194 protein-coding genes, 1 pseudogene and 1 riboswitch (1 of these 196 running past the window's edge) are annotated in these 216,930 nt (G+C 58.6%); of the genes and pseudogenes, 124 read left to right on the top strand and 71 right to left on the bottom strand.

What is annotated here, in order from left to right; genetic code table 11:
- Positions 1-642: 642 nt before the first annotated feature.
- From rpmH to OZ656_RS20185, 7 genes are all read left to right on the top strand, one after another.
- Positions 643-777, top strand: coding sequence for a 50S ribosomal protein L34 (rpmH, locus tag OZ656_RS20215; RefSeq protein ID WP_008940054.1), 135 nt, complete (start codon positions 643-645; stop codon positions 775-777).
- A gap of 15 nt (positions 778-792) precedes the next feature.
- Positions 793-1,191, top strand: a complete 399-nt coding sequence (gene rnpA, locus OZ656_RS20210; protein ID WP_286714207.1) for a ribonuclease P protein component — start codon at positions 793-795, stop codon at positions 1,189-1,191.
- A complete protein-coding gene (gene yidD, locus OZ656_RS20205; protein ID WP_379944867.1) occupies positions 1,191-1,484 on the top strand; it encodes a membrane protein insertion efficiency factor YidD in 294 nt (97 codons plus the stop codon). The genes rnpA and yidD overlap by 1 nt, the downstream gene beginning before the upstream one ends.
- Positions 1,485-1,488: 4 nt before the next feature.
- The gene (gene yidC, locus OZ656_RS20200) at positions 1,489-3,189 is read left to right on the top strand and encodes a membrane protein insertase YidC (protein WP_379944866.1); all 1,701 of its coding nucleotides are present in this window, start codon (positions 1,489-1,491) and stop codon (positions 3,187-3,189) included.
- A gap of 72 nt (positions 3,190-3,261) precedes the next feature.
- Positions 3,262-4,632: a tRNA uridine-5-carboxymethylaminomethyl(34) synthesis GTPase MnmE gene (gene mnmE, locus OZ656_RS20195; RefSeq protein ID WP_379944865.1), complete on the top strand. Its 1,371-nt coding sequence runs from the start codon at positions 3,262-3,264 to the stop codon at positions 4,630-4,632.
- A gap of 12 nt (positions 4,633-4,644) precedes the next feature.
- A complete protein-coding gene (locus tag OZ656_RS20190) occupies positions 4,645-5,304 on the top strand; it encodes a DUF2959 domain-containing protein (RefSeq protein ID WP_379944864.1) in 660 nt (219 codons plus the stop codon).
- Between the two features lie 128 nt (positions 5,305-5,432).
- The gene (locus OZ656_RS20185; RefSeq protein ID WP_228285482.1) at positions 5,433-5,660 is read left to right on the top strand and encodes a hypothetical protein; all 228 of its coding nucleotides are present in this window, start codon (positions 5,433-5,435) and stop codon (positions 5,658-5,660) included.
- A gap of 68 nt (positions 5,661-5,728) precedes the next feature.
- Here the strand turns inward: OZ656_RS20185 and thpD are convergent, their stop codons facing one another.
- Positions 5,729-6,664 (bottom strand): ectoine hydroxylase, encoded by a 936-nt coding sequence (thpD, locus tag OZ656_RS20180; RefSeq protein ID WP_379944863.1) that lies wholly within the window; start codon positions 6,662-6,664, stop codon positions 5,729-5,731.
- Between the two features lie 194 nt (positions 6,665-6,858).
- The gene (locus OZ656_RS20175) at positions 6,859-8,679 is read right to left on the bottom strand and encodes an acyl-CoA dehydrogenase C-terminal domain-containing protein (RefSeq protein WP_379944862.1); all 1,821 of its coding nucleotides are present in this window, start codon (positions 8,677-8,679) and stop codon (positions 6,859-6,861) included.
- 301 nt (positions 8,680-8,980) lie between these two features.
- Between OZ656_RS20175 and OZ656_RS20170 the strand changes: the two genes are divergently transcribed.
- The 3 genes from OZ656_RS20170 to OZ656_RS20160 are packed head-to-tail and all read left to right on the top strand — an operon-like array spanning position 8,981 to position 13,770.
- Positions 8,981-9,502 carry a DUF3833 domain-containing protein gene (locus tag OZ656_RS20170; protein ID WP_379945225.1) on the top strand — a complete coding sequence of 174 codons (522 nt, stop codon included), beginning with the start codon at positions 8,981-8,983 and terminating at the stop codon, positions 9,500-9,502.
- Between the two features lie 23 nt (positions 9,503-9,525).
- Positions 9,526-10,620: an efflux RND transporter periplasmic adaptor subunit gene (locus OZ656_RS20165; protein ID WP_114434614.1), complete on the top strand. Its 1,095-nt coding sequence runs from the start codon at positions 9,526-9,528 to the stop codon at positions 10,618-10,620.
- A 3-nt stretch (positions 10,621-10,623) separates the two neighbouring features.
- Positions 10,624-13,770, top strand: a complete 3,147-nt coding sequence (locus tag OZ656_RS20160) for an efflux RND transporter permease subunit (protein ID WP_379944861.1) — start codon at positions 10,624-10,626, stop codon at positions 13,768-13,770.
- Between the two features lie 24 nt (positions 13,771-13,794).
- Here OZ656_RS20160 and OZ656_RS20155 read toward each other — a convergent pair whose 3' ends face one another.
- Positions 13,795-13,959: a hypothetical protein gene (locus tag OZ656_RS20155; RefSeq protein ID WP_379944860.1), complete on the bottom strand. Its 165-nt coding sequence runs from the start codon at positions 13,957-13,959 to the stop codon at positions 13,795-13,797.
- Between the two features lie 386 nt (positions 13,960-14,345).
- On the opposite strand from OZ656_RS20155, the gene mnmG reads away from it, so the two are divergent.
- From mnmG to OZ656_RS20070, 17 genes are all read left to right on the top strand, one after another.
- Positions 14,346-16,232, top strand: coding sequence for a tRNA uridine-5-carboxymethylaminomethyl(34) synthesis enzyme MnmG (gene mnmG, locus OZ656_RS20150; RefSeq protein ID WP_379944859.1), 1,887 nt, complete (start codon positions 14,346-14,348; stop codon positions 16,230-16,232).
- Between the two features lies 1 nt (position 16,233).
- Positions 16,234-16,878 carry a 16S rRNA (guanine(527)-N(7))-methyltransferase RsmG gene (rsmG, locus tag OZ656_RS20145; protein ID WP_153739689.1) on the top strand — a complete coding sequence of 215 codons (645 nt, stop codon included), beginning with the start codon at positions 16,234-16,236 and terminating at the stop codon, positions 16,876-16,878.
- Positions 16,879-16,901: 23 nt separating this feature from the next.
- Entirely contained in the window at positions 16,902-17,696 is a 795-nt protein-coding gene (locus OZ656_RS20140; protein WP_014423140.1) for a ParA family protein, read from the top strand.
- Positions 17,697-17,756: 60 nt separating this feature from the next.
- Positions 17,757-18,632, top strand: coding sequence for a ParB/RepB/Spo0J family partition protein (locus OZ656_RS20135; RefSeq protein WP_014423139.1), 876 nt, complete (start codon positions 17,757-17,759; stop codon positions 18,630-18,632).
- 277 nt (positions 18,633-18,909) lie between these two features.
- A complete protein-coding gene (locus OZ656_RS20130; protein WP_022992613.1) occupies positions 18,910-19,242 on the top strand; it encodes an ATP synthase subunit I in 333 nt (110 codons plus the stop codon).
- Positions 19,243-19,257: 15 nt separating this feature from the next.
- Entirely contained in the window at positions 19,258-20,112 is an 855-nt protein-coding gene (gene atpB / locus OZ656_RS20125; protein ID WP_011787282.1) for a F0F1 ATP synthase subunit A, read from the top strand.
- A gap of 54 nt (positions 20,113-20,166) precedes the next feature.
- The gene (gene atpE / locus OZ656_RS20120; protein ID WP_014423137.1) at positions 20,167-20,394 is read left to right on the top strand and encodes a F0F1 ATP synthase subunit C; all 228 of its coding nucleotides are present in this window, start codon (positions 20,167-20,169) and stop codon (positions 20,392-20,394) included.
- Positions 20,395-20,480: 86 nt separating this feature from the next.
- Positions 20,481-20,951: a F0F1 ATP synthase subunit B gene (locus OZ656_RS20115; RefSeq protein WP_011787280.1), complete on the top strand. Its 471-nt coding sequence runs from the start codon at positions 20,481-20,483 to the stop codon at positions 20,949-20,951.
- Between the two features lie 12 nt (positions 20,952-20,963).
- Positions 20,964-21,500 carry a F0F1 ATP synthase subunit delta gene (locus OZ656_RS20110; RefSeq protein WP_183579563.1) on the top strand — a complete coding sequence of 179 codons (537 nt, stop codon included), beginning with the start codon at positions 20,964-20,966 and terminating at the stop codon, positions 21,498-21,500.
- Positions 21,501-21,528: 28 nt separating this feature from the next.
- Entirely contained in the window at positions 21,529-23,073 is a 1,545-nt protein-coding gene (gene atpA, locus OZ656_RS20105) for a F0F1 ATP synthase subunit alpha (RefSeq protein ID WP_011787278.1), read from the top strand.
- Between the two features lie 70 nt (positions 23,074-23,143).
- Positions 23,144-24,007: a F0F1 ATP synthase subunit gamma gene (atpG, locus tag OZ656_RS20100; RefSeq protein ID WP_011787277.1), complete on the top strand. Its 864-nt coding sequence runs from the start codon at positions 23,144-23,146 to the stop codon at positions 24,005-24,007.
- A gap of 52 nt (positions 24,008-24,059) precedes the next feature.
- Entirely contained in the window at positions 24,060-25,454 is a 1,395-nt protein-coding gene (gene atpD / locus OZ656_RS20095) for a F0F1 ATP synthase subunit beta (RefSeq protein WP_011787276.1), read from the top strand.
- Positions 25,455-25,492: 38 nt separating this feature from the next.
- On the top strand, positions 25,493-25,915 hold the full coding sequence (locus OZ656_RS20090) for a F0F1 ATP synthase subunit epsilon (RefSeq protein WP_011787275.1): 423 nt from the start codon (positions 25,493-25,495) through the stop codon (positions 25,913-25,915).
- A 150-nt stretch (positions 25,916-26,065) separates the two neighbouring features.
- Positions 26,066-27,430 carry a bifunctional UDP-N-acetylglucosamine diphosphorylase/glucosamine-1-phosphate N-acetyltransferase GlmU gene (glmU, locus tag OZ656_RS20085; protein WP_288589919.1) on the top strand — a complete coding sequence of 455 codons (1,365 nt, stop codon included), beginning with the start codon at positions 26,066-26,068 and terminating at the stop codon, positions 27,428-27,430.
- A 29-nt stretch (positions 27,431-27,459) separates the two neighbouring features.
- Positions 27,460-29,292 (top strand): glutamine--fructose-6-phosphate transaminase (isomerizing), encoded by a 1,833-nt coding sequence (gene glmS, locus OZ656_RS20080; RefSeq protein ID WP_014423134.1) that lies wholly within the window; start codon positions 27,460-27,462, stop codon positions 29,290-29,292.
- A gap of 327 nt (positions 29,293-29,619) precedes the next feature.
- Positions 29,620-31,125, top strand: coding sequence for a sodium/proton antiporter NhaB (nhaB, locus tag OZ656_RS20075; RefSeq protein WP_041656555.1), 1,506 nt, complete (start codon positions 29,620-29,622; stop codon positions 31,123-31,125).
- A gap of 131 nt (positions 31,126-31,256) precedes the next feature.
- A complete protein-coding gene (locus tag OZ656_RS20070; RefSeq protein WP_379944858.1) occupies positions 31,257-32,045 on the top strand; it encodes a substrate-binding periplasmic protein in 789 nt (262 codons plus the stop codon).
- A gap of 12 nt (positions 32,046-32,057) precedes the next feature.
- On the opposite strand, the gene OZ656_RS20065 is transcribed toward OZ656_RS20070, so the two are convergent.
- Both OZ656_RS20065 and OZ656_RS20060 read right to left on the bottom strand, forming a co-directional pair.
- Entirely contained in the window at positions 32,058-32,963 is a 906-nt protein-coding gene (locus OZ656_RS20065; protein WP_228224560.1) for a response regulator, read from the bottom strand.
- On the bottom strand, positions 32,950-36,333 hold the full coding sequence (locus tag OZ656_RS20060) for an ATP-binding protein (protein WP_278350841.1): 3,384 nt from the start codon (positions 36,331-36,333) through the stop codon (positions 32,950-32,952). Before OZ656_RS20060 ends, OZ656_RS20065 begins: the two co-directional genes overlap by 14 nt.
- 301 nt (positions 36,334-36,634) lie before the next feature.
- Between OZ656_RS20060 and urtA the strand changes: the two genes are divergently transcribed.
- The 9 genes from urtA to OZ656_RS20015 all read left to right on the top strand — a co-directional run bounded on the left by urtA (position 36,635) and on the right by OZ656_RS20015 (position 45,418).
- Positions 36,635-37,900, top strand: coding sequence for an urea ABC transporter substrate-binding protein (gene urtA / locus OZ656_RS20055; RefSeq protein ID WP_011787268.1), 1,266 nt, complete (start codon positions 36,635-36,637; stop codon positions 37,898-37,900).
- Between the two features lie 80 nt (positions 37,901-37,980).
- Complete coding sequence (urtB, locus tag OZ656_RS20050; protein ID WP_011787267.1) at positions 37,981-38,907, top strand: urea ABC transporter permease subunit UrtB; 927 nt, start codon at positions 37,981-37,983, stop codon at positions 38,905-38,907.
- 9 nt (positions 38,908-38,916) lie between these two features.
- Positions 38,917-40,116 (top strand): urea ABC transporter permease subunit UrtC, encoded by a 1,200-nt coding sequence (urtC, locus tag OZ656_RS20045; RefSeq protein ID WP_121208004.1) that lies wholly within the window; start codon positions 38,917-38,919, stop codon positions 40,114-40,116.
- Positions 40,116-40,874 carry an urea ABC transporter ATP-binding protein UrtD gene (gene urtD, locus OZ656_RS20040; RefSeq protein ID WP_011787265.1) on the top strand — a complete coding sequence of 253 codons (759 nt, stop codon included), beginning with the start codon at positions 40,116-40,118 and terminating at the stop codon, positions 40,872-40,874. The genes urtC and urtD overlap by 1 nt, the downstream gene beginning before the upstream one ends.
- Before the next feature lie 2 nt (positions 40,875-40,876).
- A complete protein-coding gene (gene urtE, locus OZ656_RS20035) occupies positions 40,877-41,566 on the top strand; it encodes an urea ABC transporter ATP-binding subunit UrtE (RefSeq protein ID WP_011787264.1) in 690 nt (229 codons plus the stop codon).
- 21 nt (positions 41,567-41,587) lie between these two features.
- Positions 41,588-42,634 carry an aliphatic amidase gene (locus OZ656_RS20030; RefSeq protein WP_379944857.1) on the top strand — a complete coding sequence of 349 codons (1,047 nt, stop codon included), beginning with the start codon at positions 41,588-41,590 and terminating at the stop codon, positions 42,632-42,634.
- Positions 42,635-42,649: 15 nt separating this feature from the next.
- Positions 42,650-43,693 (top strand): AAA family ATPase, encoded by a 1,044-nt coding sequence (locus tag OZ656_RS20025; protein WP_379944856.1) that lies wholly within the window; start codon positions 42,650-42,652, stop codon positions 43,691-43,693.
- Between the two features lie 135 nt (positions 43,694-43,828).
- Positions 43,829-45,061 (top strand): formamidase, encoded by a 1,233-nt coding sequence (gene fmdA / locus OZ656_RS20020; RefSeq protein ID WP_023008410.1) that lies wholly within the window; start codon positions 43,829-43,831, stop codon positions 45,059-45,061.
- 3 nt (positions 45,062-45,064) lie between these two features.
- Positions 45,065-45,418, top strand: a complete 354-nt coding sequence (locus OZ656_RS20015) for a zinc ribbon domain-containing protein (RefSeq protein ID WP_011787260.1) — start codon at positions 45,065-45,067, stop codon at positions 45,416-45,418.
- 50 nt (positions 45,419-45,468) lie between these two features.
- Here OZ656_RS20015 and OZ656_RS20010 read toward each other — a convergent pair whose 3' ends face one another.
- The gene (locus OZ656_RS20010; RefSeq protein WP_278350842.1) at positions 45,469-46,197 is read right to left on the bottom strand and encodes a DUF3047 domain-containing protein; all 729 of its coding nucleotides are present in this window, start codon (positions 46,195-46,197) and stop codon (positions 45,469-45,471) included.
- A 105-nt stretch (positions 46,198-46,302) separates the two neighbouring features.
- Positions 46,303-46,500: riboswitch (cobalamin riboswitch) on the top strand.
- Positions 46,501-46,629: 129 nt separating this feature from the next.
- Between OZ656_RS20010 and OZ656_RS20005 the strand changes: the two genes are divergently transcribed.
- From OZ656_RS20005 to OZ656_RS19980, 6 genes are all read left to right on the top strand, one after another.
- Positions 46,630-49,392: a ribonucleoside-diphosphate reductase subunit alpha gene (locus OZ656_RS20005; protein WP_228224563.1), complete on the top strand. Its 2,763-nt coding sequence runs from the start codon at positions 46,630-46,632 to the stop codon at positions 49,390-49,392.
- Positions 49,393-49,419: 27 nt separating this feature from the next.
- On the top strand, positions 49,420-50,478 hold the full coding sequence (locus tag OZ656_RS20000; RefSeq protein WP_022990159.1) for a ribonucleotide-diphosphate reductase subunit beta: 1,059 nt from the start codon (positions 49,420-49,422) through the stop codon (positions 50,476-50,478).
- A 209-nt stretch (positions 50,479-50,687) separates the two neighbouring features.
- Positions 50,688-52,175 (top strand): CHASE2 domain-containing protein, encoded by a 1,488-nt coding sequence (locus tag OZ656_RS19995; RefSeq protein ID WP_153739677.1) that lies wholly within the window; start codon positions 50,688-50,690, stop codon positions 52,173-52,175.
- Positions 52,153-52,452 (top strand): hypothetical protein, encoded by a 300-nt coding sequence (locus OZ656_RS19990; protein ID WP_014423113.1) that lies wholly within the window; start codon positions 52,153-52,155, stop codon positions 52,450-52,452. The genes OZ656_RS19995 and OZ656_RS19990 overlap by 23 nt, the downstream gene beginning before the upstream one ends.
- Positions 52,449-53,936, top strand: coding sequence for a M48 family metalloprotease (locus tag OZ656_RS19985; RefSeq protein ID WP_153739676.1), 1,488 nt, complete (start codon positions 52,449-52,451; stop codon positions 53,934-53,936). Before OZ656_RS19990 ends, OZ656_RS19985 begins: the two co-directional genes overlap by 4 nt.
- A gap of 89 nt (positions 53,937-54,025) precedes the next feature.
- The gene (locus tag OZ656_RS19980) at positions 54,026-54,883 is read left to right on the top strand and encodes an AraC family transcriptional regulator (RefSeq protein ID WP_153739675.1); all 858 of its coding nucleotides are present in this window, start codon (positions 54,026-54,028) and stop codon (positions 54,881-54,883) included.
- Here the strand turns inward: OZ656_RS19980 and OZ656_RS19975 are convergent.
- Positions 54,845-55,438, bottom strand: a complete 594-nt coding sequence (locus OZ656_RS19975; protein WP_011787255.1) for a LysE family translocator — start codon at positions 55,436-55,438, stop codon at positions 54,845-54,847. The two genes, OZ656_RS19980 and OZ656_RS19975, sit on opposite strands and share 39 nt — an antisense overlap.
- Positions 55,439-55,587: 149 nt before the next feature.
- Between OZ656_RS19975 and OZ656_RS19970 the strand changes: the two genes are divergently transcribed.
- The 7 genes from OZ656_RS19970 (at position 55,588) to OZ656_RS19940 (ending at position 59,488) form a co-directional block, all read left to right on the top strand.
- Entirely contained in the window at positions 55,588-56,598 is a 1,011-nt protein-coding gene (locus OZ656_RS19970) for a 2-hydroxyacid dehydrogenase (RefSeq protein WP_153739674.1), read from the top strand.
- A 38-nt stretch (positions 56,599-56,636) separates the two neighbouring features.
- The gene (locus OZ656_RS19965; protein ID WP_153739673.1) at positions 56,637-57,410 is read left to right on the top strand and encodes a CLCA_X family protein; all 774 of its coding nucleotides are present in this window, start codon (positions 56,637-56,639) and stop codon (positions 57,408-57,410) included.
- A gap of 127 nt (positions 57,411-57,537) precedes the next feature.
- Complete coding sequence (locus OZ656_RS19960; RefSeq protein WP_199451938.1) at positions 57,538-57,714, top strand: hypothetical protein; 177 nt, start codon at positions 57,538-57,540, stop codon at positions 57,712-57,714.
- Positions 57,707-58,006 carry a DNA-binding transcriptional regulator gene (locus tag OZ656_RS19955; RefSeq protein ID WP_153739672.1) on the top strand — a complete coding sequence of 100 codons (300 nt, stop codon included), beginning with the start codon at positions 57,707-57,709 and terminating at the stop codon, positions 58,004-58,006. Before OZ656_RS19960 ends, OZ656_RS19955 begins: the two co-directional genes overlap by 8 nt.
- A gap of 104 nt (positions 58,007-58,110) precedes the next feature.
- Positions 58,111-58,521: a VOC family protein gene (locus OZ656_RS19950; RefSeq protein WP_153739671.1), complete on the top strand. Its 411-nt coding sequence runs from the start codon at positions 58,111-58,113 to the stop codon at positions 58,519-58,521.
- A gap of 91 nt (positions 58,522-58,612) precedes the next feature.
- Positions 58,613-58,930 carry an antibiotic biosynthesis monooxygenase gene (locus tag OZ656_RS19945; RefSeq protein WP_153739670.1) on the top strand — a complete coding sequence of 106 codons (318 nt, stop codon included), beginning with the start codon at positions 58,613-58,615 and terminating at the stop codon, positions 58,928-58,930.
- A gap of 186 nt (positions 58,931-59,116) precedes the next feature.
- Complete coding sequence (locus tag OZ656_RS19940; RefSeq protein WP_199451937.1) at positions 59,117-59,488, top strand: hypothetical protein; 372 nt, start codon at positions 59,117-59,119, stop codon at positions 59,486-59,488.
- A 144-nt stretch (positions 59,489-59,632) separates the two neighbouring features.
- Here the strand turns inward: OZ656_RS19940 and OZ656_RS19935 are convergent, their stop codons facing one another.
- A complete protein-coding gene (locus OZ656_RS19935) occupies positions 59,633-60,772 on the bottom strand; it encodes a GGDEF domain-containing protein (RefSeq protein ID WP_227548770.1) in 1,140 nt (379 codons plus the stop codon).
- 48 nt (positions 60,773-60,820) lie between these two features.
- On the opposite strand from OZ656_RS19935, the gene OZ656_RS19930 reads away from it, so the two are divergent.
- Positions 60,821-61,228 carry a GFA family protein gene (locus OZ656_RS19930; protein WP_153739668.1) on the top strand — a complete coding sequence of 136 codons (408 nt, stop codon included), beginning with the start codon at positions 60,821-60,823 and terminating at the stop codon, positions 61,226-61,228.
- Here OZ656_RS19930 and OZ656_RS19925 read toward each other — a convergent pair.
- The 3 genes from OZ656_RS19925 to OZ656_RS19915 form a co-directional block, all read right to left on the bottom strand.
- Positions 61,152-61,406, bottom strand: coding sequence for a hypothetical protein (locus tag OZ656_RS19925; protein ID WP_264766288.1), 255 nt, complete (start codon positions 61,404-61,406; stop codon positions 61,152-61,154). The genes OZ656_RS19930 and OZ656_RS19925 overlap by 77 nt on opposite strands.
- Before the next feature lie 99 nt (positions 61,407-61,505).
- Positions 61,506-61,694, bottom strand: coding sequence for a hypothetical protein (locus tag OZ656_RS19920; RefSeq protein ID WP_226538070.1), 189 nt, complete (start codon positions 61,692-61,694; stop codon positions 61,506-61,508).
- A 156-nt stretch (positions 61,695-61,850) separates the two neighbouring features.
- Positions 61,851-62,657 (bottom strand): enoyl-CoA hydratase-related protein, encoded by an 807-nt coding sequence (locus OZ656_RS19915; protein WP_153739667.1) that lies wholly within the window; start codon positions 62,655-62,657, stop codon positions 61,851-61,853.
- A gap of 196 nt (positions 62,658-62,853) precedes the next feature.
- Between OZ656_RS19915 and betI the strand changes: the two genes are divergently transcribed.
- The 6 genes from betI to ahpF all read left to right on the top strand — a co-directional run bounded on the left by betI (position 62,854) and on the right by ahpF (position 70,668).
- Positions 62,854-63,447, top strand: a complete 594-nt coding sequence (gene betI, locus OZ656_RS19910; RefSeq protein WP_023008748.1) for a transcriptional regulator BetI — start codon at positions 62,854-62,856, stop codon at positions 63,445-63,447.
- Between the two features lie 62 nt (positions 63,448-63,509).
- Positions 63,510-64,979 carry a betaine-aldehyde dehydrogenase gene (gene betB, locus OZ656_RS19905; RefSeq protein WP_286714211.1) on the top strand — a complete coding sequence of 490 codons (1,470 nt, stop codon included), beginning with the start codon at positions 63,510-63,512 and terminating at the stop codon, positions 64,977-64,979.
- A 27-nt stretch (positions 64,980-65,006) separates the two neighbouring features.
- Positions 65,007-66,692 (top strand): choline dehydrogenase, encoded by a 1,686-nt coding sequence (gene betA, locus OZ656_RS19900; protein WP_153739665.1) that lies wholly within the window; start codon positions 65,007-65,009, stop codon positions 66,690-66,692.
- Positions 66,693-66,863: 171 nt separating this feature from the next.
- On the top strand, positions 66,864-68,120 hold the full coding sequence (locus OZ656_RS19895; protein ID WP_227548768.1) for a BCCT family transporter: 1,257 nt from the start codon (positions 66,864-66,866) through the stop codon (positions 68,118-68,120).
- Between the two features lie 196 nt (positions 68,121-68,316).
- A complete protein-coding gene (gene ahpC / locus OZ656_RS19890) occupies positions 68,317-68,880 on the top strand; it encodes an alkyl hydroperoxide reductase subunit C (protein WP_011787240.1) in 564 nt (187 codons plus the stop codon).
- Positions 68,881-69,102: 222 nt separating this feature from the next.
- Complete coding sequence (ahpF, locus tag OZ656_RS19885; protein WP_199451933.1) at positions 69,103-70,668, top strand: alkyl hydroperoxide reductase subunit F; 1,566 nt, start codon at positions 69,103-69,105, stop codon at positions 70,666-70,668.
- An 80-nt stretch (positions 70,669-70,748) separates the two neighbouring features.
- On the opposite strand, the gene OZ656_RS19880 is transcribed toward ahpF, so the two are convergent.
- A complete protein-coding gene (locus OZ656_RS19880; RefSeq protein ID WP_228285468.1) occupies positions 70,749-71,420 on the bottom strand; it encodes a transglutaminase family protein in 672 nt (223 codons plus the stop codon).
- 187 nt (positions 71,421-71,607) lie between these two features.
- On the opposite strand from OZ656_RS19880, the gene OZ656_RS19875 reads away from it, so the two are divergent.
- Entirely contained in the window at positions 71,608-72,774 is a 1,167-nt protein-coding gene (locus OZ656_RS19875) for an ABC transporter substrate-binding protein (protein WP_199451931.1), read from the top strand.
- Between the two features lie 40 nt (positions 72,775-72,814).
- Here the strand turns inward: OZ656_RS19875 and OZ656_RS19870 are convergent, their stop codons facing one another.
- Positions 72,815-73,846, bottom strand: coding sequence for a histone deacetylase family protein (locus tag OZ656_RS19870; protein WP_023008741.1), 1,032 nt, complete (start codon positions 73,844-73,846; stop codon positions 72,815-72,817).
- Between the two features lie 114 nt (positions 73,847-73,960).
- Between OZ656_RS19870 and OZ656_RS19865 the strand changes: the two genes are divergently transcribed.
- The 3 genes from OZ656_RS19865 to OZ656_RS19855 all read left to right on the top strand — a co-directional run bounded on the left by OZ656_RS19865 (position 73,961) and on the right by OZ656_RS19855 (position 76,545).
- Positions 73,961-74,533: a YgjV family protein gene (locus tag OZ656_RS19865; protein ID WP_113879346.1), complete on the top strand. Its 573-nt coding sequence runs from the start codon at positions 73,961-73,963 to the stop codon at positions 74,531-74,533.
- A gap of 78 nt (positions 74,534-74,611) precedes the next feature.
- A complete protein-coding gene (locus tag OZ656_RS19860; protein WP_011787234.1) occupies positions 74,612-74,902 on the top strand; it encodes an encapsulin-associated ferritin-like protein in 291 nt (96 codons plus the stop codon).
- A gap of 116 nt (positions 74,903-75,018) precedes the next feature.
- Positions 75,019-76,545, top strand: coding sequence for an NAD(P)/FAD-dependent oxidoreductase (locus tag OZ656_RS19855; protein ID WP_199451930.1), 1,527 nt, complete (start codon positions 75,019-75,021; stop codon positions 76,543-76,545).
- Position 76,546: 1 nt separating this feature from the next.
- On the opposite strand, the gene OZ656_RS19850 is transcribed toward OZ656_RS19855, so the two are convergent.
- Complete coding sequence (locus tag OZ656_RS19850; RefSeq protein ID WP_286714212.1) at positions 76,547-77,617, bottom strand: SDR family oxidoreductase; 1,071 nt, start codon at positions 77,615-77,617, stop codon at positions 76,547-76,549.
- Between the two features lie 79 nt (positions 77,618-77,696).
- Here OZ656_RS19850 and OZ656_RS19845 point away from each other — a divergent pair, with 79 nt between their 5' ends.
- Both OZ656_RS19845 and OZ656_RS19840 read left to right on the top strand, forming a co-directional pair.
- The gene (locus OZ656_RS19845) at positions 77,697-78,065 is read left to right on the top strand and encodes a MerR family transcriptional regulator (protein WP_199451928.1); all 369 of its coding nucleotides are present in this window, start codon (positions 77,697-77,699) and stop codon (positions 78,063-78,065) included.
- Positions 78,066-78,159: 94 nt separating this feature from the next.
- On the top strand, positions 78,160-79,464 hold the full coding sequence (locus tag OZ656_RS19840) for a hypothetical protein (RefSeq protein ID WP_199451927.1): 1,305 nt from the start codon (positions 78,160-78,162) through the stop codon (positions 79,462-79,464).
- On the opposite strand, the gene OZ656_RS19835 is transcribed toward OZ656_RS19840, so the two are convergent.
- The gene (locus OZ656_RS19835; RefSeq protein WP_289008393.1) at positions 79,439-80,278 is read right to left on the bottom strand and encodes a TlpA disulfide reductase family protein; all 840 of its coding nucleotides are present in this window, start codon (positions 80,276-80,278) and stop codon (positions 79,439-79,441) included. The genes OZ656_RS19840 and OZ656_RS19835 overlap by 26 nt on opposite strands.
- A gap of 346 nt (positions 80,279-80,624) precedes the next feature.
- On the opposite strand from OZ656_RS19835, the gene OZ656_RS19830 reads away from it, so the two are divergent.
- Positions 80,625-81,956 (top strand): DEAD/DEAH box helicase, encoded by a 1,332-nt coding sequence (locus OZ656_RS19830; protein WP_222179713.1) that lies wholly within the window; start codon positions 80,625-80,627, stop codon positions 81,954-81,956.
- A gap of 101 nt (positions 81,957-82,057) precedes the next feature.
- Here the strand turns inward: OZ656_RS19830 and OZ656_RS19825 are convergent, their stop codons facing one another.
- Positions 82,058-82,771, bottom strand: a complete 714-nt coding sequence (locus OZ656_RS19825; RefSeq protein ID WP_286893860.1) for an OmpW family protein — start codon at positions 82,769-82,771, stop codon at positions 82,058-82,060.
- Positions 82,772-82,928: 157 nt separating this feature from the next.
- Positions 82,929-83,399, bottom strand: a complete 471-nt coding sequence (locus tag OZ656_RS19820) for a helix-turn-helix domain-containing protein (protein ID WP_113879339.1) — start codon at positions 83,397-83,399, stop codon at positions 82,929-82,931.
- Between the two features lie 89 nt (positions 83,400-83,488).
- Between OZ656_RS19820 and OZ656_RS19815 the strand changes: the two genes are divergently transcribed.
- Together OZ656_RS19815 and bamE are read left to right on the top strand one after the other, a co-directional pair.
- On the top strand, positions 83,489-84,601 hold the full coding sequence (locus OZ656_RS19815) for an NADH:flavin oxidoreductase (RefSeq protein ID WP_286714215.1): 1,113 nt from the start codon (positions 83,489-83,491) through the stop codon (positions 84,599-84,601).
- A gap of 150 nt (positions 84,602-84,751) precedes the next feature.
- Entirely contained in the window at positions 84,752-85,063 is a 312-nt protein-coding gene (gene bamE, locus OZ656_RS19810; protein ID WP_041655220.1) for an outer membrane protein assembly factor BamE, read from the top strand.
- Between the two features lie 24 nt (positions 85,064-85,087).
- Here bamE and OZ656_RS19805 read toward each other — a convergent pair whose 3' ends face one another.
- The gene (locus OZ656_RS19805) at positions 85,088-85,726 is read right to left on the bottom strand and encodes a TetR family transcriptional regulator (RefSeq protein WP_113879338.1); all 639 of its coding nucleotides are present in this window, start codon (positions 85,724-85,726) and stop codon (positions 85,088-85,090) included.
- Between the two features lie 169 nt (positions 85,727-85,895).
- Between OZ656_RS19805 and OZ656_RS19800 the strand changes: the two genes are divergently transcribed.
- The 5 genes from OZ656_RS19800 (at position 85,896) to OZ656_RS19780 (ending at position 91,249) form a co-directional block, all read left to right on the top strand.
- Positions 85,896-87,479 (top strand): flavin-containing monooxygenase, encoded by a 1,584-nt coding sequence (locus tag OZ656_RS19800; protein ID WP_379944853.1) that lies wholly within the window; start codon positions 85,896-85,898, stop codon positions 87,477-87,479.
- Between the two features lie 204 nt (positions 87,480-87,683).
- A complete protein-coding gene (locus OZ656_RS19795; protein ID WP_379944852.1) occupies positions 87,684-88,826 on the top strand; it encodes a sterol desaturase family protein in 1,143 nt (380 codons plus the stop codon).
- 95 nt (positions 88,827-88,921) lie between these two features.
- The gene (gene rluF, locus OZ656_RS19790) at positions 88,922-89,920 is read left to right on the top strand and encodes a 23S rRNA pseudouridine(2604) synthase RluF (protein WP_379944851.1); all 999 of its coding nucleotides are present in this window, start codon (positions 88,922-88,924) and stop codon (positions 89,918-89,920) included.
- A gap of 85 nt (positions 89,921-90,005) precedes the next feature.
- Complete coding sequence (locus OZ656_RS19785) at positions 90,006-90,638, top strand: MarC family protein (RefSeq protein ID WP_022991362.1); 633 nt, start codon at positions 90,006-90,008, stop codon at positions 90,636-90,638.
- Positions 90,639-90,673: 35 nt separating this feature from the next.
- Positions 90,674-91,249: a gamma-glutamylcyclotransferase gene (locus OZ656_RS19780; protein ID WP_379944850.1), complete on the top strand. Its 576-nt coding sequence runs from the start codon at positions 90,674-90,676 to the stop codon at positions 91,247-91,249.
- On the opposite strand, the gene OZ656_RS19775 is transcribed toward OZ656_RS19780, so the two are convergent.
- Positions 91,174-92,133, bottom strand: coding sequence for a DMT family transporter (locus OZ656_RS19775; protein WP_379944849.1), 960 nt, complete (start codon positions 92,131-92,133; stop codon positions 91,174-91,176). The two genes, OZ656_RS19780 and OZ656_RS19775, sit on opposite strands and share 76 nt — an antisense overlap.
- Before the next feature lie 734 nt (positions 92,134-92,867).
- Positions 92,868-93,479: a hypothetical protein gene (locus OZ656_RS19770; RefSeq protein ID WP_379944848.1), complete on the bottom strand. Its 612-nt coding sequence runs from the start codon at positions 93,477-93,479 to the stop codon at positions 92,868-92,870.
- A gap of 512 nt (positions 93,480-93,991) precedes the next feature.
- Here OZ656_RS19770 and OZ656_RS19765 point away from each other — a divergent pair.
- Both OZ656_RS19765 and OZ656_RS19760 read left to right on the top strand, forming a co-directional pair.
- Positions 93,992-95,581 carry a hypothetical protein gene (locus OZ656_RS19765; protein ID WP_379944847.1) on the top strand — a complete coding sequence of 530 codons (1,590 nt, stop codon included), beginning with the start codon at positions 93,992-93,994 and terminating at the stop codon, positions 95,579-95,581.
- Between the two features lie 345 nt (positions 95,582-95,926).
- Positions 95,927-96,943: pseudogene (locus tag OZ656_RS19760) on the top strand (patatin-like phospholipase family protein); the annotation flags it as partial.
- 592 nt (positions 96,944-97,535) lie between these two features.
- On the opposite strand, the gene OZ656_RS19755 reads toward OZ656_RS19760, so the two are convergent.
- Positions 97,536-99,088 (bottom strand): IS3 family transposase gene (locus OZ656_RS19755; protein ID WP_379944846.1). Its coding sequence is split into 2 segments (ribosomal slippage): positions 97,536-98,623 and positions 98,623-99,088, totalling 1,554 coding nucleotides; the frame shifts between segments, so codons are not numbered across the junction.
- Positions 99,089-99,264: 176 nt separating this feature from the next.
- On the opposite strand from OZ656_RS19755, the gene OZ656_RS19750 reads away from it, so the two are divergent.
- The gene (locus OZ656_RS19750) at positions 99,265-100,338 is read left to right on the top strand and encodes a hypothetical protein (protein ID WP_379944845.1); all 1,074 of its coding nucleotides are present in this window, start codon (positions 99,265-99,267) and stop codon (positions 100,336-100,338) included.
- 200 nt (positions 100,339-100,538) lie between these two features.
- Here OZ656_RS19750 and OZ656_RS19745 read toward each other — a convergent pair whose 3' ends face one another.
- Positions 100,539-101,543, bottom strand: a complete 1,005-nt coding sequence (locus tag OZ656_RS19745) for a DUF6635 family protein (RefSeq protein WP_379944844.1) — start codon at positions 101,541-101,543, stop codon at positions 100,539-100,541.
- 303 nt (positions 101,544-101,846) lie between these two features.
- Here OZ656_RS19745 and OZ656_RS19740 point away from each other — a divergent pair, with 303 nt between their 5' ends.
- From OZ656_RS19740 to OZ656_RS19725, 4 genes are all read left to right on the top strand, one after another.
- Positions 101,847-104,492 carry a UvrD-helicase domain-containing protein gene (locus OZ656_RS19740; protein ID WP_379944843.1) on the top strand — a complete coding sequence of 882 codons (2,646 nt, stop codon included), beginning with the start codon at positions 101,847-101,849 and terminating at the stop codon, positions 104,490-104,492.
- Between the two features lie 218 nt (positions 104,493-104,710).
- Positions 104,711-105,667: a hypothetical protein gene (locus OZ656_RS19735; RefSeq protein ID WP_379944842.1), complete on the top strand. Its 957-nt coding sequence runs from the start codon at positions 104,711-104,713 to the stop codon at positions 105,665-105,667.
- Between the two features lie 319 nt (positions 105,668-105,986).
- Positions 105,987-106,382: a DUF4357 domain-containing protein gene (locus OZ656_RS19730; protein WP_379944840.1), complete on the top strand. Its 396-nt coding sequence runs from the start codon at positions 105,987-105,989 to the stop codon at positions 106,380-106,382.
- Between the two features lie 87 nt (positions 106,383-106,469).
- Positions 106,470-106,865: a hypothetical protein gene (locus tag OZ656_RS19725; protein ID WP_379944839.1), complete on the top strand. Its 396-nt coding sequence runs from the start codon at positions 106,470-106,472 to the stop codon at positions 106,863-106,865.
- Between the two features lie 165 nt (positions 106,866-107,030).
- Here OZ656_RS19725 and OZ656_RS19720 read toward each other — a convergent pair whose 3' ends face one another.
- A complete protein-coding gene (locus tag OZ656_RS19720) occupies positions 107,031-108,356 on the bottom strand; it encodes an IS1182 family transposase (protein WP_075196030.1) in 1,326 nt (441 codons plus the stop codon).
- 349 nt (positions 108,357-108,705) lie between these two features.
- On the opposite strand from OZ656_RS19720, the gene OZ656_RS19715 reads away from it, so the two are divergent.
- The 3 genes from OZ656_RS19715 (at position 108,706) to istB (ending at position 112,023) form a co-directional block, all read left to right on the top strand.
- Positions 108,706-109,515, top strand: coding sequence for an NYN domain-containing protein (locus OZ656_RS19715; RefSeq protein WP_379944838.1), 810 nt, complete (start codon positions 108,706-108,708; stop codon positions 109,513-109,515).
- A gap of 193 nt (positions 109,516-109,708) precedes the next feature.
- Entirely contained in the window at positions 109,709-111,253 is a 1,545-nt protein-coding gene (gene istA / locus OZ656_RS19710) for an IS21 family transposase (protein WP_011784509.1), read from the top strand.
- A 14-nt stretch (positions 111,254-111,267) separates the two neighbouring features.
- On the top strand, positions 111,268-112,023 hold the full coding sequence (gene istB / locus OZ656_RS19705) for an IS21-like element helper ATPase IstB (protein WP_011784510.1): 756 nt from the start codon (positions 111,268-111,270) through the stop codon (positions 112,021-112,023).
- Positions 112,024-112,628: 605 nt separating this feature from the next.
- Here the strand turns inward: istB and OZ656_RS19700 are convergent.
- Entirely contained in the window at positions 112,629-113,579 is a 951-nt protein-coding gene (locus OZ656_RS19700) for a DMT family transporter (RefSeq protein WP_379944837.1), read from the bottom strand.
- 244 nt (positions 113,580-113,823) lie between these two features.
- Between OZ656_RS19700 and OZ656_RS19695 the strand changes: the two genes are divergently transcribed.
- Positions 113,824-114,771 (top strand): LysR family transcriptional regulator, encoded by a 948-nt coding sequence (locus OZ656_RS19695; protein ID WP_183580979.1) that lies wholly within the window; start codon positions 113,824-113,826, stop codon positions 114,769-114,771.
- Positions 114,772-114,799: 28 nt separating this feature from the next.
- On the opposite strand, the gene OZ656_RS19690 is transcribed toward OZ656_RS19695, so the two are convergent.
- Complete coding sequence (locus OZ656_RS19690) at positions 114,800-117,301, bottom strand: acyl-CoA dehydrogenase (RefSeq protein ID WP_379944836.1); 2,502 nt, start codon at positions 117,299-117,301, stop codon at positions 114,800-114,802.
- Positions 117,302-117,543: 242 nt separating this feature from the next.
- Here OZ656_RS19690 and OZ656_RS19685 point away from each other — a divergent pair, with 242 nt between their 5' ends.
- Positions 117,544-119,187 carry a methyl-accepting chemotaxis protein gene (locus OZ656_RS19685; RefSeq protein ID WP_379944835.1) on the top strand — a complete coding sequence of 548 codons (1,644 nt, stop codon included), beginning with the start codon at positions 117,544-117,546 and terminating at the stop codon, positions 119,185-119,187.
- On the opposite strand, the gene OZ656_RS19680 is transcribed toward OZ656_RS19685, so the two are convergent.
- Positions 119,177-120,067, bottom strand: a complete 891-nt coding sequence (locus OZ656_RS19680) for a prenyltransferase (protein ID WP_379944834.1) — start codon at positions 120,065-120,067, stop codon at positions 119,177-119,179. The two genes, OZ656_RS19685 and OZ656_RS19680, sit on opposite strands and share 11 nt — an antisense overlap.
- Positions 120,068-120,095: 28 nt before the next feature.
- Positions 120,096-120,983 carry an AEC family transporter gene (locus OZ656_RS19675; protein WP_278351451.1) on the bottom strand — a complete coding sequence of 296 codons (888 nt, stop codon included), beginning with the start codon at positions 120,981-120,983 and terminating at the stop codon, positions 120,096-120,098.
- A gap of 186 nt (positions 120,984-121,169) precedes the next feature.
- Between OZ656_RS19675 and OZ656_RS19670 the strand changes: the two genes are divergently transcribed.
- Positions 121,170-122,351: a MalY/PatB family protein gene (locus OZ656_RS19670; RefSeq protein ID WP_379944833.1), complete on the top strand. Its 1,182-nt coding sequence runs from the start codon at positions 121,170-121,172 to the stop codon at positions 122,349-122,351.
- Here OZ656_RS19670 and OZ656_RS19665 read toward each other — a convergent pair.
- From OZ656_RS19665 to OZ656_RS19655, 3 genes are read right to left on the bottom strand one after another with little or no spacing between them, the layout of a single operon-like run.
- Complete coding sequence (locus OZ656_RS19665) at positions 122,339-122,896, bottom strand: carbohydrate-binding protein (protein WP_379944832.1); 558 nt, start codon at positions 122,894-122,896, stop codon at positions 122,339-122,341. The two genes, OZ656_RS19670 and OZ656_RS19665, sit on opposite strands and share 13 nt — an antisense overlap.
- Complete coding sequence (locus OZ656_RS19660) at positions 122,889-123,884, bottom strand: DMT family transporter (protein WP_379944830.1); 996 nt, start codon at positions 123,882-123,884, stop codon at positions 122,889-122,891. The genes OZ656_RS19665 and OZ656_RS19660 overlap by 8 nt, the downstream gene beginning before the upstream one ends.
- 17 nt (positions 123,885-123,901) lie before the next feature.
- The gene (locus tag OZ656_RS19655) at positions 123,902-125,347 is read right to left on the bottom strand and encodes a succinylglutamate desuccinylase/aspartoacylase family protein (RefSeq protein ID WP_379944829.1); all 1,446 of its coding nucleotides are present in this window, start codon (positions 125,345-125,347) and stop codon (positions 123,902-123,904) included.
- 192 nt (positions 125,348-125,539) lie between these two features.
- Here OZ656_RS19655 and OZ656_RS19650 point away from each other — a divergent pair, with 192 nt between their 5' ends.
- Positions 125,540-125,698, top strand: a complete 159-nt coding sequence (locus OZ656_RS19650; protein WP_014423048.1) for a YqaE/Pmp3 family membrane protein — start codon at positions 125,540-125,542, stop codon at positions 125,696-125,698.
- 2 nt (positions 125,699-125,700) lie between these two features.
- On the opposite strand, the gene OZ656_RS19645 is transcribed toward OZ656_RS19650, so the two are convergent.
- Positions 125,701-127,338 carry an MBL fold metallo-hydrolase gene (locus tag OZ656_RS19645; protein WP_379944828.1) on the bottom strand — a complete coding sequence of 546 codons (1,638 nt, stop codon included), beginning with the start codon at positions 127,336-127,338 and terminating at the stop codon, positions 125,701-125,703.
- A 296-nt stretch (positions 127,339-127,634) separates the two neighbouring features.
- Between OZ656_RS19645 and OZ656_RS19640 the strand changes: the two genes are divergently transcribed.
- Complete coding sequence (locus tag OZ656_RS19640) at positions 127,635-128,060, top strand: thioesterase family protein (protein WP_014423046.1); 426 nt, start codon at positions 127,635-127,637, stop codon at positions 128,058-128,060.
- Between the two features lie 3 nt (positions 128,061-128,063).
- On the opposite strand, the gene OZ656_RS19635 is transcribed toward OZ656_RS19640, so the two are convergent.
- The 5 genes from OZ656_RS19635 to OZ656_RS19615 form a co-directional block, all read right to left on the bottom strand.
- Entirely contained in the window at positions 128,064-129,386 is a 1,323-nt protein-coding gene (locus tag OZ656_RS19635) for an MATE family efflux transporter (protein WP_227548765.1), read from the bottom strand.
- 261 nt (positions 129,387-129,647) lie between these two features.
- Complete coding sequence (gene tpx / locus OZ656_RS19630; RefSeq protein ID WP_011787201.1) at positions 129,648-130,145, bottom strand: thiol peroxidase; 498 nt, start codon at positions 130,143-130,145, stop codon at positions 129,648-129,650.
- Positions 130,146-130,265: 120 nt separating this feature from the next.
- Positions 130,266-131,483, bottom strand: coding sequence for a Bcr/CflA family multidrug efflux MFS transporter (locus OZ656_RS19625; protein ID WP_379944827.1), 1,218 nt, complete (start codon positions 131,481-131,483; stop codon positions 130,266-130,268).
- Between the two features lie 116 nt (positions 131,484-131,599).
- Positions 131,600-132,511, bottom strand: coding sequence for a LysR family transcriptional regulator (locus tag OZ656_RS19620; RefSeq protein WP_031210070.1), 912 nt, complete (start codon positions 132,509-132,511; stop codon positions 131,600-131,602).
- Positions 132,512-132,591: 80 nt separating this feature from the next.
- Positions 132,592-133,743 (bottom strand): alpha/beta fold hydrolase, encoded by a 1,152-nt coding sequence (locus OZ656_RS19615; RefSeq protein WP_379944826.1) that lies wholly within the window; start codon positions 133,741-133,743, stop codon positions 132,592-132,594.
- Positions 133,744-133,922: 179 nt separating this feature from the next.
- On the opposite strand from OZ656_RS19615, the gene OZ656_RS19610 reads away from it, so the two are divergent.
- Entirely contained in the window at positions 133,923-134,834 is a 912-nt protein-coding gene (locus OZ656_RS19610; protein WP_036148786.1) for an acyltransferase, read from the top strand.
- 12 nt (positions 134,835-134,846) lie between these two features.
- Here OZ656_RS19610 and OZ656_RS19605 read toward each other — a convergent pair whose 3' ends face one another.
- From OZ656_RS19605 to folE, 11 genes are all read right to left on the bottom strand, one after another.
- The gene (locus tag OZ656_RS19605) at positions 134,847-135,044 is read right to left on the bottom strand and encodes a hypothetical protein (RefSeq protein WP_011787196.1); all 198 of its coding nucleotides are present in this window, start codon (positions 135,042-135,044) and stop codon (positions 134,847-134,849) included.
- A gap of 61 nt (positions 135,045-135,105) precedes the next feature.
- A complete protein-coding gene (locus tag OZ656_RS19600) occupies positions 135,106-137,088 on the bottom strand; it encodes a ribonuclease R family protein (RefSeq protein WP_379944825.1) in 1,983 nt (660 codons plus the stop codon).
- A gap of 109 nt (positions 137,089-137,197) precedes the next feature.
- Positions 137,198-137,647 (bottom strand): DUF411 domain-containing protein, encoded by a 450-nt coding sequence (locus OZ656_RS19595; protein WP_379944824.1) that lies wholly within the window; start codon positions 137,645-137,647, stop codon positions 137,198-137,200.
- Between the two features lie 117 nt (positions 137,648-137,764).
- Positions 137,765-140,347 carry a heavy metal translocating P-type ATPase gene (locus OZ656_RS19590; RefSeq protein WP_303293423.1) on the bottom strand — a complete coding sequence of 861 codons (2,583 nt, stop codon included), beginning with the start codon at positions 140,345-140,347 and terminating at the stop codon, positions 137,765-137,767.
- 3 nt (positions 140,348-140,350) lie between these two features.
- Positions 140,351-140,785, bottom strand: a complete 435-nt coding sequence (locus tag OZ656_RS19585; protein WP_153739630.1) for a MerR family transcriptional regulator — start codon at positions 140,783-140,785, stop codon at positions 140,351-140,353.
- A gap of 243 nt (positions 140,786-141,028) precedes the next feature.
- Entirely contained in the window at positions 141,029-141,349 is a 321-nt protein-coding gene (locus OZ656_RS19580) for a hypothetical protein (protein WP_011787190.1), read from the bottom strand.
- Positions 141,350-141,402: 53 nt separating this feature from the next.
- A complete protein-coding gene (locus OZ656_RS19575) occupies positions 141,403-143,670 on the bottom strand; it encodes a bifunctional diguanylate cyclase/phosphodiesterase (protein ID WP_153739629.1) in 2,268 nt (755 codons plus the stop codon).
- Positions 143,671-143,728: 58 nt separating this feature from the next.
- Positions 143,729-145,039: an HD-GYP domain-containing protein gene (locus OZ656_RS19570; protein ID WP_379944822.1), complete on the bottom strand. Its 1,311-nt coding sequence runs from the start codon at positions 145,037-145,039 to the stop codon at positions 143,729-143,731.
- Positions 145,040-145,206: 167 nt separating this feature from the next.
- Positions 145,207-145,641 (bottom strand): CoA-binding protein, encoded by a 435-nt coding sequence (locus tag OZ656_RS19565; RefSeq protein WP_014423007.1) that lies wholly within the window; start codon positions 145,639-145,641, stop codon positions 145,207-145,209.
- Between the two features lie 13 nt (positions 145,642-145,654).
- A complete protein-coding gene (gene folX / locus OZ656_RS19560; RefSeq protein ID WP_379944821.1) occupies positions 145,655-146,029 on the bottom strand; it encodes a dihydroneopterin triphosphate 2'-epimerase in 375 nt (124 codons plus the stop codon).
- A gap of 26 nt (positions 146,030-146,055) precedes the next feature.
- Entirely contained in the window at positions 146,056-146,625 is a 570-nt protein-coding gene (gene folE, locus OZ656_RS19555) for a GTP cyclohydrolase I FolE (RefSeq protein ID WP_011787185.1), read from the bottom strand.
- 182 nt (positions 146,626-146,807) lie between these two features.
- Here folE and OZ656_RS19550 point away from each other — a divergent pair, with 182 nt between their 5' ends.
- Complete coding sequence (locus OZ656_RS19550; RefSeq protein WP_183580935.1) at positions 146,808-147,722, top strand: alpha/beta fold hydrolase; 915 nt, start codon at positions 146,808-146,810, stop codon at positions 147,720-147,722.
- A gap of 5 nt (positions 147,723-147,727) precedes the next feature.
- Here OZ656_RS19550 and OZ656_RS19545 read toward each other — a convergent pair whose 3' ends face one another.
- On the bottom strand, positions 147,728-148,813 hold the full coding sequence (locus tag OZ656_RS19545; protein WP_153739626.1) for a GGDEF domain-containing protein: 1,086 nt from the start codon (positions 148,811-148,813) through the stop codon (positions 147,728-147,730).
- Between the two features lie 227 nt (positions 148,814-149,040).
- Here OZ656_RS19545 and OZ656_RS19540 point away from each other — a divergent pair, with 227 nt between their 5' ends.
- Positions 149,041-150,123: a patatin-like phospholipase family protein gene (locus OZ656_RS19540; RefSeq protein ID WP_153739625.1), complete on the top strand. Its 1,083-nt coding sequence runs from the start codon at positions 149,041-149,043 to the stop codon at positions 150,121-150,123.
- Positions 150,124-150,159: 36 nt separating this feature from the next.
- Here OZ656_RS19540 and OZ656_RS19535 read toward each other — a convergent pair whose 3' ends face one another.
- The 12 genes from OZ656_RS19535 to pilG form a co-directional block, all read right to left on the bottom strand.
- A complete protein-coding gene (locus OZ656_RS19535; protein WP_379944820.1) occupies positions 150,160-151,146 on the bottom strand; it encodes a PAS domain-containing protein in 987 nt (328 codons plus the stop codon).
- Positions 151,147-151,257: 111 nt separating this feature from the next.
- Positions 151,258-152,070 carry a zinc ABC transporter permease subunit ZnuB gene (gene znuB / locus OZ656_RS19530; RefSeq protein ID WP_153739623.1) on the bottom strand — a complete coding sequence of 271 codons (813 nt, stop codon included), beginning with the start codon at positions 152,068-152,070 and terminating at the stop codon, positions 151,258-151,260.
- Positions 152,057-152,830 carry a zinc ABC transporter ATP-binding protein ZnuC gene (gene znuC / locus OZ656_RS19525; RefSeq protein WP_022991335.1) on the bottom strand — a complete coding sequence of 258 codons (774 nt, stop codon included), beginning with the start codon at positions 152,828-152,830 and terminating at the stop codon, positions 152,057-152,059. The genes znuB and znuC overlap by 14 nt, the downstream gene beginning before the upstream one ends.
- Positions 152,823-153,314 (bottom strand): Fur family transcriptional regulator, encoded by a 492-nt coding sequence (locus OZ656_RS19520; RefSeq protein WP_153739622.1) that lies wholly within the window; start codon positions 153,312-153,314, stop codon positions 152,823-152,825. The genes znuC and OZ656_RS19520 overlap by 8 nt, the downstream gene beginning before the upstream one ends.
- A 68-nt stretch (positions 153,315-153,382) precedes the next feature.
- A complete protein-coding gene (locus OZ656_RS19515; RefSeq protein ID WP_011787177.1) occupies positions 153,383-153,844 on the bottom strand; it encodes a chemotaxis protein CheW in 462 nt (153 codons plus the stop codon).
- A gap of 11 nt (positions 153,845-153,855) precedes the next feature.
- Positions 153,856-154,908 carry a chemotaxis protein CheB gene (locus OZ656_RS19510; protein WP_153739620.1) on the bottom strand — a complete coding sequence of 351 codons (1,053 nt, stop codon included), beginning with the start codon at positions 154,906-154,908 and terminating at the stop codon, positions 153,856-153,858.
- Positions 154,908-162,527 carry an Hpt domain-containing protein gene (locus OZ656_RS19505; protein ID WP_379944819.1) on the bottom strand — a complete coding sequence of 2,540 codons (7,620 nt, stop codon included), beginning with the start codon at positions 162,525-162,527 and terminating at the stop codon, positions 154,908-154,910. The genes OZ656_RS19510 and OZ656_RS19505 overlap by 1 nt, the downstream gene beginning before the upstream one ends.
- An 11-nt stretch (positions 162,528-162,538) precedes the next feature.
- Complete coding sequence (locus OZ656_RS19500; protein WP_011787174.1) at positions 162,539-163,438, bottom strand: protein-glutamate O-methyltransferase CheR; 900 nt, start codon at positions 163,436-163,438, stop codon at positions 162,539-162,541.
- A 27-nt stretch (positions 163,439-163,465) separates the two neighbouring features.
- The gene (locus tag OZ656_RS19495; protein ID WP_011787173.1) at positions 163,466-165,541 is read right to left on the bottom strand and encodes a methyl-accepting chemotaxis protein; all 2,076 of its coding nucleotides are present in this window, start codon (positions 165,539-165,541) and stop codon (positions 163,466-163,468) included.
- Positions 165,542-165,634: 93 nt separating this feature from the next.
- Positions 165,635-166,180 carry a chemotaxis protein CheW gene (locus OZ656_RS19490; RefSeq protein WP_224850813.1) on the bottom strand — a complete coding sequence of 182 codons (546 nt, stop codon included), beginning with the start codon at positions 166,178-166,180 and terminating at the stop codon, positions 165,635-165,637.
- Positions 166,181-166,200: 20 nt separating this feature from the next.
- Entirely contained in the window at positions 166,201-166,563 is a 363-nt protein-coding gene (gene pilH / locus OZ656_RS19485; protein ID WP_011787171.1) for a twitching motility response regulator PilH, read from the bottom strand.
- Positions 166,564-166,596: 33 nt separating this feature from the next.
- On the bottom strand, positions 166,597-166,989 hold the full coding sequence (gene pilG / locus OZ656_RS19480) for a twitching motility response regulator PilG (RefSeq protein ID WP_011787170.1): 393 nt from the start codon (positions 166,987-166,989) through the stop codon (positions 166,597-166,599).
- A 297-nt stretch (positions 166,990-167,286) separates the two neighbouring features.
- Here pilG and gshB point away from each other — a divergent pair, with 297 nt between their 5' ends.
- From gshB to OZ656_RS19440, 8 genes are all read left to right on the top strand, one after another.
- Positions 167,287-168,240, top strand: coding sequence for a glutathione synthase (gene gshB / locus OZ656_RS19475; RefSeq protein WP_379944818.1), 954 nt, complete (start codon positions 167,287-167,289; stop codon positions 168,238-168,240).
- A 46-nt stretch (positions 168,241-168,286) separates the two neighbouring features.
- Entirely contained in the window at positions 168,287-169,153 is an 867-nt protein-coding gene (locus OZ656_RS19470) for a TonB family protein (protein WP_379944817.1), read from the top strand.
- Positions 169,150-169,716 carry a YqgE/AlgH family protein gene (locus OZ656_RS19465; protein WP_379944816.1) on the top strand — a complete coding sequence of 189 codons (567 nt, stop codon included), beginning with the start codon at positions 169,150-169,152 and terminating at the stop codon, positions 169,714-169,716. The genes OZ656_RS19470 and OZ656_RS19465 overlap by 4 nt, the downstream gene beginning before the upstream one ends.
- Positions 169,709-170,140 carry a Holliday junction resolvase RuvX gene (gene ruvX, locus OZ656_RS19460; protein ID WP_011787166.1) on the top strand — a complete coding sequence of 144 codons (432 nt, stop codon included), beginning with the start codon at positions 169,709-169,711 and terminating at the stop codon, positions 170,138-170,140. The genes OZ656_RS19465 and ruvX overlap by 8 nt, the downstream gene beginning before the upstream one ends.
- 19 nt (positions 170,141-170,159) lie before the next feature.
- On the top strand, positions 170,160-170,669 hold the full coding sequence (pyrR, locus tag OZ656_RS19455; protein WP_011787165.1) for a bifunctional pyr operon transcriptional regulator/uracil phosphoribosyltransferase PyrR: 510 nt from the start codon (positions 170,160-170,162) through the stop codon (positions 170,667-170,669).
- A 27-nt stretch (positions 170,670-170,696) separates the two neighbouring features.
- Positions 170,697-171,716: an aspartate carbamoyltransferase catalytic subunit gene (locus tag OZ656_RS19450; protein ID WP_022991331.1), complete on the top strand. Its 1,020-nt coding sequence runs from the start codon at positions 170,697-170,699 to the stop codon at positions 171,714-171,716.
- Positions 171,713-173,026 carry a dihydroorotase family protein gene (locus tag OZ656_RS19445; RefSeq protein WP_379944815.1) on the top strand — a complete coding sequence of 438 codons (1,314 nt, stop codon included), beginning with the start codon at positions 171,713-171,715 and terminating at the stop codon, positions 173,024-173,026. Before OZ656_RS19450 ends, OZ656_RS19445 begins: the two co-directional genes overlap by 4 nt.
- A gap of 192 nt (positions 173,027-173,218) precedes the next feature.
- The gene (locus OZ656_RS19440) at positions 173,219-174,238 is read left to right on the top strand and encodes a putative solute-binding protein (RefSeq protein WP_011787162.1); all 1,020 of its coding nucleotides are present in this window, start codon (positions 173,219-173,221) and stop codon (positions 174,236-174,238) included.
- Between the two features lie 39 nt (positions 174,239-174,277).
- On the opposite strand, the gene OZ656_RS19435 is transcribed toward OZ656_RS19440, so the two are convergent.
- Entirely contained in the window at positions 174,278-174,550 is a 273-nt protein-coding gene (locus tag OZ656_RS19435) for an HU family DNA-binding protein (protein ID WP_011787161.1), read from the bottom strand.
- Positions 174,551-174,916: 366 nt separating this feature from the next.
- Between OZ656_RS19435 and OZ656_RS19430 the strand changes: the two genes are divergently transcribed.
- Together OZ656_RS19430 and OZ656_RS19425 are read left to right on the top strand one after the other, a co-directional pair.
- On the top strand, positions 174,917-175,864 hold the full coding sequence (locus OZ656_RS19430) for a hypothetical protein (RefSeq protein WP_379944814.1): 948 nt from the start codon (positions 174,917-174,919) through the stop codon (positions 175,862-175,864).
- Positions 175,865-175,889: 25 nt separating this feature from the next.
- Positions 175,890-177,956, top strand: coding sequence for a TRAP transporter large permease subunit (locus OZ656_RS19425; RefSeq protein WP_379944813.1), 2,067 nt, complete (start codon positions 175,890-175,892; stop codon positions 177,954-177,956).
- A gap of 114 nt (positions 177,957-178,070) precedes the next feature.
- Here OZ656_RS19425 and OZ656_RS19420 read toward each other — a convergent pair whose 3' ends face one another.
- The 6 genes from OZ656_RS19420 to mutM form a co-directional block, all read right to left on the bottom strand.
- Entirely contained in the window at positions 178,071-179,606 is a 1,536-nt protein-coding gene (locus OZ656_RS19420) for a phosphoenolpyruvate carboxykinase (protein WP_153741724.1), read from the bottom strand.
- 174 nt (positions 179,607-179,780) lie between these two features.
- Entirely contained in the window at positions 179,781-180,635 is an 855-nt protein-coding gene (hslO, locus tag OZ656_RS19415; RefSeq protein WP_023008695.1) for an Hsp33 family molecular chaperone HslO, read from the bottom strand.
- 86 nt (positions 180,636-180,721) lie between these two features.
- Positions 180,722-181,129: a ribosome-associated heat shock protein Hsp15 gene (hslR, locus tag OZ656_RS19410; protein ID WP_011787156.1), complete on the bottom strand. Its 408-nt coding sequence runs from the start codon at positions 181,127-181,129 to the stop codon at positions 180,722-180,724.
- A 48-nt stretch (positions 181,130-181,177) separates the two neighbouring features.
- A complete protein-coding gene (gene yrfG, locus OZ656_RS19405; RefSeq protein ID WP_023008694.1) occupies positions 181,178-181,867 on the bottom strand; it encodes a GMP/IMP nucleotidase in 690 nt (229 codons plus the stop codon).
- Positions 181,868-181,953: 86 nt separating this feature from the next.
- Complete coding sequence (locus tag OZ656_RS19400) at positions 181,954-182,286, bottom strand: hypothetical protein (RefSeq protein WP_011787154.1); 333 nt, start codon at positions 182,284-182,286, stop codon at positions 181,954-181,956.
- A 176-nt stretch (positions 182,287-182,462) separates the two neighbouring features.
- Positions 182,463-183,275 (bottom strand): bifunctional DNA-formamidopyrimidine glycosylase/DNA-(apurinic or apyrimidinic site) lyase, encoded by an 813-nt coding sequence (gene mutM / locus OZ656_RS19395; protein ID WP_011787153.1) that lies wholly within the window; start codon positions 183,273-183,275, stop codon positions 182,463-182,465.
- Positions 183,276-183,462: 187 nt separating this feature from the next.
- Between mutM and OZ656_RS19390 the strand changes: the two genes are divergently transcribed.
- Positions 183,463-184,641: an acyl-CoA desaturase gene (locus OZ656_RS19390; RefSeq protein WP_379944812.1), complete on the top strand. Its 1,179-nt coding sequence runs from the start codon at positions 183,463-183,465 to the stop codon at positions 184,639-184,641.
- A gap of 37 nt (positions 184,642-184,678) precedes the next feature.
- On the opposite strand, the gene rsmD is transcribed toward OZ656_RS19390, so the two are convergent.
- Positions 184,679-185,314, bottom strand: coding sequence for a 16S rRNA (guanine(966)-N(2))-methyltransferase RsmD (gene rsmD / locus OZ656_RS19385; protein WP_379944811.1), 636 nt, complete (start codon positions 185,312-185,314; stop codon positions 184,679-184,681).
- A gap of 204 nt (positions 185,315-185,518) precedes the next feature.
- Between rsmD and ftsY the strand changes: the two genes are divergently transcribed.
- From ftsY to OZ656_RS19345, 8 genes are all read left to right on the top strand, one after another.
- Positions 185,519-186,736 carry a signal recognition particle-docking protein FtsY gene (gene ftsY, locus OZ656_RS19380; protein WP_379944810.1) on the top strand — a complete coding sequence of 406 codons (1,218 nt, stop codon included), beginning with the start codon at positions 185,519-185,521 and terminating at the stop codon, positions 186,734-186,736.
- 27 nt (positions 186,737-186,763) lie between these two features.
- Positions 186,764-187,438 (top strand): cell division ATP-binding protein FtsE, encoded by a 675-nt coding sequence (gene ftsE / locus OZ656_RS19375; protein WP_014422980.1) that lies wholly within the window; start codon positions 186,764-186,766, stop codon positions 187,436-187,438.
- A complete protein-coding gene (ftsX, locus tag OZ656_RS19370; protein ID WP_286893178.1) occupies positions 187,428-188,432 on the top strand; it encodes a permease-like cell division protein FtsX in 1,005 nt (334 codons plus the stop codon). Before ftsE ends, ftsX begins: the two co-directional genes overlap by 11 nt.
- 192 nt (positions 188,433-188,624) lie before the next feature.
- On the top strand, positions 188,625-189,485 hold the full coding sequence (rpoH, locus tag OZ656_RS19365; protein ID WP_379944809.1) for an RNA polymerase sigma factor RpoH: 861 nt from the start codon (positions 188,625-188,627) through the stop codon (positions 189,483-189,485).
- A 250-nt stretch (positions 189,486-189,735) separates the two neighbouring features.
- Positions 189,736-190,647 (top strand): NAD(P)-dependent oxidoreductase, encoded by a 912-nt coding sequence (locus OZ656_RS19360; RefSeq protein WP_273031604.1) that lies wholly within the window; start codon positions 189,736-189,738, stop codon positions 190,645-190,647.
- A 20-nt stretch (positions 190,648-190,667) separates the two neighbouring features.
- Positions 190,668-191,447 carry a hydroxypyruvate isomerase gene (gene hyi / locus OZ656_RS19355; protein WP_199451582.1) on the top strand — a complete coding sequence of 260 codons (780 nt, stop codon included), beginning with the start codon at positions 190,668-190,670 and terminating at the stop codon, positions 191,445-191,447.
- A 103-nt stretch (positions 191,448-191,550) separates the two neighbouring features.
- Positions 191,551-192,231, top strand: coding sequence for a response regulator transcription factor (locus OZ656_RS19350; RefSeq protein ID WP_153741731.1), 681 nt, complete (start codon positions 191,551-191,553; stop codon positions 192,229-192,231).
- Positions 192,218-193,696: a HAMP domain-containing sensor histidine kinase gene (locus tag OZ656_RS19345; RefSeq protein ID WP_199451581.1), complete on the top strand. Its 1,479-nt coding sequence runs from the start codon at positions 192,218-192,220 to the stop codon at positions 193,694-193,696. Before OZ656_RS19350 ends, OZ656_RS19345 begins: the two co-directional genes overlap by 14 nt.
- Before the next feature lie 2 nt (positions 193,697-193,698).
- Here OZ656_RS19345 and OZ656_RS19340 read toward each other — a convergent pair whose 3' ends face one another.
- Positions 193,699-193,980: a hypothetical protein gene (locus tag OZ656_RS19340; protein WP_011787142.1), complete on the bottom strand. Its 282-nt coding sequence runs from the start codon at positions 193,978-193,980 to the stop codon at positions 193,699-193,701.
- 281 nt (positions 193,981-194,261) lie between these two features.
- Here OZ656_RS19340 and greB point away from each other — a divergent pair, with 281 nt between their 5' ends.
- Complete coding sequence (gene greB / locus OZ656_RS19335; RefSeq protein ID WP_014422972.1) at positions 194,262-194,777, top strand: transcription elongation factor GreB; 516 nt, start codon at positions 194,262-194,264, stop codon at positions 194,775-194,777.
- Between the two features lie 116 nt (positions 194,778-194,893).
- Complete coding sequence (locus OZ656_RS19330; protein ID WP_114434973.1) at positions 194,894-195,340, top strand: hypothetical protein; 447 nt, start codon at positions 194,894-194,896, stop codon at positions 195,338-195,340.
- Positions 195,341-195,362: 22 nt separating this feature from the next.
- Here the strand turns inward: OZ656_RS19330 and OZ656_RS19325 are convergent, their stop codons facing one another.
- Together OZ656_RS19325 and OZ656_RS19320 are read right to left on the bottom strand one after the other, a co-directional pair.
- Positions 195,363-195,677 (bottom strand): site-specific integrase, encoded by a 315-nt coding sequence (locus OZ656_RS19325; RefSeq protein WP_011787139.1) that lies wholly within the window; start codon positions 195,675-195,677, stop codon positions 195,363-195,365.
- 124 nt (positions 195,678-195,801) lie between these two features.
- Positions 195,802-196,062: an acyl-CoA-binding protein gene (locus OZ656_RS19320; protein WP_011787138.1), complete on the bottom strand. Its 261-nt coding sequence runs from the start codon at positions 196,060-196,062 to the stop codon at positions 195,802-195,804.
- 272 nt (positions 196,063-196,334) lie between these two features.
- On the opposite strand from OZ656_RS19320, the gene tssB reads away from it, so the two are divergent.
- From tssB to OZ656_RS19245, 15 genes are all read left to right on the top strand, one after another.
- The gene (tssB, locus tag OZ656_RS19315) at positions 196,335-196,832 is read left to right on the top strand and encodes a type VI secretion system contractile sheath small subunit (protein WP_011787137.1); all 498 of its coding nucleotides are present in this window, start codon (positions 196,335-196,337) and stop codon (positions 196,830-196,832) included.
- 61 nt (positions 196,833-196,893) lie between these two features.
- Positions 196,894-198,375, top strand: a complete 1,482-nt coding sequence (tssC, locus tag OZ656_RS19310; RefSeq protein ID WP_011787136.1) for a type VI secretion system contractile sheath large subunit — start codon at positions 196,894-196,896, stop codon at positions 198,373-198,375.
- A 3-nt stretch (positions 198,376-198,378) separates the two neighbouring features.
- A complete protein-coding gene (gene tssE, locus OZ656_RS19305; protein WP_199451578.1) occupies positions 198,379-198,816 on the top strand; it encodes a type VI secretion system baseplate subunit TssE in 438 nt (145 codons plus the stop codon).
- Between the two features lie 173 nt (positions 198,817-198,989).
- Positions 198,990-200,762 (top strand): type VI secretion system baseplate subunit TssF, encoded by a 1,773-nt coding sequence (gene tssF, locus OZ656_RS19300; RefSeq protein ID WP_199451588.1) that lies wholly within the window; start codon positions 198,990-198,992, stop codon positions 200,760-200,762.
- The gene (gene tssG / locus OZ656_RS19295) at positions 200,726-201,742 is read left to right on the top strand and encodes a type VI secretion system baseplate subunit TssG (RefSeq protein ID WP_014422966.1); all 1,017 of its coding nucleotides are present in this window, start codon (positions 200,726-200,728) and stop codon (positions 201,740-201,742) included. The genes tssF and tssG overlap by 37 nt, the downstream gene beginning before the upstream one ends.
- Positions 201,743-201,759: 17 nt before the next feature.
- Entirely contained in the window at positions 201,760-203,070 is a 1,311-nt protein-coding gene (gene tagH, locus OZ656_RS19290; RefSeq protein WP_278350560.1) for a type VI secretion system-associated FHA domain protein TagH, read from the top strand.
- The gene (tssJ, locus tag OZ656_RS19285) at positions 203,067-203,600 is read left to right on the top strand and encodes a type VI secretion system lipoprotein TssJ (protein ID WP_011787131.1); all 534 of its coding nucleotides are present in this window, start codon (positions 203,067-203,069) and stop codon (positions 203,598-203,600) included. The genes tagH and tssJ overlap by 4 nt, the downstream gene beginning before the upstream one ends.
- Positions 203,600-204,934 carry a type VI secretion system baseplate subunit TssK gene (tssK, locus tag OZ656_RS19280; protein ID WP_014422964.1) on the top strand — a complete coding sequence of 445 codons (1,335 nt, stop codon included), beginning with the start codon at positions 203,600-203,602 and terminating at the stop codon, positions 204,932-204,934. The genes tssJ and tssK overlap by 1 nt, the downstream gene beginning before the upstream one ends.
- A 3-nt stretch (positions 204,935-204,937) precedes the next feature.
- On the top strand, positions 204,938-205,759 hold the full coding sequence (gene icmH / locus OZ656_RS19275; RefSeq protein WP_014422963.1) for a type IVB secretion system protein IcmH/DotU: 822 nt from the start codon (positions 204,938-204,940) through the stop codon (positions 205,757-205,759).
- Complete coding sequence (tssH, locus tag OZ656_RS19270) at positions 205,725-208,412, top strand: type VI secretion system ATPase TssH (protein ID WP_379944807.1); 2,688 nt, start codon at positions 205,725-205,727, stop codon at positions 208,410-208,412. Before icmH ends, tssH begins: the two co-directional genes overlap by 35 nt.
- A gap of 265 nt (positions 208,413-208,677) precedes the next feature.
- Positions 208,678-210,243 (top strand): sigma-54-dependent Fis family transcriptional regulator, encoded by a 1,566-nt coding sequence (locus OZ656_RS19265; protein WP_011787127.1) that lies wholly within the window; start codon positions 208,678-208,680, stop codon positions 210,241-210,243.
- Positions 210,240-210,875, top strand: a complete 636-nt coding sequence (vasI, locus tag OZ656_RS19260; RefSeq protein WP_153741735.1) for a type VI secretion system-associated protein VasI — start codon at positions 210,240-210,242, stop codon at positions 210,873-210,875. The genes OZ656_RS19265 and vasI overlap by 4 nt, the downstream gene beginning before the upstream one ends.
- Before the next feature lie 11 nt (positions 210,876-210,886).
- Positions 210,887-212,335 (top strand): type VI secretion system protein TssA, encoded by a 1,449-nt coding sequence (gene tssA / locus OZ656_RS19255; RefSeq protein ID WP_153741736.1) that lies wholly within the window; start codon positions 210,887-210,889, stop codon positions 212,333-212,335.
- A 27-nt stretch (positions 212,336-212,362) separates the two neighbouring features.
- Positions 212,363-215,956: a type VI secretion system membrane subunit TssM gene (tssM, locus tag OZ656_RS19250; protein WP_153741737.1), complete on the top strand. Its 3,594-nt coding sequence runs from the start codon at positions 212,363-212,365 to the stop codon at positions 215,954-215,956.
- Between the two features lie 101 nt (positions 215,957-216,057).
- A protein-coding gene (locus tag OZ656_RS19245; protein WP_379944806.1) for a type VI secretion system Vgr family protein crosses the window boundary here: on the top strand, positions 216,058-216,930 show its 5' end (the start). Its footprint extends 1,251 nt past the window's final position; the window shows 873 of its 2,124 coding nt (coding positions 1-873); the start codon lies at positions 216,058-216,060; the stop codon falls past the right edge of the window.

Genomic DNA, 216,930 nt, shown 5'->3' with positions numbered 1-216,930 from the left:
GACCGCCTGCTCCCGAAAACCTGACTGATGAGACACCGTTAAACCAACGCCACCGGTGCCTGAAGTGACCGGAGATTCTAACCCGCACGGGCCTTCAGTAAAAGGCCGGAAACCTTTGTCATAAACACCCTGTGGAAACTTTTCCCTATATTTTTCAAATTGTTTCAGACATATCTACAAGCTTGTGTACAGAAAATGCCTGAAAAAAAGTTATTCACAGGACCCTGTGTAAACCCCGGGTTCAACTCTGTGAGAAAGATCTTGACCGATACTTGCATAACTCGGTTCAACATCCTCAATCGCACTTGTGCACAATCCGTGCTGACGAAATCCACAGAGCTCACCGGCATCTGTCACAAGCTTTGTCATTGCTTCAGATTATTGATTTATTTTATGAATTTTTCCTTATCCACAGAAATCAACGTGCTTAACAGCAGTAATAAATATCTTTGAAAGAATTTTAAAAAGACCTAACAGATTCTATTACTCGCCATGTCGGTTAGTACCCATGCCAGAATCTTGCCTGACCAAACCATAACCATTGAACTTGCACCGGTATTTGACTAGAATGCCGCTCCTGTTTTGGCTGTCTATTTTCCAGCCAGTGATCAATGTCCATCGACGATTTGTGAGAACATCACCATGAAAAGAACATTCCAACCGAGCGTCCTGAAGCGCAAGCGCGTTCACGGTTTCCGTGCCCGTATGGCGACAGCCAATGGTCGCAAGGTACTGTCTCGTCGCCGTGCCAAGGGCCGTGCACGCCTGTCTGCGTAATCTGAAGCCTGCCTCATGAAGGCCTTGACGTTTCCGAAGTCTCACAGGCTGTTGAAACCTTCGGATTACAGCAGGGTCTTCAATGACGTAACGCTGAAAGTTCCGCACAGAAATTTTCTGATCCTGGCCTCTGCCAACACATTGGGACACGCCAGGGTCGGATTGATCTTCTCCAAGAAGAATCTTCGGCTCGCTGTTCAGAGAAACCGGATCAAGCGTCAGGTCAGGGAAACCTTCCGGCTCCAACCCGATCTGCCAGGCCTTGATATCATTGTGCTCGGCCGTCAGGGTCTGGATCGGCTGGATAACGATACAGTCCGATCTTCGCTGAACGATCTGTGGCACCGGGTAAAGAAAAAATACCGTCAGTCCACGCCTGATCAATCCGTCGGCAATCCCAGAGGTACGGAGTAATGCGTAAACTCCTGCTCTTGCCCATCCGGTTCTACCAGTATGCCATCAGCCCGATGATGGCCAGCCATTGCCGTCATTACCCTACCTGTTCACAATACGCCCTCGAGGCCATCCAACATCACGGACCTCTTAAAGGCGGTTACCTGGCAACAGCCCGGTTACTCAGGTGTCATCCCTGGGCAGAAGGCGGTTATGATCCGGTACCGGGAACGGAACTGAACACGGCGCCTCGCTCCGGCCAGGCCTGCAATCCGACAGAAAGCATTCATTCCACTACTCAGACCAGACACTAAGTTTATGGATATTCAACGCATTGTTTTGTTTGCCGGCCTCGCCATTGTCAGTTACCTGATGGTACTTGCCTGGAACGAGGATTATCACCAGCCTCAAACAGAACAGGTTGCCGAGGCGCAATCTCCGTCGGACAGCAGCGCTACCAGCACCGATGACATGATCCTGCCTGAGGACACCAACGCTGGCGGTGAAGAATTTGCGACCCCGGAAACCAGCTCCCTGGCGGCAACCTCCGCCAACGGCGATCAGGATCTGGCAGATCGCTTCATTACCGTGACCACGGACGTTTACGAACTGAAAATCGACCGCGTCGGCGGCAATCTGGTTGACAGTTCCCTGTTGCAATACGACGAATCTCTGGACAGCGAACAACCTCTGAAATTGCTGACCAACACCCGTACCCGCACCTATCTCCTGGAAAGTGGCCTGATCGGTCGCGATGGCCCGGATGGCAGCCAGGCCGGTGAAGCTCCGGTATTTCAGGCCGAAGCAGGCAGCTACCAGTTAGCGGAAGGGGAAGATGAACTGACCATCGACCTGGTGTACACCACTGACAGCGGTGTAGCCATCACCAAACGCTATCATTTGGCCCGGAACAGCTACCAGATTGATGTCAGCTACCTGATCGACAACCGCTCGGATAGCCCATGGCAAGGTAATTTCACCGGTAAGATCGTGCGCGATCAGGCGCCGGATCCAACGTCCCAGGCCAGCATGGGCATCCGGGCCTATCTGGGCATGGTTGTCAGTACCCCGGAAGATCCGTATGAGAAGTACGATTTCGAAGATCTGTCAGAGAAGCGTGTCAACCAGTCGGTCACCAATGGCTGGCTGGCCTTCCTGCAACATTATTTCCTGACGGCCTGGGTTCCCGAGCGGGACCAGAAAGCCCAGTTCCAGACCACCCGACGGGGCGATCTCCATGTTATGGGCTTTGTTTATCCTGCCACGACGGTAGCACCGGGTGAGACCGCAGAAGTGGGCGCCACTGCTTATGTCGGTCCCAAGATCATTGATCGGCTGGAAGCTCTGGCTCCGAACCTGGATCGCACCGTTGATTTCGGCTGGCTGTTCTTTATCTCCCTGCCGCTGTTCTACATTCTTGAGTGGTTCTATGGCTTGGTCGGTAACTGGGGTGTCGCCATCATCCTGCTGACGGTATTGGTAAAAGCGGTGTTCTTCCACCTTTCCGCCACCAGCTATCGCTCCATGGCGAAAATGCGCGCCGTCGCTCCGCAGCTGACCCGGCTGAAAGAGCTTTATGGCGATGATCGCCAGCGCATGTCCCAGGAAATGATGGCGCTGTACAAGCGCGAAAAGATCAATCCACTGGGTGGCTGTCTGCCAATCCTGGTGCAGATGCCGGTGTTTATTGCCCTTTACTGGGTACTGTTTGAAAGCGTCCAGCTTCGTCATGCGCCGTTCATGCTGTGGATTCAGGATCTGTCCCAGATGGACCCGTACTTCATCCTGCCGATCCTGATGGGTGCCAGCATGTTCATCCAGATGAGCCTGAACCCTACGCCGCCGGATCCCATGCAGGCCAAGATCATGAAGCTGATGCCGCTGATCTTCACCGTGTTCTTCCTGTGGTTCCCGGCCGGTCTGGTTCTGTACTGGCTGGTCAACAACATTCTTTCGATCTCCCAGCAATGGTACATTACCCGCAAGATCGAAGCGGAAACGGCGGGCAAGAAGTACTGATTCAACAGTGCTTCTGACCTGACAAAGGCTCCCTTGTGGAGCCTTTGTTATTTCTATTTCAGGAAAACCAAGATGCAGCCAGTTACTGACACCATTGCCGCCATCGCCACTGCCCCGGGCCAGGCCGGGGTGGGAATTGTCCGGGTATCCGGCCCCAGGGCCATGGCCATTGCCCGCACCATGCTGGGCTTTGAACCAAAACCCCGGTACGCCCATTACGGTCCTTTCCGGGACCGGCAGGGAGAGCTCATTGATGAGGGCATCGGTCTGTACTTTCCCAACCCGCATTCCTTTACCGGCGAGGATGTGTTCGAGCTTCAGGGCCATGGTGGCACGGTGATCCTGGATATCCTGTTGCGGGAAGTCTGCAGCCTCGGTGCCCGGCTGGCCCGGCCCGGTGAGTTTTCCGAAAGAGCGTTTCTCAATGACAAGCTGGACCTGGCTCAGGCTGAGGCCATTGCTGATCTGATTGAAAGCAGCTCGGAACAGGCGGCCCGCTGTGCCGTGCGTTCCATGCAGGGGGTGTTCTCCAAACGTGTGGATAACCTGGTGGAGGCCATCACCCATCTGCGCATTTACGTGGAAGCGGCCATCGATTTTCCGGAAGAAGAGATCGATTTTTTGGCCGATGGCAAGGTTGCTTCGGATTTGCAGGGCCTGCTGGAGCAGGTGCAGCAGATTCTCGGAGAGGCGCAGCAAGGCACCATTTTGCGGGACGGCATGAAAGTGGTCATCGCCGGCCGGCCCAATGCCGGCAAATCCAGCCTGCTGAATGCCCTGGCGGGCCGGGAAGCGGCGATTGTGACCGCCATTGAAGGCACCACCCGGGATGTGTTGCGGGAACATATTCACATCGATGGCATGCCGCTGCACATCATTGATACGGCCGGCCTGCGGGACAGCCCGGACGAAGTGGAACAGATTGGTATTGCCCGGGCCTGGGAAGAAATCCGCCAGGCCGACCGTATTTTGCTGATGGTGGATGCCACCACCACCGACAAAACCGAGCCCCATGAAATCTGGCCCGATTTTATTGATCAACTGCCCAGGAGCGCGCCGGTGACGGTGATCCGGAACAAGGTGGATCTGTCTGGCGAACCCCTTGGCATCAGCGCAGAGCCGCATCAGACCGCCCCGGTGATTCGCCTGGCAGCAAAAGCCGCGGAGGGCCTGGAGGTTCTGCGTGAGCATCTGAAAGAATGCATCGGCTTTGCCAGTACCACCGAAGGTGGCTTCCTGGCCCGGCGCCGGCACCTGGATGCACTGGAACGTGCCCGGGATTCCCTGCTACAGGGCCAGACCCAGCTGGAAGGTTACGGGGCAGGCGAATTGCTGGCCGAAGATCTGCGGGCCGCTCAGGATGCCCTGGGGGAAATCACCGGGCATCTGACGCCGGATGAGCTTCTGGGTAAGATATTCGGCAGTTTCTGCATCGGAAAATAACAAGGACTCACCATGACCAACGCTCTTACCCGCTCCACTTCCTGGCTTATGGCTCTGATGGCCGCTGCCCTGATGTCTGGCTGCAGTACCGTTTATTACAATGCCATGGAAAAACTGGGGTTTGAAAAACGCGATATTCTGGTCGACCGGGTGGGCGAAGCGCGGGATGCCCAGAGTGATGCACAGGAAACCTTCCGCTCATCCCTGGCACGGTTCCAGAGTGTGGTGGATACCCCGGATACCGAGCTCAAGACCAAATACGAAGAAGTCCGGGATGCCTATGAAGACAGTGAGGACGCTGCCGAGGAGGTGCGTGATCGCATCGATGCGGTTGAAGATGTTTCCCAGGCTCTGTTTGCGGAATGGGAAGCCGAGCTGGACCGGTACGAAAGCGCCTCCCTGCGCCGGAGCAGCGAGCAACAACTGCGGGAAACCCGCAGCCAGTATGACCAGCTGATTCGCCGGATGCATCAGGCCGAAGCGCGCATGGAGCCGGTGCTGCAGGCCTTTGAGGATCAGATGCTGTATCTGAAACACAACCTGAATGCCCAGGCTATCGGTGCGCTGGAAAATGAACTGGGCCGTATTCGCAGTGACGTGGATACCCTGATCCGCAACATGGAAGCCTCAATTGCCGAATCGGAAGCCTTTATCCAGCGTTTCCGGCAATAGCGGTTCCTTACGAAAACAAACAGTTTATCTGTAAAACAACGTCAAAAGCTCGGGTAAACTCCACCACTGTCTCATTGTGCCGCTGCCTGTGCAGCGGACTAAGTCATTCGTGGTAAAGGAGATAACCCGTGCGCAAGTTGGCCCTCTGGATTGCAGACCAGTTGGCCGGGCCTTATTTCGCGTCCCAGCAGGATGTGGAAGGCTTGGTTCCGGTGTATTCGTTCAACAAGACCGAACTGTACCTGGCCATGAACATGGAAACGCCGGACGAGGTGATCCAGAAACTGAATCAGGGCCTGGAAACCATCAAGAACAACGGCATCTATGAGGCTATTGAGACCAAGTACGGTCTCTGATCAAAGCGTCGTTCCGTTGCAAAAGGGGGAAGCCGATGGCTTCCCCCTTTTCGTTATTGGGCCATCGCTTAACCGGTGCGGCGCAGATCCGGGGAACGAACCGGGCGCAGGGCCTCGGTATTGCTGCGATTACCCAGAAAGTCGGGCCGAGGTTTGTTGCCGCAGAATGGCTGTTCCAGACGATTTTCCACACTGTTGTAGACAAAGAACAGGTTGCTGCGGGGCCAGGGTGACATATTGGCATTAGAGGCATGCAACGTGTTGCACTCGAATATGATCAGAGAGCCCGCTGGCCCGGTAGGCGCCTGGATGCCATACTCATCCGCCATCTTCTGCAGGTCCTGCTCGTTGGGCACCCCGAGTTCCTGTTTTTTCAGGGAGGACTGATAGTTGTCCTCGGGCGTGCGGCCGACACAGGGCACAAACGTTTTGTGGGAGCCGGGAATCAGCATCAACGGGCCGTTGAATGGTGTGTTGTCGGTAAGGGCGATGGAAAAGCTGACCGCCCGCATTCGGGGCATACCGTCCTCGGCGTGCCAGGTCTCGAAATCCGAATGCCAGTCAAAGCCCTTGCCGTGGAAACCGGGTTTGAAATTGATGCGGGACTGGTGGATGTAGGCATCACTGCCCAACAGCTGGTGCACCATATCCAGCAGGCGGGCATCCCGGGTCAGCCGGTCGAAGCGCTCAGACAGCTCATGGATCCCGAAGATGGAGCGGATCTCCTGCTTGCCAGGTTCGGTAATGGTGCCTTCGGAACGCAGGATGCTGTCGTCATTCTCGTAGGCTCGCAGGTCGTCCCGAAAACGTTTGACGGTTTCCTGATCCAGGAAGTCGTTGAACACCAGAAAGCCGTCCCGTTCATACCGGGCCAGTTCGGTTTCACTCAGTGGACCATGGTGGCGGTCGGTTCCCTGGCTGTGGATAACCGGGTCCTTACGCTCGAAACTCTGTGCCGGGCGCTCGAGGCGGGTGGGATAAAAGTCGTCAGTACGATTGTCCATTTTCGAACCTCCTTCTTTTATACGCGACGGTGGTAATTTTCTAAAAGTCTGTAAGCCTCAGTGTGTTATGGGAAAAGTGGTAAGGCAGGGGAGAGTTAAGGCCACAACAACCGGATTTCAACCCCCGGTTTCCGGATGGTCATGAACAGGCAAAAATGTCCCGGGCAGTGCCCGGGACGGGAAAATACCGGTGATTAACCGGTAAAGGCCATATCTTCCGGCGCCACCTGCATAAGGTTTCGGGTCGGGCTCAGCATACTGGTGGCGTGGGCCTGAGCCCGGGGCAGCAAGCGCTCGTAATAGAACTCGGCGGTCGCCAGTTTGGTGCGGTAAAAGGCGTCAGATTCATCGCCACCGTTTTCCAGCTTATCGCTGGCCACCGCCGCCTGGCGTAGCCACATGTAGGCCATGGTCACGTAGCCGCTGTACATCAGGAAGTCGTTGGCGGCGGCGCTGACCACGTCGCGATCCTTGCGTGCTGCCAGCATCACGCGCACGGTCAGCAGGTTCCACTGGGCAGTCAGTTTCAGCAGCTCCACCGCCATTGGCCGCAGCTGCTTGTTGGTCAGGTGCTTGCGGGCAAAATTGGCCACCTTGAGGGTGAATTCCCGCACCGCCCCGCCCTGGGTCATCAGCAGGACCTTGCGCCCGAGCAGGTCCAGGGCCTGGATGCCGGTGGTGCCTTCATACAGGGTGGCAATCCGGGTATCCCGGACAATCTGCTCCATACCGTGTTCGCGGATATAGCCGTGACCGCCGAACACCTGCATGCCCAGATTGGTGGCCTCACAGCCCAGCTCGGTCAGGAAGCCCTTCAGGATTGGGGTCAGGAAGCCGAGTTTGTCGTCGTATTTCTCAACCTTGGCGGTATCGCCCGCGGTATGGGCTTCCACCATATGGTCCGCGATCTTGGCGGCGTAATAGAGCATGGAGCGGCCGCCTTCCGCGATGGCTTTCTGGGTCAGCAGCATACGCCGGACATCGGCATGGTGAATCAGGCTGTCTGCGACCTCATCCGGCTCTTTCTTGCCGGACAGCGCGCGCATGGAGCGGCGCTCCCTGGCGTAATCCAGAGCCCACTGATAGGACAGCTCGGCCGGGCCAACCCCCTGAATTGCCGTACCGATGCGGGCTGTGTTCATAAAGGTGAACATGCACTCCAGGCCCTGATTCTCGGGGCCGATCAGATAGCCGGTGGCGCCATCGAAATTCATCACACAGGTGGCTGAGGCCTTGATCCCCATTTTCTTCTCCAGCGCTCCGCAACTCACGGCGTTGCGCTCACCGATGCCGCCCTCGGCGTCGGGCAGGAATTTGGGCACGATAAACAGGCTGATGCCTTTGGTGCCCTTCGGGGCATCCGGCAGCCGAGCCAGCACGATGTGAACGATGTTTTCGGTCAGGTCGTGCTCGCCGGAGGAAATGAAGATCTTGGTGCCTGTGAGTTTGTAGCTGCCGTCGGCCTGAGGCTCGGCCCGGGTTTTGACCTGGCCCAGATCGGTGCCGCACTGGGGCTCGGTCAGACACATGGTGCCGCCCCAGCGGCCTTCGGTCAGAGGCACCAGATAGGTCTGCTGCTGTTGTTCATCGCCGTGCAGGTAAATGGTATTCATGGCCCCCAGGGACAGGCCCGGGTACATGGAAAAGGACCAGTTGGCGGTGCCCATCATTTCCTGCTTCAGCAGGCCCATGGACGCCGGCAGGCCCTGGCCACCGAATTCCTCCGGCGCCGACAGTCCCTGCCAGCCGCCCATCACATATTGCTTATAGGCGTCTTTATAGCCTTTGGGTGTGGTCACTTCTCCGTTTTCCAGGTGGCAACCTTCTTCGTCGCCGGACTGGTAGAGCGGGCTCAGAACCTCTTCGCAGAAGCGGCCGCATTCGCTCAGGATGGCGTCGACAATGTCGGGCGTGGCGTTCTCACCGGAGGCCAGTGTCTGGTAGTGCCGCGGGTAATCGAACACGTCGTTAAGCAGGAATTTCATGTCCCTCAGGGGCGCTTTATACACAGGCATAGCCAGTCCTCACATGCATTGATCATCCGGAATTGGTTGGGCCAGGAAGGCCACTGTGTATGCAGTTGTACGGTATTCCCGGCGGGCTGCCATTGACGGAAAGCGCTGGTGCCGGTGTCAGAATGGACAATTGGCTGAAATGACGATTGTGCCCGGGGACTGATCGGGCAGGGCCATGTGACCGTAATCCAGTTAACGTTCTGTTGCCATCCGGTAGCCGCCAAGGAGTGTAAAAGTCATGCAAACGCAGCGTTTCCCCGGTCTTTTCCATGGTCTTCTAAGCGGTGGTCTTATACTGTTAATGACCCTGATGCTGGCAGGGTGTGCCGGGCCGAATCTGGAGGATTATCAGGGCCAGGCACCGGAGCTGGTGCCCTCGGAGTTTTTCCGGGGCGAACTTTCGGCCCGGGGGGTGGTCAAGGACTACGCCGGCCAGGTTATCCGTACCTTCGACGCAGACATTGTGGCCAGTTGGGATGAAAACGGTGTCGGTACGCTGGATGAGGTGTTCCGTTTCAACGACGGCGAGGTCCAGACCCGGATCTGGACGCTGACACCGGACAACGGCAGCTATCACGCCAGCGCCGGCGACGTGGTGGAAGCCGGCACCATGCGCTGGCAGGGCAACGCCATACACATGAATTATGTCCTGCGGGTGGCATACGGCGATGGCACGATCGATGTCCGGATGGACGACTGGATGTACCTGGTTACTCCCGACACCCTGATCAACCAGACCACCATGAGCAAGTGGGGTGTCGATGTGGGTGAAGTGGTGTTGGTGATTCAGAAACATGAAAGCGGGGCTGTCCCGCAGAACTGAACTCGGAAAGGTTTGCGATACCCATGTGGAAGCAATGGCTGATTGCGGTGGTACTGGTTGCAGCGGGTGCCGGAAGTGCGGTGTTCTTTCTGGCGATGGATTCCTCGTCCACAGAACAGGCCGGTGAGGAGCCGAGGGCCAGCAAAGTCAGTGCAGTGGCGCCCAGATTGCAGCAGGTCAGGGATGAGATTCGTTCGGTGGCCAACCTCAAGGCACTGAATGCCGTGGAACTGACCACCGAAGTCACCGGTCGGGTGGTGCAGATCAACCTCGAACCCGGACAGAAAGTATCTCAGGGCGATGTCCTGTTACGTCTCGACGATCGTCAGGCCCGTGCCGATCTCCAGGTGATTGAAGCCCAGCTGGCCGATGCCAGGCGGCAACTGGAGCGGGCCCAGCGTTTGCGCTCCAACAATAGCGTGTCCCAGTCCCAGGTGGATGAACTGGTCACCGCCGTGAGTGTGGCTGAAGCCCAGCGACAGGCTGCCCGGGTGCGGCTGGAAAACCATCGCATTGAAGCGCCGTTCTCCGGTGTGGTGGGCCTGAGCGACATCAGCGTAGGGGCATATCTGCAAGCGGGCACCACCATTACCACGCTGGACACCACCGATCGAATGGAAATGGGTTTTGCGGTTCCGGAACGTTTTGTCGGCCAGGTTCGGGTAGGCCAATCGGTGATTGCCTCCTCGCCGGCATTCCCAGACGAGGTCTTCCGGGGAGAGCTGGTGGAACTCGCCACCCGCATCAGCGAATTGAGCCGAACCCTGTCGGTGCGAGCCATTATCGATAATCCGGACGGTCGTCTGCGGCCGGGCCAGTTCATGTCGGCGTCACTGACCCTGCAGGAACGGGAAGGGCTGGTGATTCCGGAGCAGGCAGTGATGATTCGTGGCGACGACAAGTATGTGTTTGTTGCCGAAGACGGCGTGGCACGCCGGGTATCGGTGGCGACCGGTTCGCGCATGCCCGGTCTGGTGGAAATTACCTCCGGCCTGACCCTGGACGATGCCGTGGTGGTAACCGGGCAGGATCGCCTGAGTACCGGCGACCGCATTGAAGTACAGAGTAACGACCAGGCTATTCCGGAAAACCGGTTTGCCCGGACCGTGGAGTCCTGATCCATGGTGCTGTCCGATGTCTCCATCAAACGCCCGGTGTTTGCCACCGTTCTGAGCCTGCTGATTGTCGTGTTCGGCGTAGCGGCCTTGCTGGGCTTGCCGGTTCGGGAATACCCGGATATTGATCCGCCCGTGGTGTCGGTATCCACAGATTACACCGGCGCTGCGGCAGAAGTGGTCGACACCCAGATTACCCAGGTGATTGAAGGGGCCATCAGTGGCATTGAAGGCATTCGCTCCATCGAATCCTCAACCGAACAGGGTGAATCCCGAACCTCCATAGAATTTGATACCTCCCGGGATGTAGACATTGCCGCCAACGACGTACGCGATGCGGTGTCCCGGGTTCTGAACCAGTTGCCGGATGAGGCCGATCCCCCGGTGGTTCAAAAAGCCGATTCCGATGCCCGGCCGATGATGTGGATAACTCTGATCAGTGACGTCTGGGACAGTGCCGAACTCAGTGACTTCGCCGATCGGGTTCTGGCCGACCGGTTATCGGTTCTGGACGGTGTTGCCGATGTCCGGATTGGCGGTGAACGCCGTTACGCCATCCGGGTCTGGCTCGACCGCACCCGCCTGGCGGCCCGCAACATAACCGTTGCTGAGGTGGAGCAGGCACTGCGGCAGAACAACGTGGAGTTACCGGCCGGTTCAGTGGACTCCTCCACCCGCAACTTTACCGTGCGCGCGGAAGGGCGGTTGTCCAATGTGGAAGATTTCCGCAATCTGGTGATCCGCCGGGATGGCAACGACCTGTTGCGCCTGGGCGAGGTTGCCAATGTTCAGGTCGGGGTGGAATCGGATGTTGGTCGTTTGCGGGCCAATGGCGAAACCGCTATCGGGATGGGGGTGATCCGCCAGTCCAAGGCCAACACGGTAGCGGTGTCGGATGCGGTGAAGGCGGAGCTGGTGAAGATACGCGAGACCTTGCCGCCGGAAGTGCGCATTGCCGAGAGCTACGACGAATCGGTGTTTATCCGGGCTTCGATCAAAGAGGTTCTGACCACCCTGGCGATTGCGGTATCGCTGGTGATACTGGTTATCTTCCTGTTCCTGCGCTCCTGGCGCGCGACCCTGATTCCGGCGGTCACCATTCCGGTGGCGGTGATCGGTGCGTTTATCGGCCTGGGTTTCCTGGGCTTTTCCATCAACGTGCTGACCCTGCTGGCCATCATTCTGGCCATCGGCCTGGTGGTGGACGATGCCATTGTCATGCTGGAAAACATCCAGCGCCGCATCGATGAAGGTGAACCACCCTTGCTGGCGGCCTACCGGGGCGCCAAGCAGGTAGCCTTTGCGGTCATTGCCACCACTCTGACACTGGTGGCGGTGTTTGTGCCCATCTCCTTCATGGGCGGCAACGTGGGCCGATTGTTTGCCGAATTCGGCTTCACCCTGGCGGCCGCCGTGGTGGTTTCAAGTCTGGTGGCCCTGACCCTGGCGCCGATGCTCTGTTCCAAGTGGCTCAGGCACAGTCCCGAAAGTGCCGAGGGGCATCGGCTCTGGGCCTTCAGTGAACGCATCCTGAATGGCCTGACGAATGGCTATCAGAGAATGCTTCGCTTCTCTCTGAACCAGCCGGGCCTGTTGCTCGGGCTTGGTATTGTCGGGCTGATCATCGCTGTGGTGATTTTCCCCCGGTTGCCCCAGGAACTGGCCCCGACCGAAGACCGCGGCGTGATCATCATGCCCGTCAGCGCGCCCCGGGGTTCGACGGTTGAATTCACCGATCACTTTGTCAAACAGGCCGAAGAGCGGCTGTTGCCTTATCTGGATGACGGTATCGCCGAGCGTTTCCTGTCGATCGTCGGATTCCGGGATGAAGAAGACAATGCCTTCATGATCATGGGGCTGGTGCCCTGGGAACAGCGGGACATCAAGCAGCAGCAGGTCACCACCGAGATCCGCGACAAGCTGTCTGACATTTCCGGGGTGCGGATCAATGTCATCAACCCGCCCGGGCTGGGCCAGCGCGGCTTCAATCAGCCGGTGGAGTTTGTCATTGCCGGCCCCGATTACGAGTCGGTACAGGCCTGGAGTGAGGAAATCGTTGAACGGGCAAAGGAAAACCCGAATCTGCTGAATGTCGACACCGATTTCGAGCTGACCCGGCCGGAACTGAAGGTCAACATTGACCGCGACCGGGCGGCGGATCTGGACATCACCATTGAAGATGTGGGCCTCACTCTGCAGACCATGCTGGCCTCCCGGCAGGTGACCACCTATCTGGATCGGGGCCGGGAATACGATGTGATTATCCAGGCGGACGATGCCGACCGGGCCACGCCCGGAGATATGGAACAGATCTTCCTACGGCCTCGGGCAGGTGGGGAACTGATTCCACTCAAGGCGCTGGTATCGGTGGAAGAAATCGGGGCCAATCCGGATTTGCGCCGGATTGACCGGCTGCCGGCGGTGGTGGTGAGTGCGTCCCTGGCCGAGGGCTATGACCTGGGCTCGGCGCTTACCTACCTGAATAATCTGGCTGTGGATAACCTGCCGCCGGAGGCCCGGCTCAGTTACAAGGGGCTGTCCCAGGAGTTCCAGGATTCCTCGGCGGCCATTTACCTGACCTTCGGCCTGGCGTTTATCATCGTGTTCCTGGTGCTGGCAGCCCAGTTTGAGAGCTGGATCCACCCGCTGATCATCATGCTGTCGGTGCCCCTGGCGGTGACCGGTGCGCTGATCGCGCTGGCCTGGTCCGGCATCAGTCTGAACATCTACAGCCAGATCGGCATCATCATGCTGCTGGGGCTGATGGCCAAGAACGGGATTCTGATTGTGGAATTCGCCAACCAGCTTCGGGACAAGGGCTACGAGGTGAAAGAGGCCATTCTGGAAGGTGCCAGCCTGCGCTTCCGGCCGGTACTGATGACCACCATTTCCACGGTGTTCGGGGCAGTTCCCCTGGTGATTGCCACTGGTGCCGGCGCAGAAAGCCGGGCGGCCATCGGCATGGTGATCCTGGGCGGCCTGATTTTCGCCACCACCCTGACCCTGTTCATAATTCCGGTGCTGTATAACCTGCTGGCCCGCTTCGCGAAATCCTCGAACGCGGTGGAGCAGGAGCTGGAACGGCTGGCAGCTGGCCCTTCCGGCGGTAGCAGCTCGGCGGCGGTGCCTCAGCGCAAGGCGGACGATTTCTGAGCTCCGTCGGCTGAAATCCCGGTATCAAAGGGTGTCGGGGAACAGAACCTGACCGTCCAGGACCTCATCCGGGTGGATATCCACGCAGAAGATCCGGTGGCCCTGGGCCAGACGACCGCGCTGGCGAGCCTGCGTGGAAACTGGCCCTTTGTTGGTGCACTTGCGTTCAGGGGTACCGGTTTTTTGCACCGTATATAGGCATTCGGTAAAAACGCTGTGGATAATTACTGGGATAATTTGCGAATAATGCCAGAGTAATTTAATTAAATTTATATTTAACAAACAGTTACCGACGTTTTCGGCTGTAATTGAAGGCATCAATTGTGTGGATAACTTTTTGAAAACTTTTTTGAACAATGTATGACAAGGCTATGAAATCCTGAAACTTTCGGAATTTCCTTATCCTGAACGAACCCTGTCAGAGAGCGGCGTCGCACTGATCATCGGCCAAGGCCAGCCGCCAGGGTTTTTATTCACCTCGTTGCTGGTTAAAATTTGCACATTCTGACTGCAATTTACCGGGCGAGGCGTTATACTCGCCGCCCTGATTTTTTCCCCGATTTCCGAGGTGTAGTGTGGAGTTTCCGACCCGTTTCGATGTCATTGTCATTGGTGGTGGCCATGCCGGTACTGAAGCCGCCCTGGCGGCTGCGCGCATGGGTTCGCAAACCCTGCTGCTGACCCATAACATTGAGACTCTGGGGCAGATGTCCTGCAACCCGGCCATCGGTGGCATTGGCAAGAGCCATCTGGTAAAGGAAATCGACGCCCTGGGCGGCGCCATGGCCCGGGCCACCGACCAGGCTGGCATCCAGTTCCGGGTGCTGAACAGCCGTAAAGGCCCGGCGGTGCGCGCTACCCGCGCTCAGGCGGACCGGATTCTGTACAAAGCCGCCATTCGCCATATGCTGGAAAACCAGCCCAATCTGACCCTGTTCCAGCAGGCGGCCGATGACCTGATTGTGGAAAACGACCAGGTGGTGGGCGTGGTGACCCAGACCGGCATCCGCTTTAACGCCAAGACCGTGGTCCTGACCACCGGTACCTTCCTGGGTGGGGTTATCCACATCGGTATGCAGAATCACGCCGGTGGTCGCGCCGGTGATGCGCCGGCCAATGCCCTGGCCAAGCGCCTGCGGGAACTGCCGTTCAACGTCGGCCGCCTGAAAACCGGAACACCGCCGCGCATTGATGCCCGCACCGTGGATTTCTCCGCGATGCAGCAGCAGTGGGGAGACGATCCGACACCGGTGATGTCGTTTATCGGCAGCCGTGATGAGCATCCGGAGCAGATCTGCTGTTACGTGACCCGCACCACCGAAGAAACCCACGACATTATCCGCAGTGGGTTTGACCGCTCGCCCATGTTCGCTGGCAACATCGAAGGCGTGGGCCCGCGCTATTGCCCGTCCATCGAGGACAAGGTCAACCGCTTTGCCGACAAGGATTCGCATCAGATTTTCGTAGAGCCCGAAGGCCTGACCACCAACGAGCTGTACCCGAATGGTATTTCCACCAGCCTGCCGTTTGATATCCAGCTCAAGGCCGTGCGCTCGATTCCGGGTTTCGAGAACGCCCACATCCTGCGCCCGGGCTACGCCATCGAGTATGACTACCTGAACCCGCAGGACCTGCGCCACACCCTGGAAACCAAGTTTATCCAGGGCCTGTACTTTGCCGGCCAGATCAATGGCACCACCGGTTACGAAGAAGCCGGTGCCCAGGGCTTGCTGGCGGGCATCAACGCTTCGCTGCGTGCCCAGGATAAAGACGAGTGGTACCCGCGCCGGGATGAAGCCTACCTGGGCGTACTGGTGGACGACCTGATCACCATGGGCACCCAGGAGCCGTACCGCATGTTCACCAGCCGCGCCGAATACCGGCTTATCCTGCGGGAAGACAACGCCGACCTGCGCCTGACCGAAGCCGGTCGCAAGCTGGGGCTGGTGGATGACGAGCGCTGGCAGAAGTTCAGCGACAAGTGCGAAGGCATTGCCAGGGAGCGCAGCCGCCTGGAAAGCACCCGCATCCACCCGAACACCGAGGCGGGCGAGCGAGCCAATGGCTACCTGAAACAGCCGATGACCCGTGACCAGTCTCTGGCGGAGCTGCTGCGCCGTCCGGAGATTGTCTACGATCACATCGCCGAGATCGGGGCCGAACGGGCGGAGGACCCGAACGTAGCCGATCAGGTGGAAATCGAGATCAAATACGAAGGCTACATCTCCCGGCAGGCGGATGAGATCGAGCGCCTACGCAAGAACGAGAACACCGCGTTGCCGCTGGATCTGGATTACGACGTCATCGGTGGCCTGTCCAACGAAATCAAGCAGAAGCTCAAGGATGTGCGCCCGGAAACGGTGGCTCAGGCGTCCCGTATCCAGGGGGTGACCCCGGCGGCGGTCAGCCAGATTCTGGTGCATCTGAAAAAGCGCGACCTGTTGAAAAAGCAGAGCGCCTGAGATGAGTTATCCACAGTGGCCCGGCCAGCTTCGGGACGGCCTCGCGGCCATGAACCTGTCTTTGTCCGACAGCCAGCAGCAACAGTTGCTGGCTTTTCTGGCTCTGCTGAACAAGTGGAACAAGGCCTACAACCTGACCGCCGTGCGGGATGAGCGGGTCATGGTCTCCCGCCAGTTGCTGGACAGTCTGAGCATCCTGCCCTGGGTGACCACAGACCATTTGCTGGATGTGGGCGCCGGCGGCGGCCTGCCGGGTATTCCGCTGGCCATTGTGTTCCCGGAAAAACGCTTTACCCTGCTGGACAGCAACGGCAAGAAAACCCGATTCCTGAATCAGTGTGTGCTTGAGCTCGGGCTGGACAACGTTGAAGTTATCCACGGCCGGGCGGAAGACTGCCAGCCCGATCAGCCCTTCTCCCAGATCAGCAGCCGGGCCTTTACCGCGCTGGAAAACCTGGTGACCTGGTGCGGCGGTCTGCTCGCGAATGACGGCGAGTTCCTTGCCATGAAAGGCCAGTATCCGGATGATGAAGTAGCTGCCCTTCCGGCGGACTGGCAGGTAGAATCCAGCCATTCCCTGACCGTCCCCGGAGCCGACGGTGAACGGCATTTACTGATCGTCGCCCGGGCTGAACGACACCGGTAACCCTCAACAGCAGGAGGCAAAGCATGGCGCGCGTGATTGCAGTGACCAATCAGAAAGGCGGTGTGGGCAAAACCACCACCTGCGTCAATCTTGCCGCGTCTCTGGCGGCCACCAAGCGCCGGGTGCTGCTGGTGGATATGGATCCCCAGGGCAATGCCACCATGGGCAGCGGTGTGGATAAAAATTCCCTGGAGCTGTCCGGATATGATGTGCTGACCAAACGGGCTACGCCGGCGGACGTGATCGTCCACGCTGAAGCCTCCGGTTTCGACCTGCTGCCCGCCAACGGTGACCTGACCGCCGCCGAAGTGGAGCTGATGAACGAGATTGGCCGGGAACACCGGTTACGGCTGACCCTCAACACCGTTCGGGAAAACTACGACTACATCCTGATTGATTGCCCGCCTTCACTCAGTCTGCTGACCGTGAATGCCCTGTCTGCCGCGGATTCGGTACTGATCCCGATGCAGTGTGAATATTATGCCCTGGAAGGGCTGGCGGCACTGATGAACACCGTCCAGCAGATTCAGGAAACGGTCAATCCCAATCTGGAGATTGAGGGTATCCTGCGCACCATGTACGACCCCCGCAACAGTCTGACTCTGGATGTCTCCGGTCAGCTCAGTGAATATTTCGGTGACAAGGTTTACCGGGCGGTGATTCCCCGTAACGTCCGGCTGGCAGAAGCGCCCAGCTACGGTATGCCGGCACTCAAGTATGATCGGGTGTCCAAAGGTGCGGTGGCTTATCTGGCGCTGGCTGGCGAGATGGTACGCCGGCACGGATCGAAAAAGACATCGCCCGCGGTTGCGGTGTAACATAGATCGCCGTCAGGCAACCATGCACCCACTATTTCAACAGGAAGAATGACAACTACCATGGCGGCGAAGAAGCGAGGCTTGGGCGAACGGGGACTGGGGGCACTGCTCCAGGGCTCGAAGGTGAATCTCAATCAGGAGACCAGTGATCACGATGGTGAACTGCGTGAGATCCCGGTCGACCTGATCCAGCGTGGTCGTTATCAGCCGCGCCGGGATATGGACCCCGCCGCTCTGCAGGAACTGGCAGACTCCATTCGTCAGCAGGGCGTGATGCAGCCGGTCGTGGTGCGTCCGGTTTCGGAAGGCCGTTATGAACTGATTGCCGGTGAGCGCCGCTGGCGTGCCACCCAGCTGGCAGAACTGGACCGTATTCCTGCCATTATCCGCGATGTCCCGGATGAAGCCGCCATTGCGATGGCGCTGATCGAGAACATCCAGCGCGAAAACCTGAACCCTATTGAAGAAGCCTTCGCCCTGCAGCGCCTGCAGGACGAGTTCGGCCTGACCCAGGCCCAGGTGGCCGAGGCGGTGGGCAAGTCCCGAACCACCATCACCAACCTGCTGCGGCTGATTGGCCTGACCGAAGACGTAAGGGTAATGCTGGAGCATGGTGATCTGGAAATGGGTCACGGTCGTGCCATGCTCACCCTGCCACCGGAGCAGCAGATGCAGGTGGCCCGTCAGGTGGTCGCCAAATCGCTGTCGGTACGCCAGACTGAAGCCCTGGTGCGCCGGGTTCAGCAGGAAAAACCGGAAGACAAAGACAACACCAAGCCGGCTCTTGATCCGAACATCCGGGCCTTGCAGGACGATCTGTCTGACCGGCTCGGTGCCCGGGTGGCGATCAATCATGGTAAACGGGGCAAAGGCAAGCTGGTGATTGAGTACAGTTCACTGGACGAGCTTGACGGCATTCTGGGCCACATCCGCTAGTCGGCCCGATAAAACCTGAAAATCATCCTAAAGTCCCGTCTGGTGCCGGAAACACCACATGTGGTTGTGGCGATCGATGAGCAACACAACCTGTGTAAAACTTCAGATTTCGGCGGCAAAATCTGCTCACTTTTTCGCCAATTTTTCCGTGCGGTTATGTTGAACACCTATCGGTTAACACATATAATTCCGCGCGCTTGGAATGACAGCTGGTGATATGAACCGTTCTTCGAGAGCCATCACGTACGTACCACTTGGCAAGTGGTTGATTATAGAGATGGCGGTTCTGCTGATTCTGAGCCTGTTGTGGTTGTTGGAAAGTCGTTTGGCCGGGTATTCCGCTCTCATTGGCGGTCTTATTTTTGTCATACCAAACGCGTACTTTGCTCACCGCGCTTATCGTTATCAGGGTGCCCGACAGATGCACCTGGCAGTGAGCAACATATTCAGGGCAGAGAGCATCAAGCTGGCCCTTACCGCAGTGTTTTTTGCGGCCGTTTTCACTTTAATGGAGCCAGTCCACGTACCGGCTCTGTTATTCACTTTTGCTGTGATGGTTGTGTTGGGTACGGCATTGCGCTGGCTCATCCGGCCGCGACCACAGCGATGACTGGACGAGAGCAGTATGGCAGCTGATACCCCAGTAGAGTATATAAAACACCACCTCACCAACCTTACCTATGGCAAGCTCCCGGAAGGCTATGAGCGCGCGGATGGCAGTGTCGTGCAGGAGGCCACCTGGACCTTCGCACGAACTGGTCAGGAAGCCACAGACATGGGCTTCATGGCAATCCACGTCGATACCCTCGGCTGGTCAATTGCCATGGGTATTCTGTTCCTGGGCCTGTTCCGCTTTGTCGCCAACCGGGTCACCGAAGGCACGCCGAGCGGCTTGCAGAACCTGATCGAGATGACCTTTGAATTTGTTCAGGGCATCGTGCGCGACGTCTTCCACGGCAAGAATCCGTTGATTGCGCCTCTGGCGTTGACGATTTTCGTCTGGATTCTGCTGATGAACATCCTGAAGCTGATCCCCATCGACTATATTCCGTCGATCGCTCACGCGCTGGGGCTTGAGTACTTCAAGATTGTTCCGACCACCGATCCGAATGCTACCTTCGGCATGTCGATTGGTGTGTTCCTGCTGATTCTGTTCTACAGCTTCAAGGTGAAAGGCGTCAGTGGCTTCAGCAAAGAGCTGGCCTTTAACCCGTTCAATCATTGGATCATGATCCCGTTCAACCTGCTGCTGGAAATCCTGGCACTGATCATCAAGCCAATCAGTCTGGCGCTGCGTCTGTTCGGTAACATGTACGCTGGTGAAGTTGTGTTTATCCTGATTGCGCTGTTGCCACTGTGGATTCAGTGGACGTTGAACGTTCCCTGGGCGATCTTCCACATTCTGGTTATTCCGCTTCAGGCCTTTATTTTTACGGTGCTTACTGTGGTTTACCTCAGCGCGGCACACGAAGATCACTGATTAACCCTTAAATAAACAAACCCTTAACTATCTGAAAAAACTGAGGAGTCTTCAATGGAAATGGTATTTATCGCAGCTGCGTTGATCATCGGTCTGGGCGCTCTGGGCGCTGGTATCGGTTTCGGTCTGCTGGGTGGCAAACTGCTTGAGTCCACTGCCCGTCAGCCGGAAATGGCCAACCAACTGCAAACCAAAGCCTTCATCATGGCTGGTCTGCTTGACGCGGTTCCCATGATCGGTGTTGGTATCGCGATGTACCTGATCTTCGTTGTTGCTGGTTAATTAAACCGAGAGCTGTGGGCGCCGGCTAAGGCCGCGCCCCTCCTTCCGGAAACCAGGACGCAACGAATAGCAAGAGGTATATCGCCGTGAATATAAACCTTACGTTGATAGGGCAATCGATTGCCTTCGCTATTTTCGTCTGGTTCTGCGTCAAATATGTATGGCCGCCGATTACGGCTGCCATGGAAGCGCGCCAGAAGAAAATTGCAGATGGCCTATCCGCGGCCGATCGGGCATCACTCGATCTCGAACTGGCCCAGGAAAAAGCCACCAAAGAACTGCAAAAGGCGAAAGAAGAAGCTGCAGCCCTGATTGACCAGGCCAACAAGCGTGCCGCCCAGATTGTGGAAGCCTCCAAAGAGGATGCCCGCAAAGAAGGCGAAAAGCTTATTGAGCAGGCCAGGGCGGAAATTCAACAGGAGCGTGTTCAGGCTCGCGACGCACTCAGAGCAGAAGTGGCCACCCTGGCCGTTGCCGGTGCCGAGAAGATTCTGGAAACCTCTGTAGACGCCAAAGCTCACAGCGAGATGCTGGAAAAGCTGGCCGCAGAACTCTAAACGAGGGTCATCATGGCAGAACTTACAACGTTAGCCCGACCCTACGCGAAGGCCGTTTTTGATGCCGCGCAGGACCAGAACGCCGTTGATCAGTGGGATCAGGCTCTGGCTTTTGCCGCTCAGGTTGCGGCTGACCAAGAGGTAAAGAACATCCTGGCCAACCCCGGCCTGTCTGAGCAACGCAAGGCGGAACTCTTCGCAGAGTGTTTTGAAGAGCCGCTGCCTGAAGCACTCAGAAACTTCCTGTTGATTCTTGCTGAAAACAAGCGTCTGGCCCTGCTGCCGGAGATTTCTGCTTTGTTCCGTTTGTACCGTGCAGACCTTGAGAAGTCTGTGCACCTGACAATCGATACCGCATTCGACTTGTCTCCAGACGAACAGCAGAAACTGATCGACGCACTGTCCAAAAAGCTGGAGCGCAAGGTCGAACTCGAGACCACCGTGGATCAGTCCCTGATCGGTGGCGTGATCGTACGAACAGGCGACCTGGTTATCGACGCTTCAGTCCGTGGCAAACTGGCCAGAATGGCCAGGGCTCTGGGCTCCTGATTTCAGCACAAGGTTTGAGGACAAAGGCATGCAGCAACTGAATCCATCCGAGATCAGTGACATCATCAAGAAGAGAATCGAGAAACTCGACATCTCTTCCGAAGCAAAAAACGAAGGTACGATCCTGTCTGTATCTGACGGTATCGTGCTGATCCACGGTCTGGCCGACGTTATGTACGGCGAGATGATTGAATTTGCCAACGGCACATACGGCATGGCGCTGAACCTGGAGCGTGATTCTGTTGGTGCGGTTGTTCTGGGTGACTACGAAGGTCTGGCCGAAGGCCAGAAGGTACGTTGTACTGGTCGTATCCTGGAAGTACCCGTTGGTAACGAACTGCTGGGCCGTGTGGTTGACTCCCTGGGTAACCCCATCGACGGTAAGGGCGAGCTGGGCAACAGCCTGACCTCCCCGGTCGAGAAGGTTGCACCTGGCGTTATCGCCCGTCAGTCCGTTGACGAGCCGGTACAGACTGGTCTGAAAGCCATCGATACCATGGTTCCCATCGGCCGCGGCCAGCGTGAGCTGATCATCGGTGACCGTCAGATCGGTAAGACCGCGGTTGCCATCGACGCGATCATCAACCAGAAGCACACCGGCATCAAGTGTATCTACGTTGCCGTTGGCCAGAAGCAGTCTTCCATTGCCGCCGTTGTGCGCAAGCTGGAAGAGCACGGTGCCATGGACCACACCATCGTGGTTGCCGCTGGTGCCGCCGATCCGGCCGCCATGCAGTTCCTGGCTCCGTACGCCGGTACTTCCATGGGTGAGTTCTTCCGCGACCGCGGTGAAGACGCCCTGATCGTATACGATGACCTGTCCAAACAGGCCGTTGCCTACCGTCAGATCTCCCTGCTGCTGCGTCGTCCGCCGGGACGTGAAGCATTCCCGGGTGACGTTTTCTACCTGCACTCCCGTCTGCTGGAGCGTGCGTCCCGTGTAAATGCTGACTACGTTGAGCAGTTCACCAACGGCGAAGTGAAAGGCAAGACCGGTTCCCTGACCGCGCTGCCGATCATCGAGACTCAGGCTGGTGACGTGTCTGCATTCGTACCGACCAACGTAATCTCCATTACCGATGGTCAGATCTTCCTGGAAACCAACCTGTTCAACTCCGGTATCCGTCCGGCCATGAACGCCGGTATCTCCGTATCCCGGGTAGGTGGTGCAGCCCAGACCAAGATCATGAAGAAGCTCGGCGGTAACATCCGTCTGGCCCTGGCCCAGTACCGGGAACTGGCGGCGTTTGCCCAGTTCGCTTCTGACCTCGACGAAGCAACCCGTAAGCAGCTGGAGCATGGTCAGCGCGTCACCGAGCTGATGAAGCAGAACCAGTACAGCCCGATGACCGTTGCGGAAATGGGTACCGTACTGTTCGCAGCGAACGAAGGCTTCCTGGACGATGTGGATGTCAACAAGGTTGTGAAGTTCGAAGCCCAACTGCTGGACTGGATGCGGTCCGAGCAGAAGGAACTTCTGGACAAGATCGGCCCTGAAGGTAACTTCAACGACGACATCACTGCCGGCCTCAAAGCTGCTCTGGAGAAATTCAAGACCACTCAGAGCTGGTAAATCCAAAAGGCCCGCCGTTGTGCGGGCCTGCTGGTCCATTTGAGTGTCTAACTTGAAAAGGCAGTGACATATGGCCGTCGGAAAAGAAATACGTAACCAGATCGGAAGCATCAAGAGCACGCAGAAGATCACGTCTGCCATGGAAATGGTAGCCGCGAGCAAGATGCGTAAGGCTCAGGAGCGTATGCAGGCAACCCGCCCGTACGCTGAAAAGATGCGCCAGGTAATCGGACACATTGCGAAGTCCAACAAGGATTACCGCCATCCGTTCATGCAGGAGCGCGAGGTCAAGCGGGTAGGCTACATTGTGGTCTCCTCTGATCGCGGTCTTTGCGGTGGTCTGAACACCAACGCGTTCAAGCTGCTCGTCAGAGAAATGCGTGAATGGAAACAACAAGGTATTGAGACCGATATCTGCGCTATTGGCCAGAAGGGCGCCTCCTTCTTCCGCAACTACGGCGGAAACGTGGTGGCAGCCGTGACGCACCTGGGCGATAGCCCGAGTGCAGATCAGCTGATCGGTAGCGTCAAGGTGATGCTGGATTCGTTCGTGGAAGGCAAGATCGACCGCCTGTTCCTGATCAGCAACGAATTCGTCAACACCATGACCCAGAGCCCGAAGGCGCTGCAGTTGCTGCCGCTGCCGGAAGGCGATGATGAAGAAATCGGTCACCAGTGGGATTACATCTACGAGCCGGATTCCCGTCCGATCCTTGACGGGCTGATGCCACGTTATATCGAATCCCAGGTGTATCAGGGTGTGGTAGAAAATCTGGCCTGTGAGCAGGCTGCCCGGATGATTGCCATGAAGAGCGCGACAGATAACGCTGGCAGCATCATTGACGAGCTTCAACTGGCCTACAACAAGGCCCGTCAGGCAGCGATCACACAAGAGATTTCGGAGATTGTGAGCGGCGCGGCATCTGTTGGTTAACGCTCACAGACCTACTGGTTTTATTGACTATCAAGATAACGAGGAACCGAGCATGAGTAGCGGACACATCGTTCAGATCATTGGCGCGGTTATCGACGTGGAATTTCCACGTGACTCCGTTCCAAGCGTTTACGACGCACTGCTGCTTGAAGGTGGCGAAACAACTCTGGAAGTCCAGCAGCAGCTGGGTGACGGCATTGTTCGTACCATCGCCATGGGCAGCACTGAGGGCCTGAAGCGTGGCCTGAAAGCAGAAAACACCGGCAAGCCGATCTCTGTACCTGTTGGTACACAGACTCTGGGCCGGATCATGGACGTTCTGGGTCGTCCCATCGACGAACAGGGCGACATCGGCGAAGAAGAGCGCTGGGCTATCCACCGCAAAGCACCGGGCTATGCCGATCAGGCAGCATCTGCCGACCTGCTGGAAACCGGCATCAAGGTTATCGACCTGATCTGCCCGTTCGCCAAGGGTGGTAAGGTTGGTCTGTTCGGTGGTGCCGGCGTAGGCAAGACCGTAAACATGATGGAACTGATCAACAACATCGCGAAAGAGCACTCCGGTCTCTCCGTATTCGCAGGTGTTGGTGAGCGGACCCGGGAAGGTAACGACTTCTACTACGAAATGAAGGAGTCCAACGTTCTCGATAAGGTTGCCATGGTTTACGGCCAGATGAATGAGCCCCCTGGAAACCGTCTGCGTGTGGCCCTGACCGGCCTCACCATGGCTGAGAAGTTCCGTGACGAAGGCCGTGACGTACTGCTGTTCGTTGACAACATCTACCGTTACACCCTGGCCGGTACCGAGGTATCTGCACTGCTGGGTCGTATGCCTTCTGCGGTAGGTTACCAGCCGACCCTGGCGGAAGAGATGGGTCAGCTGCAGGAGCGTATCACCTCTACCAAGACCGGTTCCATCACTTCTATCCAGGCGGTCTACGTACCGGCGGATGACTTGACTGACCCGTCTCCGGCCACCACCTTCTCGCACCTTGACGCGACCGTGGTACTGAGCCGTGACATCGCTTCCAAGGGTATCTACCCGGCGATCGATCCGCTCGACTCCACCTCCCGTCAGCTGGATCCGCTGGTGATTGGTGAGCAGCACTACAACGTTGCCCGTGGTGTTCAGAACGTTCTGCAGCGCTACAAGGAACTGAAAGACATCATCGCGATCCTGGGTATGGACGAGCTGTCTGAAGACGACAAGCTGATCGTATCCCGCGCCCGTAAGATCGAGCGTTTCCTGTCGCAGCCGTTCCACGTTGCTGAAGTATTTACCGGTTCTCCGGGTAAGTACGTGTCTCTGAAAGAGACCATCGCCAGCTTCGAAGGCATTCTCAACGGTGACTACGACGACATGCCGGAGCAGGCGTTCTACATGTGCGGCGGCATCGAAGAAGCGATTGAGAAAGCTAAGGCAATGAAAGAGAAGGAAGGTAAGTAAGACACCTTTTTTCCTTTCTGACCCAAGAGGCGTATGAAATGGCTATGACCGTACATTGTGACGTCGTAAGTGCCGAGGAAAAAATCTATTCGGGCCTGGTGGAGATGCTGATCGCCACCGGTACCGAAGGTGAGCTTGGCATCCAGTATGGCCATGCTCCGCTACTGTCCGAGCTGAAGCCCGGCGCAGTGCGGATCATCAAGCAGGGTGGCAGTGAGGAGATTCTGTACGTATCCGGTGGTTACCTGGAAGTACAGCCCAATCTGGTTACCCTGATGGCCGACACCGCCGTTCGTGCAAAGGATGTGGACGAAGCAGCGGCCCTGGAAGCCCAGAAGCAAGCCGAGAAGGCACTGGCGAACAAGACAGGCGAGTTCGAGTACTCGCGTGCTGCCGCCGAGCTGGCCGAAGCTGCCGCTCAGCTGCGCACCATCCAGAAGCTGCGCAAGCACCTGCGTTAAGCAGAGCCTGTGTCAGCGCCCGGACTGGCCTGACAGTGAACCGCATCCTCAGGTGGAGGGCCCGGTATTCCGGAAACGGAGTGTCGGCGATTCCACCGGGACGCGGTTTTTTCATTTATGGACGTTTTGAATACCGGAGCTGATTGCCCCATGAGCCCGTTACACGTTGTGATCCTGGCCGCAGGCCAGGGCTCCCGCATGAAATCCTCCCTGCCCAAGGTGCTGCATCCGGTGGCGGGTAAAGCCATGCTGCACCATGTGGTTGATACCGCAAAACAACTGGGCGCGGAGAAAATTCACACGGTGATTGGTCACGGAGCCGATCAGGTTCGGGCGTCTCTGGAAGACGACTCGGTGAACTGGGTGTTGCAGACCGAACAGCTGGGCACCGGCCATGCCGTGGCCCAGGCACTGCCGGCACTGCCGGATGATGCCCGGGTGCTGGTGTTGTACGGTGACGTCCCTCTGACTCGCAAAGATACCCTGGAAACCATGGTCGCGGACCTGGACGAACGGAATCTGGCTTTGCTGACGGTGGATATGGATAACCCCCACGGTTATGGCCGGATCGTTCGCAACGAACAAGGCCTGGTTCAGGCCATCGTTGAGCAGAAAGACGCGACCGCCGAACAGCAGCAGATTCAGGAAGTGAATACGGGCATTCTCGCGGTATCAGCCAGTCATCTGAAGCAATGGCTGCCCGCTCTGTCCAACAGCAACGCCCAGGGCGAGTATTATCTGACTGACATTATCGCGATGGCGGTGGACCACGGCTTGTCAGTGACGGTTTCCCAGCCGCTGAATCCGTTTGAGGTTCAGGGCGTGAACAACCGCCTGCAACTGGCGGAACTGGAGCGTTGGTACCAGCGTCAGCAAGCCGAGCGTTTGATGACCGAGGGTGCATCCCTGGCGGACCCGGCCCGCATTGAGGTCCGCGGTGAGCTCATCATTGGCAACGACCTGTGGATAGACGTAAACGCGGTCTTTGAAGGCCGGGTGAGCCTCGGCAACAACGTTGTGATCGGACCCAACTGTGTGATCAAAGACGCCACCATTGCCGATGGTGCGGAGATCAAGGCCAACAGCGTGATTGAAGGTGCAGTAGTGGGTGCCAACGCCCAGATCGGGCCATTCGCACGTCTGCGCCCGGGCACTGAACTGGCCGCCAACACCAAGGTTGGCAATTTTGTCGAAACCAAGAAGGCCGTGGTGGGTGAGGGCAGCAAGATCAATCACCTCAGTTACGTTGGTGATGCCTCACTGGGCCGTAATGTGAATGTGGGTGCAGGTACCATCACCTGCAATTATGATGGTGTGAACAAACACCAGACGGTATTGGGTGACGGGGTATTTGTCGGCTCCAATACCTCACTGGTCGCCCCGGTGAACGTAGCGGAACAGGCCACCATTGGTGCCGGCTCCACCATTACCCGCGATATCAGCGAAGGGGAACTGGCGGTGGCCCGTGGCAAGCAGCGTAACATCGCCGGCTGGGAACGGCCGAAAAAAGCGTAACCAACGATTAACGAACAGGTGAAAACAGCATGTGTGGGATTGTAGGAGCGGTATCTGAACGGGATGTCCAGGGTATTCTGCTGGAGGGCTTGCGCCGCCTGGAATACCGGGGGTACGACTCCGCCGGCATGGCCGTCATCAATGGCCAGCACCTGGTGCAGAGAGCCCGGGAAGTTGGCAAGGTTGCGGCCCTGGCTGATGCCATTGAAGCAAACCCCCTGGCTGGTCACCTGGGTATCGCCCACACTCGCTGGGCCACCCACGGCGAGCCCTCGCAGGTGAATGCCCATCCCCATATGTCCGGCGAGCGGCTGGCCATCGTCCATAACGGCATCATCGAGAACTACCAGGAACTCCGGGATGAACTCAGGGCCGAGGGTTTTGAGTTCACCTCCCAGACCGATACCGAGGTGGTCGCGCACCTGATCGAGAAATACTTCCGTGAACAGGGCAAACTCTATGAAGCGGTAAAGGCGGCCATTCAGCGTCTGCGCGGTGCCTACGCCCTGGCCGTTGTTCACGCCGATGAGCCGGATCACCTGGTGGTCTGTCGCGAGGGCAGCCCTCTGGTAGTTGGCGTCGGTATTGGCGAGAACTTTATCGCGTCTGACCAGCTGGCCCTGTTGCCGGTGACCGACCGATTCATGTTCCTGGAAGAGGGCGATATCGCCGATATCCGCAAGGACAGCATCCGCATTCACGATCGCAGTGGTCAGCCGGTGGAGCGGACCATTACCCGTTTTGAACACGGTGCTGACTCTGCAGACAAAGGTGAATACCGCCACTTCATGCTCAAGGAAATCTACGAGCAGCCGAAAGTGATCAAGGCCACCATGGAAGGCCGGATTACCGACAGCCGGGTCCTGGAGCAGGCGCTCGGAACCGACGCGGCCAACCTGCTGGATAACGTCCGTCACGTCCAGATCATCGCCTGTGGTACTTCGTACCATGCCGGCATGGTAGCCCGCTACTGGATTGAGGAACTGGCCGGCGTGCCTTGTTCGGTGGAAGTCGCTTCGGAGTTCCGCTACCGCAAACACGTGATTCAGCCCGACACCCTGTTCCTGTGCATTTCCCAGTCCGGTGAAACCGCCGACACCCTGGCGGCATTGCGCCAGGCCAAACAGGCGGGCTTCCGCGCGGCTCTGGCTATCTGCAACGTGCCGGGCAGTTCCCTGGTGCGGGAATCCGATCTGGTCATCATGACCCAGGCCGGTCCGGAAATTGGTGTGGCGTCGACCAAGGCGTTCACCACCCAGCTGACCGCGTTGCTGATCTTCACCCTGGCGCTGGCACGCCACAATGGCCTGAGCGAAGAGAAAGAGGCAGACATCGTTGCTGCCATTCATCAGTTGCCCAAGCAGGTGAGTGATGTCCTCGCCCTGGATGCCGACATTGAAGAGATGTCCAAGGCGTTTATGGACAAGAACCACAGCCTGTTCCTGGGCCGCGGCTCTCAGTTCCCGGTGGCGATGGAAGGGGCCCTCAAGCTCAAGGAAATCTCTTACATCCACGCCGAGGCCTATCCCGCCGGCGAGCTCAAACACGGTCCGCTGGCCTTGGTGGACAGTGAAATGCCGGTAGTCACGGTGGCACCGAACAACGACCTGGTGGAAAAGCTGAAATCCAATCTGGAGGAAGTTCGCGCCCGTGGCGGTGAGCTGTTCGTGTTTGCCGACAAGGCGGCGGATGTGAAGCCGGAAGAAGGCATCCACGTGATGCAACTGCCATCCGTGCATGAGATCACCGCGCCCATCGTGTACACCGTGCCGCTGCAGTTGCTGTCTTATCACGTGGCGGTGTTGAAGGGTACGGATGTGGACCAGCCCCGGAACCTGGCCAAGAGTGTGACGGTGGAATAGGCCACCATTTAGAATGGGCCGGAGCCTGCCTGGATCCGGTCCTGAAAATATCAGATCCAATATTAGGCATGACCGTCATTTGTTCAGAAAGTTACCTTGTTAATCGAGAAATCGGTTAAAATACCGTCGCCGTTTCGGCAGTAATTAAGTAGTATTACTTAAATTTCCTGTGGTGCCCGGCTCTATCTCGCCTTCTTTTTGTTATTAAGACCAAAAGCGGACTGAAATTCGTACCTTTGGACCATACTCCGGTACGTAAATATCAAGGAAGATGCGGGTCTTCTGGCGCACAATACCAACAAACCGATTTCTCAGAAGATGTCTGTAATGCCCACGACTGTTATCTCCGGCTTTACCCATAATTTCCTTGGCAAGGCACCTGTCTGGTACAAGCAGGTCATTCTGCTGTTTCTGGTCATCAATCCGATTGTCATGTATCTGCTTGGGCCCGGCGTGGCGGGTTGGCTGTTGATCGGTGAGTTTATTTTTACGCTGGCGATGGCACTGAAGTGCTATCCACTGTTGCCGGGGGGCCTGCTGGCGGTGGAGGCCCTGCTGATCGGGCTGACGTCGGCGGATGCGGTGTACCATGAGGTTCTGACCAATTTCCCGGTCATCCTGCTGCTGATGTTCATGGTGGCGGGTATTTACTTCATGAAAGAGCTGCTGCTGGTGACCTTCACCCAGATTCTGGTGGGGGTGCGGTCCAAGTCGGCGTTGTCGCTGCTGTTCTGCAGCGCTGCAGCGGTGCTGTCTGCGTTTCTCGATGCCCTGACCGTCACCGCCGTCATCATCAGCGTTGCGGTAGGTTTCTTCTCGGTCTATCACAAGGTGGCATCCGGCAAGGGTTACCAGCAGAAAGACCACAACACCAACAGCGACGACGAAGTGATTGAGCTGCACCGGGAAGATCTGGAAAACTTCCGTGCCTTTCTCCGCAGCCTGCTGATGCACGGGGCGATCGGTACCGCTCTGGGCGGCGTCGCCACCATGGTGGGTGAACCCCAGAACCTGCTGATCGCCAAGGTGGTTGGCTGGGATTTCGCCGGCTTTTTCCTGCACATGGCACCGGTGAGTATTCCGGTTTTGTTCGCCGGTCTGGCCACGTGCTGGGCGCTGGAGAAACTACGCTGGTTTGGCTATGGCGGTCGACTGCCCAAGCCGGTGCGACGGGTGTTGGAAGAGTTCGCTGATAATGAAAAGGCTCGGCGCACCAAGTCTGATCAGGCGGCGCTCTGGATTCAGGCGGTGGCCGCGGTCATTCTGGTGTTTGGTCTGGCATTCCACATCGCCGAAGTAGGATTGATTGGCCTGCTGGTGATTATCCTGATTACCTCCTTTACCGGCGTGACGGACGAACACCAGATTGGCAAGGCGTTCCAGGAATCCCTGCCCTTTACCTCATTGCTGGTGGTGTTTTTCGCCGTGGTGGCGGTGATTCACGAGCAGCACCTGTTCAAACCGATCATTGATTACGTACTGGCGCTGCCTGAAGGCCAGCAGCCGGGCATGTTCTTCATTGCCAACGGGCTGTTGTCGATGATCAGCGACAACGTGTTTGTGGCGACCGTCTACATCAGCGAAGTGAAACAGGCGCTGGACGCCGGCAGCATCAGCTACGAGCACTTCCAGACCCTGGCCGTAGCCATCAATACCGGTACCAACCTGCCGAGCGTAGCTACACCCAATGGCCAGGCGGCGTTCCTGTTCCTGCTGACCTCAGCCATTGCACCTCTGGTGCGTTTGTCCTACGGGCGCATGGTGATCATGGCGTTGCCTTACACCATCGTGATGGGTGGCGTCGGTCTGTACATGGTCACCCACGCGTTCTGAGTCAAGGTTTTGCATATTTCACCGCACAGTTTTCATAGGATCTGTTAACCTTCAGGTAAACAGATAAAAGAAAAGCGGTATACATGCGCAGTTGTCAACAACCCCAATCGACCCTTTCGCGCGCCTGTCTGATGGCGCTTTTTCTTGTTCTGGTTTTCTCATATTTGTTCTATCCCACCGCTGTCCGTGCCTCAGATTCGGAGGCTTTTGTCGATAAAACCATACGGGTTGCTTATGTTGAGTTTCCGCCGGTCACTTATCGGGATGACAAGGGCGAGCCTGCCGGAGAGTTTGTGGACATTACCCGCAAGGTAGCGACAGAGGCGGGTTACCAACTGGAATTCATCTACCTGCCGGTGGCCCGCACCTACCTCTATCTGAAAAACGGCACGATCGATTTGTGGATGGGGCTAACCGACATTCCCGCTTTAAAAGACGACATTCTCGAAAGCTGGATCAGCCCGATTCCGGTGGAACTGAGTGCCTGGTATCTGGAGGGCGTGCCGCCAGTGGATCATATGGATCGCCTGCGCAACAAAACCGTGATTCTGATCGGCGGCTATACCTACGCCGGCCTCAGAGACTGGCTGACCTCCCAGCCCGATATCCAGATTACCGAAGCACCGAACCATCGCTCCGGCCTCAATATGCTCAAGCGTCATCGCGGTGATTACCTGCTGGACTACCGGCAACCGGTGCAGGAAACCCTGAGCCGGACGACAGATGCCGAGATTCGCGAATCGGAAATGCGCAGCCGCAATGGCGCCTGGCTGTTTTCCCTGGCCAATCCGCGTGCGGCCATTCTACGTGAGGCCTTTGACGACGCTTACCTGCGCCTGGCCGAAAAGGGCGAAGTACCGCCGGTGCGACGGTTTCAGCAAACCTATGTGGTGCCAGGATTCCCGGAGCAGTACCGGTAACACCGGCAGGTTTTAAAGCGTTGCCAGCACCCGAATGGCATTGGCCGCTGCCGCCGTCCGGTTTTCCACATTCATCTTCCGGAACACCTGCTCCAGGTGTTTGTTCACGGTGCGGGGGCTCATCTCCAGAATCTGTCCGATTTCCCGGTTGGTCTTGCCATTGGCGATCCACAGCAGGACATCCGACTCCCGCAGGGTAAGATCAAAACGTTCCCGCAGCGCCGCTGAGGCGCTGTTCTGGTTCTGGGGTGTTTTCAGACGCAACAGGTATTCCTGGTCATCCACCAGGGCCAGATATTCGATGGAGCGGGGCGTGTCCAGCAACCGGATGGGCAGACTGTGGCCGGGATCCGGTCGGTGGCCCAGCCAGTCCTCAAGTTGTTCCCGTACTCCCTGGAAGTCCTCGTGATCCGGCGGCGGCAGGCAACGGCATACTTGCGGGGTACCCCACAGCAGGTTGCCCTCGCGGTCGACCGCAAACAGGTTCTGACCGGCGGTATCGAGCGCGCAACGGGCGCTGCGGGTCATTCTGGCGTTGGCCAGGTGCACCGCCATGCGGGCCAGTAACTCGGTGGTGTCGATGGGCTTGGTAACATAGTCCACGCCGCCGGCATTCAGGCCCATAACCACGTGTTCGGTATCGCTCAGGCCGGTCATGAAAATGATCGGAATGTCCGCGAAGGCGGGGTTTTCCTTGAGTCGCCGACACGTCTCGAAGCCATCCATATTCGGCATCAGCGCATCCATCAGCACCACATCGGGGGTGATGTTCTGGCTGATGGTCAGGGCCTGATTACCTTCCAGCGCCACCAGCACGGTCATGCCAGCTTCTTCCAGTGCATCATTGATCATGCGGATGGAATCGATGGCGTCGTCGACGACCAGTACCACGGTTTTGCGGTCATCAGGATGCTTCATGTTCGGTTACCTCAAGAAGTTCGAGAATCTTCTCGAACTGGAAATCGTTGGTGAATTTGGTGATCTCCTGAACGAAGGCGTCACTGGCGTCTCCGGCATACTGCAAGCTGTGCAGTGCCTCCAGCAGGCCCTTGCGATGGCCGATTCTGGCCAGGTCTGCCAACGCCTCGCAGTGCTCCCGGGCGGGCAGTTCAAGCGCGCCGCTGGCTGGCAGCGGTAGCGCGGCCAGGGGCTCCGGGCTTTTCTCGAAGCGCCAGTCCAGGCCCATGACCCGGCCAATGGTGTCCAGCAGCAGGTTCAGTCGCACCGGTTTGATGATGTAACCGTCGTGCAGGCGCGGTGCCTCGGCGCTATGGTGGCCCTCGTTGGCGTCGGCCGAGACCATCACCACGGGCAGGTTGTATTTCATTTCCCTGAGCTCGGCCAGCACCTCCCAGCCGCTTTTCCCGGGCATCGACACATCGAGCAGAATCAGGTTGGGGCGCTCCTGTTCCACTCGTTCCGGAACGGTCATGGCATTGCCGGTGTCGCTGATTTCAAAGCCAAGTGGCGACAGCATGGCCCGGATCACCTGACGATGGGAGTCGTCGTCATCCACCAGCAGGATTTTCCGGCGGGCGCCATGGTAGCCGTAGATCCTGCGGGCTGGCGTCGAGATCGAGCGTGGGCTGGCGGAATGCAGGCTCGACAGCATCAGGCTGACCTTGAACACGCTGCCCTCGCCAGGTTCGCTCTCCACCGAGATGTCGCCGCCCATGATTTCCGTCAGCAGTCGGGTGATGGTCAGGCCCAGGCCGGTTCCGGTGCGGCTCTGGCCGGGATTGCGGATACGCTCAAACGGCCGGAAGATGCGTTCGATGTTTTCTGCGGCAATGCCCTCGCCGGTATCACGCACGGTGAATTCCGCCACCTGGCTGCGGTAGCGGAGGGTCAGTGACACGCTGCCCTGGTCGGTGTATTTGATGGCGTTCGACAACAGATTGATCAGTATCTGGCGCAGGCGTTTTTCATCGGTGGTCACCAGTTCTGGCAGAGGGTGAGGGCAGTGGTAGTCAAACGCCAGGCCCTTTTCTTCGGCCTGAAGCCGGAACATGGTGACCAACTGCTCCATCAGCAACCCGATGCGCACCTGGTCCCGGTGTAGGTCCAGCCGGCCCGCCTCAATTTTTGAGATATCCAGTAACCCTTCAATCAGATCCGCCAGGTATTCGCCGCTGCGGCGAATGACCCCCAGGGCTTCCTTGCGATGAGGCGGTACCGAGTCGTCGTTCTCCATGAGCTGGGCGTAACCGAGGATGGCGTTAAGGGGCGAGCGTAACTCGTGGCTGATTCCGGTCAGGTACCGGCTCTTGGCGCCGTTGGCGGCCTCGGCCTGCTCTTTGGCCTGCTGCAGGGCCTGGTCGGTGCGTTCGTGGGCGACAATCTCCTCGGTCAACAGGCGGGTCTGGCGCCGGGATTCCTCCTCCGCCACTACCCGGCTTTCATGGGCCAGTACAAACAGCCAGCAGATCACCCCGGTGACAATGACCAGAATGAAGAACACTTTCCACAGGGTGACAGACAGCAGCGTAGCCTCGGCAAGCGAAGCCACCGGGGTTTTGAAGTAGATCAGCGACAGCAGCAGTGCGGAAAATCCGTTGATGACCACCAGCAGCGACAGGAAATGCCCGAGCCGGGAGCGCAGTGCCGACAGCAGTGGCGCCGGAAGGAACCGCCCGAGAAACTGCTGCATCTGCTCCTGGTAGCCGGCGCCCGGTTTGCAGGCGTCCTCACAGCGGGCATCCAGCGAACAGCACAGCGAGCAGATAGCGCCATCGTAGGCGGGGCAGTGGGTGACATCTTCCGGCTCGAAGCGGTGTTCGCAGATGCTGCACCCCACCAGTTGGTGATCGGTGGCCAGGGGCACAAACGGACGGGCGGTGTAGAAACGCCCGCCGGTCTTCCAGGCAATCAGGGGCGCGGTGACCAGTGCCACCGCCAGGGCGATGAAATGGGACAGGGCCTGGGCGTAGTCACCCAGTACCCCGGTGTGGCAGGTGATTCCCACCACCGAGGCGGTGATCATGGCGCCCACACCCACCGGATTGATGTCGTACAGGTGCGCCCGTTTGAATTCGATATGGGCCGGGCTCAGGCCCAGGGGTTTGTTGATCACCAGGTCTGCCACCAGGGCACCCACCCAGGCAATGGCGACAATGCCGTAGAATCCCAGGGTCTCTTCCAGTGCCCGATACACGCCAAGTTCCATCACCAGCAGGGCAATGGCGACATTGAACACCAGCCAGACCACCCGGCCAGGGTGGCTGTGGGTCAATCGGGAGAAGAAATTGGACCAGGCAATGGAGCCGGCGTAGGCATTGGTCACGTTGATCTTGATCTGACACAGAATCACGAAGATGCCGGCCATCGCCAGCGAGAGCTCGGGGGAATGGGTGATGTAGTTGAACGCCACCAGATACATCTGGGTTGGGTCGGCCGCTTCTGTTGCGGAAATGCCCTGATTCAGTGCAAGCACGGCCAGAAAGGAGCCGGCCAGAATTTTTACCATGCCGATGACAACCCAGCCGGGGCCGCCGGCCATTACCGCCACCCACCAACGGCGTCGTTCCGGAGCATTGGTGGGCTCGGGAATGAAGCGCAGGAAATCCACCTGTTCGCCAATCTGGGCAATCAGGGAGAACACCACCGCGGCGGCGGCCCCGAACAGCAGCAGGTCAAAGCCATTGTCGGCGGGCAGGCCCACACCCTGGAACTGCGTCCAGTCGGTGATGGAGGAGGCATCTGCGTAGATGATGAAAACGAAAGGCGCCAGCTGCAGCAGGATAAACAGGGGCTGGGTCCACACCTGAAAGCGGCTGATGGTGGTGATGCCGTGGGTGACCAGAGGAATGATCACCACGGCGCAGATCAGGTAACCCAGTACCAGGGGAATGGCAAACAGCATTTCCAGCGCCATCGCCATGATAGCGGCCTCAATGGCGAAGAAGATGAAGGTAAAGGAGGCGTAGATCAGCGAGGTAATGGTCGAGCCGATGTAGCCGAAGCCGGCGCCCCGGGTCAGCAGGTCGATGTCCACCCCGTAGCGGGCGGCGTAGTAGCTGATCGGGATCGCGGTCAGGAAAATCACCAGGCTGACCGCGAGGATCGCCGCGACGGCGTTGTCGAAACCATAGTGCAGGGTAATGGAGCCGCCGATGGCCTCCATGGCCAGGAACGAGATGGCCCCCAGCGCAGTATGGCTGACCCGCGCAGCCGACCACCGGCGTGCACTTTTGGCGGTAAAGCGCAGGGCGTAGTCTTCCAGGGTCTGGTTGGCTACCCATTGGTTATAGCTACGCCGGACCCGAAAAATATTCTGTTTTACTGCCATTCCCGCCCTGCTCCTGGCCCGCCGGGCCGCCCTGAATTGGTGCGCGTTTGCTGCCGTCACGCACCGGATCAGAAAGCTGGAACAAGAACCGTGCCATAAACCGGTGCAACGGATGTGCGCCTTGGGGTTGCCTGCGGTTGTAACCTGTCTGACCTGGCACGGGTATGCGTCAAATGACGTACCACGCTGGGGTGAATGCCGAATGGGCACCCATGACAGGCCTGAGCAGAATGATTGACGTGGGCACTGTGCTTCCGGAGCGGAGCACGGTACCGGCTTTCAACCACTGCGAGGAATGACCATGGGAACCACAACCATTGCCGCCGGAGGGCGGAGTCACAAGAGCAAAGGGCTGCGAAAGAGCCTGGCCACCCTGGCCGCATCCATCATGCTGGCCACGTCGGCCCAGGCGGCCACGCCGGCAACCGACGAGGTAAACACCACCGGACTGGCGGTCACTGACGACACCGTCAAGGTCGGTATCCTGCACTCCATCACCGGCACCATGGCCATCAGTGAGATTGGTTCGGTGCAGGCCGAGAAGCTCGCCATTGAGCAGATCAACGAGTCCGGTGGTGTCCTTGGCCGGCAGATCGAGTTTGTCCAGGAAGACGGCGCCAGTGACTGGCCCACCTTCGCGGAGAAATCCCGCAAGCTGCTTCGCCAGGACAACGTCGCGGCCATCTTCGGTGCCTGGACCTCGGCTTCCCGTAAAGCCATTCTGCCGGTCATCGAGCAGTACAACGGTATGCTGTACTACCCGACCTTCTACGAGGGTCTGGAGCAGTCACCCAACGTGATCTACACCGGCCAGGAAGCCACCCAGCAGATTCTGGCGGGTATCGACTGGGCGGTGAAAGAGAAAGGCGCCAAAACCTTCTACCTGCTGGGCTCGGATTACATCTGGCCCCGTACCTCCAACAAAATTGCCCGCAAGCACATCGACAAACTGGGCCTGAAAGTGGTGGGCGAGGAGTACTACCCGCTGGGCCACACCCAGTTCAACTCCGTGATCAACAAGATCAAGCTCAAGAAGCCGGACGTGATCTTTGCGTCGGTGGTCGGTGGTTCCAACGTGGCCTTCTACAAGCAGATGAAAGCCGCCGGTGTCGATTTCACCGACGAGAAGCCGCTGCTGCTGACCATCTCCGTCACCGAGGATGAAATCCGCGGTATCGGCGGCGAGAACGTGGAAGGTATCTACGCCTCCATGAAGTATTTCCAGAGCCTAGATAACCCCAACAACGAAGAATTCGTGGCCGCCTTCAAGGAAGCCTGGGGTGACGACATGGTGATTGGCGATGTGACCCAGGCGGCCTATCTCGGCCCGTGGCTGTGGAAGATGGCGGTGGAAAAAGCCGGCTCCTTCGACATCGACAAGATTCGTGAGGCCTCACCCGGCATCGAATTTACCAAGGCACCGGAAGGCTATGTCCGCATCCACGAAAACCATCACCTCTGGTCCAAGACCCGCATCGGCCGCGCCAAAACCGATGGCCAGTATGAAGTGGTTTATGAAACCGACGAGCTGATGGAACCCGATCCGTTCCCGGAAGGTTACCAGTAAGCAGCCGTGGCCGGTGCCTTCGGGCACCGGCGTCCGGCTCGGACGCAAGCACGTGTTCTTAAGCGACGGGAGTAAGGGTCATGTTTGACGGATACACCACCAGCGAATTGATGTCGATTTTTGCCATGCAGGGCTTTGCCGGGCTGTCCCTGTTCTCGGTATTCGTACTGATGGCACTGGGCCTGGCGATCATTTTTGGTCAGATGGGGGTGATCAATATGGCCCACGGGGAATTCATGATCCTCGGCGCCTACACCACCTACCTTGTCTCCGGGTTTTTCCAGTCGGTCCTGCCCGGTCTGTTTGGCGGATACTTCTTCGTCGCCATCATTATTGCGTTTCTCATCTGTGCGGCCCTCGGGGCCTTTATCGAATGGGCCATGATCCGGCACCTCTACCGGCGCCCGCTCGACACCCTGCTGGCCACCTGGGGCCTGAGCCTGATCATGCAGCAAACCTACCGCTCCATCTTCGGCGCCCGGGAAGTGGGTGTGGAACTGCCGGAGTGGATGATGGGCGCCATCCAGGTTACCGATCTGGTGGAACTGCCCATCAACGGCCTGTTCGTGATGATCATTGCCCTGTCCATCGCCCTGGGGGTTTACCTGCTGATGTACCGCTCCGGCTGGGGCAAGAAGGTCCGTGCCGTGGTACAGAACCGCCCGATGGCCGAAGCCGTGGGCATCAACAGTGCCGGGGTTGACCGTATGACCTTCGCCCTGGGCTGTGGCATTGCCGGTATCGCCGGTGCGGCCTTTACCATGATCGGCTCTACGGGCCCGTCCTCCGGCCAGGCCTACATTGTCGATACCTTCCTGGTGGTGGTGTTCGGCGGTGCCCAGAGTCTGATTGGCACCATTGTCTCTGCTTTCGGTATTTCCCAGGCCCAGTCCACGATGGAGTTCTTCCTCAGTGGTTCCATGGCCAAAGTCCTCACCCTGCTGGTGGTCGTTGGCATCCTGATGCTGCGCCCGGAAGGCCTGATGGCGCTCAAGGTCCGTCGCTAGGAGACTGTCATGAAAAACACTTCCCCTTTGAAATGGTTTGCCTCCCGAGAGGGGCTCTACTATCTGGCACTGGCGTTGCTGCTGGTCGTCATCCTGCCGCTGGCGCTGGACCCGTTCCGCCTGAACATGGTGGGTAAATACCTCACCTACGCCTTCGTGGCCATCGGCCTGGTGATGTGCTGGGGCAAAGCCGGCATCCTCAGCCTGGGCCAGGGCGTGTTCTTCGGCCTGGGCGGCTACTGCATGGCCATGTTCCTGAAGCTGGAGGCTTCCACGCCGGAGGCCACGGCCATCCAGTCCACCCCGGGTATCCCGGACTTCATGGACTGGAACCAGCTGACCGAACTGCCGTGGTTCTGGGAACCGTTCCACAGCTTCTCGTTCACCCTGCTGGCGATCGTCGGTGTGCCGGTGCTGCTGGCATTCATCATCGGTTTTGCGATGTTCACCCGCCGGGTGGGGGGCGTCTACTTCGCCATCATCACCCAGGCCATCGCAGCCATCCTGACCATTCTGATCATTGGTCAGCAGGGCTACACCGGGGGTGTAAACGGCATTACCGATCTGCAGACCCTGATGGGCTGGGACATCCGCACCGATGAGGCCAAAACCATCCTGTACTTCGTGTGCGTGGGCCTGCTGTTCGTGTGCCTGTTCGTGGCCCGGTTTGTCCAGAACCGCAAGCTCGGTCGCATCCTGGTGGCCATGAACGCCCAGGAAAACCGGGTGCGTTTCTCCGGCTATGATGTGGCCGCCTTCAAGATCTTCGTGTTCTGCCTGGCCGCCGCCTTTGCGGGCATTGGCGGCGCGCTGTTCACCCTGATTGTCGGCTTCATGTCGCCCTCGTTCATCGGCATCGTGGCCTCCATTGAAATGGTCATCTTCTGTGCCCTCGGGGGTCGCCTGTCGATTCTGGGCGCAGTCTACGGCGCGTTGCTGGTGAACGCCGCCAAGAGCGGCTTCTCCGAATCCTTCCCGGAATTGTGGCCGTTCGCCATGGGCGCGTTGTTCATCGGTGTGGTGCTGGCGTTCCCGAATGGCCTGGCCGGCCTGTACCAGACCTACGTGATGCCCCTGGAGGACCGCCTGTTCAAGCGCAAGCCGAAAGCAGCGGTGAGCGCCCCGGCGAAGCCAGCGCCTGCTGCCCGCCAAGATGAGGGCCGTGATTACGACCCGATGCTGGACCAATACAGCCCGGAGAAATCCTGATGAACGCAGCCAAAGCACAGAGCAAGGACTTCCTGCTCGCAGTCGAGGGCCTGACCGTCTCATTCGATGGCTTCAAGGCGGTGGATGATCTCTCGTTCTACCTGGACCCGAAAGAGATCCGGGTCATCATCGGCCCCAACGGGGCCGGCAAAACCACGGTACTGGACCTGATTTGCGGCAAGACCAAGGCGACCTCGGGTTCCATCAAGTTTGATGGCAAGGAGCTGACCAGACTCAAGGAGCACCAGATTGTGCATTCCGGCGTTGGTCGCAAGTTCCAGACCCCGTCGGTGTTCGAGGACCTGACGGTGTTCGAGAACCTGGAGGTGTCTTATCCACAGGGCCACAGCGTGATGGGGGCGCTGGCCTTCAAACGCTCGGCTGAGGTGGTGGCTGCGGTGGAAGACGTGGCCGAGACCATCTTCCTGAAAGATGCCCTGGACCAGCCGGCGTCGCTGCTCAGTCACGGCCAGAAGCAGTGGCTGGAGATTGGCATGCTGCTGATCCAGAAGCCGGACCTCTTGATGCTGGATGAACCGGTGGCCGGCATGTCGGTGGCCGAGCGCAAGAAAACCGCTGAACTGCTGCGGCGCATTACCAAAGACCACACGGTGCTGGTGATCGAGCACGACATGCAGTTTGTCGGGGATATCGCAGACCGGGTCACGGTGATGCACCAGGGCAAGGTTCTGTCTGAGGGGTCCATCGAGCACGTGAAGTCGGACCCGAAAGTCATCGAAGTCTACCTGGGGCATTGATCATGCTGAGCGTCAAACAACATTCGGTGGCCTATGGCCAGAGCAGCATCATCCAGGACCTGAACCTGGAGGTGGGCAAGCAGGAAATCGTGGCGGTGGTTGGCCGCAACGGTATGGGTAAAACCACCCTGATGAAATCCCTGGTGGGCATGACTCCAAGCCGCGGTGGCCAGGTCACGCTGGATGGCACGGACCTGTCGAACCTGAAGAGCTTCCAGCGGGTGAGGGCCGGCATCGGGTTTGTGCCCCAGGGGCGGATGATTTTCCCGACCCTGACGGTGAAGGAAAACATCGAGACCGGTCTGGCCGCGGTAGGCGAGAAGAAAATTCCGGAAGACCTTTATGAGCTGTTTCCGGTGCTGAAGGAAATGCAGCACCGCCGGGGCGGCAACCTTTCCGGCGGGCAGCAGCAACAACTGGCCATTGCCCGGGCCCTCGCGACCCGGCCCAAGGTGCTTCTGCTCGATGAGCCGACCGAGGGCATCCAGCCCAACATCATCAAGGACATTGCCAAAACCCTTCGGCGGATTCGCGACGAGCGGGGGTTGTCGATTGTGGTGTCGGAGCAGGTGTTGAGCTTTGTGATGGATGCGGCGGATCGGATTCTGGTGATCGAGAAGGGGGAGATTGTGCACGAGGAGCTTCGGGAAGAGGCGGATCAGGACAAGATTGCCAGTTATCTGGCCGTTTAGCTTTGTTGAGGGGGAATAAATATGAGACACGGTGATATTTCCAGCAGTAACGATACCGTCGGCGTGGCGGTGGTGAACTACAAGATGCCCCGGCTGCATACCAAAGCCGAGGTGCTGGACAACGCCCGCAAGATTGCGGACATGATCAAGGGTATGAAAGTGGGGCTGCCGGGGATGGATCTGGTGGTGTTTCCGGAATACAGCACCATGGGGATCATGTACGACAACGACGAGATGATGGAGACCGCCGCCACCATTCCCGGAGACGAGACAGCGATTTTCTCGGCGGCCTGCCGGGAGGCGAACACCTGGGGGGTGTTTTCGCTCACCGGCGAGCGCCATGAAGATCATCCCAACAAGGCGCCTTACAACACCCTGGTGCTGATCAACAATGAGGGTGAGATTGTCCAGAAATACCGCAAGTGCATTCCCTGGTGCCCGATTGAGGGCTGGTACCCCGGCGACACCACCTATGTGACCGAGGGGCCGAAGGGGATGAAGATCAGTCTGATCATCTGTGACGACGGCAACTACCCGGAGATCTGGCGCGACTGCGCCATGAAGGGGGCGGAGCTGATTGTGCGGTGCCAGGGTTACATGTATCCGGCCAAGGAACAGCAGGTCATGATGGCCAAGAGCATGGCCTGGGCCAACAACTGTTACGTGGCGGTGGCTAATGCCTCCGGCTTTGACGGGGTGTATTCGTACTTCGGGCACTCCGCCATCATCGGCTTTGATGGTCGTACCCTGGGTGAATGTGGCGAGGAGGACATGGGGGTTCAGTACGCCCAGCTGTCTGTCAGCCAGATCCGTGACGCCCGCGCCAACGACCAGTCCCAGAACCACCTGTTCAAGCTGCTGCACCGGGGCTACACCGGCGTCCACAACTCCGGTGACGGCGACAAGGGCGTGGCCGATTGCCCGTTCGAGTTCTATCGCACCTGGGTGATGGACGCCCAGAAAGCCCAGGAAAACGTCGAGGCCATGACCCGCAAAACCGTGGGCACGGCGGAGTGCCCGGTGGGTGAACTGCCGTTCGATGGCAAGGAAAAAACTGCAGGGGCCTGAGCCCGGGAGACCGCGATGCCGTTTATCAATGAGCGGCTGGAAACCAACCGGGAAACGCTGGCAAGGAACCGGGCCGATTCAGGCCCGGTTCGTGTTTCCCGGTTCCGCTTTGAGCCGGATGCCGTAATGGCGAGCCTGCGGGCCAATATCGTGGGCCAGCAGCACGCCCTGGAGGCGATGGAATCCATGCTGGTTCGGGTCAAGGCCGACATCGGTGAAGAGAACCGCCCGCTGGCGGTTCACTTGTTTCTGGGGCCGACCGGGGTGGGCAAGACTGAAACCGTACGGCTGATTGCCGAGGCCATTCATGGCAGCCGCGATGCCCTGTGCCGCATCGACATGAACACCCTGGCCCAGGAGCACTACGCGGCGGCGCTGACCGGCGCGCCGCCCGGTTATGTGGGCAGCAAGGAAGGCCACAGCCTGTTTGATCTTGAGAAGGTTCAGGGGTCGTTCAGCAAACCGGGCATCGTCCTGTTCGACGAGCTTGAAAAGGCCAGCAAGGAGGTCACCCGGACCCTGCTCAATGTGCTCGATACCGGCCGGCTGGTGTTCCCCTCCGGCAACCGGGAAATCGACTTCCGCAACACGCTGATCTTTATGACCAGCAACGCCGGAGCCCTGGAAGCGGAAGCGCACCATCATCGCTATCAGCGAGGCTGGCGCCGCTGGCTGGGGCTGGAGCCGGGCCCGCAGGAGAACCTTCGGGACAGGGCCCTGCGCCGGCATTTCGACCCGGAGTTCCTGAACCGGATTGACCAGATTCTTACGTTCAACCCCCTGACAGACCAGTGGCTGTATGCCCTTCTGGAGATCGAACTGGCCGGCTTGAACAAGCGCCTGGCCCGCAAACAGGCCTCGCTGGATTTGTCGGTGGAGCTGCGCAGTGTGTTGTGCCGCGATTACGACAGCCGCTATGGCGCCCGCGAGATGCTACGGGCGTTCCGCCAGAAACTGGAGCCGGCGCTGGCCCGTGCGTTGCTGGAGCATCCCGAGCATTCCTCATTTCTGGCTGAGCTCAAGGGGCAGGAGATAGTGGTGCGCCAATACGTCGAATGACGTAGGTGCCGGGGGCAATTCGCGAATACCGCGCCGGTGGCGTATCGCGGATAGTGAAACGGTCAGCGCAGGCGCCGTCGGGCACTGCGTTCCCAAGCTTAGACGCCGAACGCCAAGAACCAAGGAGCGACCGCTATGGCCGAAACACTCATCAAGATCGATTTGAGCAAATCCGCGTACGAGAACGAGAATATCCACAACCGCTGGCATCCGGACATTCCCATGGCGGCGACGGTCAAGCCCGGGGACGATTTCATCCTCGAGTGTTACGACTGGACCGGTGGCCAGATCAAGAACGACGACAGCGCAGACGACGTGCGCGACGTGGATCTGACCCAGGTTCACTTCCTGTCTGGCCCGGTGGGCGTGGAGGGCGCAGAACCCGGCGACCTGCTGGAAGTGGACATCCTCGACATCGGTGCCTTCAAGGACAGCCAGTGGGGCTTCAACGGTTTCTTCTCCAAGAAGAACGGCGGCGGCTTTCTGACCGAGCACTTTCCGGAGGCCCAGAAATCCATCTGGGACTTCAACGGCATGTTCACCAAATCCCGCCACATCCCCAACGTTGAATTCGCCGGCATGATCCACCCGGGCCTGATCGGCTGCCTGCCGTCCAAGGAAATGCTGGCGGAGTGGAACAAGCGCGAGAAAGAACTGTACGACACCGAGCCGGATCGGGTGCCGGGCCTGGCGAACCTGCCTTACGCCGACACCGCCCACCTGGGCAAGCTGGCGGGTGATGCCGCCAAAGAGGCGGCGCTGGAAGCCGCCCGCACCGTACCGCCCCGGGAGCACGGTGGTAACTGCGACATCAAGGACTTGTCCCGTGGTTCCAAGGTGTATTTCCCGGTCTATGTGAAGGGGGCAGGCCTGTCGGTGGGCGACCTGCACTTCAGCCAGGGCGACGGCGAGATTACCTTCTGCGGCGCCATCGAAATGGCCGGCTGGATTCACCTGCGGGTGAACCTGATCAAGGACGGTATGGCCAAATACGGCATCAAGAACCCGGTCTTCAAACCCAGCAGCATCAAGCCGCGCTACGAGGACTATGTGATCTTCGAGGGCATCTCGGTGGATGAAGAGGGCCAGCAGCACTACCTGGACGTGCACGTGGCCTACCGCCAGGCCTGCCTCAACGCCATCAACTACCTGACCAAGTTCGGTTACACCCCGGCTCAGGGCTACGCGTTGCTTGGCTGTGCGCCGGTGGAAGGCCACATCAGTGGCGTGGTGGATGTGCCCAACGCCTGCGCCACCTTGTGGTTGCCGACCGAGATTTTTGACTTCGACATCAACCCCACGGCGGAAGGACCGACCAGGAAGGTCACGCCGGGCACCGACGTACCCCTTTCACCGGACAAGGAGTAAGCCATGCCACTGTACGACTACAAATGCCGGGAACACGGGCTGTTCCAGGAACTGGGCGCCATGGCCGAAGCCGGTAACCCGGCCCATTGCCCCACCTGCAAGGCGCTGTCACCCCGGGTGATTGTGCTGCCGCCGGAGCTCCTGGCCATGGACCCGGCCCGCCGCAACGCGGAGGCGCGGAATGAGAAGGCGAGCCACGAGCCCATCATCTCCACCGCCGACCAGCGGGCCCGGGACGCCGAGCACCGCAAGAGTTGTGGCTGCAAGAAAAAGTCGGACGGTAAACACATGCTGTTCTACACCGCCGACGGCAAGAAGATGTTCCCGTCCATGCGGCCCTGGATGATCAGCCACTGACCATTGCTTTCACGTGTTTGGCCCCCTTGAGGGGCCTTTTTTATGGCTGCTCACTGGTTGTGCTCGAGGGTGAGGTCGCCATACCAGGCCGTGGCCTGCTCGCCGGTGTTGTCGGCGTCGGTCATGATGGCCACGCCCACAATGGCGGGCGGTTCTTCGCCGAAGGCCTGCCGGTAATCTGCCACCAGATCCCGGGTAACGGTCACCCATTCGCCCACCTGCGACGGCCCGGAGTTGACGGCAATCATCATGGTTTTGTCGGTGTAGGCGTTGGCGACCATGCTCTGTTCTGGTAGCTGATTGGCCCAGATGTAGTTCAGGGCGTTGCCGGGCAGGGTCTCGCCGAACAGCACTTCCACGGTCTTGCGCCTGGCCCGTTCAAAAAAACCGGCTTTGTCCGGTTGAAACTCAAAGGCGACGTAGATGCGGGCAGGGTAGTCATCACCGGATTTTTCGCGGGCGTTGCCGGCTTCGTAGATGTTCGACACCTTCCAGCGCCATGACAACGTGAGCGAGTCGCCGGGCACCAGCTCAACACGGGCAATCAGCCCGGAGGCGCTGTCGTCTGCGTCGGCACGGACCACCTGCTGGCCGTCGTCCGTGTCCAGGGTGTAGCGGGTATGTGTCTCGATGTTCGGAAAGGTCAGGGGCTCCCAGCCGTCCTCCAGTGAGGTCATGGTGGAGAACCGGGTTAGCCGGTCTGTTTCTGCCCACACCGGGCTGGCGGCGAGACCGAGCGTCAGGGTACTGGCCAAAAGCAGCGAAATTCTCACATTCATTCCTCAAATCCGGTGGTCTGGAGATGGACAGGCGCTGTTGCAAAAAGTGCCTTGTCTTGGCGTATTCGGCCCTATATAGTGACCGGGTCCTTGGTTAACTACCATATATTGTGATCAAGCTCTGATCATCTTGATCACAGGGTAGTCGGGAATCCGGTGAGAATCCGGAACTGACGCGCAGCGGTATTGGGGAACGAGCGTGGCAAGATGACACTGGCGCAAGCCGGGAAGTCGCCACGTTAGGCAGAGCTGAAAGGTTCACGCCCCTGAGTCCGAAGACCTACCAGGGATCAGAAGCCCCCATGGGTTTCTGGACTGCACCTTCGCGATTCAAGGGTGAGCAGATTGGTCAGGCCTGCCCGTATTCGGGGCAAGGTGTGCCACTGCGTTCGCGAGGGTGAAACGGAACCAACGCGAATTCAGGAGAGCACCATGACAGCCACTGCCATTGCCGAACCCCCGGCCCCCGCGACCGATACCCAATCCCTGCAAGTTATCAAACGAAACGGCACCCTGGTGAGTTTCAACCCGGCCAAGATCAGTGTGGCGGTGACCAAAGCCTTCCTGGCGGTGGAAGGGGACCAGGCAGCCGGTTCCGCCCGCATCAACGACGCCGTGCACCGGGTTACCGAACAGGTAGTGCAGGCCATCAGCCGCCGCCTCAAAGCTGGTGGCAAGGTGCACATCGAAGACATCCAGGACCAGGTGGAACTGGCCCTGATGCGGGCCGAAGAGCAGAAAGTGGCCCGGGCCTACGTTCTGTACCGTGAAGAACACGCCCGCCAGCGCGCCGTGGACGAGCCGGTGGAAGCGCATCCGCACCTGACCGTGAAAAAAGCCGATGGCAGCATCGCCCCGCTGGACCTGGGCCTGATGAAGCAGCAGGTGGAACAGGCGGCTACCGGCCTGGACGGCATCAACGGCGATTCGCTGGTGGAAGATGCCCTGCGCAACCTCTACGACGGCATCGAAGAGACCGAAGTCCTGTCTGCCCTGATCATGACCGCCCGGGGCCGCATTGAACGGGAACCCGACTACAGCGCCGTAACCGCCCGCCTGCTGCTGGAACAGCTCCGGCTGGAAACAGCGGAAGCCCTGGACCTGCCCCGCAGTCTTCCGCTGGCGGAGATTTATCCACAGGCCCTGAGCGCCTTTGTTCACGCCGGTATCCGCTACGAACTGCTGGACGAAGCCCTGGCGGCCTTTGATCTGGAACGCCTTGGCAACGCCCTGAAACCGGAACGCGATCTCCAGTTCGGCTTCCTGGGCCTGCAAACCCTGTACGACCGTTACTTCCTGCACTGGAACAAAGCCCGCCTGGAACTGCCCCAGGTGTTCTTCATGCGGGTGGCCATGGGCCTGGCACTGCGTGAGGACGACCCCAACGCCCGCGCCATCGAATTCTATGAGCTGCTGTCCAGTTTCGATTACATGGCCAGCACGCCCACCCTGTTCAACAGCGGCACCCGGCATTCCCAGCTGTCGTCCTGCTACCTGACCACGGTGGGCGACGACCTGGAGGGCATTTACGGGGCCATTCGCGATAACGCCCTGCTGTCCAAATGGGCCGGTGGTCTGGGCAACGACTGGACCCCGGTGCGGGCCCTGGGCTCCCACATCAAGGGCACCAACGGCCAGAGCCAGGGCGTGGTGCCGTTCCTGAAAGTGGTCAACGACACCGCCGTGGCGGTGAACCAGGGCGGCAAGCGCAAGGGCGCGGTCTGTGCTTATCTGGAAAGCTGGCACCTGGACATCGAAGAGTTCCTGGAACTGCGCAAGAACACCGGCGATGAGCGCCGCCGTACCCACGACATGAACACCGCCAACTGGGTGCCGGATCTGCTGATCGAACGCATGCGCGAAGACCGCGACTGGACCCTGTTCTCCCCCAGCGATGTGCCAGATCTGCACGACCTGTACGGCAACGCCTTCCGTGAGCGCTACCAGCACTACGAAGCCCTGGCCGAGCAAGGCAAGATCAAGCTGTTCAAGAAAATTCCGGCCAAACAGCTGTGGCGCAAGATGCTCACCGTGCTGTTCGAGACCGGTCACCCCTGGATCACCTTCAAGGACCCGTGCAACCTGCGCTCCCCGCAGCAGCATCAGGGCGTGGTGCACAGCTCCAACCTGTGTACCGAAATCACCCTGAACACCAGCGCCGATGAGATTGCGGTGTGCAACCTGGGCTCGGTGAACCTGGCTGCCCACATCAAGGACGGCGAGCTGGACGTCACGCGCCTGGAACGCACCGTGAACACCGCCGTGCGCATGCTCGATAACGTCATCGACATTAACTTCTACGCCGTGCCCCAGGCGCGCAATTCCAACCTGAAGCATCGCCCGGTGGGCCTGGGCCTGATGGGCTTCCAGGACGCCCTGTACCAGCTGGGCCTGCCGTACTCCAGCCCGGAAGCGGTGGAGTTTGCCGACGTTGCCATGGAGCAACTCAGCTACTTCGCGTTGCGTGCCTCCGCCACGCTGGCGGGTGAGCGGGGCGCCTACGACACCTACGACGGCTCGCTGTGGAGCCAGGGCATCCTGCCGATGGATTCGGTGGGCCTGCTGAAGGACAACCGCCGGGACGGCGACCTGTCGCTCAATACCCACAGCCGCCTCGACTGGACCCCGGTGCGGGAGCTGATTGCCAAAAACGGCATGCGCAACAGCAACGTGATGGCCATTGCCCCGACCGCGACCATTTCCAATATCGTGGGCGTGTCCCAGTCCATCGAACCGGCGTACCAGAACCTGTTCGTGAAATCGAACCTGTCCGGCGAGTTCACCGTGGTGAATCCCTCGCTGGTGCGTGATCTCAAGGCCGAAGGCCTGTGGGACAACGTGATGGTGAACGACCTGAAATACTTCGATGGCAGTGTGCAGCAGATCGACCGCATCCCCGCGGAGCTCAAGGCCCGCTACGCCACAGCATTCGAGATTGACCCGCGCTGGCTGGTGGAAGCGGCGGCCCGGCGCCAGAAATGGCTGGACCAGGCCCAGAGTCTGAACCTGTACATGGCCGAGCCCAGCGGCAAGAAGCTGGATGCCCTGTATCAGCTGGCCTGGGAGCGTGGCCTCAAAACCACCTACTACCTGCGCTCCCTGGGGGCCACTGGCGCCGAGAAGACCGCGCCGGTGTCGGCGCCACAGCCGCAGGTGTGCAGCATCGACAATCCCGACTGCGAAGCTTGTCAGTAACCATTTACTTATTTGGGAGGCACCCACATGCTGGACTGGGACGACGAACCAAAAGCGCAAACCGCTGCCGCCGCCACCGGCGGCCCGGCGCCCGTGAATGTCGACGACAAGCGGGTGATTAACGGCGAGACCGACATCAACCAGTTGGCACCGTTCAAGTACCCCTGGGCCTGGGAGTACTTCATGAACGCCAACAAGAACCACTGGACGCCGCTGGACGTGAACATGGCGCAGGACGTTCACGACTACCACCACCGGCTGACACCGGCGGAAAAACACGTGTACGAGAACGTGCTGGCGTACCTGACCACCTCCGACATCCTCGCCATGCGCAACATCGGCCTGGCGGTGATGGAGAAGATGAGCGCGCCGGAGCTGCAGATCTACCAGGCCCGCCAGGTGTACGAGGAAGCGCTGCACACCTGGACCTACCAGCACTGCATTGAAACACTGAACCTGGACCAGAGCGAGATCTACAACCGCTACCGCGTGGTGCCGGAGATCAACGGCAAAATCCAGTTGGCCAACCGCCGGCTGGACGCCGCCATGCGCTCCGACATGAACCTGCGCAACCCGGACGAGCTGCAGGACTTCGTGATGTCCTACCTGTTCTTCGCCGCCGTGTTCGAGGGCTGCTGGTTCTACAACGGCTTCAGCCCCATCTTCGCCCTGCAGCGCCGGGGCCTGATGCGGGGCACCGGTGAACAGTTGCAGTACATCCTGCGGGACGAAGCCATGCACTTCTCCTTCGGCCTGAAAGTGGTGAACCAGATTCTCGAGGAAGAGAAAATCACCCTGGACCCGAAAGCGGTGCGTGAGATGTGGGACGAATCCGAAGCCGCGGAAATGGCTTACGCCAACTACGTGCTGCGGGACCCGATCCTGGGTTACTCGGCGGAATACCACAGCGAACAGTTCCGCTTTGTGGCCAACCGCCGGGCCCGCACCGTGGGCCTGGAAGAACCGTTCCCGGGGGCGAAGAACGTATCGCCCTGGCTGGACGAGCAGGCCACCCTGCGCAAGGAGAAGAACTTCTTTGAAACCCGGGTGATTGAGTATCAGACCGGCGCGCAGCTGGAGTGGTAATTGAGCATTCAGATACCTGCTCTGAGAAGTGGGTATCTGTCAGAGTTCTTTACAAAACAGAATAGAAATAGCATTGGTCTGTATATTAACTGACCAGATAAAGCGTGTTTTTTTACGATAGGCCTGATTGTTGCTTGAGTAAGCACTCATAACTTGCTCGCTTCCGCAGTGCGGGCAGCGTGGGATTGCATCCCCGTGCGGAGGCCAGAGTGCAGACGTTACATGCAGGCACATCGCTAGCCGGAATGATTCGCCGCCACTGGGCGCTCCTGGTGGTGGGCTACTTTCTTTTTTTTGCCGATCCTTTTGGCATCAGCTCAAGAAGCACCCAAGCGATCAGTGACGGATTTGATCGGCTGTTTTCACCGTTATATGACCAGGCGGTGACGACCAGCGGTGCCGACCTGGTCGATGTCATTCTGATTGATGACGCCTCCATCCGCCGGCTCTCCCACGAAGAAAATGGTTACCTGAGCGCCAATGACTGGCCTCTGGCCTACAGCGACCACCTGGTTCTGATCGACGCCCTTCGCCGCCTGGGGTATGGCACGATTATTCTCGACATCACCTTCTATCGTGCGCGCCAGCTGGATGACAGCTTTCCGCTACTTGTGGCCCGATTGCAGTACTTTCGGGAGCACACGGGTTTGGCCCTGGTCATGAGTGCTGGTGAACATCCGGGCCACCTTGAACCCTCAATTCAGCCACTCATTGCAGCAGCTTCTGATATCGGGTTGGTTGGCTGGTCCGGCTATGGCTCACACTATCCGATTAGGCGAGCACTGCCTGAATACGGTGAGGTTCCAACGCTGGCTGTTGCGGGATATGAGATCTATTGCCAGCAACCGAGGTCCAGGCCTTGCGGTGATCTATCGAAGGCAGCGGAGGCCTGGATGGTACCCCAGCCTCCCGGTATGCATCTCAGTTGGGGAATGCCGGCGCAGCGTATCACCTCAACGCTGGATTGCCGTGCAACGCCCGAAAACAATGGCGGATTTAGCTCACTCTGGCACTGGGCCAGGAATATCCTTCGCGCAGAATCCGTCAGTAACAACGGTGCCAAGCCATGCCCGCCGGTGCCGACTGCCACCCTTCGGGATGCCTTTTGCCTGGCGCCAAACTGCGATGATTTCTTCACCGAGATGCCCCTGCATAATCGGATTGCGATTGTGGGTGTGTCTTTACCCTCGGCCAGAGATCTGTTTAACCCACCAATTGCGGGGCAGTTGCCTGGCGTTTATCTGCATGCCGAAGCACTTCGCAACCTACTGCATTACGGCGCGGACTATCTGAAACCGATCGGGGTGGAATGGAATCTCGCCGGGATTGGCCTGCCAGGGTGGACCATTCCGGTCGATCTGTTGCTGTCCTGGCCGCTGATCCTTTTTCTCATCCTCATGCTCGCGCGCTGGGTTCTGGCATGGCGCTGGCGCGACGAGCGTCGAGCGGAATGGCCAGAGTTGGCGGTGGAGCTGGCTGAGTTGATCATCATCGTCCTCAGCCTTTGTGTGCTCTACAGCGTTTTACTGTTGTTTCACCGCACCCCTGGCTTCCTGGCAGAGCTGATCGGTTTGACACCGTTACTGTTGATCGCAGTCAGAAAAGAAAGAAAGGAGATGGAAAATGAACGGAAAGCGATGGCTTTGGCTGCTTGCACTGCTGTGCAGTTCGGCCTTGGCAGAGGCTCAGTCCATTGAGGGTTTTCATGACCCGGAGAATGCCTTCGTCAGCAAACCGGATGGCTCGCTTGTACCGGCACGTGAGCTCGGTTTGCAATTGCCCGTCACGATCAGTGGTAAGGAGCGGGGCCAGTACCTGTTTGAAGGGCCGGGGGGCACCTATCGGGTGTTTGTTCCGGAGGTGATTACCAGCGATTCGAAACAGCCGGTTATTTACTGCGATAAATCACAGGTGGTGTTTGCGGATGACCATCAGGTGGCCAGTGCCCGTGGCGTAGGGGAGGACTGCCCATGAACTGCCAGCACAAAATAGCGCTTGTTTTACTCGCCGTGTGTTTCGGCTTGATCGGCTGCAGCTCATCGCCTTACCAGTCGAAAGACTGGAGCACCAACAAAGAGATGCGGCAGCAGGAAATCAATGAGCTTGTTGTCCAGGCCGATCAGTATCAGGCGGCTGGGCAGGATCCTTCCGAGGATGCGGTTCGTTTGCGCAGTGACAGCGTGGCGCCATTGAATGCCCGTGATGTCACCCCGGCATTGCAGGCCATTGCCGAGGAACTGGCAGAAAGCTGGTACGGCGGACCCTGTCATTGTCAGGTTCGGGTGGGCCCGAGCTACAGTTTCGGCGGGTTTACCTACCCTGAGGGTACCGTCGTGATTCAGGCAGGAACCCTGGAATATCTGGATACCCGAGATGAGGTGGCCGCACTGCTGGCCCATGAACTCTCTCATCTATGGCTGAATCATCACCAGAAGAACGAACTGCAAAGCACAACAAAAGGCATAACTGATCTGGCCCAGGCCATTTCCCTGTTCGGTAATGACGACAAAGCCCGTGAGACCACCCTGCGCATGGGCGGATCGACCGATGCCCTGGTGGCGGCGGCAGGATTCACCCAATGGAACCGGCAGCAGGAAACCGAAGCGGATTTGTTGGCCGTGAAGATTCTGGAAAAATCCCGATACAGCCCAATGGCCATGATTGCGCTGTTAACCAAGCTCAAGAATGACAAAGAGGGAATACCCGTAGCCGGCAGTGCCTACGAAGAGATGATGACCGTAGCTGCCTTGAAAGCCAGAAAGCAGGAGGCGGAAGTCAGCGACAACCAGCTCCAGAAATGGCTGTCTTCTGTTGCCAGCGATATGGGCGGTCGCGAGTATCTGTCATCGGAAGAGCGTCGGACTATTGTCCGGATGGTGATCTACGATCTGGATGGCGCAATACTGGCACGCTCGTTTACGGACCTTCAGATCGATGTCGATGCCCTGGCGCCTGTGACGTCCCTGAAAACCATCCACACCTACCCGCCCGCCAGTAAAGACTACGCGCAACTGGTTGACCGTGCCCTGGCAAGCGAGCCCGACAATCTCCATCTGCAACTGTTGAAGTTTCGTGCTCTGCTGGCCCGGGGTGAGCAACAAAAAGCCCGGGAAATGGCGGAAGCCTTCATCGCAAGACCCGATGCCAGTTTCAGTGTTCTCAGTGAGGCCACCCGGTTTCTGGACCAGCAATCTGGCCTCTCGGATACCGACAAAAAACGGCTCATGCACGACGCAGTGTCCAGGCTCGCGGATCTCGACCTGCCAGATGCCTACGTGGCCGATGAATACTACTTGTCCAAACGGTATCAGGTTCCTGGCGTGAGTGCGCTGAAGGAAAAGCTTTGTGAAGCCGGAGCCGGTAAGGTGGCGGTAAGAGAGAGATGCGACCTTGCCAGGCAGGCACTGGAACGCAACGTGAGTTTTTATGAGTTGCTTGCCAGGGCAGAAAGCCAATAAAGGGTTACCGGTTGCGGTTGATTGGATGAGCTTCTGCTAGGCTAGTGCCATACGCACTGGCCTGGCCGATTTGCTTTGAGGCAACCACCATGACCGACCCTCGCACACCCATCTTCTGGCGCGACGCCCGCATGCCCCATGTGGAACTGCGCAAAGTCGCGGATGGGCGCGAGGTCTGTTATGCCCTGCACACCCACCGGCACTGGTCGATCGGCGCCATCACCGGCGGTGAAAGCACGTTCCTGTACCGCACCGACCAGTACCACGTGAGCGCCGGCACGCTGGTGTTGATGAACCCGGAATGGCCCCACGCCTGTAATCCCATTGATAACCAGCCCTGGGCGTATCTGATGCTGTATGTGGATACCGCCTGGCTGACCCGGCTCAGATTTGAGGCGGGCCTGCTGCCCAGCGAAGACTGGCAGGATCTGGACACGGCAGTGATCACCGACCCCCGCCAGTACCAGGACTACTGCACCATGGCCGATTGCCTGCTGGACCCGGGCCGGGACCTGCTGGAAAAGCAGAGCCGGGTTGCCGAGTATCTGCTGGACCTGATGCAGAGCCTGGCGGAAGCGCCGGCCCGGGGTATTCCGCGCCCCTCGGGCACCCTGGCCGCGGTGGCTCAGTACCTGGACAGCCACTGTACCGATGAGGTATCGCTGGACGACCTGTGCGGGCTCAGTGGCTACAGCCCGGGGCATCTGGTGCGGGCGTTTCGCCAAAGCTACGGATTAACGCCCCACGCCTACCTGATCAACCGCCGCATACAGCACGGCCAGAGCGAACTGAAACGCGGCGTGAGTATTGCCGACGCGGCCCTCAACGCCGGCTTTGCCGACCAGGCGCATTTCCAGAGAACCTTCAAACGCGTGGTGGCGGCCACCCCGAACCAGTATCGCCAGCCCTCAATCCAGCAGCAGGAACACGCAACTTCCGGCAAGTAACAGCGCCAGAACCCGGTTGAACCCGCGCAGGATTCGCGGCTGCTGCACCAGCCGGCGAAGCCCGACCCCGACATACACCCAACTGGCCAGCGACAGCCAGCAAATGGGCAGATACAGCCCCGCGAACAGCCAGAGCAGGGTGCTGTCGCCGCCCTCGGTAAACGCGCTGATACCCGCCACTGACGCAAGCCAGGCCTTGGGGTTCAACCATTGCATCAGGGCGCCGGTGACAAAGCCGGGGGCCGGGCGTGCCTCATCCTCACTGAGATGGCCATCGGCGGTGGCCAGCTGGTAGCTCAAGTACAGCAGGAAGGCGACGCCAGCCCAGCTCAACCAGCGCTCGAACCCGGGCGCGTGTTCCAGCAGCGAATTCAGGCCCAGGCCCACCGCCATAAACAGCGCGATAAACCCCAGAGTGGCCCCGGTGACAAACACCAGCCCCTGAGACACCGGATAGCGCGTGCCACTGCTCAGGCACACCAGATTGACCGGCCCCGGCGATACCGAAGCCACCAGGGCGAAGGCCGACATCGGCAGGATAATAGACAGACTCATAGCATCAGCACTCTGTGAACCAACGGAGGCGCCCAGTGTGCCCGGAGCCTTGTAACCGGTATTGAATAAAATTGCGGTGGCTCGCCGCCGGGCATTTGATTTATGTTTGAAGAACCCCGTACCCACCCAGACCGGATGAGGCCAATCCCATGAAAGTGGCGGTTTTCAGCACCAAGCCCTATGACGAACAGTTCCTGGCACAGGCGAACCAGGCCAGCCACCAGCATGAACTGGTGTTCCTGGAACCACGCCTGAATGCGGCCACTGCGGCGCTGGCCAAAGGCTTCGACGCGGTATGCGTGTTCGTGAACGACCAGGTGGACGCCAACGTACTGGAACAGCTGGCCGCCGGCGGCACCCGGGCCGTGGCCCTGCGTTGCGCCGGCTTCAACAACGTCGACCTGAAAGCCGCCGAACGCCTGGGCATCGCCGTGGTGCGGGTACCGGCGTATTCCCCCTATGCGGTGGCCGAACACACCGTGGCCTTGATCCTGACCCTGAACCGGCAGATTCACCGGGCCTACCACCGCATTCGTGATGGCAACTTTGCCCTCGACGGCTTGCTGGGGTTCGATCTGCGGGGCCGCACCGTGGGTGTGGTGGGCACCGGCCAGATTGGCGTGGAAGTGGTGCGCATCATGCGCGGGTTCGGCTGCCGCGTGCTGTGTTACGACCTGCACGCCAACCCGGAGGCGCAAACGCTGGGCGCGGAATATGTGAGCCTGGACGAACTGTTCCGGGAAGCAGACATTGTGACCCTGCATTGCCCGCTCACCCCGGACACCCATCACCTGATTGATGCCGCGGCCGTGGCCAAAATGAAAAAAGGCGTGATGCTGATCAACACCAGCCGGGGCGCCATGGTGGACACCGCCGCCATCATCGAAGGCCTGAAATCCGGCCAGGTGGGCTACCTGGGGCTGGATGTATATGAGGAAGAAAGCGACCTGTTCTTCGAAGATCTCTCCAATATCGTGCTGAAAGACGACGTGTTCGCCCGTTTGCTCACATTCCCGAATGTGGTCATCACCGGCCACCAGGCGTTTTTCACCCGCAACGCCCTGGAAAGCATTGCCCACACAACACTCAGCAACCTGACGGACCTGGAAACCGGCGGCGAGTGCGCCAACCGGGTGCTGGCCGCCAACGGCAGCACCTGAACTGAGACAAGCCGCCCGCGCCTTCGTACAATGCCGCCATGCCCAGACCCTTCTACAGAACCGGCCCCGACCACCGCGCCGGGGCACCGGTCAGCTTTCTAGACGTGCGCCGGCGGTTCCAGTTTCGATCCGTCGAGATTGGCCGCTGGGTAACCGAGCCTGAAAAACAGCACAGTGCCGCCCTGTTCTACGACGCCCTGTGCGACCTGATGACCATCCTCGGCGGCACCGAAAGCCTGATCTCCCTGCGTGGCACTTTGGCCCTGCAATACGGCATTGGTGGCCGCCCCGGGGTGTCTGCCCATTACACCCCCGCCACCCGCAGCTTCGCCCTGGCCAAAAACGCCGGCCCCGGCAGCATCGCCCACGAATGGTTTCATGCCTTCGACCACTACATCGGCGACAAACTGTTCCCCAACATACCCCGGGGCCAGTTCGCCTCCCGCCAATGGCTCACCCGCCAGGACGCCATCCATCACCCGCTGAACCAGCGCCTGCAAGCCTGCTACCAGGCCATCCTGCTGGACGACACCGGCCAAGACCCCAGCCCCCTGTTCCAGAACTCCGCAAAAGCCGACAAAGCCGCCGGCGGGCACTACTACAGCCAGCCAGAAGAACTCTGTGCCCGAGCCTTCGAAGCCTTCATCCAGGATGCTGCAGTAAAGAACGCCTTTCTGGTGAAGGGCACCAAAGAGAGCGAAGAAGCCCGCCTGGGGCTATACCCACAGGGCGAACAGCGCGACCGGATAAACGCCGCCTTCCGAACCTACTTCCATTCCCTGGGCCGGGCCCTGCAGCAAAAACCTGCCTAAAAACCGGAGTCATACGAACGCGTTCGCAAAACCCCGGGCAGGCTCCGGAAATTGTTGCTAACCTTCTGATAAGTTTGAAAAGGAAAACAGGGCGGGCGGAGTTATACGCCCCCAACATGGAGCAGGGGTGGCTCGAACACGGGCGTATAACTCCGGCGGTAGCCGTGGTGGAGTGCGAGTCATCTACTTCACCAGATTGGCAAATGGTGAGATCTGGTTATTGGTGATCTACAAGAAGGCCGTCAAGGAGAACATACCCGCGCATATCCTGAAGTCGATTCGTGAGGTATTGGAAAATGAGTAATGAGACTCTGAGTGCTGAGGAGCTTGGCAATAAGCTCCTCCAATCTGTTAAAGAAATGAAAGCGGGCAAGGCTGCGCGCGTCAGTCGTGTGGAGCCAAATCAGGTCGCAGAGGCGCGTGGCAAGACTGGCCTTACACAGCGGGAGTTTGCCGAGGTACTCCATATTTCTCCGCGAACGTTACAGGAATGGGAGCAGGGGCGACGTAAACCTTCAGGGCCGGCAAAGGCGCTCATCGAGATTGCGTTTCGTCATCCCGAGGTTATTCGGGAAGACCTCGAACTCAGGGGTTAACAAGGTGGTCAACGGGACGCTGGACTTCCCCCACTTCAGTAAACACCTTCTATAGCTAGGGAAGCCCTTGGCTCAAAGTGCTCCATAAACCACGGAGGGATTGTATGGAAATCAAGTGCATTTCAGGTTTTGCGTCCATAACCAAAGACCCTGCGGCCAGTGCGTCTCTGTATGAGGATGCGCTGGGCCTGCCGCTGGAGAAGATGGACGACTATCGTTTCATGGATAAATTCCCCGGAGCGAACCATTTCGGAGTATGGCCCCTTTCGATGGCAGCTACCTCTTGTTTTGGCCAGGAGGAATGGCCCGATTATATTCCGGAGCCGACGGCGACCATCGAATTTGAGTTGCCGGATGCAGCGGCTGTAGAGGCGGCCGTGCAAGAGATGAAGGAAAGAGGGCAGGAATTCGTTCATGAAACCCGCACTGAACCCTGGGGGCAGACGGTGGCACGGTTTATGAGCCCCGAGGGTGTGTTGATTGGCCTGAGTTATGCGCCATGGCTTCATGAATAAGTGCCTAACTGTGGCGTCAATGCGAATGTGATTGTCCGCTGATGCTCCAACGCCAGCCGGTTACGCCGGGCGTTAAATGCCAGAGGGATCTATGTCGGAGATAGCAAAAACCCCTGAGCCGCCGTATTACGCGGTTATTTTCAGTAGCCATCGCACTGAGGGCGACAATGGCTACGAGGCAATGGCAGACAGGATGGTTGAGTTGGCTGCAAGCCAGCCAGGGTTCCTGGGAATGGAATCGGTGCGTGAGGAATTAGGCATCACCGTTTCCTACTGGGAGAGCCTGGAGTCCATCACCAACTGGAAAAAGAACGCAGAGCACCGAGAAGCTCAGAGGCTTGGCCACCAAACCTGGTACTCCACCTTTCGGGTTCGTATTGCGAGGGTTGAGCGCGACTACGGCATTTAACCCGTTCCCGGTGTCAACAACAGCGAAGTTTGACCGCTTTTTATCAGTTTAGATTGTCCGGTTTTTGAGCGTCAGTGTCTTCAGAGTCCTCCTGTTGGACAGTAGTACCGGGAACGAGGCCGGTCCAAAGACATAGCCATCTTGTAAGATCTGGTGAGTTGAGGCCAACCATGAGGATGGTGAGCTTTGAAAGAGCAATATCTCTGTGTTTCCTGTGAACGTTTCTTCCCTACAGGAGAGGCTGTTGATGGCGGTGATCAGGGTTTTCGGAAAGGCTTTCTCTGTCCTTTTTGCAGCGCCAATTTGAGTGAGGCAGGTGAGTCGGACGACATCCTTCATCTACGGTTCGGCCCGGTCTATTATCTGGCCATGATTTTGGTGTTTTTGGTGGTCATTGGAGAGGTGGTTCAGATTCCGGTCAGTTCAAACTCCTACATCAACGATTTTTGCACTTTCATACTCCTGTCTGCGATCCCCACTGTCCCGTTTCTAATAGTGAACCGGAAATCCGTTTTTGGAACCAGGACGATCTACACTCGTAGAATTGATAGCCAGTAGCGTAAGCGGAGCCGTTTCCCAACGCGGTTGACCTGACCACAGCTTTTTATTCGATGCTACGGGATGCCGTACTGGTCACCATGATGGCAAGCCTGTCGGGCTTGGGCAGCAGAGACGCCTTTTTCTTATTGCCCGGAAGTCCCGTTAAATACGAATGACGGTGGGTGTTCGCGAAAGGCATTCCTCGCCTGGGTTTTTCGTTGCCAGATCGACAACGCAGTTACGCCCCTGTTTTTTGGCGGCGTACAGCGCGTTGTCCGCACGGTGCAGCACGGCACTCCACTCGCGGTCTCTGGAATCGTAGTGAGCCACTCCGAAACTGGCCGAGAGCGTTAAACAGACATCATCACCAATCGTGATCTGGGTGTCTGCCGTTTTGGCTCTGAGTTTCTCCGCCACCTCTAATCCCTGCTCGGTGTCTTTACCAGGCAACAGCAGAACAAATTCTTCGCCCCCGAAACGCGCCACCACGTCATGCTTTCGTATGTGCTCTTTGAGCGTATTGGCAAAGCGCCTCAATACCTCATCGCCTACATGATGGCCATACTCGTCATTCACGTTTTTGAAGTGGTCCAGGTCGCACATGATAATGGCGAAGGGCGCACCTGAACGCTGCGCACGGCTGAACTCAATGTCACAACATTCGTCGAATGCCCGCCTGTTGTAGAGCCCCGTTAAAGGATCAATCCTGGCGATTTCGGAGAGTTCATCCTGCAACTCATCGGACGCCATCCATATCGTGCAGAAGGATGACAGAATAACCAGTAGTTCTCCGGCAATGATCGTCAAGGCGCTGAGCAACCCAGCCCTCATGAAATCTTGAGGCGGTATGGCGTAGAACGACCAGAAAAAGCGGAAAATAAACAAGCTACTCATCAGCAAAAACATGGCGATGAGCATTTTGGCGACCATGCGGTTGCGGATGTCCCGGTGTTTCAGCAGTCCGCTGGCACCGATCAGGCAGATCGCTGCACAGACCATAGAGAAGGCCTGTATACGGATATTTATATCTGGAATATGAAAGGTATAGAAATACAGTAAAGCAGCAAGCAGGACCACCAGTGTGGTGCTTAGCCAACGCTCATGGCGCAGCGTGATACCCAGGAAACGAAACAGTCCCCGGTAAATCAGCACAACGCCCATAATGATTGCGATATTGGCAATCACGATGGACAGGAAATCGTAGATTACATGGCGCAGGCCGAGCAGCACACAGCCACCGCCGATCAGAAAATAGCCTGCGCCATGCAGCCAGTTGGTGGTGCCTTTGCCGAAGCTTTGCATGCACGCGAACACCGGTTGATACCTTGAATACTGATGGGAGGAAATGCGATGACGGATTATGTTGGCTCTTGCCTGTGTGGCGCCGTGAAGTTCGAGGTGCACGGAGACTTCGACAGCTTTTACCTGTGTCATTGCCGGTATTGCCAGAAGGACACCGGGTCTGCCCACGCGGCAAACCTGTTCTCCCAGTCGGCCCGGCTGGTCTGGCTGTCGGGTGAGGAGGCCGTGGCCTCCTTTACGCTCCCGGGCACCCGGCACCAAAAGTGTTTTTGCCGGACCTGTGGTTCGGCAGTGCCCAACACCCATATTCCGGGTTTGCTGGTAGTGCCTGCCGGGTGTCTGGACTCGGAGCTCTCCCGGGTGCCTACCGCGCATCTTTTCACGTCGAGCCGGGCAGCCTGGGATCGCGCGCTGGGCGATGTGCCGGAGTTCTCCGGTTTACCAAAGGCGACTTGATGCAGGCTATCGGGTGGAAGGACGGCGGATAATGATGACGGTTTTGCTGAAGGGCCTGTTGGTCTGGAGCGGTATTCTGGTGCTGGTCATCGCCGGTTTCCAGTGTTCGCAGAACCGTCGAGCCGTCCAGCAGGTAGAAGCGGACATCATCCAACTGGGAGTAGCCGAGTTCGGCCACCAGGTTGAGCCCGGCCGATGTGGCGTTCTCTGTGGGCACGCGCAGCCATTAGGCCGATGACGTAATGCCAAGGGTAGCTTTGCCGTCGGGCTGGTGTTGCTAGTCGCCGGCCGGCAGTGAGAGCACGTCCTGCAGAGATGCGAGGCCATCGCTGTCTTCCCAGTACTGGAACTGGCTGGCGATAGGTTGGTCTGCTCCGATGACGACGGTGGCTGAACGGGCAAAGGCGGCCTGGCTGCACAAAAGCAGCAACAACAGGAGAATGCGACACGTGTGTAGCAGGTTCACCGAAAGCCGACCTCGCTCGTCAACCCGAGACTGTTTGTTGTTTTCTTAACTCTGTCAGTCTAGCAATGCTGGCGGGCGAGAAAAGCCGTTGTTGTGGGTTTTAATGCAGCAAAATGTGTCAGGTTTCTAAGTAATTAACGTGGCTGGGCGTTTGCCTCATTGCTTTCGGGCCAGGGTATCCAGCATGCGGTTCACCACTTCCAGATGTTCCGGCTCATTGTGGCTCATGCCCTGGAAGCAGGCGCAGATATCCAGGAAATCCCGCAGTTCCGTGCGCTGGGCCATTTTCATCAGGCGCTTGGTCAGCCGGGTGGCCTTGGCGGGCTGCTGGGCGATACTGCGGGCAAGTGTCATGGCCGCGTCCATTAGCTGATCGGCAGGCACCACGTCCATCACGATACCAAGCTGTCTGGCTTCGTTGGCGTCGATCACGCGGCCGGTCAGGGTCAGCTCAAACGCTTTCTGGTAGCCGATCAGGCGTTGAAGGAACCAGGCCCCACCGTCACCGGGAATAATGCCCAGATTCAGGAAGGTTTCGCCAAACTTCGCGTTGTCTGCGGCCAGGCGAAGATCCGCCATGTTGGCCAGATCAAATCCTGCGCCGATGGCGGGGCCGTTCACCGCCGCAATCACTGGCACTTCCACGGCGTCCAGTGCCAGGGGAATACGCTGGATGCCCTTTCGGTAGCGCTCGGCGCATTCCGCCGGATCGCCTGCGAAGTCACCGCCCCGTTCGGCCATATCGCGAATATTACCCCCGGCACTGAAGGCCGAGCCTGCACCGGTGATCACCAGCACGGATACCTCCTCGCAGCTGTTCACCCACTCGGCCGTGGCAACTATATCGTCGATCAGATGGGAGCCGGTGAGCGCGTTGCGCAGGTCGTGGCGGTTCATGGTGAGCGTGGCCACTCGGTTTTCCAGAGTCAGCAGGGCATCGGTGAGTTGGGGCAGGGTACTCATAGTGGCTCCTTGTTGTTCGCGGTTGCCCCGATTGTGTCCTGACTGGCCGGCGGTTGCCAGCAACCTTTGGTGGAAGAGAGATCCGGTTTGATGAGGTGGTGTGGTGGTTTTCTGATCAAATTTGAAATCCCTGTCACGTTTCTGTAGCCTTTAATTTAATTGAACGTTCAATTAATAAAGATTGGATGGAAAGCCCATGCCGAAAGTCGGAATGAAAGACACCCGCCGCCAGCAACTGATCGACGCCACCATGGAGTCCATCGCTGAACTGGGGATGCAGAACACCACGATCGTGAGCATCAGCAAGCGGGCGGGAATGTCGTCCGGCATCATCAGCCACTATTTCGGGGGCAAGCAGGGGCTGATTGAGGCCGCCTTGCGCTACCTGCTGGACCAGTTAGGCAAGGAGCTGCGGGAGCGCATGGCGAAAACCGATCGCTCCCCGGCCCAGCGGTTGGACTGCATCATCGAGTCCAACTTTTCCGAGTTCCAGCGGTCGGCGCTGGCGGCGAAAACCTGGCTCAGCTTCTGGGCCCGCTCGATGCACGAGCCGGGGCTGAAGCGTTTGCAGCAGATCAACAACGCCCGGCTGTACAGCAACCTGCGTTATTCCTTCGCGCAGGTGCTGCCGCAGGCCGAGGCGACAGCGGCGGCCCGGCAAACGGCGGCGATGATCGACGGGTTCTGGTTGCGCAGTGCCCTGAGCCTGGACCCGGCCGAGAGCTTTGAAGCCGGCGAGCGGCTGTGCAAGCAGTTTGTCCACGAGACACTGGCCCGGGCTGGCGCCTGAGCCAATTTGAATTCCACGGCCCACAAGGCCTGAAGACACCGAACAGAGGTTACCAACGCGCTATGTCTGCATCTCTTCCTGTGGTTCAGAACTTTGTCCACGGCCGGTTTCTGGCCAACAGCACCGGCGAGACCTTCCCGGTGATGAATCCGGCCACGGGCCAGGTGATCTATGAAGTGGAAGTGGCGGATGAGTCTGTGCAACAGGCCGCCATCGAGAGCGCCCGCGCCGGTTTTGCCCAGTGGGCCGCCACACCCGCCATTGAGCGCAGCCGCATTCTGCTGAACGCGGTGGCCTTGCTCCGCGAGCGAAATGACGAGCTGGCGGCAGTGGAAGTGCGTGATACCGGTAAACCCTGGCAGGAAGCGGAAGCTGTGGATGTGGTGACCGGTGCCGATGCCATTGAGTTCTTTGCCGGCCTGGCGCCGTCCATCGAAGGTAACCAGCAGGATCTGGGGGGCGATTTCTATTACACCCGGCGGGAGCCGCTGGGCATCTGTGCGGGCATTGGTGCCTGGAACTATCCGATCCAGATCGCCTGCTGGAAGTCGGCCCCGGCCCTGGCCTGCGGCAACGCCATGATCTTCAAACCCTCCGAAGAAACGCCCATGGGCGCGGTGAAGCTGGCGGAAATCTTTATCGAAGCCGGTGTGCCGGCGGGCGTGTTCAACGTGGTGCAGGGCGCTGCTGAAGTTGGCCAGTGGCTGACCCATCACCCGGAGATTGCCAAGGTGTCGTTCACCGGTGAGGTGGGCACCGGCAAGAAGGTGATGGCCGCCGCCGCGTCGTCGCTGAAAGACGTGACCATGGAACTGGGTGGCAAGTCGCCGCTGATCATTTTTGACGACGCGGACCTGGAGAACGCCATCTCCGCCGCCATGGTGGGTAACTTCTACACCCAGGGCGAGATCTGCACCAACGGTACCCGGGTGTTTGTGCACGAGGACCTCTACCCGCGCTTTATCGAGCGCCTGCTGGAGCGCACACGCAAGAACATCAAGGCCGGTGACCCGATGAACCCGGACACCAACTTCGGCGCGCTGATCTCCAAAAAGCATCAGGAACTGGTGTTGGGTTACATCAGCAAAGGGCTGGCCGAAGGCGCCACGCTCAGCCACGGCGGACGGGCCTTTGAGCCGGAGGATTCTCAGGGCGGCTATTTCGTGGAACCGACCATTTTCACCGACTGCACCGACGACATGACCATCGTGAAGGAAGAGATTTTCGGGCCGGTGATGTCTGTGCTCACCTTCCGCGATGAAGACGAGGTGATTGCCCGGGCCAACAATACCGATACCGGACTTGCCGCGGGTGTGTTCACCAATGATATCCGCCGGGCACACCGGGTGATTCACCAGATTCAGGCCGGCATCTGCTGGATCAACAGCTACGGTGCTTCGCCGGCGGAAATGCCGGTGGGTGGCTACAAACTCTCCGGTATCGGCCGTGAGAACGGGCGCGAAACCATTGCGCACTACACCCGGATCAAGTCGGTGTATGTGGGCATGGAAGACATCGACGCCCCGTTTTAACCCCGCAGGCCACAGAGGAGAACGCGTATGAAAGAAAACCAATACGACTACATCATTGTGGGTGCGGGCTCAGCCGGTTGCGTGCTGGCTAACCGTCTGACCGAGGACAGTGAAAACCGGGTGCTGCTGCTGGAAACCGGTGGCAGTGACAAGAGCATCTTCATCCAGATGCCCACCGCGCTATCCATTCCCATGAACACCAAAAAGTACGCCTGGCAGTTCGAGACCGAGCCGGAGCTGTACCTGGACAATCGCCGTATGCATTGCCCCCGGGGCAAGGTGCTGGGTGGTTCGTCATCCATCAATGGCATGGTGTATGTCCGTGGCCATGCCCGGGATTTCGACGAGTGGCAGTCTGAAGGTGCCGACGGCTGGAGCTACCGCAACGTGCTGCCCTATTTCAAGAAGGCAGAAACCTGGGCCTTCGGCGGCGATGCCTACCGGGGGGGGGCCGGCCCCCTGGGTGTGAACAACGGCAACAACATGCGAAACCCGCTGTATACGGCGTTCATCCGGGCCGGCGTCGATGCCGGTTATCTGGAGACCGATGATTACAACGGTGCCCGCCAGGAAGGTTTTGGCGCCATGCACATGACCGTGAAGAACGGTCGCCGCTGGTCCACCGCCAACGCCTACCTGCGCCCGGCCATGGCGCGGCCGAATCTGACGGTGGTCACCCATGCCCTGGTGCATAAGGTACTTCTGGAAGGGACAACCGCCACCGGCGTGCGTTATGAGCAGGGTGGTCAGGTGCAGGAGGCCAAAGCCGCCAAGGAAGTGATTCTGTCGGCCGGTTCTATTGGCTCGCCACATTTGTTGCAGCTGTCAGGTATTGGCAAGCGCGAAGTGCTGGAGCAGGCTGGTATTGAGGTGAAGCATGAGCTGCCGGGCGTGGGTGAGAACCTTCAGGATCACCTGGAGTTCTACTTCCAGTTCCGCTGCCAGAAGCCGGTCTCCCTGAATGGCAAACTGGACTGGTGGAACAAGCTCAAGATCGGGGTGCGCTGGATTCTGCGCAAGGATGGCCTGGGGGCCACCAACCATTTTGAGTCCTGTGGTTTTATCCGCTCCAAGGCCGGCGTTGAATGGCCGGACCTGCAATACCATTTCCTGCCGGCGGCCATGCGCTACGACGGCCGCGAAGCCTTTGATGGCGACGGTTTCCAGCTCCACATCGGTCACAACAAGCCGAAGAGCCGGGGTTTTGTGCATGTGCTGTCTGCCGACCCCAAACAGGCCCCGCGCATTCGTTTCAACTACCTGGAACACGAGGCCGACCGCGAAGGCTTCCGCGACTGTGTGCGCCTGACCCGGGAGATCATCAGCCAGCCGGCCATGGACGAGTACCGTGGTGCGGAAATCCAGCCCGGTGTGGATGTGCAGAGCGATGAGCAGATCGATGCCTTCGTGCGCCAGGCGGTGGAGAGCGCTTATCACCCGTCCTGTTCCTGCAAGATGGGCACTGATGCGCTGGCGGTGGTAGACCCGGAAACCCGCGTGCGCGGTATCCAGAATCTGCGGGTGGTGGATTCGTCCATCTTCCCGACCATACCCAATGGCAACCTGAACGCGCCCACCATCATGGTGGCCGAGCGGGCAGCCGACCTTATCCGGGGCAGGGAGCCCCTGCAACCTTCGGACGCGCCGGTCTTCATGGATGACCAATGGCAGGCGCGCCAACGTCCGGGACAAGCGAAACGGTCGCTGGCCTAGCGACCGCAGTCCCGGCCCGGGTACGCAAGGTGCCCGGGTAGCAAGCCCTCAGGATTTCCCTATCAGCGCGACGGCATCCCGCCGTTTTCGGGCGACTGATAGGCAAGTCCTGGGTTTGTGTCCGATTCGAAAGAAGCAGCGCTTACAAAGTAGAGGAGGAACACCCATGCTGTGCACTACAATGACAAGGAACAACCGGAGGGAGATCGCATGACACTCTGGTTATCCACAGGCCTGATCTTTACCTTCGCCGCCATCGCCCTGATTCTGTATCGGTGGTGGGACATGCAGTGCATCGGCGTTACGCCGGTTCGCACGCTGACCTTCATTGCCATCCTGTTCACCTCCGGTCTGGATGTGGGGCTGATCATGTTCCCTCTCACCGAGTTCGGTGGTTACGGCAATGTCTCTGAAAACCCGGAATACGCCTTTGCCAACCCGCTGGCCATTGAGTTCGGGTTCTGGGCCTTCCTGATCTGGGGCTTCTATTTCCTGACCTGCTTTTACTTTGCCATCATTGAGCCGCGGGTGAAGTTCTTCGAGATTCCGATGGTGAAGCTGGTCAACAACGTGGTGATTATCGGCACCTGCGCGTTCACCGCTTACCTGCTGTTGGTGAATCTGCCCTGGTATCTGCCGCAACTGGGCGATGGTGAATCGGTGGTGCCGGCGTTCTACCTCATCGTGTTCCTGTCCATTGCGCTGGCGGTGTATTCCAGCTCCAAGGTCAAATACATCCGCATTCTGAGTGTTGGTTCCAGTGTGCTTTTCATTACCCTGATTGCGGGTATGTGGTTCCGGGCATTTGTTCTGGGTAAAGGCTCGCCGGCAGATTTCTTTGGCACCGCCGGCATGCTCGGTGAGTACTTTGCCAACATCCATCACTTTGTCCTGCCCATCAACGACTACCACGAGTTTTATCTGTTCTGGTGGTTTGCCTGGAGCATCATGATTGGTCAGTTCACCGCGCGTTTCGTGAGTGGTATCAAAACCTGGCAGCTGCTGATTGCCATGCTGGTCGTGCCGTCCGTTGCCATTGGCGTGTGGTTCAGCGTGCTCTATTACTATCACGCGGAGGGGCTGAAGATTGCCGCCTTCACCAACATCGCCATGATCTCGGTGGGCGTGTTGATGGTCATCAACTCCCTGGATTCCCTGATCCGGCTCTACACCGATAACCTGAACCTGACGGCGCAACGCCTGGGGCGGGTGAATTATGTGCTCTTCAACCTGGTGGCCATGGTCGGGCTGACCATGTTGTTCAAGCTGGATTTCCTGCGGATTCAGTGGGTGGGTGCGCTGGTCATTGCACTCTACTTTGGTTGCTTTGGTTATATACTGCTCAGGAAACGTTCAGAGGTGGCTGCCATCCAAACGTCACCAAAAGAAAATATTCTGGACTTCCGCAAGATTGAACTTGCAGGTTAAGGCCCCATATCAATGGCAGGTGGCTGAAGGCCCGGAAGGCTTTTGGCCGCCATGTTTAGCCGAAGTTGATGGCTGTATATAGGCTATGCCTATGCTGAGATTGGAAATAATCAATTTTCACTCAGATGGTCAAACCCGTATCTTGTGCATCGTTTCCAAACCATCAGTTAAATGAACCGACAGGAGTTATTCTGAGATGGGTATCGTTAACAGCGAAATCAAACCGTTCAACGCCACCGCATTCAAGCAGGGCGAGTTCGTAGAAATTTCTGAAGCCGACGTTAAAGGCAAGTGGGCCATCTTCTTCTTCTACCCGGCCGACTTCACCTTCGTGTGCCCGACCGAGCTGGGCGATGTGGCTGACAAGTACGAAGAGCTGCAGAAGCTGGGCGTAGAAGTGTTCTCTGTATCTACTGATACTCACTTCACCCACAAAGCATGGCACGACACTTCCGAGACCATCGGCAAGATCAACTACTACATGGTTGGCGACCAGACTGGCACCATCACCAACAACTTCGGTGTTATGCGTGAAGGCCAGGGCCTGGCAGACCGCGCCACTTTCCTGATCGATCCGGACGGTATCATCCAGGCTGTTGAAATCACTGCCGAAGGCATCGGCCGTGACGCAGACGACCTGCTGCGCAAGGTTAAAGCCGCCCAGTACGTTCGCAACCATCCTGGCGAAGTTTGCCCGGCCAAGTGGAAAGAAGGCGAAGAAACTCTGGCTCCGTCTCTGGACCTGGTTGGCAAGATCTAAGTTTCCCCGATTCGGTGAAACTTACAGAAAGGCCCGCACTGCGGGCCTTTTTTGTATCTATCAATCGTTACGACTGAATTTTATAGGTATGGCCTATCAGAAGGTTTGGGTCAATCAATTTGAGCAACGAACCGTCTGGCCGTATCTTAATCATAACTTCAGATAACGATTCATTATTGAATTCAGAAACTTAGTTTCACGACATAAAGGGGAATACCAAACATGTTGGATGCCAATATCAAAGGACAGTTGAAGGCCTATATGGAAAAGCTGCAGCAGCCGATTGAGCTGGTGGCAGCCTATGACGACAGCAAGAAGTCCGAGGAGCTCAAGCAGCTGCTGGAAGAAATCGAGCCGATGTCCGAGAAGATCAGCCTGCGGACCGAGGAATCGACTGAGGTGCGTCGTCCGTCCTTCGCCATCAATCGTGTAGGCACCGACATTGGCGTTCGCTTTGCCGGTATTCCCATGGGCCACGAATTCACTTCGCTGGTGCTGGCCCTGCTGCAGGTGGGTGGCCATCCATCCAAGGCGTCTCAGGAAGTGATCCAGCAGGTTCAGGAGCTGGAAGGTGAGTTCGAGTTTGAAACCTACTTCTCGCTGTCCTGCCAGAACTGCCCGGACGTGGTTCAGGCCCTGAACCTGATGAGCGTGCTGAACCCGAACATCAAGCACACCTCCATTGACGGTGCCCTGTTCCAGGACGAAGTTGAGCAGCGTGAAGTGATGGCGGTACCCAGTGTTTACCTGAATGGCCAGCCCTGGGGCCAGGGCCGGATGACGCTGGAAGAGATTGCGGCCAGGCTGGACACCAACTCGGCTGAAAAAGAAGCTCGTAAGATCAACCAGAAAGATGCGTTTGACGTTCTGGTGATCGGTGGTGGCCCGGCAGGCTCTGCTGCGGCTATCTATGCCGCACGAAAGGGCATTGCGACCGGTATCGCGGCTGAGCGTTTTGGTGGCCAGGTGGCCGACACCATGGGCATCGAAAACCTGATTTCTGTGCCTTACACCGAAGGCCCGAAACTGGTGGCGGCCATGGAGCAGCACGTCAACGAATACGAAGTCGACATCATGAACATGCAGCGTGCCGAGAAGCTGATTCCGGCCGAGCAGACCGGAGGCCTGCACGAGGTACGCCTGGCCAACGGCGGCTCTCTGAAAGCTCGCACGGTGATTCTGTCCACCGGCGCCCGCTGGCGTCAGATGGGTGTGCCGGGTGAGGAAGAGTACCGCAACAAGGGCGTGGCCTACTGCCCGCATTGCGACGGCCCGCTGTTCAAAGGCAAGCGCGTAGCGGTGATTGGCGGTGGTAACTCCGGCGTGGAAGCGGCCATCGACCTGGCAGGTATTGTCGGCCACGTGACGCTGATCGAGTTTGGCGAGCAGATGCGTGCCGATGAAGTGCTGCAGAAGAAACTGCGTAGCCTGAACAACGTGAAGATCATTACGTCTGGCCAGACCACGGAAGTGGTGGGTACCGATGGCAAGGTCAGCGGCCTGAACTACACCGACCGTACCACCGGTGAGTCGCATCACGTTGAACTGGAAGGCGTGTTTGTTCAGATCGGCCTGGTGCCGAACACCGAGTGGCTGAAAGGCGACATCGAACTGAGCCAGCACGGCGAGATCATCGTAAATGATCGTAACGAGACCTCGATCCCGGGTGTGTTCGCGGCAGGCGATGCCACCACCGTGCCCTACAAGCAGATCGTGATCTCTATGGGTGAAGGTTCCAAGGCTGCCCTGAGCGCCTTCGATTTCCTGATCCGTAATTCTGCTGAGTAAGTTGTTCACACAAGCCTGAATTCAGGCTGACCCCTGAAACCGGCGCCCACGGGAAGTGGGCTGCCGGTTTTTTTATGGCTTCAGGAACGGTCCGAGATGTCCTGTTCCAGGCTGCCCGTCATGGTTTGGGGCTGGCCATCCGCTTCAAACAGGTGGCCATAGGCCCGGCGAACGCCGTCAACGATGAAATCGAAGGGCACATCGTCGAACACGCCGTGATCATTGATGTATTCCATATGCGCCTGGCCGTCTTCCGTGAATTCCTGGAAGACCGAGTCGTTCACCCCATCAAATGGCAGGGGCTCTACCTTCATCAGCTCGCATAACTGTCGGTTGAAGGCCGGTGTGGCTTTCACCCAGCGACCATTGAGATACAGCTCGATAAAGCCGTGCATGCGGAAAATGTCGGAACGCAGCCACTCAATCAGCTTCGGGCTGGACAGATGGTTACGTACATCCGCCAGGCCCAGCCGGCTGGGAATGCCGATGGAGCGGGCTGCGGCACCCAGCAGCACGGCTTTGGGAATGCAGTAGGTTTCGCCCGATTCCAGCGCGTAACTGGCCGAGAGCGTGCGTGGCTCGGTTCTGAACACGTAGGGGTTGTACTGGATGCTGTCGCGCACCGCCAGATACAGCGCCTTGATCTGTGCCACCGGGTCGTCCGCTACGCCGGCCAGGTGCTGCTGAACCCAGGCCTCGACGGCGGGATGGTCGTAGTCGAAGAAGGGGGTGGCTCTCAGGTAGTTTTCCATTCCGGGCATCCAGAGTTTGCGCATGGTTGGCTGATGATCTCCCGATTAGCAAGCTACAGGCAATGACATTTTCCACCAATCCGGGTGACCAGAGGCACCGGGTTCGATCGGCTGGGGAGAGGTCGATGCGGATACCGTATTGTTCGTTATACTGACCGGCAAGATTTGCCGACGGCTAAGGAGCTGCATGGTTTTACGTGTTGTACTGATGATCAGCCTGTTTCTGGGCACCGTTAGTCGGGTGGCGGATGCGGATACGCTCCCAAACCCGAGTGCGTCGGACACGCTCCCGAATGTGGTGTTCCTGTCACCGGATACATCCCGTTTCTGGCACATGGTTGCAGGTTTCATGGAGCAGGTGGCTGCGGACCTGGAGGTTGAGTTTGACGTCCTGTTCGATGAGGGGCGGCATCGGCTCAGTTATCTGAAGCTGGTCCAGCAAGTTCTCAGTCGGGAGGAGAAACCCGATTACCTGATCATCATGTGGAAGGAGCAGGTAACCGCGCAGATCCTGGATTATGCGCGCCGGCAAAGCGTTAAGGTGTTCTCGTTTAACACTGCGGTGCCAGAGGCCGCGCGAGAGAAGGTGGGTTCTGCGCCCAGAGAAAAAATGGAGAACTGGATTGGCCATCTGGGGGTCGATAATGTCTCCGGTGGTCAACTACTGGCCAGGATGCTCGACCAGCGAGCACGGGTGCTCAACCTGGTCAGGTCTGATGAGCCGGTACCTGTTGTTGCACTGACTGGCACCCTGGATTCCTCTGCAGCTCGTGATCGCAGTCTCGGGCTGCTTGAGGCGACGGATGGGGCAGGCTCGGAACTGTTGCAGTCTGTTCGTGCCGACTGGAGCGAGCTGGAGGCGAGAGACAAAACATCGGTGCTGTTGCGGCGGTATCCGAATACGGCTGCAATCTGGAGCGCCAGCGACGGCATGGCGCTTGGCGCCATGGATGCTGCCAGGCGCGCGGGCTTACGTCCCGGCAATGACTTGGTAGTGGGTGGCATTGACTGGGAGCCGGAAGCGCTTGCGGCGATTCGCGCGGGCGATCTGTATGTCAGTCTTGGCCGGCATTTCATGGGTGGAGGGCTGGCGTTATTGCTGGTGCACGACTATCACCGGGGATACGATTTTGCAGATAGCGGACAATCGGCCTCGATGCACTACCAGTTTAAGGCTGCGACTGCCGACAACGTGGACGACATCGCCCACATGCTTGCGCCGGAAAACTGGAAAGCTGTCGATTTCCGGGCTTTCAGTCGGGTGTTCAATTCGCAGCTCCGCGAGGTGCCTGTGAGTGCCGAGCGATTAATGGACGGCTTTTCGGCGGCGTTGATGAAACAGGGTGGCAGATAGCGCGCCGGAGGAAGGGGCTCCCTCCGGTCGCCAGTATTACTCAGGATTTTCCCTCAAAGCCCTGCATGACATTGACCGCATTTACGCCAATGGCGTCCACATCGTAGCCGCCTTCCATGGTAAACACGGTGGGCAAACCCAGCTGCGCCAGGCGCTGCCCCAGGCTGAGGTAGTCTTCCGAGGCCAGCTTGAAGAACGAGATGGGGTCGTGCTCGAAGGTGTCCACGCCCAGCGCCACCACCAGGGCATCGGGCTTGAACACTTCAATGCGCTCGCAAGCGGTTTCCAGGCCCTGGCTCCAGGTGCTGTAGGGCGTTCCCGGCGGATAGACGATGTTCAGGTTGTAGCCTTCGCCGGTGCCTTCCCCCAGCTCGTCTTCAAACCCTAGGAAGTGCGGGAACACCAGATCCGGGTCGCCGTGCAGGCTGATAGTGAGGACATCGGCCCGGTCATAGAAAATGGCCTGGGTGCCATTGCCGTGATGGAAATCCACATCCAGGATAGCAACCTTGCCGTAGCCCTGGTCCCGGAACGCCTGCGCCACGATAGCTGCGTTGTTGAAGAAGCAGTAGCCGCCGAACAGGTCGGCGTGGGCGTGGTGCCCGGGTGGTCGGCACAGGGCAAAGGCAGCGCGCTCACCATCGGCCACCAGTTTCTGGGCGGTCAGGGCCACGTTGGCGGAAGCGCGGGCGGCTTCCCAGGTGCCCTCCGAGATCGAGGTTTCGGCGGCAAAGCTGTAATAGCCCAGGCGGCCATCAATGTCCTTGGGAATCCGGTGGCGCATGCCCCGGCCTGCCCACACCGCGGGAATGGCTTCGCCGGGCTTGCCCGCAGCCAGCCAGTCCTGCCAGCAGGTCTCCAGAAACGCCACGTAATCCGGTGTGTGCACGCGCTGGATCGGCGCCAGCCCGAATTCTTCCGGCTCCAGAATCTCGCCCAGGGCCTGGTCTTTCACCCTGGCCAGGATGGTCTCGGCTCTTGAGGGTTTTTCATGGGGTTCGATCAGCAGGCCGCCATCCAGTTCGGTGCGTACATGGCGCCGGCTGTGCAACGGGGAGAAGACGGTTTTCATAGGGCGCGGGTCCTTGATATCAACGTGGAAGCACTCTGGCACAGGTTTGTGCATGGCTCAAACCCGGTAAGTGTGGCAGGCTGGGGTGCAGCATCGGGAGAGGGGATTACCGCTATGACAGAACTGGTTGCCGGGCTTACGCTCAGCCAGGGGCTGGGGCAGCTGTGTGGGTTGGTGGCCCTGGGGTTCTGTATTGCCGGTTTTGCCAACAAGAACGACGACCGCCTCCTGGTACTGCTGATTTCGGCCAATGTGGCCTTCGCCCTGATGTTCGCGTTCTTTCAGAGCTGGACGGCGGCGGCCCTGACGGTACTGGTGATCCTGCGCATCGCCCTGGCGCGCCGGTACCAGGGCAACGGGTTGATCATGGCGGTCATGCTGGTGGTCAATCTGCTGGTGGCCTGGGCAACCTGGACGTCTGCTACCGATGTGTTTCCCCTCACCGCCGCCGTTCTCGGCACCGTGGGCATGTTCATGCTCCGGGGTATTCCCCTTCGTATTGTTCTGGGGCTGGCGGCGCTGGCCTGGATGCTCAATAACCTGGTGATCGGATCCGTCGGCGGTACTCTGGCTGAGGGCATGGTGCTGGTTACCAACATCATTACCATCATCCGGCTGTACCGGTTGCAGAAACAATATCCCGGGCTTGATCTGCAGGCGCCACGGTCGGGAGAAGAGCGCGGGTAAGTTTGTCGTCGTCGCTGGCTTTGGCTATGGTCTAAGGGTGCCAACGGGCACCTAGTAACCGCCAATCAGGAGTGATGCATGGCAAACGACAGTTATCATGAGCCGGTGGGTGAACTGACAGACGACACCCGTGATATGCACCGGGCCGTCAGTTCGCTGATGGAAGAGTTTGAAGCCGTTGACTGGTACAACCAGCGGGTGGATGCCTGCAAGGATCCGGAACTCAAAGCGATTCTTGAACATAATCGCGACGAGGAGAAAGAACACGCGGCCATGGTGCTTGAGTGGATTCGGCGGAAGGATCCGACCATGGACAAGTACCTTCGGGAATTCCTGTTCAAAGAGGGGCCAATCGGTCACCACGACTGACTCAAACAGCCATATCCTGAGCGCAGATTGGCCAATTCCCGGAGCTGTCGGCCTGCGCTATCGTGATTCTCTACACGTGATTACAAGAAACGGATCGGATTCCGAGAGGGCAGGATATGGCTAAACAGCATTATGATGTATTGATCATTGGCGCCGGAGTATCCGGCATCGGCATGGCCTGCCACCTGAAACGGGAATGCCCTGGCAAGCGTTTCGCCATTCTGGAGCGCCGCCAGTCCCTCGGCGGCACCTGGGACCTGTTCCGTTACCCGGGTATTCGCTCGGATTCCGATATGTTCACCTTTGGTTATAACTTCCGGCCCTGGACCGGGGGCAAGGTGCTGGCGGACGGCGCTTCGATCAAGAACTACGTGGCGGAAACCGCGAAAGAGAACGATGTCGAGCGCCACATTCGTTATGGCGTGGCCGTGAAAACTGCGGACTGGTCCAGTGCCGACAAATGCTGGACCCTGACGGCCGAGAACGAGCAGACCGGTGATCGGGAAACCTTCACCGCCAGCTTTTTGGTGGGCTGTACCGGCTACTACAATTATGATCAGGGCTACAAACCGGATTTTCCGGGCGAGGCCGACTTCAAGGGGCAGATTGTCCAGCCCCAGCACTGGCCGGAAAACCTGTATTACACGGGCAAGAAGGTGGTGGTGATCGGCAGCGGTGCCACGGCCATTACTCTGGTGCCCACCATGGCGGAGAAGGCCGCACACGTTACCATGTTGCAGCGTTCGCCCACTTATCTCATGCCGCTGCCATCTACCGATAAAGTCACCCTGGCCTTGCAGAAAGTCCTGCCGGAAAAGGCCGCCTACCGGCTGACCCGTGCCCGTAATATCTCCATCTCCCGTTTGCTGTATGAGCGCTCGCGCAAGAGCCCGAAGGCCATGCGCCGGTTGTTCCTGGGAATCATCAAGCGCCAACTCAAGGGCAAGGCCGACATGCGCCACTTCAGCCCGGACTACAACCCCTGGGACCAGCGTCTGTGTGTAGTGAAAGATGGCGACCTGTTTGAGGCCATTAAAGCCGGCACCGCCTCCATCAAGACCGATCATATCGAACGCTTCACCAAAACCGGCATTCGCCTGAAGTCCGGTGAGGAGATGGAAGCCGACATCATCATTCCGGCTACCGGCCTGGACATCCAGATGCTGGGCGGCATCACGCCCCGGGTGGATGGCCAGGAGGTGGCGCTCAAGGACAAGGTGATCTACAAGAATGTGATGGTGGAAGGCGTACCCAACGCGGGCATGATCTTTGGCTACACCAACATTTCCTGGACCCTGAAAGCCGATATTGCCAGTGAGTACCTGTGCCGGCTGATCAACCACATGGATCGTAACGGCCATCAGGTGGCCGTGGCACGAGATACCGAGAACAGTAAAGGAGACGATACCATTCTCGGTTCCCTCGACGCGGGTTACATCAAGCGGGCAGAAGACCGGTTGCCGCGTCAGGGCACCCACGGCCCGTGGAAAGCCTCCCAGAACTATCTGCAGGATGTGAAGATCCTGCGCTTCGATCCCATCGAAGACGGCTATCTTGAGTTTGATGGCCAACCCAGTCGCGCGAGCGAAGGCCGTTCATCCGGTTTCCTTCGCCCGCTGCGTTCGGCTCTGTTCGGGGCCTGAGTCAGGCCCCGATTGTTACCGCTCCTCCGCCGACACCGAGACGTTGGCAGTAGTGTCGGCAGCTTGCCTCCAGGTACTGAGCGAACGGCGGTAAATGCACGTTCTGCTGCGCCAGAAACTGCTCTGTACGGGATGTGTCGAAACGGCAGGTCTGAATAAACGCCAGGGACTCCGGGGCCACCTTCAGCAGCCCGGGCAAGCCAGGTATGGCCAGCAGAGCTTTCATCACGCCGATAGGAAGATGCCTGCGGGGACCAGGCTTGCCCAGGAGTTGCGCAGCGGCCTGTAACAGTCCCGCCAGGTTGGGCGTGTTCTGGTCCAGCGCCAACAGCGTATCGGGCACCCGATTGGCCGTGCAGGCCGCTGCAATTAGTTGCGCCAGGCTATCCACCGGAATCAATGGCAACCAGTGCTCTGGCGACCCCGGAATCATGGCCAGTCGCCCGTGGTAAAGGTTGTCGAGCAAGCTGTACAGCGGTTGGGCCGGGTCCAGGTCCCCCGTTGAACGGTGGCCCGCCACCGTCGCCGGCTGTACTTCGACCGCATCCAGCCCGTGCTTTGCCACGAATTCCCGCAAGCGGAATGCGGATTCCAGTTTGCTGGCCTCATAGCCACCGGCTTGCCGGTACACCTGGCTCCAGTCGGTCTGCTCCGGGTGACTCAATTGAATGCCCTGGCGTGACAGGTGTGCCTCGTTGGCGAGCATGAACCCTGTGATAAACACCAGCCGGCAGTCCAGGTGGCGGGCCAGTTCCGCCACCCGAAGACTGCCGGTAACGTTGGTGTGACGGGCCTCATGCTCGGACAGGTTCCAGGCGAACCGGGCGGCCAGATGCACGATGCATTCGATGCGGTCCGGTAAGGTGACCAGGCCCAGGTCCGGCTTTTCCAGATCGCCTTCCAGGGCGGAAAACCGCTCCATGGCGACGCCCTGCTGTTCGAGAAAGCCGGTGAGCTGTGTCAGGCTGGACTTGGAGCGGGTCAGTGCCTGCACGTCATGCCCCTGCTGCAACAGGGTGAGGCAAAGATATTTACCAATAAAACCGGTGGCGCCGGTGATCAGGATGGTCATGGTGCGTTCCTTGTTCATTGAGTCGAACGCAGCCTAAAGTATGGAGTATGCTCGAAGGTCAACAGGGAGGGTGCTTGGCATGAGGATATCGGAACTGGAAAGGCGCACCGGGGTGACCCGGGATACCCTGCGCTACTACGAAAAACAGGGGCTGATCCGGGAGGTGGGCCGCAGCGGAAACAACTATCGGGACTACCCGGAGCAGGCCGTCGCGCGTGTGGCGATGGTGCGGCAACTCAAGAGCCTGGGTTTTTCGCTGAACGAAATCCGTGAGTTGCTGGATGCGGTTCGCTCGGACCGGATTGATTGCCTGCAGGGTGCGGCGGTGATGGCCCGCAAGAGGGCTCTGGTGGATGCCCGGATTCGCGAACTGAAGGCCGTCAGCGCGTTATTGAAACAGGAGCAGGCCCGCCTGGAGGCCAGTGCCAGGGAGCATGGGCTGGTTTGATGGCCATCCTCATAATTGCTGATGGCGCGGTAAAAGTAGCTTCCTTAACATAGGTGGTCTATTCGGGTTCCTTTGATCTGTCCGGGAAACGGTCTTGCTGCCACTTCGCTCTGCGTTAGCCTACGTTGCCTTACTCTCTGCCATTCTGGCGAGCCTGCCGGGTATGACCTATCTGGGTGCTGCCGCCGCGGGTGCGACCGTCTTGCTGGGCTGGCAGGACATGCGCAATGTGCCCCGGGTGGTGTTTGTGGTGGCCCTGGCCATGTTCGTTTTCGCCCTGGGCTATGACCCGGAGCTGATTGAGACCGCCTCCGGCAACATGACCCGGCTGGCCGGCCTGATGCTGGCGGTGATGCTGCTGTCGAATGTGTTGGCCCGTACGGAGGACCTGCAACAGATTTCCGTCAGTCTGTTTGGTGGTGAGCCGTTGGCCCGATACCTCAGCCTCGCGTTTGGCACTTCGCTGGTGTCTGTTCCCCTGAACTTTGGTTCGGTGGCGGTGGTGGGCAGCCTGGTGGGCGAGCGCATCCGTCGCAACGGCGATTCCGAGTCTACCCGCAATGCCACCCGGGCTGTTTTGCGAGGGTTTGGCGTCGCCCCCATGTTTTCGCCCCTGTCCATTTCAGTGGTGCTGACCCTGACGCTGTTGCCGCAGGTGAGTCTGCTTTCGCTGTTGTTGCTGGCGGTACCGTTTTCCGTGGTGATGGTGCTGGCGGGGCTGCACTGGCGAGAACCGGAACCGTTGCAAAGCACAGAGCGGAGCGTTAACCGTGCTGGCGCGGGTAGCTGGTTGCGTTTTGGTGGGCTGATTCTGGCAATCTGCGTGGGTGTACTCTGGCTCAGCCACCGGTTCGGGTTGAGTTATGCCCATGCGGTGGCCTTGAGCTGTCTGGCAGCGGTGCTCTTGTACCGGATTCTGGGTTGGTTAAAGCGGGAAAATCCGCCCCTGGCCAGCATGGCCAATGTCAGCAATGAGCTGGCCATTGTTGGTGGCTCGGCGTTTATCGGGGCGGTGCTCAGTGGTGTGGTACTGGGCCAGATCAGCGGTCAGCCGGAATTACCGGTGTGGCTCTGGGCGCTGCTGGCGGCCGGTGTACCCTGGGTGTTTTTTGCTGCCGGACTGGCGGGTATGAACCCGATTATTATTGCTACCCTCATTGGCGGTATTCTGGGTTCGCTGTGGCCGGGCGCAGCTCAGCTCGGCCTGGCCATCGCCATGGTTACTGGCTGGGGTATTACCGCCTTCGGCACGCCCTTTGCGGCCAATGCGTTAATTATGGAACGGCTGACCGGATACCGGACAAGGGATGCCTCGTTTCGCTGGAGCCTGGCATTGTCGCTGTCGGGTCTTTGCGCCGCCAGTCTTCTGGGCTTCAGTCTGACTCTGTGGCTGGCCTGAGGTAAGCCGGGTTGAAGCGCTCGATGCTTCGGGCCAGGCTGGCGCGGGACAGTTCGCCCATATGGGTATCCACGAGTTGGCCCTCGGCGTTGTAGAACAGGGTGGTGGGCAAGCCGTGGCTGCCGACTACCCGGCCAAACCGGTTCTGTCTGTCGCTCAGTACGTGGCTCAGGTTCAGATTCTGTGCCATCAGGAACTTGCGGATGGTTGCCGGATGTTCGCCCTGATTGGCGAACACAAAGTTCACGTTCGGGTAGCGTTGCTGGGCTTCTTCCAGCACAGGCATCTCGCGGATACATGGCGGGCACCAGGTGGCCCAGAGATTGACCACCGTGGGCTTGTCACCGGCCAGGCTGGCCAGGTCTACCGGGCGTTCGTTCAGATCGGTCAGCGCCACTTCCGGCAGGCCCCGGGTTTGCTGGTTGATCAGCGCAATAATGCCAGACATACCGCCCCAGATGATGAGGCCAGCCGCGACCGCCGAGCCCAGCGCCCGGCGTATGGCCGCCCGTTTCCACATCAGGTAACCGGTGAAGGCAAACGCAGCAAACAGGCCGGTCACCAGGTCGAACCCGCCGTCGCGGATGTCGATCATGCCCAGCCAGTCGCCCTGGTACTCGCTGAAGTAGCGCACCACAAAACCGATGCGGGCACTGACCATGGCCACTAGAAAGATATCGGCCAGGGTACCGGCCACCGGCGTTTTCTCTTTCCGGCCGATCAGGCCGCCAACCACCAGGGCAACCACGAAGGCCAGAACGAGAAGCAGGTGTCCGATGGACAGGCTGAGGGGGCCGATGCCTACGCTGAGCATGGAATCTCCGGAAATCGGTGAGTTTTTAGTAGCATACGGCGGCTAATGACCGCCGGGCCCTGTCAGAGTTCCATTTATCACCCTGAAAATGAAGGCCGGCCAATAAAACCACCTATAGCTATTTGCCGGGTGCTCTGTTACCGTGCCTGCATCCTGCCTCTAGGGATTCCGCAGTTTCCGGCTTAAAGCCGCCTTGCGAACCATTTCATACGACCTGTCAGAGGACGTCACCCCGAACCCGGCGAGTGACCGTAGTCGTCTTTTATTCCATGACTTTCATGGCATCTGCCCGCATTCGCCGACGACGGTGTTCGTGGAGGCAGAATCAATCAAGAGTACATCGTATATGAGTTTTTCTTCTCTCGGTTTGTCCGAGCAGCTGGTCCGTGCCACCGCCGATCAGGGTTATGAAACCCCGTCTCCCATCCAGCAGCAGGCGATTCCTGCGGTGCTGTCTGGCAAAGATGTAATGGCCGCGGCCCAGACCGGCACCGGTAAAACCGCTGGTTTTACCCTGCCTTTGTTGCAGCGCCTGGCGGAAAATCCCCGCACTGGCAAAGGCCCCCGCGCCCTGATTCTCACACCCACCCGTGAGCTGGCCGCCCAGGTACACGATAGCGTGAACCTTTACAGCAAATACGTACCCACCAAGGCCGCTGTGGTTTTTGGTGGTGTAAAGATCAACCCGCAGATGATGAAGCTGCGCAAGGGCCTGGACGTACTGGTGGCCACACCGGGCCGTTTGATGGACCTGTACCAGCAGAACGCGGTGCGCTTCAACGAAGTGGAAATCCTGGTGCTGGACGAAGCCGACCGCATGCTCGACATGGGCTTTATCCGCGATATTCGCAAGATCCTGGCGTTGCTGCCGGCCAAGCGCCAGAACCTGCTGTTCTCCGCCACCTTCTCCAACGAAATCCGTACCCTGGCCCAGGGCCTGCTGGATAACCCGGTGCAGGTGGAAGTGGCGGCCCGTAACACCACCGCCGAGAAAGTGAAGCAGTCCGTTTACCCGGTTGACCAGAGCCAGAAGACAGCCTTGCTGAGCAAGCTGGTGCGTGACAACGACTGGGATCAGGTACTGGTTTTCACCCGTACCAAGCACGGCGCCAACCGCCTGACCCAGAAGCTGGAGAAAGACGGTATCACGGCTGCCGCCATTCACGGCAATAAGTCCCAGGGTGCCCGTACCCGTGCCCTGGCGGATTTCAAAGCCGGTGAAGTGCGCGTACTGGTCGCCACCGACATTGCTGCCCGTGGCCTGGATATCAAACAGCTGCCGCAAGTGGTGAACTTTGAACTGCCGAACGTGCCGGAAGATTACGTGCACCGCATTGGTCGTACCGGCCGTGCCGGTGAAAGTGGCCATGCCCTGTCACTGGTCAGTGCTGACGAAGGCAAGCTGCTGGCGGGTATCGAGAAGCTGATCAAGAAGCAGCTTCCGCGCAAGGAAGTGGAAGGCTTCGAGCCGAAAAACAACCTGCCGCTGAAGCCCAAGGCCAAAGCAGACCCGAGCAAGGCGCGGAATCGTCGCCCTCAGGGTGGCAATGGTAAGAGCTTTGGCCCGAAGCCGGCTGGTCGTAGCGGCGGTCGTGGCCGTGGTGGTCAGGGCGAAGGACAAGGCCGTGGCCAGGGGCAGGGTAGAAGTGGTCGCCCGGCTCAACGCCAGAGCGCCTGAAAACCGTTTCTCCTGACATAAAAAAGGCGGGGCCGAAGCCCCGCGCAGGAGAACGCACCATCCGGTAGCCGACAGACCGTGGGAGCTACCGGGAGTGCGGATCAGAACTTGTAGGTGAAACCTACCATGTAGACCATGGGGTCGATTTCGACTTCGAATTCGTCGGTTTCTGCCAGTTTGGTTCCGTTGGCATCAAACACATCGACTCTGGCGTCGGTGTTGATGTCGGCCCACCAGATCGCGGCGTTCAGACCGAAGTTCTCGCTCAGCATGTAATCCATGCCTACTTCAACGGCGACGCCAACGCTGTCGTCCAGTTCCAGCTCGCTGGATGCCACGTTCAATGCAGCGTCCAGATTGCTGCTGGTTTTCTCTTCGAAGAACACGGTGTAGTTCACACCCACGCCTGCGTACGGCTGGAAAGCGGAAGAGCTCGCCATCGGGAAATACTGCAGCGTGAGGGTAGGTGGCAGATGCTTGGTCTCACCAAGCTTGAGGTCGCCGGGCAGGTCGCCGCCACCGTTAATGTTGTGTTTGAACGGGGTTGCACCCAGTACGCCCAGGCCCAGGTGATTGGTCACCATGTATGTTGCACGCAGGCCCAGCTGGGTGTTGGTGTCAACGCTGACCTTGGAATCCACGCCAGCTCCCAGCAGCGGTGCGCCGCCTACGGTGATGGAATCACTGGAGTCATCCGGCGCGACATGAACCGCACCCGCACGCAGAACAAAATCACCCGCTTCAAAAGCCTGAGCTGCAGGAGCCACTGCCATTACGGCCGCAGCCAGAACACTGAGTTTAAAACCACGAGACATAGCCATCTCCTTATCCATGAAAGATCGATGGCTTAAATGTAATGACATCCGGACAGGCAATCTTGATTTAGCGCAAGAAATGGCGGAAGGCAGCGCGACTGGCCAATAAGTCTTGATTCAACTCAAGAAAAGGTGGGAATGCGGCTATTGCGGATGGTCAGCCCTGGGCTTCGTCGAGGGGATTGTCTTCATCGCTGGGCACAAATACGTCCCGAATGGACAGGGGCTGACCCTGGGTATTCTGCACGGTGACTGGCTGTATTGGCTGGCCGCTATCGCGGTCCCGTAGGTCCAGGGGCTGGCCGTCCGGAGACGGGTTCCACTTGTCGCCCCACTGGCGCAGAGCCACCACCACCGGGAACAGGTCGCGGCCTTTCTCAGTGAGCCGGTACTCAAAGCGTGAGCCGTGCTCACCCACATCTACTTTGCGCAAGACTTCGTTGTCCACGAGCTTGGCCAGGCGGTCACACAGAATGTTCTTGGCAATCCCCAGTTGCTGCTGAAAATCCACAAACCGGCGGGTGCCGTACATAGCGTGCAGCACAATCAGCAGCGACCACCAGTCCCCCACTTCATTCAGGGCGCGGGCGACGGAGCAGTTGGAGTCATCAAAACGTTTTCTGGCCATGTAGGGGAGTGTACCGAATAGGGTTGCATTTTGAAACCGGATTTAATAGGGTTGCTTTACGAAACCAAATTGATGAGGTTGCACATCACATGAGTATGAATCTTGGTCCTTTGTTCGAGCCGTTTGAACTTCATAACCTCAAGCTGCGCAACCGCGTAGCCATGGCGCCGATGACCCGCAATTTCTCGCCTAAGGGTGTACCCGGTCAGGATGTGGTGGACTACTATCGCCGCCGCGCCGAGGCAGGTGTTGGCCTGATCATTACCGAAGGCACTGTCGTGAATCATGCTGCTGCCAACGGTTACCCGAACGTACCGGCCTTCTATGGCGACGAAGCCCTGGCGGGCTGGAAGAAAGTGGTGGATGCCGTGCACGAAGCCGGCGGCGCCATTTTCCCGCAACTGTGGCACGTGGGCGCGGTACGCAAGGAAGGTATCGAGCCGGATCCCTCTGTTCCCGGTTACAGCCCTTCAGGCCTGTTTGCGCCTGGCAAGCCCAACGGCAAGGCCATGACCAGAGAAGACATTCAGGACGTGATCAAGGCCTTCGGTGATGCCGCCCAGGACGCCAAGGCTCTGGGCTTCGACGGTGTGGAAATCCACGGCGCCCACGGCTATCTGCTGGATCAATTCCTGTGGGAAGGCACCAACCAGCGCGACGATGAGTACGGCGGCAGCCTGGAAAACCGCCTGCGCTTTGTGGTGGAAATCGTCGAGGAAGTGCGCCACCGCGTGGGCCCGGATTACCCGATCATGCTGCGCTTCTCTCAGTGGAAGCAGCAGGACTACGAAGCGAAACTGGTGAACAGCCCCGAAGAACTGGAGCGCTTCCTGAAGCCTCTGGTGGATGCCGGTGTCGACATCTTCCACGCTTCCACCCGCCGCTTCTGGGAACCGGAGTTCGAAGGTTCCAATCTGAACCTGGCCGGCTGGACCCAGAAGATCACCGGCAAACCGACCATGTCGGTTGGCAGTGTGGGCCTGACCGAAGACTTCATCAGCGGTACCTTCGCCAGCAAGAAAGAGTCGGTGGAGCAGTCTGGCATCGATGAGCTGGTTGAGCGCATGACCAACCATGAATTCGAACTGATCGCCGTTGGCCGCGCCCTGCTTCAGGACCCTGAATGGCTGGTGAAAGTGAAAGAAGGCCGCCTGAACGAAGTGGAAGCCTTCGCCAGGAAGTCTCTGGCCAAACTCTACTGATCGAACCTACCCCTTCGATCGTGCCTGCCGCGCGCCCTCGGGCCCGCGGCTTTTTTGTGTCTTAAATCTGTCCGGTTCGTAATCGCAGCAATCGCCAGAAACGCTATGCTGTAGGCAGATTGTTGCTATTCACCAGACAAGGAGTTGGATATGGCTTTGATGCGTCATCTTAAACTGGCTGGGCTGGCTGCGGTATTGGTCACCCTGGTGGGTTGCGCCAGCGTTGGCCGGGATTTTGCGACTCATAATGTCGACCAGATAACGATCGGTGAGACGACCCGCGCCGAGATACAGGAGATGTTCGGTGAGCCCTGGCGCACCGGTATTGAAGACGGCAAGCGCACCTGGACTTACGGCAAGTATCGCTGGTCCGCCTTTGGTGACGACGAAACCACGGATCTGGTGGTCCGTTTCAATAACGACGGCACGGTATCCTCTTACGTATACAACACTACCGAATAAAAGCTCCCGGGCGCCGGCCTGACCTCAGTCAGCGGCCGGCGCCTGTTTCAGCGCCAGAATCTGCCCGGAATCCAGTTCCTCAATTAATGCCCCCCGGAACTGCCGGTTGATGAACCGCTCCGTTTCCACCTGAATCCGCTCCCGCTGCTCGGGCTTCTCGATATAGTCCATGGCCCGGAACAGGATGTAGCGGATGGTCATGTTGGAAATCTCCTGTACCACCACCTCATCGACACCGGGCACCAGCCCGCGTTCCAGAATATCCTCGGCCATTTCCCGGGCGCTGGCGTCCAGCTGTGCTTCGAGAGCCCGGCGTAATACGGGCGACGGGCCGTGCAGTTCCCTGACAGCCACCGTGGTTGCCGCGGGGTTGGCCAGAAAGTAGTGGTACACAAAGGTGACGGTGTCGTGGGAGGCCTGTTCCGAGGAATCCGCCATCTGCCGCAACTGCCGCACGCCGGCTTTCATGTCCTCGGCGATATACCCCAGCACTTGCAAACCGAATTCGTCCAGATTGCGGAAGTGCCGGTAAAAGGTGTTCGGGTTTAACCCCGCCTCCCGGGCCAGTTCCCGCAGGCCCAGTGAGGTCAGGCTGCGGCTTTGGGTAATCAGCCTCAGTGCGGCCTGAACCAGTTTCAGTTTTCCGCCGGCAAGTCGTTGCATCGAGTCGTGTTTCCTTTGGGCATTGGGCCAACAACCTGTCACTCAGGGCCATTCCTGTGTGCGCGGGTATACAGGTGTCTACTTTGACCGGTATACATGTGTCTACTGGTCATGATGACCACACCGACAACAACAGGCAAGGCCCTTCAGGCCACACAGGAGTGCAGCAATGAAACAAACCGCCAAGATCGCCATTATCGGCACCGGATTTTCCGGCCTGGGCATGGCCATCAAGTTGAAAGCGGCCGGCTTTGACGACTTCGTGATTCTGGAGCAGAGCGACAATGTCGGCGGCACCTGGCACGATAACCATTACCCGGGTTGCGCCTGCGATGTTCAATCTGCGCTGTATTCCTTCTCTTTTGAGCAGAATCCGAACTGGACCCGCATGTTTGCTCCCCAGCCGGAGATTCAGGCGTACCTGCGGCATTGCGCCGAGAAATACGGCCTGATGGATCACATTCGTTTCAACACCCACGTAGCTGGTGCCCGTTGGGATGAGGCCACCTCGGGCTGGGTTGTGGAAACCTGCAACAGTGCAAAACTCTGGGGCTACATGGAAAAGAAAGGTTTGAAGCCCGGGGATGAACTGGACCGCAGCGACAAGGCCCTGCCGCCAATCCGCAAGCTGCGAAGTGGGATTCTGGTGTCCGGCATGGGCGGCCTGAGCACCCCCGCGTATCCGGAGATCAAGGGCATAGACACGTTCACAGGGGCCAGTTTCCATTCCCAGAACTGGGACCATGACTACGATTTTCGTGGCAAGCGGGTGGCGGTTATCGGCACCGGTGCCTCAGCTATCCAGTTCGTGCCGGAAATTGCCAAAGAGGCCGCCCATCTGGACCTTTACCAGCGTACGCCGCCCTGGATCATGCCTAAGCCTGACCGGGAAATCCGGCCATTGGAACGGGCCATGTTCCGTCGGTTCCCGCAAACCCTGAATGCGTTCCGCCAGAGCATTTACTGGATGCTGGAAGCCCGGGTGCTTGGCTTCGTGGGTAACCCGCGCATTCTGAAAGTCGGTGAGTTACAGGCCCGTCGACACATCCGCAACCAGATCAAGGACAAGGAACTGCGCAAGAAAGTGACGCCGGATTTCCATTTCGGCTGCAAGCGGGTGCTGATCTCCAACAACTACTACCCGGCCCTGGACCAGGAGCACGTGGACGTACTGACGGAGGGCGTTCGCGAAGTGAAAGGTAACACCATCATCGACAACAATGGCACCGAGCGCCCGGTGGATTGTATTGTCTATGGCACCGGCTTCAAGGCCCAGGAACCCATTCCCCGGGGCATGATCTTCGGCCGTGGGGGCCAGGATCTGCTCGACGCCTGGCGTGAGGGCGCGGAAGCCTACAAAGGCACCACCGTGGCCGGCTTTCCAAACTTCTTCATGCTGATGGGCCCCAACACCGGGCTGGGCCACAGCTCCATGGTGTACATGATCGAGTCCCAGGTGCAGTACGTGCTGGATGCCATCAAGAAGATGGACCATCGAGGCTGGAAGAGCGTGGAAGTGAAAGAGGATGCCTACAGTCAGTACAACGCCTCCATTCACGCCAAACTGGGCGACTCCGTGTGGCAGACCGGTTGCAAGAGCTGGTACGTGAACGAGAACGGCAAGAACACCACCTTGTGGCCAGGCTTCACGTGGCAGTTCCGGAAGCAGACCCGACGGTTTGATGCCGAGCAGTATGTGTGTGAATCGGCGGAGGTGATGGAGCAGGGTGGGGAGCCGGCGTTGGCTGGTTAAAACGGTAGATAATTATAGCGCCCGAGTCAGGATGCTTCGGGCGCTATGAGGTTGAGGTAAGCCACACCACCCCAACGAGTGGTTGGTAGTTTTCGCGTTCCTGAAATACCATATGCACCCCGATCCACTGGAACACGGATCATGAACTGGCGCTCTTGGTTATTCGGCGCTTGTTGCTAAGCCTGAAATTTCAGCAGGGAACGCATGAATACGGAACAGGATACCGATTACCAGTACCGCGAGCGGGTGGTAGTGCCCCGCCCGGACAAAGAACTTCGCTTTCGGAACGGACGAATCCCCGGGTATTTTTCGATATTTCTCGGTGGCTTGAGCCTGGCGGCGGTGCTCGCCTACCTGTTCCCTTCCTATCTGACCACCACTGATCTTCGTGCCGCGTATGATGCCGAGGTGCTTCAGGATGTCCTGAAGTACGGTATGTGGTTCTCCCTGTTTTTCGGCATTACCACCTTCATTCTTGATCGGCGCAAACGGCTTGGCGCTGCAGGTATTGCCATGACGCTGATCGCGTTTGCCCTGGGTGGCTACAACGTCCCGGTCGGGCCGGTGGAGCCGAAACCATTGTCGCTCGGCGTGGACTGGCTGATTCTGGCCTTTCTGGGTTCCACCATTGTCTTTACCAGCCTGGAGAAGCTCTTTCCGAAGTATCGGGAGCAGGTCATCTTGCGGGATCAGTGGGGGCTGGATTTCTTTTACTTCTGCCTGAATCACCTGCTGATCTCAGCGGTTCTGCTGTTTGGTAACTTCCTGGTAACGCGCTTTGAATGGGTGGCCAGCGACAGTCTTCAGGCGGCTATCCAGAGCACGCCGCTATGGCTGCAGGTGGTTCTGCTGATTCTGGTGGCCGACTTCGTGCTGTATTGGGAGCATCGGGTATTCCATGAAGTCCGGCGGTTGTGGCTGTTCCATGCCGTCCACCATTCGGTGGAAACCATGGACTGGCTGGCCGGTTCCCGTGCGCATGTGGTTCAGATATTTATTGAGCGTGGGTTGGTTATGCTGGCCCTGTATCTGCTCGGCGCCAGCAAGGAAGCGCTGGATATCTACGTCACGTTTGCCGCGTTGCAGGCCATCATCATTCACAGCAATCTCAATGTGCCCTGGGGGCCGCTCAAGTACCTGTTGGTAACGCCGCAGTTCCACCACTGGCACCACAGCTCAGAGAAGCCGGCCATCGATACCAATTATTCAGCACACACGGTGCTCTTTGACCGGCTGTTCGGCACCTATCATTTCCCGAAAGCGCACTGGCCAGCGGAGTATGGCACGACCCAGAAACTGCCGGGTTCCTATCTGGGGCAGCTGTTCTATCCGTTCCGCAGGCGGTGACCGGCAGTTGCTGTCACGGTGATGCAATGGGATGATGCGCGGGTTGCGTGCTGCCCGGTACGCATTCAACCATCATCTGAAACCGGCAGGATGTCATGGCCAACCGAACCTCAACCCGACTGAACAAATACATCAGCGAGAGCGGTATGTGCTCCCGTCGGGATGCCGACCGGTACATCGAGCAGGGCAACGTGCACATCAACGGCCGCCGGGCCCAGGTGGGCGATCAGGTATTGCCCGGAGATGTGGTGAAGGTCAACGGCCAGGTGGTGGAGCCGAGAGACGAAGAAGATCTGGTGTTCATTGCCCTGAACAAACCGGTGGGTATTGTCAGCACCACCGACAGCGCGGAGAAAGACAACATCCAGCGTTTTGTCGGCCACAGTGAACGGATTTTCCCCATTGGCCGGCTCGACAAGGATTCCCAGGGGCTGATTTTCCTGACCAGCAATGGCGATCTGGTGAACAAGATCCTGCGCGCCGGCAATAATCACGAGAAGGAATACCTGGTCACGGTCGACAAGCCGGTCACCCGGGAATTCGTAGAGGGAATGAGTAACGGTGTGCCCATTCTGGGGACCATGACCAAGCGCTGCAAGGTCGAAAAGGTGTCCCGGTTTGTGTTCCGCATTACCCTGGTTCAGGGCCTGAATCGCCAGATTCGCCGTATGGCGGAGTACTTTGGCTACGAGGTGCCCAGGCTGGAGCGGGTGCGCATCATGAACGTCAGTCTGCAGGGGTTGCCGGTGGGTGCCTGGCGGGATCTGACGGAGAAGGAACTGGCGGTACTGTTCGATGCCATCCGGGATTCCTCGTCCGAGGCCACGGAGTCTGCTGGCAGCAAGCCCCGGAAGAAGCCGGCGGGTGCGAGGGGCGCTCGCCCGGGGCCCGGTGGCAAACCGGCGCGGGGTGGCGCAAAAGCTGGCGGGAAGTCACCGGCTGGTAAAGGGCGAAAAGGCCCCGGTTCCGGGCCCGGTAAACGGCCCTCTGGTAAACCCGGTGGCGGCCCAAAGCCGGGTGGTCGTGGTCCGGGCTCCAAGGGTAAGCCATCGAAACCGGGCAAGCCCCGCAAGCCGTCCATCAAGAAGCGTTGAGTACCCATAGGTTCTCTTCCTTACGGCAAAAAAGCCTTTCGGGCGCTATGCTTACCGGCCTTAACCCTGTGCCGGATTTGCCCGAATGTTTGAAACGTTTTTCTCTACCTATCTCAGCAGCACCATCCGATTCCTGTTCCTGCTGGCGCCGTTTTTCGTGGTCACCATGTTCCTGGCCCTCACCCGGGGGCTCTCGATGGCGGAGAAAACCTCCATCATTCGTCGGGCCTGTGTCTCGGCCTTTATTCTGGGTGTGATCCTGTTCTTCGCCGGCCCGCTGTTGTTCAACGCCATTGGCATCACCCTGAACTCCTTCCGCATCGGTGCCGGTAGTCTGCTGTTCCTCACCGCCATCAGTCTGGTGAACAGTGGCACTCGTAACCACGCCACCGGGCTGCCCGAAGAGGATCGGGATGACATCGCGGTGGTGCCCCTGGCGATTCCTGTCATGATTGGTCCGGCGACCATTGGTGCCATCATGGTTTACGGCGCCGAGCTTAAAGCGGTGCCGGAAGTGGCCGGCGGTCTGCTGGGCCTGGTGTCGGGCTTGCTGATTCTGGCGGGATTGCTTCGCTTGTCCGGTTATCTGGAGAAAGCGTTGGGCAAGACCGGCCTGAACATTATGTCGAAGATCAGCGGCCTGATTCTTTCCGCGATGGCGGCAGAAATCGTGCTGACCGGTATTGCCGGCTTCATTGCCAGTACCTCGGGCGCCTGAGACAATCCGGTCGTTATTTCTGGATGGGATGAGTCATGCCCGCGAACACCATTGAGCATAATCGCAGCCGGTTCAATTTTGATGGCATCGAGGCCATCTGGCTCTTCGGCTATGGCTCGCTGATCTACAAAGTGGATTTCCCGTTCCTGGAGCAGCGCCCGGCTGCCATTCGCGGTTGGGCTCGTCGGTTCTGGCAGGGTTCTCATGATCACCGTGGCACCCCCGAAGCGCCCGGGCGGGTGGTCACGCTGATTGAGCAGCCTGATGCCCTATGCAAGGGCGTGGCCTACCGGGTGTCACCCAACGTCTTCGAGTATCTGGATGTGCGGGAAAAGAACGGCTATCTGCGCTTCAGTACCACCATGACCTTTGACGATGGCAGTCATGCCGAAGGGTTGGTGTACATCGCTACGGAAGACAATGAGGCCTTTCTGGGCGAGGCACCGGAAGCAGATATTGCGCGGCAGATTGCCCTCGCCACGGGGCCTAGCGGCCCCAATTCGGAGTATTTGCTCAGGCTGGCCGATTCGCTGCGTCAGCTGGGCGATGATTGCTCACACACCTTTGCCATCGAGGCCTGTCTCCGGGCTGACGAATCGCCAGCCTCTTGAGTCGTTTCCTGCTCGGTCGGGTTGAATCCCCGGGCGGGTGACCGCTTCCGGTGCCGCAGGCCAATCAGTACCAGCGGCACCACAATCATCAGGCTGCCCGCCAGGAACCACAGGTCGGGTACCTCACCAAACCAGATCCAGCCAATGGCGACCGCCCAGATCAGCCCGGTGTATTCGGCGCTGGTGACCTGGTTGGCATCTACCTGCCGGTAGGCCAGCAACACGGTGATGTTGTAGCCCAGGATGAACAGGGCGGAACCGGCGGCGCTGATCAGGATTTGCGGGTTCCAGGCTGCGCCTTCCCAGAGTGCCAGGGCGGCGGCCGCCGGGACGATCAGCAGGTAGTTCAGAAACAGTTTGTGGGCGGTGGTTTGCTCCTTGGGCAACTGGCGCACCATGACGGCGTTGATGGCCAGGGCGAAGGCAGAGCCGAGGGCGGCGATGACGGCCCAGTTGAAGTCCACCGGTCGCAGGATGACGATGATGCCGGCAAAGCCGCTGAACACAGCAGTCACACTGAGCGGCGTCAGTTTTTCTCTGAAGAATACGGCGGACAGTACCATCACCAGGATGGGCGCGGCGTAGAACAGGGCGTTGGCGGTGGCCAGTGGCAGGTTGGTCAGTGCCACCACCATGCAGACGATGCCGACCAGATGGATGTGCGCGCGGATGGCGTGGACTTTCAGGCCGCCGAGGAGGTTGCTGCGGTCCAGTTTGCGGGCGAGCGGGAGCAGGAACACCAGGGTGAGGACGCAGCGCAGGAAGGCGAACTGGAAGACGGGGGCGCCGGGGTCCAGGAGTTTGATGAAGACGTCTGAGAGTATGGCCATGGCGTTGCCGATGACCAGCAGCAGAATGGCGCTGTTGACGGTTTTGCCTGACACTGTGGTGCTCCTTTTCCTGAAATCCGCTAACTTGAGTGCACGGGTGTGTCGGCGGACTTGCTTCCGAAAACCGCTGCTAGTACATCCCTGTACGCTTGTCTCCGCCATCCATGGCTACGAACATTTTCGGAAGCAAGTCCGCCGACACACCCCCTGACCTTGTGTCAGTCCAACGTTAAGGTGAGATCTGGTGGGCTTTGAAATCAGATACTTGCGGCGGGGTCACCAAAATTGGGATTTTGGGTGACCGTGATTAGGCGAGATTTCTCATGACTTTCCATGGATAGCACGAGATTTTCTAAAAAGCTAAATTAAAACATTAGGTTATTTATGAAGGTGAACAGATTTAGCACCAAAAAGAGGGTAGGTAAAGCGTTAGTTGCGTTATCCTCGGTTTCGGAACTTAGGGGAACTTAGGGAGTGAAAAACCGAACGAATTTGTAGCCGGATGAGTGATTTGCCAGGGGAAGTGTTGAGCAAGCGTCTGGACATCAAACCATGTCAGGAATGGCCTGTTTTTCAGTTGTAAAGAAAACGGAATTACTCTGAACATGGAATTTTGGTCCATCTAAAACTGAAAAATGAACTTCTCTTGGTAAGCGTGTCACACCCAAGCCTACCTTTTAGAAATTGCGCGGTAACGGGTAGAACCCGTTTCATCGCTTCTGTTAGGCCTCACACTGCGCTCAATCGAAATCGTCGAGACGCGGCGTCGCTCAGGGAAACTAAGCCCATCACTGACGTGATTTCTGTTTCAGCTGCTCAAAGAAATCTTTGCCACGTTGAGTAAACAACCTGATCGTCTCATCCGGTAGCGTTGATTCACATATTTTGACGTTATTAAAGGCCTCAGCCGCGTGCCTCATTAGGAACGGGAGATTCTCTCGAGCTGGTGCAATGTAGATCGAGACAAGGCAATTTTGGAGCGCTATTCCCGCCTCAAACAAAACGCTCGATGCAATTGGTTTTGGGTATAGTAAGAGAAAGCATCGGCTATCTCTGATCGCCTCTACATCATCGTTTGCCGAAAGAGACCCGTCATCGAAATCGGCTCTCTGTTCAATCTTTCTTCCCGCCCAATAGACGTGATATCCCAAGCTGTTCTCGAGGTAATTGACAACGGCTGCAACCTTGTCATGGTCCTCTTTGATCTCATCATCACTGTCAAACGCCGCCAGTGGCGCTGACACGAATACATCGTACCGATGCGAGCGGCGCTTTGCATATGGACTTGAAGAATCCCTGGGGTCCTGTTTGGGAGGACGCCTGCCAAGCCAATGCCCCATAAGTGCCGCAAGAACGGTTGCCACGGCTCCAATTATTGCGGCAAATATCTGAGGTTCCATTGAGATTGCCTCGTCTCGTCTGTATAGGTCAGATAGCAGTGACGCCTGACATCAGTGTTATTGGACGCCAACGGAGCACTGCGCAGTAGGCGCCCCGTTGACCATGCACCACAAAGGAAAAAGTTTATGAACTTTTAACATAGCACCCACCGTCGTTCTTGTGGAATCGATTGGCACGCCCACAGCCTGTAAATCTAAAGCATCGACAAGCAGGGCGAGGTTTTGCTGCCCAAAGAAATCAAAGTCCGCCCGGAACCGTTGTCGTCTCTGCCGGAGCGCTTGCGCAAAGACCTGGTCGTGGGTGTTGAATACATGAATTTCTGCTAGTGGGTCTCTGAACCGTTTGAAGACCATGGCATCAACTTCATTCTGAGACAGGCGCACTAAAGGCGGGCCCCATCCGTGGCGGTAAGACCAAGAACGACCGCATCGATTCCTCCGAGGTGGCGATGCTCCTGTAGGGCTGTTACCTCCCACTGGCCTACCCCTATCTGGAGCCAGGCGGAACATGGGTGCGCTACTTCACTCAAACTTGGTTTTTAATCATCCCGTTGACCACCGAGGTGAGCAAAACACTTTTATTTGTAGCTTCAATAACAACCCGCGCGAACAAAATTGTTTATTTTTTGTTCATTCTGATGTATTGGTATAAAAGGTGTGGAAGGAGCCATGGGTTTATAAAAGGAATTTTTATGAAAATGCTAATTAAAATCGCGCACGTTTTACTCTTTTCTGCCTTTCTTTTTTTCGCTGCTTCGAATGTGCATTCGCAAACCGGTACCGCCGAATCTTTTTCTAGCACAATCATAAAGGGTTTTGCCCAATGGAATGCGTCTCGCATCGAAAACATTGTCCTCAGCAACGGCCTTAAACAAGCAGCAGATGTTGAGGAAGTAGAGCGATTTTTTCCTCTCACAGCAAGCGGCATCAAAACCTACCAGTTTATGAGCGCTAAAGCGCTATTGCCTCTCGTGCAGGACTCCATCCAAGCGGATATTGAGGCATTTTCTCGATTCTTCGGTGAATGTGTGCCAGAGGAAATTAGAGCCATCGAGAATAGCGGCAATGCCGAAAACCAGAGGACAGAGCTCAAAAATAAGCTAGAGAAATTCATCAAAGGAGACGGTTCGGAGAATTTTCTTCTGCAAACAACCGCAGACACCTGTCCGCAGTTAATTGTTGAAGCTGAGAACATGCAGGCCTTCAAAAAAAATGCAATGAATCCCGACCTTACAGTTGTGTCGACCGTAGAAAGCTTGCAAATGTTCAAATCGAAATTGGAGGAAATTGCTCAGAAAGAGGAGAAGAATGTAAAAGATCCGAAGAGCAAGTTGAGCCTTACCAATATCATCGACCAATTGCTTTTGCTGGAGAAACTCAACGATGATGCTCTTTCATACACGACCCGAGTTCATCACCTATTAACAGGCATTGACCGCATCGCAGGTTTTTCAACAGATGAGGACTACCCAAGATACGCTAAATTCCAGCGTGTCGGCCTGTTCTTTGCCGCCTTGGCTGACGCAGGCGAAAGTAAGAATCCAGATGGAGTCGTGAATGCTTTAGATACGTACGTCGATTCACAGGGTGCTTATAACGACAAAAGACTCCCGGGCGGGCTATACGCCAATTACTATGTACCAGTGTCGGCCGCTCCTGGCGAATCTGTTGATCCAATTCCGTACGAAAACTGGACGGTAGGATGGGACATCTACATTTCATCATACTATGGTCCCAGCGCCCACCGATTCATTACTGACGAGAGCGATATTCGGTTTTTCGGCCCCGTGGGTGTAGAGCTGAAATTAGCAAAGTTCAGGACGCCTGAAGGCTGGACGGTACACACGGGCGGCGCATTGGGCGTTAACTATGCACCTGTCGATATCGGTTCTTACATCACTAATGAATTGTCCGATAATGATTACAGTGCAAGTTTTGACGACATACTCGCGCCAAGTTACTTTTTCTCTTATTCGTTTGATAGAGCGCCAGTCGCTTTACTCGGCGGGTATCAAACGAACATCACTGTTTCAGACAATAAAAAAACCAACGCTTGGTTTTTCGCCATCACATTTGATCTGCCCGTATTAAGAGTGTTTTAAGTCCCGATTGGTTCTAAAGGTGGGTTTCTGCCGCCCCCTTTTAAACCCAATCAACTAGGCTTTGTTGCGTTAGGTCGCAAAGCGGAGACTAAGAATGCTCGACCAAAGACTCTGAAGGTTTCTCCATTTTATGCTCGGGAGCGTCATGCCTGGTGTGGCAGCCCATCAGTAGCATCCCCAGTGCCAAAACGGCATATCGCGTTCATGATGACATGCCCCATAGCTCAAACCGCTTATCATCTCGCCATTGATGAGATTCGTTACATCAGATTGGACATAGTTCGTTAAGTAAACTATCAATAAAGTCAATTGGAAAGTGCAGCACTGTTTAAGGGAGCTAAACAGGTGATAGATCGGATAGCACGTCTAAAACGCTCGTTACTTTATTTGTTTACTGCATTGTTACTGGCCTCCGGGAAAGTTTACTCCTCTCAAAACCTGTCGTTAGTGGTCAGCGGCGGCATAAGTTTTGGGTCATATCAGGCTGGAAGCACTTGGGCCATTCTGGCTGCGGCCCGGAATGACGGAAAATCAGATCTCGTTAACTTCACGGGAGCGTCAGCGGGCAATGTGAACGCCATCCTCGGTGCAATCGATTGGTGCAAGAAAGAGTTTCCGTCTAGGCCTGAAGAGAGCCTGCTCTGGGAGCTCTGGACCACAACAGGTATAGAGCAACTCATGACAAGGATTGGCTCAGTAGATGCCGCTTATCAGATGATGTGGCACGCAGAGTCCAAAATACGGTCGGAGTTAAAAGAAGATGCTGAACGCAAAGAGCAAAAAGAGTCTAGATCATTCAGAGAAAACACGGCCATTTCAGATTTTCCATCACTGTTTCAACGATACTACTTTGAAGCCCCCGAAACCGTCCCTAAGAAAGACGGCAAAGAGCTAGTTAAACTCAATCCAAAGAATCCCAAATACGACCCCACCCACCGTCAGAGGGTGGAAATGGCTTTAAATCAACCTGAACTGTTCAGATCGAATTGTACGGTTGATCTCGGCGTCACTGTCACATCGATGTCGCCGGTCGAATATACGCTGCCCAAAAGCGCTATATCAACCGAAGTTCAGCGTCAGGCAATTGTGTTTAGGTTTACTACTAATCACTCTGGCAATGGCTCTTTTAAACTGTTGGATGTAGATCAAGGTAAGGCAGAGGAGGCCTTTCAACGCCTAGGAGTCTTTGCAGAACCTCTACCTGCTGCAAACACGACTATTGTTCCAGTCACAACCGTCATGAAAATTGCGTCCGCCTCTAGCGCGTTTCCCTTCGCGTTTTCACCAGTTAGGATGGAGCTTAAAATTCATAACGCTCCGCGGAATCCAGAACAGGGCGAGGCCTCAAAGGGCGAAGATAACTCAGGAACTCGCTGGCAATGGTTACTTGACGGTGGAGTGTTCGATAACAAACCGTTGTCCCTTTCATTAGACTTGGCAAAGTTGCACTCAAAACGTCTTGACCTTGATCACACGATCTACATTGATCAGGATCGTCGTCGCTTGAGTGTACAAGAAGAGAAGAGCGGAACCAGCGGAATCGAGCACTTTGGTATTAAGGGTTTGATAGGTATGCTGAGCAATACCGCCAGCAGTGCCCGAAAATACGAACTGTTTACGACTGGGCGCTATCTTGTCGATATTCCCGATGATGGATCTGTCGACGCTCCCCTCCAGGCCACAGACCGATACCCCCGCGTCGCGGCGGATCATCTCCAAGCTTTCGGGGCCTTCATGGGCCGACCACTGCGGGAACACGATTTTTATGCAGGGGTGTATGACGGACTATTTTTCTATGCGTCAAACTACGTCTGCAAAGGTTACCTCGATGATGCTCTTGATCGTTGTGTGACTGATTGGATTGGCTCGTCCGAGCTTCTTGAACAATCTGAGGCGGGCCACCTACTGGTCATGAACCCGGTGTTTTTCAAGATAGTTGACACTATTTCTGCATTTAAGCCGCATTTTTCTCTACAGCAGATTTTTCAGGATTCAGTGTCGTTGGCCCAACGGGCTCGCAATTCCTTATCTGACGACCTCCCCAGCGGCTCGGTGTCCGCTGTTTCGCTTGCTCCAGCACACGCTGACGCTGAGCCAGGATAGCAACATCTTCGCCGGTATGACGTTGCTGGGGCGTGACGAACCGCAACTTACTGTGTTTGTGCTCGGTGTTGTACCAAGTCACGAAGCGATCTACCCAGCGCCGTGCATCGCTGAGGCTTTTAAACCCGGATGACGGCCATTCCGGTCGGTATTTCAACGTCTTGAACAGTGACTCCGAGAACGCGTTGTCATTACTGACCCTTGGTCGGCTATACGAGGGTGTGACGCCCAGCTCTTCCATTTTCGCTTTCATAGTCTGGGCCTTCATCGGTGCACCATTGTCAGAATGCAGCACCAGAGGTTGGTGTAGACACTGCTCCCGGAGCAGACAACGCTGCAATAACCCGGCTGCGTAGTCGCCGCTCTCCACCTCGTAGACTTCGTAGCCCACAATTTTCCGACTGTAGACATCTTCAAACATGTACAAGTAATAGAACTGCCCACGGACTGTCGAGGCCAGATACGTAATGTCCCAACTCCAAAGCTCACAAGGCCCGGATGCATGGTGTGTTGTTGCTTCGCGAGAGGGTTTTGGTGCATGACTTTGTCCGCGGTGATGCAATTGGTCGTGCGCTTTCAATATTCGATAAAATGACGATTCAGACGCAAGGTACAGCCCCTCGTCCAACATCGTAGGCACGATTTGAGACGGCGGAAGGCTCTCGTAACGAGCTGAGTTGCAGGTGGACAAGATCCTCTCCTGTTCTTCTTTACTGAGCTTGTTGGCCGGTTCGGGGCGCACCGCTTCCAGGCGCTGATCCGACTGTACCGTGCCTTCACGGTACCAACGACGATAGGTGCGCAGGCTAATACTGGCTTCTTCGCACGCTGCGACCAGGCGCGCACCTGAGACCATGGCTTCCTGAATCAGCTTAACCATTTTTCTGCGCTCCGGGGTCGGGGTCAGTCTTCCCCGCTGTCGTTCTCCCAGAGCGCATCCAGCTTTTTTCGCAGCACCAGCAGTGCCGCTGTTTCTGCCAGAGCCTTTTCTTTGTGGCGCAGTTCACGTTCAAGTTTCTTGATTTGTTTCTGGTCGGCCTGGCTCTTTTTACGCAGCTGTTTTTCCCGTTCTGCACTGCGCTGAAAGCCTTGCAGGGACTCTTCTTTCCAGCGCCGGACTTGCTCGGGGTAAAGGCCTTTCTCCCGGCAATACTGGCTGAGCTCTTCTTCAGACAGCGCGGCTGTCTCAATGACGGTTGCCAGCTTTGCTTCTGCTGACCACTGGTCTGACTTGGCTTTTGAACCGGGCACCGGGCGTCCTTCTTTTCTGGCTTGTGTCCGCCAATTGTAAAGGGTTTGCTCCGAAATGCCTTCTTCCCGCGAAAGGGCGGCTATCGTCATGCTCTGTGGTGGCGATAACTTTGCCAGTACTGCGGCTTTACGTTCTTCGGAATAACGAGGCACTATTAACACCTGAACCGCCCAACTGGTTAAAAATTAAGTAGTGCCAACTATCCTGCCAGAGGGGGAACCTATGCAATTCGGAATTCGACAACCAATGCGGGCAACAAAAAGAGCCTGAAAACTCAGCCGTCAGTCAGGTATTCAGACTCGCTCTCCTAAAGGCTATTCAAAACTCATTGCAGGAGATCCAAGTAACTGCAAATGAAGAGAATGACGCACCTCCCTTTGAAACTGAAACCATCAAAAAAGCCTGCGACGTAGCTGTCAAGAGTCCTTCTTGGCTGCAAGCTCACTCACTTCTCCCTGACGTCGCCAGCAAAGACGGGTTTGTGTGCCTTCTGAGCAAAATCAAACGAAAATTTGAGGCTGATCCTCAGATCAGAGAATTGGTCGCTCCCTCGCTTGGTCTGAAAACTGTAAATTGGAATTCAGTTTCCAGCTGCCTTGTCGACTGGGATCTAAGTGAGTGGCAGGCACTTTCCGATACGGGAGTAACGGTTTGTAGAAGAGGGGAAGCAGGCCGCGGTGAGGAGCGACTCTATCTGAACTCTTATTTCATTGATGAAACCTTCCAGAACCTCATGGCACACCCACGACGTGGATTAAGAGACTTGCAGACCCACCTCACCTGGTGGGCGTGGGCAATTGAGGATTCACTGAATGAGTTTCAAAAGGATGGCAGGGGTGAAATGGCTGTCGATATTTTCTCGATGGCTACAGTTCCCACCTCAAATCTTGGACTTAACGTGCTGGGTTTTGGGCTCCACACGAAAGTGCCAAACACCCTTCCACCCGGTAACTTCTGGCCAAAATTTGGATACCGAGTCGCACAGTTACTACCAAGTCATATGAGTATCGATTCGCGTAACGGAGGCTATGATTTGGTCTGGCAGCCTGGCGTTGTTTTTAAATCGAATAAAAAGGTTTTTGTGAACTTACCCCTGCTCGTCGACCAGCGTGGCCGCGATCCAGCCTGGGGAACCGGCCTTGGCTTTCGACTGTTCAAAGAGGAATTCGTTTGGTCGGGCTTTGATGTCTCGTTCAGCCGGTACAACCAATACACAAATGGAAGCGAATATGCCCATGGGGTAGACGTTGGCTTTTATTTTCTTGGAAACCGCCTTCGCATTGGCATCGGCGCTACCATAGATCGATCCGATCGTTTTGACTCAATGGCATCCCGACGTTTTATGTTTGGGTTATCAGACCCTGGCGGCACCGCGTATTGGTTGGCCCGCATTTTCGATTGAAACTCATTGCAGCCCTACTTAATCTGTCAGAACACGTGGTAGCTGCTATGGCCCGCTGACCCCTGATTTCTTGACAAGGGTTTCCTCCTGCCTCAGGAGAAGTATTCGTCCAGTGGCTTTATGCTCAAACCTTCAGATCTGGGGTTCTACCCTTTTTCCACGTACGTTTTTAAAACAGTTAACTACATTGAATAATCCGCTTACATCTTTCGGCCAACTGTAGTCAGTACATCAATTACGTCGAAGAGTCTGCCGATGTACTTCTCACGGAGCTCAAAATTTGATTCAGCTCCGAGTAAATCATCTTTGACCGCCGCAATAAGTTTTCGAAGGCGTCGTTGATGAACGCCCAATTTCGCCTGTAGAGGATCTGTAAGTATCCCAATGAACGTAGATATCAGGGCTAGAACTACAGCTATCAACGCAGTCACGGCAATAAGCAAACGCAGTGAAACAGTAACCGGCACAAGAGCATAGTAGTAAGATCCAATTGCAGAGCCCAGCCAGAAGTTAGACGCCGCAATAGAATGCGCCAAGGCCGCAGAAGCTGCTGTTCCAGCACCGAGTGTTCCAAACGCGGCTTGGCCAGTTGCAATCTTGCTCGTAACAAGCAAAACGGCATTACCCGCGAGGTCAGCGGAAGCGGTCCGAGTTGCTCCGTATTCGCCCAGTTTGGCTTTAAGCCTTTTCTCAAAATCAGGTTGCTTTGAGAGAGCGACAAATGCATCGAGCTTTTTGTCCAGTAAAAGTCGCAGCGAAGGATCTTTGACGATTTCTTCCATCAACGCATCGTGTTCGCTGCGCTTCCCCCCGTGTTCGTGAGGCAGTTGGAGTAGTTCTGTAACGACGAGCCAACTGATCTGACGATCCATGTCGGTTTCGAGGCCGGGTGGAATTTGGTTGATCCAAGCCCTTAATTTTTTGAGACGCGCTAAACCGGCTAACATTCCTACAAATGCAAGAACGATATTCACCAACGACCAAATAATGTTGATTGGTACCCGAATCACGTCCCATCCCACCGCGTGGGCGTGAATTCCCAGGGAGCCCCGAAATGAGTAGTGCCGCCGGACAAAGTCATCCACTCGCGATTCGCAGCCTTGTATGTAGCGCCTGGCCCCGTTTTCAATCGCATTTTTTATTACTGCGTTGATTTGGTCATCAGTGAAACGCTCAGAGGGAAGATTGTCTTGCTTTACGCTCATGCTGAAATGTCGCCAACTGCTAGTAAGTTTGAAGCTCGAGCATGACTCTGTGTCAGATCCGGCTGAGATTGGAATATACAGCTAGTTTGACTGCGTCTATTTCGAATTCCTCGGAGTAGTGCTTTCCGTCCGTTGCCAAGACATGTACATTTCCTTTTTGTGTAATGCTATCAGGCATCTACCGCATCGGCGACCTGCAATTTCCAAGAAAATGCTAGGCTGCTGTCCGGTACCTCAGAAGCACCAACCTCGGTTATTCCGAAAAAAGGACAAGCTGAATATAGCGCAGAAGGAGCTTTCACAGTGATACAGAACAACAATGCGGTGCTTGCAGCAGTACCTAAGCCGCTAGAAGTCGCGACCTACAAAGATTTTGATAGAAGCGTTGTGGATTTGACACGTCGAGGTGGCAAGTTCCAGAAATCGGCAGACAAGATAAGAGCTGTGTTGGGGAGGGCATCTCTTGGTGAGGCGGGACTGTTTGATGGCCTCAAAACCACCAACTACGGCGAGAGCAGGATTGATAAGTGCGTTAAATACGATTTGGGCGGCGGAGTACGACTGATCACTATCCAAGATAGTGGTGTCGTGCTGCTATGTTATGCAGGCACTCATGATGATTGCGACCGATGGCTGAACAAAAACCGGGGCAGTACCCTTGTCACTGACAAGAGCGGTCGACTTAGCGTTAACCGAATGAGACTGGTTCGTGACCATGAAACTGCGTCTCCCTACAGTCTACCTAAACCAATTGCCGGTGAGCTTTATGAGTTAATTAAACCAACCGAATACTTCGATCGTTTGGTGGAGTCTTTGCCACGTTCTTTGCAGCGAGAAATCGAATCGATAGAAGTATCGACACCTGAGGATGAAATACTCGCCACCGCCGCTAAGATAGAGGATCCAGAGCGCTCCAATGCGGTTTTAGACGTATTTACTCTCCTTAGAGACGATCAATGCGAGGAAGCAGTGGATGCCATCCGCCTCTTCCTCGGCGAGAATAAGCCTATAGCAACTCTCACTCCCGAACAGATCGCAGAGCTAGCAGAGAGCGATAAAATTCGAAAGATCTCTGCTGACGAGCCTTACTATCCGGACGTATTGGGTCATTTTGCCCGCTACGGAAAGTACATGGACTGGATGCTTTATCTTCATCCGGACCAGAAAAATATCGTAGATCGTTCCTTCAATGGCCCTGCGAAGCTCGTTGGTGTTTCTGGGTCAGGGAAAACCTGTGTCATCGTACAGCGCGCCATCCGCCTCGCTCGTGAAAACCCAAGTGAAAAAATCCTGATTCTCACACTCAATCGACAACTCGCCCGGCTGATCCAAGATATGACAGCCGCTGCGACGACCGAAGAGGTCTCTTCTCGCATCATAGTGCGACCTTTGTTTAAGCTCTGCCAAGATCTACTGCATCGATTTGAACCAGAGAACGATCGGCTATACGACGATGTAACATGGAAAAGCCAGGAACATATTGACGAAATTTGGCGCGAGTTTTACCGATGTGAACTGAACAACCACGACGCAGAGATCTTGCTTCCTTTACATGATTCTCTTATCTCACGCGGTGTCGATGCAGAGCAGTATATCCGTGAAGAGTTTGATTGGATGCGAAGCGCTTTTTTGCCTAGCGAGCGGAAAGAATACCTAACGGTGCAGCGCAGCGGGCGCAGCTTCCCGCTAGATCAACGGTACCGTCAGCTACTAATTCAAGCCCTGGAAGCGTGGGAAAATAAAATGCACCACGTGGGCGTGACTGACTATCTGGGTTTGTCGACAGCATTATCGAAACACCTAGATAGAATCGTTCCTGAGTATCGATTTGTTCTCGTAGACGAGGCGCAAGATTTAGGAACGATTGAGTTACAATTAATTCGTCGGCTCGTTGAGCAAAATAAGGATGATCTGTTCCTCTGCGGTGATGCCGCTCAGCAGGTCCAGGCAAAACATGGCAACGCTGCTCAAGCCGGTATCGATCTACCCGGGGCTCGATCAATCAAGCTTGAGAAGAACTATCGGAACTCAAGGGAAATTCTTTCGGTAGCCCACCAGGTTCTCCTTAACAATTTGACTGAGGAGATGCTGGACTCGCCGGATTTCGAGGTACTGGACCCGGAGTACGCAAACTTCTCTGGGTCGACCCCGCTGCTGCTGTCGGCCGCCAGCCTGCCCGAGGAAATAGCATACGCCAAGGCCTACGTTGACGAGTTCATGGAGGGTGAGAGCGAGAAAAAATGCTGCATCGCGATCTGCGGTTACTCGTTGTATCAGGTTCAAGAGTTCGGCAAACGCACTGGTTTGACGGTTCTTAATGACACTGCAAATATTGGCGACGACCAGATTTATTTGTCAGATCTTGAGCACACGAAAGGTTTTGAGTTCGATCTGATGGTTATCGTCAACTGTAATGATCAGACCCTCCCCGACTTACATAAGCCCCTTAACGAGCGTTTCCGTGACCTATCCCGTTTTTATGTGGCGATGACGCGCGCCAAAAATCAGCTCGTCCTTTCCTATTCTGCGAGTCCTTCAGTTTACACTTCAGAACTTGGAGATAGAGCCCTCGAAGCTCAGTGGGAGGAATATATCGACTCGGACCAAATCGAACTGGTTGGTCAGCCTCCACGACTGACTGAGATTCGGGCGGAACACGAGCAAATAGACCAAGACATTAGTTTGCTAGATTTGAGTGGGCCTGAATTTTTGTACACCAATCATGCCATTGGTCTGGACGGTCGGTTGATAAGTAAAATACGGTCTCGAATTTCAGGGGGCAAGCGACAAAGCGTAAATGGGCGCGTTATGCCTGTGCGTTGGAACACAATAAGAGACGCCTTCAAAGACACAGACAAATTTCCGGCCAGTCGAAGACAATTTGGAGATGACGACTTGAGAGCTTTCAAATCGTTAGTCCAAAAACTTGAGGAATCCGAAATCGAGTGATTCGGGAGTAGACCTTGTCCATAGCGACCTTCTTTCCCCAACTCTGAGAGAATTGAGCTGGAAGAAGCGCCCGATTACCGCTTAACTTAGCTTTAAGGTGAACAACGATTGAAGTTCGTCTCAGGTTGTCAGATAGGTGCTTTCACTTTTTGAACACATGACCACCGTGGGCATGCGTCATGCCACATAGCTGAACGCTAGAATGTTCGGTAAAGATTATGGATATAAACCACCTCCTTGCGTTCGTCCGGCAAGAATTGAATGAGGTCTTAAAGATCTCATCGCTTGAGGATCTTGATCTGTCGTCACTGGAAAAGGGTCAGGTTGAACTGATTAAAAGAAAACTCTTGCGCATTGATCACGTCGCGAGAAAGGTGCGCAAGGAGTTAGAGGGCGAGGTAGCAAAATCAGATGTGCCGTTATTTAGCGGCTCAAAATCTCTATTGAGTTTTTTCGAGCGCGAGTACGAGCCCCGTGCGGATGTAATTCGTAATATTGCGATCTTCGGGGACGCGAAAGGAGTCACGCTTGAGGATTTGTTGGCTGAGAGCGGTTTGACCCTCGGAGATTGGTCCGGATCCTCTCAGAAATCGACTCCGATTCTTGATGCATTTGACCTCGCAACGGAGCGATTGGAGGACCTTCTTGATTATGACCCGCCAGAACATTTGGAGTATATGGCGGATGAGGAATTGGTCGCTATTAAGGAGCTTGTTTCGGCCAAATTCTTCGAGCCGGACGAGTGGCACGCGAATATGAAGGAATTAAAGCCCTTAGTCTCAAGTCGACGGTCGGATATGCTTCCACACCACGTCCGGGTGAGAATCAAGGAGATTTACCGGTCGTTCATCTTCGGAAACTGGCAAAGCGTTGCAGCCATGTCACGTGGAGTCATGGAATATGCTCTGATAGATCGCGCTAGCAGTCTTGGATACGAGGCCTATGAAGATGGTAGGTCTGGGAAAGGTCGTCCGATGAAGCTGGGGTACTTGATAGATCGTGCCGGTAAAATCCTTCCATTTGTGGCCAGCGACATGGACAAAATTCGCGAGTATGGGAATGAGGTAATGCACCCCGAGAAAACCAAGAAGATGCGTATGCTTCCTCTTTCACGAAAGCAGGCGATTGATTGTATAGACCGGGTAAAGCGAGTTTTGGAGGCTGTGTACTCCTAGTTATAAAGCTGAGAAACCTCGAATTCCTCCTGTAGCGGTAAACATGAATTTCAGATGGCGTTCATTCAAGGACCTCTGGGATGACACTGTATCCATTCCTATCCCCTCTTTGGCATCCCGCAGCACCAATGAACCGCATTGAGAGCTCTGCACTAGTGGAAGTCCGTCTGCTACATTTCGGCTCCGTTGCTATTCCGTATCCGCACATGTTGGCGGCGTCACGAATAAAAAGATCCTCCCATAGACTCAAAACTTCCTTGCTATAAATGCTATAAAAGCTACTATAAATACTATTATAGCTGAGTTCAGGGGCTGAGTCATGGCAACTATCGAAGTTGATTTTGAAGTCTTCAAAGAGCTAACGGTTCGCCGAGAGTCTGAATCGATGACCGAAAATGACGTAATTCGGCTGCTCCTTGGGCTTGACGATCAAGCATCGAAGCCTACAGCAGGTAACGAAACGACAGGCGGAAACCCATGGGTATGTAAGGGTGTTGCCTTTCCTCATGGTACCGAATTTCGCGCAACTTATAAGGGTCAGATGTATGCCGGGCTTGTAGCCAAGGGTGCTCTTGTAGTTCAGGGCAAGCGGTTTACTTCACCATCGTCTGCTGCCGTTTCAATCACGGGCAATCCTGTGAATGGCTGGAGGTTTTGGGAGTGTTTGCTTCCAGGGGAGAAGCACTGGAAGGTTATTGCAGAGCTGCGGAACTAAACATGCCTAGCCAAGCGCGTGATCAGGATGGAGCAAAGGGCCATCCATTTACTCAGCGTTTTACGGTGCGAAAGATTGGAGCAAGTCATGAAATCTGATGGTGTATCGGCTGCATTCTCTTTAATACTAGAGGAAATTCAGGCTGTTGAATCCCAATTAAATCAGGAGGGTTCTGCTGCTTTTAACAAAAGCCAATATGACGACGCTGAAGCTATCAGTAGCGCAGGAAAAAAACTTAAAGAATTTCGGTCTAAACTCGAAAAATTGCAGAGCGAATGGAGCTCTGGAATCGATATAAAAACCCGTGAAAGAGTAAAGATCGAGCCCGGATATTCGATAAGGCCGCACTCTAAATCTGCTCGGACAGGTATCAAAGTCACGTTGGCCAACGGGGCTGTAATTCAGAGAGAGACTGCTGCTCAGACGATGGCTGAAACTATCGAGTATTTTGGGCTAGGAGTCTGCGCGGCAGAAGTATTTTGAGCAAGTGACCCCGCCGCGTCGAATCACAGTTCGGCCCGAGAACGTATCCACAATATCCAGCCGAATAGAGTCTCGATTCTCTCTATTCAGTCAGTCAAGACGGTTATCAGCGAATGCGTTATCGTAGTCCGATCACTCAGTACGCCCAAGGATCCCTCGGACCCTCTATTTCAGCCTCATCAGTGAACTCATCCGCCTGAGATTAAGCGACAGACAGACCAGATCCCATTCACCCTGCACGGCGTGAAGGCCCCGCAGACTGAACTGTCGGAAGCCCAGAACATGCTTGATCCAGCCGTTGACCGCCTCAACCAGATGCTTGCGCTGAGCGTAAACCGATCGCCCGGTTGCCGTGGCCAGCTTCCCGGCCATCCGGGCGCTGGCCGGATAACGGCTCGCGTCTATCTCTGAACTCTTCTTGCCCTCCCGACGCAGCGAGACATAGCCGTCGATGCTTTTGTCTTCCAGGGTCTGTAGATCTTCTTCTTTACGGTAACCCGCGTCAGCCAGACACTGATCCGGATAGGTTTCCAGAGTGTCTTTTGCCTGATCCAGCAGTGGTATCAGACAGCCATTGTCACTGGGATTATTGCCCAGGTGGTTGGCGACAATCAGCTGGAATTCACCATCCACGGCCAACTGGCCGTTGTAGCATTGCTGGAACCCGTCCGCCGTTTTCATAATCCGGCTTTGCGGATCGGTAAAATTGCTCTGATCCTTGTCATCCGGAACCCCGTAATCCCGCTTGAAGTTCGGGCCCCCGCGAGGTGAGCGCCGATCATCGTCCGGGGACCGACCCCGAGCCTTGTCCCGCTCTTTCTGGTCTGCTTCCAATTTCTCTTTGGCAGCACGAATCTTTTCCAGCCGCGCCTGCCGGTACTGAAGCTCTTCAGGCAGTTCATCACCCCGGTTATCCGGGCCGAACTGTCGGTCTTCCGACTGGTCTGTCTGACGTGCCTGACGACAAAGTGCATCGATCTCTTTCGATAAACGATCGCCTTCCTCGCCCATGCGGCCATAGCTCATGGCCTTATGCTTGCTGGCATTAGCCCGAACCTTGGTGCCATCAATCGCCAGTGTTCCCAGCGTGATCAGCTCCGCTTCCCGGGCAATCCGGACCACCTGAATAAACACGGCCTTGAAGGCAACCAAATGGTGTTTGCGGAAATCACAGATCGTGCGATGCCTGGGGAAGTTGCCTGCCGCCAGAACCCGGAAGGCCACGTCTTCTTCCAGCTTCCGGGCGATCTTGCGTGAAGAGAAAACGCCGGTGGCGTAGGCGTAGATCAAAATCTTCAGCATCATTCGTGGATCGAAGGGCGAGTTGCGTCGGCCGTTGCCCTCGTAGCGGGCATAAAACGCACTTAAATCCAACTCCTCGACGACATCACTGACAAAATAGGCCAGATGCCCCTCAGGCAGCCACTCGTTCAGGCTCGGGGGAAGAAGCAGTTCCTGGCCAGGCGAATACGGGCGGAAAGTGGTTCCCATCAGTCATCCTGTTGCTGAAGAATTTTGATCTATTGTGCCAGAATGTAGCTTCTGCCGCGCAGACTCCTAGAGAACGTTCGTTCTTTGAGACTTACAGTGAGCGGAGTCGATCTGGTATCGACATCGAAGCATCCAAAATATGGGCAAGTTCAAGTCGGTAAATTTTTTGTCTGTACTCACAGCAACACCAAAAGCAAGAAGAATTTGCTGGAGGATCTGTCAATAAAGCTCAATCGACCACTCAAAGTTGAGATTATTGGGTAATAACCCATAGCCAGTCGCCGTTATCAATGCGTGTCCACTGCATTGGGGCTGGTTATATCTACTGATCGGGACAAGGAGAGAGTGTTTGGAAAAGTCCAAAATTGCGGTTTTCATCGATGTTGAAAACCTGACGCAGTGGGTGAAGGACGATGGCACTGAGCGGTTGATGGCAGATATTAGTGCTATTGGTCAGGTGATTGTCAGACGCGCGTATGGAGTTTGGAGTAAGCCAGGTATCTCCAATTTCCAAGCCCCTTTGAATCGACTAGGGTTCGAACTCATCCACAGTTTTCATCCCGTAAGCGGTAAAAACTCGGCTGATATCCAGCTGACCGTTGATGTCATGGAGCATGCGTTGCGGCTAGCTGATGTTGATTGGTTTGTGCTTGCAACGGGGGACTCTGACTTCTCACCGCTATTTCGTCGCCTAAGGGAAATGGGAAAGGAAGTAATCGGGGTTGGCCCTCGTTCACCATTGAGTGAGAGTGTGAAATCGTCCTGCTCTCGTTACATCCATACAGATCCTGTTTCAACCAACACAAGAGAGCTTGAGTTCGATGATGCAGCTGAGATCGTAGAATCCATCTTGGCTGCAAGTACAGAACCCCTACCGCTGAATGTACTGAAACAAGGTGTCCTCAACGTCAATAGCGCATTCAGTGAGAAGGACATGGGCTTCGGTTCTTTTTCCACGTTTTTGAAGGCCATAGATACAGTGGCCCTTAAAATGTCGCCTGGCAGCAACACTATTTGGTTGGCAGAGCTGATCACGACAGATAGCCCCCGTCATCCTAACGCTGATTTGAAGCCTGGAAGCCGAGAGAGTTATCAAGCTCTGTTACGCAAGAAAAAGTGGTGCATATTCCGGCCCATCGTGACCGCCCATTCCGTTTGAACGTGACCGCCTGTTCCGGATGATCGTGACCGCTCATTCCGTTTTATCGTGACCGATTTCGGGTAGTTTTCCGGAATCGCCGGTCACGATGCCGGAATCATCGGTCACGTTCCTCCGGAATCCCTTCCAACACGCTGGAATTCTTCAACTTTATCCGGCATACCCCTTCCTTTTTCATCACGAGGAAGGGCGGATGCCGGCAGCGAGGATTTCCATGCGACAAATCATCGAGGTCTTGCGCCTCAAGTACGAAGCGGGCCTGAGCCATGAGCGCATTGCCCGCGCCTGTGGCCTCTCCAAGGGCGTAGTCGGTAAATACGTCAGCCTGGCCACCGCTCAGGGCATCACCTGGCCGTTGCCAGAAGGCACGGACGAAGCTCGGCTGGAAGCCCAGCTGTTCCCGGCCAAGACGCCGCCTGCACGCTTTGCCGAGCCCGACTACTTTCAGGTCCATCAGGAGCTGAAGACCAAAGGCGTCACCCTGCAACTGCTCTGGGCTGAGTACGTGGAACGTCACGGCGACAAGGCCCGCCGGTACAGCCAGTTCTGCCATCACTACCGGCTCTGGCAAGGCCGTCAGCGGCGCAGCATGCGCCAGGTCCACCGGGCCGGTGAGAAGATCTTTATCGACTACTGCGGCCCCACGGTTCCGGTGGTGGATCGCAGCACTGGTGAGATGCGCAAGGCTCAGGTCTTTGTCGCTGTGCTGGGCGCCTCCAGCTACACCTTCGCCGAGGCCACGTGGAGCCAGTCTCTACCGGACTGGATCGCCTCCCACCAGCGGATGCTGGCGTTCTACGGTGGCGTGCCGGAACTGCTGGTTCCGGACAACCTCAAGGCAGCAGTCACCAAGGCGGACCGATACACGCCTCAGATCAACGAGACCTACGCGGAACTGGCGGCCCATTACCAGACGGCGGTACTGCCGGCACGTCCCTACAAGCCCAAGGACAAGGCGAAGGCCGAAGCCGCTGTGCTGCTGGTTGAACGCTGGATCCTGGCCCGGTTACGACACCGGACGTTCTTCTCACTGGCCGAACTGAACTCGGCGATTGCAGACCTGCTACCAGCACTGAACCAGCGCCCGTTCCAGGGGCGCTCCGAGAGCCGCCAGAGTCTGTTCGAGGCACTGGACCGACCCGCACTCAGGCCACTGCCTGCCACGCCCTATGTCTATGCTGAGTGGCGCAAGGCACGACCGGGTATCGACTACCACATCGAGATCGACAAACGCCTGTACAGCGTGCCTCACGCCCTGGTGGGGGTGAAGCTGGATGTTCGGGTGACCGATACGTCCGTTGAGGTCATGCACAAAGGCCAGCGGGTGGCTCTGCACCCACGGCATGGCAAAAGCCGCTTCGTGACCCTGACCGAGCACATGCCCAAGTCCCACCAGGCCCATCAGAACTGGTCTCCCGGGCGGTTCCTGAACTGGGCCACGGACATCGGGCCGGCCACACTCGACGTGGTACAGCGACAGCTTAAGGATCGCCCTCATCCAGAGCATGGTTACCGAGCATGCCTGGGTCTGCTGAACCTCAGTCGCCGCTACAGCCGTGACCGCCTGGAGCAGGCTTGTAGCCGAGCACTGGCCATCAACTCGGCCAGCTATCAGAGCATCAGCTCAATCCTGAAGCAGGGGCTGGATCAACTGCCTCTTCCCCTGACCGAGGAAGATCCGGAGCTGGCCGATCTGCCCTTACACACCAACGTTCGCGGCCCCCGCTACTACCACTGATCCCGGAGAAACTGATGTTGACTCAAAACACCCTCGATACCCTGCGACAGCTCAAGCTGACAGGCATGTGCGATGCCTTGGAACAACAGCGGGCTCAGCCCGACACCCACGACCTGGCGTTCGAGGAGCGCTTGGCCCTGCTGGTAGATCGCGAAGTGCTGCACCGTGAAAACCGGCGATTGGAGCGGCTGCTCAAGGCCGCCCGTCTGCGTGTGCCGGCCTGTATTGAAGACATCGACTACCACCACCCGAGAGGGCTGGAGCGTTCTCGCATGGCCGGACTGGCCAGCTGTGACTGGATCCGCCAATCCCTGAACCTGTGCATTACCGGTCCCACCGGGTGCGGTAAGACCTGGCTGGCGTGTGCCCTGGGCAATCAGGCCTGCCGGCAAGGCCTCTCAGTTCGCTACCTACGGGTACCGCGCCTGTTCGAACAGCTGCGCATCGCCCATGGCGATGGCAGCTATGCCCGACTGATGAACCAGTTGCTAAAAACCGACCTGCTGATCCTGGATGACTGGGGGATGCAGAAGGTGACAGCGCAACAACGGCAAGATCTGATGGAGGTGATCGAAGACCGACATGGGAGAGGCTCAACGCTCATCGCCAGTCAGCTACCCACGGAACACTGGCACGACTATATCGGTTCCGCCACGCTCGCCGACGCCATCTTGGACCGGCTCCTGCACGGCGCTCACCGGCTTAATCTGAAGGGGGAATCACTGCGAAAAGCGAAAACACAAAAGACGGAATCGGTTGACCCATCGTGACCGCTCAGAGTACAAAACCGACTCCAGCGTGATGGCCGTGTGCAAATCGGTCACGATGCCCGGAATGACCGGTCACGTTCGCCGGAATACGCAAGTGGGTCACGGTACCTAGAGAGTTGCTTAGGCTTGTTGGTGATACGCTTAGAGATTTACCTCCCCTCGAAAAGCAGGAATTGATCGAGGAACTAATCGTACGCATAGCATCGGTGCGAAAGGACGTTACGGCAGCAGATATCCGAAAGGCCATTGTCCTGCTTTATAAGGCTCAGATGTTCGAGCTGATTGACGACACTCAACACGATAGCCGTTTGCTGAAGCTAAAGTCTGAACATGACCATATGAAAGAAGTGGATATGGCATTTATCCGCAGATTGAGGTCTGCGTGTACCGAGAACAATGTTGCGTTTGAGCCCTCCATTATCCGAAATCTACTTTTTACCCAACCAGCAATGCCGGATCTATCTACGATGTTAAGGGCTGTTGAATCGGAAGAGGTTGTTTGAATATTGACACCGCCGCCGAATGTGGCTGAGCAGGCCTACCTGAATACTCATAAGACGGTGCCTAAATTACTTGACCACTACGAAAATGAGGGTATTACACCCTCACACCTTTGCCATCGAGGCCTGTCTTCGGGCGGAAGAACGGCTAACCCGTTGATCTGTCTCCCCGGCGGTCTCCCGCTCCGCCGGGTTGAATCCCCGGGCGGGTGACCGCTTCCGGTGCCGCAGGCCAATCAGTACCAGCGGCACGACGATCATCAGGCTGCCCGCCAGGAACCACAGGTCAGGTACCTCACCAAACCAGATCCAGCCAATGGCGACCGCCCAGATCAGCCCGGTGTATTCGGCGCTGGTGACCTGGTTGGCATCTACCTGCCGGTAGGCCAGCAACACGGTGATGTTGTAGCCCAGAATGAACAGGGCGGAACCGGCGGCGCTGATCAGGATTTGCGGGTTCCAGGGCGCGCCTTCCCAGAGTGCCAGGGCGGCGGCTGCCGGGACGATGAGCAGGTAGTTCAGAAACAGTTTGTGGACGGTGGTTTGCTCCTTGGGTAGCTGGCGCACCATGACGGCGTTGATGGCCAGCGCGAAGGCGGAGCCGAGGGCGGCGATGACGGCCCAGTTGAAGTCCACCGGTCGCAGGATGACGATGATGCCGGCAAAGCCGCTGAACACAGCAGTCACACTGAGCGGCGTCAGTTTTTCGCTGAAGAATACGGCGGACAGTACCATCACCAGGATGGGCGCGGCGTAGAACAGGGCGTTGGCGGTGGCCAGTGGCAGGTTGGTCAGTGCCACCACCATGCAGACGATGCCGACCAGATGGATGTGCGCGCGGATGGCGTGGACTTTCAGGCCGCCGAAGAGGTTGTTGCGGTCCAGTTTGCGGGCGAGCGGGAGCAGGAACGCCAGGGTGAGGACGCAGCGCAGGAAGGCGAACTGGAAGACGGGGGCGCCGGGGTCCAGGAGCTTGATGAAGACGTCTGAGAGTATGGCCATGGCGTTGCCGATGACCAGCAGCAGAATGGCGCTGTTGACGGTTTTGCCTGACACTGTGGTGCTCCTTTTCCTGAAATCCGCTAACTTGAGTGAACGGGCATGTCGGCGGACTTGCTTCCGAAAACCGCTGCTAGTACATCCCTGTACGCTTGTCTCCGCCATCCATGGCTACGAATATTTTCGGAAGCAAGTCCGCCGACACACCCCCTGACCTTGGATGTGGATTCTAGGCGTGCTTAACTATCCGATAAAATGATCAATATTCCCCATTCATTAGAAAATTAGATAACAAGAAACGATGAGACTCCCACCTCTAAAAGCTCTCCCAGTATTTGAAGCCGCCGCCCGGCTGAACAGTTTTTCAGCGGCCTCGGAAGAACTGGCCATCACCCAGAGCGCGGTCAGCCACCAGATCAAACAGCTGGAAACCTATCTGGGCGAGCGGTTGTTCTGGCGCTCCGGTCGTCGCGTGACGTTGACCGATGAGGGGCGGCAGTATTTCGATGCCATTGGTTCGGCTCTGCTTCAGATTGAGCGGGCCAGTGAGCAGTTGCTGGGGCATGAGGAGAGTCGATTGCGGTTGTCGGTGTTCAGTTCGTTCGCCGTGCGCTGGCTGGTGCCCCGGTTGCCGGATTTGCAGCGGCTGCATCCGCAGATTGATCTGGCGCTGGAGATGAGTAGCGAGAACCCGGTGTTGTCGGATCGGGTGGCGGATTGTTTCATCACCATTCACCGGGATTCCCGGGCCTACAGTTACGATTTGCTGTATGAGGAGCGACTGTTTCCGGTCTGTAGTCAGGATTACTGGCAGCGTATGCGCCGGGAGCTGGGCCGGGATGTGGAGCCGGAGCGGCGGGATGAGCAACCGGTGTCGCCGGGTGAGATGGCGGGGTTTCCGCTGCTATCCACTCACAGCATTTTCGACCGACCGGCCGGAGACTGGGAGGCCTGGTACAGCGCGGTAGGTGAATTGATGCCCACGGGCACTCGCGTGCAGCACTTCAGCCATATGCTGTTGGCACTTGAGGCGGCGCGGTTTCATCAGGGCATTGCCCTGACCAATGACTACATGCTGAGTACCCGGAAGGATTCTGAAGATTTCGTGCGGTTGCCGACGCATTCGGTGGTGACCGGCGACAAATTTTACTTTGCCTGGAAGACCAGCCGCCGGCGGGAGCGCGGGATTCAGACGCTGCGCCGGTGGTTGGTGGATGAGGCGATTCGGGGTGGCTTGAGGGGCGAGTGACCGCCCCTCAATGAGAGGGTAGCTAAGCTCAGCCTTTGGACGGCCGCTCCACCACCTTGCGCTTGCCTTTGGCGCTTTTGGCGAGGGATTTCAATCCGTCGGCATCAAAGGCGTCTACGCGGATGACGTCATAGAGTGCCGTCAGGGCTTCTTCCAGTTTCGGGCACTCCTCTGCTTTGACAATGCCCTGGGCACAGGCCCAGTCCACCAGTTCCTTGCGCTGGTGGCCCATCAGCAGGGCGATGCCATCCACTTCGTCTTCGTCCCGGCTGCGGATCGCTTCGTGCAGTTTGTGGCGGGATTCCTCGGTTTCGTTTGCCAGTCGATAGGCGTTGAGTACACGTCCGAGCGAATCGCTGGGATCGGCATTGATGTAGGTGCCCCGGCTGATGCGCTGGCGAACAGGCGTGTCGTTCACGATGGTAGCGGCCACTTTGGCACCGAGCTTGTCATCCGGGCCGTTCAGGCCGGTGGCGCCGAGAGGGAAGACCATCAGCCGCAGCGGCCAGCGCAGGGCGGGTACCGGGAAGTTTATGATGGCTTCACGCATGGAGTCCTGCAGGTCGTGCAGGCAGGTTTGCAGGCACCATTCCACCAGATCCCGTTGGTCGTCCGGATAGCCTTCTTCATGCCATTGCTTGATCACGGCGGTGGCGTAGTAAAGCTGTACGAGACAGTCGGCCATGCGGCCAGACAGCCGCTGGCGGGCTTTCAGGCCGCCACCGACGGTGAGCAGGGTCACGTCGGTCATCAGGGCAAAGGCTGCCGAGAAACGGCCTAGCTGGCGGTAGTATTTCTGGATGTCACCCTGGCGGGGTGCGCTTTCCAGCCAGCCTTTACTCAAGCCCAGAACGAATGCACGCAGGGCATTGCGGGTAGTGTGGGCCAGGTGGCGGTAGAAGATGCCGTCGAACTTTTTCGCGGCTTTATCCTGGTCTTCCATGCCCGCCGCTTCGATTTCCTCAACAATAAAGGGGTGGCAGCGGATGGCGCCCTGGCCGAAGACCATCAGGCTGCGGGTCAGGATGTTGGCGCCTTCCACGGTAATGCCGATAGGCACGGCCTGGTAGGCCCGTGCCAGGAAGTTGCGGGGGCCGGTGATCACGCCCCGGCCGGCGACCACGTCCATGGCGTGGTTGATCACTTCCCGCATCAGGTCTGTGTTGCGGTATTTCAGCACCGCGGAAGGTACCGACGGGCGAACGCCCCGGTCCAGCATACCGGCGGTCAGCAGGCGGGCTGCATCCATCATATAGGTGTAGCCGGCAATGGGTTCCAGGGCTTCCTGTACGCCTTCAAACTGACTGATGGAGCGGCCGAACTGCTCCCGGGTGTAGGCGTAGGAACCGGTCGCCAGGCTGGCCAGTTTGCCGGCACCGGTGCCCAGAGCGGGCAGGGAGATGGAGCGGCCGATGGACAGGCATTCCAGCAACATTTTCCAGCCCTTGCCGAGCATGTCCTGGCCGCCAATTACCTGTTCCATGGGGATGAAAACTTCGGTGCCCCAGGTGGGGCCGTTCATGAAGACCGTGTTCATCGGCAGGTGGCGGGCACCGGCATTTACGCCGTCGGTATCCCGCGGCACCATTACACAGGTGACACCGATCTCGTCCTGCTCGCCAAGCAGGTGCTCGGGGTCGTAAACCTTGATGGCGAGGCCAATCAGCGTAGCGACCGGCGCCAGGGTGATGTAGCGCTTGTTCCAGGTCACTTTCAGGCCCAGCACTTCCTTGCCGTTCCATTCGCCCTTGCAGACGATGCCTTTGTCCGGAATCGCGCCAGCATCGGAGCCGGCGACCGGAGAGGTCAGGGCAAAGCAGGGGATTTCTTCACCCCCGGCCAGGCGAGGCAGGTAGTGCTGTTTCTGCTTGTCGGTACCATAGTGCATCAGCAGCTCGCCGGGACCGAGGGAGTTGGGCACCATCACGGTCACCGCCGCAGACACGCTGCGGGTGGAGATCTTCATGACGATTTCGGAATGGGCGGTGTTGGAAAAACCCAGGCCGCCGTCTTCTTTGGGAATCACCAGTCCAAAGAAGCCCTTGCTGCGAATGAACTTCCACACTTTGTCCGGCAGATCGTAGTCTTCGTGGGTGATCTGCCAGTCGTCCAGCATCTTGCACAGTTCTTCCACCGGGCCATCAAGAAACGCCTGTTCTTCACTGGTCAGATGAGCGGGCGCGGCATCCAGCAGCTTGTTCCACTCAGGTTGGCCGGAAAACAGTTCGCCGTCCCAGTCAACGGAGCCGGAGTTGAGGGCTTCCTGTTCGGTGGGAGACAGTTTTGGTAAGCGACTGCGAACCCAGCCCAGCAGTGGCCGGCTGAGCTTATCCAGGCGCAGGTCGCCAGGGAGGGTTACGATCAGTGCCAAAGCCAGCAGGATGCCGCCGATCAGAAAACTCAGAATGTGCCAGTCGTCCTGGGCGACACCAATCAGGGTAGCGACGGACATGATGAGGGCGGCGGTTTTGCCACCGATACTGAAGTAAATCAGTACCAGGGCACTGAGAACGAGGAGCAGAACGCTCATGGGCAGACCTCCATATCATGAATGAAATCAGACAGATTTGATTCTTACCATCGGTCAAAGTTCAGTCAGTTGCAAGCGGTTAGCGTGGTTAAGGCCAGAGCGAGCACGGTTTGTGGATCTGGTCGGGTTGCGGAAAACAGGGAACGGAGATTGTTAATTTGCAAAATCTTTCAATTCCTTTTGAGCTATTCCTAATACCTATCGTAAATCACTCCACGTTTTCTTTCACTCTGGAGTGTTTTATGACTGGCCAACTTACCGTTGCCAAACGCCTGGCCCTGGGATTCGGGCTGATCGTGTCTCTGATGATTGCGATCACGGTGATCGGCAACCAGCGGGTCGGGTTCATGGACAAGACCCTTACCTCGGTTAACGAAGGCGCGGCGTTGAAGCAGCGCTATGCCATCAATTTTCGGGGCAGCGTACATGATCGGGCGATTGCCATCCGCGATGCGGTGCTGGTAAACCGGGATTCCGAGTTGCAGCGGCATCTGCAGGACATCGACCGGCTGGCCGCCATGTATCGGGAGAACGCCAGTGATATGGCCCGGATGTTCCGGGAGCAGGGCGCCCAGGCACAGGAACGGGAGCTGCTGGATGCGATCGAAAACATCGAGACAACCACCCTTGCCCTGACGGCCAGAGTGATTGAGCTTCGCAGCAATGGTCAGAATGAAGCGGCCCGGCAACTGCTGCTGCAGGAAGCCTCGCCGGCTTACAGCGAGTGGCTCGACCGGGTTAACACCTTTATTGATTACCAGGAAGATGAAATTGCAGGGGATGTGAATGCCGTGCGTCAGGCGGCCAGTGGCTTCAATCTGCTGATCATTTCGGTAACAGCGGTCGCGGTGTTGCCGAGTGTCGTCATTGCGACGGTGATCATTCGTGGACTGAAGCGGATTCTGGGGGCCGAGCCGGAAACCGTCGCAGAGGCCATTCGGCAATTGGCTGACGGCAATTTGAACCAGCAACTCGACACGCGATACCCCAACAGTGTGATGGGGGCGCTGGTGGATACCATCGAACGCCTGACCGGGATTATTCAGGACGTGCGTTCGGCAGCGGATGAGTTGTCCAACTCCTCCAGGGAGCTTGAAGGGACGTCTGATAATAACAGTCGCCAGATCCGAATGCAGGCGACGGAGGCGGAACAGATGGCCACCGCCGTGAACCAGATGGCCGCCACAGTTAATGAAGTGGCCGGCTTTGCGGCCAGTGCCGCCAGCGCTACCCAGAAAGCCGACACCGAAGTGGAAACCGGCAATCAGGTGGTACAGGAAACCGCTGCCGCCATTACCGGTCTGGCCGACAAGCTGGAGCAGGCGGCGGCTTCGGTGAACCGGGTGTCCGAAGACAGCGGTAACATCGAACAGATTATTGAAGTGATCAACGCCATCGCCGAACAGACAAATCTGCTGGCCCTGAACGCCGCGATCGAGGCGGCCCGTGCCGGTGAGCATGGTCGTGGCTTTGCTGTGGTGGCGGATGAAGTCCGTTCCCTGGCGTCCCGCACCCAGGAATCTACCCGTGAGATTCAGGACATGATTGGCCGGCTACAGACCGGAGCCGGCCAGGCAGCGGGCGAGATGGAAGAGAGCCGGAAGCTGGCGGGCGTTACCGTCGAAAAAACGACGGAAGCCGAGCGCTCTCTGGCGCGAATCCGGGAAGAAATGGCGTCAATCAATGATATGAACGCCCAGATCGCCAGCGCGGCGGAAGAACAGAGCTCGGTGGCCGAGGAAGTGAACCGGAACATCGCCCGGATTCACGATGCCACCATCGAAACCTCCGCAGGTTCAGATCAGGTGGCGGGTGCCAGCCGCAACCTGGCCGTGCTGGCGGGGCAGCTGCAGTCCCGGGTCAGCCGGTTCAGGCTCAAAGGCTGAGCCCGGTTACCAGCAGCGCCAGTGTGGACAGCAGTACCGCCACGTTGGCGCCCAGCACGCGGTTGAGCTGGTCTGGCATCGCCAGTACCCAAGGTAGTCGAAGGCTGATCCAGACAGCTGCGGGTAAGGGTGCCAGGGCGATAAGGCTGGTCATTGCCAGATAGCCACTGACCACACCGGCAACGATGACACCATAGCTGGCAAGCAACAGGCCAGCCACCAGGTGGGCGGCTTTTTCGGGGCCAAGGGTAATCACCAGATGGCGACGGCCAATCGCTCGATCGGCCTCGGCATCCGGAATCTGGTTGATCAGCAACAGCTCACTGACCATCAACAGGGCCACCAGAGACGCCAGCAGGGCAGTGGTATCGATGCCACCACCCAGGGCGATAACGGTGCCCAGGACCATGATCGGACCAAACCCCATGCCCGGTGCCAGCAGGCACAGCAGCGGCGAACGGGTAATCCAGCGGGTGTAGGTAAGCACCAGCACCACACCGGCCGCCCCGAGTACCAGCAGCGGCAGGCCCCGCAGCCAGAGAAAATACAGACCAATGGCCACCACCAGCGCCAGTGTGCCCAGGCCCGCCCAGAGCACCCGCCGGGCAGCAGACGGCACCTCGGGCAGGGCGCCGCTGCCACCGGAAAACGGGGTGCGCTCGGTGATCATGTCCAGACCGGAGCGAAAATCGTCGTATTCGTTCAGGAGATTCACCGCCGCATGGGCAAGCACAGCGCCAAGGAAAACCAGGAGGGTGTGCAAGAGTTCAGGCGGTTGGCCCTGTTGCCAGGCGACAGCCAGGCCCAGGCCGGCACACAACGGGGCGAGCAGTAGAAAGTTCGGGCGGGAAGCGCGGACAACCGCAAGGGTTTCTGACATTGATCAAATCTCCGGATTGCGGAGAAGCTTACACGTAGCCCGCCGCGAATACCAAGCCCAGCACGATGGGCATCACCACCAGACTGCCCAGGTTGCTCAGCAGCACCAGAGAGGCCACGGTGTGGGGTTCCTGCTGATACTGTTCGGCCACCATGTAATTCAGTACGGCCGGTGGCAGGGCGGCAAAGACCCAAAGGCTGGCAACCTGAAGCCCCGGAAGATCCAGCAGGGCGATCATCGGCCAGGCCAGGATCAGCCCCGAGAGCGGGCAGGCGATGGCGCCGATCAGCCCCATCTTCCAGTCGCTGAAATCGACATCCAGCATGCGGACGCCCAGGGCAAACAGCATCAGTGGAATGCACACACCGCCAAGCATGTTCAGGGTTTCCAGCAGCCAACCCGGCAGCGGGATACCACTGAGGTTCACCGCCAGGCCGGCGATGCTGGCGAAAACGATGGGCAACCGCAGCCGGCGGATAATGGAGGTGTGGGGGTCCAGCATGTACAGGCCTACCGAGAAGTGCAGCAGCATTTCCACGATGAACAGCACAATGGCCGCAGGCAGCGCTGCATCCCCGAATGCCAGCACCAGAATCGGAATCCCCATGTTGCCGGAGTTGTTGAACATCATCGGTGGCAGGAAGGTTTTCAGGTTCAGCTTCAGCAGCCTGGCCACCGGATACAGAATCACACCGGACCCCAGAACCACCACCGTGGCGGCCAGCGCCAGCCAACCGTATTCCTGCAAGGGCGCCTGCTGGTCTGCCAGTACCGCAAACACCAGCATGGGCACGAACAGTTCCATGTTGAGCACGTTCAGGCCCTGAATATCCGGTGTCCGGTAACGCCCGTACAAGGCGCCGCAGCCGGCAATCAGGAATACCGGCAGCATGGTGGAAAGAATCTGGCCAATCATGGAAGGGCTCCGATTATTGTTTTTGGTCAACGCAGGTGACTAATCCGTTAGGTTCGCAAGCATCGGGTGGATTGGGCAAGCGAAATTCATGGCTCTTCGACCAAAGCCGGAGCCAAAGCGTCGGTTGCGACGGCGTCACCAGGCCACCACAATAGCGTTTTCACGGAGACAGCAAGCGGAGCCCCCATGAATGGCAGCGTTTTCGATCAGCCCATCGCCAGAGAGCACACCTGTTCGGTCAAGTTCGACGCCCGCAAGGCAGTATTCGGCCGTGACGATGTGATACCGGCGTGGGTCGCCGATATGGACTTCCCGGCCCCGGAAGCGGTCACCCGTGCGCTGACCGAGCGGGCGCAGCATCCGGTATATGGCTATACCCTGTTCCCGGACAGCCTTTATGAGGCCATGATCCAGTGGTTTGAAAGCCGTCATGGCTGGAGCATCCAGCGAGACTGGATTGTCATGGCGCCCGGGGTGGTGCCGTCCCTCAACGCGGCCTGCCTGGCCTTTGCCAAACCCGGAGAGGGCGTGATTATCCAGCCGCCGGTGTACCCGCCGTTTTTCAGCTCGGTCAGGGATACCGGCCGGACCGTGATTGAAAATCCTTTGATGGCAGACGAAACCGGTGACTACCGCATGGATCTGGAGCATTTGGAGCAATGCGCCGCCCGGCCGGAGGCCAAGGTATTGCTGCTGTGTTCACCCCATAATCCGGTGGGACGGGTCTGGCGCGAGGCGGAACTGGTTCAGGTGCTGGACATCGCGCGCCGTCATGGCCTGGTGGTGCTGTCGGACGAGATTCACTGCGATCTTACCTATCCTGACAAGCCCGCTCATCGGGTGTTGGCGACCCTGGCGGAAGGGGATGATGCGCTGATAACCGCGGTTGCGCCGAGCAAGACCTTCAATATGCCGGGGCTGGGCCTGTCGGCCCTGGTGATTCCGGATCCGGAGCGCCGCAAGGCCATGAAAACGGTGTTCGAACGGCTGCACCTGCCGCAGTGTAACCCGTTCAGCATCGCCGGGTTCGAGGCAGGCTATCGCCATGGTGGTCCCTGGCGGGATGATCTGATGGCCTATCTGAAGGGCAATCGCGATTTCGTGGTGCAGGAGGTTGACCGCCGACTCACGGGCATCCGCACCTCCGCGCCGGAAGGCACCTACCTGATCTGGCTCGATTGCCGGGGCCTGAAGCTGGACGACACCGCCCTGAAACGCTTCTTCGTGCAACAGGCGGGGGTTGGCCTCAATCCGGGGCTCAGTTTCGGCAGCCAGGGCAGCGGTTTCATGCGGCTGAACATCGGCTGCCCGAGAGCGGTACTGGCGAAGATTCTCGACCGTATTGAGGTCGCCCTTCAGGGCAGCTGATTTTCCAGGGAGCAGTGATCTTCAACCAATTGCCAGCGCGGCGGCGTATTCATCCCGGGCATATCGCCGCTGGTCGGGTGGATCGCCTTCCAGATCTTGCCACCATGGCTGGCTTCGCTGCCCACGGTGTAGCGCTCTGAGAACAGCCACTGGTCGGGCTGCTCGCACAGTTCGTTGTCACTGGACGATTCCGAGGCTGGTGAATCCGGGCTTCCGGTGACTGTGCCTGTCTGCGCTGTTTGCCCGGTTTCTACATCGGACTTGTCGATCGGGGCCGGGGGCGCAGCCTCGCCGGAGCATTCGGGGGCAGAATCGAGCTGTTTCCAGTCGAAGGTAATGCCCGGTTCCAGGCCCTGGTGTAGCTCCCGGGACTGGTACCACTTGCCGTCATGGTGCACCACCGCTCCGGCCGGGTAGTAGCGGGATGGCGCCCATTTGGACTCATCCGGGTCGCAGGGTGCTGCTGCGACGTTCAGGGAAAGAGCGGCCAGCATCAGGGTAATGATGGCCGGCCGGGAATATGCAGAGGCGGCTTGCCTAGTCATTCGGCTCTCCTTTATCCAGTGCAGTGACAGGCGGGCGGGACAGACGCCGGCCGGTTCGGGTCGCCAGTATCAGGCCTCCGAGTATCAGCAGTCCACCCACCAGATGAAACAGGCTGAGGTTTTCCCCGAGAAAAACCACCGCCAGCACAGAGGCATAAACCGGCGTAAGGTACATGAAAATGGCAGCCCGGGCAGGGCCAATGCTGTGTACGCCATGATTCCAGAAGGCGTAGGCGAGAATGCCCGGAAAAATCGCAAAATAGATCAGAGGAAGGGCGGTACTTTGTGACAGGGCAAAGCCGCCGCTGAAGAACAGAAAGTCGATCAGGTAGACCGGCGCGAGAATCAGGGTGCCCAGCAGGATCTGCGTGGTGAGGAAGGTCAGTGCCGGCAGTGGCACCGCCTGCCGGCGCAACAGCACCGAGAACAGGCCCCAGCTGAACACCGCAGCCACCATCACCAGGTCGCCGGGCTGGGCCTGCAGGCCGGTCAGCACCGATACATCGCCGCGGGCAATCACGCACAGAATGCCGGCCAGGGCCATGGCAATGCCCAGTATCTGAATCGGGCGGGTCCGGTCACCCAACAACAGCCAGGCCAGCAGTGCGACAAAAATCGGGATAGTGGCGTTGATCAGCGCGATGTTGGTGGCTGTCGTGGTCATGGCCGCGACATAGAGCAGGGAATTGAAGGCGGCAACGCTGAAGGTGGCCAGTGCAATCATGGACCCGAGGCGCTGACGAATCACCTGCCGGTGGCGCCAGATACCGGGTAAGCCGAACGGCAGGAGAATGGCCAAGGCCAGTACCCAGCGCCAGAACGACATGGACAATGGTGGAATGTGCTCGACCGTGCCCCGGGCCACCACGGCGTTGCCTGCCCAGAACAGCGGTGTCAGCACCAGACCGATGTAGGCCAGGGTCTGCCCGGAGTTTTGCGTTGTGGCGTTCAGGTCAGACACTCCGTCTCCTGCTGGTTCCGTGCCCATGGAAAACGCCTAGCATACTACTCTCCGGGTACTTGTGCCTCCGTACCTATGTGGTAGGCGGCAAACCCTGCCATCACTACCTGATCCACCGCCATGCCGATGACCCGGCCGTCCGAGGAGGCGCGAATCGGATGCTGTTCGTTGGTGATTGGATCGGCGACATAACCCAGTACCTCGCCCTCGGATACCGTCGCTCCCAGCTTGATTTCGCTGAACAGGATGCCGCCGTGCTGGGCCCGGATCCAGGTAGAGTCGTAATACACCGGCTCCGGATCGCCCCAGACAAACATGCGGGAAATCATGCCGTGCTTTTCCATCAGACTGTTGAGGCTGTTTACGCCCGCTTCGATCTGGTGTTCCTGGATGCGCAGGGATTCCCCGGCCTCCAGTGTCACGGTGCGGATTCCTGCTTCGGTAGCCGCGGTACGCAACATGCCGGGTGACCCGGAACTGTGAACCACGGCCATCCGGTCAAAGCCCCGGGTGAATTCGGCGACATCCGGATTGTTCATGTCGGCCCGGAGTTGCGGCAGGTTGGTGCGCTTGAGTGACCCGGTGTGAATATCCACCAGCATGTCGCAGTGCCGGATAACGTTGTTAAACAGGGAATGGGCAACGCGGTCGGCCAGTGTGCCGTCCTGGGTGCCGGGGAAATGCCGGTTCAGGTCGCGACGATCCGGCAGATAGCGGCTGCCCTGCTGAAAGCCGGTGAGGTTCACGATGGGCACGCCGATAACCCGGCCACTGAGTTTTTCTGGGTTCAGGTCGTACATGCTGCGACGGACAATTTCGATGCCGTTGAGCTCGTCACCATGAACCGCGCCGGTCAGGCACAGGGTCGGGCCCTGGTTAACGCCATTGACCACCAGTACCGGGGTAATCTGGGACAACCCGGCAATCTGAATGCCTGGCGACCAGGCCAGTCGTGTCGCAGTGCCGGGTAGAATTTCCTTGCCCAGCAGTGTGAAACTCTCTGCGGGCACGGGTGCTGCAGGCTCCGGTTCCTTCTCGGCAACATCGTCCGGGGACGCCGGGGTGTTGCTCCCGGCCGCGTCGGCTGTCCCGGATTGTATTTCGGCCTGAGGTTCCGGCTGCACGGCAGAATCCCCGGAATCGCTTGCCTCAGGCTCCGGCTCCGGCAGCGGGGCCACTTCTTTCAGGTCGATATTGGGTGCGATTTCACGGGGCTTGTTGGCTCCCTCCGGTGCCTCCACCGGGGGGTCCTGCGGGCTGCTCTGTTCGCTGGTTGTCTCAGCCTGGGCGCGTGCCTGCGCAGAGCCCCGGCGGGGTTCGGAGTGCTCAACATCCTCAACGTTTTCATCTTCCGCCAGATCGGCCACCAACAGGGCGGTGGCGTCTGCCTTGGAACTGACTGCCTCGGCCAGCACGGCGGGCGTCGCCAAAACCAGGAGTGATGATGTGAGTGCGCTAGTGATGGAATATCTGAGCCTTGCTCTCAGCATAAGTCCTCAATTACCTGACGATGTGGCCCCAAGGATAGGGATGAGCCTCAATCATGAATACGGCTGTGACAGAGGTTTAATGCCACTTTCATGAAACCGGGCCGAATTTACCCGGTTCAATATGGTGAAATGTCATACCACTGCTATCTTGCAGTGATATGACTGTTTTACGCCCGTCAAGGAGAGAACTGAATGGATCTTTTGCGAATTCTGGTAGCAATTCTGTTACCGCCGTTAGGCGTCTTTTTACAGGTTGGTATCGGCAAGCATTTCTGGATCAACATCCTGCTGACCATCCTGGGTTACATTCCGGGCATCGTGCACGCGGTATGGGTGATCGCCAAGAAGTAGCCTCAGTCTGGCGCGACCACGTGCCAGAGCCCGTCGTCGGCGAACGCCCTGTGTTCGGCTTCCAGCTTCAGCAGGTGCGCGAGCGCTGAGCGGGCGGCCAGGCCGTGAATGGCGGCCGGGACATCGTCATAGGCCCTGGCGGTCAGGTCTTTCAGACTGACCGGTGCCAGCGCCTCCAGAGCCCGCCACACTTTGTGTTCCCGGGACAGCCGGTGGGTGATCAGGTAATCCATCACCGCCGCAGGCTGGCCCATCAGAAAACCATGGGCCGGTGCAATGAAGCGCACAGGCTCGGCCAGCAGATCGTACATGGAATCAATGTAGGCCTTCATATCACCGTCCGGTGGGTTAATCACCACCGTTGATCCCTGCATGATGTGATCCCCGGAAAACAGTAATTCCTGATCCAGCAACAGATAACACAGGTGGTTCGAAGCATGGCCCGGGGTATGCAAAACCTTCAGGATGCCCGCTTCGGTCACAATCAGGTCTTCATGCCCGGGTTGATCATCCGGTGTGAAGCCTTGATCCTGCCCCGCGCCCTCGGGTGCTGGCCAGCCAAATACCCGGCAACCGGTACGTGCCTTGAGTTGGGCCACGGCCGGGGAGTGGTCCATATGGGTGTGGGTAACCACCACCTGATCCACCACACCACCGGTAAGCTCCAGAATTCGCTCGATATGCGCCTCGTTCGCCGGGCCGGGGTCCAGCACCGTAAAACGTTCATGGCCAAGGATATAGGTGTTGGTGCCCGGGCCGGTCATCATCCCGGGGTTCGGCGCGGTCAGCCGGATAACCCCGGCGGCCACCTCCACCGGTTCCCCGGGAACAATCTCCGCACGGGTTGACCCTTCACCTTCCGGATCCAGCTTGACTGCCTCGTCATAGGCCGGAGCGTTGGGTTCCAGCATCACCGGCTTGCCCTTGCGCACTGCCGGCCAGGGCTGATCCGGAAACGCCTCCGGGGGATTGGCGTGGGCATAACGCATCATCTCGCCGGTCGTGCCGAACTCACTCAATACCCGCAAGGTCCGGATCGTCGGTAACCCCAGCAACCGGGCACCGGCCCGATGTTCTTCAAGCGCCTGAGCCGGCGCAATCCAGACGTGATCAATGGTTTCGGTACCATCATGGCTCGCCACCTGGCCTTCCGGCGCCACCGCTACAAAAAACCGGGTATCAAAACGGCGCGGCGGCCCCGGTGGCGTCACCCAGTGGCTCAGATACGCCAACCGGTCCAGCGGCACCGTCAAACCATGCTTCGCACACAACTGCGCCAGCGAAATCTCCTCCTGAAACAACGCCATTCGCTCACTGTGAACCCCGTGATCGGCGCCAATCAACTGACCGGACGCATCCTGAGCCAGCAGAATCCCCGCCTCTTCAAAACACTCCCGAACCGCCGCCAGCATGTAATCCGCCCCGCCTTCATCCAGACTCATGGTCTGACTGATGTCGGCATCCTCCACACCCACCACATGAGCCCGCCCCTCCGGCTCCTGCGCATTCACCGCACCCCCCGGGAACACGTAATAACCCGGCAGAAACACCGCCTCCCAGGTGCGTTGCAGAAGCAGGACTTCAATGCCGTTATCGGTATCACGGGTCAGAACCAGGGTGGCGGCGGGGCGGATGTTCATAAGGCTCTCTGTCTTTTTGCTGTTTTTATGGTGCGCGTACAAGGCCAGGATGAGGGCGTAGGGATAAGCTTTCCAAAACCTTGCGGAGCCATGGATGGCGGAGCAGAGCGTACAGGGATGTATACACAGCGTGTTTTGGAAAGCTTATCCCTACGGCCGACCGAACCAGCATTCGCGGCGCTACGACGTTTACAGCAAGATACCCGAACAACCCACAGGATGAGAAGCGACAAAGGTCGGAGTATGATGCACCCCCATTACTCAATCGCACCAAGCGCACCCCAGGGGACCCCCAAGTGGCCAGAATCAAACTCGACTTTCCCGACACCGCCTTCACCTTCGAAACCCGCCTGCCGGTACGCATTACCGACATCAACGGCGCCAACCACCTGGGTAACGACGCGCTGATCTCCATGCTGTCTGAAGCGCGCGCCCAGTTCCTGGTAGAGCATGGCATTGAAGAGGCGGGCCACGATGGTGTGGGCATCATCGTCACGGATCTCGCTACCATGTACCAGGGAGAGTCCTTCTACCCGGACCTGCTGCGCTTTGAAGTGGGGCTGATGGATTTCAACAAATACGGCGGTGATTTCGTGTTCCGGGTGACCAAGGCCGACAGCGGGCAACCAGTGGCGCTGGCCAAGTACGGTTTCGTGTTCTTTAACTACCAGAGCCGGGAAGTAACCCCCATGCCCGAGAGCTTCCGCGCCCGGTTTGCCTGAGTATTACCCCTGCTGGCGCAACCGGCTCATACCCTGGCGATACAGGCTATAGGCCATGGTGCCGGCCAGCAGGTTGCCCACCAGAGCGCCGGACATCAGCCCGGTCAGCCCGGCCAGTTGCCCGCCAACCCAGAGCAGGGGCAGATAGCAGGCGAATAGCCGCAGGGTGGAAATCAACAGTGCGCGCATGGGCATGCCCAGCGCGTTGTTGACTGACACCATCAGAATACACACGCCAAGCCCGCTGTAGCTCAGTGGCACTCGCAGCAGATAGCTCACCAGGATGTCCTGTACTCCGGCATCGCGGCTGAACAGGCCAGAGACGAAGCCGGAGGCGGCCAGCCAGATCAGCCCGATGGCCAGCTGCCAGATCACGATAAAGCGCACCGCAATGCGAACCAGCTTGCGGATCTTCTCGATTTCCCCGGCCCCCAGCATGCGGCCGATCATCGGCGGCATGGACATGGTCAGGGCCAGCACTACCACAATGGAGAAGAACTCCAGGCGGGTGCCCAGGCCCCAGGCGGCCACCGCAGCAGAGCCGAACCCTGCCACCAGTGCCGTGGCCAGCATGGCTGAGATAGGTGGCATCAGCTGGCTGACCATGGCCGGCGCCATGATGCCGCCGAGCTGGCGTACAGCCTGAGCCAGTTGCAGCTGGAGCAGGTCGAATCTTAGCCACTGGCGTTTGAGCAGGGTCGGGTAGACGATCAGCGCGCCAATGCCGAAGGCGGTGATGGTGGCCCAGGCGGCGCCGGGCAGACCCCAGCCGAACACGAAGATGTACAGCGGGTCCAGGGCGATGTTGAGCAGGCTGGTGATGATCATCATGTAGCCCGGCAGGCGGGTGTCGCCATTGGCGCGGCACACAGCGTAACTGAAGTAGACCATGGCGCCGGTCCAGGCGGAGAGCAGCCAGGGTGCCCAGTATTCCCTGATGACTGGCCGCAGGGCCTGTTCGGCGCCGAGCAGGTCCAGGATCAGGTTTTGCAGGAGCCAGACCGACAGGCACAGGAGGAAAGCCAGGCCGGCCCCAATGGCGACCACCAGGCCGCCCAGGCGTTGGGCGCGCATGTCGTCGCCCTGGCCCAGTGTGCGGGAGATGATGGCGGTGGTGGCAATGCCCAGTCCTACGTACATGCCACTGACCAGTTGTTGCATGGGCACGGTAAAGCCCAGCGCTGCCAGCGGGTCGCGGCCTAGTTGGCCGACGAAGGCGCTGTCGGTGAGCTGGAAGGTCATCAGCGAGAGCACGCCGAAGAGCATGGGCCAGGTCATGTGGTAGAGCTGGCGGCCCAGGGAGGCGTTTTGCAGGTGGTTTTGCACGTTAGCTTGAGGGCCTTGGTATTGAGTGTGGCGGGGATTCTAGCAGTTCTTGTGTCGGGTGCATGCACTCGGCTCAGATGCAAGCGACCGAGCGGGGTGGGCTTTCCAAAAAACGCTCCTTCGGCACATCCATGTGGCGCTTCTGCTCCGCCATCCCTGGCTCCGCAAATTTTTGGAAAGCCCACCCCACCCGGTCACCCGGACGGCGGTGCAATACCCTGTACTCTATCGATCAACAGGGGTTTGGAGGTTCAATGAATATCAGAGCACACTCAAAGCCGCATCGTAATCCGGCTCGTTCTTGATCTCGTTGACCAGTTCGCTGTGGATTACCTTGTTGTTCTCGTCCAGCACCACCACCGCGCGGGCGCAGAGGCCGGCGAGGGGGCCGTTCTGGATGGCCACGCCGTAGTCCTGCTGGAAGCTGTAGTTACGGAAGGTGGAAAGGGTTTCCACGTTTTTCAGGCCTTCGGCGCCACAGAAACGGGAAGCGGCGAAGGGCAGGTCCGCGGAGATAACGAGTACTACGGTGTTGTCGAGGCTGCCGGCCTTTTCGTTGAACTTGCGGGTGCTGGCGGCGCATACACCGGTGTCGATGCTGGGGATGATGTTGAGGATTTTGCGTTTGCCAGCCCAGTTGTCGAGTTTGACTTCTTCCAGTCCGCTGCTGGTCAGGGTGAAGGGCGGTACGTTGTCGCCCGGCTGGGGGAATTTTCCGCTCAGTTCAATGGGGTTGCCGTCGAGGGTGACGTTACTCATATGCTGCTCCTGAGTTTGTTGAGAGTTCCTTGGTTTTACGTTCTGCAACTTACTCTGTGTAGCTTACTTTGGATGACTTTTCATCCCCGACTTTAGCTGGATCATGCTCGTGCGAGCCTTTCAGGCGCTGGCTTTTCCGGTTTCAAAGGCTTTCGCCGGGTAGCGTTGTACCAGCAGCAGGTAGCCGATCATGGCCAGGCCGGCGCAGGTGGCGATGACGGTGGCCATCACCAGAGGGGTGCCATTGTGCAGGGCTCCGACGATGGCGCCGGCGATGGCGGCGGCGCTCATCTGGATAAAGCCAAAAAGCGCGGAGGCGGAGCCGGCCATGGTGGGGAAGTTGGCCAGGGCGCCGGCCATGCACTGGGGCAGTACCAGGCCGGTACCGGCCATGAAGATGGCCTGGGGAATCATCACCGCCCACGGGCTGTAAACCTGTTGGTAGGCCAGGAGCGCCATGACGGCGCCGCCGGCCAGAGCGGTGATCAGACCGTAGAACAGGATCTGATCCGGCCCCAGGTAACGCGCCAGTCGGATGGAGCCCAGATTACCAGCGATGTAGCCCACGACGATGGCGGCGAAGTAGAAGCCGAAGTGCTCCGGCTGAACCCCCAGTACGTCAATCAGCACGAAGGAGGCGCCAGACAGGAAGGCAAACAGCCCGCCGTAGATGGCGGCGTTGGTCAGGGTGTAGCCAATGAAGCTGGCGTCGGTGCTGATGCGCCGGTAGTTGGCGAACAGGTGGCACAGGCGCAGGGGCTGGCGATACTCCGGTTTCAGTGGCTCAGGGATGCCAAAAGCGGTGACCGCCGCCATGACGAGGGCGTAGCCGCCCATGGCGATGAAGATCCAGTGCCAGCTGAGACCGCCGACCATCAGGCCGCCCAGTGTAGGGGCCACCGCCGGTGCCAGGGCCATGATGCTGGCCAGCAGGGCGAGGATTTTGGCGGCTTCCCGGGGGGTATAGATGTCGCGGATGATGGCGCGACCCAGCACAGGGCCAGCGGAGCCGCCCAGGGCTTGCAGGAACCGGAACAGCTGCAGGGTTTCGATGTTGTTGGCCAGGGCGCAGCCGATGCTCGCAACAGTAAAGAGCAGGAAGCCACCGATCATGATGGGTTTGCGGCCAAAGCGGTCGGCCAGCGGCCCGCAGATGAGTTGTGCGATGGCGAAGCCGGCCAGGTAGACGCTCAGAGTCAGCTGGACCTGATCGGTGCCGGCATCGAAGTCGGCGCCGATCTGGGGCAATGCTGGCAGGTACATGTCTACGGCCAGTGGCCCGAGGGCGACGGCGGCGGCCAGCAGTATGGTTGTCCAGATGCTTGTGAGTGCTAACACTATTTGTCCTGACTTTAGAGTTGCGCTAGGTCGACGATTGACGTGAAGTCTAGGGTTTATGGTGCGTTTGGATAACGGCTTGTAGCCTCATGCAATACATGAACAAAACTGATTGATTAATCGTTCAGCCCGTTCATGGTCGCTGCAACCGAATTCACCTGGTTGCGTACCCAGCGGTGGGCCGGGTCATTCTGGTGCCTTCGGTGCCATAGCATCAGCAGGGTAAAGGGCTTGTAGTCGAAGGGAAGTGGAACCCAGGCGAAGTCCCGCATGAGTTGTGCGCTCATGCGTTCCGGGGCGGTGGCCAGCATGTCGGTGCCGCGGAGGAATTCGGGCAGGCCGGAGAAGTTGGAGACGGTGACCACGTTGCGGCGGTCCAGGCCCTTGGCGTGCAGGGTGTTTTCAAAGCCCGGCCGTTCGCCGGTGGCGAACATCAGGGCGATGTGATCGGCTTTCAGGTATTCGGCCAGATCTGTGGGCGCGTTGCGTTGGTTTGGGTCGTAGAACACCACCATGCGGTCCGCCATCAGGCCCCGTTGCATGATGTCGGTGGTTTCTGGTGCGTGCGGGCTGATGATCAGGTCGCAGGCTTCTTTGCGCAGCATGTCGGCGTTGGGGATGCCGGAGGGAATCACCTGCAGCCGGATGCCCGGGGCCTGCTGCCGCAGGATTCGGAGCAGCCCGGGCAGAAGCAGATCCCGCTGGTAGTCGTTGGCGGCAATGGTGAAGGTGAATTCCGCCGACGCCGGTTCGAAGGGAGGCCCGGAGGGCAGGGTGCGCAGATCATCCAGCAGCTGGCGGATGTGGGGGCCGGTGCGCAGGGCGTAGTCGGTGGGTACAATGCCGCGCCCTGATTTCACAAACAGGGGGTCGCCGAAGGCCTGTCTCAGGCGCTCGAGGGTGTGGCTCACGGCCGATTGGGTAACGCCCAGACGAACCGCCGCCCGGGACACGCTGCCCTCATCCAGAACCGCCACAAACGTTGCCAGGGATCGCAGATCCAGGCTCAACATATCAACAGGTTTCATGGGTGGCAGTTTAAAGCAGGGAAGACGGAAAGTCAGCGGTGGAAAGCGCTCCCTGCCACCTGCCGCTTGTGAAAGTAGTATCAGTCAGGCCTTGCAGCCAACCAGTCGGCCAGCTCAAGCCAGGACGCCCGGGGCGCTTTGCTTCCGGCCAGTATCCCCATGTGCCCGCCGGGGGCCACCCGGAAGGTCTTATCCGTGGAGCTGACGTGGTCCATCACTCGCTTGGCGGCACCGGGTGTAGCCAGGGTGTCCTCCTGGCCGGCGATGGCCAGTAAGTTGGCGTTTACGTTCTCCAGTCGAGCGAAGTCGTCGCCAATCTGGATCTGGCCTTTGGCCAACTGGTTATCAATCCAGACCCGGACCACGGTGTCCTGGATGACGCCGCCGGGGTAGGCTACCATCCGGTCCAGAAAGGCCGAGGTGGTGGCATGGTTGGTGACGAATTCGCGGTCGCCCAGGCGCACGATCAACTCCCAGTAACCCATCACACTGCCAACCGGGTTGGTCAACTTGAAGCCGATGGTGTTGGCCCAGCCCGGGGTGTGGAACCAGTGCGGTTTCATGTCGTGGAGCCGGAAGCCGGTGCGCTTGCGAACCAGTTCGGCGACATCGGCAATTCGTTGATACATCCAGCCAATCAGGCCGGAAGCATGGCTGTCGATGGGCAGGCCCAGGACGATGGCGTTGCGGATGTGCTGGTCCTTGCTGAGGGCAGAGTAGAACAGCGTGAACATGCCGCCCATGCTCCAGCCATGCAGTGACAGTTCCTGTTCCCCGCTGTGTTCCCGGACCCGATTCAGATACTCCGGCAGGAATTCGGCAACATAGGTATGCATGTTGTAGTGAGTATGTTCCCGGCCCGGCATACCCCAGTCGATCAGATAGACCTCAAATCCTCTGGCTCGAAGGAAACGCACCAGACTTCGCTGGGGAAACAGATCATAGATCAGCATATTCACGGCCAGAGGAGGAATGATGACGATCGGCGTGCGGTGGGTCTTGCGTTCTACCGGGATCACCATGCCATCCAGTTCGATGAAATCCTCCTCCAGAGGCGGATAGTATCGCAGGCTCACCAGCCCATTGCTGTGCAGGGTTTCGAACGGGGTCTGGCCTGCCTGTACCAGGCTGGCCGCCCGGAAAATCCGGTCGAAGGCATTGCCAGCGTAGAGTGCGCTCTGGCGGGCGAGGCCGGAGGAGGTCTTGATAGCGGATTTCAGGGGGTTGCGCATAGGGTGTCCGGTGTAGCTGCGGTGCGTGTGGAGTCAGATAATAGAGTGGATTCATTCCCCCAGCCATGGCAAGACTGTCACATCCGGTCGGCGTTTTGGTCACTTCGGGCCACTGCCCAAGCGGCTGCCAGGTTGCTATGATTGCGGGCTTCGGAAACAACAACCACAACAGGATGCCCATGCTCAGTTTCCTGCCTGCCCCCGTTATTGGCGTGCTTAATTCCCTGCTACTAGGCCTGAACACCGTGTTCTGGTGCCTGCTGCTCTATATCCCCGCGGTGTTCAAGCTGGTGATTCCGCACAAGGGTTTCCGGGTGTTGTGCACCCGCGTGATCATCTGGATTTCGGAGTCGTGGGTGGCCTGCAATACAGGCTGGATGAAGCTCACCCACAATACCCGCTGGCACGTGGAAGGCGCCGACAAGCTCAAGCGCGAGAGCTGGTATCTGGTGCTCAGCAATCATCAGAGCTGGGTGGATATCCTCGCCATGCAGCGGGTGTTCAATCGCCAGGCGCCGTTTCTGAAGTTCTTCCTGAAACAGCAGCTGATCTGGGTGCCGGTGATCGGCCTGGCCTGGTGGGGGCTGGATTTCCCGTTTATGAAACGCTACACCCGGGAATACCTGATCAAGCACCCGGAAAAACGGGGCGATGATCTGAAGGCGACCCGCAAGGCTTGTGAGAAATTCCGCTACACGCCGGTGAGCGTGATGAACTTTGTGGAAGGCACCCGTTTTACCCCGGCCAAGCACGACCGGCAGAAGTCACCGTACCAGCATTTGCTGGTGCCCAAGGCCGGTGGAGTGGCCTTTGTGCTGGATGCCATGGGTGATTCCATTGATACCCTGGTAGATGTCACGATTGCCTATCCCGATGGCGCTCCAACGTTCTGGGACTTCATTTGTGGGCGGGTGCCGGAGATCCGGATGACCATTGATACCCAGGCCATTCCGGAACACCTCAAGGGCAGGGATTACTCTGAGGACGCCGAGCACCGCCGCAACGTCAAGGACTGGTTGGGCGATCTGTGGCGTGCCAAAGACGAGCGGCTGGGGCGAATGCTGGCCCGGCAGGACCAGAACCCTAGCTGATGCCGTCCCGGGTCAGTCGTCGTCTTCGACCTGATCCGGGTGTTCCTTCTTGAACCTTTCCCACTCTTCCCAGTCATGGGGAGTGCCGGCATGGGGGCGTTTCAAATGCCTGGCATGCTCCATGGCATTGTGGCGCAGGCTGTGGTCGGGCTCTTCTTCTTCCTTGTCGAAGCCGTACTTTCGCAGAAATTCCTGAGGACTGATGGGCATAACACACCTCCTGAAAACAGAAGACCTCTGAACAGATACGGTGTGTCTGCCCGGCTGGTTTTCAACCCTTGTCGTCGGTTCCGGGATTAATGTCCTCGGCCTCGAGCAGTTTGAAGTTGATCTGCCGACGCTCTTCGTCCACACCGGAAAAACTCACGGTTACCCGCTGGTCCAGCTGGAAGATCCGGCCGTTCTTGTTGTGAACCAGGCGCAGCGTAACCGGATCAAAGCTGAACTTGCCCTCCAGATCCTTGCAACTGACAAAGCCTTCCAGGCCGTTGCAATCCAGGCGGACGAAAAACCCCGACGGCATGGTGCGGGTAATGGTGCCTTCCATCGGATCTGCCGGCAGGCCTTTGGCGTAATCGCTCTTGAGCCAGGCCTCCAGGGTGTTGGCAGCCATGCGGGCGCGGAACTGGGTGGTTTGAAGACTCTCCAGCTGCTGCGGGTTCAGGGCCTTGATGGGTTGATCCCAGAGTGCGGCCTTGATCAGACGGTGCACGTAGAAGTCCGAGAACTTGCGCAGCGGTGAAGTAAAGGTGGTGTAGGCCGCCAGTCCCATACCCTGATGCGGAGCAGGCTCGAAGCCCAGTTCGGCCCGGGCCAGTTGGCGCGAGAGAATGGACTTGACCGGCACATCGGCCTGCAGGCCATCGGTGTGTTTCATCAACGCCTTGAAGCCTTCGGCACTGGTGGCATCCAGTTCGGCCAGATGTGGGGCGTAACCTTCCAGCAGTTTACGGATATTGTCGGCGCGGTCGTCCCGCAGCCCCGGATGCTGGATGAACAGGCCTTGCCCCTGCTTTTGCAGGAAATCGGCCGCACAACGATTGGCCGCAACCATGCATTCTTCCACCAGCCGGTGGGCTTCGTTCTGCACTGCCGGTTCAATCACCCGGATCCGCTTGTTTTCGTCCAGACGCAACCGGAATTCGGGGCGATCATTGCTCAGTAACGCGTGCTCCGAGCGCCATTTGCGCAGGGCGGTGGCGGCCTGATGCAGCTGGTCCAGGCTGTTGGCGACGGCTTCGGGCAAGGCCTTGATGTCATCGTCTTCCCGACCTTCAATCAGGTGTGACACCAGCTCATAGCTCAGCTTGCCCTGGGAGCGGATGACGGCCTGGCGAAAGCTGTAGTCGCCCAGGCTGCCATCGTTGTTCACCTGCAGGTCGCACACCAGGGCCAACCGGGGTACCTCTGGCATCAGCGAGCACAGGCGGGTGCTGATGGTGTCTGGCAGCATGGGCAGCGGCTCGCCCGGGAAGTAGATTGCCGTGGCCCGGTTAAAGGCTTCTTCTTCGGCCGGGCTGCCCGGTTCAATCATCGCCGTCGGGTCGGCAATGGCAATGGACAGGGTCCAGCCGGTGGCGTTGGGGGTGGCCATCAGGGCATCGTCCATGTCCTGGGTGCCCGGGCTGTCGATGGTGACATAGGGCTGTGCGGTGCGGTCTTCGCGGCCATCGGTGTGGGCGGAAACAGACTCTTCGCCCAGGGCATCGGCCTGCTTCTGCACTTCGTCCGGCCAGGCGTCGGCCAGGTCGAAGTTGGCCAGGGTGAAGGCCCGTTCGATGCCCGGTTCACCGGCCTTGCCGATAACCCGCAGTACCTTGGCCTGGCCCTTGCCGTCCTTGAACGGGTGGCGATGAATCTGGCAGTAGATGAAGTCGTCCGGCTGGGCGTTCATACGTTCTTTCGGCGGAATGAAAATCCAGCGGTTGATGCCCGGCGTTTCCGGCGCAACAAAGTGGCCCTTGCCCTTGATCAGGTAACGGCCCACGAAGGTGGTCAGGTGCGATTCCAGCAGCTCGTCCACCATGCCCTGGGTTTTGCCCTTTTCCACTTCCTGTTCGGTAACGTTTACCCGGTCGCCGGGCAGCACCTTCTGCATTTCCTCGGGCGGCAGGAACACGTCCCGTCCTTCATCCAGGGCCACAAAGCCGAAGCGCCCGTTGGTGGGCTTGACGGTACCCGGGAAGACCACCTTGTTCTGCTTGATATCGGTTTTCAGCTGGCGCAACTGATTGAGAGCGTCGGCATTGAGCATGGAGAAATAACCTGGCTAAAAATGTGTGATGCAGCGGAGTATAACGGTTCTGCCAGAGGGAGTCAGATCTGGCAGAACCGGCCAGGAAAAATAGTCCGCGGGGCGGGCGTCAGTTGTGCTCGTTAAAGATCCGGGTCTGGCCCTGATCGTTAAACAGAATCACCTTGTAGTGATCCTTGCGGTCGCCCATTTCCATGCCCGGAGAGCCCGCCGGCATACCGGGTACGCTCAGGCCGGTGGCCTTGGGAGCTTCTGCCAGCAGGCGCTTGATGTCGTCCGCCGGAACATGGCCTTCAATCACGTAGCCATCTACAAAGGCGGTGTGGCAACTGCCCAGGCCCGGAATCAGACCGGCTTCGGCTTTGATCCTGCCCATGTCGTCGCTGTTGGTGGCGGTGACATCAAAACCGTTTTCTTCCAGATGGTCGATCCAGTCGCCGCAGCAGCCGCACGTGGGGGATTTGTACACGTGAATGCTCTGGGCCGCACCGCCGGCAAGGGCGGTGGTGCTGAATCCCAGGGCAGCCATCAGGCCGAGGGCAAGGGTGTGTTTTCTCATGGTGATTACCTCAGTGATGTTGATCGGAGTTGTCCGAGTTAGAGCCGGAGAGCCAGAACCACCAGACAATGGCAGCCATCAGGGCGAGACCACCGGCATTGACCAGAAAGGTTGTCATCAGTTCCGCTCCTCTGCTGATACCTGGGGTTGGCTGGTCTTGAACAGCCGCAGCCGGTTGGCGTTGGAAACCACCGTCACTGAAGACAGCGACATGGCGGCGCCGGCCAGGATCGGACTCATCAGGATGCCCCACACAGGGTAGAGCAGGCCGGCGGCCACCGGAATACCCAAGGAGTTATAGATAAAGGCCCCGAACAGGTTCTGGTGAATGTTCTTCACCGTTGCCCGGGAGATCTCGATGGCGTCTGGCACCCCGTGCAGGGAACCGCGCATCAGGGTGATGGACGCACTTTCAATGGCCACGTCGGTGCCGGTTCCGATGGCAAAGCCGACGTCCGCAGCTGCCAGCGCCGGGGCATCGTTGATGCCATCCCCCACCATGGCCACCGTGTAGCCTTGACCCCGCATTTCGCTGACCACTTCGGCTTTGTCCTCCGGCAACACCTCGGCCCGGTAGTCATCGATGCCGGCCTTGGCCGCAATGGCCTTGGCGGTGGCATCGACATCGCCGGTGACCATCATCACCTTGATGCCAGCGTCGTGAAGGCGCCGGATGGCAGCCTCGGAATCCGGTTTAATGGCATCGGCCACGCCGATGACACCCAATACTTGCTGGCCCACCGCCAGGAACAGCGGCGTGCCGGCTTCCCGGGTAATGGTTTTGGCGGCATCATCCAGAGCCTCGACAGACAGCCCTTCGGCTTCCAGCCAGCGCCGATTGCCCAGGCGTACCGGTTCGCTATCAAGCTTGCCTTGCACACCTTTGCCATTGAGCGCTTCAAAGCCGGAGACCAGTTCTGGCTCAATATCGTTCTCGCGGGCCCGGTCCAGAATGGCTTCTGCCAGCGGATGCTCGGAATGCTGCTCCAGCCCGGCGGCTAATGCCAGCAGGCGTTTCTCATCGCCGTTTGTCGCGTGCACCCGGGTTACCGCGGGATGGCCCTCGGTAATGGTGCCGGTTTTATCCAGAATCACCAGATCGATTTTTCCGGCAGTCTGCAAGGCATCGCCCTGGCGAATCAGCGCACCGTACTCTGCTGCCTTGCCGACACCCACCATCACCGACATGGGCGTGGCCAGCCCCAACGCGCAGGGGCAGGCAATGATCAGTACCGTGGTGGCGGCCACCATCATGTGCACCACCGCCGGCTCCGGCCCGACGTTGTACCAGACCAGCGCCGACACCACGGCAATCAGCATCACCGTGGGCACGAACACCGAAGAGATCTTGTCTGCGAGCCGGCCAATGGCGGGTTTCGAGCCCTGGGCCTTTTTCACCAGCTTGATGATCTGGGCCAGCGCGGTCTCGCTGCCCACCCGGGTAGCTTCATAAATAATCGAGCCGTGGGTGTTCAGAGTACCGGCCGAGACCTCATCGCCTTCGCCCTTGCCCACCGGCATGGGCTCACCGGTCAGCATGCTTTCATCGATGCGGGTGGTGCCTTCGGCAATCACCCCGTCCACCGGCAGCTTCTCGCCCGGGCGCACCCGGATGCGGTCGCCTTTCTGAACCTCTTCAACGGGAATATCCTGCTCCTGGCCGTCGCGGATCACCCGGGCCGTTTTCGCCCGTAAATCGAGCAGCCGGCGCACCGCTTCCGAGGTCTTGCCCTTGGCCCGCAACTCCAGGGCCTGGCCCAGATTGATCAGGCCAATGATCATCGCCGAAGCCTCGAAATACACATGGCGAGCCATCTCCGGCAGCGCCTCCGGCGCACTGGCCACCACGATCGAATATAGCCAGGCGGTGCCGGTACCCAGAGCAATCAGCGTGTCCATATTGGCGTTATGATGTTTGAACGCCTTCCAGGCACCGGTGTAGAAATGCCCGCCGGTGGCAATCATCACCCCCAGAGTGAGAATGCCCAGATTAATCCAGGTAAGCTGATTGGCCTCGGTCACCATCATCGACCCGAAGCCCATGCCCCAGATCATCAACCCAAGGCCCAGCCCCAGACTAATGGCCATCTTCACCAGCAGTACCTTGTACTGCTTCTTGTCCTCTTCCTGCTTGCGGTCGTCGGCGGCATCCGCGTCTTCAATCACCCGGGCACCATAACCCGCACTCTCCACCGCCTGCACCAGCGCCTGCGGATCGGCATCACCGCTGGCGGTCGCGGTGCTGTCCGCCAGATTCATATGAGCGTGAGTGACACCGGGGACCGACATCAACGCCTTCTCAATGGTATTCACACAGGATGCACAGGTGGCCCCACTGACCGCCAGCGCGATCTGCCCGTCGCCGGCATCCGATGGCTCGACGTCGGTCGAGGCGGCCGGTGTATCTGAGTCCGGCGCCTTATCAGCGGCCGACTTGCCATTTTTGGATGCGCAGCAACTGCCGATGGGTTCGTTATGAACCAACGGCTCCGCCGGGTAGCCAGCCTCCGTTACTATCCGTGCCGCCTCGGCGCTATCCACATTCTCAGGCAGGGCCACGGTCTGGTCTTCGAGATTCACCTCCACCCGCTCGGTGCTCCCGGTCAGCGGTTCCAGAGCATGACGAATCTTCTTCGCACAACCCTGACAAGAGGCGCCGGAAATACTCAGCGCTGTTTTCAGAACCGATGCTTCACTCATTACTCAAGACTCCTCACAGCAGGATGATGACGAAGGATCATCCCAATGTTCGATTAACCGACAAATCGTATGTCCATCCGGCGTACCATCGGGCATGTCCTGCCAGGTGGACAATGCCGACACCATCCGCGCCCGCAACTTCTGCAACTCCGAAATCTCCCGCTCAACCTCCGCCAGCCGCTGCTGGAACACATCCCGAACCATCGGGCAGGGCGAATGATGATCGTCCGCCTGCTCCAGAATCTGCCGTATCTCCGGCAGAGAAAACCCCAGCTGCCGTGCCTTGCGGGCAAACCGCAACCGTCGCAGATCCTCGGCATCGTACTGCTGATAGTTGTTGTCCGGATTGCGAGTAGGGCGCAACAAACCCTCCCGGGTGTAAAACCGGACGGTATCCGGGTTAACCCCGGAGGCGGTGGCGATTTCTTTGACTTTCATGGTGCCGAATCCCCCAACGAGCATGTGGGTGGATGGGAGACTTGTTCAGATGTTTCGGAGTGTTGGTGTGGGTGGCGCTTCCGAAAATGTTCGTAGCCATGGATGGCGGAGACAAGCGTACAGGGAAGTACTTGCAGCGGTTTTCGGAAGCGCCACCCACACCGACACGGCATTCTCCCAAATCCACAGAACAAGACTAAAACCTGTGACCAACTCACAGGTCAAAGGTTTTCGGAGAGAAACTCAGGAAGAAGCGTTTTTCGAACGCAGAAACACACCACAGGACTTGCACTGATCCGGCGCCATAAGCTTCGCCTGCCAGCCAATTTTCACGCCACAGGCAGGGCACCTCAGCCGCAACTGCAGAACCACAATCGGCGCCACCAGCAACGCCAGCAACACCCCCAGCGACCCCCAGTCATCGCCGGACGACAGCCCCAACTGACTGCTGAACACCAGCACTACAATCAACGCCACAAACGCAAACACAAAATAATTTCGGTTCCACCGCTCCCAGCGGCGAAGCTGTGCATCCTGCTCCGAAGTCAGATATCTGGCCGACATAATGCTCTCGTGACAAACCGTTGAAAGTGAAGTGTGGAGTTCTGGCCCGGTAATTACAAACCGGAACCGACGGGCAGGCCCGGAATCAGAATGCCTTCCGCAAGCGCCCGCTCAAGATCGGCCGCCGGAATCGGCCGGCTGATCAGATAGCCCTGGGCCAGATTGCATCGGTGCGCTTTCAGGAAGTTCAGTTGCTCCTCCGTCTCGACGCCTTCAGCCACTACCTGAATGCCCAGGTTGTGGGCCAGATTGATCACCGCCCGGGTAATCACCGCATCATCGTGGCGCTCAGTGACGTCGGTAATGAACGACCGGTCAATCTTCAGCAGGTCGACCGGGAAATCTCTCAGATAGCCCAGCGACGAGTAACCAACCCCGAAGTCATCAATCGCCAGATGCACACCCAACTGGTGCAGCTGGGATAACTGATTGAGGTTGTGCTCGATGTTCTGGATAAAGATTTCCTCAGTCAGTTCCACCTCCAGCCTCGACGGATCCACCGCCTCCGATGCCAGGGTTGAACGGATATGGTCAATCAGGGAATCGTCATCCAGTTCGCGGCCAGACAGATTCACCGCGACTCTCAGGTGCTCACAGGGCGTACCTTTCCAGCGTGCCAGTTGACGGCAGGCGGCCAGTACCACCCAGCGGCCGATCTCGGTAATCCGGCCGCTTTCCTCAGCCAGCGGAATAAACTCCACCGGAGGCAGGAGCCCGCGAACCGGGTGTTGCCAGCGAATCAGCGCCTCGACACTGTTGATCTGGCCGGTGTCGAGATTGAGCTGGGGCTGGAAGTAAAGCACGAATTCATCATTGGCCAGCGCCTGGCTCAGGTCACGGTCCAGCTCAAGACGCAGCACTTCGCGGTCCTGCATGCCCTCGGTATAGAACTGGTAGGTATTACGGCCCTGCTCCTTGGCCCGGTACAGGGCAATATCGGCATTGCGTAACAGCGCATCCGCGTCCAGACCACTCTGGGGGTAAACCGCCACACCCATGGTCGCGGTAATACTGTGAGCCTCGCCCTGCACCTCGAACGGCGCGGCGAAACACTGCTTGATCTGGCCCAGCAGGTGAATCACATCGTCAATGTCATCGACCTGCTGCTGACACACCATAAACTCGTCACCACCGGAGTAGGCGACCAGTACCCGCTCATTGCTCAACCCGTTCAGGCGTTCAGACACCTTGATCAGAAGCTCATCCCCGAACTGATGCCCGAGGGAATCGTTAAGCATCTGGAAGCGGTCAAGATCCAGCATCACCAGGGCGATCTGGCGCAGCTGTCGATCGGCAATGTTGATGGTATGCGCGAGGTCTTCCATGAAGAAGCGGCGATTGGCCAGACCCGTGAGGGTGTCGGTCGACTCCAGCCGTTCCAGGTCCACCTGCATGGCTACTCGCTGATCGATTTCCTGTTCCAGCTCTTTACGGGTTTTGAGCAGAGCCTGGTTGCGTTTCAGGATGAGTTGCACCAGCAGGGTAGTAAGGCTGGTGAGCAGGCCCATCAGCAGCAGGCTGGTAAAGGTCATGGTAGGCCAGCTGCTGCGCTGGCCTTCGACCCATTGTCTCGAAGGTGTGAGTGTCAGTGACCAGTCCAGCGAAGGCAGGTTGATCGGTACGGTGTGGTTCAGCGAGTTATCAAGGTCGGACGAGGTGTTCAGCAGATAACTGGTCTGGTCACTCTGGGTGATGGTGACCTGGAACTGTTCAAGGACCCGCCGGGTCAACATTTGCTCTGCCAGCGTATTCATTCTGAAAACGCCAGCCATGAAACCGTTATTGGCATCACCCCGCCCGACAGGATGATAGATCACCAGACCCTCTCCGCCCTGTCGAAGGTCAATGATGCCGGAAATATCGTACTGTCCGGAGGCTGCAGCCCGCGATAGCGCCGCTCGCCGCTGTTCATTGAAGGCGACATTGAAACCGATGACATCGTTGTTGCCGCTCAGGGGTTCCAGCCAGCGGATGATGTAGTTGCGGTCAATCCATTCAATGGCCTGGTAAACCCCGAAGTCTCTCAGATAATTGCGCGCATCCTCACGCCAGAGCGCCTCGGTCTGGGATGGATTGGCCTGCATGCGCATGGCCATACGCCCGATGGCATCGAGGTGCACCATGAATTCGCGCTCAAGGTTGTTGGCGAGCGCTCTGGCTTCATTGCTGAGATTGGTCTGGATCTGGTGGGTATTCTGCTGGATCAGGCCAACCCGGAGCCCGGAGGCAATACCCAGAAACACCAGGAAGATCAGAACCGGGAAAACCGGGCTCATCAGCGCACGAACGACCAGTCTGATGGATGTCTCGGGTTTCTCCACATCATGCTCCGGAGTGAGTGGGTTCGGGATACCTGGGTTAACGGCAGGCTCGCGCTGATTATGAATGATTTGCAACGCTCTTTGCCATTAGCTGTTCGATCCGACCCCTAAGGGATATCCCGAAAGCGCCGTCAGGTAAAGCCCTGGCGATTTCCCGAGTGGTGTGCTCAAGCCCCATCTGCTCACCGAGATCCACGACTCGCGGCGTGACCGGCTTTTTCGAGGGATCCAGCAGTATCTCAACGCTCGGTTTGAGTTTGCGTCCGGGGTGCGTACTTACTACCAACGCGACTTCTCCTGTGCTCAGTTCGACCAGGCTGCCCGGGGGATAGATACCCATCATTTTGATAAAGGCTTCGACCATATCGGCGTCGAATTGCTGCCCCCGGTTCTTGAACAGAATCCTTACGGCGTCGGCCGGTGACATGCCGTCACGGTAACAGCGGTCGCTGGTCATGGCATCGTAGGCGTCAACAATGGCAATCAGGCGGGCAAACCGGCTGATCTGCCACTCCGGCAACTGTTGTGGATAGCCCCGGCCGTCGATGCGTTCATGGTGATGCAGGGTCACATCGCTGATGATCGGGTCCAGGCTTGGGTCCTGCTTCAGGAGCTCATGGCCCAGGGTGGTGTGTTTCCGCATGAACTCATATTCCCGGGGGGACAAAGGCCCGGGTTTGTTGAGGATCTCGTCCGGTACCCGTAACTTGCCGATATCGTGCAGCAGCCCGCACATGCCGGCCACTTCCAGATCGTCTTCCGGCAGACCGAGGAAACGGGCGAAGGCTACGGTAAAAATGGCGACGCGCAGGCAATGTTCGGCGGTGTAGGCATCGCGGTGCTTGATTCGTGCCATCCAGAACATGGCACTGGCGTTGGCTCTGATACTGTCCACGCAGGAGCGGATCAGCGGTCGGGCAGACGCCAGTTCCAGATCGTTATGCTGTTCGATGTCGCGAATCACCTTTTCCACGAACTGCTGGGTTCGGCCCCAGGCATCGGCAGCCCGGGGCAGTTCCTGTTCGAGCGTGCGGGTTTCCTGCAGGGGTTCGGTGGTGCGTTGCTTCAGGTGGGGGATCTGATCCAGAACCGGAGCCAGTCTCTCGGCCTCGTCCTCGACCACGACCCAGGCGCAATACTGGCGCAGTATTCGGGCTTCGACGTCGGATTGCAGAGTGAATCCCTGGAACAGAACCGGGACCTCGGTCCAGGGCCGGTCAAGCTTGACCACTTTCATGCCGGGCTGCAGCAGGTCCACGGGCAGACGCACCCGTTCCAGTACAACGTCTGTAGACGCTTTGGGAGTGCTCTGAACATCGCGGCCTTTAGCGGCGGCTCTGGACTTGCCTGGTTTACTTCGGAACCACATGGTCCTGCCAGTCTTCGAATTATTGTTCAGAGAGTATGTCAGACTGTCGCAATTGGTAACAGTTACGATCTGAAACTGTGATCTGGCTCTTGATCCAGCTCAGCTTCGGCAGCCGGTTTTCATGCCGGCTACCGATACCAGTCATGCACCAGGGACAGTAAGACAGGTCAGCGTTTGGCCGGGGTGCGTAGGCCGTGCCGCGGTATTTCCTGCTTGGGGCAGCGATCCATCACCACCGTCAGGCCGGCGGCTTCGGCACGCTGGGCGCCGGTTTCATTGATCACACCAATCTGCAGCCAGAGCACCGGAACCTTCTGCTCAATGGCCTGATCGATCACGGCATCGGTACGCTCAGGAGCCAGGAAAAGTTCCACCATATCCACTGGCTCTGGAAGTGTGGCGAGATCTGCGTAGACGGTTTCGCCCAGAACCTGCTGACCGGCTAGGCGCGGGTTAACCGGAATCACCCGATAGCCCTGGTGCTGCAGGTATTCCATCACTTCATGGGAAGGCCGGTTGGTCTTCTCGCTGGCACCCACCAGGGCGATGGTATTAACCGATTCCAGAATCTCCCGGATCTGTTCGGGGCTGTTGCTGGGCATAATGCAGATTCTCCTAGTCGCGACTGGCTTCCAGAGTCACGGAAACCGATTCTGCATAACGTAGCGCATGGGGCTTGTCGATTTCTACCTCGGCCCAACGCACGGCGCCATGTTCCATGACGATGGTCAAAACTTCGTGGGTCAGGCGCTCCAGCAAGGCGAACCGCTGGCCGTCCACATGGGCGATAATCTGCTTGGTAATGGTGCGGTAGTTGAGCGCAGCAGAGATTTCATTGCGCTCGATAGCCTCCGAGGCATCGTAGGTCAGGCAAACGTTAATCACCACGTCCTGCTGGTTGTTGATCTCTTCTTCCTTGATGCCGATATAGTCACGCAGCAGAAGATTCTTGATCTGGACACGGGCCAGTGGTTTCTGGGCGTTTGCCATAACAACTCCCTGGAGTCAGTCGGATATCAGCGGTTACTGGAAATCAGGTTCAGGAATTCGGTCCGGGTTGCCTGGGATTTGCGGAACTGCCCGAGCATCATGGAGGTTTTCATACGCGAGTTCTGTTTCTCTACGCCGCGCATCATCATGCACATGTGCTGGGCTTCAATGACCACCGCGACGCCCTTGGCCTGGGTAACGCTCTCGATGGCTTCGGCGATCTGACGGGTCAGGTTTTCCTGAATCTGTAACCGGCGGGCATACATGTCGACGATGCGGGCAAACTTGGACAAGCCCAGCACCTTGCCCTGGGGCAAATAGGCGATGTGGCACTTGCCGATGAAGGGCAGCATATGATGCTCACACATGCTGTACAGTTCGATGTCCTGAATCACCACCATTTCGTCCATGGCGGACTCAAACACGGCGTTATTGACCAGCTCTTCGAGGTCCTGCTGGTAGCCGCGTGTGAGGAACTGCATGGCCTTGGCTGCACGCATGGGCGTGTTCTGGAGGCCTTCTCGATCCGGGTCTTCGCCCAGGCCCTGGATAATAGTGCGGTAGTGATCGGCCAGATCATCAAGGGGTAGAGACATAATCGATTCCGGTTTGGGGTGTCTGAAAAAGGCCAAAGCTTAAGGCAATTCGCAGGGTATCTCCATGGTTTACGTCTGTGGCGTAGAAAAGGACCACCGCACAGGCCGCCGAAGGCGATATGGCCCCGGCCGCAGCTTTGCACTAAAGTATGAGGAGTTTCGGGTACGGTCATGGATTGCACATGGAACAGGTGATACCGGGTTCAGAAGTGGCGGCATCTGGTCGCCAGGAGACATTTACGCTGGAAGCCTGGCAACAGGCTGGCAAATGGTTCTGTTACGAGGGGCATGCCATCTTCAGCCGCATGGGAGGGCAGGGTGAGCCGCTCGTTCTGCTGCATGGCTTCCCAACCGCGAGCTGGGACTGGAGCCGGATCTGGCCCATGCTGGTGCGCGAGCATAACCTGCTGACTTTGGACATGCTCGGTTTCGGTTTTTCCGATAAACCTTTGCATTATTCCTACAGCATCGAAGATCAGGCGGATTTGATTCAGGGCTGGATTGAGGGGCTGGGTCTGGAGCGGGTCCACCTGTTCGGCCATGACTACGGCACCACCGTCGTCCAGGAACTGCTGGCCCGCGAGCAGGAGGGCGAGCTGTCGTTTGCCATCAGCAGTGTCTGCCTGCTAAACGGTGGTCTGTTTCCGGAAGTTCACCATCCCCTGTTTATCCAGAAGATTCTGCGCAGCCCCCTGGGTGGCCTCATTGGCCGGGGGCTCAGCCGATCGCTCTTCGAACGCAACTTTCGACGTCTGTTCGGGTCACGTAATCCGCCGGGCAGGCAGGACATGGACGACTTCTGGCATTTGCTGAACTACAACAACGGCCGGGGCGTGTTGCACCGCCTGATCCAGTTCATGGAGGAGCGTCGTTGTCACCGCAACCGCTGGGTCGGAGCGTTGCAAAAGGCGGAGCAGCCCATGCGACTGATTTCCGGCGGTGCCGACCCGGTGTCCGGCGCCGCCATGGCCCGGCGCTATCGGGAGCTGATCCCTCAGGCCGATGTGGTGATGTTGCGCAATGTCGGGCATTACCCCCACTTTGAGCAACCCTGGGATGTCTACAGCGCCTACAGGGAGTTTCGCAAGGCGCGCTAGCCAGCTCAGGCCGGTGTGGTGCCGCCGGTGGCCGGGTCTGCCAGTGGTGCCGGATCCAGGATGTCCTCCTGGCTCGCGAGCCTGGGAGCGTTCACCACCTGATTCCGGCCACGGGATTTCGCTTCGTACAGAGCCTGGTCTGCCCGGTTGAGCCATACGGACCAGGTCTCGCCCTGGGTGACTTCCGCCACGCTGGCACTCGCGGTAACCCGGATGTCATCCAGAAACGGCCGGGCGCTGATGCTGGTCAGCAACTGGTGCGCCAGGGTGTCGGCGTCTTTCTGGCGGGTTTCCGGGAGTACTACCATGAATTCTTCGCCGCCGATACGGAACAGCTGATCGCTTTCCCGCAACCGCTTGCGTACCCGCAGCGCCATTTCCTTGAGCACCTTGTCTCCGGCCAGGTGGCCCCAGCGGTCATTGATGGTCTTGAAATAATCCAGATCAATCAGTACCAGGCTGGACACCCGTTCATAGCGTTCCCGCATCTGAATCTGGCTGTTCAGGATATCCGCCAGTTGGGAGCGATTCAGGCAGCCGGTCAGTGGATCGGTTGTCGCCAGGCGGGTAAGCTCGGCCTGCAGGCGCCCCACCAGCCAGGCAAAGATCATGGCAAACAGGCAACTGAGACCGAGGGAAAAAGTGATACGCCAGAAGTCGGCTTCGGGAAATTTGAAGAAGGACACTACCGCCATGACCGACACAAACACGATATTGCAGAAAATGGCTTCACGCAGGGGCAGCAGGAAAAACAGGGCAATGGCGGCGGGATAGGCCCAGTAGAGCCCGGCATGACCATTGATGAGGGTGGAATAGGCTGCGCATACCACGGCCAGTATGGGGAACAGCCGGCCCTTGAAAAAATAGGTACTGCGAAAACGCAGGAACGCGATCACGAGGGCCGCGTTCACGCAGAACAGAATCAGCAGGGATGACAGCAGAACGTTGCCATGCTGCCACTGCACCATGACCAGGGGAGCGACCGCAATAAACGCCCAGATGTGCAGATGATAGACCAGTTGCCGCTTGAACCCGAGAACAGCCAGGGTCGGGTTGGTTGCCAGGGTATTTGGCGAGGCAATTAGATTCACAGCCTACTCCCGCTGTTCATAACCGGCATGTTTCCGTTTGTAATCGATGGCTCAAGTCTAGCACGGAGTCCCGCGAGCGAAAGCAAAAACCACGGATTGACGGTATTCGCAAAAACTATTCTGGAGACATCTGTTATTCAGAATATACATGGCCGTCATGAATTCTGTTCAGTTGGCCACCTCCGGTCGGTCGGATACACTCGCCGGACATTTCAGGGGAGAAAGGAATGACTGCCATTCACAGTCGGAAGCCGGCACTGACCATCCGAGCAGGTCGCCGGGCTTTGCAGCGCTTGCAACAGAAACCGCTGGGGCCGGAAGATGTCCACGTGATTCCGGGGGCAGCCGGTGGCCCGAAGGCGCTGGGAATCAGTGGCCTGGACAAGGCCATTTTTGGTGACTGGTTGCCGCAGGCTCCCCAGGAAAGGGCTCTGATCGGATCTTCCATCGGCAGCTGGCGGTTTGCCGCCATTGCCTCTTCAGATGATCCCAAGGCCCAGTTGGCCCGCCTGGCCGAGCTGTACACCAGTCAGCGATTTGCCAAAGGCGTCAGCGCTGCGGAAATCTCCCGCAAAAGCATACTGTTTCTGGAGGAGCTGCTGGGGGGCCGGGAAGACTTTCTGCTCAGCCATCCCTGGTACCGGTTGAGCATTGTAGTAGTGCGCAGTCTTGGCCTGTTGCAACACGATACCCGTGGCAGGCTGAGCCTCGGGTTGATGCGGGCTATCAGCGCCAACATGGTCAGCCGCCGGCACCTGGGTCGTTTTATGGAACGTGGCATTGTGCACGATGCCCGGAGCCGCGCGCCGGTCTCAAGCCTGGTGGATTTCCCCAGTCATGAAGTGCCCCTGAGCCGGGATAACCTGTTGCCGGCCCTGCTGGCGTCCGCTTCCATTCCCCTGGTGATGTCCGGAGTCCGCAATATTCCGGGCGCGCCAGAGGGTGTATACCGGGATGGCGGACTGCTCGATTATCACCTCGACCTGCCTTACCAGCAGCCTGGTATTATCCTCTATCCGCATTTTACGGATCGTGTGGTTCCCGGCTGGTTCGATAAAACCTTGCCCTGGCGCCGGGGCGATGCCAGTCGACTGCAGGATGTCGTGCTGGTATCTCCGTCACCGGATTACCTGGCAACCCTGCCGGATCGCAAACTGCCGGATCGCAAGGACTTCGAGAAGTACGTCGGCGATGATGCCGGTCGCGAACGAGCCTGGCGTCGAGCGACCTTGGAGAGTGACAGGTTGGGTGATGAGTTTCTTGAGCTGGTTGAGAGTGGGCGGCTGCTGGACCGGATTCAGCCCTTGTGAGTCGCTGGTAGATCGCGCTGGCCGTCTATGCGGGCCCTAATCCGGGGTAGCACTGAGCCGAAAGCCGGTAATGCCGTGGACGGGATCCTTGATGGGTTTCAGGCGCAGACAGACCCGCACTGGCCGGGTATCCTCGGCCCCGATCAATACCAGATCGGTTCGGGTCAGGTCTTCCTCGCTGCGGGCGCTGTCCAGGCTTTCCCGGAACCGGCTGCGGTCTTGTTCGGATACCAGTTGTTCAAACGGCTGATCGGTCAGGTCGGAGGGCGCGCGACCGAGCACGTCGGCAATCTGGGCGGACACAAATCCGATGCGCCCCTGGTGATCCAGTTCGGCGATTACCGCTCCGCCCAGCCGGACCAGATCCCGGCTTCTTGCTTCGCTGTCGTTCAGCGCATGCCGGAGCACAGACTTCTCCACCTGCAGATTGGTAATCTGTTGTTGATCGCGATCGAGTTGTGCCTGTTGCTGCCGGATTCTGGCATTGCGGATGGCCAGTCGACGGCAGGCGACCAGCATCAGTAAGGCTGCGAGTACCGAGATACCGGCACCTGCAGTAAGAATCTGCCAGCGCGCCTGGTTCGAGGCCCGGTCTATCCACCCTGCGCTGGGCGTCGTGGTGACCATCCAGTGCCTGCCGGGCAGTGTCAGCTCGGTCCGCAGGGCCTCGGAATCCCGGGGCTCGTCTACGTTGCCGAGCTCCAGCACAGCCTGTTTGGTGTGTCTGGCGAGCGTATCGATTCGAAGCTGCAGGCCCTCGGGCAGATCTGTCGCCAAAGCTGAGGTCAGCGATGCAGGCAATTGCTGCCCCGGCGTGTGTTGTAGACGGGCTGCGATCGTCGCAACCAGAGCCTGATGCCTGGCATGGTAGGCCTCAAGGCCAAGGTCAGCGATAGTTCGCGCCAGGGTGTTGGCCAGTGCCACTGACACCAGTATGCCGATACCCAGGATAACCCCGGGAATCCAGAGACCCGGCCAGAGCCGGAATCGGGTGCCGGGTGTGTTACGAAGGTCGCTGTCCATGCTGGTGTACTCCCGCGGGGCCTTTGCTGCTCGGATACCGCCTAACTTTAGACCAGCAATACCAGCCCGGCAATTCAGGCGCCGCCCTGTGCTGACTGGTGGCGCGGATGGTCAGTGCCGGCTCTGGCGGGCACCTGCATACACCATCAGGAACACCAGAAATGCAGTGACCACCACCGATGGTCCGGCCGGCGTGTCCAGGTACCAGGACAGGGTCAGTCCGCCGGACACCGCCACCACCCCGAAGACCACTGCCAGGGCGGTCATGTGTTCGGGATTGTGGGCCAGTCGGCGTGCGGTTGCGGCCGGAATAATCAGCAGGGCGGTAATCAGCAGGACGCCGACAATCTTCATGGCCACCGCAATCACCAGCGAAAACATCAGCATCAACGCCAGCCGCAGGCGTTCCACCGGAATCCCTTCTACCCGTGCCAGTTCCTCATGAATGGTGCTCATCAGCAGGCCGCGCCAGAGCAGCGCCAGCAGAGACAGGATAAAGGCGGCGCCACCGTAGATCCAGACCAGATCCTGTCGGGTCATGGCCAGCAGATCGCCAAACAGCAGGCCGGTCAGGTCCACCCTGACATCCGGCATGAAGCTCAGTGTTACCAGGCCAATGGCCAGCGCGCTGTGCGCCAGGATGCCGAGCAGGGTATCGGTAGCCAGGGTGCGGGTCCGGGACAGCAGCACCAGGGCCAGCGCAATGAGCACACAGGTAATCACCACACCCAGATTCAAAGGCACGCTGATCAGAAAACTAAGCGCGATGCCCAGCAGGGCCGAATGGGCCAGCGTATCTCCAAAATAGGCCATGCGACGCCAGACTACGAAGCAGCCGAGGGGACCGGCCACCAAAGCCACGCCCAGGCCGCCGAGCAGCGCCCGCCAGAAGAAGTCGCCCAGCACCGCATCAATGATGGTCATGGCTGCAACCTTCGTGGGCGTCCGCGGTAGAGACCACATCGCCATGGAGGTTATGGCGATGGTTGTGATGGTGGTGATAGACCGCCAGAGACTCGGCAACCTGATGACCGAAGGTTTCCACAAAAGCCGGGTCCTGGGAAATATCCTCCGGATATCCGCTGCAACATACGTGCTGATTAAGGCAGATAACCCGGTCTGTGGCCGCCATCACCAGATGCAGATCATGGGAGATCATGATGATACCGCAGTGCAGCTCATCCCGAAGCTGGCGAATCAGATCGTAGAGTGTGGCCTGGCCATTGATATCGACCCCCTGGGCGGGTTCGTCCAGCACCAGCAGATCGGGTTTCCGGGCCAGTGCCCGGGCGAGCAGCAGTCGTTGTTTTTCGCCGCCGGACAGGTGGTGGACGGACGCATCCAGTAGATGCGCGACCCCGGTCCTTTCCAGCGCTGCCTTGCAGTCTGACAGTGCACGTCCGCTGAGCAGCATGAAGCGCCGGACACTCAGTGGCAGAGTGGGCTCCAGAGTCAGGTGTTGGGGTACGTAACCGATCACCAGACCGGGCGCCACCGATAATTGACCGCTGGTCGCCCGCTGAATCCCCAGAACGGTTTTGATCAGCGTGGTTTTGCCGGCACCGTTCGGGCCGATGATGGTGACGATATCGCCCCGGCTCACGGTCAGGTTGACCCGATCAACCACCGGCCGGTCGTCAAATGCCACCGTAACCTGTTCTAGCCGGACCAGGGGGTCAGTCATTCGTTTGCTCCCCCTGACAGCGGGGGCAGAGGCCAGCCACTTCGAGGGTAACGTCGTCAGGAAGGAAGGCTTCCGCGCGCGCCGCGGATTCGATGGCCTGATTGAGTTCCGGCATGGCCAGTTCCAGCACCGTGCCGCACTGTCGGCAGATCAGAAAAGTACCGCGATGATGTTCACCGGCATGGGAACAGCCGACGAAGGCGTTGAGCGAGGCAATCCGGTGAACCAGTCCATGTTGAAGCAGAAAGTCCAGGGCCCGGTAGACCGTGGGGGGGGCGGCGTTATGTCCATCCGAGGACAGTTTGGCCAGAATATCGTAGGCGCCCAGCGGCTTGTGGGATTGCCAGATCAACTCCAGTACCCGTTCACGGATCGGAGTGAGGCGGGCGTTTTCATCGCGGCAGATGGCATGGGCATCGGACAACGCCTGGGCGACACAGGCCTGATGGTTATGGGGACGGTAGGGAAGTGCGCGTTCCGGCATGGCGTGGATCCTGCAAAATTTGCAACATTATAACATTTGCAGGCGGCCACGCCATGCCGACCGGAGGCTCAGTGATGTGCGTCGACGGCCAGGGATTCCAGGTATTCCAGATTCGGGATCCAGGCTGGCTCGCCGTCTACTTCCACCTGCATCAGGTCCGCAGGGCCGGGGTCGCCGTCCAGTTGTCGGATCTGGTCTTCCATCAGGCGCGCCTGGCTGGGAATGCCCTGGGTGACCAGGGCCATGAACGGGGTGCTCTGGTGATTCGGGCCGATGGTATTGAGGATAATGATGCGGCCACGGTTGTCACCAGGGATGGTGAGCTTGTTGCCGTTGGCGGCATCGTAGGAAATGACCGGCAGTGTGAGCCCGCGCCAGTCCAGGAATCCGGCCAGCCAGTCCGGTGTATTGGCGCCGGCATCGTTGCTGGTGAAATCCACCACCTCGGCAATGGAGACGTTGGGCAGCAGGAGCTGGCGGTCCGAGACCGGTATCATGACGCAGGACAGGGATTGGCTGTTTTCACTCATTGCTTGTTACCTCAGGCGGAATCCCGTTTTTGCCGGCCCTTGAGCAGGCAGTTGTTCTCAATGACTTTTACCAGTTCCCTGGCCAGTTGCTCCGGAGTGCCACAGAAACTGGCGCAGCCGGTGGCGGCCACCGAATCGGGCATGGAGCTGTTACCACAACTGGTGCTTTCCTGAACCCAGATGCGGCTGCCATAGGCCTTCAGCATGGGTGCAGCGATAGCGCCGTCGTTGCCCATGCCGGAAAACAGGATGGCATGGCAGTGTTTGCCATAGTGATCCGCCACGTTCAGCAACACCTGATCTATCGATGGGCCATAAGGGCCCGGCCAGGGATGATTCTGTTCCGTCAGCTGGCCCTGGCGATCAAAGCACCACTCTCTTTCTACCGGCATCAGCACCACATCGCCATTGCGTACCCGATAGCCCTCCTCGGCCCGCTTCAGCGAATAGTGGGCGTGCCGGCCCAGAACCCGGGTGAGGACTTCGGTAAAATTGCCATCAATATGTTGTGCATAGATAAACCCGACCGGTAGCCTTGGCGGCAGGTGATCGAGAAAGGTCTTCACCGCTGCAGGACCGCCCAGCGAGGCTCCGAGAATCCAGACGTCCTCAGCCACCGAACCCGGCGCCGCCGGAGTTATCCAGTGTGGCAGCGTAGGCGCGTCCACCGCATCTGGCGTGGTCTCGGCCAGCTCTTCAATGTCGTTGGCGGTATCCAGCTGCTCCAGATGCCCGAGCTGTTTTTCCAGCTTGTCGAGCAGCCGGCGTTCCCAGCGAAAGTATTCCGTGGTGCCGGGCTTGGGAGCCTGGTCCAGGCCGAATAAGACCGGTGCTTCTGTATTTTCCAGCAGATGCTCGAACAGTGCCGGGTGATCCGCTTCGTCTTCCAGGGTCACCAGCCAGAGCGCCGCGTCCGGAAACGCCGGGTAGTCCATCAGCCGCTCGGGATCTCCCGAGAAGCTGACGTCCAGGCCAAATTTTCCGGTCGCCGCCTGCAGCCGATGCCGTTGCAGCACCACATCGGACACAATCCCGACGCCAGGCCGGCCGTGAGGGCCGGCCATCACCGGTTCCCGGTCAGCCGCTTGATGGTGTCAAGCAGCTCAGTTTCCTGGAACGGCTTGCCAAGGTACTCGTTGACCCCGATGGCCAGAGCACGTTCCCGGTGCTTTTCGCCTGTCCGCGAGGTGATCATGCAGATCGGCGTATCTTTCAGGTTGTCGTCGTGGCGCACAAAGCTGGCCACTTCGAAACCATCCATACGGGGCATTTCGATATCGAGCAGGATGATGTCCGGCCGGTGGTCCTGAAGCTGGGCAACGGCGTCGAGACCATCTTTGGCGGTCACCACTTCCATGCCATTGCGCTCCAGCAGACGGGAGGTCACCTTGCGCACCGTAACGGAGTCGTCCACCACCATAACCGTCGTGGCTTTTTCCTCGTAGCGGGCGCTGTCCCGTGCCTTTTCCAGATTCGCCAGGCGCTGGCGTTCGGACAGGATGTCGGAGCGGATCATCGCCGGCAAGTCGAGGATTACAACCACGTTGCCGTCACCGAGAATGGTGGCACCGGAAACGCCCCGGACGGAACTGAACTGCGGCCCGAGGGATTTAACCACGATTTCCCGGCTACCCATCAGCTGGTCCACCTGCAGAGCCATGGGCTGCTCCGCGCCGCGCACCAGAATGACCGGCAGTGGCAGAGCCTGGCCCTGAAGCTTGGGCTGGTGGTCACTGTTGAGCAGGCTGCCCAGGTACTGCAGGCGATACTGCTGGCCGGCATACTCGTACATGGGGGCGTCTGGCTTGTAGTACTCTTCCAGCTCGTAGGTGCTGACCCGGACAATACCTTCGATGGTGTTGAGCGGGATGGCGTAGAAATCTTCCCCGGTGGACACCATCAATGCCCGGTTGACCGACACGGTGAACGGCAGGCGTACGGTGAAGGTGGTGCCACGGCCCAGGGCGGAATCGATGTCGAGGCTGCCGCCGAGCTGTTTGATTTCGCTGGCAACCACGTCCATGCCCACGCCACGACCGGAAATCTGGGTAACCTGCTGGGCGGTGGAGAAGCCCGGCTGCAGAATGAACTGCAGGATTTCCCTTTCCGAGAGGTCTTCGTCGGCGCGCATCAGGCCCTGGCGAACGGCCTTGTCGCGGATAACGTCGGACGGAATGCCTTTACCGTCGTCCATCATCCTCAACACCACATCACCGCCTTCCCGGGTCAGGGACAGAACCACTTCACCTGTGGCCGGTTTGCCTGCCTTGGTGCGGTCTTCCGGCGTTTCGATGCCGTGGTCCAGCGCGTTGCGGAGCATGTGCTCAAGCGGCGCGACCATCCGCTCCAGAATGTTCCGGTCCATTTCCCCTTCAGCATTGCGTACGTCGAAATCGACTTTCTTGCCGAGTTCGCCACTGATCTGGCGCACGATGCGGCGCAGACGGGGCACCATGGAGGAGAACGGAATCATCCGGGTCTTCATCAGACCTTCCTGGAGTTCCGTATTGATTCGTGATTGCTGAACCAGCAGGGTTTCGGTGTCCCGAACCCGCTCGGACAGGGTTTCACGCAAATCAGCAAGGTCCGAAGTGGATTCGCTCAGGGCCCGTGACAGCTGCTGGATGGAGGAGTAGCGGTCCATTTCCAGCGGATCGAAATCGTCGCCGTAGTCCGGCCCGTGCTCCTGCTCGGCCCGGAACAGGATCTGCGCTTCGGTTTCGATATCCATGCGCCGCAGCTGTTCCCGCAGACGTTCGATGGTGGCGGCCATTTCGTCCAGGGTGTAACTGAAATCACTGCTCTGTTGCTCCAGGCGACCCCGGGTAATACTGGTTTCACCGGCCAGGTTAACCAGCTCATCCAGCAGCGGTGCCGATACCCGAATGGTTTCCTGGGCGGCTCTCTGTGCATCGGCGGCTTTCTTGCGCGCCTGGGCCGCGGATTTCTCCGGTTTCGCAGGTGCCGGAACCGGTTTGGTCGGGGCTGGCTCCGCAGTGGAGGCCTTTGGCACCGGCGCGGGTTCTTCGCGAACCGGTTCGGGTGCTTTCTCCGGCTGCGGGGCAGGTGCCGGTGCGCCGGATTCAAAGCGTTTGCGGATATCCGCCACCAGCGCGATGATGGCATCGTGATCGCCGGTGATGGCCTGCCATTGCTCCTCGGTTGGCGCGTTACCGCCCAGATCGATCAGGCGGGTCTCGAAAGCATGAGCCTTGTCGCCAAGCTCGGAGAGCTGGGACAGACGGGCGCCGCCTTTGAGGGTATGCAATGCCCGTTGTGCTTCCCGGTTGAAGTGCTCATTGGCCGGCTCACGACGCCAGTCATCGAGTAGCTGCTCCAGCTGGTCCATGATTTCGCCAGCTTCTTCCAGGAAGATTTCGAGCACTTCCGGATCCACGGAGTCCGCTTCAGCCGTTTCTGGCTGTGGCGATTCTGTTCCGGATGTGTCCTCCGCTGGTGCGGTAGTGCGCAACGCGTCGATCAGGGCCGTGTCGGCATCGGGCTTGCGACTGTCTTCCAGCGCATCAAGCATGGATTTCAGGCTGGCCGCGGCGCGGTCACTCAGGCCAAGCATGGCCGACTGGCCCCGGTCGCCGGCAATCAGCTGGTCCAGGGCGTCGGCCCAGGCTTCGGCCAGATCCGCAATCGGGTCGACATCCGACAGTCGCGCGCCGCCCTTCAGGGTGTGCAGTTCCTGCTGCAGGCGGGTAATGCCAGCCAGTTCCTCCGGCTCCTCACGCCACTGGTCGAGGCACTCGGTAATGGCCTCGTGGATTTCCAGGCCTTCGTCCAGGAAGATGCCAACCAGATCGTCGTCGGTGGCGTCTTCCAGGCTCTCGCTAAGGCTGGACGCGGATTCTTCGGATTCTGCCGCCGGCTGTTCACTGATTTCCAGTTCTTCCAGTTCGCTAACGTCGCGCTCACCCGGCTCTGACTGCGGCGGTGCCTCCGAAGGCAGGGATTCGCCGCGCAGAATGGCCTGAACCTGATGCACCAGTTCTTCGGCTGGCGGGCACGGCTTCTGGGTCGCCACCTGCTCTACCATCTGAGCCAGGCGGTCGTGGCAGGCAAACAGCAAGTCGGTCATCTGACCGCTGGCTTCAAGCTGGCCTTCGGCCACTTTTTCGAACAGATCCTCAAGCACGTGAGTGAGATCGCCGATGGCCTCGACTCCGGCCATGCGGGCGCCACCCTTGAGGGTATGCACATCACGCTGCAGTTCGGCGGCAACCTCCCGGTTCGAGGGGTCTTCGCTCCAGGTATGCAGGGCACTGCCGGTGGAGTTGATCAGGTCGTAGGCTTCTTCCAGGAAAATGCCCACCAGTTCCGGGTCCAGATGGGACAGATCGGTGGCCTGGAGCTCTTCCTCCTCTGCACCTTCAGTTTCTTCGGTGCTTTCCTCGAGCTCGGGCTCCGGCAGGGTCAGCTCTTCGTCTTCCGGCTCCGCAGAGTCATCGGTGTGTACATCGGTTACCGGGCGAGTGCCGCGGGCGCCATCGATGTAGGCATGAATCTCGGTGATCAGATCCGGCGCGGGCCTCGGCGCCTCACTGGCTTCAAGTGCCTCGACCATGCCGGCAAGCCGGTCATGGCAGCGGAACAACAGGTCAGACAGAGTGTCATTGATCGAGAATTTCTGCTCGGTCAGTCCTTCAAACAGGTTTTCCAGTTCGTGGGACAGGTCACCCACGGCCGGAATGTCGGCCAGTCGGGCGCCACCCTTGAGGGTGTGCAGGTCACGCTGGAGCAACCGCAGGAGGTCCAGGTTTGAAGTGTCCTCGCTCCAGCTGTACAGGGCTTCCGCGGTGCTGTCAATCAGGTCGCGGGCTTCCTCCAGGAAGATTGCTGCCAGCTCGTCGTCCATGGCCTGATCGTCTTCAGACGTTTCCGGCAGTGGCGGCGTTTCTGTCAGCTCAGGTTCTTCTGTTGCCTGCTCCAGTTCATCCATTTCCAGGCTGAGGTCGATCTCTTCCAGATCCTCGGTGAACTGCTGCTCGAACTCATCCGGTTCTGCGGGCTCGGCTGCGGTTGCCTGTGCCAGCGCCTCAAGTTCCTGAATCAGTTCCTGGCTGGGTTCAGTAGCCAGCCCGGCCGCCACCTGATCCATCATGTTAATCAACTGCTCATGGCCGGCGCGCAGGGTCTGGAATACATCATCGCCCGGCGGCAGGCCCTGCTCTGAAATCGCGGTGTAGGTGCGGGTCAAAGCGGCGGCCAGTTCGGCAACATCGGGCAGATTGGCGTCCGTCGCACCCTGGGTCAGTTGCTCCAGTTCGGCACGGAGGGTTGCCAGTGCCTCGTCCTGCTGCGGGTTTTCAGACCAGCGATCGAGAATGCTTTCGGCATCCAGAACGATATCCAGGCCTTCACCCAGGAACAGCTGTACCAGCTGTGACGACGATTTCCTGGCGGGTTGTTCGTCGTCTGCCTGGGCATGGCTGGTGAGTGTCTGCTCACACACCTGGTGCAGGCGCTCAAGGTACTCGTCGGTGCCTGCCAGCGGTGCCTGGGGATTCTCCCGAATCTGGGCAAGCCCTTGGGTCAGGAAGCCCGCCGCATCACTGATCAGCGCCAGTACGTCGCGGTCTGCCCGTTTGTTCTGAGCCCGGGATTCTTTGATAAAGCGCTCAAGCGGCGTAATGACTTCCGCAATCGGCGCGATACCGGCGGTGTTGGCACTGCCTTTCAGGGTATGCAACGCCCGAGAGAGATCGTCCGTGTAGGCGGCGGTGGCTTTGTCGCCCGCAGCCTCCAGGTATTCCTTGATGGTCTGCAGATGGGTCTCGGTTTCGTTCTCGAAGATATCCAGCAGCACCGGATCCACTTCGTCTTCTCCGGGCAGGGCATCATACTCAATGCTGTCTTCCGGAGTGACGGTACCGGCCGTTGTTTCCTCTGCAGACTCTGTGTCGGTGTCCACCAGCGGCATGGCGGTGGCATCGGGAATTTCGCCATTGGCCAGGGCATTGGCCCGCGCCTCCATGGCAGATGTGTTCAGGCTCGGCGCCTGGCGTTTCTCAAAATCGGTGACCAGCGCCGGCACCGAATCGGTGACATCCTGAAGCAGCTGGGCAATATCATCATTCATGAACACGCTGCCGTCGATCACCCGGTTCAGCATGTTCTCGACCGACCACGCCAGCTCCCCGATCACGGTAGCGCCAACCATCCGGCCACTGCCTTTCAGGGTATGAAAGGCCCGCCGAACTTCTGCCAGGGCACTGCGGTCATCGTGCTGACGTAGCAGCATGGGCAGGTATTCGCGAATGGTGTCGAGTACCTCGCCAGCTTCCTCAATAAAGATCTCGAGGATTTCGTCATCAATGAGATCGTCACTGTCGTCCGCTTCTTCAACTTCGCTCGTTGGCGCGGTAGCGGGCGTTTCGGGCATTTCGATTTCGTGCTCGGCGGCGGCCTCGTCTGCAGTTTCTGCTTCGCCTGTGGTCTCTTCGGCCACCTGTCCGGTTTCTGCGCGTCGGGTCGTTGCCAGCGCTTCAGCCTGTTCAATCAGCTCGTTGACGTCGCCACTGGTCTCGCCGTTCCGGAAGTCCTCAATCAGGGAAGGAATACGGGCGTTGACCTGGTCCACCAGGGTGAACATGTCATCGGTCGGTTTGATGGTCTGGTCGATGACCCGATTGAGCAGATTTTCCACCGACCACGCCAGTTCGCCGATGCTGGTGGCGCCGACCAGGCGGCCACTACCTTTGAGGGTATGGAAAGCCCGGCGAACTTCAGTCAGAGCTTCGCGATCGTCGTGATCCTGGCGCAACCTCGGATAGAACTCGTGGATGGTCTGCAGAACTTCTTCCGCTTCCTCAACAAAAATGCCGAGTATTTCATCATCCAGCAGCTCGGCATCAGAGGTTTTGGCCTCTGGTGCGGTGGTCTCTTCGGCGCTGGCCTCAGGTTCTTCAGCCACGGGTACTTCAGCCGGGGCCTCTTCGGTTTCTTCCGTCAGGCTCCAGGTGGGCTCCTGTCCGACCGGGAAGCCGAGACTGGCGAGGCTGTCTTCGGCCACGCGCAGGATAGCGTCGTTATCGCTGATGCCATCTGCCAGTCTCTCCAGGTAATACTCGATACTGGTAACGGCATCGGCCAGGGTGTCGAGCTGTTTCCAGTCCGGAACCTGTTTGTTGCTGAGCAGTACGTCGGTGACGTAACGCTCGGCTGAGGCGAGCATATCGGCAACGCGATCCAGTGGCACCAGGCTCAGACCGCCACGGATACTGTGCAGGAGTCCGGGTACGTGTTCGATTTCACGGGCATCCCACTGGGAGGCAATGAAATTGACGATGGCGGATTTAACCTGCTCCAGGGTATTCCGGGATTCGCGGATCAGCGCTTCGCTGGCCTCTCCGAGTTCACGGGAGCCCATGTTGATGGCGGAGGCTTCCTCGGCCGAGCCGGAAGACTGCTCCGGGCGTCGCTCGCTGTCGAGACCAGCCAGACTGGCCTCCACGTAAAGCACGGCACCGGCAATGTCCATCAGGGTGCCATCGTCGACCACTTCGGCCTGCTGGCAGAGTTTTTCTACCAGTTCAATCTGTTCGGTGACGACCTTCCGGGGAATGCCAAGACCAAGAACGGCCAGGGTGTTGGCAACCTGACGCAGGCCGGGCAGTAACTCGTCCAGTTCGCTGTTCTGACGAAATTCGGCCCGCACAAACAGGTCAAGCTGATCTTTCAGTCGAGCCAGTTCTTCGTTGAGGGCACTGACCACGGAGTGGATGGCGTCCCGGCCTGGACCGGATACCCGGTTGCGGGCCGCATCCACGTCGTCTTCCGAGGGCAGGGCGCTATCCAACTGATAGGCCTGACGCAGTGCCTGAACCTGAGGGCGATCGAGATCCCGGGCGCGGGCGACGTAATACAACAGGTGTTTGAACAGCGCTTCCGGAACCGGCTGCTGAAGGATATCCGCATGTTCGTCGGTGAGCCGGCGGATCTCGGAATCCAGTTCCCTGAGCAGGGATTTGACGGCGGTGTTCACCGGGTTGACCCGGGCTTGCAGAGTGTCGACAAAGGCGCTGGCCGCTTTCCAGAGTTCGCCCCGGGGCGTTTTCTGGCACAGGCGCACCAACCGCTGGATTACCTTCTGCATGTAATCGAAATGGGCGTCGAGGTCCGCCTCGCGAACCACGCCAGCAAGGGCAAACTGGTACATCTGGCGCAGCTTGCGCAGGTGGCCCAGGACTTTTGGATCGTGCAGGCGTTCAGACACCTTGCCGCTGACCCTCATCTGTGAAGCAGAGAGATCCGGCTTGAACAGGGAGGTGTCGGACAACAGGGAGTCGCCCCGGGCGGCCCGGAGATCGTTGAGCAGCGGCAGCAGAACCATGGGAAAGTCATCGCTGCTGCTGCCAATGTGCTCCAGATACTGTGGCAGCTGTAGAATGGCCTGCATCAGCACGTTGACGGCATCGTCAACGCTGGTCACGGTTTCGTTGAGAATGGCCTGGGTCAGTTTTTCCATCTCTTCGGTGAGCAATGCTGCACCGTAGAGTTCCACCATTTGCAGGGTACCGTGTACCTGGTGAAGGTAATTCAGGCAGAAGCGCAGGCGCGCAGTGTCGTCGCGATTCTCGACATACGCTTCAAGTGCATGCTGGCCCTGGGTCAGCGTGTCCTGTATCTCTCCCCGAACCCAGTCGAGGGCGATGCTGTCATGGTGATTGCCCATAACCACTCCGGTTATTCTTCGTCGGACTGGCGCTTGATCCACGCCAGTACATGTTCCGAGGGAACCCTCTGCAGGCCCGGTGGCTGCCAGTCGGTCAGTTCACCCTGGCCAAGCACCAGTAACCCCCCCGGTGCCAGACGCTCTGCGAGCCGTTTGACGATCTCCCGTCGGCGCCAGCGACGGAAGTAGATCAGCAGGTTCTGGCAGAAGATAATGTTCATCCCGTGCATGGGGGCTTTATCCAGATCCAGAACATTGAGCCTGGTAAAGCACACCCGGTCACGGATGCTGTTCACAATTTCTACGGTATTCCGCTCCGAGGGCCGGAAATACCTGGCTTTCAGGTCTTCTTCCATTCCCAGCAACTTGCGGGCATTAAACCGGCCCTGGCGCGCTTTTTCGATGGCCGGCTGACTGATGTCCGAGCCGGTTACGCCGAAGAGCGGTTGCACGCCCAACTGAGCCATGCCCTCGTTCAGGATCATTGCGAGCGTGTAAGGCTCCTCGCCGGTGGAGCAGCCAACACTCCAGGCCTCCAGGGCCCGCTTCCTGAACTGTTCCCGGGGACGGGTAAGCACATAATCCGCCACCAGCCGGAAGGCGTCCGGGTCCCGGAAAAACCGGGTTTCCTGAACAGTGAGCCGGTCTACCAGTGTGGCCCACTCCCTGACAGCATCCGGGCCGGATACGATTTTCTCGTAATAGGCCTGGTAGCTGCTGCAACCGATTTCGCGCATCCGGATGCCAAGATTGGTTTCCAGAAACGAGCGCCGTTCGGTGGTCAGGGTTATGCCGGTGCGGTGCTCCAGCAAGGTCTGCCACTGGCTGAACTGCGCGTCGTCCATATCCGGCAGACGGCGCAGTGACCAGATGCCTTCGGCGGGTGACAGTTGGTTATGCGTATGCGCCATAGACCGTCATCTGCCCCGGGCCGGTGATCAGCTGACCACCGGTACGTCGCTGTTTTCCTCTTCTTCCTGATTGGCCATTTCCTCATCCGGCAGGGTGAAGCCGGCAACGGAGGACCGCAGCTCGGAGGCCATTTCTGCCAGGTTACCGATAGACTTCGCGGTAGCGTTGGTACCGGAGGAAGTCTGGGAGGTGATTTCCTGGATAACGTTCATGGTGTTGGAAATGTGCGCCGCAGAGGATGACTGCTGACGGGCGGCGTTGGAGATGTTCTGGATCAACTCCGCCAGGGACATGGATACGTTCTCGATTTCCTCGAGGGCGATACCCGCGTCCTGGGCCAGTCGGGCACCACGGACCACCTCGGCGGTGGTGTGTTCCATGGAGATAACCGCTTCGTTGGTATCAGACTGGATCGTCTTAACCAGGGCTTCAATCTGCTTGGTTGCTGCAGAGGAACGTTCCGCCAGGCGCTGAACTTCGTCCGCAACCACCGCGAAGCCCCGACCCGCGTCACCGGCCATGGAGGCCTGGATTGCCGCGTTCAGGGACAGGATGTTGGTCTGGTCGGCAATGTCGTTGATCAGGGATACGATATCGCCGATTTCCTGGGAGGATTCACCCAGACGCTTGATCCGCTTGGACGTTTCCTGGATCTGCTCCCGGATGTTATCCATGCCGCGAATGGTGTTCTGTACCACTTCTGCGCCTTTCTTCGCGATCGCAACCGACCGCTCCGCAACCGCGGAGGATTCGGCGGCGTTCGAGGATACCTGGTCGATGGACACGGCCATCTCGTTAACCGCAGCGGAGGCGCCGGCAATTTCCTGGGCCTGGTGCTCGGATGCATCGGCGAGGTGCATGGCCGTGGCCTGAGTTTCCTGGGCGGCGGAAGCTACTCGTACCGCAGTACCACGAATGGCCTGTACCAGGCCGCGCATCTGGTCGATCGCGTAGTTGATGGAGTCGGCGATGGCACCGGTGAAGTCCTCGGTTACCGTGGCCTCTGTGGTCAGGTCACCATCGGCCAGATCGGCCAGTTCGTCCAGCAGTCGCAGGATCGCGTTCTGGTTCTGTTCGTTCTGCTCCTGGGTGGTGGCCAGACGCTCCTGGGCGTCGCGGTACAGGGCAAGACCGATAAAGACAACAATCGCAACCATGGCGGCCAGGATGGCGAAGGCCAGGGTCGGGCTGATCAGACGGGAACTGGACTGGGTAGCGAAGTTGTCGGCCAGAGTCGACAGTTCGGCCAGCAGGTTCTCGGAGTTCTGGAAGATGTCACTTGCGGCGGTACGAACCTTGAAGAGGTCGGGAGAGGCTTCAAGGATCGCGTCTACGTTCTGGGAAACGAACTGGAACAGCTCGTCAACCGCTTCCAGACCATAGATGGCGTCTTCGTCCGCTACGCGGGAGATGCCCATGGCGGGATTGCCATTGAGCTGGCCGTCAAGAACCCGGCCGAACAGGCTGGCGTCCCGGCCGAAACGGTCGGCCGCGATAACGGCGTCTTCGTCACCGGACAGTACGTTGTTAACGGAGCGGACAATACGCTCTGCCAGCAGCGACTGACGCTGGGCCAGAGAGATCTGTTCGGCAGGTGCACCGTTATCCAGCAGAATCTGAACGATGTCGTCGTATTCCACCTGCAGCTGGGGAATGGTTTCGTTCAGGGTCCGGGCTACTTCGTGCAGGCCGAGTACTGCATCACGGGTGGAGAGGATGCTGTCGGCGTTTTCACGAACGGTGTTCCAGTGTTCCTGTACGCCACTTTGCTGGGCCAGTTCACTGGGCGGGAGGCCGGTTTCCGGGTTGCCCTCGGTCACGTTGGTCCAGAGCTGCTGGAACTCATCCCGCGAACGACGGAGTTGGTCGAAGGCTTCGGCGGTACCACCGGCGGCCTCGGTCGCGTTCTTCGCGATCTCCTGGGAGAGTACCCGCATTTCCGCGGTGTTGGCGATGTACTGCTGGTCGTGCTGACTGTCCTGGTTAATGATGAACAGTACCACAACGAGCAGGACGGTAAGTGCAATCAGCGCTGCGATCAGGCCGGCAACCAGTTTGTTGCCTCCCTGTCCCATACTGAGTCTTCCGGCTCTGTTTTTCATTTTCTGGCTCCCGGCCTCTTTCTTCTGGAAATGGCAAGTATGTGTAGCGGGTTTCAGACGGTCAGGGTGATGTTCCTGCCAGTACCATCACCCTTACCACTGTGCAACATCAAGAAAGCGTTCGTCTTCCACCAGATCGGCGGCTGAGAACACTTTCCAGACCTCCTCATTACGCTCGTAACCGCCGCTCACAAACGGACGAACGCTGTCGGGCACCCCGTCGGGGGTGGCCCTGAAACTGTCTTTGGCGAAGTACTGCATGCCCAGTACGCTGTCGACGACCAGGCCACTGAATACGTCGCCCTGCTCAACCACCAGAACCCGCCGTTCACGCAGGCTGCGGGAAGAGCGGGGCACATCGAAAAAGGTGGCGAGATCGACCAGGGGTAACAGGCGGCCGCGAACATTGGCCGCTCCCATCAGGAACGACCGAACCCCCGGAACATGGGTGAACCGGGGTACATGCAGGATTTCGGTAACTTCGCCCATGGGGGCAACGTAGCGCTCGCCCGAGAGAATAAAACCGATGCCGTTCCAGAGTTCAACGGCTTCCTGTTGTTCCGGCAGACCGGCGGCCATGGACCGGCTGCGCTGGGCGATATCCGTCAGAACGGCAAAAGGGGCGGCCTGGGCGGACATGCGTACTCCAAGGTTGGGGATCAGGCAATCAGGCTGTTGATTGTTTTGATCAGGTCGTCTTCGTTAACTGGCTTGACCAGATAACCCTTGGCACCCTGGCGGGTTCCCCACACCCGGTCAGTTTCCTGATCCTTGGTGGTTACGATCACAACCGGGATGGAAGCGGTTTCCGGCGCACGGGTCAGCTGGCGGGTCGCCTGAAAGCCGTTCAGGCCGGGCATGACAACATCCATCAGCACCAGATCCGGAGTTTCCGCGCGGGCCTTGGCCACACCATCGGCGCCATTATCTGCGGTCAGCACTTCGTGCTTGTGTTTTTCCAGAATGGTGGAAATCTTCTTAACTTCAGTTGGCGAGTCGTCAACAATCAGAATGCGGGCCATGGTTTCCTCGATGGTTCTGTGTGTCAGCAGGGGTTACTGTTCCGCCTGAGGCATGTATTGGCGGATGGTGTTAAGCAGCTCATCCTTGCTGAACGGTTTGGTCAGATACTGGTCCGAGCCTACGATTCGGCCTTTTGCCTTGTCGAACAGGCCGTCCTTGCTCGAAAGCATGATAACCGGCGTCTTTTTAAAGGAGGAATTGTTCTTGATCAATGCGCAGGTCTGGTAGCCGTCCAGGCGGGGCATCATGATATCCACAAAAATGATGTCCGGCTGGGAGTCGGCAATCTTGGCCAGAGCGTCAAAGCCATCTGTGGCAGTGATAACCTCACAGCCAACCTTTTTAAGAAGGGTTTCCGCGGTGCGACGAATGGTCTTGCTGTCGTCAATCACCATGATCTTCAGGTTCTCGAAGTTGTCATCCATTGTCCAACTGCCTTGCGCTCTAGCGACTGTCGTTATTTTCAAACGGGGGTTTTAACACAAACGTTAAGGTTGTTCTATAAACCCCGCTCATTTATAGAGTATCCATGGCCGGATAAAAAGTATTAGTTTGTGACCAAATGTACTTCTGCCGCTGCCATCACGGATTTATCTGCAGATTTCTCCGGATGCATTCACGGCTCGGGTACAATACCATCTGACCTCTCAGCATAGCACTTTATAACCGGTCCGCTCTGCTGACCGGTTCGTGTTTTCTTACCGACAGTTCCAGGAGACGCTATGACAATCCGGCTGGGGATCGTGATGGATCCCATTCAGAATATTCACTTCAAGAAAGACAGTTCTCTGGCCATGCTGCATGCCGCCCAGAAACGTGGCTGGGAAATCGAGTACATGGAACTGCCGGATCTCTATCTCGCAGGCGGCCAGGCCCGGGCTAACACCCGTGGGCTGACGGTGCACATGGATCCGGACAACTGGTACAGCTTCGGCGCCAGTCAGGATCGTGCGCTGGGTGACCTCGACGTCATTCTGATGCGGCAGGACCCACCGGTGGACCGGGAGTTCCTGATGGCCACCTATATACTGGAATCGGCGGAGCAGCAGGGCGCTCTGGTGGTCAACCCGGCGGCCACCCTGCGGGACTGCAACGAAAAACTGTTTGCCACCCAGTTTGAAGATCTGACACCGCCGCTGATTGTGACCCGCTCTGCCCAGCGTTTCCGGGAATTCTATGCCGAACATGGTGACATCATCATGAAGCCGGTGGACGGCATGGGTGGCCGCTCGATATTCCGGGTCAAGGAAAACGATGCCAATCTCGGGGTCATCATCGAAACCCTCACCAATTATGGCAGCCATCAGGCTATGGCCCAGAAATTCATCCCTGAAATCACCGAGGGTGACAAGCGTATTCTGCTGATTGAGGGCGAGCCGGTACCCTATGCCCTTGCACGCATTCCGTCGCACGGTGAGAATCGCGGCAACCTGGCCGCCGGAGGTCGTGGTGAGGGCCGGGAGCTGACCGAGCGTGACCGTCAGATCTGTGCCCGGGTAGCGCCGGTGATCAAGGAAAAGGGCCTGATGTTCGTGGGGCTTGATGTCATTGGTGACTATCTCACGGAAATCAACGTCACCAGCCCCACCTGCATTCGTGAGCTGGATGCGGCGTTTGGCATCGACATTGCCGGCATGCTGATGGACGCCATCGAGCGACGTCTGGCCAGAGACTGAAGACCGATCACAGCTTTTGAGCGCACAAGGAGACTCAGGAACCGTCATGGCAACCCAGGTTAGCGATTTCGATCGGTTTTCCTTCACCCTGTTTATGGCATTGGCCGTTCATGCCATGTTGGTGTTGGGGATTACCTTTGCCCCGGAATCGCCCCGGTCTTCGGCTCAGACCATGGAAATTACCCTGTCCCAGTTCAACGATGAGCAGGCGCCGGAGAAAGCCGATTTTCTGGCCCAGACCAGTCAACAGGGCAGTGGCTCGGAAGAGCAGGCCATGGTAATGACCTCGCCCAATCCCTCCGAGATCAGTCAGCCGGATCTGGCTCAGGTGCAACCCGAGCCACAGACCACCACCCGGCCTCAGCCGCAACAGGAGCGGGCGGTCGTCCAGACCGAGACTCGCACCGAGCGCCAGGCGTCAAGGCCCGAGGAGCGAACCGAGCCCCAGGAAGAGCCCTTGCCCCTGAGCGAGAAAAAGAGCCTGATGGAGCGCAGCCTGGAGATTGCCAGCCTGGAGGCGCGGTTTGACGCACAGCAGCGGGCCTATGCCCGCAAACCCCGGGTAATGCGGGTAACGGCAGCCTCGACCCTGAAGTCCAGCAACGCCTGGTATGTGCAGAACTGGGTGAGCAAGGTGACCAGGGTGGGTAACATCAACTATCCCACCGAAGCCAGGCAGGCAGGCATCTACGGCACCCTGCGCATGCTGGTTTCGCTGAAGAAAGATGGCACAATCAAGGAAGTGGCAATCCTCCAGTCCTCCGGCAGCACGGTGCTGGATGATGCCGCAATCCGAATTGTGCGTATGGCCGCTCCGTTTGCGCCTTTCCCGGAGGAAATGCGTCAGGACGTGGACGAACTGGAAATCATACGCACCTGGTCATTTCAGAGACGGGGGCTTACATCAGGATGACGGCCGAACACGACACCACAGGCAGTCTCAGGCACCACTTCCTGGTGGCTTCGCCCTGGTTGGCTGATCCCCGCTTTCACGGTGGGGTGATCTACCTTTGCGAACACTCGGAGGAGGGCGCGCTGGGGCTGATGATCAATCAGCCGCTGGATATCCACCTGGGTGAGATCCTCGAGCAGCTCGACATGCACGGCGGGGAGCTGGACCTGCCGGTATACACCGGCGGGCCGGTTCAGCCAGAGCGCGGCTTTGTTCTGCACTCGCCGGGCCGGCAGTGGCAGAATACCGCGCGAGTCACCGATGGGGTGTTCTTGACCACCTCCCGGGATATTCTGGAAAGCATTGGCCGGGATGAGGGGCCGGAATCGTTTCTGGTGGCACTGGGTTACTCTGGCTGGGGCGAGGGTCAGCTGGAGGAAGAGCTGGGCAGCAATGCCTGGTTGACCTGCCCTGCCAGCACCGACATTCTGTTCCGCACGCCGGCAGACCAACGTTACCAGGCGGTACTCCGCCTGATGGGCATTGATCTGAACCAGCTCAGTGATTCGGTGGGTCATGCCTGATCCCGGTAACCGTCGACTACTGGCCTTTGATTTCGGCACCCGGCGTATCGGGGTGGCGTCAGGGCAGGAAATGCTCGGAACCGGCCAGCCCCTGGCCATGCTTCCGGCCAGGGACGGGATCCCCGACTGGCAGCAGATCGAGGCGCTGCTGGCGGACTGGCAGCCGGATATTGTCCTGGTCGGCCTGCCTCTGAATATGGATGACACCGAAAATGAGATGTGCGCGCGGGCCCGCAAGTTCGGCAAGCGTTTGCACGGCCGCTACCATGTCACGGTCGAAATGGTGGACGAACGACTCACCAGCTACGAAGCCAAGGGCGAGGTGATGGCCGGTGGTGGCAGCCGCGATTTCGGCCGCCACGGCGTCGATGACCGTGCCGCCGTGCTGATACTGGAAACCTGGTGCCGGGAGCAGGCCGGCTGATCTGATAAACGAGGCTGTAATGACCGCATTGCTTGATATAGACCAGCTGCTCGACACCTTGGAATCCGGCCTGCGTCAGATTCTCCAGGCGCGTGGCGTGGATGACCCGGTGCTGATCGGAATCAGGACCGGCGGTGTCTGGCTGGCGGATGTGTTGGGGAAGCGCCTGGGTATTGCCCAGCCTTTCGGAGAGCTGGACATCTCGTTCTACCGGGATGACTTCAGCCGCATTGGTCTGAACCCCCGGGTGATGCCGTCCAGTCTGCCGTTTGATACCGAAGGCCGGGACATCATCCTGATCGACGACGTGATCATGAGTGGCCGGACGATCCGGGCTGCCATGAACGAAATATTCGACTACGGCCGTCCGGCCAGTATCATACTGGCCACGCTGATCGATATGGGCGCCAGGGAGCTACCAATCCAGCCGGATGTGGTGGGACGGGCTCTGACGCTGGAAGCCCATCAACGAGTGAAACTGCGTGGCCCCGAGCCACTGCGCATTGAAGTACAGGAATCCGGGCAGTAAACCTTCCCAACTGATAACAGGCGAGCCATGACCGCGAACGACCCTTCCCCGAACCACTTGCAGCTGACCCGGGATGGTCAGTTGCGGCATTTCCTGACGCTGGATGGCCTGGGCCAGCCACTGCTCACGGATATTCTCGACACCGCCGACTCCTTTATTGAGGTGGGAGAAAGAAGTATCAAGAAAGTGCCCCTTCTCAGAGGCCGCACCGTAGTCAACCTGTTCTTTGAATCCAGTACCCGGACCAGGAGTACGTTCGAACTCGCGGCCAAGCGCCTGTCTGCCGACGTCCTGAACCTGGATATTTCTACCTCAGCTACCTCCAAGGGTGAATCCCTGTCCGATACCCTGCTTAATCTGGAGGCCATGGCTTCGGATATGTTCGTAGTGCGTCATTCCCAGAGCGGCGCGCCGCATTTCATAGCCGAGAGTGTGACCCCGGGCGTTGCCATCATCAATGCCGGTGACGGCCGTCACGCCCATCCCACCCAGGCGATGCTGGACATGCTGACCATCCGTCAGCACAAGGGCCGATTCGAAGGCCTGAAAGTTGCCATTGTCGGGGATGTGCTGCACTCCCGGGTGGCGCGCTCGCAGATTCGTGCTTTGAATGTGCTGGGCGCGGAAGAGGTGCGGGTGATTGCTCCCGGCACGCTGCTGCCCAGAGATGTCGAGGATCTTGGCTGTACCGTGGAATACGATATGGCCCGGGGCATGAAAGACCTGGATGTGGTGATCATGCTGAGGCTTCAGAAGGAGCGCATGGAAGGTGCCCTGCTACCCAGTGAACGTGAGTTTTACCGTCTGTACGGGCTGAATCAGGAAAAGCTGGGGCTGGCAAAGCCCGATTGCATCGTCATGCATCCGGGCCCGATCAACCGCGGGGTCGAGATTGAGTCGGCAGTGGCCGATGGGCCCCAGTCGGTCATTCTTAATCAGGTCACCAACGGTATTGCTATCCGGATGGCGGTGATGTCCATGGCCATGGGCGGTCAGATGGCGGAGCGTCAGCAAAGACAGCAGGAACAGCAGGAGGGCCGGGCATGACAGCATCAGCGAACTGGAATGAGGGCGGCCTGAAACTGACCGGCGGGCAGTTGTTTGAGCCGGGCAAGGGGTTGATCAGTAACCCGGGGCTGTTGGTGCGTAATGGTCGCATAGAGGCGGTTGGAGAGCAGGCCCAGGCAGCCGAGAGCGCCGCAACACTGGACGCCGCCGGGCAGGTGATCGCGCCCGGTTTTATCGACTTGTGCTGTAATCTCCGGGAGCCGGGCAATGGCCAGAAGGGCAATATTGCCTCGGAAACACGAGCCGCCGCCCATGGTGGTTTCACCACGGTCTGTGCCTCGCCGGAAACCTCGCCGGTCAATGATTCCGGTGCCGTGACCAATCTGATTCTCGACAGCGTGGCCTCCCGAGGTGTGGTTCGGGTGCTGCCGATCGGTGCCATCACCCGTGGCCTTGATGGCGATATGCTCAGTGATATGGCCGGCCTGAAAGCAGCCGGTTGCGTGGCGGTCGGCAATGGATCCCGGGGCGTGCGCAATGCCCGCATTCTGCGCCGGTGTATGGCCTATGCCCAGACCTTCGGACTGACCGTGATGTTCAGTCCGGAAAATACGGCACTGGCGGCCGATGGCTACGCCCATGATGGCCAGGTCACCACGCGTCTGGGGCTACTGGGTATTCCCGAGGTGGCCGAAACGGCCGCGGTTATGGAAATGCTACTGCTGGCAGAAGAGACCGGGGTGCGCCTGCACCTGAGCCAGCTGTCCTGCGCCCGCAGCGTCGAGATGCTGGCCCAGGCCCGGGATCGCGGCGTGAAGGTTACCGCCGATGTTGCCATGCACCAGTTGGTCTTCACCGAGTCGGCCCTGGCCGGCTTCGACAGTCGTTTTCATGTCCGGCCTCCCCTGCGCGGAGAATCCGACCGTCAGGCGCTGGTGGCCGGTGTGCGGGACGGCGTTATCGATGCAATTGTGAGTCAGCATCAGCCCCATGATTCCGCGGCCAAGCAGGCCCCGCTGCCCGCGACCGAGCCCGGGCTGTCAAGCATCGAGAGCGTGCTGTCCCTGGGTCTGGAGCTGGTACAGAATCATGAGTTGGAGCTGCCGGATTTGCTGCGGGCACTGACCGCCGGGCCGGCGGCTGTGCTGGGCCGGGAAGTGGCTCTGACGGCCGGGGCTGCCGCTGATCTTTGCCTGTTTGACCCGGATGGCCACTGGCAGCCTTCCGCAGCAACGCTGCTGTCGGCTGGGCGGCACGCTCCGGTTCTGGAACGAGCCCTGCCAGGGGAGGTGAAACTCACCCTGGTGGCAGGTCGCACCGCCTGGCAGGCTCCCGGAACACCACTTTGAAAAATGAGGCAGAGGTGGCTCCGCCTCTGTCGACATCATCACAGAACTCGCCGGTTTTGCTGAAAAACCCTTGATGGCAGGCACCTGAGCCAACGTATTCTATGACCTGACCCTCTACGGTCAGGTCATAGAATACGAGAGCCAGTCACCCGGATGTGACCGGCCCGACAATAAAAACTCAGGAGTCATCCCGTGAAATCAATCCGCTTTTCCCGCCGGCTCGCCATGGCGGCCGTCCTGTGTGCCAGCGTGGTGGCACCCTCCCTGGTTCAGGCCCAGGATGAAATCCTTGAGCGCAGTTTCTGTGTGTTTGACCCGGTTGGTGCCAATGGCCCGCTGTTTGCCATTACCAAGGAGTTCCAGCCGGTGGCCCTCAAGCGAGGCATCAAGCTGGAACTGCGTGCCTACACCGATGAAAAAGTAGCGGCCGAAGACTTCAAGGCCGGTCAGTGCGATGCCGTGTTGCTGACCGGCACCCGTGCCCGGGAATTCAACAAGTTTACCGGTAGCCTCGAAGCCATGGGGGCAGTGCCGGGTGAAGAAGAAATGCGCCTGTTGTACAACACCCTGAGCCAGCCCAAGGCCCGGCCGTTCCTGGTTGACGGGCCCTATGAGGTAGCCGGTGTCTTTCCTGCCGGGGCCATTTACCTGTATACCCGCGACCGGGCCATTGATTCGGTCGAGAAACTCCAGGGCAAACGCATCGCAACGCTGGATTACGACTCGGCCTCGGTGCGCATGGTCCGTCATGTCGGCGCATCGGTGGTTGGCTCCAACTCCGCCAACTTTGCCGGCAAGTTCAATAATGGCAGTGTCGACCTGGCCTATGCACCAGCCGTGGCCTATCAGCCTCTGGAACTCTATAAGGGCGTTAATTCCAAGGGTGGGGTGTTCAAGTATGCCCTGGCGTACATGAACTTCCAGGTCATTATTCATCGCGACCGTTTTCCGGAAGACGCCGGCCAGATGGTTCGGGATGAGTCCATCAAGCGGATTGATCAGGCCTACGAGATCATTGCGGAAGCGGAGTCCGGGATTCCTGCCGAGGTTTGGATGCACCCGCCCCGGGAAGATGTGGCCGAGTACGACAAGATGCTGCGCCAGGTTCGTCTTTCACTGTTGGAGGACGGGGTCTATGACGAGCGCGCCATCAAGTTGATGAAGGCGATTCGCTGTCGGGTGGATGGCTCCCGTTCGGAGTGCGCCTCCTGAGGCACTGAGCGGCCCGCATACAGAGCGGGCCGCAGGTGATCAGCGGATGGCGTCTTTCAGGGCCTTGCCGGCCTTGAAACCCACGGTCTTGCTGGCAGGGATCTGGATGCTTGCGCCGGTTTGCGGGTTGCGTCCGTTGCGGGCTTCCCGGCTGCGGATATTGAAGGTGCCGAAACCGATCAGTGTCACGTCCTCTCCCCGCGCGGCAGCCGCCGATACCTGGTCGGTAAACGCGTTGATTACCTCTCCGGCCTTTTCCCGGGTAAGCCCGGTTTTGTCGGCAATGGCAGCAGCAAGTTCAGGTTTGCGCATCGGATACTCCTGATTATTCGTTCTGATTGTTGTTGGTTATTGCCCCGGCCAGGCCGGAGGCTGAAGCAATCTATAGTGGCTTTGGGCTGAATCTGCAAACCTTCTTCGGTAACGATATGTTCCCGGAGGCGTCATTTGCGGGATCGGTCTCATAAACCCGGGGCGGAGTTCGTCATAATGAACGCCGGTTACAGACTGTAACAAACGGTGCAGTCCGCCCCCATCGTCTGGACAAAACACAAGAACAAAAGGTTGAAAGGTATGAAGGGTTTCCGGAGATCCCCGACAACATCATCTGGGCTTCGCGGCATGGCGGCGGCGTTGACTGCCGGTCTCTTGCTGAGCGGCTGCGGGGCGGTCAATAACATGATCTACAAGACCACGGGGGATGTCATGAAGGGCTTCTCCCGCAACCATACCGTCCCCTACCTCATGGAGTCGGACGATCTGGCTATGGGCTGCTCCATGAGCGAGGCTACCGCGCCGCTGTTGATGTCGTTTGGTCGGGTAACCAGTGAGCCAGACCAACTGGCTGTCATGCTTTACCTGTCTTCAGGCAGTTGTGCGGAAGAGCAGGCCAGGGAGCATGAGCTGGCAGGGTTGGCCGCCATGTACGCCATGGACGCGACCGCGGCGGAAGACGCCTTTATTCGCCAGAAGCGCGCCCATACGCTGGCCGCCCGCCGCTATCTGAAAGGCTGGCAGCACCATAACAGCCACTATGGCAACCCGGACGAAAGCGAGTGCCCGAATTTCGACGATGACATGGACGAGTTCATGTACATGGCCGGTTTGCTGTCCGGGCTGCAGGCGCTTAACGCCCAGATCCAGGCCACTTCCTCGGTGGGCGTTCCGTTCAATACCGGCTCCGTGGTGGGCCGTGCTACCCAGTGTCTGGATAACAAGAAATGGTGGGGCGCCCCCATGGGCCTGCGTGCCACGGTCTGGGCCATGATCCCGGGAACCCAGCCCCAGGGTGAAGATGCCTTCGAGCGCCTGGCCATTGCCGCGGAGCAGGGCGAGGAAGCTGGCGTCCGACTGGGCCATGTGTTCCAGGCCATTGCGGCCATGAACAAGAATGATGAAGCCCTGGTGAAGTCGGTTATCCGCGACCATGCTGAATCCCTTGAGGCCAATCCGGCTAACGAGGAATGGCGGTTTGTGGATGCCATGGCGACCAATATGCTGGTGGCGATTTCGGATCGGCTGTGGGTGGAAAACACCGGTCACCGCACCCCCATCGGGCAGTTCGGTGCTTTCTGGGATGACCAGCGTGAACCGGTCGAGACCATGGATCTGGACGACCTGTTGTAACCATCATCAAGCCGAGTAAGCCGATATGCCCCAGGGTGGTTTTCGTCGTAGTGGTCTGGAGTGGTTTTCATCGCTGCCGGCCTGTCTGTTGTTGCTGGCTGTGGTTCTGTTCTCCACCAGCAGTGATATTCATAACCAGATGTTGCGCGCTGGTGAGCAGCTCTGGAGTGGCTATTACAAGCTGCGCATCGACCCGGTACAACCGGAGTGCGACCTCAACCGGGATATTGAGGCAGAGGTCGCTCGGGAACTGGCTGAGCAAGCGCCGGCAGACGACCCGATGGCAGCACTGCTTGGCGCCCATGAAAAAGATCCCCGGGAAGTTCGTCTTGCCATAGAGCGCTCGGTGGCGGATTGCCGGGCCGCTCACGCCAGTTACGAAGACCTGCAGGACAAACTGACTCCCGGTGTGAAAGCCTATCGGGCGGTAGAGCTTTTTGTAGCCGACCTGATCGCGTTCGGGCTCACAGCCCAACGCTATGTTCTGGTGATTCTGGTGATGCTGTGTGCGGTGACCGCCACACTCACCCGCCATCACATTGCCATGCGAGCCATGGAGACCCGGTTGGACTACACCGTCTCCTATACCCTGCAAACCATTGCCAACGCCATGTTGCTGGGCTCGTCAGTGATCTTCCGGCAATCCAGCCTGGCCAGCAGCACCGCCGTATCCGGTGAGGAGCTGCTGCTGCACAATTTCTGGATTGTCGGCTTTGCCTGCCTGACGCTGGCGAGCCTCTATCGCCTGTTCCGCGTGCCCGACAATCTGGCGCCGGGGGGCAATCTGAATCAGGCGTTTCTGTCGGTTCCGCTTTATACCGTGATGTGTCTGATTTCAGGTACTTACTTCGCGCTGATCGGTCATTCCTCCGGTATCGGGATCTATCTGGGCAAGATGATGGAACTGGCCGACATGTTCCTGAATGTCGGGCTGTACGTGTGGGTGGGCATGATGCTGAAACAGACCCGCCTGGCGACTCTGGTTTTCAATATTTTCCGGCCCTGGCGTATGCCGCCGGAGATGCTGGCGGTGGTGGCCGTTCTGGTGGCGGCGGTGCCTACCGCCTATACCGGTGCTTCCGGTATTTTTGTGATTGCTGCCGGTGCTGTTATCTACAGTGAGCTCCGAGCGGCGGGCGCGCGCAGACATCTGGCCCTGGCGGCCACGGCCATGTCGGGCTCCCTGGGTGTGGTATTGCGGCCGTGTCTGCTGGTGGTGGTGATTGCCTACCTGAACCGAGAGGTGACGACCGATGAGTTGTTTGGCTGGGGCATCTGGGTATTCGTACTGACCGCCACCATGTTTGCGATGGTGGCTCTCACGGTGAACCGGCAGAGCCAGTTTGACCTTGCCCCGGCGGCCGATGCCTTTCCGGCGTCCATTCAGGCTTTGCGGCCATTGATTCCCTATGTGATCGTGATCGCTGCCGTAGTGCTGTTCTACCGGCTTGCCCTGGATGTGAAGATGGACGAATTTTCGGCGCCCCGGTTGCTGCCGGTGATCATGCTGGCCATTCTGGTATATGAGCATATCAGCCTGAACAATGGCCGGGGCCGGGCGTCCGGTGAGATCAATCACCAGGGGCTGGAGCGCAGCGTTCGTGGCGCGACCAACGATACCACCGCTGAGATTGGCGCCCTTTTGTTGCTGCTGGGGCTGTCGGTGAGCATTGGTGGTGTGATCGAGCGCTCCCACATCATGGAAACTTTCCCTCAGGCGTTCGACAGTCCCTGGTCTGCCATGCTGCTGATGGTAGTGATCCTGGTGATTCTGGGGATGATCATGGACGCCTTCGGGGCGGTGATTCTGGTAACCGCAACGGTGGCGACCATAGCCTACTCCAGCGGTATTCACCCGGTGCATTTCTGGATGGTGACGCTGGTAGCCTTCGAGCTTGGCTACCTGAGCCCGCCTGTGGCCCTGAACCATCTGCTCACCCGCCAGGTGGTGGGCGAGGCTGAGGTGCTGGCGGCCCAGCAGGAAGGTGGAACCTTCTACCAGCGCCACGAACGCATCATCATGCCACTGATTGCCATGGGTATTTCTCTGGTACTGGTGGCCTTTGTGCCGTTGCTGTTCTACGCCAACTGATTTCTCTGCCCGAGGCCGCCCCGGCGGCCTGTCTGGTCTGTGTTCTCAAACCAAAGGCACAAAAAAAAGCGCCGAGCTTTCGCAAGGCGCTTTTTTTGCAGTGGGAAAGCGGCTTTAGCCGGCTTTCGGGCCCGCTTCAACAATGGCATCGGCCACGTCGAACTTCTTGAAGTTCTCCACGAACTGGGCAATCAGCTCCTGGGCCTTGCCGTCGTAGTAGTCCGGGCTGACCCAGGTGTTGCGCGGGTTCAGCAGCTCGGTGTCTACGCCCGGGACATGCTTGGGTACATCCAGGTTCAGGGCATCCAGGTGCTCGGTTTCCACGTCGTCCAGGTCGCCGTTCTGGATGGCGGCAATGATGGCGCGAGTAGTCGGGATGCTGAAGCGCTTGCCTTCACCGTAGGGGCCACCGGTCCAGCCGGTGTTGACCAGAAATACCTTGCTGCCGAACTCGTCGATACGCTTCATCAGCAGCTCGGCGTAGACGCCGGCCGGGCGTGGGAAGAACGGCGCACCAAAGCAGGTGGAGAAGGTGGACTTCAGCTTCGAGGATGAGCCCATTTCGGTGGAGCCCACCAGCGCGGTGTAGCCACTCAGGAAATGGTACGCAGCCGCTTCACGACTCAGGATGGATACCGGAGGCAGAACGCCGGTCATGTCGCAGGTCAGGAAGATGATGTGCGAGGGCTCACCGGCACGGTTCTCGATCACGCGCTTTTCGACGTGCTCGAGCGGATAGGCGCAGCGGGAGTTTTCAGTCAGTGAAACGTCGTTGTAGTCCGGCTCGCGGGTCTCCGGATCAATCATCACGTTCTCAACGATGGCGCCGAAACGGATGGCGTCCCAGATGATCGGTTCGTTCTTCTGGCTCAGGTCGATGCACTTGGCGTAGCAACCGCCTTCAATATTGAATACGGTGCCCGGGCCCCAGCCGTGCTCGTCGTCACCGATCAGGAACCGGTGCGGGTCTGCAGACAGGGTGGTTTTGCCGGTGCCGGACAGGCCGAAGAACAGGCAGGTCTCGCCGGTTTCACTGACGTTGGCTGAGCAGTGCATGGGCAGAACGTCTTTCTCGGGCAGCAGGAAGTTCTGAACCGAGAACATGGCTTTCTTCATTTCGCCTGCGTAGTGCATGCCGGCCAGCAACACCTTGCGCTTGGCGAAGTTGATGATGACGCAACCGTTGGAGTTGGTGCCATCACGCTCCGGTACACACTCGAAATTAGCGGCGTTGAGAATCTGCCATTCCTGCTTGTCGGCCGGGTTGAAGCTATCCGGGCGAATGAACAGGTTGCGGCCGAACAGGTTCTGCCACGCCGTTTCCGTGGTCATTTTTACCGGCAGGTAGTGTTCCGGGTCGGAACCAACGTGAACGTGAGAGACGAAGCGGTCTTTTTCAGCGATGTAGGCTTCAACGCGATCCCACAGGGCATCGAACTTTTCAGCATCGAACGGGCGGTTGATCGGACCCCAATGGATGTCGTCGGCGGTGCTGGGCTCCTCGACGATAAAGCGGTCCATAGGAGACCGGCCGGTACGCTCACCGGTGGTGACCACCAGTGAACCGTTGGATGCCAGCTGGCCTTCGTTCCTTGCTAATGCCAGCTCGACCAGTCGTGCTGTACTCAGATCATTATAAGTGTTGCTCACTTCGACCTCGCCCTCGGGATGTCTTCGTGATTGCCCAGGCCGTCCCCCCGAAAATTGACGGAAAACTGAACAATCGGGTCAATTCAGGCGCGCTATTATGCCAGAGACGCCTGCAAAAAACGACTGCCCTGAAAGCCGCGCCAGAGGCGGCTTCCGGGCAAGTTCAGTGACTGCTTAGTGTAACGTATGGCCGGTGAAAAGGTGATCAATGTCATTTCTATTAAAGCGATAGTTTGCGTGACAGAACTGGCAGTCCATGTTGATGCTGCCCTGTTCGTCGAGGATGCTGTAGCACTCGTCCTTGCCGATGGCTTCCAGCGCGGCCAGGGTGCGCTCCCGGGAGCAGCTGCAGCGGAAGGCAACCGGATCCGGCTCGAACAGGCGCACCGTTTCCTCGTGGAACAGCCGGTGCAGCAGGGTTTCACTGTCCAGGGTGAGTAGCTCCTCGGCTTCGATCGTCGCGGCAAGGTGGTTCACCCGGTTCCACAGGTCATCGTCGTCATCGGTATGGCCGGGCAGGCGCTGGAGTAACAGGCCGGCAGCGGTATCCTCGTTGGCAAACAGGAACAGGCTGGTGGCGATCTGCTCGGAGCGCTCGAAGTACTCTTCCAGGCAGCCGGCCAGGGTTTCTGATTCCCGTGGCACCACGCCCTGGTAGCGCTGGCCCTGTTCCGGGGTGATGGTGATGGCCATGCGGCTTTGTCCGAGCAACTCGTGCAGGGTTTCGCCGCTGACCGCATCGGCATCAAAGCGGGCCAGGCCACGGATATGGCGGTCATGGCTGCATTCGGCCATGAGTGTGCTGAGGGCACCTTCACCCGCTGCCTGCAGCGAGAGGGTGCCTTTGAATTTCAGGGTGCTGCTCATCAGTACGCTGGCTACCAGGGATTCTCCCAGCAGCTCGCGGACTGAATCCGGGTAGGGGGCCTGGCCGGTGATTTCCTTGAAACTCTCGCCCAGCTGTACCCAGGCACCCCGCACCTGGCTGTGTTCAAAGAGAAAACGTTGGAACTGGTCGCGGGATGCCATGGTGTCTCCTGGAGCTGATGTATCGATTTACTGGGAGTTACTGAAAGGGGTTGTATACGGGTTGTCAGATACGTGGGATTCAATGGTTACAGACCATTCTGTTCCCGGAAGCGCTGGATATCCCGGCGATCTTTCTTGCTCGGCCTTCGAGCCGGGGGCAGCTGTGCAGCCTGCATGGTCTTGCGTTGCCAGGCCAGGTCTTCCCGCCGTTTCACGCTGTCGTCGGTTTCGTGATAGAGCTTCTGGGCTTCAGGGGCGCCCCGGCGTCGGTCGCTGATGTCGTCGACGATCACGATCTTTTCCTGCCAGCCCAGGCGCAGGGTCACTTTGGCGCCGGTCTCAACGATCTTGCCGGGCTTGGTGCGCTGGCTGTTGTAGTGCACCTTGCCGCCTTCAATCGCCTCTTTGGCGAGCGAGCGGGTTTTATAGAATCGCGCTGCCCACAGCCATTTATCGAGCCGGACTTTCTGATCGTCTGCGTTCGCCGCCGTCATATCTCCTCACCTGTCGGGCACATGCCGCAATAACCCATTATAACCCCCTCATGGGGTGGATGGCACTGCTGTATGTGAGCGTAAGGCAGGCAGCACTTCATCGAAGTGATGAATGCCGGGAATGTCCGGGTGGTGGTCTTTGGCTGGCTGCTGGCTATCGGGGGCCAGAATCGCCAGGCACTGGCCAATACCGGCGGCACGGGCACTCTCAAGCACCGGGAAACTGTCGTCGACCATCAGGGTAGATTGGTGGCGATAGGGGGAGCGGCTGGCAAGGTCCTGCCAGAACACCGGGTCCTCTTTGGGCTTGCCCAGTTCGTGGCTGGAGACGATGCCATCAACATGCTGATCCAGCCCGGTCCGTTGAAGTTTCAGGGCCAGAGGATCCGGATGGCAGTTGGTGACGATGACCGAGCGCAGTCCGGCCTGGCGCAGTGCGGCCAGGAAGTCGGTTACATGGGGGCGGTAGCCAATGCGGTCGCCAACTTCCGCCTTAAGGCCGGTTATGTCCAGGGCAAGGCGTTCGCTCCAGTAATCGGTGCAGTACCAGTTCAGTGAGCCCCGCTCGGCCATAATCATCGGAATCAGGTAGTCCCGGGCCTCGGTTGGGTGCAGGTCAAAGTGTTCGGCATAGCGCCTTGGCAGGTGCTCCAGCCAGAAGTGGTTGTCGAAATGCAGATCCAGCAGTGTCCCGTCCATATCGAGGAACACGGTATCGAGGGTTGACCAGTCCACCATAAACAAAACAGCCTGAAGAATTTTCTTCAGGCTGCCTTAGATCCCGGCCAGTGGCAAGCCGGGATTTTACGGATCGGTAAGCCAAATCAGTTGTCGGACTGCTCCACCGTTTCTGACTTACGACCGGTGCGGGTGCAGCCCAGGCAGCGCACGAAGGTGGCCTTGGCCGGGCCAACCACCAGCACTTCACCGGCTTCACCGGCATTGCCGCCAAGCGCCGAGAATGGCAGGGATACCAGGTACACAGCACTACCAATAATGGTTGTGGCCAGCAGGGCCGGGCGCAGCAACACCGCATCGGCGGTCATGGCCAGTGCAGACGGGCTTTCATCCACGGCACGGGCATGGCCGAGCGATGAGAATGCCAGCAGGCAGGCTGCGACGGTGGCTACCAGGGTGCGGGAAATCTTGCGGGTCATGTCATTCTCTCCTGAACGTATCAGCCCGGTTGGTCAGGGCTCGCCTGTCTCTGTATTGCGAGCCAGCATGTTCGCGCTGCGTGCGGCGACCGGGTACTAGCACTCCATTAACTATGAATCATATTGCCTCAATTTCAAACGGTTTTTCGTTGAAAAGTGTGAGCCGTTGCGGAATCTCAGCGCTGGCACCGGGGGCAGTAAACCGTCGATCGGTTGTTCATGCGGATCTCTTTCAGCGGGGTGTTGCATTCGGTGCAGGGCGCTCCCGCCTTGCCATAAACCAGTAGCGACTGGGCGAAATACCCCGGTTTGCCGTCGCTGTTGACGAAGTCCCGCAGAGTGGTGCCGCCCATCAGTATGGCGGCGCTGAGGGTTTCCCGGATGGCCTCGGCCAGCTTGTGATAGCGGTCCAGGCTGATGCGGCCGGCTTTCCGTTTCGGGTGAATGCCGGCCTTGAACAGGGCTTCGTTGGCGTAGATATTGCCCACGCCCACCACCACATGATTGTCCATAATGAAGGATTTGACCGGCGTCTGTTTCTGCCGGGACAGGCGAAAAAGCCAGGCGCCGTTGAAATCTTCGGATAAGGGTTCCGGCCCGAGCGCGCTGATCAGTGGATGCCGGTTCCAGTCGGTAGTCCACAGCCAACAGCCGAAGCGTCGCGGGTCATTGAAGCGCAGGCGGCGATGATTGCCGAGGACAAGCTCGACGTGATCGTGAGTCATGGCGGGGCTGTCGTCGGTGATCACTCTGAGACTGCCCGACATGCCCAGATGGACAATCACGGAACCAGTCTCCAGGTGCAGGAACAGGTATTTCGCCCTGCGCTCCACGGCACGGATGGTCTTGCCCTCCAGGTGCTCGGCCAGATCCGCCGGCACCGGCCAGCGCAGGCTGGGGTTGCGGACAATTACCCGCTGGATGGTCTGGCCTTCGCAGTGAGGCGCGATGCCCTGACGGGTGGTTTCAACTTCAGGTAATTCCGGCACAGAGCCTCCACCAACAGACAGATTTTGAGACGAAACAGTGTAATCGGTAACAAAAAAGCCGCCAAACCTGGTTGTCCAGGCTTACACCTGTACGCTAGAGTGGGCCTAACGATCACCCCCTTCGAGTGCCAGCGACATCCCTCAGCAGTATCGCCTTTCGAAGTTAATCGAGTTTCGAGGATTATCTATGTGGTTTAACGGTCTTCTGGGCCTTTCTGTGTGGCAGCTGATCGCGGTCACTCTGGTGATGACACACATCACCATCGTCAGCGTTACCCTTTATCTGCATCGTCATTCGGCCCATAACGCGCTGGATCTGCATCCCGTCCTCAAGCACTTTTTCCGCTTCTGGCTCTGGCTGACCACGGCCCAGAACACCAAAGAGTGGACGGCCATCCACCGTAAACACCATGCCAAGTGCGAAACCGAGGAAGATCCTCACAGCCCGGTGGTGCTGGGTATTCGCAAGGTGCTGTTTGAGGGCGCCGAGTTATACGCAGCTTCTGCCACCCCTGAAACCCTTGAGCGCTATGGCCAGCGCACCCCGGAAGACTGGGTCGAGCGCAACCTCTACAGCCGGTACAAGACCCTGGGTATTGCCTTGATGGCAGTGATCAACCTGGCGCTGTTCGGGGTGCACGGTATCTGGATCTGGGCGGTCCAGATGATGTGGATTCCGGTATGGGCTGCCGGCGTGGTCAATGGTATCGGCCATTACCTGGGCTATCGGAATTTCGAATGCGCCGATAACGCCCGCAACATCTCGCCGCTGGGTATCCTGATTGGTGGTGAGGAGCTGCACAATAATCACCACACCTATCCGAATTCGGCCAAGCTGTCTCGTCGCTGGTACGAAGTGGACATCGGTTGGGGTTACATTCGTCTGTTCCAGCTGTTTGGTCTGGCGACGCCGAAAGGCTATCGGCCTATTGCTCATTATGTTCCGGGCAAGCAGGCGGTGGACGTGGAAACCGTTCAGGCTATCGCCAATAACCGCTTTGTGATCATGCGCCAGTATCGCAAGCGAGTAATGGAGCCGGTGCTGCGACAGCAGAAAGCGTTGATGGACGACGAAATTCGTCCCCGTTATCGCAAGCTCAAGCAATTGCTGTCTCGCGAAATCAGCCTGATCAAGCCTCGGGAAAAAGAACATCTCGACACGGTGCTGGAGCGCAACGAAGTGCTCAGGCTGATCTACGAGAAGAGTCATGAACTCCAGGCACTCTGGCGCCAGCGCGGGCTCAAGCCCCAGGACAAGCTGCAGGCGTTGATGGAGTGGTGTCGTGACGCCGAAGCCAGTGGTGTTCGTTACCTGGAAGAGTTTGCCGCCCACCTGCGGGCGTATTCCTTGCGCCCCGCCAGTTGAGTTTCGCCTGCCTGTAGGACATCGCCGGAAGCCTCTGTTATTGGGCTTCCGGTTCTTCTCTCTGTTCAACCCGGAAAAGACAGTAGCTGACCTGGCCGGCCGATTTCTGTCGGTGCAGATGCCAGCTGGCCGGTACCGCCGGCAAGGCTCTTTCACTCTCGTGCTCGACATAGATCCAGCCACCCGGCGTCACCCATTGCTGGGCGTCCAGTAGCGGTATCAGGCGTTCCAGCCAGCCTTGCCGGAATGGCGGGTCCATAAACACGATGTCGTAGCCCCGGCCGTCACGCCTGGCCAGAAACTGTTCCACGTCCTGGCAGGCGACATCCCCTTTGCTGGTTCCCAGCAGCCGGAGGTTGTCCCGGAGCGCTTTGGCCAGGGCGGGGGTGTGGTCCACCAGCGTTGCCTGCGCTGCTCCACGGGACAGTGCTTCCATTCCCAGAGCCCCGGAACCGGCGAACAGATCCAGGCACCGGCTACCGGCCAGGTGGAAGTTCAGCCAGTTGAACAGGGTTTCCCGGGTGCGGGCCGGGCTGGGCCGCACGCCGCCGGCGTCCGGAAAGCGCAGTTTCCGGCTGCGCCAGTCGCCACCGATGATTCTCAGTTCGCCGGTTCCGGAGCCTTTGCCTGGTGAGACGACGGGTTTTTTGCGGGCTGGGGGACGTCGTGCCATAGGGGCGAGGCTCCGGGGAAGTCATGGATGGCTGATGTTTGCGGCTATGGTACCGGAATCCACGAGACCGGTTAATCCTGCCCCATCACTTGTGCCGGCCAGTCTGTTAGAATGCTCCACTTATTTTGGCGAGCTGAGGTTCTTGTGCCCTCTTCGCGAACCTGCGGCCTGTGCCCGCCCTTTTTTCAGACAGATGGATAGATTATGACGGCAGAGTGGATTTCAGTCGGCCTGTTGGCCCTTCTTGTTCTGTTTTTTGTGCTGGATATCGCCGGCAACCGCAAGCGTGCGCCCCGGCCCAAGCCGGTACCTCAGCGTAAGCCGGAGGTGGCCAGGGGGCCGGCTCCTGTGCCAGCGGAACCGGAGGCCGAAACTGAAGTGCCGCCTGAACCCGCGGCAGAAGCCACTGAGCCGGAAGCGGCTCAACCGGCTGTTGAGCCGGCTCCCGCGCCGGAACCCGTTCCGGCGCGGGAGCCTGAGGTTGAGCGCGAACCGGAAACCCGAGTCAGTGTCTTCGAGCGCATCAAGCAGGGTCTGGGGAAAACCCGGGCCAGCCTGACCGGTGGTCTGGCCGACCTGTTCTCGGTGGGCAAGAAGATTGACGAAGATCTGCTGGAAGAAATCGAAACCACGTTGCTGATGGCCGATGTGGGTGTGACCGCCACCTCTGAGATCATCGACGCCCTGACCGAGAAACTCGAACGCAATCAGCTGAAAGATGGCGAGGCCCTGCGCAAGGCGCTACGGGATGAGTTGCATGGCCTTCTCAAGGACGTGACCCGGCCGCTGGAGATCGATGCTGGTAAACAGCCATACGTTATCCTGATGGTTGGCGTGAACGGAGTCGGCAAAACCACTACCATCGGCAAGCTCACCAAGAAATTCCAGAGCGAGGGTAAGTCGGTCATGCTGGCCGCGGGTGACACCTTCCGGGCGGCGGCGGTTGAGCAATTGCAGGTCTGGGGCGAGCGCAACAACGTTCCGGTAGTGGCCCAGCATACCGGCGCAGACAGTGCATCGGTAATTTTCGACGCCATCCAGTCTGCTCAATCCCGGGGTGTGGATGTGGTGATTGCAGACACCGCCGGTCGCCTGCAGAACAAGGACAACCTGATGAACGAGTTGTCCAAGGTCGTTCGGGTGATGAAGAAGCTGGATGAATCTGCGCCTCATGAGGTGATGTTGGTGCTGGATGCCGGCACCGGTCAGAATGCCCTGAGCCAGGCCCAGGTATTCCAGCAGGCAGTGGGTGTCTCCGGCATTACGCTCACGAAACTGGACGGCACGGCCAAAGGCGGTATTGTGTTTGCGATCGCCCGTCAGCTGCAGTTGCCAATCCGCTATATCGGGGTAGGAGAACAGGCCGAAGACCTGCGCAGCTTCGATGCCGAAACTTTTGTGGATGCGTTGTTCGAAGACTGACGCCGTAAAGACGGAGTAGCTGCCCCGATGATTGAGTTCCGCCAGGTAACCAAACGCTACGACAGTGATCACACCGCACTCAGGGCTGTGAACTTTCACCTGGATCGTGGTGAGCTGGCGTTTCTGACCGGTCATTCCGGCGCGGGCAAGAGTACCCTTCTGAAACTGATCATGGTGATGGAGCGCCCGACAGCGGGTGAGGTGATCGTGGGGGGGCAGAAACTGAATAGCCTGCCCCGCCGACAGATTCCTTACATCCGGCGTCATATCGGTGTGGTGTTCCAGAATCACCAGCTGTTGTTCGACCGCACGGTGTTCGACAATGTGGCCATGCCATTGGAGGTGATGGGGGCCTCGCCGGAAGACACCGGCCGGCGCGTGCGGGCGGCACTGGACAAGGTTGGTTTGCTGAAAAAGGAAAAGATGAACCCCATGCAGTTATCCGGGGGTGAGCAGCAGCGGGTCGGTATTGCTCGTGCGGTGGTAAACAAACCACCCGTACTGCTGGCGGACGAGCCGACCGGTAACCTGGATCCCGAATTGTCTGCAGACATCATGCGGTTGTTTACCCAGTTCAGTCAGGTTGGGGTAACGGTACTTGTGGCAACCCACGATATTGCTCTGATTAATGAAATGAATCGACGTACGCTGACTCTGAATCAGGGCCAACTGGTTGCTGGCGGAGGTGTGAGTGGCCACTGACTCTCGCCAGAAGCCGGATAATCGCCGGGGCGCTAACCGTTCGCGATCACTGTTGAGTGATCAGGCCCGGAGTTATCTGGGCCACCACCGGAAAGTAGCCCGGGATTCTATCCAGAGAATGTGGAAAACCCCGGTAGCCAGCGCCATGACCTGGACAGTGATGGGGGTAGCTCTGGCCTTGCCGGTTGCCCTGCTGTTGCTGTTGACCAGCCTGCAGGGTGTGAGTGCGGGCTGGGAGAGCACGGCCAGGATTACCGCCTATCTGGCGATGGACCTGCCGGCGGAGGAAGCCCGGGATATGGCCGCGGACATTGAAAGCGATGGGCGAGTGGTATCGGTTCAGCTGGTCGAGCGTGACCAGGCCCTGGCCGATTTTCGTGCCAGTTCCGGGCTCGACGAAGCTCTGGATTTCCTGGAAGAGAATCCTTTGCCGCATACGCTGTTGATTACACCCGAAGACAGCGCTCGCTCGGCAGAGGGTGTTCAGGCACTGGTGACGTTTGTCGAGAATATGAACGGTATCGATCAAGTCCAGGTCGACCTGGGCTGGCTGCAACGCCTGAACGCAATGACCGACATCCTTGCCCGCGCCGTCTGGGCGCTGGCTTTGTTGTTGGGGGCTGCGGTTATCCTGGTGATTGGTAACACGGTACGTCTGGCCATCGAGAACCGGCGGGATGAAATCCTCGTGGCAAAACTGGTGGGCGGAACCGATGCTTTCGTTCGTCGCCCGTTTCTTTACACCGGCGCCTGGTTCGGGCTCGGGGGTGGCCTGGTGGCGTGGTTACTGATTCAGGTGTCGCTCTGGTGGTTAAGCGGCCCGATCGAGCGTCTTGCCGGGCTGTATCGCAGTGAGTTTACCTTGCAGGGGCCGGGGTTCGATGGCGCGTTGGCATTGATAATCGTAGCGATGCTGTTAGGCTGGCTGGGCGCCTGGGTTGCGGTGAGGCGTCATCTGGATGACATAGAGCCGGGCGATATTGCTGGAGGCTGATCCGGATCGCGGGAAAACCGTATTGAAAAAAGAGTCTTTTCTGACGTAGTTTGATTTGTAGAAAAGCAAAGGCGATCTTTCCAGATGTATGATTTTTAACGTTTTACTGGGAAGTTCGGGAACTAATTGAGTTCTTGGCGGTCTCATATTGAGTTGCTATATTTAAAGGCTGTCAGGTTCGGAGGTTAATGCATGGGTACGAGTTTACAGCTGGTTGACAGACTGGTTCCGGGTGCGAATCTCGAGTCGTATATCCAGGCGGCGAGTCGCATTCCTGTTCTCTCCGTTGATGAAGAGCGGGAACTGGCAGAACGGCTGCACTACCATGGCGATGTTGAGGCCGCGCGTCAGTTGGTGCTGTCGCACCTGCGCTTTGTGATTCACATTGCTCGCAGCTATTCTGGCTACGGCCTGGCCCAGGCCGACCTGATCCAGGAAGGCAACGTTGGCCTGATGAAGGCCGTCAAGCGGTTTAATCCTGAGTATGGCGTGCGTCTGGTGTCGTTTGCCGTGCACTGGATCAAGGCGGAGATTCACGAATTCATTCTGCGTAACTGGCGCATTGTGAAAGTGGCCACCACCAAGGCCCAGCGCAAGCTGTTCTTCAATCTGCGCAGCCAGAAGAAGAAGCTGGCATGGCTGAATCACGATGAGTTGAAAGCGGTCGCCAATGATCTGGGTGTCGAGCCGCACGTGGTGCGGGAAATGGAAGGTCGTCTGGCTTCCCAGGACACCGCCTTTGACGGCCCGATGGATGATGACGAAGACAACGCCTACCAGGCGCCGGCTTATTACCTGGAAGATCGCCGTAGCGATCCGGCGGTTCAGCTGGAAAACGCTGACTGGTCTGAGGACTCCAACGGCCGGCTGATGCAGGCGCTGGAGCAGCTGGACGAGCGAAGTCAGGATATTCTGCGTGAACGCTGGTTGTCGGAGAGCAAGTCGACGTTGCATGAGCTGGCCGACAAGTACGGGGTGTCCGCTGAGCGGATCCGCCAGCTTGAGAAAAACGCCATGAAGAAGATCCGGTTGCAGATGGCCGAGGTCGCCTGAGGTTTATTGCCAGCCCGGAAGCTGAAAACGCCACCACCGTTCGCGGTTGGTGGCGTTTTTGTTTGTATAATCCGCCTACTCATATTTATCTGAGCCTTGGGGGCGGAAGCGCTTGGGAGGGCCTTTCCAAAAAACGCTCCTTGCGGCACATCCCTGTGGCGCTTCTGCTCCGCCATCCGTGGCTCCGCAAATTTTTGGAAAGGCCCTCCCAAGCGCTTCGTCATTCCTCGTGCGTGTAGGAAGAACAAAGATGACTCATATGAACCTTCGAATTTCTTTTCTCGGCATCGGCCTGATGGGCACGCCGATGACCCGTAACCTGCTGGACGCCGGTTTTTCCATGACGCTCTGGAATCGCACCACCAGCAAATGCGAGCCCTTTGCCAGCGAAGCGACGATCGCCGGGACGCCCGCTGAGGCGGTGGCGGAGGCCGATATCGTGATCGCCATGCTGGAAAATGGCCAGGTGGTGGATGATGTGCTGGTGAAGCAGGGTGCTATGGCTGCGGTGAAGCCGGGTGCGCTGGTGATCGATATGAGTTCGGTGCAGCCTTCGCTGGCGCGGGAACATGCCGAGCTGGCCGCAGAGCAGGGGGCCGGTTATGTCGATGCACCGGTATCTGGCGGCACGGTGGGTGCGGCCGAGGCTCGTTTGAGTATCATGGCGGGCGGCTCGGAAGCCGATATCGAGCGGGCTTTGCCGGTGTTCAATGCGCTGGGCAAATGCACCCGCATCGGGCCGGTGGGGGCCGGTCAGCTGGCAAAGCTGGCCAATCAGGCGATTGTGGGGATCACCATCGGGGCTGTGTCGGAGGCGCTGTTGCTGGCAGCCAAAGGTGGCGCGGATCCGGCCGCCGTGCGGGAAGCGCTGATGGGCGGGTTTGCCGGCAGCCGGATTCTGGAACTGCATGGCCAGCGGATGATTGACCGGGACTTCGCGCCGGGCGCTCCGGCCCGCATCCAACTCAAGGATATGCGTATGATTCTGGATGAGGCCCGCTCGGAAAATCTGACCCTGCCGCTGGCCCAGCAGGTGCATAATGAATACCTTGCCCTGGTCGCCAATGGCCACAGCGATGTCGATCACAGCGGCTTGTTGCTGGAGCTGGAGCATCTGAACGGTTCCTTGATGGGTTCCCTGGGCCGAGGCCCCAAGCACTGAATTAACCGGAGAAATCTGCCATGCCCCGTTTTGCTGCCAACCTGAGCATGCTGTTTACCGAAGTGCCGTTTCTGGAACGTTTCGCCCGGGCCCGAAGTGCCGGGTTTCATGGTGTGGAGTATCTGTTTCCCTATGAGTGGCCGGCAGAACAACTGGCGGAGCGGCTTCAGAGCAACGGGCTGGAACAGGTACTGTTCAACCTGCCGCCCGGCGACTGGGCAGCAGGGGAGCGAGGCATTGCCTGTCTGCCGGATCGCATTGAGGAGTTTCGCGCCGGTGTCGAGCAGGGCATTCACTACGCCCGGATGCTGGACTGCAAGCAGCTCAACTGCCTGGCGGGTTTGAAGCCCGAATCCGTTGCCGAGGAAGAGGCCTGGCAGACCCTGGTGGCGAATGTGCAGTACGCAGCCGACCGGTTCGCCGAAGCAGGCCTGACCCTTTGTCTGGAAGCCATCAATTCGCGGGTGGACATGCCGGGCTTCATGCTCGATACCAGTGGCAAGGTGATGGCGCTGATTGAGGCGGTGGAGGCAGACAACGTGCGCCTGCAATACGATCTCTATCACATGCAGATCATGGAAGGGGACCTGATTCGCGGCATTGAGTGTCTGCTGCCCTGGATCGGCCATATCCAGTTTGCGGACAATCCGGGCCGGCATCAGCCAGGAACCGGGGAGATTAACTTTTCGAATGTTTTCTCTGCGATAGACAGACTGGGTTATGGCGGCTGGGTGAGCGCAGAGTACAGGCCCACCGGGGCGACAGAGCCGTCTCTGGGCTGGTTTTCGGAGGCAAACTGACCGTCGCCATAGGCGACACCCTCTTACAAGATCGTAACTGGCCGGTTCCCGGAGTTCTTCGTACCCTTGTTGTTAATGTTTTCCGCTATCAGGAGGAGCACCGGTGAAAGCGCTGGTAATCGAAGACGATCGGGATGTAGCAAATTATCTGCTAAAGGGACTGAGGGAATCCGACTTCGTGGTGGATCATGCGGCCGACGGCAAGGAAGGCATGATGATGGCGGCCAGTGAAGAATACGACATCATGATTGTCGACCGGATGTTGCCGGGTATGGATGGCCTTTCCATTATCAAGACGGTAAGGGCCACGGGCAACCAGACGCCGGTGCTGATTCTCAGTGCCCTGGGCGATGTCGATGACCGTGTCGAAGGGCTGCGTGGCGGTGGCGATGACTACCTGACCAAGCCGTTCTCTTTCACCGAGCTGTTGGCGCGCATCGAGTCACTGATCCGGCGCAACCGTCAGGCCGCCGAGACCGAGACCGTACTGAAAGTGGCCGATCTGGAGATGGACCTGTTGGCCCGCACCGTAAAACGCGCCGGCCAGAGTATTGATGTCCAGCCCCGGGAGTTCCGGCTGCTGGAATACCTGATGCGTAATGCCGGGCAGGTGGTTACCCGTACCATGCTGCTGGAGAAGGTGTGGGACTATCACTTCGACCCCCAGACCAACGTGATCGACGTGCATATCAGCCGTCTGCGCGCCAAGATCGACAAGGAATTCGATACACCCCTGCTGCAGACAGTGCGGGGGGCGGGATACATGTTACGTGAAACTGCTTAGTCAGCTCAGAACATCGTCTTTCCAGCTTGCCCTGCTGTATATGGTGGTGTTTGCCACCTCGGTGTTTCTGCTGTTGGCATTTATCTACTGGCGTACAGCCGGGTTCATGACTGCCCAGACCGACGAGACCATTGAAGCGGAAATCGCCGGCCTGGCGGAGCAGTATCGCAGTCGTGGTGTAAATGGTCTGATCACCATCATCCGGGAACGGGTGGCCAGGGATCCGAATGCCAAGTCCATTTACCTGTTGACCACAGACGACTTTCTGAAACTGGCCGGGAATATTGAAACCTGGCCAGAGGGCAGCCGCTCGTCTGACAGCGGCTGGATCAATTTTACCCTGAATCCCTCCGTTGGCTGGCAGGGCCCCGAGCGCCTGGCCCGGGCCCGGATCTTTGAGGTCCAGGGTGGTTTGCGCTTGCTGGTGGGGCGCGATGTGGATGACCTCACCAACCTCAAGCGGGTGATTGAAACTGCCATCAACTGGGGTATGGGCATCACCCTTGCCCTGGCGCTCCTGGGTGGCTTCCTGATGAGCCGAAGCACCACTCGCCGCATTGAAGTGATCAACAACACCTCTCGCCGGATCATGAATGGGCACCTGTCCCTCCGGATTCCGACCCGTGGGACCGACGACGATTTTGATCAACTGGCCGAAAACCTGAACCAGATGCTGGACCGGATCGTGTATCTGATGGAAGGCATACGCCATGTTTCCGACAGCATCGCCCATGATCTTCGCACTCCACTGACGCGACTGCGTAACCAGCTCGAAAACACGCTGATTACGGTCGACAATGACGAGGCGCGCGAGCATGTCGGGCAGGCTGTGGCAGAGGCTGACCAGCTGCTGGCCACCTTCAATGCCTTGCTGCGCATCGCCCGGCTGGAGACCCGGGGCAACTCGGCCGACATGAAAGCGGTGGCGCTGGATGAACTGGTCAGCGATGCCTGTGAACTCTACGAGGCCCTGTCTGAGGACAAGGATCAGAGTTTCTCTCAGGAACTTGAGCAAAATGTCCGGATTGAGGGAGACCGGGATCTCCTGTTCCAGATGATCAGTAACCTGATCGACAACGCCATCAAATACACGCCGGAGCATGGTGCCATCAAGGTGGTCGTTCGCCGGGACGGCGGCGGAGCGGTGTTTGAGGTTCAGGATTCCGGTATCGGTATTCCGGATGATGAGAAAGACCAGGTTTTCCAGCGCTTCTACCGGGTTGGCAAGAGCCGCTCGTTACCCGGCAATGGTCTGGGGCTCAGCCTGGTGTCGGCGGTGGCGGAGATTCATCAGGGCCAGATTCTGCTGAGTGATACCCATCCTGGGGAAGACATGCCGGGCTTGACCGTCACGGTCCGGATGCCAGCGTACACCGCCGTAAAAAAGCGGATCAAGGCCACACAGTCTGAGAATGGTGGTTCAACGGAGGAGGGTCGCTCCTCCGCAGAACCCGGCACGGCCTGAGATTACTGGCTGGCGCGAAAGCGGTTGATACGGCTCAGGACAGGGCCAAGTACCGCGTCGGCCCGTGACTCGACCTGCTGGCTGATATGATCAAACTGCGAGCGACGGCGATCCACCTTGGCCTGAATACTGTCCCACTCGCCTTCCAGATGCTTCTGTTCGGCCATCAGAAAGGCCGCAATATTGTGGCGATTGACGCGGCTGGTGATGCCCAGCTGGTCCAGCCGGAAACCCAGGCTATCCACCCCTTCAAGTGCCAGATTCATCAGTTTCTTGGTATCCATTAGCATATCTCCATGCAGAAAAGATCAGGTGTCATTGTCGGCCACGCTAATCCTTGGCGCTAGAGTGTTCAACCTAGATTGCGGAACGGATGCCTTGCCAAAAGGTAATCGCATGGCCACAGGCAGGTAATGGTCAATGTGCAGAATAGAGGGTGTAGATGCGGAAGCGGGCGGATGATCTGCTTGCTTCCCCCTCCAGCACAGCGCTAGCCTTATACCCCGTGATTCACGGGGTTTTTTTTGCCCTTCCGAAATGCATTGTTTCTTGAACCAGGACACCCATGGCCAACCAGACGCCTTCAGGCAACAACCGGCCGCGCTATATCACCCCCGAAGGTGAGCAGGCGCTCCGGGATGAGCTGCAATTCCTATGGAAAGTAAAGAGACCAGAGGTTACCCAGGCAGTACGTGAAGCGGCTGCCCTGGGAGACCGGTCCGAGAATGCCGAGTACATCTATGGCAAGAAGCAGCTTCGGGAAATCGACCGCCGCGTACGCTTCCTCAGCAAGCGGCTGGATGAGGTCTCGGTGGTGGATCGCCTGCCAGAAGACCGGAGCCGGGTATTCTTTGGTGCCTGGGTGACCATCGAGGATGAGGACGGCAGTGAGCAGGAGTATCGAATCGTGGGTGCCGATGAATTCGATCTCGAAAAAGGCTATCTCAGTATCAATTCTCCGCTGGCCCGCGCGCTCATTGGCAAGCATCTGGATGACGAGGTATCGGTGAGAACCCCTGAGGGCTGGAAGCAGGTGGTGATTACCGATATCCGCTACCAAATGGCCTCGAACGACAAGTGAGTGCTGTCACAAAACTGGCTTTTGCCTGGGCAAAGGGTCATTTTTGGCGATAGACTGATCAAATATTGTCACCCGTCAGGGCAAATGGATGATCGGCTAGGGTTGGGATGAGCACCATGAATGTCAGGAAACAGACAGAGGAAAAACGAGCCGGGGCAGCGTTGCTGGCGTTGCCGTTGATGCTGCTGACGACCTTGCCTGCCTATGCCCAGAGTGACGATGACGCCGCGTTTGAGTACGAAGAGCGCTCCACTATCGACACCATTCCGTTTCGCTCGGTCGCGGAAGAGGAGCTGGCTAATACCGTAATTGAGGGCGGGCTGGCAGCGCCGGCGGCCGGGGTACCGGTGCAGCAGGCAACGGATGACGATTTCTATCTGGACCCGCTGGCCCTGCAGCCGAGAGACCCGCGAACCGATCTGGGCCGTTCCGAGATTCCCGTCGAGATCCGTTTCAGTAACCCCAAAGTGATACCGGGCCAGAGCCACGGCAACAATTACGTGATCCGGCCACCGGAGAACCGCACCTACGATACCCTGAATACCAATCTCACCGGTCGTTAAACATCGGCCCCGCTACTCGGCCTCAGGCAGCGGCTGAATCCGCTGCAGCAGCGGGCCTGCCGAGCACATCTTCGTAGAAAAAGCTCAGAGCCTGACTGGCCTGATTCAGTCGGGCCCGGGATACCCGGATCTTTTCACTCAGATAGGTCAGGAACAGCTTCTGATCCTCTTCGGCCAGATTGTCCGGATCCTTCAGATCATGAAACAGCACAAACCGGCTGATCCAGTGCAGATAGGTTTGCTCGGCGCGTTGATTCAGTTCGCGTTTGCGGATGGCGGCCTGTACCTGGCCAATCATGCCTGGGCGCGATTGCTCCAGGGCCTCAGTAATGTCCATGGTGTTTACTCGTTCAAAAGCTTGTTTTTGTTATGTTGCGCGCATCATATGACAAACGTTTGAACGGCGCAAAATTCTGGCGGGTGCGGTGCCCCGCCGTCGGTGTGGCGGCGGGGCAGGGGCGTTACTTCAGGGATTCAAGTTTGTCGATGTACTGCTGCATGGCGTCATCGCTGGACATGCCCTTGAGTTTCTCCCAGGCGTCGTACTTGGCCCGGCCAACAAAATCCATCATGCCCGGACGCTTGCCGCTGACATCGCCTTCGGTGGCCTGCTTGTAAAGGGCATAGAATTCCAGTTTCAACTCGTTGGAAGGTTTGAAGTCGCCTTCCGCGGTCTGGATGTAGTTTACCGCTTCTTCGAATTTCGCTTTCAGGTCACTCATGTTGTGTCTCCGTGGTGTTGGTGGTTTTTTTCCATTCAAGTATGCCGGCAGTATAGCGACGGGGCTGGTTGGCGTCATTGACCGAAATAGCGGTTTTCCGGTCGCCCTGGCAATCTGGCAAAAGTTTGCCCAAGCACACATTTTGAGCCATCGCTGGCCAATTTTTGCTTGAGAACCCTGGGTGACCTGTGTACAGTTTTACGCGTTGTCTGCCAGGAGGGCAGACACCAAGGATCGATACAATTGCAAATGACTTGCACAGGGAGCACGCCATGTCTGCCAAAGACGGTTCCGTTGCGCCGAAAGAGCGCATCAATATCAAGTATGTCCCCGCCACAGGCGATCAGCAGGCCGAAACCGAACTACCACTGAAGATGTTCGTGGTTGGTGATTTCAAGGGTCACGCTGAAGAAACCCCCATTGAAGACCGTAAGGCCATTTCCGTCGACAAGAACAACTTCCGTTCTGTCATGAAGGAAGCGGGTCTGACGCTTTCCACCAGTGTTTCCAACAAGCTCGAAGACGGTGCCGACGACCTCCCCGTGAATCTCGAATTCCAGGGGCTAGAAGACTTTTCTCCGGACAGCATTGCCCGCCAGGTCCCTGAGCTCAAGAAGCTGATTGAGCTGCGTGAAGCCCTGGTTGCCCTCAAGGGCCCGCTGGGCAACGTGCCTTCGTTCCGTTCCAAGCTGCAGGAGCTGCTGGACAACGACGACGCCCGGGAAAAGCTGTTGGCTGAACTTGAGCTGGCCACCGACGGCGGCGAGTAATCGCAACACCGGAACCCGGTAACCTACACCGATTATCAATCACGTACTGAAGGGATGTGGTATGTCTGATACTGCTGTGCAGCAATCTGCTGCCTCCGAATCCGTAGCAGAAGGCTCTCTGCTTGACCAGGTCATGGCTAACAGCCGTATGGCGCCGGCCGATGAAGGCTACGATGTTGCCCGTAAAGGGGTGGCCACGTTTATTGCCAACCTGCTGAAGAGCGATGAAAAAGGCCAGCCAGTCAACAAGGCGCTGGTCGACCAGATGGTGGTCGAGCTGGATCGCAAAATCAGCGCCCAGATGGATGAGATTCTGCACGCGCCCAAGCTGCAGGAACTGGAATCGTCCTGGCGTGGCCTGAAACTGATGGTGGATCGCACCGATTTCCGCGAGAACATCAAGGTGGATATCCTCCATGCCACCAAGACCGAACTGCTGGAAGATTTCGAATTTGCTCCGGACGTGACCCAGACCGGCTTCTACAAGCACATTTATGCCGCCGAGTATGGTCAGTTCGGTGGTGAGCCGGTGGGCGCGATTGTCGGCAACTACGCCTTCAGCCCATCAACGCCGGACATGAAGCTGCTGCAGTACGTGTCGTCGGTTGGCGCCATGTCCCACGCGCCGTTCCTGTCCTCGGTTGCACCGTCGTTCTTCGGCGTCGACAGCTACCAGGAACTGCCGGCTATCAAAGAGCTGAGCGCCGTTTTTGAAGGGCCGAAATACGCCAAGTGGCGTTCCCTGCGGGAATCTGAGGATGCCCGTTACCTGGGCCTGACCGCACCGCGCTTCCTGCTGCGGGTGCCTTACGATCCGACTGAAAACCCGGTGCGCAGCTTCAACTACAAGGAAGATGTCTCCGGTGACCACGAGCATTACCTGTGGGGCAATACCTCCTACCTGCTGGCCACACGCCTGACCGAGAGCTTCGCCAAGTACCGTTGGTGCCCGAACATCATTGGTCCCCAGAGTGGTGGTGCGGTGGAAGATCTGCCGGTGCACACCTTCGAGTCCTTCGGTCAGCTGGAAGCCAAGATTCCGACTGAGGTGCTGATTACCGACCGTCGCGAATACGAGCTGGCGGAAGAAGGTTTCATCGCCCTGACCATGCGTAAAGGCAGCGATAACGCCGCGTTCTTCTCCGCCAACTCGGTGCAGAAGCCCAAGCAGTTCCCGAACACCAAGGAAGGCAAGGAAGCGGAAACCAACTACAAGTTGGGTACCCAGTTGCCGTACATGATGATCGTGAACCGCCTGGCCCACTACATCAAGGTGCTGCAGCGAGAGCAGATCGGCTCCTGGAAAGAGCGCCAGGATCTGGAGCGGGAACTGAACACCTGGATTCGCCAGTACGTGGCCGACCAGGAAAACCCGCCTGCAGACGTCCGCAGTCGCCGCCCCTTGCGTGCCGCGAAAGTGGAAGTCTCCGATGTAGAAGGCGATCCGGGCTGGTACCAGGTCTCCCTGGCAGTGCGTCCGCACTTCAAATACATGGGCGCCAACTTTGAACTCTCGCTGGTTGGCCGACTGGACAAGGATTAATCCGTGTTCGACGGCACCGGCACTGACGGCGTTCGCAACACCGGCAGCCTGTTTGAACGGCTTGAACAGGCTGCCGCTCCCGCGGGCCAGAGCATGGGCGAGTTCACCCATGTGGTGGAATCCATCAAGCGCCACCTGGTGCGACTGCTGAACGCCCACCCGGGCAACAGCAGCAGCGCACCGGATCTTGGCTTGCTGGATTTCAACGACGCCACTCTGGGCACTCATGACCTGAGCATCCAGATCCGCGGGGCCATCCGTCAGTGCATCGAGAAGTTTGAGCCGCGGGTTAAGCGGGTGGATGTGGTAGCCATGCCACCGGGCCCGGACCCGTTGCAGTTGAAGTTCCAGGTGACGGTCTACCTGAACGTTGCAGGAAGCGATGATCGGACGACCATAGACCTGGTTTTGGATGATAAGCGGTACTACCGCGTGATCTAGCGTCATGGGTAGTATTCTGCAGGCAAGGATGAGAGCGAGGGTGTGGTTGGCCTTTCCAAAAGTGTGCGGAGCCATGGATGGCGGAGCTCAAGCGCCCCATGGATGGGCTTGAAGCGTCTTTTGGAAAGGCCAACCACACCCTTGCTCGGGGCCAGACTAGTGGTGCAGTAACGATGAAGTTAAATCGCTTTTACAGGGATGAGTTGAGCTTTCTGCGGTTGCAAGGCAGGGAATTTGCCGAAGCCCACCCGCAGCTCACCCGCTTTCTATCCGAACAGAGCACCGACCCGGACGTAGAACGGCTGCTGGAAGGCTTCGCCTTCCTGACCGGCAAACTGCGGGAAAAAGTTGAGGACGAGTTTCCGGAGCTGACTCATTCGCTGCTGAACATGCTCTGGCCCAATTATCTGCGGCCAGTGCCCAGCTGCACCATCATGCGTTTTGATCCACAGCTGCATGCCATCAGTGAACGTCAGGTTGTGGATCGTCATACCGAGATCAAGAGCCGCCCCCTGGGCGACGCCAGCCGCCAGACCCAATGCCGGTTTCGCACCTGCCGGGCGGTGGATATTTTTCCGATCAGTGTGGCCGAGGCCAATGCCGAGCACTCACGGGAAGTTTCCTCCGTGACCGTAGACCTGGCGCTGCATACGGACCAGCCACTGAATGGCATTGGCCTGGAAAATCTGCGCTTTTACCTGGGGGGCGACAACCACACGGCAGAGACTCTGTATCTGTGGCTGAACCATTACCTCAGCCGTATGGAGCTGGTGGTGGGCGACCGTGTGGTCAGTCTGCCTTCATCCCTGTTGCAGCCGGTTGGCTTTGCGGCAGACGAGGCGATCCTGCCTTATCCCAAGAATGCTTATGCCGGCTACCGGATTATCCAGGAGTACCTGAGTTTTCCGGAGGCCTTCCGGTTTGTTGATATCACCGGCCTGAAATCCCGGTTGCCAGCGGTGCAGGCTGATGAGATCAGTCTGCGTTTCCACTTCAGCCGGATTTTGCCCCCGGACACCCGGGTAACCCGGGACTCCATGCAGTTGTACTGCACCCCCGCGGTAAATCTGTTCAGCCACGAAGGCGAGCCCGTAGACCTGAACGGTCGCCAGACTGAATACCGTATTTCACCCTCCAGCCGCTGCCCGGAACACTACGAGGTGTTCAGTATCGAGCAGGTTGAGGGCTGGCTGGAAGGCCGTTCCGGCCGGGGTGAGCCGCGCATCTACACGGCGTTCGAGAGTTTCCAGCATGAAGTGGAGCGGGATCGCGGCCGCACCGCCCTTTACTACCGGGTACGTACCCGGGAGAGCGTGCGTGGTGATGGTTTTGATCACTACATTTCCTTTGTTCGCGGTGATGAAACCGAATGTCTGAATCGTCAGGAAGCGGTCTCGCTCACGCTCACCTGCACCAATCGCCAGTTGCCACAACAACTGGCGGTCGGGGAAGTGTGCATGGCGACCGAGAGCACACCGGCCTTTGCCGCGTTCAGCAATATCACGCGCCCGACGGCGACGCTGCGGCCGACCCTGGATGGCAGCCTGTTGTGGACGCTGATCTCCAACCTGTCATTGAACTACCTGTCGATGCTGGATGTGGATGCCCTGCGCACCGTGCTGCGAGTGTATGACTTCCGGGCACTGGTCGACCGACAGGCTGAGCGGGTGTCCCAGAAGCGGCTGGCGGGTATCACGGGCATCACCACCAAGCCGGTTGATCGCATGATTCGCGGGCTGCCGGTGCGCGGTATCCGCTCAGAGCTGCAGCTGGACCAGCATGGGTTTGCCAGTGAAGGTGACCTCTACCTGTTCGGCACGGTGTTGAGTCAGTTTTTTGCGCTTTACGCGAGTATCAATGCGTTTCACCAACTGGAAGTGGTGAATACAGACAATCAGGAACGGTACACATGGACGTTACAGCAAGGTCAGCAGCCGCTGATGTAGCCGGGCTGGAACCCGTTCTCGGCAACGCGCGGCGATACAGTTTTTTTCAGCTGGTGGATCTGATTCACCGGCACCATGGAGACGACCTGGAGCGTGGCGGTCACGATGAGCCCCGCCAGGAACGCATCCGGTTCTCGGCCTCGGCCGGCCTGGGGTTTCCCGGCAGTGACGTGGTGTCGGCGCTGTCGCCGGAGCATGAGCACGCTCCCTATCAGATGGAAGTCAGCTTCCTGGGGCTTCACGGCTCCCAGTCGCCACTGCCCGGTTATTACCTGGAAGATCTGGCCTGGGAAGCGGGCCAGAATCTCGGTGTTCGTCGGCATTTTCTGGATTTCTTCAATCACCGGCTGGTGACCCTGTTCCATCGGGCCTGGCGCAAATACCGCTACTACATCCGATTCCAGCCCGGGGCCAGCGACGGTTTTTCGGAACTGGTGTTTGCCCTGACCGGTTTGGGCGACAGTCGGCTGCGGGAAGCGACGCCGGTGAACTGGTCCAAGATGCTGGCCTATGCCGGCTTGATGGCGGGCCGGAGCCGGTCACCGGAAGTGGTCAGCGGCATCATCGGCCACTGTTTTGACCTGGACGACGTCAGCATCGAACAGTGGGTGCTGCGCAAAGTGGACATCGCTCGGGATCAGCAGACCGCGCTGGGCAGGGCCAACGCCACCCTGGGCGAAGATACGCTGGTGGGTTCGCGCATCCGGGATCGCAGCGGCAAGTTTATTCTCCGGTTGCGCAATCTGACCCGGCAGCGGTTTGCGGATTTTCTGCCCAATGGCCGGGATCACCAGCGCCTGGTCAAACTGGTGGAGTTCGCTACCCGGGAGCAGCTGGCCTATGACCTGGAGCTGCAAATGCGGCCCAAGGATATTCGCCCCATGCAACTGGGCGAGGATGTTCGCCTGGGCTGGAATTCCTTCGTAACACCGGACCGGGCCCGTGAGCGTCCGGCGGTGCGGATACAGATCAGACGTTAGGGCAGGGAGCCGGAGACGTGGCACAACAAGCAGCAGAACTGACATTAGTGATCACCAACCCGACGGAAACCGGTGGTGGCGCCAGCATTGAACATAGCTTCGGAACCCGTGGCGGTTCCATCGGCACCGCGGCCAGCGACAGCTGGCAGCTTTCTCCTCACCGTACCGGCGCTGTCGCCGGCCATGCCGAGGTGCGTTACCTGGACGGCGGCTTCTGCCTGATTGATCGCAGTGGCCGGACCTACATCAACAGCAGCAGTCAGCCTGTGGGGCGGGGCCGTCGTGCCCGGCTGAGCCACGGCGACACCGTGAGCATAGGCCGCTACCAGATACGGGCCGAGCTCTCCGGCGCACCGGCGGCTGTCAGCGAAACCGAACACAACGCACACGAAGATCACGGCCTGGTGGATGCGCCCGAGAATGGTTTACGGCATGCCGCCAACGAACAGAACCGGCCTGAAGGTCGCGAGCCTCTGGAGGGTTTGCAGCCGGCAGCCGGCGATCCGGTCAGCTGTGATCCGCTGGCGCCCTGGCAGCAAAAACCGACGCGCCCGGACGAGGAGGCTCCCGAGCTGCTGGCCAGCGACCAAGCCTGGTTTGCCCGTTCGGCTGAGGTTAGCGATGAGTACCGGGAGAACCGGGATGTGGCCATGGGTCTGCCGGTCACCCCACAACGCGAGCATAAGGAACGACAGGGAATGTCCGAAACGACACGAAACATGCGGGAGGTCAGCCGCCAGCACATCAGTGGTGCACCACTGCTCCGGGGGCTGGATGCGGATATTGATTTTGCCGACAGCGACGAAATGCGGCTGTTTCTGGAGGAAGCCGGCCAGACCCTGAAGGCAACGGTGGAAGGATTACTGGCGCTGCATCAGGGCGAAGACAGCCGTCACCAGGCGCTGCGCACCCGCTTGCAGCCCATCGAGGACAACCCGCTGCGGCTGGCCAACGACTATCCGGACACCATTCAGACCCTGTTTGCCGCCCAGCGCAGCCCGGTGCATCTGTCGGCCCCCGCCGCTGTCCGTGAGAGCCTGGAAAGCCTGAATCACCACCAGCAGGCCACCCGGGAAGCCATTCGCGAGGCGCTGGAAGCCATTCTGCACGCCTTCTCACCGGAAGCCTTGTTGCGCCGGTTTCACGGCTATCGCCGTGGTTTGCAGGACAACGAAGACGAGGGCCGCTGGGCCTGGGATATGTACCAACACTATTACCGTGAACTGAAATCCAGTCGTCAGCAGGGTTTTGAACGCCTGTTCCAGGAAGTGTTCGACCAGGCTTATGACCAACACTTGCGCCAATTACAGAGGGAGAAACTGTTGTGAAGTACTGCAAATGGAGCTTGCTGGTTGTTGCTTTGATTCTCGCGGGGTGTAGCACCCCTTACAACGCGGTGACCAAGACCGCCAAGGTGCTCTGGGATCCTGATATTCCTGTTGGCTACCCGGAAGATTTGCCCAGCCGGGTGGATCTGACCATGCTGGCGGAACCGAACGTGAACCCGAACGAATCCCTGGCGCCCACCCCCATTGCGTTTCAGGTGATTGAACTGCGGGACAGCTCGCTGCTGATGGCGGGCGATTTCGACCAGCTGTTGAACGACCTGGAGGACTCTCTGGGCCAGAACTACGTGGACCATAGCGATTACAGCCTCGTGCCCGGCCAGTTCAAATTTGTCGAGCCCTTTGAGGTCAGCACCGACACCCGCTACATCGCCGTGATCGCCTTCTACGCCTACCCGAACCTGTCCCAGTGGAAAAAAGTGGTGAAGGTCGACCCGATTGGCGGACGGTATCACCTGCTGGTGAACCTGCGCGAACGTGAAGTGCAACTCAGACGGTCGGATGAAAGCTAATGGCAGTCACGAATCGAGTGGTCTGGAGTGATGGGTTGTTCATCAAACCCCAGCACTTCCAGCAACAGCAACGCTATCTGGAACACCAGATCAACGAACGGGCTCTGGCCGTCTCGGACTATCTGTTCGGGTTCAGTGATCTGGAGCTCAATGCCGAATACCTGAGCTTTGGTCGGGTCGGACTGGTGCGGGCCTCTGGACTGTTTCCGGACGGAACCCGGTTCAACCTGCCCCAGGACGATGTGATGCCGGAGCCGCTGGAGATCACCGATGCCTCGGTGGCCAACCAGGTGGTCTATCTGGCTTTACCTCTGGGCAGCGATAGCCTGGCCGAAGTCGAATGGCCGGAAGCACCCGTGGCCGGCCGGTTCCAGGCGCAGCCGGTGGAAGTGCGGGATCTGCATTCCATTGACGGCGATGCTCACACTATCGATGTGGGGCGGGTGGCTCCGCGCCTGATGCTGGAGCGGGAAGACCGCAGTGCCTATGCAGCACTGGCCATTGGCCGGATTCTGGAAAAGCGCCCCGATGGCAGCCTGGTAATGGACCCGAACTTCCTGCCGACCATGCTCAGCGTGCGCTCGGCGCCAAGGCTTCAGCGCTTTGTCGGTGAGATGGCGGGTTTGATGCAGGAACGGGCCCGTAACATTGCCGAACGGGTGGGCGCGCCCGGGCAGGGTGGTGTCGCCGATGTCTCGGATTTCATGCTGCTGCAAATGCTGAACCGGGCGCATCCGCGTTTCATGCACCTGGCACGGCTGCGTCAGCTGCACCCGGAGCGTCTGTACGAAGCGCTTCTGGAGCTGTGTGGCGAGCTGGTCACCTTTACCGATGAAAGCCGTTTGCCGAGGGAATTCACCCCTTACGATCACGATCTGCCGGAAGGCTGTTTCAGCCCGCTGATGCAGATTCTGCGGCAGGCGTTGAGCACGGTCCTGGAACCCCGGGCGCTGTCGATTGCCCTGCAGCAGCGCCAGTATGGACTCACCGTCGCACCGGTTCAGGATGGCCAGTTGATGAACGACGCCGAGTTCATTCTGGCGGTCAAAGCCGATATGCCACTGGACGACCTGCGCAAACAGTTTGTTCAACAGTGCAAGGTGGCCTCTGTGGAGAAGATTCGGGATCTCATCAGCCTCCAGCTGCCGGGCATCCCACTGTCGGCACTTCCGGTGGCCCCGCGTCAGTTGCCCTACCACGCCGGCTTTGTGTATTTCCGATTGGACGATCAAAGCCAGGCCTGGCAGATGCTGGACAACGCCAGTGGATTTGCCTTCCACGTGGCGGGCAGCTTCCCGGGGCTGGAGATGCAATTCTGGGCAATCAGGAGCTAAATCATGGCAGATGCACCGGTAATGGACAGACCAGACAACACCAGGGATTCAGGTGATCGTGCATTCAGCGACCTTTTGTTTGCCGATAGCGGCGCCGGCCAGTCGCCGGTTGAATCCGATGACAGCAGCTTCCAGCTTCGTGGCCTGGAAGATAACCGGCTGATTGACGCCGCAACCCCGCTGCTGGGACTGGTTATTCGGGTGCGGCGACTGGCGGATTTCCGCGAGGTGGAAACTCTGTACCGGCAGGTAGTGGACGAAGTCGCCGCCGTTGACCGGGAACTGGTGGAGCAGGGCTATGAGCGCCCCACGGTGGTGGCCTACCGCTACGTGCTTTGCGCCTTCATCGACGAGGCTGTGCTGGGCACCGACTGGGGCGCCCACAGCGTCTGGTCTCAGCATTCGCTGCTCAGCCGATTCCATAACGAAACCTGGGGTGGCGAAAAGGTGTTTGCCATCCTGGCCCGCATGGAAAAAGAGCCGACTCGTTACCGGGACATGCTCGAGTTCATCTATCTGTGCCTGTGTCTGGGTTTTGAGGGTCGCTACAAGGTCATGGAAAACGGTCGGGACGAATACGAACAGGTGGTTCGTGGCCTCTATGACCAGCTTCGCGAACTGCGTGGCGACCGCGACAGCCGGCCGCTGGCCGATGCCACGGAAAACCTGATGCCGGCCCGCAACCGCCTGCGCAGCGGCCTGCCCTTGTGGGGTATTGGAGGCCTGTTCGTGGCGGCCATGGCCGGGATCTATTCGCTCTATAACATGGCGCTGAACGAACGCATCAGGGATGTGCTCAGCGTTCTGGAACAACTACCGAAATAAGGACATCATTGTGATTCGGGTAGAACTGCCGGCGCTGATCGGGCGCCTTAACGACATTTCACGCCAGGCTCTGGAAGCCTCCGCGGCCCTGTGCATCAGCCGTCAGGGCGCCGAGATTACCCCGGCGCACCTGCTGTTCAAACTGCTGGAAACGCCGTTCTCGGATGTGCGCCAGATTCTGGAACACACCGGCATCAACCACCAGCAACTGCAACCCGTGGTGGGTGACAGCCTGAACGGCGAACCTCAGACCGCCGAACCGTATCCGTCGTTCTCGCCGCTGCTGGTAGAACTGATGCAGGACGCCTGGCTGCTGGCCTCCACCGAACTCGGCCATACCGAACTGCGTTCCGGCGCGGTGTTCCTGGCCCTGCTGATGAACGCCGATCGCTACTTGATGCCCCGGGTGGCGCAGGCGCTGGTGGACATCAACCGGGAACAGCTGCGCAAGCAGTTTGATCGGGTAACCGAGGGTTCTGTGGAGCGTCCGCAGCTGACGGAAAGCGGTGGTGCCAGGCCAGCGGTTGAAGCCGATATGGACCCGCTCAAACGTTATGCCACTGACTTCACCAAGCTGGCCCGGGAAGACAAACTGGACCCCGTGGTGTGTCGCGATGCCGAGATCGATCAGATGATCGATATCCTATGCCGTCGCCGCAAGAACAACCCCATCGTGGTCGGCGACGCTGGCGTGGGCAAAAGCGCCGTGGTGGAGGGCCTGGCCCTGCGCATCGTCAACGGCGACGTGCCGGACCGCCTGAAGAACGTCGAACTCTGGACCCTGGACATGGGTGCCCTGCAGGCCGGTGCCTCGGTGAAGGGCGAGTTTGAAAAACGCCTGAAGGGCGTGATCGAAGCCGTGAAAGGTTCGGCGACCCCGATCATCCTGTTCATCGACGAAGCTCACACCCTGATCGGTGCGGGTAACAGCGAAGGTGGCTCCGACGCTGCCAACCTGCTGAAGCCAGCCCTGGCCCGTGGCGAACTGCGCACCATTGCTGCCACCACCTGGCGCGAGTACAAGAAATACTTCGAAAAAGACCCGGCTCTCAGCCGCCGGTTCCAACCGGTGGCCCTGGACGAGCCAACGCCGGGCGAAGCAGTCCACATCCTCCGTGGCCTGCGCACGGTCTACGAAAAAGCCCATCAGGTACTGATCGCCGACAGCGCCCTTAAAGCCGCCGCAGAAATGTCCGCCCGTTACCTGGCCGGTCGCCAGCTGCCGGACAAGGCCATCGATGTTCTCGATACCGCCTGCGCCCGGGTCAGCCTGAACCTGAGTACACCGCCACGCCGTCTCAGTCATGTGCGCAGTGAACTGCACCAACTGGCCATGGAACAGGAGCTTCTGAGCCGGGAACACACGCTTGGCCAGAACGTGGATGCCGAGCGCGAACAGGCCCTGGAGCAGAAGATTGCTGACCTGACCGCCGAATCCGGAGCGCTGGAACAAAGCTGGAATGACCAGAGGGAGCTTGTTGCCCGGCTGGTCGAGATCCGTGAACAGCTGTTGGTGGGGGATGTCGAGCGCGAAACCGCCGATGATGTTGCTGTTGAGTTGGCCGAGAGCGATCACGAAGAACGCCCGGACCTGAAAAGCGAAGCCGCCGCCATCGAACAGGAACTGGCTGAACTCCAGGCCGACGAACCGTTGGTACACGCCCGGGTGGACGCCCGCCAGGTAGCCGAAGTCATCGCTGACTGGACCGGCATCCCGGTCAACCGCATGACCACCGACGAGCTGGAAAAAATCACCCACCTGCCGGCGTACCTGCAGGCCCATATCAAAGGCCAGGACACGGCCATCGACTGCCTGCACCAGCACCTGCTCACCGCCCGCGCCGACTTGCGCCGGCCGGGTCGCCCCATGGGCGCCTTCCTGCTGGTGGGCCCCAGTGGTGTGGGTAAAACCGAAACCGTGGTACAACTGGCTGAACTGCTCTACGGCGGCCGCCAGTTCCTCACCACCATCAACATGTCCGAATATCAGGAGAAACACACTGTCTCCCGTCTGATCGGCTCGCCCCCAGGCTACGTCGGATTCGGAGAAGGGGGCATCCTCACCGAAGCCATCCGCCAGAAGCCTTATTCCGTGGTGCTGCTCGACGAAGTCGAAAAAGCCCACCCGGAAGTGCTTAACCTTTTCTACCAGGCTTTCGACAAAGGCGAACTGGCTGACGGAGAAGGCCGGTTGATCGACTGCAAAAACGTGGTCTTTTTCCTGACCTCCAACCTCGGCTTCCAGACCATCGTCAACCACGCCGAAGAGCCGGAGAAAATCGAAGAAGCCCTGTACCCGGAACTGGCCAACTTCTTCAAGCCGGCATTGCTGGCGCGGATGGAAGTGGTGCCCTACCTGCCGCTGGGTGAAGACACTCTCAACCGCATCGTTGAGGACAAACTCCAGCGCCTGGCGGATCAGATTCAAGCTCGCTACCACACCGAGGTGGAACTGGAAGACGGCCTGGTCGAATCCATCCGCAGCCGCGCCACCAGAAGTGAAAACGGCGCGCGGATGCTGGAGTCGATCATCGAAGGCGAACTGCTGCCACCGGTGTCGCTGGCGCTGCTGGAAAAACTGGCGGCCAGGGAGCCGGTGACGAAGGTGACGCTTGGGGTTACTGAAAACAAGTTCACGGGCACAGTCGCCTGACTTTCGGGCTGACTGAATCGTAGCGCACCGTGGGGGATGGCTTTCCAAAACCCTGCGGAGCCATGGGTGAAGGGCGAAAGCCCTTCACGGGTTGGCCAGGGATGGCCAAGACAGGACCCTCACTGCGACGCAGGAGCAGTAAGCAGTGAGGGGCGGAGCGGAGCTTACAAGGATGTATTCACAGCGTGTTTTGGAAAGCCACCCCGCAGGATGCGCGGGCGACGATCTCCTAAGTAATTATTCTGGGAATGAAAGCATGGGAAGGATGCAGAAGGAACTGCACACCGGCATCGATCTGGCGGTGGCACTGATCAAACAGGACACACTGCCAGCGCTATTGAACACCGCCACCCGCCAACTCGAAAGCGCCTTCGGGCTCAGCAAGTGCTGGGCGCTGGAACTCGACCTCAGCGGCCGGACCCTGCACTGCAGCAAACTGGACGAAGCGGGCGAGTTTGATTGTAACGACTTCAGCCACCCCTTTGCCCACGTGCTGCAGACAGGCCAGCCGCGGGAACTCACCCGTGCTGCCAGCTATCGCCTGGATCATGCCGGCTTCCAGACGCTCCTGGAACTCAGTGGCCGTCCAAGAAGCTTCTGGCTGGAGCCACTAAAAGGCGAAGATGGCCGCACCCTCGGTATGCTCGTGTTGTGCGGCGACCACCCGGACTGGCAGGGCATCGTCACGCAGCCACTTTACAGCGGCCTGAAGCAACTGCTGGTGCATCAATGGATCAGCCAGCTGCAAACCCGTGACCAGGTGTGGCAACGGCGGCTGCTCAAGCGCTCCCTGGACCACCTGCACGATGCCGAAAGCCTGCGCCAGCGCTGCAGCCAGTTAGCCTATACCCTGGTTGGCAATTCCGAAGCCATGACCCACCTCCGGGCCCAGGTGGTGCGAGCGGCTGGCAGCCAGCTGTCTGTGCTGATTCAGGGCGAAACCGGTTGTGGCAAAGATGTGGTGGCCCGGGGCATCCACGATATGTCCGACCGTGCCAGTGGGCCTCTGGTGGTGGTCAACTGTGCCGCCATCCCGGACACCTTGTTGGAGAGTGAACTGTTTGGTCACACCAAGGGTGCCTTCTCCGGTGCCGACCAGGCCAAAGAAGGTCTGCTGGCCCAGGCCAACGGCGGCACCCTGTTTCTGGATGAGATTGGCGATATGCCCATGGCACTGCAATCCAAATTGTTGCGGGTGCTGGAAAGCCGACAGTTCCGGCCATTGGGTGCCCGGGAAGAGCAACATTCGGATTTCCGCCTGGTGGCGGCCACCCATCAGCCGCTTCAGGAGGGCATTGAGGATGGCCGGTTCAGGCGGGACCTGTTCTACCGCCTCAGCCAGTTTCCCCTGCGCGTTCTGCCACTGCGGGAACGCAGTGAAGATCTGGAAGCGCTCAGCCGTCACTTCATCCGGCTCTACACCGAGCGCGAGGGCAGTGGCCCGCTGGGCATCAGCAGCCATGCCCTGAGCGCGCTGGCCGACTACAACTTCCCGGGCAATGTCCGGGAACTGCGCAACATCATCGAACTGGCCTGTCTGCAGACCCCGGCCGGTGACGACATTCAGCCGGAAGTCCTGCGCCTGGACGATCTGTTTGCCGACTCCCCGGAGTCGACCATGGCTTTCGTGGAAGCCAAAACCATTCCGGGCGTACCTCCGGCCGATGATATCCGCGATCTGAAAGCCGCCGCCCAGGCCTTTGAGGCCGCCATCATCCGCGAACGTCTGCGCCAGTATGGCGGCAATCGCGCTCAGGCCGCGGAAAGCCTGGGCCTGCCAAAACGCACACTGGCCCATAAATGTCTGAAGTATCAGGTAACCGACGTATGACCCTGAAAGACCTGAACCGATTGCCCTTGATGGTCCTGTTGCTGGTGAGTGCCAGCAGTTGGGCCGATACCCGCCTGGTGGAAGCCGGGGCCTGCACTGAACAACCGAACCGGCTGGAACGTCTGGCCTGTTTTGATGAGGTGTTCGGTACGCCGTTGGCGCAGTACGAGGCCGGCCAGCATCCGGCATTGGTGAACCAGTCTGAGCGCTGGCGCCGGGTGTTTGCACAGGCCAGCGGGAACGATGCCGGCGGGGTGGTCTATCGCGACACCGGCAGCGCGGCGGGTCATCTGGTGACGGTGACCGCGCTCGGGGTAAAACCTCCACGCCCGGTGCTGTCGCTGCAGTGCCACAACAACATCACCGAGCTGGCCATCATGCTGCCGGAGCCACTGGATCGCGAGCGAGTCGACGTAACTCTGGGGCCCCATCGGGCACACTGGCGGGTTCGGGATGAAGGTTTGGTGGTCAGCGCGGGTCGCGGCCTGCCCGCTATCCGCACCGTACTGGATGTGGTCAACCAGCCGGATGTGCGCCTGCAGGCGGGAGTTCGGGAGCTTGATGGCCTGCTGTTTGACCTCAACGGCTTTGCTGAGGCGATCAAGCCTTTGCGCCAGACCTGTGGCTGGTAAGGAGTGATGGCATGCAGGTGATTGAACAGCATCCTTACGTGGATCAGGTACTGAACCCGATCCCAGGTGACACCGGGGTAGGCGAAAGCCTGGCTGAAGACAGCACGCTGGAGTTTCTCGAAGACGAGATCATGAAAGTGGGCTCGCTGGCCCACAACGACATCGACTGGCACAAGGTTGAAAGCGAAGCACTGAAACTGCTGGCGGATCGCAGCAAGGACATCAAGGTGCTGGGTTTTGTCATGCTCAGCCTGCAACGTGGCGGCGATGGTGAACGGTTTGCCCTGTCGCTGTACCTGCTGCATCGGGTGCTGGACGACTGGTGGGAAAACGCCTGGCCCTATCCCGGTGCCAAGGGGCAGCGGGCCCGCAAGATGCTGTTTACCCAGATGCTGCAGCGGGCCCTCAAAGCGGTCGAGAGCCTGAACTTTGATGCCAGCGTAGGAGATGGTCGTCAGTTCTGTCTGGACCTGGTTGAGAAACTGGACACCCAGGCGAAAGACCGGGATTTGCCTGACGACGCCCTGTTCGACCTGAAGCGGGCCGTGGAAAAGTTGCCCAAGCCGGACCAGACCACCGCGCCCCGGACGGCGTCTGAAAGCTCCCCGACAAACAAACAGGAGAGCACGGCCAGCTCATCGCCCTCCAGCTCGGCCAGTTCCAACACTACGGCCGCGTCGCTGGGCAATCTGACACTGGACCCGAGTAATGAGCGTGCGACCCGGCAGAGTCTGCTCAAGGTCGCCGAACTGCTGACCAGCAGCGAACCGGACAACGCCCTGGGCTACCGGATGCGTCGGTATGCCATCTGGCAGAGTATCACCAGCCTGCCGCCAACCCGGGATGGCAAGCGCACAGATCTGGCAGCCGTCAGCGCAGACCGGGTGGCCGAGTACAGGGAAGCTCTGGAGAAAACACCGGACCTGGAACTGTGGCAGCGCATTGAACAAAGCCTGTCGGTCAGCCCGTTCTGGCTCGATGGCCACTGGCTCAGCGCCCGGGCGGCCATGGCCCTTGGCAATACCGATTGCGCGGAGGCCATCCGGGAAGCCCTGAAAGCGTTTGTCGACCGCCTGCCGCAACTGGCCGAGCTCACCTTCAACGATGGCACACCGTTTCTCAGTGACGATGGTGCAGATTGGTTGCACACAGCCCCGGCAGCTGGCAAAGGAACGGGCGCAGGTGCCAATCCCTGGGAGCAGGCATTCGACGGTGCGCTTGAGCTGGTGCGGCAGAACAAACTGGCGCCGGCCATGGAACTGCTGGAGCAGGGTCTGGCCGATGCCCGGGAGCCGCGCGAGCGCTTCTACTGGCGCCTGGCCACGGCCCGGCTGCTCAAGGAAACCGGCCTGAAAGCCCTGGCCGCCGAACAGATTCAGGATCTGAAAAACCAGATCCAGGGGCGGGTTCTCGAAGACTGGGAACCGGCTCTTATAAAACAACTGGAACGACTGGCGTAACGCCCGCAAGACGCAACGAACGCAGGAATGGAAACCATGTGGAGAAAAGCATTACTCATTGGTCGTTGGCTTCTGCCCTACATCCGCAGCGCCGCCCCCGTCACCCTGGCTCTGGGGGTAATTGCCCTGCTGGTAGCCACCTGGTGGCTGGGGCCACGCCTGGAAATCAACGGCGACTACCCGTTGATGGCCTGGCAGATGCGTGCTCTGGTCACCCTCGGGGTGGTCCTGCTGGTGGTGATGGTCTGGGGTACCATGCTGGCCCGTCGCCTGGGTAAAGTGAACAAGGCCAAGGCCGAGGAGCAGCGGGAGCAGGAAGACCCGATTCTGCCCATGGAGCGTCGCCAACAGCGGTTGCTGGACCGCCAGCTGCAGGCGTTGAAAAGCAATCTGCCGGGTCGCAAGGGCCTGTACCGTCTGCCCTGGTATCTGGTGATGGGCCTGGAAGATGCCGGTAAGACCAGCCTGATTCAGCGTGCCGGGCAAACCTATACCCTGACCAACGTCACCCGTAACAACCGGGGCGACCGTAACCCGTTCAGTTTTGACTGGTGGATTGGCGACAACGGTGTCCTGATCGACCCGGATGGCGAACTGCTGAGCCAGAACCAGGGCGAGGGTGCCACCGGTGAAATCCAGAGCCGGCTGTGGAACCACTTTATCGCCTGGCTGGAACGCAGTCGGCCCCAGCGGCCGCTCAATGGCGTTATCCTGGCTGTGGATCTTGCGCGCCTGAGCGCCGCCAACGAACAGCAGCGTGAAGCCCACGCCATTCTGCTGCGCACCCGCCTGCGGGAGCTGATGGAACAGCTTGGGTCCCGGCTGCCGGTGTATGTGACCTTCACCAAGATGGATCTGATGTACGGATTTGCGCCGTTTGTCCGTACTCTCAGCAAGGCGGAGAAGGATAAGGCCCTGGGGTTCACCTTCAGGCTGGACGGCCAGCAGGATCAGGACCAGTGGCTGGAACAGTTTGCCGAGCGTTACGCCGATATGGTGGATGAGCTCACCGAACGCCTGCCGGACGTGCTGGCCAACACCCGTGATAACGAAGAACGGGCGGCGGCTTATTCGTTCACCCGCCAGTTGGCGGGCCTGAAGCCGGCCATGGAGCAGTTCCTGACGGATTTGCTGTCGGCGGATGCCTTCTCCACACCGGCACTGGTACGCGGCACCTACTTCACCTCGGTGTTGCAGGAAGGTGTGCCCGAGGACGCCTTTGTCTCCGCTGCTGCCCGGAACTACCAGATGTCCGACCCGATTCAGCCGGCCCAGCGTGGTGGCCAGTCTGCGAGCCTGTTCACCAAGGGGCTGTTCCCCGAAATCATCTATCCGGAGGCGGGCCTGGCAGGGGATAACCGGCGGGTGGTGCGCCAGCGTCATCGTCGGGTGGCCGTTGCCGCCGTGGTGGCTCTGGCCGCCGGTGCGGGCATGACGGCGGGCTGGCAGCACTATTTTCTCCAGAATGCCGAAGCGGCCGCCCAGGTGGAAAACCGGGTGAAAAGCTATCTGAACGACTGGCAGCCGGTTGGCTATGAGCCGGACACCACCGGCCGTAATCTGCTGCAACCGCTGGATGAGCTGCGGGATGCCACTCTGGCCTTCGGCGATTACCGCAAGGAGTGGCGGCTGGTGACCGATATGGGGCTGTACCAGGGGCACAAGGTGGGCCCGGAAGTGGATAAGGCCTACCTGAACATGTTGGCCTATCAATACCTGCCTGCGCTGATGTTTGGTGTGATGGAGGAAATGGGCCAGGCCCCGGATAACAGCACTGAGCGGCTCGAACACCTGCGCGTGCTGCGGATGCTTTACGATGCCAGCGGCCGCCGTACCGACATCGTGTCCGGTTACATGCGTGAATACTGGCAGGCCCGTTTCCCCGGACAGCGCGATGTACAGAATCGCCTGTATGGGCACCTGCAATACGCCATGGCCCACACCGACCTGTCGGACCTGGCAGCCAACGGCGACCCAACCGCCACTATGGCTCTGGCGCCCTTCCGCAGCAGTGTTGAATGGGCACAGCACGAGCTTGGTCGTATCAGCACCTCAGACCGCGTATACCGCGAGCTGGAGAATGAGGCCAGCCGTGATTTCCCGACCCCACTGGAACTGGCCCGCAGCTCCGGCCCGGCGTTCTCGACCGTGTTCACCCGCCTGGACAGTTACGGCGAGCCGCTTGCCGAGGATGTGCCGTCTGCTGAGGATCCACTTTCGATACCAGCGTTGTTGACCCGGGAGGGACTGGAAAAATGGTTCCTTCGGGAATCCGGATCGGTCACCGAACTGGCCTTGATTGACGCCTGGGTGCTGGGCCGTCGGGATGATGTTGATTTCAGCAAGGCCGATGAAGCCGAACTGCTGGCCAGCCTGCAAACGCTGTACGCCGAGCACTATGCCGAGGCCTGGCGCACAGCGCTGAGCCGGCTGGATATCCATCGGTTTGAGGATCTCAACCACGGCGTTCGTATTCTCGACAGCCTGACCAGCGGCCATCAGCCACTGGCCCGATTGCTGGCGCAGGTGCGGGAAAACACCCGCCTGATTCCGGTAGGTGAAGGCGAAGCGGAAGCCGCACGCAAGTTGCTTGAGCAATCTCCCCATTACCGCATGCTGCAGGACATCGAGCGCCAGTTCAGTGATCTGAACCAGCTTACCCGCAAGCAGGGTGAGGAGCCGTCTGGGCTGGAGGAAGTCATGCTGGTGGTGGGTGAGCTGCATGAATACATGCGAAACATCCAGGAATCCCCGGATACCGGCAAAGCCGCCCTCAGTGCCGCTCGTGCTCGCATGGGCCTGCAGGGCGCTGACCCTATCTTCACCCTGCAACGCATGGCCGGTCATCAGCCGGAACCCCTGAACCGGATACTGAACCGCCTGGCCACCGAAAGCTGGCGGGTGGTTCTGGACAGTGCGGTGGCCCAGTTGGAGCGTGACTGGTATCGCGAGGTTTACCAGCCTTTCCAGCAGAACCTGGCCCGGCATTATCCGTTTACCCAGGGGGCAGGGCGTGATGCTGCGCTGCAGGACTTCGAGCGCTTCTTCGCGCCGGACGGTATTCTGGAAACCTTCTACAACGACAACCTGAAGCTGTTCCTGGAAGACCATCCGGAACATGTGGGTGATGCCCGCCGGGCCAGCCTGGTGCGACGGGACGTGGTTGCTGCGCTTGATCGTGCCCGGCAGATTCGCCAGGCGTTTTTCACCCGCAGCGGTACGCTGGATGTGGAATTCGCGCTGGAACCCCTGAACCTCAGCAACAACAAACGTCGCTCGGTGGTGAATATCGATGGCCAGCTGGTGGAGTTCTCCCATGGCCCCAGCCAGAGCATTCCGCTAGTGTGGCCGAACACCCTGCGGGACACCGTAGAGAGCCGGGTAACGCTGGTGCCGATTCAGGTTAACCGCTCGCCCCGGAGCATTTCCGAGAGCGGTCCCTGGGCACTGTTCCGGTTGCTGGGTAAAGCGGACATCACCGGTGTCAGCAGCAATGCGGTGGACGTGAAGTTCACGGTGGATGACGGGGAAATGCGTTATCGCCTGCACGCGGCCAGCAATACCAACCCGTTCACAGAGCAATTGCTATCAGGGTACCGCATACCCCGCAGCTTGTATTAAACTGTGTCCCGTCGCCCGGGTTTGTGCCCGGGTTGGCGGGAGCCGGCACCCGGATGGCGCAGGCTGAAAACGGATACATTCAATCTTCAGGGATCGAAGTCATGCCCCAGGCAAGCGGATTGCAGTTCACCGCCCGTGTAGGCGAATTCCCCTCGGATCACTTTGTCGTTGTCGGCTTCGCGCTGACCGAACGGCTGTCTGATCTGTTCCATGGCCGGTTGCAACTGGCCAGCACCGACCCGGATGTGGCCGCCGCCGATGTACTGGAACAGCCGGTAGATCTGGTGGTGTGGCAGGATGGCCAGCCCCTGCGCCGGTTCACCGGCGTGGTGAACGAATTTATGCGGGGCGACACCGGCCACCGCCGCACCCGCTACGAAGTGGTCATCCAGCCGCCCCTGTGGCGCCTGGGCCTGATGCACAACAGCCGCATCTTCCAGACCCAGACCACCGACGCCATCGTGCGCACGCTGCTCGAAGAGCGGGGCATCATCGACACCGTGTTCGACTTCAAACGCCCTCCTGAAGAACGGGAATACTGCGTCCAGCACCGGGAAACCGACCTGCAGTTCCTGGAACGCCTGGCCGCCGAAGAAGGCTGGCACTACCGCTACCAGCACGGCAGCGTGGATGGCGAAGAACAACCGGCACTGATTCTTGCCGACCACCACGGCGACGCCCCGAAACTGGACCCGGTTACCTGCAACACCAAAGCCGGTGGCAGCACCCAACAGGCCTGCGTGTTCCAGTTTGCCTACGAAGAACGGGTCAAAGCCGCCTCCGTGGCCATGAAAGACTACACCTTCAAAAACCCAGCCTATGCCCTGATGCATGAACAAAGTGCTGGCGGTGTTAATCACCGGGAAGACTATCAGCACTATGACTACCCCGGCCGCTACAAAGCCGACGCCAGCGGCCAGCCGTTCACCCAGAACAGACTGGATGCGCTTAGAAACGACGCGTCCATGGCCAAC

The organism is Marinobacter sp. LM1 (genome assembly GCF_042763285.1).
Lineage (GTDB): Bacteria > Pseudomonadota > Gammaproteobacteria > Pseudomonadales > Oleiphilaceae > Marinobacter > Marinobacter nauticus.
The sequence above is the reverse complement of the archived record's forward strand: the minus strand, read 5'-3'. Positions and strand labels throughout refer to the sequence as shown.

Coding starts and splice junctions, on each gene's coding strand:
- rpmH (WP_008940054.1), top strand. CDS start 643: ATGAAAAGAACATTCCAACCGAGCGTCCTGAAGCGCAAGCGCGTTCAC.
- rnpA (WP_286714207.1), top strand. CDS start 793: ATGAAGGCCTTGACGTTTCCGAAGTCTCACAGGCTGTTGAAACCTTCG.
- yidD (WP_379944867.1), top strand. CDS start 1,191: ATGCGTAAACTCCTGCTCTTGCCCATCCGGTTCTACCAGTATGCCATC.
- yidC (WP_379944866.1), top strand. CDS start 1,489: ATGGATATTCAACGCATTGTTTTGTTTGCCGGCCTCGCCATTGTCAGT.
- mnmE (WP_379944865.1), top strand. CDS start 3,262: ATGCAGCCAGTTACTGACACCATTGCCGCCATCGCCACTGCCCCGGGC.
- OZ656_RS20190 (WP_379944864.1), top strand. CDS start 4,645: ATGACCAACGCTCTTACCCGCTCCACTTCCTGGCTTATGGCTCTGATG.
- thpD (WP_379944863.1), bottom strand. CDS start 6,664: ATGGACAATCGTACTGACGACTTTTATCCCACCCGCCTCGAGCGCCCG.
- OZ656_RS20175 (WP_379944862.1), bottom strand. CDS start 8,679: ATGCCTGTGTATAAAGCGCCCCTGAGGGACATGAAATTCCTGCTTAAC.
- OZ656_RS20170 (WP_379945225.1), top strand. CDS start 8,981: ATGACCCTGATGCTGGCAGGGTGTGCCGGGCCGAATCTGGAGGATTAT.
- OZ656_RS20165 (WP_114434614.1), top strand. CDS start 9,526: ATGTGGAAGCAATGGCTGATTGCGGTGGTACTGGTTGCAGCGGGTGCC.
- OZ656_RS20160 (WP_379944861.1), top strand. CDS start 10,624: ATGGTGCTGTCCGATGTCTCCATCAAACGCCCGGTGTTTGCCACCGTT.
- rsmG (WP_153739689.1), top strand. CDS start 16,234: ATGAGTTATCCACAGTGGCCCGGCCAGCTTCGGGACGGCCTCGCGGCC.
- OZ656_RS20140 (WP_014423140.1), top strand. CDS start 16,902: ATGGCGCGCGTGATTGCAGTGACCAATCAGAAAGGCGGTGTGGGCAAA.
- OZ656_RS20135 (WP_014423139.1), top strand. CDS start 17,757: ATGGCGGCGAAGAAGCGAGGCTTGGGCGAACGGGGACTGGGGGCACTG.
- OZ656_RS20130 (WP_022992613.1), top strand. CDS start 18,910: ATGGCGGTTCTGCTGATTCTGAGCCTGTTGTGGTTGTTGGAAAGTCGT.
- atpB (WP_011787282.1), top strand. CDS start 19,258: ATGGCAGCTGATACCCCAGTAGAGTATATAAAACACCACCTCACCAAC.
- atpE (WP_014423137.1), top strand. CDS start 20,167: ATGGAAATGGTATTTATCGCAGCTGCGTTGATCATCGGTCTGGGCGCT.
- OZ656_RS20110 (WP_183579563.1), top strand. CDS start 20,964: ATGGCAGAACTTACAACGTTAGCCCGACCCTACGCGAAGGCCGTTTTT.
- atpA (WP_011787278.1), top strand. CDS start 21,529: ATGCAGCAACTGAATCCATCCGAGATCAGTGACATCATCAAGAAGAGA.
- atpG (WP_011787277.1), top strand. CDS start 23,144: ATGGCCGTCGGAAAAGAAATACGTAACCAGATCGGAAGCATCAAGAGC.
- atpD (WP_011787276.1), top strand. CDS start 24,060: ATGAGTAGCGGACACATCGTTCAGATCATTGGCGCGGTTATCGACGTG.
- OZ656_RS20090 (WP_011787275.1), top strand. CDS start 25,493: ATGGCTATGACCGTACATTGTGACGTCGTAAGTGCCGAGGAAAAAATC.
- glmU (WP_288589919.1), top strand. CDS start 26,066: ATGAGCCCGTTACACGTTGTGATCCTGGCCGCAGGCCAGGGCTCCCGC.
- glmS (WP_014423134.1), top strand. CDS start 27,460: ATGTGTGGGATTGTAGGAGCGGTATCTGAACGGGATGTCCAGGGTATT.
- nhaB (WP_041656555.1), top strand. CDS start 29,620: ATGCCCACGACTGTTATCTCCGGCTTTACCCATAATTTCCTTGGCAAG.
- OZ656_RS20070 (WP_379944858.1), top strand. CDS start 31,257: ATGGCGCTTTTTCTTGTTCTGGTTTTCTCATATTTGTTCTATCCCACC.
- OZ656_RS20065 (WP_228224560.1), bottom strand. CDS start 32,963: ATGAAGCATCCTGATGACCGCAAAACCGTGGTACTGGTCGTCGACGAC.
- OZ656_RS20060 (WP_278350841.1), bottom strand. CDS start 36,333: ATGGCAGTAAAACAGAATATTTTTCGGGTCCGGCGTAGCTATAACCAA.
- urtA (WP_011787268.1), top strand. CDS start 36,635: ATGGGAACCACAACCATTGCCGCCGGAGGGCGGAGTCACAAGAGCAAA.
- urtB (WP_011787267.1), top strand. CDS start 37,981: ATGTTTGACGGATACACCACCAGCGAATTGATGTCGATTTTTGCCATG.
- urtC (WP_121208004.1), top strand. CDS start 38,917: ATGAAAAACACTTCCCCTTTGAAATGGTTTGCCTCCCGAGAGGGGCTC.
- urtD (WP_011787265.1), top strand. CDS start 40,116: ATGAACGCAGCCAAAGCACAGAGCAAGGACTTCCTGCTCGCAGTCGAG.
- urtE (WP_011787264.1), top strand. CDS start 40,877: ATGCTGAGCGTCAAACAACATTCGGTGGCCTATGGCCAGAGCAGCATC.
- OZ656_RS20030 (WP_379944857.1), top strand. CDS start 41,588: ATGAGACACGGTGATATTTCCAGCAGTAACGATACCGTCGGCGTGGCG.
- OZ656_RS20025 (WP_379944856.1), top strand. CDS start 42,650: ATGCCGTTTATCAATGAGCGGCTGGAAACCAACCGGGAAACGCTGGCA.
- fmdA (WP_023008410.1), top strand. CDS start 43,829: ATGGCCGAAACACTCATCAAGATCGATTTGAGCAAATCCGCGTACGAG.
- OZ656_RS20015 (WP_011787260.1), top strand. CDS start 45,065: ATGCCACTGTACGACTACAAATGCCGGGAACACGGGCTGTTCCAGGAA.
- OZ656_RS20010 (WP_278350842.1), bottom strand. CDS start 46,197: ATGAATGTGAGAATTTCGCTGCTTTTGGCCAGTACCCTGACGCTCGGT.
- OZ656_RS20005 (WP_228224563.1), top strand. CDS start 46,630: ATGACAGCCACTGCCATTGCCGAACCCCCGGCCCCCGCGACCGATACC.
- OZ656_RS20000 (WP_022990159.1), top strand. CDS start 49,420: ATGCTGGACTGGGACGACGAACCAAAAGCGCAAACCGCTGCCGCCGCC.
- OZ656_RS19985 (WP_153739676.1), top strand. CDS start 52,449: ATGAACTGCCAGCACAAAATAGCGCTTGTTTTACTCGCCGTGTGTTTC.
- OZ656_RS19980 (WP_153739675.1), top strand. CDS start 54,026: ATGACCGACCCTCGCACACCCATCTTCTGGCGCGACGCCCGCATGCCC.
- OZ656_RS19975 (WP_011787255.1), bottom strand. CDS start 55,438: ATGAGTCTGTCTATTATCCTGCCGATGTCGGCCTTCGCCCTGGTGGCT.
- OZ656_RS19970 (WP_153739674.1), top strand. CDS start 55,588: ATGAAAGTGGCGGTTTTCAGCACCAAGCCCTATGACGAACAGTTCCTG.
- OZ656_RS19965 (WP_153739673.1), top strand. CDS start 56,637: ATGCCCAGACCCTTCTACAGAACCGGCCCCGACCACCGCGCCGGGGCA.
- OZ656_RS19955 (WP_153739672.1), top strand. CDS start 57,707: ATGAGTAATGAGACTCTGAGTGCTGAGGAGCTTGGCAATAAGCTCCTC.
- OZ656_RS19950 (WP_153739671.1), top strand. CDS start 58,111: ATGGAAATCAAGTGCATTTCAGGTTTTGCGTCCATAACCAAAGACCCT.
- OZ656_RS19945 (WP_153739670.1), top strand. CDS start 58,613: ATGTCGGAGATAGCAAAAACCCCTGAGCCGCCGTATTACGCGGTTATT.
- OZ656_RS19935 (WP_227548770.1), bottom strand. CDS start 60,772: ATGCAAAGCTTCGGCAAAGGCACCACCAACTGGCTGCATGGCGCAGGC.
- OZ656_RS19930 (WP_153739668.1), top strand. CDS start 60,821: ATGACGGATTATGTTGGCTCTTGCCTGTGTGGCGCCGTGAAGTTCGAG.
- OZ656_RS19915 (WP_153739667.1), bottom strand. CDS start 62,657: ATGAGTACCCTGCCCCAACTCACCGATGCCCTGCTGACTCTGGAAAAC.
- betI (WP_023008748.1), top strand. CDS start 62,854: ATGCCGAAAGTCGGAATGAAAGACACCCGCCGCCAGCAACTGATCGAC.
- betB (WP_286714211.1), top strand. CDS start 63,510: ATGTCTGCATCTCTTCCTGTGGTTCAGAACTTTGTCCACGGCCGGTTT.
- betA (WP_153739665.1), top strand. CDS start 65,007: ATGAAAGAAAACCAATACGACTACATCATTGTGGGTGCGGGCTCAGCC.
- ahpC (WP_011787240.1), top strand. CDS start 68,317: ATGGGTATCGTTAACAGCGAAATCAAACCGTTCAACGCCACCGCATTC.
- ahpF (WP_199451933.1), top strand. CDS start 69,103: ATGTTGGATGCCAATATCAAAGGACAGTTGAAGGCCTATATGGAAAAG.
- OZ656_RS19880 (WP_228285468.1), bottom strand. CDS start 71,420: ATGGAAAACTACCTGAGAGCCACCCCCTTCTTCGACTACGACCATCCC.
- OZ656_RS19875 (WP_199451931.1), top strand. CDS start 71,608: ATGGTTTTACGTGTTGTACTGATGATCAGCCTGTTTCTGGGCACCGTT.
- OZ656_RS19870 (WP_023008741.1), bottom strand. CDS start 73,846: ATGAAAACCGTCTTCTCCCCGTTGCACAGCCGGCGCCATGTACGCACC.
- OZ656_RS19865 (WP_113879346.1), top strand. CDS start 73,961: ATGACAGAACTGGTTGCCGGGCTTACGCTCAGCCAGGGGCTGGGGCAG.
- OZ656_RS19860 (WP_011787234.1), top strand. CDS start 74,612: ATGGCAAACGACAGTTATCATGAGCCGGTGGGTGAACTGACAGACGAC.
- OZ656_RS19855 (WP_199451930.1), top strand. CDS start 75,019: ATGGCTAAACAGCATTATGATGTATTGATCATTGGCGCCGGAGTATCC.
- OZ656_RS19850 (WP_286714212.1), bottom strand. CDS start 77,617: ATGACCATCCTGATCACCGGCGCCACCGGTTTTATTGGTAAATATCTT.
- OZ656_RS19845 (WP_199451928.1), top strand. CDS start 77,697: ATGAGGATATCGGAACTGGAAAGGCGCACCGGGGTGACCCGGGATACC.
- OZ656_RS19835 (WP_289008393.1), bottom strand. CDS start 80,278: ATGCTCAGCGTAGGCATCGGCCCCCTCAGCCTGTCCATCGGACACCTG.
- OZ656_RS19830 (WP_222179713.1), top strand. CDS start 80,625: ATGAGTTTTTCTTCTCTCGGTTTGTCCGAGCAGCTGGTCCGTGCCACC.
- OZ656_RS19825 (WP_286893860.1), bottom strand. CDS start 82,771: ATGTCTCGTGGTTTTAAACTCAGTGTTCTGGCTGCGGCCGTAATGGCA.
- OZ656_RS19820 (WP_113879339.1), bottom strand. CDS start 83,399: ATGGCCAGAAAACGTTTTGATGACTCCAACTGCTCCGTCGCCCGCGCC.
- OZ656_RS19815 (WP_286714215.1), top strand. CDS start 83,489: ATGAGTATGAATCTTGGTCCTTTGTTCGAGCCGTTTGAACTTCATAAC.
- bamE (WP_041655220.1), top strand. CDS start 84,752: ATGGCTTTGATGCGTCATCTTAAACTGGCTGGGCTGGCTGCGGTATTG.
- OZ656_RS19805 (WP_113879338.1), bottom strand. CDS start 85,726: ATGCAACGACTTGCCGGCGGAAAACTGAAACTGGTTCAGGCCGCACTG.
- OZ656_RS19800 (WP_379944853.1), top strand. CDS start 85,896: ATGAAACAAACCGCCAAGATCGCCATTATCGGCACCGGATTTTCCGGC.
- OZ656_RS19795 (WP_379944852.1), top strand. CDS start 87,684: ATGAATACGGAACAGGATACCGATTACCAGTACCGCGAGCGGGTGGTA.
- rluF (WP_379944851.1), top strand. CDS start 88,922: ATGGCCAACCGAACCTCAACCCGACTGAACAAATACATCAGCGAGAGC.
- OZ656_RS19785 (WP_022991362.1), top strand. CDS start 90,006: ATGTTTGAAACGTTTTTCTCTACCTATCTCAGCAGCACCATCCGATTC.
- OZ656_RS19780 (WP_379944850.1), top strand. CDS start 90,674: ATGCCCGCGAACACCATTGAGCATAATCGCAGCCGGTTCAATTTTGAT.
- OZ656_RS19770 (WP_379944848.1), bottom strand. CDS start 93,479: ATGGAACCTCAGATATTTGCCGCAATAATTGGAGCCGTGGCAACCGTT.
- OZ656_RS19745 (WP_379944844.1), bottom strand. CDS start 101,543: ATGAGCGTAAAGCAAGACAATCTTCCCTCTGAGCGTTTCACTGATGAC.
- OZ656_RS19735 (WP_379944842.1), top strand. CDS start 104,711: ATGGATATAAACCACCTCCTTGCGTTCGTCCGGCAAGAATTGAATGAG.
- OZ656_RS19730 (WP_379944840.1), top strand. CDS start 105,987: ATGGCAACTATCGAAGTTGATTTTGAAGTCTTCAAAGAGCTAACGGTT.
- OZ656_RS19725 (WP_379944839.1), top strand. CDS start 106,470: ATGAAATCTGATGGTGTATCGGCTGCATTCTCTTTAATACTAGAGGAA.
- OZ656_RS19720 (WP_075196030.1), bottom strand. CDS start 108,356: ATGGGAACCACTTTCCGCCCGTATTCGCCTGGCCAGGAACTGCTTCTT.
- istA (WP_011784509.1), top strand. CDS start 109,709: ATGCCGGCAGCGAGGATTTCCATGCGACAAATCATCGAGGTCTTGCGC.
- istB (WP_011784510.1), top strand. CDS start 111,268: ATGTTGACTCAAAACACCCTCGATACCCTGCGACAGCTCAAGCTGACA.
- OZ656_RS19695 (WP_183580979.1), top strand. CDS start 113,824: ATGAGACTCCCACCTCTAAAAGCTCTCCCAGTATTTGAAGCCGCCGCC.
- OZ656_RS19690 (WP_379944836.1), bottom strand. CDS start 117,301: ATGAGCGTTCTGCTCCTCGTTCTCAGTGCCCTGGTACTGATTTACTTC.
- OZ656_RS19685 (WP_379944835.1), top strand. CDS start 117,544: ATGACTGGCCAACTTACCGTTGCCAAACGCCTGGCCCTGGGATTCGGG.
- OZ656_RS19680 (WP_379944834.1), bottom strand. CDS start 120,067: ATGTCAGAAACCCTTGCGGTTGTCCGCGCTTCCCGCCCGAACTTTCTA.
- OZ656_RS19675 (WP_278351451.1), bottom strand. CDS start 120,983: ATGATTGGCCAGATTCTTTCCACCATGCTGCCGGTATTCCTGATTGCC.
- OZ656_RS19670 (WP_379944833.1), top strand. CDS start 121,170: ATGAATGGCAGCGTTTTCGATCAGCCCATCGCCAGAGAGCACACCTGT.
- OZ656_RS19665 (WP_379944832.1), bottom strand. CDS start 122,896: ATGACTAGGCAAGCCGCCTCTGCATATTCCCGGCCGGCCATCATTACC.
- OZ656_RS19660 (WP_379944830.1), bottom strand. CDS start 123,884: ATGGGCACGGAACCAGCAGGAGACGGAGTGTCTGACCTGAACGCCACA.
- OZ656_RS19655 (WP_379944829.1), bottom strand. CDS start 125,347: ATGCTGAGAGCAAGGCTCAGATATTCCATCACTAGCGCACTCACATCA.
- OZ656_RS19650 (WP_014423048.1), top strand. CDS start 125,540: ATGGATCTTTTGCGAATTCTGGTAGCAATTCTGTTACCGCCGTTAGGC.
- OZ656_RS19645 (WP_379944828.1), bottom strand. CDS start 127,338: ATGAACATCCGCCCCGCCGCCACCCTGGTTCTGACCCGTGATACCGAT.
- tpx (WP_011787201.1), bottom strand. CDS start 130,145: ATGAGTAACGTCACCCTCGACGGCAACCCCATTGAACTGAGCGGAAAA.
- OZ656_RS19620 (WP_031210070.1), bottom strand. CDS start 132,511: ATGAAACCTGTTGATATGTTGAGCCTGGATCTGCGATCCCTGGCAACG.
- OZ656_RS19615 (WP_379944826.1), bottom strand. CDS start 133,743: ATGCGCAACCCCCTGAAATCCGCTATCAAGACCTCCTCCGGCCTCGCC.
- OZ656_RS19610 (WP_036148786.1), top strand. CDS start 133,923: ATGCTCAGTTTCCTGCCTGCCCCCGTTATTGGCGTGCTTAATTCCCTG.
- OZ656_RS19605 (WP_011787196.1), bottom strand. CDS start 135,044: ATGCCCATCAGTCCTCAGGAATTTCTGCGAAAGTACGGCTTCGACAAG.
- OZ656_RS19600 (WP_379944825.1), bottom strand. CDS start 137,088: ATGCTCAATGCCGACGCTCTCAATCAGTTGCGCCAGCTGAAAACCGAT.
- OZ656_RS19595 (WP_379944824.1), bottom strand. CDS start 137,647: ATGAGAAAACACACCCTTGCCCTCGGCCTGATGGCTGCCCTGGGATTC.
- OZ656_RS19590 (WP_303293423.1), bottom strand. CDS start 140,347: ATGAGTGAAGCATCGGTTCTGAAAACAGCGCTGAGTATTTCCGGCGCC.
- OZ656_RS19585 (WP_153739630.1), bottom strand. CDS start 140,785: ATGAAAGTCAAAGAAATCGCCACCGCCTCCGGGGTTAACCCGGATACC.
- OZ656_RS19580 (WP_011787190.1), bottom strand. CDS start 141,349: ATGTCGGCCAGATATCTGACTTCGGAGCAGGATGCACAGCTTCGCCGC.
- OZ656_RS19570 (WP_379944822.1), bottom strand. CDS start 145,039: ATGTGGTTCCGAAGTAAACCAGGCAAGTCCAGAGCCGCCGCTAAAGGC.
- OZ656_RS19565 (WP_014423007.1), bottom strand. CDS start 145,641: ATGCCCAGCAACAGCCCCGAACAGATCCGGGAGATTCTGGAATCGGTT.
- folX (WP_379944821.1), bottom strand. CDS start 146,029: ATGGCAAACGCCCAGAAACCACTGGCCCGTGTCCAGATCAAGAATCTT.
- folE (WP_011787185.1), bottom strand. CDS start 146,625: ATGTCTCTACCCCTTGATGATCTGGCCGATCACTACCGCACTATTATC.
- OZ656_RS19550 (WP_183580935.1), top strand. CDS start 146,808: ATGGAACAGGTGATACCGGGTTCAGAAGTGGCGGCATCTGGTCGCCAG.
- OZ656_RS19540 (WP_153739625.1), top strand. CDS start 149,041: ATGACTGCCATTCACAGTCGGAAGCCGGCACTGACCATCCGAGCAGGT.
- OZ656_RS19535 (WP_379944820.1), bottom strand. CDS start 151,146: ATGGACAGCGACCTTCGTAACACACCCGGCACCCGATTCCGGCTCTGG.
- znuB (WP_153739623.1), bottom strand. CDS start 152,070: ATGACCATCATTGATGCGGTGCTGGGCGACTTCTTCTGGCGGGCGCTG.
- znuC (WP_022991335.1), bottom strand. CDS start 152,830: ATGACTGACCCCCTGGTCCGGCTAGAACAGGTTACGGTGGCATTTGAC.
- OZ656_RS19520 (WP_153739622.1), bottom strand. CDS start 153,314: ATGCCGGAACGCGCACTTCCCTACCGTCCCCATAACCATCAGGCCTGT.
- OZ656_RS19515 (WP_011787177.1), bottom strand. CDS start 153,844: ATGAGTGAAAACAGCCAATCCCTGTCCTGCGTCATGATACCGGTCTCG.
- OZ656_RS19510 (WP_153739620.1), bottom strand. CDS start 154,908: ATGGCCGGCCCTCACGGCCGGCCTGGCGTCGGGATTGTGTCCGATGTG.
- OZ656_RS19505 (WP_379944819.1), bottom strand. CDS start 162,527: ATGGGCAATCACCATGACAGCATCGCCCTCGACTGGGTTCGGGGAGAG.
- OZ656_RS19500 (WP_011787174.1), bottom strand. CDS start 163,438: ATGGCGCATACGCATAACCAACTGTCACCCGCCGAAGGCATCTGGTCA.
- OZ656_RS19495 (WP_011787173.1), bottom strand. CDS start 165,541: ATGAAAAACAGAGCCGGAAGACTCAGTATGGGACAGGGAGGCAACAAA.
- OZ656_RS19490 (WP_224850813.1), bottom strand. CDS start 166,180: ATGTCCGCCCAGGCCGCCCCTTTTGCCGTTCTGACGGATATCGCCCAG.
- pilH (WP_011787171.1), bottom strand. CDS start 166,563: ATGGCCCGCATTCTGATTGTTGACGACTCGCCAACTGAAGTTAAGAAG.
- pilG (WP_011787170.1), bottom strand. CDS start 166,989: ATGGATGACAACTTCGAGAACCTGAAGATCATGGTGATTGACGACAGC.
- gshB (WP_379944818.1), top strand. CDS start 167,287: ATGACAATCCGGCTGGGGATCGTGATGGATCCCATTCAGAATATTCAC.
- OZ656_RS19470 (WP_379944817.1), top strand. CDS start 168,287: ATGGCAACCCAGGTTAGCGATTTCGATCGGTTTTCCTTCACCCTGTTT.
- OZ656_RS19465 (WP_379944816.1), top strand. CDS start 169,150: ATGACGGCCGAACACGACACCACAGGCAGTCTCAGGCACCACTTCCTG.
- ruvX (WP_011787166.1), top strand. CDS start 169,709: ATGCCTGATCCCGGTAACCGTCGACTACTGGCCTTTGATTTCGGCACC.
- pyrR (WP_011787165.1), top strand. CDS start 170,160: ATGACCGCATTGCTTGATATAGACCAGCTGCTCGACACCTTGGAATCC.
- OZ656_RS19450 (WP_022991331.1), top strand. CDS start 170,697: ATGACCGCGAACGACCCTTCCCCGAACCACTTGCAGCTGACCCGGGAT.
- OZ656_RS19445 (WP_379944815.1), top strand. CDS start 171,713: ATGACAGCATCAGCGAACTGGAATGAGGGCGGCCTGAAACTGACCGGC.
- OZ656_RS19435 (WP_011787161.1), bottom strand. CDS start 174,550: ATGCGCAAACCTGAACTTGCTGCTGCCATTGCCGACAAAACCGGGCTT.
- OZ656_RS19430 (WP_379944814.1), top strand. CDS start 174,917: ATGATCTACAAGACCACGGGGGATGTCATGAAGGGCTTCTCCCGCAAC.
- OZ656_RS19425 (WP_379944813.1), top strand. CDS start 175,890: ATGCCCCAGGGTGGTTTTCGTCGTAGTGGTCTGGAGTGGTTTTCATCG.
- hslO (WP_023008695.1), bottom strand. CDS start 180,635: ATGGCATCCCGCGACCAGTTCCAACGTTTTCTCTTTGAACACAGCCAG.
- hslR (WP_011787156.1), bottom strand. CDS start 181,129: ATGACGGCGGCGAACGCAGACGATCAGAAAGTCCGGCTCGATAAATGG.
- yrfG (WP_023008694.1), bottom strand. CDS start 181,867: ATGGTGGACTGGTCAACCCTCGATACCGTGTTCCTCGATATGGACGGG.
- OZ656_RS19400 (WP_011787154.1), bottom strand. CDS start 182,286: ATGACCCGCAAGATTTCCCGCACCCTGGTAGCCACCGTCGCAGCCTGC.
- OZ656_RS19390 (WP_379944812.1), top strand. CDS start 183,463: ATGTGGTTTAACGGTCTTCTGGGCCTTTCTGTGTGGCAGCTGATCGCG.
- rsmD (WP_379944811.1), bottom strand. CDS start 185,314: ATGGCACGACGTCCCCCAGCCCGCAAAAAACCCGTCGTCTCACCAGGC.
- ftsY (WP_379944810.1), top strand. CDS start 185,519: ATGACGGCAGAGTGGATTTCAGTCGGCCTGTTGGCCCTTCTTGTTCTG.
- ftsE (WP_014422980.1), top strand. CDS start 186,764: ATGATTGAGTTCCGCCAGGTAACCAAACGCTACGACAGTGATCACACC.
- rpoH (WP_379944809.1), top strand. CDS start 188,625: ATGGGTACGAGTTTACAGCTGGTTGACAGACTGGTTCCGGGTGCGAAT.
- OZ656_RS19360 (WP_273031604.1), top strand. CDS start 189,736: ATGACTCATATGAACCTTCGAATTTCTTTTCTCGGCATCGGCCTGATG.
- hyi (WP_199451582.1), top strand. CDS start 190,668: ATGCCCCGTTTTGCTGCCAACCTGAGCATGCTGTTTACCGAAGTGCCG.
- OZ656_RS19340 (WP_011787142.1), bottom strand. CDS start 193,980: ATGGATACCAAGAAACTGATGAATCTGGCACTTGAAGGGGTGGATAGC.
- greB (WP_014422972.1), top strand. CDS start 194,262: ATGGCCAACCAGACGCCTTCAGGCAACAACCGGCCGCGCTATATCACC.
- OZ656_RS19330 (WP_114434973.1), top strand. CDS start 194,894: ATGAATGTCAGGAAACAGACAGAGGAAAAACGAGCCGGGGCAGCGTTG.
- OZ656_RS19325 (WP_011787139.1), bottom strand. CDS start 195,677: ATGGACATTACTGAGGCCCTGGAGCAATCGCGCCCAGGCATGATTGGC.
- OZ656_RS19320 (WP_011787138.1), bottom strand. CDS start 196,062: ATGAGTGACCTGAAAGCGAAATTCGAAGAAGCGGTAAACTACATCCAG.
- tssB (WP_011787137.1), top strand. CDS start 196,335: ATGTCTGCCAAAGACGGTTCCGTTGCGCCGAAAGAGCGCATCAATATC.
- tssC (WP_011787136.1), top strand. CDS start 196,894: ATGTCTGATACTGCTGTGCAGCAATCTGCTGCCTCCGAATCCGTAGCA.
- tssF (WP_199451588.1), top strand. CDS start 198,990: ATGAAGTTAAATCGCTTTTACAGGGATGAGTTGAGCTTTCTGCGGTTG.
- tssG (WP_014422966.1), top strand. CDS start 200,726: ATGGACGTTACAGCAAGGTCAGCAGCCGCTGATGTAGCCGGGCTGGAA.
- tssK (WP_014422964.1), top strand. CDS start 203,600: ATGGCAGTCACGAATCGAGTGGTCTGGAGTGATGGGTTGTTCATCAAA.
- icmH (WP_014422963.1), top strand. CDS start 204,938: ATGGCAGATGCACCGGTAATGGACAGACCAGACAACACCAGGGATTCA.
- tssH (WP_379944807.1), top strand. CDS start 205,725: ATGTGCTCAGCGTTCTGGAACAACTACCGAAATAAGGACATCATTGTG.
- OZ656_RS19265 (WP_011787127.1), top strand. CDS start 208,678: ATGCAGAAGGAACTGCACACCGGCATCGATCTGGCGGTGGCACTGATC.
- vasI (WP_153741735.1), top strand. CDS start 210,240: ATGACCCTGAAAGACCTGAACCGATTGCCCTTGATGGTCCTGTTGCTG.
- tssA (WP_153741736.1), top strand. CDS start 210,887: ATGCAGGTGATTGAACAGCATCCTTACGTGGATCAGGTACTGAACCCG.
- tssM (WP_153741737.1), top strand. CDS start 212,363: ATGGAAACCATGTGGAGAAAAGCATTACTCATTGGTCGTTGGCTTCTG.